213 protein-coding genes, 1 tRNA gene, 1 other RNA gene and 1 riboswitch (1 of these 216 only partly in view) are annotated in these 226388 nt (G+C 55.3%); of the genes, 127 read left to right on the top strand and 88 right to left on the bottom strand.

What is annotated here, in order from left to right; genetic code table 11:
* Window positions 1–11: 11 nt before the first annotated feature.
* The 12 genes from fabF (at window position 12) to rarD (ending at window position 12078) form a co-directional block, all read left to right on the top strand.
* Window positions 12–1244 carry a beta-ketoacyl-ACP synthase II gene (gene fabF / locus AC1RSM_RS01585; RefSeq protein ID WP_492928812.1) on the top strand — a complete coding sequence of 411 codons (1233 nt, stop codon included), beginning with the start codon at window positions 12–14 and terminating at the stop codon, window positions 1242–1244.
* A gap of 462 nt (window positions 1245–1706) precedes the next feature.
* The gene (gene rpoE / locus AC1RSM_RS01590) at window positions 1707–2309 is read left to right on the top strand and encodes an RNA polymerase sigma factor RpoE (protein ID WP_492928814.1); all 603 of its coding nucleotides are present in this window, start codon (window positions 1707–1709) and stop codon (window positions 2307–2309) included.
* A gap of 6 nt (window positions 2310–2315) precedes the next feature.
* Window positions 2316–2813, top strand: a complete 498-nt coding sequence (locus tag AC1RSM_RS01595; protein ID WP_492928815.1) for a sigma-E factor negative regulatory protein — start codon at window positions 2316–2318, stop codon at window positions 2811–2813.
* Window positions 2810–3838 carry a MucB/RseB C-terminal domain-containing protein gene (locus AC1RSM_RS01600; protein WP_492928817.1) on the top strand — a complete coding sequence of 343 codons (1029 nt, stop codon included), beginning with the start codon at window positions 2810–2812 and terminating at the stop codon, window positions 3836–3838. Before AC1RSM_RS01595 ends, AC1RSM_RS01600 begins: the two co-directional genes overlap by 4 nt.
* A 24-nt stretch (window positions 3839–3862) precedes the next feature.
* Window positions 3863–5368: a DegQ family serine endoprotease gene (locus AC1RSM_RS01605; protein ID WP_492928819.1), complete on the top strand. Its 1506-nt coding sequence runs from the start codon at window positions 3863–3865 to the stop codon at window positions 5366–5368.
* Between the two features lie 242 nt (window positions 5369–5610).
* On the top strand, window positions 5611–7404 hold the full coding sequence (gene lepA, locus AC1RSM_RS01610) for a translation elongation factor 4 (RefSeq protein WP_492928821.1): 1794 nt from the start codon (window positions 5611–5613) through the stop codon (window positions 7402–7404).
* Window positions 7405–7468: 64 nt separating this feature from the next.
* On the top strand, window positions 7469–8353 hold the full coding sequence (gene lepB, locus AC1RSM_RS01615) for a signal peptidase I (protein ID WP_492928823.1): 885 nt from the start codon (window positions 7469–7471) through the stop codon (window positions 8351–8353).
* Window positions 8353–9111 carry a ribonuclease III gene (gene rnc / locus AC1RSM_RS01620; protein ID WP_492928825.1) on the top strand — a complete coding sequence of 253 codons (759 nt, stop codon included), beginning with the start codon at window positions 8353–8355 and terminating at the stop codon, window positions 9109–9111. Before lepB ends, rnc begins: the two co-directional genes overlap by 1 nt.
* Window positions 9108–9998, top strand: a complete 891-nt coding sequence (era, locus tag AC1RSM_RS01625) for a GTPase Era (RefSeq protein ID WP_492928827.1) — start codon at window positions 9108–9110, stop codon at window positions 9996–9998. Before rnc ends, era begins: the two co-directional genes overlap by 4 nt.
* A complete protein-coding gene (recO, locus tag AC1RSM_RS01630) occupies window positions 9991–10581 on the top strand; it encodes a DNA repair protein RecO (RefSeq protein ID WP_492928829.1) in 591 nt (196 codons plus the stop codon). Before era ends, recO begins: the two co-directional genes overlap by 8 nt.
* 1 nt (window position 10582) lies before the next feature.
* Window positions 10583–11188 carry a PIN domain-containing protein gene (locus AC1RSM_RS01635; RefSeq protein ID WP_492928830.1) on the top strand — a complete coding sequence of 202 codons (606 nt, stop codon included), beginning with the start codon at window positions 10583–10585 and terminating at the stop codon, window positions 11186–11188.
* Window positions 11185–12078: an EamA family transporter RarD gene (gene rarD / locus AC1RSM_RS01640; RefSeq protein ID WP_492928831.1), complete on the top strand. Its 894-nt coding sequence runs from the start codon at window positions 11185–11187 to the stop codon at window positions 12076–12078. Before AC1RSM_RS01635 ends, rarD begins: the two co-directional genes overlap by 4 nt.
* Window positions 12079–12184: 106 nt before the next feature.
* Here the strand turns inward: rarD and AC1RSM_RS01645 are convergent, their stop codons facing one another.
* Both AC1RSM_RS01645 and AC1RSM_RS01650 read right to left on the bottom strand, forming a co-directional pair.
* Entirely contained in the window at window positions 12185–13360 is a 1176-nt protein-coding gene (locus AC1RSM_RS01645; RefSeq protein ID WP_492928834.1) for an MFS transporter, read from the bottom strand.
* A gap of 38 nt (window positions 13361–13398) precedes the next feature.
* Window positions 13399–14592, bottom strand: a complete 1194-nt coding sequence (locus tag AC1RSM_RS01650) for an MFS transporter (protein WP_492928835.1) — start codon at window positions 14590–14592, stop codon at window positions 13399–13401.
* Between the two features lie 134 nt (window positions 14593–14726).
* Here AC1RSM_RS01650 and AC1RSM_RS01655 point away from each other — a divergent pair, with 134 nt between their 5' ends.
* Window positions 14727–15317: a TetR/AcrR family transcriptional regulator gene (locus AC1RSM_RS01655; RefSeq protein WP_492928837.1), complete on the top strand. Its 591-nt coding sequence runs from the start codon at window positions 14727–14729 to the stop codon at window positions 15315–15317.
* Here the strand turns inward: AC1RSM_RS01655 and epsC are convergent.
* The 4 genes from epsC to AC1RSM_RS01675 all read right to left on the bottom strand — a co-directional run bounded on the left by epsC (window position 15307) and on the right by AC1RSM_RS01675 (window position 19236).
* Complete coding sequence (gene epsC, locus AC1RSM_RS01660) at window positions 15307–16242, bottom strand: serine O-acetyltransferase EpsC (protein ID WP_492928839.1); 936 nt, start codon at window positions 16240–16242, stop codon at window positions 15307–15309. The two genes, AC1RSM_RS01655 and epsC, sit on opposite strands and share 11 nt — an antisense overlap.
* Before the next feature lie 283 nt (window positions 16243–16525).
* Window positions 16526–17236, bottom strand: coding sequence for a Bax inhibitor-1/YccA family protein (locus tag AC1RSM_RS01665; protein ID WP_042482383.1), 711 nt, complete (start codon window positions 17234–17236; stop codon window positions 16526–16528).
* 81 nt (window positions 17237–17317) lie between these two features.
* On the bottom strand, window positions 17318–17740 hold the full coding sequence (locus tag AC1RSM_RS01670; protein WP_492928842.1) for a DNA polymerase III subunit chi: 423 nt from the start codon (window positions 17738–17740) through the stop codon (window positions 17318–17320).
* A 2-nt stretch (window positions 17741–17742) separates the two neighbouring features.
* Window positions 17743–19236 (bottom strand): leucyl aminopeptidase, encoded by a 1494-nt coding sequence (locus AC1RSM_RS01675; RefSeq protein WP_492928845.1) that lies wholly within the window; start codon window positions 19234–19236, stop codon window positions 17743–17745.
* A gap of 56 nt (window positions 19237–19292) precedes the next feature.
* Between AC1RSM_RS01675 and lptF the strand changes: the two genes are divergently transcribed.
* Entirely contained in the window at window positions 19293–20399 is a 1107-nt protein-coding gene (gene lptF, locus AC1RSM_RS01680; protein ID WP_492928847.1) for an LPS export ABC transporter permease LptF, read from the top strand.
* 82 nt (window positions 20400–20481) lie between these two features.
* On the opposite strand, the gene AC1RSM_RS01685 is transcribed toward lptF, so the two are convergent.
* Entirely contained in the window at window positions 20482–21375 is an 894-nt protein-coding gene (locus tag AC1RSM_RS01685) for a LysR family transcriptional regulator (protein ID WP_492928849.1), read from the bottom strand.
* A gap of 165 nt (window positions 21376–21540) precedes the next feature.
* On the opposite strand from AC1RSM_RS01685, the gene AC1RSM_RS01690 reads away from it, so the two are divergent.
* From AC1RSM_RS01690 to AC1RSM_RS01700, 3 genes are all read left to right on the top strand, one after another.
* Window positions 21541–23034 (top strand): CoA-acylating methylmalonate-semialdehyde dehydrogenase, encoded by a 1494-nt coding sequence (locus tag AC1RSM_RS01690; protein WP_492928851.1) that lies wholly within the window; start codon window positions 21541–21543, stop codon window positions 23032–23034.
* An 86-nt stretch (window positions 23035–23120) separates the two neighbouring features.
* Window positions 23121–24071: a CysB family HTH-type transcriptional regulator gene (locus AC1RSM_RS01695; protein ID WP_492928853.1), complete on the top strand. Its 951-nt coding sequence runs from the start codon at window positions 23121–23123 to the stop codon at window positions 24069–24071.
* Between the two features lie 209 nt (window positions 24072–24280).
* Window positions 24281–24628 (top strand): DUF2325 domain-containing protein, encoded by a 348-nt coding sequence (locus AC1RSM_RS01700; protein WP_492928855.1) that lies wholly within the window; start codon window positions 24281–24283, stop codon window positions 24626–24628.
* A 98-nt stretch (window positions 24629–24726) separates the two neighbouring features.
* Here AC1RSM_RS01700 and AC1RSM_RS01705 read toward each other — a convergent pair whose 3' ends face one another.
* The gene (locus AC1RSM_RS01705; RefSeq protein ID WP_492928857.1) at window positions 24727–25452 is read right to left on the bottom strand and encodes a C40 family peptidase; all 726 of its coding nucleotides are present in this window, start codon (window positions 25450–25452) and stop codon (window positions 24727–24729) included.
* Between the two features lie 346 nt (window positions 25453–25798).
* On the opposite strand from AC1RSM_RS01705, the gene AC1RSM_RS01710 reads away from it, so the two are divergent.
* From AC1RSM_RS01710 to AC1RSM_RS01720, 3 genes are all read left to right on the top strand, one after another.
* Window positions 25799–27103, top strand: a complete 1305-nt coding sequence (locus tag AC1RSM_RS01710; RefSeq protein ID WP_492931409.1) for an MFS transporter — start codon at window positions 25799–25801, stop codon at window positions 27101–27103.
* A gap of 95 nt (window positions 27104–27198) precedes the next feature.
* The gene (gene acs / locus AC1RSM_RS01715; RefSeq protein WP_492928858.1) at window positions 27199–29184 is read left to right on the top strand and encodes an acetate--CoA ligase; all 1986 of its coding nucleotides are present in this window, start codon (window positions 27199–27201) and stop codon (window positions 29182–29184) included.
* A 164-nt stretch (window positions 29185–29348) separates the two neighbouring features.
* Window positions 29349–30236: a DMT family transporter gene (locus AC1RSM_RS01720; protein ID WP_492928860.1), complete on the top strand. Its 888-nt coding sequence runs from the start codon at window positions 29349–29351 to the stop codon at window positions 30234–30236.
* Between the two features lie 78 nt (window positions 30237–30314).
* Here the strand turns inward: AC1RSM_RS01720 and AC1RSM_RS01725 are convergent, their stop codons facing one another.
* On the bottom strand, window positions 30315–31961 hold the full coding sequence (locus AC1RSM_RS01725; RefSeq protein WP_492928862.1) for an electron transfer flavoprotein-ubiquinone oxidoreductase: 1647 nt from the start codon (window positions 31959–31961) through the stop codon (window positions 30315–30317).
* Window positions 31962–32143: 182 nt separating this feature from the next.
* On the opposite strand from AC1RSM_RS01725, the gene AC1RSM_RS01730 reads away from it, so the two are divergent.
* The 8 genes from AC1RSM_RS01730 (at window position 32144) to AC1RSM_RS01765 (ending at window position 39428) form a co-directional block, all read left to right on the top strand.
* A complete protein-coding gene (locus AC1RSM_RS01730) occupies window positions 32144–32566 on the top strand; it encodes an acyl-CoA thioesterase (protein ID WP_492928863.1) in 423 nt (140 codons plus the stop codon).
* A gap of 122 nt (window positions 32567–32688) precedes the next feature.
* Complete coding sequence (locus AC1RSM_RS01735; RefSeq protein ID WP_492928865.1) at window positions 32689–33387, top strand: CoA transferase subunit A; 699 nt, start codon at window positions 32689–32691, stop codon at window positions 33385–33387.
* 19 nt (window positions 33388–33406) lie between these two features.
* Complete coding sequence (locus tag AC1RSM_RS01740) at window positions 33407–34060, top strand: CoA transferase subunit B (RefSeq protein WP_492928867.1); 654 nt, start codon at window positions 33407–33409, stop codon at window positions 34058–34060.
* Window positions 34061–34154: 94 nt separating this feature from the next.
* Window positions 34155–35939: an aminopeptidase P family protein gene (locus AC1RSM_RS01745; protein ID WP_492928869.1), complete on the top strand. Its 1785-nt coding sequence runs from the start codon at window positions 34155–34157 to the stop codon at window positions 35937–35939.
* Window positions 35940–36085: 146 nt separating this feature from the next.
* Window positions 36086–37732, top strand: a complete 1647-nt coding sequence (pyrG, locus tag AC1RSM_RS01750) for a CTP synthase (RefSeq protein WP_492928871.1) — start codon at window positions 36086–36088, stop codon at window positions 37730–37732.
* 88 nt (window positions 37733–37820) lie between these two features.
* Window positions 37821–38201 (top strand): VOC family protein, encoded by a 381-nt coding sequence (locus AC1RSM_RS01755; RefSeq protein WP_492928873.1) that lies wholly within the window; start codon window positions 37821–37823, stop codon window positions 38199–38201.
* 73 nt (window positions 38202–38274) lie between these two features.
* Window positions 38275–39126 carry a 3-deoxy-8-phosphooctulonate synthase gene (gene kdsA / locus AC1RSM_RS01760; protein WP_492928875.1) on the top strand — a complete coding sequence of 284 codons (852 nt, stop codon included), beginning with the start codon at window positions 38275–38277 and terminating at the stop codon, window positions 39124–39126.
* A 17-nt stretch (window positions 39127–39143) separates the two neighbouring features.
* A complete protein-coding gene (locus AC1RSM_RS01765; RefSeq protein ID WP_189391059.1) occupies window positions 39144–39428 on the top strand; it encodes a DUF1330 domain-containing protein in 285 nt (94 codons plus the stop codon).
* 117 nt (window positions 39429–39545) lie between these two features.
* On the opposite strand, the gene AC1RSM_RS01770 is transcribed toward AC1RSM_RS01765, so the two are convergent.
* Window positions 39546–40271, bottom strand: coding sequence for an SDR family NAD(P)-dependent oxidoreductase (locus tag AC1RSM_RS01770; RefSeq protein ID WP_492928877.1), 726 nt, complete (start codon window positions 40269–40271; stop codon window positions 39546–39548).
* Window positions 40272–40436: 165 nt separating this feature from the next.
* On the opposite strand from AC1RSM_RS01770, the gene AC1RSM_RS01775 reads away from it, so the two are divergent.
* From AC1RSM_RS01775 to ftsB, 4 genes are all read left to right on the top strand, one after another.
* Window positions 40437–41999 (top strand): MDR family MFS transporter, encoded by a 1563-nt coding sequence (locus AC1RSM_RS01775; RefSeq protein WP_492928879.1) that lies wholly within the window; start codon window positions 40437–40439, stop codon window positions 41997–41999.
* 8 nt (window positions 42000–42007) lie between these two features.
* Window positions 42008–42457, top strand: a complete 450-nt coding sequence (locus tag AC1RSM_RS01780; protein WP_492928881.1) for a MarR family winged helix-turn-helix transcriptional regulator — start codon at window positions 42008–42010, stop codon at window positions 42455–42457.
* Between the two features lie 353 nt (window positions 42458–42810).
* On the top strand, window positions 42811–44097 hold the full coding sequence (gene eno / locus AC1RSM_RS01785; protein ID WP_492928883.1) for a phosphopyruvate hydratase: 1287 nt from the start codon (window positions 42811–42813) through the stop codon (window positions 44095–44097).
* 45 nt (window positions 44098–44142) lie between these two features.
* Complete coding sequence (ftsB, locus tag AC1RSM_RS01790; RefSeq protein ID WP_492928885.1) at window positions 44143–44445, top strand: cell division protein FtsB; 303 nt, start codon at window positions 44143–44145, stop codon at window positions 44443–44445.
* A 228-nt stretch (window positions 44446–44673) separates the two neighbouring features.
* On the opposite strand, the gene AC1RSM_RS01795 is transcribed toward ftsB, so the two are convergent.
* The 12 genes from AC1RSM_RS01795 to AC1RSM_RS01850 all read right to left on the bottom strand — a co-directional run bounded on the left by AC1RSM_RS01795 (window position 44674) and on the right by AC1RSM_RS01850 (window position 58197).
* On the bottom strand, window positions 44674–45519 hold the full coding sequence (locus AC1RSM_RS01795) for a hypothetical protein (RefSeq protein WP_492928888.1): 846 nt from the start codon (window positions 45517–45519) through the stop codon (window positions 44674–44676).
* A gap of 82 nt (window positions 45520–45601) precedes the next feature.
* A complete protein-coding gene (gene hslO / locus AC1RSM_RS01800) occupies window positions 45602–46513 on the bottom strand; it encodes an Hsp33 family molecular chaperone HslO (protein WP_492928889.1) in 912 nt (303 codons plus the stop codon).
* A gap of 42 nt (window positions 46514–46555) precedes the next feature.
* Window positions 46556–47074, bottom strand: coding sequence for an RDD family protein (locus AC1RSM_RS01805; protein ID WP_492928891.1), 519 nt, complete (start codon window positions 47072–47074; stop codon window positions 46556–46558).
* A 136-nt stretch (window positions 47075–47210) separates the two neighbouring features.
* Window positions 47211–50108 (bottom strand): THUMP domain-containing class I SAM-dependent RNA methyltransferase, encoded by a 2898-nt coding sequence (locus AC1RSM_RS01810; RefSeq protein WP_492928893.1) that lies wholly within the window; start codon window positions 50106–50108, stop codon window positions 47211–47213.
* 10 nt (window positions 50109–50118) lie between these two features.
* Window positions 50119–50535 carry a CopD family protein gene (locus AC1RSM_RS01815; RefSeq protein WP_492928895.1) on the bottom strand — a complete coding sequence of 139 codons (417 nt, stop codon included), beginning with the start codon at window positions 50533–50535 and terminating at the stop codon, window positions 50119–50121.
* Window positions 50536–50538: 3 nt separating this feature from the next.
* Window positions 50539–51834: a glutamate-5-semialdehyde dehydrogenase gene (locus AC1RSM_RS01820; RefSeq protein WP_492928899.1), complete on the bottom strand. Its 1296-nt coding sequence runs from the start codon at window positions 51832–51834 to the stop codon at window positions 50539–50541.
* 68 nt (window positions 51835–51902) lie between these two features.
* A complete protein-coding gene (gene holA / locus AC1RSM_RS01825; protein WP_492928902.1) occupies window positions 51903–52964 on the bottom strand; it encodes a DNA polymerase III subunit delta in 1062 nt (353 codons plus the stop codon).
* A gap of 2 nt (window positions 52965–52966) precedes the next feature.
* Complete coding sequence (locus AC1RSM_RS01830) at window positions 52967–53599, bottom strand: LPS-assembly lipoprotein LptE (RefSeq protein WP_492928905.1); 633 nt, start codon at window positions 53597–53599, stop codon at window positions 52967–52969.
* Between the two features lie 2 nt (window positions 53600–53601).
* Window positions 53602–56259: a leucine--tRNA ligase gene (gene leuS / locus AC1RSM_RS01835; protein WP_492928906.1), complete on the bottom strand. Its 2658-nt coding sequence runs from the start codon at window positions 56257–56259 to the stop codon at window positions 53602–53604.
* 210 nt (window positions 56260–56469) lie between these two features.
* A complete protein-coding gene (gene rpmG / locus AC1RSM_RS01840) occupies window positions 56470–56637 on the bottom strand; it encodes a 50S ribosomal protein L33 (protein ID WP_003802781.1) in 168 nt (55 codons plus the stop codon).
* Window positions 56638–56672: 35 nt separating this feature from the next.
* Window positions 56673–56909, bottom strand: coding sequence for a 50S ribosomal protein L28 (rpmB, locus tag AC1RSM_RS01845; protein ID WP_121739234.1), 237 nt, complete (start codon window positions 56907–56909; stop codon window positions 56673–56675).
* 139 nt (window positions 56910–57048) lie between these two features.
* On the bottom strand, window positions 57049–58197 hold the full coding sequence (locus AC1RSM_RS01850) for a Bcr/CflA family multidrug efflux MFS transporter (protein ID WP_492928910.1): 1149 nt from the start codon (window positions 58195–58197) through the stop codon (window positions 57049–57051).
* A 351-nt stretch (window positions 58198–58548) separates the two neighbouring features.
* Between AC1RSM_RS01850 and AC1RSM_RS01855 the strand changes: the two genes are divergently transcribed.
* The 4 genes from AC1RSM_RS01855 to AC1RSM_RS01870 all read left to right on the top strand — a co-directional run bounded on the left by AC1RSM_RS01855 (window position 58549) and on the right by AC1RSM_RS01870 (window position 63651).
* On the top strand, window positions 58549–59787 hold the full coding sequence (locus AC1RSM_RS01855) for a class I SAM-dependent methyltransferase (RefSeq protein ID WP_492931411.1): 1239 nt from the start codon (window positions 58549–58551) through the stop codon (window positions 59785–59787).
* Between the two features lie 539 nt (window positions 59788–60326).
* Window positions 60327–61370 (top strand): ABC transporter substrate-binding protein, encoded by a 1044-nt coding sequence (locus AC1RSM_RS01860; RefSeq protein WP_492928912.1) that lies wholly within the window; start codon window positions 60327–60329, stop codon window positions 61368–61370.
* Window positions 61371–61534: 164 nt separating this feature from the next.
* Window positions 61535–62392, top strand: coding sequence for an ABC transporter permease (locus AC1RSM_RS01865; RefSeq protein WP_492928913.1), 858 nt, complete (start codon window positions 61535–61537; stop codon window positions 62390–62392).
* Window positions 62389–63651 (top strand): quaternary amine ABC transporter ATP-binding protein, encoded by a 1263-nt coding sequence (locus tag AC1RSM_RS01870; protein WP_492928915.1) that lies wholly within the window; start codon window positions 62389–62391, stop codon window positions 63649–63651. The genes AC1RSM_RS01865 and AC1RSM_RS01870 overlap by 4 nt, the downstream gene beginning before the upstream one ends.
* A gap of 147 nt (window positions 63652–63798) precedes the next feature.
* On the opposite strand, the gene AC1RSM_RS01875 is transcribed toward AC1RSM_RS01870, so the two are convergent.
* The 9 genes from AC1RSM_RS01875 to radC form a co-directional block, all read right to left on the bottom strand.
* Window positions 63799–65247: an MATE family efflux transporter gene (locus tag AC1RSM_RS01875; RefSeq protein ID WP_492928917.1), complete on the bottom strand. Its 1449-nt coding sequence runs from the start codon at window positions 65245–65247 to the stop codon at window positions 63799–63801.
* A gap of 9 nt (window positions 65248–65256) precedes the next feature.
* Window positions 65257–67017, bottom strand: a complete 1761-nt coding sequence (locus AC1RSM_RS01880; RefSeq protein WP_492928919.1) for an ArnT family glycosyltransferase — start codon at window positions 67015–67017, stop codon at window positions 65257–65259.
* Window positions 67018–67243: 226 nt separating this feature from the next.
* A complete protein-coding gene (locus AC1RSM_RS01885; protein ID WP_003802796.1) occupies window positions 67244–67510 on the bottom strand; it encodes a type B 50S ribosomal protein L31 in 267 nt (88 codons plus the stop codon).
* Between the two features lie 471 nt (window positions 67511–67981).
* Complete coding sequence (kynB, locus tag AC1RSM_RS01890; protein WP_492928921.1) at window positions 67982–68611, bottom strand: arylformamidase; 630 nt, start codon at window positions 68609–68611, stop codon at window positions 67982–67984.
* A gap of 140 nt (window positions 68612–68751) precedes the next feature.
* Window positions 68752–70077, bottom strand: a complete 1326-nt coding sequence (locus AC1RSM_RS01895; protein WP_492928923.1) for an MFS transporter — start codon at window positions 70075–70077, stop codon at window positions 68752–68754.
* A gap of 32 nt (window positions 70078–70109) precedes the next feature.
* Window positions 70110–70781, bottom strand: a complete 672-nt coding sequence (locus tag AC1RSM_RS01900) for an aspartate/glutamate racemase family protein (protein ID WP_492928925.1) — start codon at window positions 70779–70781, stop codon at window positions 70110–70112.
* A gap of 45 nt (window positions 70782–70826) precedes the next feature.
* Window positions 70827–72245 (bottom strand): MFS transporter, encoded by a 1419-nt coding sequence (locus AC1RSM_RS01905; RefSeq protein WP_492928927.1) that lies wholly within the window; start codon window positions 72243–72245, stop codon window positions 70827–70829.
* Between the two features lie 219 nt (window positions 72246–72464).
* Entirely contained in the window at window positions 72465–73307 is an 843-nt protein-coding gene (locus tag AC1RSM_RS01910) for a MurR/RpiR family transcriptional regulator (protein ID WP_492928929.1), read from the bottom strand.
* Between the two features lie 114 nt (window positions 73308–73421).
* Complete coding sequence (radC, locus tag AC1RSM_RS01915; protein ID WP_492928932.1) at window positions 73422–74093, bottom strand: RadC family protein; 672 nt, start codon at window positions 74091–74093, stop codon at window positions 73422–73424.
* 49 nt (window positions 74094–74142) lie between these two features.
* Here radC and AC1RSM_RS01920 point away from each other — a divergent pair, with 49 nt between their 5' ends.
* From AC1RSM_RS01920 to AC1RSM_RS01945, 6 genes are all read left to right on the top strand, one after another.
* A complete protein-coding gene (locus tag AC1RSM_RS01920) occupies window positions 74143–74619 on the top strand; it encodes an FKBP-type peptidyl-prolyl cis-trans isomerase (protein WP_492928934.1) in 477 nt (158 codons plus the stop codon).
* Window positions 74619–75590: a 4-hydroxy-3-methylbut-2-enyl diphosphate reductase gene (gene ispH, locus AC1RSM_RS01925; RefSeq protein ID WP_492928936.1), complete on the top strand. Its 972-nt coding sequence runs from the start codon at window positions 74619–74621 to the stop codon at window positions 75588–75590. The genes AC1RSM_RS01920 and ispH overlap by 1 nt, the downstream gene beginning before the upstream one ends.
* Before the next feature lie 35 nt (window positions 75591–75625).
* Window positions 75626–76273, top strand: a complete 648-nt coding sequence (gene maiA / locus AC1RSM_RS01930; protein WP_492928937.1) for a maleylacetoacetate isomerase — start codon at window positions 75626–75628, stop codon at window positions 76271–76273.
* 116 nt (window positions 76274–76389) lie between these two features.
* Complete coding sequence (locus tag AC1RSM_RS01935; protein WP_492928939.1) at window positions 76390–77265, top strand: NAD(P)-dependent oxidoreductase; 876 nt, start codon at window positions 76390–76392, stop codon at window positions 77263–77265.
* Between the two features lie 79 nt (window positions 77266–77344).
* Window positions 77345–78793 (top strand): YdgA family protein, encoded by a 1449-nt coding sequence (locus AC1RSM_RS01940; protein WP_492928940.1) that lies wholly within the window; start codon window positions 77345–77347, stop codon window positions 78791–78793.
* 218 nt (window positions 78794–79011) lie between these two features.
* Window positions 79012–79389 carry an SUI1 family translation initiation factor gene (locus AC1RSM_RS01945; RefSeq protein ID WP_492928942.1) on the top strand — a complete coding sequence of 126 codons (378 nt, stop codon included), beginning with the start codon at window positions 79012–79014 and terminating at the stop codon, window positions 79387–79389.
* A 13-nt stretch (window positions 79390–79402) separates the two neighbouring features.
* Here AC1RSM_RS01945 and AC1RSM_RS01950 read toward each other — a convergent pair whose 3' ends face one another.
* The 10 genes from AC1RSM_RS01950 to AC1RSM_RS01995 form a co-directional block, all read right to left on the bottom strand.
* Window positions 79403–80173 carry a MipA/OmpV family protein gene (locus AC1RSM_RS01950; protein WP_492928944.1) on the bottom strand — a complete coding sequence of 257 codons (771 nt, stop codon included), beginning with the start codon at window positions 80171–80173 and terminating at the stop codon, window positions 79403–79405.
* Between the two features lie 135 nt (window positions 80174–80308).
* A complete protein-coding gene (locus AC1RSM_RS01955; RefSeq protein ID WP_492928945.1) occupies window positions 80309–80611 on the bottom strand; it encodes a DsrE family protein in 303 nt (100 codons plus the stop codon).
* A 24-nt stretch (window positions 80612–80635) separates the two neighbouring features.
* Window positions 80636–81409, bottom strand: coding sequence for a thiol:disulfide interchange protein DsbG (dsbG, locus tag AC1RSM_RS01960; protein ID WP_492928947.1), 774 nt, complete (start codon window positions 81407–81409; stop codon window positions 80636–80638).
* Between the two features lie 142 nt (window positions 81410–81551).
* A complete protein-coding gene (locus tag AC1RSM_RS01965) occupies window positions 81552–82163 on the bottom strand; it encodes a Maf family protein (protein ID WP_492928949.1) in 612 nt (203 codons plus the stop codon).
* Between the two features lie 27 nt (window positions 82164–82190).
* Window positions 82191–82661, bottom strand: coding sequence for a 23S rRNA (pseudouridine(1915)-N(3))-methyltransferase RlmH (gene rlmH / locus AC1RSM_RS01970; RefSeq protein WP_492928951.1), 471 nt, complete (start codon window positions 82659–82661; stop codon window positions 82191–82193).
* Between the two features lie 329 nt (window positions 82662–82990).
* Entirely contained in the window at window positions 82991–83395 is a 405-nt protein-coding gene (gene rsfS / locus AC1RSM_RS01975) for a ribosome silencing factor (RefSeq protein WP_492928952.1), read from the bottom strand.
* A gap of 8 nt (window positions 83396–83403) precedes the next feature.
* Window positions 83404–84021 carry a nicotinate (nicotinamide) nucleotide adenylyltransferase gene (gene nadD / locus AC1RSM_RS01980; protein ID WP_492928954.1) on the bottom strand — a complete coding sequence of 206 codons (618 nt, stop codon included), beginning with the start codon at window positions 84019–84021 and terminating at the stop codon, window positions 83404–83406.
* Window positions 84012–84917, bottom strand: coding sequence for an oxygen-dependent coproporphyrinogen oxidase (gene hemF / locus AC1RSM_RS01985; protein ID WP_492928956.1), 906 nt, complete (start codon window positions 84915–84917; stop codon window positions 84012–84014). Before hemF ends, nadD begins: the two co-directional genes overlap by 10 nt.
* A gap of 21 nt (window positions 84918–84938) precedes the next feature.
* Window positions 84939–86228, bottom strand: coding sequence for a phosphoribosylamine--glycine ligase (purD, locus tag AC1RSM_RS01990; protein WP_492928959.1), 1290 nt, complete (start codon window positions 86226–86228; stop codon window positions 84939–84941).
* 47 nt (window positions 86229–86275) lie between these two features.
* Window positions 86276–87007 carry a YebC/PmpR family DNA-binding transcriptional regulator gene (locus tag AC1RSM_RS01995; RefSeq protein ID WP_492928961.1) on the bottom strand — a complete coding sequence of 244 codons (732 nt, stop codon included), beginning with the start codon at window positions 87005–87007 and terminating at the stop codon, window positions 86276–86278.
* A 139-nt stretch (window positions 87008–87146) separates the two neighbouring features.
* Here AC1RSM_RS01995 and AC1RSM_RS02000 point away from each other — a divergent pair, with 139 nt between their 5' ends.
* The 3 genes from AC1RSM_RS02000 (at window position 87147) to AC1RSM_RS02010 (ending at window position 90816) form a co-directional block, all read left to right on the top strand.
* The gene (locus tag AC1RSM_RS02000) at window positions 87147–88652 is read left to right on the top strand and encodes a helicase HerA-like domain-containing protein (RefSeq protein ID WP_492928962.1); all 1506 of its coding nucleotides are present in this window, start codon (window positions 87147–87149) and stop codon (window positions 88650–88652) included.
* On the top strand, window positions 88652–89590 hold the full coding sequence (locus tag AC1RSM_RS02005) for a 2-hydroxyacid dehydrogenase (protein ID WP_492928964.1): 939 nt from the start codon (window positions 88652–88654) through the stop codon (window positions 89588–89590). Before AC1RSM_RS02000 ends, AC1RSM_RS02005 begins: the two co-directional genes overlap by 1 nt.
* Window positions 89591–89745: 155 nt before the next feature.
* The gene (locus tag AC1RSM_RS02010; protein ID WP_492928966.1) at window positions 89746–90816 is read left to right on the top strand and encodes a tartrate dehydrogenase; all 1071 of its coding nucleotides are present in this window, start codon (window positions 89746–89748) and stop codon (window positions 90814–90816) included.
* A gap of 4 nt (window positions 90817–90820) precedes the next feature.
* On the opposite strand, the gene AC1RSM_RS02015 is transcribed toward AC1RSM_RS02010, so the two are convergent.
* A complete protein-coding gene (locus AC1RSM_RS02015; RefSeq protein ID WP_492928968.1) occupies window positions 90821–91681 on the bottom strand; it encodes a DMT family transporter in 861 nt (286 codons plus the stop codon).
* Between the two features lie 151 nt (window positions 91682–91832).
* Here AC1RSM_RS02015 and AC1RSM_RS02020 point away from each other — a divergent pair, with 151 nt between their 5' ends.
* The gene (locus AC1RSM_RS02020; protein ID WP_492928970.1) at window positions 91833–92819 is read left to right on the top strand and encodes a quinone oxidoreductase family protein; all 987 of its coding nucleotides are present in this window, start codon (window positions 91833–91835) and stop codon (window positions 92817–92819) included.
* Between the two features lie 254 nt (window positions 92820–93073).
* Here the strand turns inward: AC1RSM_RS02020 and AC1RSM_RS02025 are convergent, their stop codons facing one another.
* Both AC1RSM_RS02025 and pepN read right to left on the bottom strand, forming a co-directional pair.
* Entirely contained in the window at window positions 93074–94099 is a 1026-nt protein-coding gene (locus AC1RSM_RS02025; RefSeq protein ID WP_492928972.1) for a class 1 fructose-bisphosphatase, read from the bottom strand.
* Window positions 94096–96774: an aminopeptidase N gene (gene pepN, locus AC1RSM_RS02030; protein ID WP_492928974.1), complete on the bottom strand. Its 2679-nt coding sequence runs from the start codon at window positions 96772–96774 to the stop codon at window positions 94096–94098. Before pepN ends, AC1RSM_RS02025 begins: the two co-directional genes overlap by 4 nt.
* A 163-nt stretch (window positions 96775–96937) precedes the next feature.
* Here pepN and AC1RSM_RS02035 point away from each other — a divergent pair, with 163 nt between their 5' ends.
* Window positions 96938–97585 carry a DUF4136 domain-containing protein gene (locus AC1RSM_RS02035; RefSeq protein ID WP_492928977.1) on the top strand — a complete coding sequence of 216 codons (648 nt, stop codon included), beginning with the start codon at window positions 96938–96940 and terminating at the stop codon, window positions 97583–97585.
* Between the two features lie 94 nt (window positions 97586–97679).
* Here AC1RSM_RS02035 and AC1RSM_RS02040 read toward each other — a convergent pair whose 3' ends face one another.
* Complete coding sequence (locus AC1RSM_RS02040; protein WP_492928979.1) at window positions 97680–98027, bottom strand: H-NS histone family protein; 348 nt, start codon at window positions 98025–98027, stop codon at window positions 97680–97682.
* Window positions 98028–98554: 527 nt separating this feature from the next.
* Here AC1RSM_RS02040 and tldD point away from each other — a divergent pair.
* On the top strand, window positions 98555–100015 hold the full coding sequence (tldD, locus tag AC1RSM_RS02045) for a metalloprotease TldD (RefSeq protein ID WP_492928982.1): 1461 nt from the start codon (window positions 98555–98557) through the stop codon (window positions 100013–100015).
* Between the two features lie 179 nt (window positions 100016–100194).
* On the opposite strand, the gene yddG is transcribed toward tldD, so the two are convergent.
* The gene (yddG, locus tag AC1RSM_RS02050) at window positions 100195–101082 is read right to left on the bottom strand and encodes an aromatic amino acid DMT transporter YddG (protein ID WP_492928983.1); all 888 of its coding nucleotides are present in this window, start codon (window positions 101080–101082) and stop codon (window positions 100195–100197) included.
* 344 nt (window positions 101083–101426) lie between these two features.
* On the opposite strand from yddG, the gene AC1RSM_RS02055 reads away from it, so the two are divergent.
* The 6 genes from AC1RSM_RS02055 (at window position 101427) to AC1RSM_RS02080 (ending at window position 106101) form a co-directional block, all read left to right on the top strand.
* Window positions 101427–101954: a MarR family winged helix-turn-helix transcriptional regulator gene (locus AC1RSM_RS02055; protein ID WP_492928985.1), complete on the top strand. Its 528-nt coding sequence runs from the start codon at window positions 101427–101429 to the stop codon at window positions 101952–101954.
* Window positions 101951–102508 (top strand): diaminobutyrate acetyltransferase, encoded by a 558-nt coding sequence (ectA, locus tag AC1RSM_RS02060; protein ID WP_492928987.1) that lies wholly within the window; start codon window positions 101951–101953, stop codon window positions 102506–102508. The genes AC1RSM_RS02055 and ectA overlap by 4 nt, the downstream gene beginning before the upstream one ends.
* Before the next feature lie 95 nt (window positions 102509–102603).
* Window positions 102604–103911, top strand: coding sequence for a diaminobutyrate--2-oxoglutarate transaminase (gene ectB / locus AC1RSM_RS02065; protein ID WP_492928990.1), 1308 nt, complete (start codon window positions 102604–102606; stop codon window positions 103909–103911).
* Window positions 103911–104303, top strand: coding sequence for an ectoine synthase (locus AC1RSM_RS02070; protein WP_492928992.1), 393 nt, complete (start codon window positions 103911–103913; stop codon window positions 104301–104303). The genes ectB and AC1RSM_RS02070 overlap by 1 nt, the downstream gene beginning before the upstream one ends.
* Before the next feature lie 18 nt (window positions 104304–104321).
* A complete protein-coding gene (gene thpD, locus AC1RSM_RS02075) occupies window positions 104322–105245 on the top strand; it encodes an ectoine hydroxylase (protein ID WP_492928994.1) in 924 nt (307 codons plus the stop codon).
* 238 nt (window positions 105246–105483) lie between these two features.
* Complete coding sequence (locus AC1RSM_RS02080) at window positions 105484–106101, top strand: DUF2239 family protein (protein WP_492928996.1); 618 nt, start codon at window positions 105484–105486, stop codon at window positions 106099–106101.
* A 63-nt stretch (window positions 106102–106164) separates the two neighbouring features.
* On the opposite strand, the gene AC1RSM_RS02085 is transcribed toward AC1RSM_RS02080, so the two are convergent.
* Window positions 106165–106974, bottom strand: a complete 810-nt coding sequence (locus AC1RSM_RS02085; protein WP_492928998.1) for an IclR family transcriptional regulator — start codon at window positions 106972–106974, stop codon at window positions 106165–106167.
* A 209-nt stretch (window positions 106975–107183) separates the two neighbouring features.
* On the opposite strand from AC1RSM_RS02085, the gene AC1RSM_RS02090 reads away from it, so the two are divergent.
* The 10 genes from AC1RSM_RS02090 to AC1RSM_RS02135 are packed head-to-tail and all read left to right on the top strand — an operon-like array spanning window position 107184 to window position 117035.
* The gene (locus AC1RSM_RS02090; protein ID WP_492929000.1) at window positions 107184–108233 is read left to right on the top strand and encodes a porin; all 1050 of its coding nucleotides are present in this window, start codon (window positions 107184–107186) and stop codon (window positions 108231–108233) included.
* 43 nt (window positions 108234–108276) lie between these two features.
* Window positions 108277–108879, top strand: coding sequence for a cupin domain-containing protein (locus AC1RSM_RS02095; RefSeq protein WP_492931413.1), 603 nt, complete (start codon window positions 108277–108279; stop codon window positions 108877–108879).
* A 23-nt stretch (window positions 108880–108902) separates the two neighbouring features.
* Window positions 108903–109913 carry an ABC transporter substrate-binding protein gene (locus tag AC1RSM_RS02100; protein ID WP_492929001.1) on the top strand — a complete coding sequence of 337 codons (1011 nt, stop codon included), beginning with the start codon at window positions 108903–108905 and terminating at the stop codon, window positions 109911–109913.
* Entirely contained in the window at window positions 109906–110691 is a 786-nt protein-coding gene (locus tag AC1RSM_RS02105) for an ABC transporter ATP-binding protein (protein WP_492929003.1), read from the top strand. The genes AC1RSM_RS02100 and AC1RSM_RS02105 overlap by 8 nt, the downstream gene beginning before the upstream one ends.
* Window positions 110692–111456, top strand: coding sequence for an ABC transporter permease (locus AC1RSM_RS02110; RefSeq protein WP_492929005.1), 765 nt, complete (start codon window positions 110692–110694; stop codon window positions 111454–111456).
* A 28-nt stretch (window positions 111457–111484) separates the two neighbouring features.
* Entirely contained in the window at window positions 111485–112312 is an 828-nt protein-coding gene (locus tag AC1RSM_RS02115; protein WP_492929007.1) for an alpha/beta fold hydrolase, read from the top strand.
* On the top strand, window positions 112309–113103 hold the full coding sequence (locus tag AC1RSM_RS02120; RefSeq protein ID WP_492929010.1) for an SDR family oxidoreductase: 795 nt from the start codon (window positions 112309–112311) through the stop codon (window positions 113101–113103). Before AC1RSM_RS02115 ends, AC1RSM_RS02120 begins: the two co-directional genes overlap by 4 nt.
* Window positions 113104–113112: 9 nt before the next feature.
* Window positions 113113–113904 (top strand): aspartate dehydrogenase, encoded by a 792-nt coding sequence (locus AC1RSM_RS02125; protein WP_492929013.1) that lies wholly within the window; start codon window positions 113113–113115, stop codon window positions 113902–113904.
* Between the two features lie 12 nt (window positions 113905–113916).
* Entirely contained in the window at window positions 113917–115383 is a 1467-nt protein-coding gene (locus AC1RSM_RS02130; RefSeq protein WP_492929017.1) for an aldehyde dehydrogenase, read from the top strand.
* A gap of 11 nt (window positions 115384–115394) precedes the next feature.
* Window positions 115395–117035, top strand: a complete 1641-nt coding sequence (locus AC1RSM_RS02135; RefSeq protein WP_492929019.1) for a thiamine pyrophosphate-binding protein — start codon at window positions 115395–115397, stop codon at window positions 117033–117035.
* Window positions 117036–117121: 86 nt separating this feature from the next.
* On the opposite strand, the gene ehuA is transcribed toward AC1RSM_RS02135, so the two are convergent.
* From ehuA to ehuB, 4 genes are all read right to left on the bottom strand, one after another.
* Window positions 117122–117910, bottom strand: coding sequence for an ectoine/hydroxyectoine ABC transporter ATP-binding protein EhuA (ehuA, locus tag AC1RSM_RS02140; protein ID WP_492929022.1), 789 nt, complete (start codon window positions 117908–117910; stop codon window positions 117122–117124).
* Complete coding sequence (gene ehuD, locus AC1RSM_RS02145) at window positions 117907–118599, bottom strand: ectoine/hydroxyectoine ABC transporter permease subunit EhuD (RefSeq protein WP_492929024.1); 693 nt, start codon at window positions 118597–118599, stop codon at window positions 117907–117909. Before ehuD ends, ehuA begins: the two co-directional genes overlap by 4 nt.
* Before the next feature lie 2 nt (window positions 118600–118601).
* Entirely contained in the window at window positions 118602–119273 is a 672-nt protein-coding gene (gene ehuC, locus AC1RSM_RS02150; RefSeq protein ID WP_492929027.1) for an ectoine/hydroxyectoine ABC transporter permease subunit EhuC, read from the bottom strand.
* A 102-nt stretch (window positions 119274–119375) separates the two neighbouring features.
* Window positions 119376–120242, bottom strand: coding sequence for an ectoine/hydroxyectoine ABC transporter substrate-binding protein EhuB (gene ehuB, locus AC1RSM_RS02155; RefSeq protein ID WP_492929029.1), 867 nt, complete (start codon window positions 120240–120242; stop codon window positions 119376–119378).
* A gap of 522 nt (window positions 120243–120764) precedes the next feature.
* On the opposite strand from ehuB, the gene AC1RSM_RS02160 reads away from it, so the two are divergent.
* The 6 genes from AC1RSM_RS02160 (at window position 120765) to AC1RSM_RS02185 (ending at window position 128258) form a co-directional block, all read left to right on the top strand.
* Window positions 120765–122852: a carbon starvation CstA family protein gene (locus AC1RSM_RS02160; RefSeq protein WP_492929032.1), complete on the top strand. Its 2088-nt coding sequence runs from the start codon at window positions 120765–120767 to the stop codon at window positions 122850–122852.
* A gap of 1 nt (window position 122853) precedes the next feature.
* On the top strand, window positions 122854–123084 hold the full coding sequence (locus AC1RSM_RS02165) for a YbdD/YjiX family protein (protein ID WP_492929033.1): 231 nt from the start codon (window positions 122854–122856) through the stop codon (window positions 123082–123084).
* A 484-nt stretch (window positions 123085–123568) separates the two neighbouring features.
* The gene (aroG, locus tag AC1RSM_RS02170; RefSeq protein ID WP_492931415.1) at window positions 123569–124663 is read left to right on the top strand and encodes a 3-deoxy-7-phosphoheptulonate synthase AroG; all 1095 of its coding nucleotides are present in this window, start codon (window positions 123569–123571) and stop codon (window positions 124661–124663) included.
* A gap of 26 nt (window positions 124664–124689) precedes the next feature.
* Window positions 124690–126111 carry an FAD-binding oxidoreductase gene (locus AC1RSM_RS02175; protein WP_492929035.1) on the top strand — a complete coding sequence of 474 codons (1422 nt, stop codon included), beginning with the start codon at window positions 124690–124692 and terminating at the stop codon, window positions 126109–126111.
* 209 nt (window positions 126112–126320) lie between these two features.
* Window positions 126321–127436, top strand: coding sequence for a tRNA 2-thiouridine(34) synthase MnmA (gene mnmA, locus AC1RSM_RS02180; RefSeq protein WP_492929036.1), 1116 nt, complete (start codon window positions 126321–126323; stop codon window positions 127434–127436).
* Between the two features lie 9 nt (window positions 127437–127445).
* The gene (locus AC1RSM_RS02185; RefSeq protein WP_492929038.1) at window positions 127446–128258 is read left to right on the top strand and encodes a sulfite exporter TauE/SafE family protein; all 813 of its coding nucleotides are present in this window, start codon (window positions 127446–127448) and stop codon (window positions 128256–128258) included.
* On the opposite strand, the gene AC1RSM_RS02190 is transcribed toward AC1RSM_RS02185, so the two are convergent.
* Window positions 128242–129336, bottom strand: a complete 1095-nt coding sequence (locus AC1RSM_RS02190; RefSeq protein WP_492929040.1) for an alpha/beta hydrolase — start codon at window positions 129334–129336, stop codon at window positions 128242–128244. The genes AC1RSM_RS02185 and AC1RSM_RS02190 overlap by 17 nt on opposite strands.
* Window positions 129337–129420: 84 nt before the next feature.
* On the opposite strand from AC1RSM_RS02190, the gene AC1RSM_RS02195 reads away from it, so the two are divergent.
* Window positions 129421–130263: an AraC family transcriptional regulator gene (locus AC1RSM_RS02195; RefSeq protein WP_492929042.1), complete on the top strand. Its 843-nt coding sequence runs from the start codon at window positions 129421–129423 to the stop codon at window positions 130261–130263.
* 59 nt (window positions 130264–130322) lie between these two features.
* On the opposite strand, the gene AC1RSM_RS02200 is transcribed toward AC1RSM_RS02195, so the two are convergent.
* Entirely contained in the window at window positions 130323–130934 is a 612-nt protein-coding gene (locus tag AC1RSM_RS02200) for a glutathione S-transferase family protein (RefSeq protein WP_492929045.1), read from the bottom strand.
* A gap of 235 nt (window positions 130935–131169) precedes the next feature.
* On the opposite strand from AC1RSM_RS02200, the gene purB reads away from it, so the two are divergent.
* Complete coding sequence (purB, locus tag AC1RSM_RS02205; RefSeq protein ID WP_492929047.1) at window positions 131170–132546, top strand: adenylosuccinate lyase; 1377 nt, start codon at window positions 131170–131172, stop codon at window positions 132544–132546.
* A 99-nt stretch (window positions 132547–132645) separates the two neighbouring features.
* The gene (locus AC1RSM_RS02210) at window positions 132646–133098 is read left to right on the top strand and encodes a c-type cytochrome (protein WP_492929050.1); all 453 of its coding nucleotides are present in this window, start codon (window positions 132646–132648) and stop codon (window positions 133096–133098) included.
* A 119-nt stretch (window positions 133099–133217) separates the two neighbouring features.
* Here the strand turns inward: AC1RSM_RS02210 and AC1RSM_RS02215 are convergent, their stop codons facing one another.
* Both AC1RSM_RS02215 and glnK read right to left on the bottom strand, forming a co-directional pair.
* Window positions 133218–134459: an ammonium transporter gene (locus AC1RSM_RS02215; RefSeq protein WP_492929051.1), complete on the bottom strand. Its 1242-nt coding sequence runs from the start codon at window positions 134457–134459 to the stop codon at window positions 133218–133220.
* 14 nt (window positions 134460–134473) lie between these two features.
* Window positions 134474–134812, bottom strand: a complete 339-nt coding sequence (gene glnK / locus AC1RSM_RS02220) for a P-II family nitrogen regulator (protein WP_492929053.1) — start codon at window positions 134810–134812, stop codon at window positions 134474–134476.
* Between the two features lie 1051 nt (window positions 134813–135863).
* On the opposite strand from glnK, the gene AC1RSM_RS02225 reads away from it, so the two are divergent.
* On the top strand, window positions 135864–136823 hold the full coding sequence (locus AC1RSM_RS02225) for an AraC-like ligand-binding domain-containing protein (protein ID WP_492929055.1): 960 nt from the start codon (window positions 135864–135866) through the stop codon (window positions 136821–136823).
* A gap of 119 nt (window positions 136824–136942) precedes the next feature.
* On the top strand, window positions 136943–138289 hold the full coding sequence (locus AC1RSM_RS02230; protein ID WP_492929057.1) for an aspartate aminotransferase family protein: 1347 nt from the start codon (window positions 136943–136945) through the stop codon (window positions 138287–138289).
* A 168-nt stretch (window positions 138290–138457) separates the two neighbouring features.
* Here AC1RSM_RS02230 and AC1RSM_RS02235 read toward each other — a convergent pair.
* Window positions 138458–138533: transfer RNA gene (locus AC1RSM_RS02235), tRNA-Lys, on the bottom strand.
* Window positions 138534–138608: 75 nt separating this feature from the next.
* Complete coding sequence (gene ypfJ / locus AC1RSM_RS02240; RefSeq protein ID WP_492929059.1) at window positions 138609–139460, bottom strand: KPN_02809 family neutral zinc metallopeptidase; 852 nt, start codon at window positions 139458–139460, stop codon at window positions 138609–138611.
* 264 nt (window positions 139461–139724) lie between these two features.
* On the opposite strand from ypfJ, the gene AC1RSM_RS02245 reads away from it, so the two are divergent.
* The gene (locus AC1RSM_RS02245; RefSeq protein WP_492929061.1) at window positions 139725–141371 is read left to right on the top strand and encodes an ABC1 kinase family protein; all 1647 of its coding nucleotides are present in this window, start codon (window positions 139725–139727) and stop codon (window positions 141369–141371) included.
* Window positions 141372–141526: 155 nt separating this feature from the next.
* Here the strand turns inward: AC1RSM_RS02245 and AC1RSM_RS02250 are convergent, their stop codons facing one another.
* On the bottom strand, window positions 141527–142225 hold the full coding sequence (locus tag AC1RSM_RS02250; protein WP_492929064.1) for a cytochrome b/b6 domain-containing protein: 699 nt from the start codon (window positions 142223–142225) through the stop codon (window positions 141527–141529).
* Between the two features lie 81 nt (window positions 142226–142306).
* Window positions 142307–142819: a hypothetical protein gene (locus tag AC1RSM_RS02255; protein ID WP_492929066.1), complete on the bottom strand. Its 513-nt coding sequence runs from the start codon at window positions 142817–142819 to the stop codon at window positions 142307–142309.
* Window positions 142820–143129: 310 nt separating this feature from the next.
* On the opposite strand from AC1RSM_RS02255, the gene ribA reads away from it, so the two are divergent.
* Window positions 143130–143801: a GTP cyclohydrolase II gene (gene ribA / locus AC1RSM_RS02260; RefSeq protein WP_492929068.1), complete on the top strand. Its 672-nt coding sequence runs from the start codon at window positions 143130–143132 to the stop codon at window positions 143799–143801.
* Between the two features lie 280 nt (window positions 143802–144081).
* Here the strand turns inward: ribA and AC1RSM_RS02265 are convergent, their stop codons facing one another.
* A complete protein-coding gene (locus AC1RSM_RS02265) occupies window positions 144082–144708 on the bottom strand; it encodes an FMN-dependent NADH-azoreductase (protein WP_492929069.1) in 627 nt (208 codons plus the stop codon).
* 125 nt (window positions 144709–144833) lie between these two features.
* On the opposite strand from AC1RSM_RS02265, the gene AC1RSM_RS02270 reads away from it, so the two are divergent.
* A complete protein-coding gene (locus tag AC1RSM_RS02270) occupies window positions 144834–145742 on the top strand; it encodes a LysR family transcriptional regulator (RefSeq protein WP_492929070.1) in 909 nt (302 codons plus the stop codon).
* 6 nt (window positions 145743–145748) lie between these two features.
* Here the strand turns inward: AC1RSM_RS02270 and AC1RSM_RS02275 are convergent, their stop codons facing one another.
* Entirely contained in the window at window positions 145749–147311 is a 1563-nt protein-coding gene (locus AC1RSM_RS02275) for a glycosyltransferase family 39 protein (protein WP_492929071.1), read from the bottom strand.
* Window positions 147312–147401: 90 nt separating this feature from the next.
* Window positions 147402–147579: riboswitch (yybP-ykoY riboswitch) on the top strand.
* Here AC1RSM_RS02275 and AC1RSM_RS02280 point away from each other — a divergent pair.
* Window positions 147580–148155 carry a TMEM165/GDT1 family protein gene (locus AC1RSM_RS02280; RefSeq protein ID WP_492929073.1) on the top strand — a complete coding sequence of 192 codons (576 nt, stop codon included), beginning with the start codon at window positions 147580–147582 and terminating at the stop codon, window positions 148153–148155.
* Window positions 148156–148161: 6 nt separating this feature from the next.
* Here the strand turns inward: AC1RSM_RS02280 and AC1RSM_RS02285 are convergent, their stop codons facing one another.
* Window positions 148162–149868, bottom strand: coding sequence for a methyl-accepting chemotaxis protein (locus AC1RSM_RS02285; protein ID WP_492929075.1), 1707 nt, complete (start codon window positions 149866–149868; stop codon window positions 148162–148164).
* Window positions 149869–150071: 203 nt separating this feature from the next.
* On the bottom strand, window positions 150072–150695 hold the full coding sequence (locus AC1RSM_RS02290; RefSeq protein WP_492929078.1) for a helix-turn-helix domain-containing protein: 624 nt from the start codon (window positions 150693–150695) through the stop codon (window positions 150072–150074).
* A gap of 794 nt (window positions 150696–151489) precedes the next feature.
* On the opposite strand from AC1RSM_RS02290, the gene AC1RSM_RS02295 reads away from it, so the two are divergent.
* Entirely contained in the window at window positions 151490–152635 is a 1146-nt protein-coding gene (locus tag AC1RSM_RS02295; RefSeq protein ID WP_492929079.1) for a sensor histidine kinase, read from the top strand.
* Between the two features lie 172 nt (window positions 152636–152807).
* Window positions 152808–154085, top strand: coding sequence for a polyamine aminopropyltransferase (gene speE / locus AC1RSM_RS02300; RefSeq protein ID WP_492929082.1), 1278 nt, complete (start codon window positions 152808–152810; stop codon window positions 154083–154085).
* Between the two features lie 104 nt (window positions 154086–154189).
* Here speE and AC1RSM_RS02305 read toward each other — a convergent pair whose 3' ends face one another.
* Complete coding sequence (locus AC1RSM_RS02305) at window positions 154190–155899, bottom strand: sulfate adenylyltransferase (RefSeq protein WP_492929084.1); 1710 nt, start codon at window positions 155897–155899, stop codon at window positions 154190–154192.
* 482 nt (window positions 155900–156381) lie between these two features.
* Between AC1RSM_RS02305 and AC1RSM_RS02310 the strand changes: the two genes are divergently transcribed.
* Window positions 156382–159825 carry a hybrid sensor histidine kinase/response regulator gene (locus tag AC1RSM_RS02310; protein ID WP_492929086.1) on the top strand — a complete coding sequence of 1148 codons (3444 nt, stop codon included), beginning with the start codon at window positions 156382–156384 and terminating at the stop codon, window positions 159823–159825.
* On the opposite strand, the gene AC1RSM_RS02315 is transcribed toward AC1RSM_RS02310, so the two are convergent.
* The 7 genes from AC1RSM_RS02315 to sstT form a co-directional block, all read right to left on the bottom strand.
* Entirely contained in the window at window positions 159812–160474 is a 663-nt protein-coding gene (locus AC1RSM_RS02315; protein ID WP_492929089.1) for a LuxR C-terminal-related transcriptional regulator, read from the bottom strand. The two genes, AC1RSM_RS02310 and AC1RSM_RS02315, sit on opposite strands and share 14 nt — an antisense overlap.
* 118 nt (window positions 160475–160592) lie before the next feature.
* Complete coding sequence (gene actP, locus AC1RSM_RS02320; protein ID WP_492929091.1) at window positions 160593–162257, bottom strand: cation/acetate symporter ActP; 1665 nt, start codon at window positions 162255–162257, stop codon at window positions 160593–160595.
* The gene (locus AC1RSM_RS02325) at window positions 162254–162565 is read right to left on the bottom strand and encodes a DUF485 domain-containing protein (protein WP_492929093.1); all 312 of its coding nucleotides are present in this window, start codon (window positions 162563–162565) and stop codon (window positions 162254–162256) included. Before AC1RSM_RS02325 ends, actP begins: the two co-directional genes overlap by 4 nt.
* Window positions 162566–162922: 357 nt before the next feature.
* Window positions 162923–163759: a MurR/RpiR family transcriptional regulator gene (locus AC1RSM_RS02330; RefSeq protein WP_492929095.1), complete on the bottom strand. Its 837-nt coding sequence runs from the start codon at window positions 163757–163759 to the stop codon at window positions 162923–162925.
* Window positions 163760–163939: 180 nt separating this feature from the next.
* A complete protein-coding gene (locus AC1RSM_RS02335; protein ID WP_492929096.1) occupies window positions 163940–164443 on the bottom strand; it encodes a nucleoside 2-deoxyribosyltransferase in 504 nt (167 codons plus the stop codon).
* A gap of 40 nt (window positions 164444–164483) precedes the next feature.
* On the bottom strand, window positions 164484–165113 hold the full coding sequence (locus AC1RSM_RS02340) for a LysE family translocator (RefSeq protein WP_492929098.1): 630 nt from the start codon (window positions 165111–165113) through the stop codon (window positions 164484–164486).
* 180 nt (window positions 165114–165293) lie between these two features.
* On the bottom strand, window positions 165294–166520 hold the full coding sequence (gene sstT, locus AC1RSM_RS02345; protein ID WP_492929100.1) for a serine/threonine transporter SstT: 1227 nt from the start codon (window positions 166518–166520) through the stop codon (window positions 165294–165296).
* Window positions 166521–166665: 145 nt separating this feature from the next.
* Between sstT and ssrA the strand changes: the two genes are divergently transcribed.
* Window positions 166666–167027, top strand: a transfer-messenger RNA (tmRNA) gene (gene ssrA, locus AC1RSM_RS02350).
* Between the two features lie 155 nt (window positions 167028–167182).
* Here ssrA and AC1RSM_RS02355 read toward each other — a convergent pair.
* Together AC1RSM_RS02355 and AC1RSM_RS02360 are read right to left on the bottom strand one after the other, a co-directional pair.
* Window positions 167183–167518: an H-NS histone family protein gene (locus AC1RSM_RS02355; RefSeq protein ID WP_492929102.1), complete on the bottom strand. Its 336-nt coding sequence runs from the start codon at window positions 167516–167518 to the stop codon at window positions 167183–167185.
* Between the two features lie 85 nt (window positions 167519–167603).
* Window positions 167604–168254 carry an FMN-binding negative transcriptional regulator gene (locus AC1RSM_RS02360; protein ID WP_492929104.1) on the bottom strand — a complete coding sequence of 217 codons (651 nt, stop codon included), beginning with the start codon at window positions 168252–168254 and terminating at the stop codon, window positions 167604–167606.
* A 133-nt stretch (window positions 168255–168387) separates the two neighbouring features.
* Here AC1RSM_RS02360 and pdxR point away from each other — a divergent pair, with 133 nt between their 5' ends.
* The 3 genes from pdxR (at window position 168388) to AC1RSM_RS02375 (ending at window position 171351) form a co-directional block, all read left to right on the top strand.
* On the top strand, window positions 168388–169917 hold the full coding sequence (pdxR, locus tag AC1RSM_RS02365; RefSeq protein WP_492929107.1) for a MocR-like pyridoxine biosynthesis transcription factor PdxR: 1530 nt from the start codon (window positions 168388–168390) through the stop codon (window positions 169915–169917).
* A gap of 157 nt (window positions 169918–170074) precedes the next feature.
* Window positions 170075–170566, top strand: coding sequence for a RidA family protein (locus AC1RSM_RS02370; protein WP_492929109.1), 492 nt, complete (start codon window positions 170075–170077; stop codon window positions 170564–170566).
* A 281-nt stretch (window positions 170567–170847) separates the two neighbouring features.
* Window positions 170848–171351, top strand: a complete 504-nt coding sequence (locus tag AC1RSM_RS02375) for a GNAT family N-acetyltransferase (protein ID WP_492929111.1) — start codon at window positions 170848–170850, stop codon at window positions 171349–171351.
* 137 nt (window positions 171352–171488) lie between these two features.
* Here AC1RSM_RS02375 and AC1RSM_RS02380 read toward each other — a convergent pair whose 3' ends face one another.
* On the bottom strand, window positions 171489–173234 hold the full coding sequence (locus AC1RSM_RS02380) for an ABC-F family ATP-binding cassette domain-containing protein (protein ID WP_492929113.1): 1746 nt from the start codon (window positions 173232–173234) through the stop codon (window positions 171489–171491).
* Window positions 173235–173784: 550 nt separating this feature from the next.
* Here AC1RSM_RS02380 and AC1RSM_RS02385 point away from each other — a divergent pair.
* Together AC1RSM_RS02385 and AC1RSM_RS02390 are read left to right on the top strand one after the other, a co-directional pair.
* On the top strand, window positions 173785–174240 hold the full coding sequence (locus AC1RSM_RS02385) for a MaoC family dehydratase (RefSeq protein WP_492929115.1): 456 nt from the start codon (window positions 173785–173787) through the stop codon (window positions 174238–174240).
* Entirely contained in the window at window positions 174241–174846 is a 606-nt protein-coding gene (locus AC1RSM_RS02390; RefSeq protein ID WP_492929116.1) for a TetR/AcrR family transcriptional regulator, read from the top strand. It abuts the gene before it with no gap.
* Window positions 174847–174851: 5 nt separating this feature from the next.
* Here the strand turns inward: AC1RSM_RS02390 and AC1RSM_RS02395 are convergent, their stop codons facing one another.
* Together AC1RSM_RS02395 and AC1RSM_RS02400 are read right to left on the bottom strand one after the other, a co-directional pair.
* Window positions 174852–176153: an MFS transporter gene (locus AC1RSM_RS02395; RefSeq protein ID WP_492929118.1), complete on the bottom strand. Its 1302-nt coding sequence runs from the start codon at window positions 176151–176153 to the stop codon at window positions 174852–174854.
* A 43-nt stretch (window positions 176154–176196) separates the two neighbouring features.
* Window positions 176197–177117, bottom strand: a complete 921-nt coding sequence (locus AC1RSM_RS02400) for a ketopantoate reductase family protein (protein WP_492929120.1) — start codon at window positions 177115–177117, stop codon at window positions 176197–176199.
* A 231-nt stretch (window positions 177118–177348) separates the two neighbouring features.
* On the opposite strand from AC1RSM_RS02400, the gene AC1RSM_RS02405 reads away from it, so the two are divergent.
* Both AC1RSM_RS02405 and fabI read left to right on the top strand, forming a co-directional pair.
* A complete protein-coding gene (locus AC1RSM_RS02405; protein ID WP_492929122.1) occupies window positions 177349–178251 on the top strand; it encodes a LysR family transcriptional regulator in 903 nt (300 codons plus the stop codon).
* A gap of 245 nt (window positions 178252–178496) precedes the next feature.
* Window positions 178497–179258, top strand: coding sequence for an enoyl-ACP reductase FabI (gene fabI, locus AC1RSM_RS02410; RefSeq protein WP_492929124.1), 762 nt, complete (start codon window positions 178497–178499; stop codon window positions 179256–179258).
* A gap of 89 nt (window positions 179259–179347) precedes the next feature.
* On the opposite strand, the gene AC1RSM_RS02415 is transcribed toward fabI, so the two are convergent.
* Window positions 179348–180637 (bottom strand): pyridoxal phosphate-dependent aminotransferase, encoded by a 1290-nt coding sequence (locus AC1RSM_RS02415; RefSeq protein ID WP_492929126.1) that lies wholly within the window; start codon window positions 180635–180637, stop codon window positions 179348–179350.
* Window positions 180638–181102: 465 nt separating this feature from the next.
* On the opposite strand from AC1RSM_RS02415, the gene AC1RSM_RS02420 reads away from it, so the two are divergent.
* Window positions 181103–181591 carry a MarR family winged helix-turn-helix transcriptional regulator gene (locus AC1RSM_RS02420; protein WP_492929128.1) on the top strand — a complete coding sequence of 163 codons (489 nt, stop codon included), beginning with the start codon at window positions 181103–181105 and terminating at the stop codon, window positions 181589–181591.
* The gene (locus AC1RSM_RS02425; protein ID WP_492929131.1) at window positions 181588–182364 is read left to right on the top strand and encodes a DNA alkylation repair protein; all 777 of its coding nucleotides are present in this window, start codon (window positions 181588–181590) and stop codon (window positions 182362–182364) included. Before AC1RSM_RS02420 ends, AC1RSM_RS02425 begins: the two co-directional genes overlap by 4 nt.
* A gap of 9 nt (window positions 182365–182373) precedes the next feature.
* On the opposite strand, the gene AC1RSM_RS02430 is transcribed toward AC1RSM_RS02425, so the two are convergent.
* On the bottom strand, window positions 182374–183507 hold the full coding sequence (locus AC1RSM_RS02430; protein WP_492929133.1) for a metallophosphoesterase: 1134 nt from the start codon (window positions 183505–183507) through the stop codon (window positions 182374–182376).
* 256 nt (window positions 183508–183763) lie between these two features.
* Between AC1RSM_RS02430 and AC1RSM_RS02435 the strand changes: the two genes are divergently transcribed.
* Together AC1RSM_RS02435 and AC1RSM_RS02440 are read left to right on the top strand one after the other, a co-directional pair.
* Window positions 183764–183946 carry a CsbD family protein gene (locus AC1RSM_RS02435; RefSeq protein WP_492929135.1) on the top strand — a complete coding sequence of 61 codons (183 nt, stop codon included), beginning with the start codon at window positions 183764–183766 and terminating at the stop codon, window positions 183944–183946.
* A 117-nt stretch (window positions 183947–184063) separates the two neighbouring features.
* Window positions 184064–186139: a catalase gene (locus AC1RSM_RS02440; protein ID WP_492929137.1), complete on the top strand. Its 2076-nt coding sequence runs from the start codon at window positions 184064–184066 to the stop codon at window positions 186137–186139.
* Between the two features lie 39 nt (window positions 186140–186178).
* On the opposite strand, the gene AC1RSM_RS02445 is transcribed toward AC1RSM_RS02440, so the two are convergent.
* On the bottom strand, window positions 186179–187006 hold the full coding sequence (locus AC1RSM_RS02445; RefSeq protein WP_492929139.1) for a hypothetical protein: 828 nt from the start codon (window positions 187004–187006) through the stop codon (window positions 186179–186181).
* Between the two features lie 101 nt (window positions 187007–187107).
* On the opposite strand from AC1RSM_RS02445, the gene AC1RSM_RS02450 reads away from it, so the two are divergent.
* The 3 genes from AC1RSM_RS02450 to fdxA all read left to right on the top strand — a co-directional run bounded on the left by AC1RSM_RS02450 (window position 187108) and on the right by fdxA (window position 189388).
* Window positions 187108–187437 carry a hypothetical protein gene (locus AC1RSM_RS02450; protein ID WP_492929141.1) on the top strand — a complete coding sequence of 110 codons (330 nt, stop codon included), beginning with the start codon at window positions 187108–187110 and terminating at the stop codon, window positions 187435–187437.
* Window positions 187438–187873: 436 nt separating this feature from the next.
* Window positions 187874–188953, top strand: coding sequence for a linear amide C-N hydrolase (locus AC1RSM_RS02455; RefSeq protein ID WP_492929143.1), 1080 nt, complete (start codon window positions 187874–187876; stop codon window positions 188951–188953).
* A gap of 102 nt (window positions 188954–189055) precedes the next feature.
* Window positions 189056–189388: a ferredoxin FdxA gene (gene fdxA / locus AC1RSM_RS02460; protein ID WP_492929146.1), complete on the top strand. Its 333-nt coding sequence runs from the start codon at window positions 189056–189058 to the stop codon at window positions 189386–189388.
* Here fdxA and AC1RSM_RS02465 read toward each other — a convergent pair.
* On the bottom strand, window positions 189385–190908 hold the full coding sequence (locus AC1RSM_RS02465; RefSeq protein WP_492929148.1) for an MFS transporter: 1524 nt from the start codon (window positions 190906–190908) through the stop codon (window positions 189385–189387). The genes fdxA and AC1RSM_RS02465 overlap by 4 nt on opposite strands.
* Window positions 190909–190994: 86 nt before the next feature.
* On the opposite strand from AC1RSM_RS02465, the gene AC1RSM_RS02470 reads away from it, so the two are divergent.
* The gene (locus AC1RSM_RS02470; RefSeq protein ID WP_492929150.1) at window positions 190995–191861 is read left to right on the top strand and encodes a LysR family transcriptional regulator; all 867 of its coding nucleotides are present in this window, start codon (window positions 190995–190997) and stop codon (window positions 191859–191861) included.
* A 7-nt stretch (window positions 191862–191868) separates the two neighbouring features.
* Here the strand turns inward: AC1RSM_RS02470 and gph are convergent, their stop codons facing one another.
* The 3 genes from gph to ompA form a co-directional block, all read right to left on the bottom strand.
* Window positions 191869–192564, bottom strand: coding sequence for a phosphoglycolate phosphatase (gene gph, locus AC1RSM_RS02475; protein ID WP_492929154.1), 696 nt, complete (start codon window positions 192562–192564; stop codon window positions 191869–191871).
* A 15-nt stretch (window positions 192565–192579) separates the two neighbouring features.
* Window positions 192580–193302 (bottom strand): bifunctional 2-polyprenyl-6-hydroxyphenol methylase/3-demethylubiquinol 3-O-methyltransferase UbiG, encoded by a 723-nt coding sequence (gene ubiG / locus AC1RSM_RS02480; protein WP_492929156.1) that lies wholly within the window; start codon window positions 193300–193302, stop codon window positions 192580–192582.
* Between the two features lie 83 nt (window positions 193303–193385).
* A complete protein-coding gene (ompA, locus tag AC1RSM_RS02485) occupies window positions 193386–193982 on the bottom strand; it encodes an outer membrane protein OmpA (RefSeq protein ID WP_492929158.1) in 597 nt (198 codons plus the stop codon).
* 440 nt (window positions 193983–194422) lie between these two features.
* Between ompA and gyrA the strand changes: the two genes are divergently transcribed.
* From gyrA to cysM, 14 genes are all read left to right on the top strand, one after another.
* On the top strand, window positions 194423–197110 hold the full coding sequence (gene gyrA, locus AC1RSM_RS02490; protein ID WP_492929160.1) for a DNA gyrase subunit A: 2688 nt from the start codon (window positions 194423–194425) through the stop codon (window positions 197108–197110).
* On the top strand, window positions 197110–198219 hold the full coding sequence (gene serC, locus AC1RSM_RS02495) for a 3-phosphoserine/phosphohydroxythreonine transaminase (RefSeq protein WP_492929162.1): 1110 nt from the start codon (window positions 197110–197112) through the stop codon (window positions 198217–198219). The genes gyrA and serC overlap by 1 nt, the downstream gene beginning before the upstream one ends.
* Window positions 198212–199303: a prephenate dehydratase gene (pheA, locus tag AC1RSM_RS02500; protein WP_492929164.1), complete on the top strand. Its 1092-nt coding sequence runs from the start codon at window positions 198212–198214 to the stop codon at window positions 199301–199303. Before serC ends, pheA begins: the two co-directional genes overlap by 8 nt.
* Before the next feature lie 238 nt (window positions 199304–199541).
* On the top strand, window positions 199542–200426 hold the full coding sequence (locus AC1RSM_RS02505) for a prephenate dehydrogenase (RefSeq protein WP_492931417.1): 885 nt from the start codon (window positions 199542–199544) through the stop codon (window positions 200424–200426).
* Window positions 200423–201745 (top strand): 3-phosphoshikimate 1-carboxyvinyltransferase, encoded by a 1323-nt coding sequence (aroA, locus tag AC1RSM_RS02510; protein WP_492929166.1) that lies wholly within the window; start codon window positions 200423–200425, stop codon window positions 201743–201745. The genes AC1RSM_RS02505 and aroA overlap by 4 nt, the downstream gene beginning before the upstream one ends.
* Window positions 201742–202422, top strand: coding sequence for a (d)CMP kinase (gene cmk / locus AC1RSM_RS02515; protein WP_492929168.1), 681 nt, complete (start codon window positions 201742–201744; stop codon window positions 202420–202422). The genes aroA and cmk overlap by 4 nt, the downstream gene beginning before the upstream one ends.
* Before the next feature lie 85 nt (window positions 202423–202507).
* The gene (gene rpsA, locus AC1RSM_RS02520) at window positions 202508–204226 is read left to right on the top strand and encodes a 30S ribosomal protein S1 (RefSeq protein ID WP_492929170.1); all 1719 of its coding nucleotides are present in this window, start codon (window positions 202508–202510) and stop codon (window positions 204224–204226) included.
* A gap of 5 nt (window positions 204227–204231) precedes the next feature.
* Window positions 204232–204591 carry an integration host factor subunit beta gene (locus tag AC1RSM_RS02525; protein WP_492929171.1) on the top strand — a complete coding sequence of 120 codons (360 nt, stop codon included), beginning with the start codon at window positions 204232–204234 and terminating at the stop codon, window positions 204589–204591.
* A gap of 114 nt (window positions 204592–204705) precedes the next feature.
* On the top strand, window positions 204706–205041 hold the full coding sequence (locus tag AC1RSM_RS02530; RefSeq protein ID WP_492929173.1) for a lipopolysaccharide assembly protein LapA domain-containing protein: 336 nt from the start codon (window positions 204706–204708) through the stop codon (window positions 205039–205041).
* Window positions 205042–205058: 17 nt separating this feature from the next.
* Window positions 205059–206306, top strand: a complete 1248-nt coding sequence (gene lapB / locus AC1RSM_RS02535; RefSeq protein ID WP_492929175.1) for a lipopolysaccharide assembly protein LapB — start codon at window positions 205059–205061, stop codon at window positions 206304–206306.
* The gene (rfaE1, locus tag AC1RSM_RS02540; RefSeq protein ID WP_492931419.1) at window positions 206303–207232 is read left to right on the top strand and encodes a D-glycero-beta-D-manno-heptose-7-phosphate kinase; all 930 of its coding nucleotides are present in this window, start codon (window positions 206303–206305) and stop codon (window positions 207230–207232) included. The genes lapB and rfaE1 overlap by 4 nt, the downstream gene beginning before the upstream one ends.
* Entirely contained in the window at window positions 207229–208227 is a 999-nt protein-coding gene (rfaD, locus tag AC1RSM_RS02545) for an ADP-glyceromanno-heptose 6-epimerase (protein WP_492929177.1), read from the top strand. Before rfaE1 ends, rfaD begins: the two co-directional genes overlap by 4 nt.
* Before the next feature lie 118 nt (window positions 208228–208345).
* Complete coding sequence (locus tag AC1RSM_RS02550; protein WP_492929179.1) at window positions 208346–208741, top strand: ComEA family DNA-binding protein; 396 nt, start codon at window positions 208346–208348, stop codon at window positions 208739–208741.
* A 98-nt stretch (window positions 208742–208839) separates the two neighbouring features.
* On the top strand, window positions 208840–209745 hold the full coding sequence (gene cysM / locus AC1RSM_RS02555; RefSeq protein ID WP_492929181.1) for a cysteine synthase CysM: 906 nt from the start codon (window positions 208840–208842) through the stop codon (window positions 209743–209745).
* On the opposite strand, the gene mltB is transcribed toward cysM, so the two are convergent.
* A complete protein-coding gene (mltB, locus tag AC1RSM_RS02560; RefSeq protein ID WP_492929182.1) occupies window positions 209742–210935 on the bottom strand; it encodes a lytic murein transglycosylase B in 1194 nt (397 codons plus the stop codon). The genes cysM and mltB overlap by 4 nt on opposite strands.
* 11 nt (window positions 210936–210946) lie before the next feature.
* Here mltB and AC1RSM_RS02565 point away from each other — a divergent pair, with 11 nt between their 5' ends.
* The 6 genes from AC1RSM_RS02565 (at window position 210947) to AC1RSM_RS02590 (ending at window position 216881) form a co-directional block, all read left to right on the top strand.
* Window positions 210947–211870 carry a histone deacetylase family protein gene (locus AC1RSM_RS02565; RefSeq protein ID WP_492929184.1) on the top strand — a complete coding sequence of 308 codons (924 nt, stop codon included), beginning with the start codon at window positions 210947–210949 and terminating at the stop codon, window positions 211868–211870.
* Between the two features lie 85 nt (window positions 211871–211955).
* Window positions 211956–212705, top strand: a complete 750-nt coding sequence (locus tag AC1RSM_RS02570) for an electron transfer flavoprotein subunit beta/FixA family protein (protein WP_492929186.1) — start codon at window positions 211956–211958, stop codon at window positions 212703–212705.
* A complete protein-coding gene (locus AC1RSM_RS02575) occupies window positions 212706–213635 on the top strand; it encodes an electron transfer flavoprotein subunit alpha/FixB family protein (RefSeq protein WP_492929188.1) in 930 nt (309 codons plus the stop codon).
* A 107-nt stretch (window positions 213636–213742) separates the two neighbouring features.
* On the top strand, window positions 213743–215560 hold the full coding sequence (locus AC1RSM_RS02580; protein ID WP_492929190.1) for an acyl-CoA dehydrogenase: 1818 nt from the start codon (window positions 213743–213745) through the stop codon (window positions 215558–215560).
* 170 nt (window positions 215561–215730) lie between these two features.
* Window positions 215731–216372, top strand: coding sequence for a peroxiredoxin (locus AC1RSM_RS02585; protein WP_189390918.1), 642 nt, complete (start codon window positions 215731–215733; stop codon window positions 216370–216372).
* Window positions 216373–216686: 314 nt separating this feature from the next.
* A complete protein-coding gene (locus AC1RSM_RS02590) occupies window positions 216687–216881 on the top strand; it encodes a hypothetical protein (protein ID WP_492929192.1) in 195 nt (64 codons plus the stop codon).
* A 33-nt stretch (window positions 216882–216914) separates the two neighbouring features.
* On the opposite strand, the gene AC1RSM_RS02595 is transcribed toward AC1RSM_RS02590, so the two are convergent.
* On the bottom strand, window positions 216915–217685 hold the full coding sequence (locus AC1RSM_RS02595; protein ID WP_492929194.1) for a lipoate--protein ligase family protein: 771 nt from the start codon (window positions 217683–217685) through the stop codon (window positions 216915–216917).
* Window positions 217682–217957 carry a lipoate-protein ligase small subunit gene (lplB, locus tag AC1RSM_RS02600; RefSeq protein ID WP_492929196.1) on the bottom strand — a complete coding sequence of 92 codons (276 nt, stop codon included), beginning with the start codon at window positions 217955–217957 and terminating at the stop codon, window positions 217682–217684. The genes AC1RSM_RS02595 and lplB overlap by 4 nt, the downstream gene beginning before the upstream one ends.
* Before the next feature lie 273 nt (window positions 217958–218230).
* Here lplB and rplS point away from each other — a divergent pair, with 273 nt between their 5' ends.
* Both rplS and AC1RSM_RS02610 read left to right on the top strand, forming a co-directional pair.
* Complete coding sequence (gene rplS, locus AC1RSM_RS02605) at window positions 218231–218605, top strand: 50S ribosomal protein L19 (protein WP_189390916.1); 375 nt, start codon at window positions 218231–218233, stop codon at window positions 218603–218605.
* Window positions 218606–218756: 151 nt separating this feature from the next.
* Window positions 218757–219428 (top strand): NUDIX hydrolase, encoded by a 672-nt coding sequence (locus AC1RSM_RS02610; protein ID WP_492931421.1) that lies wholly within the window; start codon window positions 218757–218759, stop codon window positions 219426–219428.
* Between the two features lie 81 nt (window positions 219429–219509).
* On the opposite strand, the gene rsgA is transcribed toward AC1RSM_RS02610, so the two are convergent.
* Window positions 219510–220409 (bottom strand): ribosome small subunit-dependent GTPase A, encoded by a 900-nt coding sequence (gene rsgA / locus AC1RSM_RS02615; protein ID WP_492929199.1) that lies wholly within the window; start codon window positions 220407–220409, stop codon window positions 219510–219512.
* Window positions 220406–221653, bottom strand: a complete 1248-nt coding sequence (locus tag AC1RSM_RS02620; RefSeq protein ID WP_492929201.1) for a M48 family metallopeptidase — start codon at window positions 221651–221653, stop codon at window positions 220406–220408. The genes rsgA and AC1RSM_RS02620 overlap by 4 nt, the downstream gene beginning before the upstream one ends.
* 43 nt (window positions 221654–221696) lie before the next feature.
* Here AC1RSM_RS02620 and orn point away from each other — a divergent pair, with 43 nt between their 5' ends.
* From orn to paaN, 7 genes are all read left to right on the top strand, one after another.
* Window positions 221697–222242 (top strand): oligoribonuclease, encoded by a 546-nt coding sequence (gene orn, locus AC1RSM_RS02625; RefSeq protein ID WP_492929202.1) that lies wholly within the window; start codon window positions 221697–221699, stop codon window positions 222240–222242.
* Between the two features lie 286 nt (window positions 222243–222528).
* On the top strand, window positions 222529–223521 hold the full coding sequence (gene paaA, locus AC1RSM_RS02630) for a 1,2-phenylacetyl-CoA epoxidase subunit PaaA (protein WP_492929204.1): 993 nt from the start codon (window positions 222529–222531) through the stop codon (window positions 223519–223521).
* 93 nt (window positions 223522–223614) lie between these two features.
* Window positions 223615–223899, top strand: coding sequence for a 1,2-phenylacetyl-CoA epoxidase subunit PaaB (gene paaB / locus AC1RSM_RS02635; protein WP_003799192.1), 285 nt, complete (start codon window positions 223615–223617; stop codon window positions 223897–223899).
* A gap of 8 nt (window positions 223900–223907) precedes the next feature.
* Window positions 223908–224672: a 1,2-phenylacetyl-CoA epoxidase subunit PaaC gene (gene paaC, locus AC1RSM_RS02640; protein ID WP_492929207.1), complete on the top strand. Its 765-nt coding sequence runs from the start codon at window positions 223908–223910 to the stop codon at window positions 224670–224672.
* Between the two features lie 5 nt (window positions 224673–224677).
* Entirely contained in the window at window positions 224678–225178 is a 501-nt protein-coding gene (paaD, locus tag AC1RSM_RS02645) for a 1,2-phenylacetyl-CoA epoxidase subunit PaaD (RefSeq protein WP_492929209.1), read from the top strand.
* Between the two features lie 4 nt (window positions 225179–225182).
* Window positions 225183–226265: a 1,2-phenylacetyl-CoA epoxidase subunit PaaE gene (gene paaE / locus AC1RSM_RS02650; RefSeq protein WP_492929212.1), complete on the top strand. Its 1083-nt coding sequence runs from the start codon at window positions 225183–225185 to the stop codon at window positions 226263–226265.
* A gap of 84 nt (window positions 226266–226349) precedes the next feature.
* Window positions 226350–226388, top strand: the start of a protein-coding gene (gene paaN / locus AC1RSM_RS02655; protein ID WP_492929213.1) for a phenylacetic acid degradation protein PaaN. Its footprint extends 1626 nt past the window's final position; only the first 39 of its 1665 coding nucleotides appear in the window; its start codon is at window positions 226350–226352; the stop codon falls past the right edge of the window.

Genomic DNA, 226388 nt, shown 5'->3' on the forward strand with positions numbered 1-226388 from the left:
AGGAGTCATCCGTGAAGCGACGTGTCGTGATTACCGGGCTGGGTATTATTTCCCCGGTCGGCAACGATATTCCTACCGCGTGGGATAACATCGTCAATGGGCGTTCGGGCATTGGGCGTATTACCCGTTTCGATCCCTCGGCCCTGAGTGCCCAGATTGCGGGTGAGGTCAAGGATTTTGATTTAACGCCATACATTTCCACCAAAGAAGCCAAGCAAATGGATACCTTTATCCATTACGGCGTGGTGGCTGGCATGCAAGCCTGGAAGGATAGTGGCCTGGATATCGATACCATCGATGCAGAACGCGCAGGCGTTATTGTCGGCTCGGGTATTGGTGGCTTGCCTCGTATCGAAGAAACCCAAAAAGAATATTTGGAACGGGGCCCACGTCGGATTTCCCCGTTCTTTGTGCCTGGATCCCTGGTTAACCTGGTATCGGGCCAATTGTCTATCGGCCTGGGCCTGAAAGGCCCCAGCTACGCCGTTGTGTCAGCTTGTACAACAGGTTTGCACTCCATTGGCGATGCCGCTCGTCTGATCGAATACGGCGACGCTGATGTCATGATTGCCGGTGGTGCTGAATCGACCGTGTCCCCCTTGGGCATCGGTGGTTTTGCTGCCATGCGTGCTCTGTCTACCCGTAACGACGACCCCACTACCGCATCCCGTCCTTGGGACGTGGATCGCGACGGCTTCGTGCTGGGCGAGGGTGCTGGCGTACTGGTGCTGGAAGAGTACGAACATGCCAAGAAACGTGGCGCCCGCATTTATGGCGAGTTCTCCGGTTTTGGCATGAGCTCCGATGCTCACCACATCACCTCGCCAGATCGCGATGGTCCACGCCGTGGCGTTGTGAACGCCCTGCGTAACGGTGGCATCAATGCCGATGAAGTGGATTACGTCAATGCGCATGGCACGTCTACGCCACAAGGTGACGTGAACGAGTCCGAAGCCCTGAAGCTGGCTTTTGGCGATCATGCCTACAAACTGGTGGTTAACTCCACCAAGTCCATGACCGGCCACCTTCTGGGTGCCGCAGGTGGTATCGAAGCGGTGTTCACTACCTTGGCGGTGTATAACCAGATTTCGCCACCGACTATCAATATCTTCAACCAGGACCCTGCTTGCGACCTGGATTACTGCGCTAACCAAGCGCGTGATATGAAGATTGAGGTTGCCCTGTCCAATTCCTTCGGTTTTGGTGGCACTAACGGTTCGATGGTGGTTCGTCGTCTTCGTTAAAGTGGACTGTCCCACTCGTGACGCCCAGTCCTGGTCGATCGGAGCCCCGGCTCCGATGCGCCGACTGGGTGTTTTTGTCTATGCTTTAATGGCGCTGGGCGTAGCCTGGACCCTTTATAGCTGGCAGCTTCCCTGGATTTTGGCCGTTTCAGCCGGTGCTTTGTGGGCTTACTTTTTGTATGCTTGCACTCGCCCGAGATGGGACGGTCACGCTACACTAGCCTATCGGGCAGGGATATACTCCCTGCAACGCGCTGGATCACCTGGGCAAGCCGTATATATTGAGCAGGTCTGGCGCTCTCCCTGGTTTCTGACTTTACGTTTGCTGGGTGACTTGTCCGGCACAAGCGCAAGTACTGTCACGTTATGGCGTCACGCCCAGCCGCAGCAGGCATGGTGGGCATTGTGCCTTCGTGTCAATCGGCTGTCCCATCAGGTCCGTGCTCAGAATAAGGATTCTTAATGAGTGAACGCGATACCGATGCCGAACTAGTTGCACGTGTTCAGCGTGGGGATAAGCGAGCCTTTGACCTGCTGGTACTGAAGTATCAGCGCAAGATCATGCGTCTGCTCAGCCGCATGGTGCGTGAACCGTCCGAGGTCGAGGACGTGGCACAAGAAACCTTCATCAAAGCCTATCGAGCGCTCCCTCAGTTTCGGGGCGACAGTGCTTTTTACACCTGGCTCTACCGCATTGCGATCAATACGGCCCGTAACTGGCAGGCCTCGGCAGCACGACGTCCGAACACTTTACAGAACGTCGAAACAGAAGAAGGTGAAACTTTTGACCGAATCGATAACCTAAGTGATATCAGCACGCCGGAGTCCATGATGGTCAGCCGCCAGATTGCCGAGACTGTAAACAGTGCAATCCAGGCTCTGCCGGAAGAATTACGGACGGCGATCGTGCTACGTGAAATTGAGGGTATGAGCTATGAAGACATCGCTCAAACCATGAACTGCCCTATAGGAACTGTGCGATCACGCATCTTTCGGGCTCGTGATGCGATTGCTGCGCAATTGCGTCCCATACTGGATGGTGAAGATAGTGAACGACGGTGGTAAGGATTGATGATGCAAGCCTTGAAATCCCATTCCGATGACGAACAACTTAATGCCTGGGAGGCCGCTGTGTCCTCCTGGGTGGATGGTGAGGCTGAAATACGCCCCGAAGAACTGGACTCCCCCTATGGGCGTCAAGTTTGGGATGCCTACCATTTGATTGGTGACGTCATGCGTACCGACGCCTTGGCGATCCGTACCTCGGATCGTTTTTACGCGCGTCTGTCCAAAGCGATTGACGAAGAGCCCACCGTGCTCGCTCCCAACGCCATGAAGCGGCCCCTGGTCCAACGCTACGGCGTGAGCGGCTTGGCGGCCGTAGCCGCTGTTGCGGCTGCCTTGTGGGTCGGTTTGCCGTACATGGGTGTCAGCTCGGCGCCGGGCACCTTGATGGCCAGCGCTCAGGACGAGCAACTCTGGAATGATTACGCGGATTTGCACCGTGACTTTGTTGGTACCGGTCCGGTACGCCATGTTTCTTTTGAAAGTGGAGCCTTGGGTCAATGAGGTCTGTACGTATGCCGTCGCAGGTGGCCTTGGCACGTCTCTACAAGGGCCTGTTTGCCTTTTCCCTGGCGATATTGTGTACAACACCCGTACTGGCTCAGGACGCAACCGGGCTTGAGCCGCTGGATTTGCCCTGGCTGCAGAAAGTGCATAAAGCCGCTCGTGATCTGGATTACTCCGGGGTCATTATTTACACCCAGGATCAGTCCAGCCAGTCTATGAAGCTGGTGCACATTATTGACGGCACCGGCGAGCGCGAGCGTCTGGAAATTCTGGACGGTGAGCCTCGCGAATTTTTGCGTCAGAACGAAGTGACGCAATGTCTGATTCCCGAAAAGAAAATGGTGGTGATCGAGCGCCGTGAAAACGAGCGCTTTCCCAGTTTCCTGGTCGGTGATGTCAGCCAATTGCCTAATTTTTACGATATGCGCCGTTTGCCTTCCCGCGAGCGGGTAGCTGGACGCCCTTGTGATCTGATTGAGCTTGTCCCTAAAGACGATCAGCGCTACGGCTACCGGGTGTGCGCGGACACGGATCACCACTTGCTGCTCAAGATGCAAACGCTGGACCCGCAACAAGCGGTTGTGGATCAGATTGCGTTCGCCTCTGTTGCCTTTGGTGAACATGTTGATTTGCAGGAGTTGCGCACCAACTGGAATCCCAGCAAATGGGAAGTGGTCGAGCCTGAAGTGCGGAAAATTGATTTAAACGAGCTGGGCTGGAATCTTGCCTTGCCCGCTGGTTTTACCTTGCGTTCTGAAATGCTCAGGCCCATGCGCGCCGGGCGTCAGGTGACGCATCTGATGATGTCTGACGGTCTGGCTGCGATCTCCGTTTTCCTGGAGCGGGTGGGTACCCCGGAGGCTGAAGAAAACAGCCTGGGTGCGTTTCACCGTGGCTCCATGAATATGTACCGTAGCCGCATTAACGACTATGTTTTGACAAGTACCGGCGCTGTTCCTGTACAGACTTTGCGCGCCTTGCTTGAAGGTACCCAATTTACCCCTCTATCCCGGACACATTGACCATCGTCCACCAGGAGTATTTGAATGGAAAAATCGAGTCAAAAAATGCGTATTCCTGTTCTCTCGGCTTTGACAGCCGCCGTGCTGTTTGCAGCTGCGGCGCCTGTCGCCCATGCTCAGGCTGAGCCTGTTAGCACGGCAGAACAAGTCCAGAGCACGACGCTGGGGCTGCCTGATTTTACGGGCGTTGTCGCCAAGACTGAGGATGGCGTCGTCAATATCCGTACGACGGAAGCCGTTCAGGTTCGTTCGCCTGCAATGGGCCCCGGTTCCGATCCTTACGATATGTTCCGCTGGTTCTTCGGTCCAGATTTCATGCCTCCGGGCATGGCGCCTCAGCGCCCGCATGGTGGCGGCAATGCACCACAGGCCCAAGAACGGACCGTTCCTCGTGGTGTGGGCTCGGGCTTTATTATTTCCGCTGACGGCTACATCCTGACCAATAATCACGTGGTGGCTGATTCCAACGGGATTTTTGTCACCTTGAGCAACGGCAAGGAATATCCGGCCAAGATCATTGGTACGGATGAGCGCACCGACGTGGCTTTGATCAAGATCGAAGCCAAAGATCTGAAACCCATGACGATTGGTGATTCCAAGCAGCTTAAAAAGGGTCAGTGGGTCCTGGCCATTGGCTCGCCCTTCGGTCTGGAGTCCACTGTGACGTCCGGTATCGTCAGTGCAATCAACCGTGAAACGGGTGATTACCTGCCCTTTATTCAGACTGACGTGGCGGTGAATCCCGGTAACTCCGGCGGTCCGCTGATCAATCTGAACGGTGAAGTGGTGGGTGTAAATTCCCAGATCATTTCGCGTAGCGGTGGCTTTATGGGTATTTCCCTGGCTATTCCTATCGACGAAGCCATGAATGTGGTCGAACAGCTCAAGTCTGACGGCAAAGTCACCCGTGGCCGTATTGGCGTGCAGATTACCCCTGTGGCCGATGATGTGGCCAACGCACTGGGCTTGAAAGATAGCAAGGGTGCCTTGGTCAGCAGCGTGGAAGAGGGGGGTCCTGCTGCTAAAGCCGGTATTCAGTCCGGTGACGTAATTCTGAAATTCAATGGTCGATCCATTGACCAGATGACCGATTTGCCACGTATTGTGGGCAGCACCAAGCCAGGTCAAAGCTCCACGCTGGAAATCTGGCGCAAGGGCAAAGTGCAGACGGTCAAGATTGAAGTGGAAGAAATGCCGTCCAGTACCCCCGCCGCTGCCGCCAAGGATGAAAAAGACAGCCCGGCTGCCAGCACTGCTGACGCATTTGGCTTGAAAGTGACAGCAGTTCCGGCTGCTGATCTGAAGCGTCTGGGTGTGGAAAGTGCGGTTCAGGTCACTGAAGCAGCAGCCCCGGCCAGCGAAGCTGGATTGCAGCCTGGTGATCTTATTTTGCGTGTCAACGACAAAGACGTAGGGACACCGGATCAATACGCTAAAATGGTGGCTTCCTTGGATAAATCCAAAGCAGCGGCCTTGTTGGTTTTGCGTGGCGGCCAGTCGCAATGGGTTTTGATTACGCCATCGAAATAAATTTTTGTAAAACGGCTAAAATGATAGCCATTGATGAACTCCGGCCTGTGGCCGGAGTTTCTCCGCCACCATTCGGAGGCGCAGTCAGCGCCGAATGGATAATGGCTCCACGTGCGCCCGTCTGACAGGACGGGTCTTGTGTTTCAGGCACGTGGACTGAAAAGGGGCGTCATGGGCGCCCCTTTTTTGTGCCGTCTCTCTGGCATTGAGCCTCAACATTTTCTTTGTTTATTAACGGGTTTATGGATCACATCCGCAATTTCTCTATTATTGCTCACATCGATCATGGCAAATCGACCTTGGCTGACCGCCTGATCCAACGCTGTGGTGGCCTGGCCGACCGCGAGATGTCGACTCAGGTTCTGGATTCGATGGACATCGAGAAAGAGCGTGGCATTACGATTAAGGCCCAGACCGCCGCTTTGCAGTACAAGGCCCAGAATGGCAAGGTTTACAACCTGAACCTGATCGACACCCCCGGCCACGTGGACTTTTCCTATGAAGTCAGCCGCTCCCTCTCGGCCTGTGAAGGTGCCTTGCTGGTGGTGGATGCTTCCCAGGGCGTGGAAGCGCAAACGGTTGCCAACTGCTATACCGCTCTGGATCAGGGCGTAGAAGTGATTCCAGTACTGAACAAGATGGACTTGCCTTCGGCAGATCCGGATGCCGCACGTCAGGAAGTTGAAGACGTGATTGGTATTGATGCCAGCGACGCCATTGCGGCCAGCGCCAAAACAGGTCTGGGCATCGACGAAATTCTGGAAACTATTGTGGCCCGCGTCCCGGCCCCAGTGGGAGACCCCAGTGCTCCCTTGCAGGCTTTGATCATCGACTCCTGGTTTGATAACTATGTGGGCGTGGTCATGCTGGTGCGCATCGTTAATGGCGTACTAAAGCCCAAGGAAAAAATTCTGTTGATGGCCACTCGCGCCACTCACTTGGTCGAGCACATTGGTGTGTTCACGCCCAAGTCGGAAAACCGTCCTCATTTATCGGCGGGTGAAGTGGGTTTCATCATTGCGGGCATCAAGGAACTGGAGGACGCCAAGGTTGGTGACACCATCACCTTGGCAGGCAAGCCAGCTGACAAGGCTCTGCCAGGCTTTAAGGAAGTGAAGCCCCAGGTGTTTGCCGGTCTGTACCCGGTCGAGAGCAGCGAATACGATCAGCTGCGCGATTCGCTGGAAAAGCTCAAGCTCAATGACTCGTCCTTGATGTTCGAGCCTGAAGTGTCCCAAGCCTTGGGCTTCGGTTTCCGTTGCGGCTTTTTGGGCTTGCTCCACATGGAGATTGTCCAGGAGCGCCTGGAGCGCGAATTTGACATGGACATCATCACCACAGCGCCTTCGGTGGTTTACGAAGTAGAGCGCCGTGACGGTGAAGTGTTGATGATCGAAAGCCCATCACGCATGCCCGAAGTCTCCCATATTGAAGACGTACGCGAGCCTATTGTTGTGGTTTCGCTGCTAATGCCCCAGGAATACGTGGGGCCGGTCATGACGCTGTGTACAGTCAAGCGCGGTTTGCAGTTAAATATGACCTATCATGGCCGTCAGGTTAATTTGGTCTATGAAATGCCGCTGGCCGAGATCGTGCTGGACTTCTTTGACCGACTCAAATCCGTGTCGCGTGGTTACGCCTCCATGGACTATGAGTTCAAGGAATACCGTTCGGCCGATGTGGTCAAGGTAGACATCCTGATCAACGGTGACCGCGTAGATGCCCTGTCCATGATTGTGCACCGTAGCAATGCCCGCTATCGCGGCCGCGAAGTGGTCGCCAAGATGCGCAGCTTGATTCCGCGCCAGATGTTTGATATTGCTATTCAGGCGGCTATTGGCGCCGAAGTGATCTCCCGTGAGAACGTCAAGGCACTGCGCAAGAACGTGCTGGCCAAGTGTTATGGCGGTGATATCTCGCGTAAGAAAAAACTGCTTGAGAAGCAAAAAGCAGGTAAGAAGCGGATGAAGCAAGTTGGGAACGTGGAAATTCCGCAGGAAGCCTTTTTGGCAATTTTGCAGGTCGAAGATAAGTAGTGCTCTGGTCGGCCGCCCAAGCCGACCGCAGCCAGGACTGCTTTAATTTCTTTAAAGGAAACCGATGAGCTGGGATTTCGCTCTGATTTTGTTTGTACTGCTGATACTGACCGGGGTGATCTGGTGCTTGGATCGTTTCTCCCTGCGTAGCCGCCGTCAGGCGCGCGCGCAGGCTGCGATGCAGGCTGTGCCGGAAACGGCCGCCCAGGACCCCGAGCATTTGCAGCAATTGCGCCAAGAGGCTTACGACCAGGCTAATCGTATGCCTTGGTGGATTGAATATGGCGTCAGTTTCTTCCCGGTTATCTTGTTCGTCTTTGTATTGCGCTCTTTTATCATCGAGCCGTTTCGCATTCCGTCGGGCTCCATGTTGCCCACGCTGAAAAACGGCGACTTGATTCTGGTGAACAAATACGAGTACGGCATTCGCTTGCCAGTCAGTGGCGCCAAGGTGGTGTCTTTGGGGCATCCCGAGCGCGGTGATGTGATTGTGTTCCGTTACCCGGTAGACACTACGGTGGACTACATCAAACGTGTGGTGGGCGTGCCTGGTGACCGTGTCGAGTACCGTGACAAGGTGCTGTCGATCAACGGCAAAGTGGTAACCCAAGTGCGCAGCGGTGATTACTACGAACCTGATCGTTCGGCCTATATCGGGCGTTATCTGGAAGAGCTGGGCAAGACGCAGCACAATATCTTGCTGAACAAGACCCAGCCCCAAGGTTTGATGCCTATCGTCGCGTTTCCCAATCGTGATTCCTGTGAGTACTTCTCCAACGGCATTTCCTGTGTTGTGCCTAAAGGGAACTACTTTGTGATGGGGGATAATCGCGACAATAGTCTGGACAGTCGCTATTGGGGCTTTGTGCCCGATGAGAATATTGTGGGACGCGCCTTCTTTATCTGGATGAATTTCCGCGAACTTAGCCGTATAGGTCGCTTCCATTAATGAAACGTCTTGCTTTGCTTGAGGCCGCAATCGGCCACTCCTTTAAAGACATAGGCCTGCTGGAGCAGGCCTTGACCCATCGTAGCCACAGCGCTCGTCATAACGAGCGGCTGGAGTTCCTGGGTGACTCGGTGCTGAACTTTACGGTTGCCGCCTTGCTGTTCGACCGTTTTCAGCGCATTGATGAAGGCGATTTGTCGCGCCTGCGGGCCAATCTGGTCAAGCAGGCCGCCTTGGCGGAAATCGCGACGCGGCTAGGTTTGTCGGACTACTTGCGCTTGGGAGAAGGGGAGTTGAAAAGCGGTGGTTTCCGCCGTCCTTCCATTCTGGCCGATGCGCTGGAAGCTGTTTTTGGTGCGGTGTTCCTGGATGCAGGTTTTATCCAGGCGCAAACCGTGATCACCAAGTTGTACGAGCCCATGCTGGTTGATGTGGACCCTAAAACCTTAGGGAAAGATCCCAAAACCTTGCTGCAAGAACTGCTGCAAGGTCGCAAGCTGGATTTACCGGTCTATACCGTGGTGGCCACTCATGGCGCAGCACACGATCAGTTGTTCGATATCGAATGCACGATCGCCAAGCTCAATATCCATGTACGTGCCAGTGGCAGCAGCCGTCGCGCTGCTGAACAGGCCGCCGCCACGCAGGCCATCGCTATTTTAGAAGCTGAATTTCCAGCCAAGACGACGCGCGCCAGTCGCCATCGTCGCCCCTCACAATTGACCCTGCCCGTGGCAGTGTCGCAGGATACACAATGACAGAAACCCCTTTTCGCTGCGGCTTCGTGGCTATTGTTGGACGCCCGAACGTAGGCAAGTCCACACTGGCCAACGCTTTGATTGGCAGCAAAATTTCGATCGTGTCGCGCAAGGCGCAGACCACGCGTCACCGCATCAATAGCGTGTTAACCCGTGATCACGATCAAATGATATTTGTAGACACCCCCGGCTTTCAGACCAAGCACGGCGGCGCCATGAACCGCATGATGAACCGCGTGGTTACTCAGGCTCTGGCAGACGTAGATGTAGTGGTTCATGTGGTTGAAGCGGGTAAATGGTCGTCGTCGGATGCCGAGTTGCTGCCTATGCTGCCTAAGGGCGGCAAGACCATTTTGGTTATCAACAAGGTTGATGCCCTTAAAAGCAAGAACGACTTGCTGCCTTATATTGCACGCCTGTCGCAAGAATTCGAATACGGCGCGGTGATTCCCGTCAGTGCGGCCAAGCGCCTGCAACTGAGCCCTTTACTGGACGAGATCGCTGGACGTTTGCCTGAAGGCGAAGCCATGTTCGATGCCGAGACGATTACCGATCGCTCGGTGCGCTTCATTACGTCCGAGCTGTTGCGCGAAAAAATCTTCCGTCTGGTGGGTGACGAACTGCCTTACGGTTGTACGGTGGTTATCGAGCAATGGGAAGAGAACGAGAACGGCGCCCGCATTTCTGCCTGCGTGGTGGTTGAGCGTGAAAGCCATCGCCCGATTCTGTTGGGAGCCGGTGGTATGCACATGAAGCGTATTGCCACTGAAGCTCGCCAAGACATTACCAAGTTGATCGACAAACCTGTGTTCCTGGATGTGTACATCAAGGTACGCAAGGGTTGGTCCGATCGTGAAGCGGTCCTGCGTGACCTGGGGTATGAGTAATCTTCGTCATCGCTTTCAGGACGAAGCCGGCTACATACTGCACACCAGTGCCTGGCGTGAAACGTCACTGATCTGTCATGCCTTTACACGCAATCATGGGCTGGTGCCCCTGGTTGCCAAAGGCGCTAAAAGGCCGCATTCCGTTTTGCGGCCTGCTTTGTCTGTGTTCCAGCCTTTGCTGCTGGCTTGGTCAGGCAAGAACGAAGTCAAAACCCTGACTCGGGCAGATTGTGCAGGGATTCGTCCTTTGAAGGGCAGGGCCTTGATGTCCGCGTGGTACATGAACGAATTGCTGATTCGTCTTTTGCCCCGCGAAGATCCCCATCCCGTGCTGTTCGATGCCTACGAAGAGGCCCTAGTTCATTTGGCCCAGGTGCCTCGTCCCCCCGTGGCAGGAGCCCTGCGGCGCTTTGAATGGGTGCTGCTGACAGAAACCGGCTACGGGTTTGACGAGGAAGTCCCCGACTTTAATGACCCTCATGGTGAGCCTGAACTGCGTATTCGTTTACGAGAGCGCTTGAATAGTTTGCTGGGCCGCCCCCTACACACCCGTTCCGTTCTTATGCAGTTGCAACGCTATTAATATGGCCATCTCCCTTCCGTCTGTACTGGTCCTGGATACCTGTGTCTTGATCTCCAATGTCCTGCGACGCCTGCTGTTGGCCATGGCAGACGAGCAGTTGTTCAAGCCGGTGTGGAGTCCTGTCATTGGGGACGAGTGGCGCCGGAATGCGGGCCGGCTTTGGAAAGTGATGCCGAGCTCGATCGAGGAGCAGTGGCAGCACTTGCAGCAACGCTACCCGGAAGCTGATTTAGGCGACAGCAGCGAGTACAAAAAAGATTTGCGCTACTCCGATGCCAAGGACTGGCATGTGATTGCTACCGCTCGTCTGGCTCAGCAGCGGCACCCTGAACTTGGGGTAGGGATTGTGACGCGCAATCTGAAAGACTTCAATCGTTCCGAGCTGCGGCGTTTGGGGATCAGCTTGTGGGAGCCGGATCAGCTGTTATGCCGTTTCATGGCCGAGCATCCAGAAATGATGCAGCATCTGTTGGACGCTTTACCCTCTTTCATGGTGACCGAAGAGGCAAAAGCCTTGGATACAGCCACCTTGCTCAAGCGTGACCGCTTGTTCAGTCTGGTGCATGCCTATGTGCGGCGCCAGCGAGCGGGCATGGTGAGTGCATGAAACAAGGCGTGTTGCTGTCGGTTCTAGCCTCAGCTTTATTCGCTTGCCTGTACTACTACGCGACTGTTTTGCAGCCGCTTAGCGGCGAGCAGATCTTCGCCTGGCGGATAGTGCTGGGCTTGCCTGCTTTGGCCCTGGTAATCACTCGTGCGCGGCGCTGGCGAGAAGTCCGCTGGGTGCTGCGTCACTGGCCTGGCAACTGGCGCTATTTTGCTTTGCTGTTATTGGCTGCAATCCTGGTTGGAGTGCAACTGTGGATCTTTGTCTGGGCGCCTTTGCATCAGATGGCGCTGGATGTGTCCTTGGGGTACTTTCTGCTGCCCTTGATGATGGTGCTGGTAGGGCGCCTGTTTTACAAAGACCAGTTAAGTACGATCCAGTGGGTAGCGGTGGTGTTAGCCGGTGCCGGTGTGCTGCATGAGCTTTTGCGAGTGGGTAGCGTGTCCTGGGCGACCGCCGTTGTGGTTTTGGGCTATCCCCCGTATTTCATGTTGCGCCGTTATTTGCGTTTGGGCTCATTGGCGTCTTTGTGGTTCGACCTGAGCTTTCTATTTCTGCCTGCGTGTTGGTTGCTGTTTGTACAAGACACCACAATGTGGGGAGAGTTTGCCCAACACCCCCGCCTTTTCTGGCAAATTCCCGTCTTGGGCTTGATCAGCTCCATTGCGCTGGTCAGTTATTTGTCCGCCAGCCGGCAGCTACCCTTGGCTTTATTCGGGATGCTGGGTTACGTGGAACCCGTGCTTTTGTTTTGGGTCGCCTTTCTTTTGCTGGGGGAGCCCATGCAAGCCGATCAGTGGTGGACGTACATTCCGATTTGGATCGCTGTGCTGCTTGTGGCGCTGGAAGGCGGTGTGCGCTGGTGGCGTTCAGAGCGTAAAAGTACTTGAGCATTTATTGGAAAAGCCCCTTATAAAAAAGGGGCTTTTTGCTGGTGTTCACTCATTAGCAAGTTATCAATAAAGTGGGATCAGGCTTGTCCTTGTCCTTGCGACCTTAATTGTGATGTCGGCGTAGGTAGCCGATGAGAGCGAGCGCAGCCAGGCTTAATCCGGCAGCGATCCACAGATTGGCGGATAAGCCCAAGGAATCTGCCAGCCCGCCGCCTGCCCAGGAACCCAGACCAATACCAATATTGAAGATGGCAACATACAGGGCAGTGACGATCTCCACGGCATCAGGGGCAACTTTCATCATCCAGCTCATCAGGCCCACAGAGACACCGCCATAGGCCAGCCCCCAGAGCAGCAAGGTGCTGCCACCCCCAAGCTGGCTTGTGCCCACGGTCAAATACAGGAGCATGGACAGCAGCAGCCCGGACGCGATCACCGTCAAGCTGCCCAAGGGGTATTTGTGTGCCAACAAGCCGATCAAAAAATTGCCAGTAATGCCTGCAATCCCATAAGCAAACAATAAAGCGCTAATCCATTGCGCATCAAAGCCACTCACGTTCAGTAGCAGCGGCCGAACGAAGGTGAACACCATGAAGTGCCCGGCAACCAGTAACACGGTCAGTAGCAGCCCCAGTTGGACTGAGCGTCGGGCCCATTGCGCGCTGAACTGACGCACCTGTGTGGAAGAAGAAACGGGCAAAGGGGGAAGGCAGGTATAAAGCAGCAGCAAGACCAGGATGCTGAAAAAGGACATGAAGCCAAAAGCCCAGCGCCATCCCGCCGCTTGTCCAAGTAGTGCGCCCAAGGGAACCCCTAAGACAGAAGCGGCCGCGACACCGCCAAAAATAATGGAGCTGGCCAGACCTATTGCCCAAGCGGGTACTAATCTGGATGCCAGTCCGCCTGCAATGGCCCAGATCCCGCCCATGCAAAGGCCAACCAGAATGCGTGCGGCCAAGAGCCAGGTAAAGCTGGGAGCCAGAGCCGAGGCCAAATTGACCATAGCCAATAGAAGCAGCAAGCCGCATAGAAGTCGGCGCCGGTCCATCTTGCCAGCTCCTAAGACCACTAATGGGGCAAACAGGGCGGCCAGCAAAGCAGGTAAAGAAATCAACAAACCTGCTGAACCGGCAGAGGTATTCAGGGATTGGGCGATCAGAGTCAGCAAGCCTACGGGCAGCATTTCTGTGGTGACGACTGAAAAGGTGGCAAGTCCAACAGCGGCCACGGCAAACCAGCGAGGCGCAGCAATGTCTTTGGTCGGGCTAGAGACGGTCATTTGAGTTATTCCTAGAGTAGAGGCGTAGCAAAGCTGCTTTAGCTAGTCACAGGGGTGTGTTGGTTTTGGCTGCCCAAGCCTGCAAAGGCCAGCACTAGAAGGGCGGCACCCAATACCACCGTAAATCCGGCTTCCGCTCCTTGGTGATCGATCAGATAGCCCGAAACCGCTGCGCCCGCCGCTACACCGACATTCAAGCCAGCAAGCAACCAGGTCATGCCTTCAGTCAGGCTTTGCTCGCCTGTCAGCTCTTCAAGCAGAGACATCGCCACAATCATGGTGGGAGAAAAGAACAGCCCGGCCAGGAATACAGCGGCCATCAAGGAGGGGAGGCTGCCTGCCAGCCACAAAGGAACACAGCTCAGGGCAGTACCTATGCCGCCCAATAACAACAGTCTGGGTAGTGGCAAAGACAAAGGGCGCGCGCCAAATAGCAGCCCGGCCAAGCAAGAGCCACTGGCGTATACCGCTAAAACCAAGCTGGCTGCCGCGGGGCGGCCCCATTGCTGAGTCAGTGCGACGCTGGCGACATCCACGCTGCCTACGATTAGACCCATAGCAGCCATTAGCAGCGCCAGTAGACGAACACGAGGCAGACGGATGACAGATCCTGCGTTCGGTGCGCCGGAATTGATGGCCAGAGGGGCAGGCTCCGTGCTGCGTTGCAGGACCAGCAGGGTGACTCCTAGCATCAGCAATAAGGCAGCGATTAAAAGGCCGGCCTGCGGGATCAGCGCAAGAGACAAGGCCACTGACAGAGCGGGGCCTGTGATGAAGCTGAGTTCATCAAATACGGTTTCCAGAGAGTAGGCCGTTTGCAAGCGAGTTTGACCACGATACAAGGCCGTCCAGCGAGCGCGAATCATGGCCGAGATGCTGGGCATGAAACCGGCCAGTACGGCACTTGGAAACAGAGTCCACGCGGGTGCCTGTCTCCAGGCGCAAAGGGCGATTAAAAGTAGCCCCCCACTACTGATGGCACTGGCCCAAGGCAACACTTGAGCTTGTCCATGCTTATCCACCAAGCGTGAAATCTGAGGCGAAAGCAGGGCATAGCTCAGCACGAAGGTAGCTGACACAGCACCTGCCAGGGCGTAACTTCCGCGCAGTTGCGCAAGCAGGGTGATGATGCCGATACCGGTCATCGGTAAGGCTAGTCGGGCCGATAGGCCCGCCAAGGCAAAGCCTCGGGTGCCAGGGGTGCAAAAAAGAGCTCGATAGGGGGAAAACATGGGATCTCCAGAACACGGCGGCTTGCCACAAAGAGAGGGCGAAGCGACAATACATACATGGCGTATGAATAGAATCTTATATTCATACGATCCGTATGTAAATATATATACGTTGCGTATGTAAGGAGAGCCCGATGGCCCGTCGTACCCGTGCGGAAATGGAAGAGACCCGTGCCACCCTGGTATCCACCGCTCGTCATTTTTTTAGCGAGCAAGGATTTGCAGAGACCTCTATGGATGATTTGACCGCTCATGCGGGTTTGACCCGTGGCGCTCTTTATCATCACTTTGGCGACAAAAAGGGATTGCTGGCCGCTGTGGTTGAGCAGCTGGATGCCGAGATGGACGAGCGCCTGCAGGCTATTTCAGATAGCGCACAGGATGCATGGGAAGGGTTTCGTCGCCGGTGTCACGCTTACTTGGAAATGGCCTTGGAGCCAGAAATTCAACGTATTGTGCTACGGGATGCGCGGTCGGTATTAGGGGGCGCGTCACCACAATCCCAGCGCCATTGCATTCGTTCCATGCAGGCATTGATTGCGGAGTTGATGGAGCAGGGAGTGGTGTCGCAGGCCGATCCTCAAGCCCTGGCTTTTTTGATTTATGGCAGCTTGGCCGAAGCCGCCTTTTGGATTGCCCAGGAAGAGGACGGCAATGAAGTGCGTCTGGCACAAGGCATTGCCGCTTTGGACTTGATGCTACGGGGTTTGCAGCCTAAGGATTAGACTGGCAATGGGATTCCAGGGGCTGATTGCGTAGCAAATTGGCCTGAGTGACCGAGCAGCCAGCCGGCACATCTTCCGTAATCCACACATTCCCGCCAATGGTGCTGCCTGCGCCCAGGGTCACGCGGCCCAGAATGGTTGCGCCAGCATAGATAACCACGTCGTCTTCAACAATAGGGTGACGGGGCTGACCTTTGAGCAGCAAGCCTTTCTCGTCTTTATTGAAGCGCTTGGCTCCCAAGGTCACAGCCTGGTAAATACGGACGCGCTTGCCGATGATGGCCGTCTCGCCAATCACGACACCGGTGCCGTGGTCAATAAAACAGGAATGGTCGATCTGAGCGCCTGGGTGGATATCAATGCCCGTTTGGCTGTGAGCCAGTTCAGCAATAATGCGCGCAGTCAGGGGCAGATCCAGCTTGTTCAAGGCGTGGGCAATGCGATGGTGAATCATGGCCAGCAGGCCGGGATAGCACAGCAGCACTTCGTCGACGTTGCGGGCTGCCGGGTCGCCTTGGTAGGCCGCCACTACATCCAGGTCCAAAGTGCGACGCAGCTGAGGCAGCAAATTCGCGAAGGACTGGATTGCCTTGTGGGCTTGATCATCAATGGCGCAGCGTTCCTGATTCGAGCCATTGACCAGCGCAGCACGACGCAGCTCAATACGGGCTTGTTTCAGCAAGGTATTGAGGGCTTGGCCCAGGTTGTGGCCAACGAAATGGTCTTCGTATTCACGACGCAGTTCGGGACTGCCCAGACGCATGGGAAAGAGGATGCCTTTGAGCTGCTCGGTGACGCGAATCAAAGCCTGCACAGAAGGAAATTCCTGGCCTTCAAGCTCGTTCAAGCGTTGATGCGCCTGTCGCCATTCTTCGCGGGCACCGCGTAGATTATCGACTATATGTTGAGTTTCAAAGACTGCCACCAGTGTTCTCCAAAGGGGAAATTTTTCTATAAGGTTTACTATACCCGCGCGCCTGTTTCTGGACACGAAAAACAGGGTAGTCCGTCAGGGTGATAGCGGTATCTGGGGGGCGCAGGAGCCCCGTAGGAACGCTAGCCTGGATCAGGGGGATCAGGGGTGCCAATCAGACTTGGCCCGCTCAGCGGCTAGCCTGTGGGTGATTCTTTCAGAAAGGATTCTGATTCATCCAGAATAAAAAAGCCCCCTTGGAAAGGGGGCTTGGAGAGCCAGGGAAATCGCGGTTTTATTCGCGGTTACCGCCCAGCACGCCCAACAGCATCAGCAGGTTGCTGAAGATGTTGTAGACATCCAGGTAGATAGCCAGGGTGGCGGATACGTAGTTGGTTTCACCGCCATTGATGACGCGTTGCAGATCAACCAGCAAGAAGGCCGAGAAAATACCGATGGCCATGACCGAGATGGTCAGCATCAGAGCTGGCAGTTGCAGGAAGATGTTGGCCAAGGCGGCAACCAGCAAGATGACAGCGCCAACAAACAGGAACTTCTGCATGCCGGAGAAATCACGCTTGGTGGTGCTGGCGATGGTTGCCATAGCGCCAAACACGGCGGCGGTACCGCCGAAGGCCAGCATAATCAGCTGGGCGCCGTTACCCATGCCCAGCACAAAGCCCAGCAGACGGGACAGCATGATGCCCATAAAGAAGGTGAAAGCCATCAGCAGGGCAACGCCCAGCGAGCTGTTCTTGTTCTTTTCGACCAGGAACATCAGGCCAAAGGCACCGACCAGAAAGACAATGGCGCTCAGGCCGGGGCTGGCGCCCATGACCCGGTTAATGCCGGAGGACAGGCCCAGCAAGGCTCCCAACACGGTGGGAATCATGGACAGGGCCAGCAGCCAGTAGGTGTTGCGCAGGACGCGATTGCGAGCAATCAGCGACTGGGCGCCCAGGGTGCCGTTGTGCTCAGGCAGGCTTGATTGACGAAATTCGCTCATGATGAGTCCTTAGAATACAGAGAGATCAGTGGTCAAGAATAACTGACAATTACCTGAATAATCAAGAATCTTCTTTATTATTCAAGCACTCAGTTTGTGGGCATGCAATTTACAACCCTGGGTTTGGTAGACGCGCCAGCGTTCCCGGGCTTGGGTACGGTCCGCTTCTCGTTCGGAAACAATCTCCAGAATACGGGGAAATTGCTCAAAGCCAGGCGGGCATTGGGTATCCAGATTTAACAGCCAGGTTTGTTCACCCGCAGGCACCGGTGTGGTGCTGGTTAGCAGGACAGCGGTGCTGCTTGCCAAGGGGTCGTCCACATGAACGTGGGGAACAAAGGCGGTGGATTCAAAACCCCACAGCAGGCGGTCGAAGCGGGCCAGTTGGCGTGCATCGGACAGATACACCACCACATGACGGCCCGCCTCGTAGTGCTTGCGCACGACCTCGCAGGCCATGCGCAAGCGGTCTGGCGCGCCGAATGCAAAATCGACGCGGGTCATGCTTAGCGACACTGATTAAGCAGGTACTGAACCAGCAGGGGCACGGGACGGCCTGTGGCGCCCTTGTCCTTGCCACCACGCCAGGCAGTGCCAGCGATGTCCAGGTGAGCCCAACGGTACGCCTTGGTAAAGCGGGCCAGGAAGCAAGCGGCGGTCACCGAACCGGCAGGTGGGCCACCAATATTGGCCATGTCCGCAAAGTTCGAGCGCAGTTGCTCTTGGTAGGCGTCGTCCATAGGCATGCGCCATGCTGTGTCACCGGTTTGCTTGCCAGCTTGCAGCAGGGATTCGGCCAGCTCGTCGTCCGTAGAGAACAAACCTGTGTTGATGTGACCCAGGGCCACTACGCACGCACCGGTCAAGGTTGCCATATCAATCACGGCAGCAGGTTTGAAACGCTCGACGTAAGTCAGCGCATCGCACAGCACCAGACGGCCTTCGGCGTCGGTGTTCAGGATTTCGATGGTCTGGCCGGACATACTGGTAACAACGTCGCCAGGTTTGTTGGCGCGGCCGCTAGGCATGTTTTCGCACGAAGCTACAACAGCGATCACTTCGCGGTCGATATTCAGCTCGGCAATAGCGCGCATGGTACCCAGAACGCTGGCAGCACCGCCCATGTCGTACTTCATCTCGTCCATATTGCCGGCAGGCTTGATAGAAATACCACCCGAGTCAAATGTCAGACCTTTACCTACCAGAACGATAGGGCCGTCCTCGTGTTTGGTCTTGGTATTAGGGGTGTGGCGCAGCACGATGAAAGCAGGCGGCTCATCCGAACCCTTGGCTACGGACAAGAATGAGCCCATTTTCAAGGCTTCAATTTGCTTGCGCTCCAAAACTTCGGCTTTCAGCGTCTTGAATTCTTTGGCCAGCTGTTTAGCCGTTTTGCCCAAATAGGTGGGGGTGCAGATATTGCCGGGCAGATCGGCCAGCAGGCGGGTCAGGTTTACACCGTTACCGATGGCATGGCCTTGCTCCAGACCGGCCTTGGCTTCGCTGGCTTGCGTGCGGGCCGTCCACAACAGAAATTGACTCAGTTGCGGGGCGGGCTCGGGCTTGCTGAACGTTGCCGTATAGCGGTAGCTGGCGCGGCACACCGCCAGCGCGGCGTCTTGGGCGCGGCTGCGCAAGGTGGTGCCTTTGCAATCGATGCTGGACAGCGCCGAAACGGCTTCTTTCAGGTCTGCCTTCAGGCAGTAAGACGCCAGGCAAGCCTGGGCTTGCGAGTGTGTTACTGCTTTGTATTCCTCTTGAGCGCCTAAGCCGACTAAAATAACGCGTTCAGCCTTAACTCCGGGCAGATTGCGCAGCACCAGATGGGTATTGGGCTTGCCTTTAAACTCGGCTTTGACGGCGGCGCTCACAGCTCCGTTGCTGGCGCGGTCGATAAGTTCCGCTGCGGGGCTTAGAATGCCCTCTGCAAAGACGCCCACGCCTAGCGCGGCTGTCTTAATTTGGTGCAAAGAAGCGGATGTCTGTGTGCTAAATTCCATTCAACTATCCTCAGTGTGTCGCAAATCGTACCTGCGATTATCTCGCAAATTCTCATATGTCTCTATTTAAACGCTCTGCGGTCTCCGAAATCTTAAGTCACAGTGGCGTTGTTCTGTCCACTTTGCTGATTGTTTGGCTTAGTGTACTTCTGGTGCGTTTGTTAGGTGAAGCGGCCAACGGCACGATTGGACCTGACGTCGTGTTAGGTTTGGCGGCCTTTTCCAGCATCACGGCCTTGCCGATCATTCTGGCTGTTTCTCTGTTCATTGCCGTGCTCACGACGATTACGCGCAGCTTCAGAGAGTCTGAAATGGTGGTCTGGTTTGCCAGCGGTTTGTCCTTGAAAAACTGGATTACGCCGGTTTTGCAATGTGCGATACCCGTGGCGGCTTTGATTGCTGTCCTGACCTTGCAGGCCTCGCCCTGGGCCTACCGCCAGATTGCTGAATACCGTCAGCGCTTTGAGCAGCGCTCGGACTTGAGTAAAGTTACCGCCGGCCAATTCATTGAGTCGGACGACGGCGCACGTGTGTTTTATGCCGATTCGCCAGAAAAAGAAGGGGATGAGCTGGGTAATGTCATTGCACGAGTCATTGACCCACAGTGGCTCAGCATTGTGACTGCGCAAAGCGCCCGCATGGAGGAGCAGCCCAATGGTGATCGTTTTCTGGTGCTGACCGAAGGCCACCGCTATGACTTAAAGCCCGGTCAGGCCGAATTCCGTATGGTGGACTTTCAAAGCTACGGTATGCGCCTTGAAAGCCGCGATGCGGGAAATACAGCGGAAACTATTCGTTCTCGTGCCGAGCAGCAGATCAAAGCCCGGCAGACCGGTTTGCTGTTCAGCGATAATAATGCCGAATCCCGCTCGCAAATTATGTGGCGACTGGCCTTGCCCTTGGCCGCCTTGAATCTGGCCTTGCTGGCCATTCCCTTGGGAGCGGTCAACCCGCGTATGGGCCGATCCGGCAATATCTTGCTGGCCGGCTTGGTGGGATTGCTCTACATGAACCTCATCAACTTGTCGCGTGGCTGGATACGGCGCGAGCAGCTGGATTTTGAAGTGGGCCTATGGCTGGTTCATGTTGTATTCCTGTTGATCATGATGTTCATGATGTGGAATAAGCTGCGCATCAAGGCCCCTAAGCAATCTGGCAGTTGATCTATTGAAGAAAAAGGGGCGGATAGCCCCTTTTTTTATATCCTTGCTTTGCGCAACACGGCTCCGATGGCCTGTCGATTGCCTAGGCCCCATCCAGCAGGTCCTGCCGTTCCTCCACGGATTGCTTCAGAAAGTGCCACAGTCGGGTCAAGCTGGGGTTCTGGCGTTGTTCTTCGTGACAGAACATCCAGAAGCGGCGTCTCAGCTCGACTTGATCAGGCAGTACGCAGCGCAGTCGCGGGTCGGTTTTGGCCAGAAAGCAGGGCAGTACAGCAATGCCTTGGCCTTGCAGGGTCGCCTGATATTGAGCAATGACGCTGGTGCTGCGAAAGCGTACCGCAGCGGAGCGCACAATCTCTTCCAGGTAGCGAAGGCTATCGCTAAATACCAGATCATCCACATAGGCAATGAAGCGATGCTGAGACAGGTCCTGTACGGTCTCTATAGGCGGATGCGCACTTAAATAGTCTTGATGGGCATAGAGCCGCAGACTGTAATCAGCCAGACGAGTGCACCAATACGGGCCGCGCTGAGGGCGCTCCAAGGCAATGGCCAGATCAGCATCGCGGCGTGACAAGCTGATGGGGCGCGGCACTGGCAGCAACTCCAGCGTCAGTTCTGGATACTGAGCCTGAAAAATGCTTAATAAGGGTGTCAGTACATAGCTGCCGAAGGCTTCGGTACAACCCAGGCGCAGCTTGCCAGTCAAAGGGCGCGCCTTGCCAGTGATGGCATCGCGTGCTGCCAGCAGGCGGCTTTCCACGGGCTCCATTCGTTGTTGCAGATTCAGGCCTTCGCTGGTCAGGCTATAGCCGCTGACGGTGGATTTATGAAACAGGCGCAAACCCAGTTCTTGCTCTAAAGCCTGAATCCGGCGGGCGACCGTGCTATGTTGCACCCCCAGACGTTGGGCTGCCAAACTGATTCGTTGGCAGCGTGCTACTTCCAAAAAATATCGCAGATTGTCCCAGTCCATCTTGCTGCCCCTGCCTTGAAAAAGACTTGTGCATAAATGCCCAGCTCCTGTGCATTTTTCAACATGGTAAACGGGTCCTTAGGCTTCTACACTCGATAAGAACCCTCATACAAGTGGGATAACAAATAAGGCTTAGCCGCCTGAGCGATTAATTGGAGACATGCTATGACGGAAGTGGTTCGTGTACCTTTGCTGATCGATGGACAACATGTGCAGTCCAAGAGCACCCGTTGGGATGACGTGCTCAATCCAGCAACCCAGGAAGTCGTGGCACAAGTGCCTTATGCCACGATGGAAGAGTTGGAAACCATTATTGCCAGCTCGGCCAAAGCCTATGAAAGCTGGCGTCATTCCAGCCAGGGCGCTCGTATGCGCGTCATGCTCAATCTGCAGCGCCTGGTTCGTGAAAACAGCACCAAGCTGGCCGAAGCCATTTCGCGCGAGCATGGCAAGACGATGCCGGACGCCGAGGGCGAAGTTGGCCGTGGCCTGGAAGTTATCGAATACGCGTGCTCTATTGCTTCTATGCAATTGGGCGAATACGCAGAAAACGCGGCAGGCGGCATTGATGTTTACACCTTGATCCAGCCTTTGGGCGTGTGTGCCGGTGTGACGGCCTTCAACTTCCCTGTGATGCTGCCGTGCTTCATGTTCCCGCTGGCCGTGGCCTGCGGTAATACCTTTGTGCTCAAACCTTCCGAGCAAGACCCAAGCGCCAGCCTGATGCTGGCTGAGCTGGCTTTGGAAGCTGGCCTGCCTCCAGGTGTGCTGAACGTGGTTCACGGCGGAGCGGATATTGCCAATGCGCTGGTGACTCACCCTGAAGTCAAAGCCGTTTCCTTTATTGGTTCGACGGCAGTCGGTACTGAAATCCACCGCCGTGCTACCGAAGCGGGCAAGCGTTCGCAAGCCATGATGGGTGCTAAAAACCATTGCATTGTTATGCCGGACGCAGATCGTGATGTTGCGATCAACCAATTGCTGGGCGCAGCCTTTGGGGCGGCCGGTCAGCGTTGTATGGCGATTTCTGTAGCAGTGATGGTGGGTGAGTCCGGCGAGTGGGTGGACGAGCTGGTCAAGCGCGCTGCCACGATGAAGGTCAATGTGGGTACTGACCGTCAGGCAGATTTGGGACCACTGGTGTCACCACGTGCCCGTCAGCGTGTGGAATCCTTGATTGAAGCCGGCGTGCAGGAAGGGGCCAGCCTCTTGCTGGATGGCCGTGGCGTCAAGGTGGACGGTTACGAGAGTGGCAACTTTGTAGGCCCAACCGTATTTAGCGATGTGAAAGCGGAAATGCGCATTTACGAAGAGGAGATCTTCGGGCCCGTGTTGTGCATTGTGCGCGTCGATACATTGGAAGAGGCGGTGCAGTTCATCAACCGCAATCCCAATGGCAATGGTGTGTCCATCTTCACACAAGATGGTGGCCATGCACGCTACTTCCAGAACCGTATTGATGTGGGGCAGATCGGTATCAATATCCCGATTCCAGTGCCTGTCGCCTGGTTCAGCTTTACCGGTTCTCGCGCTTCCAAGCTGGGCGATCTGGGCCCGAACGGCAAACAAGCAGTTCAGTTCTGGACACAGACTAAAACCGTGACGGCACGCTGGCAGGCTCATGCCAACACCATGAATACGACAATCAGCATGACGTAATCGTTGAATCTAAATATATAACTGAATGCTATAAGCAATCAGTTTCTTATTACATATAATAGCCCTGTACCGAGGGCTATTATTATATGAATATTCAACAATTTCGCTTTGTCCGAGAGACCATCCGACGTAACTTCAATCTGACTGAAGCCGCTCGTTCGCTCTATACCTCCCAACCGGGTGTGTCTAAAGCGATCATCGAGTTTGAAGATGAACTGGGCATCAAGATTTTTGAACGTCATGGTAAACGCATCAAGGGCTTGACCCGTCCGGGAGAAGCCGTCGCCGAGGTGATTGACCGCATCATGCGCGAGATCGATAACCTCAAGCGAGTCAGCGACGACTTTGCCCGCCGCGATGAAGGCACCTTGGTGATCGCTTGTACCCACGCCCAGGCACGTTATTTGCTGCCCAAGGTGATTCCCGAGTTTCGCCGTCGCTTTCCCAAGGTCCATATGTCCTTGGCAGAGGGCAGCCCGCCGGTATTGGCCCAGATGGTGGTGCATGAACAGGCGGATGTAGCCATTGCTACCGAAACCCTGGCTCAGACACCCGGGTTAGTGGCGTTGCCTGTTTATTCTTGGGAACACACGGTGGTGGTCAAGCCAGACCATCCCCTGGCGGATTTACCGGCCAACAAACAGCTCTCGATTGAAACCCTGGGCCAATACCCCATCGTGACCTATGACCATGCTTTCTCGGGTCGAGGTTCTATCGATGCGGCCTTTGCAGCCCACGGAATCACACCAGACATCGTGCTGGAGGCTATTGATGCTGACGTGATCAAGACCTATGTAGATGTGGGCTTGGGAATCGGCATTATCGCGGGTATCGCTTTTGATCCGCGGCGCGATAAAGGCCTGGTTGGTTTGCCTGCAGGTCACTTGTTCGGTGTTCATCACACCAAAGTTGCCGTCAAGGCAGGGGCATTCCTGCGCGACTATATTTTTGAGCTACTGGAAATGCTGGCTCCGGAATTGACCCGCGACGTGGTGCTCAGCGCTTTAGATGAAAAGCAGACGGGCGGCACGCTGTAGAACAGTACAGCGGTGCTTTTCAGACCGCTTATCGACAACAAGGGCCTACGTAGTAACGCGTAGGCCCTTGTTGTTTTAGGGCAGGGGAGCCCTTCGTGCCTGGCAATGCTGGCTTATGTTCAAGGGCAATAAGTAAAAATTGAAACAAGCTATCGACTCAATTGACTATGATAATAAGAATGATTATCATTATCCAACTTTCTTAGCCAATGGAGTTTCCTGTGTCTCAATACGTCAGTGCAGTCGTGGTTGGAGCGGATCGTCTGGGCAATATTCCAGACTTGCTCAAGATTCACAATATCTCGATAAAACATCATATTAGCGGGCGTGATCCTGCTCATCAGAAGAAAACCTTGCAGTTGCCTTCCGGCACCGATTTGCTGATTTTGCTGACCGATTTCCTAGGTCACAACGTCATGAAGACATTCCGCGCCGCAGCCTTGAAATCCGGTATTCGAGTGGTTGCCTGCCGACGCTCGGTGTGCAGCATGAAACAAGCTCTGACTCAGTGTGGGTATTGTGAAGCTTGTCCGCTCGGTAAGTCTAAGAGCCACTAGACTGGCGGCGTGACTTACTGGGGCAAAGAAGGAATCTTTATAGATCAAAAAAAAGCCACTGTTCAATGAGCAGTGGCTTTTTTCTTGGGCAGTGTTTTTTATTTGACGCTGCGCAGACGGGTTTCGGACTGCTGCGTGTCGGCAGCGGCCAGACGGCGTGCGCCGTTATAGCGTTTTTTCCAGTAACCCACTTGCATATTTTCCACACGGACGACTGCGCCAGTGCGAGGGGCGTGGACAAATTTGTCGTCACCCAGGTAAATGCCAACGTGGGAGAAACGTGCACCACGAGTATTGAAGAAAACCAGGTCGCCCTTACGCAATTCGTTGCGGTTGACCGAAGTGCCTTCTTTGGCAATATCTTTGGATTGGCGGGGCAGCTTCAGGCCCAGGGATTTTTCAGCGACGTAGGACACCAGACCGCTGCAATCGAAACCGGTGCTGGGGGCGTCACCGCCAAAGCTGTATTTGACACCCAGAAAGGACAGGGCAGCAGAGGCCAGACCGTTCGTGGAGCCAGAATTTGCTTGGGAGTTGTTATTGCGCTCAACCCGTCCTTGGCGACGATCACTGCTGTAAGCAATGTTGATGTCGTTACGAGCACGATTGGCAAGATAGGAGCCTAAAGGATCAGATTCAGTCTGGAATTCGTAGTCGGCGTAGTAACCGTGATCCAGTTCTGCACGATCTTTGTCTTGGCTAGATTGCTGGGTTCCGGTGGTTGCACAGCCTGTCAGGGCAAGTGCGCCGGCCAACAAAAGATATTTGGCGCTGCGATAAGTAATATGCAAAAGTGCGGGTGGATTCAGGTAATGTGGCGGCATGACCAGGGCTTTTTTAAGGACTTGGTGGGCAGCAGCACAACCTTGATGCCTATTTTTGCTGAAATTAGCAGCAATTGATGGGTATCAGGGCTGTAAGTATGGCTAAAAACACCATACCTTGCCGAACGTTGCTGTGCGTTGAATGCTAGGCAGTGTACCGGATGACAATTGCACCGTAAAGCATTGTAGGAGTGTATTTTGCGATTGAATCATACTGTTGCAAAGTGCTGCTTGGCGCGGTTTTTGGGCTCTGTATATGGGTCCAGTGCTCTTCTTGTTGATTTGCCGGCAAATGAATGAAATAGAGCGAAGTTTGACTATTTATAGGGATTGAATGATGCGATTTATGGGACAGGCCCTAGGGAAAGCCCTAAACGAAGGTGTGCGGTTTCGCGAGTTATGGGCATGGGCTATGTATGACTTCGCAAACTCTGGCTACACCACCGTCATCCTGACCAGTGTCTATAGCGCTTATTTTGTGGGAGTGGTGGCTGAAGGGCGCAGCTGGGCAACTTTGGCCTGGACTTTGGCCCTGTCTGCTTCTTATTTGAGCATCATGCTGACCATGCCCAGCCTGGGGGCTCGGGCCGATGCTCGCCAGGGCAAACGCAGGCTTTTGTTCAGCAGCACCATAGGGTGCGTCGTGGCCATGGTGCTGCTGTTTTGGGCAGGTCCCAACGACATCGTCTGGGCGCTGGTTTTTATTGCTCTATCTAATTACTGCTATTGCATTGGTGAATCCATCATCGGCGCTTTTTTGCCGGAGATTGCACGCCCTGAAGCCTTGGGCCGTGTGTCGGGCTGGGGTTGGGGCTTTGGATACTTTGGCGGCATGCTGGCCTTAGGACTTTCTTTGGCATTCCTGACCTGGGCGACTGGGCAAGGCTGGACTGCTCAGGAGTATGTGCCCGGCATCGTGTTGATTACGGCCACCTTATTTGCTTTGTCTGCCTTGCCGTCATTTCTCTTTTTGCGTGAGCGCACAGCAGCCAGTGGAGCCAAGCAGCAGGGTATGTTGTCGCGTTTGATGGCCTCGGGGCGGGATGTGCATCAGCATTTTCCCGATTTTCGTACCTTGCTTTTGTGTGGTGCGGCCTATCAAGCCGGTATTGCCGTCATTATTACGCTGTCGGCCGTGTATGCGACCGAAGCAATGGGCTTTACGATGGCGCAGACCATGACGCTGATCTTTACGGTCAATATTGCAGCGGCAGTGGGGGCCTTGTTGTTCGGTCATGTTCAGGATCGAATTGGTCATCGACGCGCTCTGGCCCTGACTTTATGTGCCTGGCTGGTCATGGTTGCTATTGCCGTCAGCACCACGTCCGTGGCCGGATTTTGGGCCGCTGCGACGGTGGCAGGTTTGTGCATAGGCAGCAGTCAAAGTGCGGGCCGGGCAATGGTGGGATTGTTGGCGCCCAAGAGCCGTCTAGCCGAATTTTTTGCCTTGTGGACTTTTGCCATTCAGCTGGCAGCGGTGTGTGGGCCGCTGTCCTACGGTGTGGTGACCTGGCTCAGCGGTGGCAACCATCGTTTGGCCCTGGCTTGCACCGGGCTGTTCTTTCTGGCCGGCTTGCTGATCTTGTCGCGTTTGAATTTTCAGCGCGGTATTTTGGCCAGAGATCATGCCAATTTGAATTGTCAGGATTGAGTAAGTAAGGCGCGTTACGTTTATATAAAATTAAGCTGGGTTGCCCACGCGCAGCCCATAAAAATACCAAATCTGGAAAATAAAGGAGCCAAACTATGAGCGGTCCAACGTCTATTGAATCCGTCCTGTCGGAAAGTCGGGTATTTCCCGTGTTCCCAGAGCTGGAACGCGATGCGAGCATCGCTGGCATGGCGGCCTACAAGGAGCTTTGCCAGAAGGCCGAGCAGGATTACCCCGGCTACTGGGCGGAGTTGGCCCGTGATCGTCTGGTCTGGACCAAGCCTTTCACCCAGGTTCTGGATGACAGCAAGCCCCCGTTTTACAAGTGGTTCCATGATGGCGAGCTGAACGTATCGGCTAACTGTCTGGATAAGCACCTGGGCACCCCTACCGAACACAAAACCGCGCTGATTTTTGAGGCCGACGGTGGTGAAGTCACTAAAGTGACTTTCCGTGAGCTGTATGAACAGGTTTGTCAGTTTGCCAATGGTTTGAAGGCCCTGGGCTACAAGACCGGCGAACGCGCCCTGATCTATATGCCCATGTCGGTACAAGCCATTGTGGCGATGCAGGCATGTGCCCGTTTGGGTATCACGCACTCGGTCGTCTTTGGCGGTTTTTCGGCTAAGAGCTTGCATGAACGCGCCGTAGACGTAGGCGCCAGCCTGGTTATCACCGCAGACGAGCAGCGTCGTGGTGGCCGCGCCATTCCTTTGAAAAATGCAGTGGACGAAGCCCTGAGCGGCGGCGACTGCGAAGCTGTGCGCCACGTGATCGTCTACAAGCGCACGGGTGGCCCGGTTGAGTGGCACGAAGGGCGTGATCTGTGGTGGGAAGAGGCCATCAAAGGCCAAAGCAGCGATTGCCCTGCGGTGTCCGTCAATGCAGAGCATCCTTTGTTTGTTCTGTATACCTCTGGCTCCACCGGCAAGCCCAAAGGCGTGCAGCATTCCTCCGCTGGCTATTTGTTGGGCGCCATGCTGAGCGTGCAATGGACATTCGATGCCAAAGACAGCGATGTGTTCTGGTGTACAGCTGATATCGGTTGGGTCACAGGCCACACCTTTATTACTTATGGCCCCTTGGCAGCAGGTATTACCCAGGTCGTTTTTGAAGGTGTACCTACGTATCCTGACGCTGGCCGCTTCTGGAACATGATCGAACGCCACGGCGTCACGATTTTCTATACGGCACCGACCGCCATTCGTTCCCTGACCAAAGCAGCGGAAGCGGACGAAGCCATCCACCCCAAACAATACAATCTGGATTCGCTGCGCATTATTGGTTCGGTGGGTGAACCGATCAACCCTGAAGCCTGGATGTGGTATTACAAAAATGTGGGCCGCGAGCGTTGCCCCATTGTGGATACCTGGTGGCAGACCGAGACCGGTGGCCACGTCATTACCCCATTGCCAGGTGCTACTCCTTTGAAACCCGGTTCTTGCGGCTTGCCGTTCCCCGGTATGGATGTAGCCATTGTGGACGAGGTGGGTGGTGAAGCCGAGCGCGGCAATGGCGGTTTCCTGGTGATCCGCAAGCCATGGCCCAATATGATCCGCACTATCTGGGGCGACCCAGACCGTTTCGTGAAAAGCTACTTCCCGCCCGAGTTGAAAGGCTATTACTTGGCCGGTGACGGTGCACAGCGTGATGCTGATGGCTACTTCTGGGTCATGGGCCGTATTGATGACGTACTGAACGTCTCGGGCCACCGCCTGGGTACGATGGAAGTCGAATCGGCGCTGGTGGCTCACCCCTTGGTGGCTGAAGCGGCTGTGGTGGGTAAACCTGATCCCACGACTGGCGAAGCGATTGTGGCCTTCGTGGTACTCAATGGCGATCTGCCATCGGGTGCCGAGGCGGACAAGATTGCCGCAGAGCTGCGTAACTGGGTCGGCAAGGAAATTGGCCCTATTGCCAAACCCCGTGAAATTCGTTTTGGCGAGAACTTGCCCAAGACGCGTTCGGGCAAGATCATGCGGCGTTTGCTGCGTTTTGTAGCCAATAATGAGCCGATCACCCAAGACGTCTCCACGCTGGAAAATCCGGCTATTCTGGATCAGTTGTCCGCAGCACATTAAGTTTTTTTGGTAGTTCCTGTTTGACCCTGGTTTCCTATAGAAGCCAGGGTTTTTTTATTTCTATTGATTATTTTGTTACTGAAAACCTGCTTGGACTGGAATTAGCCTAGCATTACTGCGGAGCCAAAAAAGCGGTTCATGATTCAAGAATAAAGGGGATAGGTTTGAGCGGGGAACAGCAGGCAGACAGGGGCGCTTTGGCGCTGATGGGCTTGGTGGTATTGACCTGGGGTATGAGCTGGGTCGTGATGAAGGCGATGACCGTCTACATCGGGCCAGTCGATCTGATTGCAGCACGTTATGCGGTGGCATTCATTTTCTTGTGGCTGGTATTACGCCTGAAAGGAGGGCATTTACGAGCCACGCCCTGGAAGTTGAGTCTTGGCGTGGCAGTTTTTCAGACCACAGGCTTTCAGCTATTGAGCCAGTTCTCCTTGCAGGCGGGCGGGGCGGGCAAGATGGTTGCTTTGGCCTACACCATGCCCATCTGGATTCTGTTGTTGTCCTGGCCCATGCTGGGCCAACGTCCGCAATTACGTCATATCTTGGGGATGATTCCGGCTGTCCTGGGTTTGATGCTTTTGATCGCCCCCTGGGAGGGAATGGGAGGTCTGCTCGGTTCTGTTCTGGCGACGCTCAGTGGCGTGAGCTGGGCTTTAGGTGCCGTGTTTTCCAAACAGTTATTCGAGCGCCATCGCGTCGAGCTTCTTAATGCCACGGTCTGGCAATGCTTGTTGGGCATTGTGATCGTGTTGCCCCTGAGTTTCCTGATTCCGCAACGTGCCATCGTGATGGAGTGGCAGATGTTCAGCGGCGTACTGTATTTGGGAATTATTGCGACAGGGGTAGGCTGGCTCTTGTGGATGGCCGTAGTCAGCCGGGTTAGCGCTACCTTGGCGGGCATGTCCAGTCTTGGGGTGCCGGCACTGACGGTATTACTGGCTTGGCTGATTCTGGATGAATGGCCTACGCAGCTGGAACTGATGGGGACCGGATTGATTCTTTTGGGCTTGTTTGTTGTGAACTGGCCGACCCGATCTCGAAAGGCATAAAAAAACCACCCTATATGGGTGGTTTTTTCGACAGGCAAAGATCTTCCCCTGCTGTAATAAACAGGGGAAGAATTGAATTTACATGCCGCTGTACACCGGACCTTCGCCGCCTTGAGGCGGTACCCAGACAATGTTCTGGGTGGGGTCTTTGATGTCACAGGTTTTGCAGTGCACGCAGTTTTGCGCGTTGATCTGCAGTTTGTCGTCGCCAGTCTCGGTCTTGATGAACTCGTACACGCCAGCCGGGCAGAAGCGGGCTTCCGGGCCACCATAGCGGGCCAGGTTGATGGCTACAGGCACCGACGGGTCTTTCAGTGTCAGGTGGATAGGTTCATCTTCTTCGTGGTTAGTGTTTGAAATAAACACGGAACTGAGACGATCGAAGGTAACCTTGCCATCCGGTTTGGGATAGTCGATACGAGCACATTCTGCCGCAGGCTGCAGACAGGCGTGGTCGGGCTTGTCATTGCGCAAAGTCCAAGGCATTTTCCCTTTGAACAGGCCTTGTTCTACAAAGGTCATGACCGATGCAATCGAGCGGCCTTTCTTGAACCACTGCTTGAAGTTGCGAGCCTTGTTCAGTTCTTCATGCAACCAGGATTGTTTGAATTTCTCGGTGTACTGAGTTAGCTCGTCTTGCTTGCGTCCTGCTTGCAAAGCCTCAAAAGCAGCTTCTGCCGCCATTGAACCGGATTTGATCGCGGCATGGCTGCCTTTAATGCGTGAGGCATTCAGAAAGCCAGCCTCACAGCCCACCATGGCACCACCGGGGAAGCTCAGCTTGGGAATAGCCAGCAGGCCACCTGCGGTCAGAGACCGAGCACCGTAAGCAATGCGCTTACCGCCTTCAAAGGTAGGGCGCAGGGCAGGGTGAGTTTTGTAGCGCTGGAATTCCTCGAAAGGGGACAGCCAGGGGTTGGCATAATCCAGGCCCACCACCATGCCGACCATCACCAGATTGTTATCCAGGTGGTACAGGAAAGAGCCACCGTAGGTATCCGAATCCAGTGGCCAGCCCGCGGTGTGAATCACCAGGCCGGGTTGGGACTGGGATGGGTCCACTTCCCACAGTTCTTTGATACCAATGCCGTAGCTTTGGGCATTGCGCGACTCGTCCAGCTTGAAGCGTTCGATCAGCTCGCGCCCCAAGTGGCCGCGCGAACCTTCAGCAAAAATGGTGTAGGAAGCCAGTAACTCCATGCCAGGCTGGTAATTGGCTGTGTGGGTGCCATCGCGCGCCACACCCATATCACCCGTCAGGACACCACGCACGGCGCCGTTGTCGTCGTACAGAATGTGGGCAGCTGCAAAGCCGGGGAAAATATCGACGCCCAGCGCTTCAGCTTGCTCGCCCATCCATTGCACGACATTGCCCAGGCGGACAATGTAGTTGCCGTGGTTCTTAAAGCAGTCCGGCAACAGCCACATCGGTGTGGAGCGTGCGCCTTTTTCCGTCAGGAAAAGGAATTTGTCTTCGGTAACTTCCACCGAGATGGGGGCGCCTTGCGCTTTCCAGTCCGGAAGCAGTTCATCCAGGGCGCGTGTGTCCATGACGGCGCCGGACAAAATGTGGGCACCCAGCTCAGCACCTTTTTCCAGGATACAGACGCTGATTTCTTGTTCTTTTTCTTGGGCGAGCTGTTTTAGACGTATCGCGGTAGCCAAACCAGCTGGCCCGGCACCGACGATAATGACGTCATATTCCATCGATTCACGTTCAGACATTGCTGCTGATCTCCTATTACGGCTTAGCGCTTTGTTCTTGATTGTTGGCGGGTGAAACTTGTGTACTGTGCGTACGGTCGATTGTATTGTAGTCTGCTTAATCCCGTCTTGACTTCAGACGAGGCGGCCAAAGCCTTGGCTCGTCTGGGTTCATCAGTAAATATCAGCAAGGAGAGCATGTAATGACACAAGTAGTAGATTCAGGTTCTGGAGCCACTTTTGATATTGCCGTGCGCTGGGGTGATCTGGACGCCATGAATCATGTTAATAATACGGTCTACTTTCGCTACATCGAGGAAGCCCGCGTCCAGTTGATGATGCAATTGGGCATGGTGCCACCTTCGCCACGTACCGGGGTGCTGGCCCATGCCAGCCTGGATTTCCAGCGTTCCATCCTGTATCCGGCCACTGTGCGCATTGTGCACAAACTGTTGCGGGTGGGCGGTAGCAGCATTGAGCTGGAAGCCTTGGTATGTGATGCAAATCAAGCTGACACCATTTATGCACGAGGCCGCTGTGTGCTAGTGTCTATCAACCCTCAAGGCGGTTCACTGCCCTGGACCGACGATGAGCGTAAACAGATACACTCGGTTTTTCAGGGTTAAGCTTTACGTATACGGAAAGCATAGTCAAGTCGTAGAATGCCTGATAGCGCCTGATGGTGCATAGCGGCATTATTGGACAAAGTTTGCTGTTTAGGCCAATTAAAGAGTCATTGGAGAGTCAATTGAACAAAGTCTATCCAAGCGCCAAGGAGGCGTTGCAGGGAGTCGTTGCTGACGGACAGACAATCGCAGTGGGTGGTTTCGGCCTGTGCGGGATTCCCGAAGAGCTGATTGCTGCGCTGCGAGATAGTGGAGTCAAAGATCTGACCTGCATTAGCAATAATGCCGGGGTGGATGGCTTCGGTCTGGGCCAGTTGCTGGAAACCCGCCAGATCCGCAAGATGATTGCCTCCTACGTGGGCGAGAACAAAGAATTCGAACGCCAGTACTTGGCGGGCGAACTGGAATTGGACTTCACCCCCCAAGGCACGCTGGCTGAAAAGCTGCGCGCGGGCGGTGCTGGTATCCCCGCCTTTTTCACAGCCACCGGTGTCGGTACGATGGTGGCAGATGGCAAGGAAATCCGCGAGTTCAACGGCAAGCAGTATGTGATGGAAGAGGCGCTGGTGCCGGATGTGTCGCTGGTCAAAGCTTATAAAGCTGACCGCAGCGGCAACCTGGTGTTTCGCAAGACTGCACGCAACTTCAACCCTAACGTAGCGATGGCCGGCAAGATCACCATTGTTGAGGTTGAAGAAATTGTTGAGACCGGCAGCCTGGACCCGGACGATGTGCATTTGCCGGGCATTTACGTGCACCGCATTGTGCTCAATGCTCAGCCCGAAAAGCGCATTGAACAGCGTACCGTTCGTTCTTCCTGATGAGTGAGGCAAGATAATAATGGCTTGGAATAGAGATCAAATGGCGGCACGCGCCGCTCTGGAGCTTCAGGACGGCTTTTACGTCAACCTGGGTATCGGCTTGCCTACGCTGGTTGCCAACCATGTGCCCAAAGGCATTGAAGTCTGGCTGCAGTCGGAAAATGGCTTGCTGGGCATTGGCCCGTTTCCTACCGAAGAGCAGATTGATGCGGACCTGATCAATGCGGGTAAGCAAACCATCACCACTTTGCCCGGTTCGTCCATCTTTTCATCGGCAGATTCATTTGCCATGATTCGTGGCGGCAAGATCAATATCGCCATCCTGGGTGCCATGCAGGTGTCGGAAAAGGGTGATCTGGCCAACTGGATGATTCCCGGAAAAATGATCAAGGGCATGGGCGGTGCTATGGATCTGGTGGCCGGGGTAGGCCGCGTTGTGGTGCTGATGGAACACGTCGCGACCAAGAAAGATGGCACTGAAGACCTGAAAATTCTGCCTGCTTGCACTCTGCCTTTGACCGGCGTGGGTGTGGTTGACCTCATCATTACCGATCTGGGAGTCATGGAAGTCACGGAAAATGGTTTAAAGTTGCTTGAGTTGGCACCAGAAGTCAGCCTTGAGTACATTCAGTCCAAGACAGGCGTCCCGCTGGACGTCAGTGCCGTGGCCTGATTAGTGCTTTAGACTAGAAAAAGCTTCGGCGCGAGTCGGAGCTTTTTTTATGCGTGACCGGTGCGTGAACGCTGTTTATGTAAAGGAAGTTGGCATGGCCCATACCCCCGCTGTTGCACGCTTGCAGGCACTGCGTGAACAAATGCAATTTCAGTCCGTGCAGGCCAGTATCTGGCCTAGCTCTGATCCTCACTTGTCTGAATATCTGCCCGATCGCTGGAAAAGCCGCCAGTGGTTAAGTGGCTTTGTGGGTTCGGCAGGTTTGCTGGTCGTGACCACGGACTGGGCCGGCTTGTGGACCGATAGCCGTTATTGGGAGCAAGCGGCCAAAGAACTGGAAGGCAGCGGCATCCATCTGCAGCGCGCAGGAGAGCCGGGCGTGCTGGAGCCTGCTGCCTGGTTAGCCGAGAATCTGCCAGCGAAATCGCGCGTGGCGCTGGATAGCCAGTCCGTGTCGGCCCAGAATTTATTGGCTTGGCAGGAGATAACACAAGACAAGGGACTGGAGTGGGTGCTGGAAGCAGACTTGCTAAGCCCTGTCTGGACGGACCGGCCCACTGCTCCAGTAGGACAGATCGTAGAGCATTTGCCGCCTTACGCATGCCGCAGCCGCCAGGAGAATCTGAGCCGTACCCGTGCAGCCATGCAAGAGCAGGGCGCGCATTGGCATTTGCTCAGTGCCTTGGACGATATTGCCTGGACACTGAATCTGCGCGGCAGCGATGTGTCCTACAACCCCGTGTTTCTGTCTTACTTGCTGATTGGTCCTGATCAAGCCTTCTTGTTTGTGGACAGTGCCAAGTTGTCCCAAGGCATAGCCGAGACGCTGGCAAAAGACGGCGTACAAGTTCAGGGCTACACAGAGCTGCCTTCTTTTATGCGCGCTTTGCCTGCCTCCATGCCTATTTTGCTGGACATGGCCAGGACCACAGCCTGGGCGGCCCAGTTGGCAGCCCACTTGAATATAGTCGAGCACATTAATCCGGCTCAGCTGCTGAAGTCTTGCAAGACGGATGCGGAGTTGGCCCATGTGCGTGAAACCATGGAAAAAGACGGTGCCGCCTTGTGCGAGTTCTTTGCCTGGTTTGAACAGCAAAGCCAAGTGAATGAGCTGGATGTGGACGAGCAAATCTGCGCGGCTCGAGCGCGTCAGGACGGTTTTGTCAGTCCCAGCTTTGGGACGATTGCCGCCTATAACGCTAACGGGGCCATGCCGCACTATCAGGCCACGCAGCAGTCCCATGCGCGTATCGAGGGCGACGGCCTGCTGTTGATTGACTCTGGCGGGCAGTACCAGGGGGGGACCACTGACATTACCCGTGTCGTGCCTGTCGGTCAGGTCTCGACAGAGCAGATTCGGGATTTCACGCTGGTGCTCAAGGGCATGATCTCCTTGTCTCGTCTGGTATTTCCTGAAGGGATTGCTGGCCAGCAAATTGATGTCCTGGCGCGCCAGCCTTTGTGGGAGCAGGGCCTGGACTTTGGCCATGGCACAGGCCATGGCGTGGGCTACTTCATGAATGTGCACGAAGGTCCCCAGTCTATTTCCTGGCGTGGCCGCATTGGCCCGCACTCGGCTTTGCGGGCTGGCATGATTACTTCTAATGAGCCGGGGCTTTATCGTCCGGGGCAGTGGGGTATCCGCATCGAGAATCTGGTGGCTGCCGTACCGGCGGTCCGTAGTGAATATGGCCAGTTTTTGCGTTTTGAAACCCTGACACTGTGCCCCATCGATACCCGTTGTATAGATGCCGCATTGCTCACGGCCGCAGAGCGTGACTGGCTCAATGACTACCATCAGCAGGTGCGTGACCGTCTGCTTGCCCGCGTCCAGGGTGAGGCACGTCAGTGGCTGGAACGCAGGACGCAAGCGATCTGATTGCTGCTTCGAAGTTGGTAGTTCTGACAAGGTCAAGTGGTATTTCCGCTGTGAAATGCCACTTGTCTGGTCGCCAAGCATGAGTGCTTGCCGTTATAATCCAAATTTCCCGCTATGGCCTGATTTGACCTCAGGCGCCTTTTATAATGACCACCAAATATGTATTCGTAACGGGAGGCGTTGTGTCCTCCCTGGGCAAAGGTATTGCGGCCGCATCCCTGGCTGCCATCCTGGAGTCCCGCGGGCTGCGCGTGACTATGCTCAAGCTGGATCCCTACATCAACGTAGATCCGGGCACCATGAGCCCCTTCCAGCATGGTGAAGTGTTTGTTACAGAGGATGGTGCGGAAACCGACCTGGACCTGGGCCACTACGAGCGTTTTATTTCCGCTCGCATGCGCAAGGTCAATAACTTCACCACGGGCCAGATTTACGAATCCGTGCTGCGCAAAGAGCGTCGCGGTGACTATCTGGGCAAGACCGTGCAGGTTATCCCGCACATCACCAATGAAATTCAGGACTTCATCATTCGTGGCGCCAAGGCTGCCTACAATGGCGAGGCCGATGTTGCTATTGTCGAGATCGGCGGCACGGTGGGCGATATTGAATCCCATCCTTTCCTGGAAGCCGCCCGCCAGATGAATCTGCGCCTGGGCCGCAACAACACTGCTTTTGTTCACCTGACGCTGGTGCCTTTCATTGCATCGGCTGGCGAATTGAAGACCAAGCCTACTCAGCACTCCGTGCAGAAATTGCGTGAAATCGGTATTCACCCTCACGCTTTGCTGTGCCGTGCTGATCGCATCATCCCTGATGATGAACTGGCCAAGATCTCTCTGTTCTCCAACGTGCCAATGGACGCTGTAATCTCGGTTTGGGATGCAGATTCCATCTACAAGATTCCTTCCATGCTGCATAAGCAAGGTCTGGACAACCTGGTGTGTGACGCCTTGGCACTGTCGCCACCGCCTGCTGATCTGTCCATGTGGGATCGTCTGGTTCAGGCTTTGGAAAATCCGCTGCACGAAGTGCGCATCGGTATGGTTGGCAAATACGTTGACCTGACCGAGTCCTACAAGTCGCTGAGCGAAGCGTTGGTTCACGCCGGTATCCACACCCGTACCCGTATCAAGATCGAGTACCTGGATTCCGAAGTGATCGAGAACGAAGGCACCGATTGCCTGAATGGTCTGGATGCCATTCTGGTTCCGGGTGGTTTTGGCAAACGCGGTACCGAAGGCAAGATTCGCGCCATTCAGTACGCTCGTGAAAACGGCGTGCCATTCCTGGGTATCTGCCTGGGCATGCAGCTGGCTGTGGTTGAGTTTGCACGTAACGTCGGCAACCTGGTGGGTGCGAACTCCACCGAGTTTGATCCGTCCGCCGTGCATCCTGTTGTGGCCTTGATTACTGAATGGGCTGACCGTGAAGGCAAGGTGGAAACCCGTGATGGTTCTTCCGATCTGGGCGGCACCATGCGCAAGGGTGCTCAGCGTTGCCCCGTAAAACCGGGCTCGCGTGCAGAAGCCATTTATGGCCCTGAGGTGAACGAGCGTCACCGCCACCGTTTTGAGGTCAACACCTTGTATGTGCCTCGTCTGGAAGAAGTGGGCATGGTAATCAGTGCACGTACGCCTACTGAAAACCTGCCGGAAATCATGGAATTGCCAAGCCATCCTTGGTTCATGGGTGTGCAGTTCCATCCGGAGTTCACCTCGACCCCGCGTGACGGCCATCCGCTGTTCACCAGCTATATCAAAGCGGCTTTGGAACATCAGAAAAAGTCGGTTTGATCGTTTGAGATGACTGAAAAGGCCCGCGTGATGCGGGCTTTTTCATTTCGGGCAACAAGCGCTGTAGCTCGTTTTCCTGGGAGTAAACATGATCGAGCAATTGGACCATCTGGTGCTAACGTGTACAGATCCGCAAGCAACTACCCATTTCTATACCCAGGTTCTGGGCATGAAGCAGGAAGTCTTTGGACATGGGCGTATTGCGTTTAGCTTTGGAACGCAAAAAATCAATTTGCATGTGCGCGGGCACGAGTTTGAGCCCAAGGCGCATTTGCCTGTACCGGGTTCGCTGGACCTGTGTTTTATCGCCAGCATTCCTTTGGATCAGGTGATCGCACATCTGCAGGCCCAGGCGTGGCCTATTATTGAAGGGCCCGTGCAACGTACCGGCGCCACCGGTCCTATCCGCTCCGTCTATGTGCGCGACCCGGACTTGAATCTGATCGAAATCTCCGAGCGATTGGCCTGAGCCCACATTGCCTTGCAGTGTGCAGGTTTTCAGGAATGTGGGAGAATGCAGCAATACTGAAACGAGGTCTATTATGGATTTATGCGGTTACGACGTTGGCCTGGATCGGCCCTTTTTTCTGATCGCTGGCCCTTGTGTGATTGAATCGCGTCAGATGGCGTTTGATACAGCGGGTCAACTGGCTGAAATCACCTCGGCCCTGGGTATCCCTTTTATCTACAAAAGCTCTTTTGACAAGGCTAACCGAAGCTCGGGCAGTTCCTACCGTGGTCCGGGCATGGCCGAAGGTCTGCAGATTCTGGCTGATGTGCGCTCGCACTTTAAAGTGCCAGTGTTGACAGATGTGCACGATAAAGAGCAGGTTGATGATGTGGCCGCAGTGGTAGACGTACTGCAAACGCCCGCCTTCCTGTGCCGTCAGACTGACTTTATCCAGGCTTGCGCCGCGACGCTCAAGCCCGTCAATATCAAGAAAGGGCAGTTCCTGGCCCCTCAGGACATGGTGCAAGTGGTCGCAAAAGCGCGCGCAGCAGCGATGGAAGTCGGGGGCGATGGCTCGACCATTATGGTCTGTGAGCGTGGTGCCTCGTTTGGCTACAACAATCTGGTATCCGACATGCGCTCTTTGGCGATCATGCGTGCTACCGATTGTCCGGTTGTGTTCGATGCCACCCATTCGGTGCAACTGCCAGGCGGGCAGGGCACCACCTCGGGCGGGCAGCGTGAGTTCGTGCCGGTGCTGGCACGTGCTGCAATTGCTGCAGGCGTATCCGGCGTATTCATGGAAACACACCCCAATCCTGATAAAGCCTTGTCCGACGGCCCGAATGCCGTGCCTTTGAGCGAAATGGCAGATCTGCTGCGGACCTTGCAGCAACTCGACTCGATTGTTAAGAACAGCGGTGCCTTGAAGCACGGCTATTAAGTGTTATTGGAGACAGCATGCCCGCATTTTTGATTGCCAACGTTGAAGTGACCAACCCTGAGCAGTACAAGCAGTACCAGGAGTTTTCCTCCATCGCGATGAAAACTCACAATGTGAAGGTGTTGGTACGCGGTGGCGAGACCGTTACCCTGGAAGGCAACGCGCCTTTGCGTACCGTGGTGATGGAATTTGATACCTTGGAACAAGCACAGGCATTTCACGACTCCGAGGAGTACCGCCGTGCTCGTCAGGCTCGTGAGGGGGCTGCCAAGATGACCATGTACGTGGTGCAAGGCCTGTAATTCTTCAGCTAGGCGCCGCCATATGGCAAGAAAAAGGGAGTGTGCAAACACTCCCTTTTTGATGGGCTTTAGATAAGGGCTGTGGCGCCCAAATCATTTGGTGTCACTTTGAATGGCTTAAAAACGGGGATCGCGCAGGGCGGGCAGAGTCAGTTCACGTATAAAGCTGGCAGATGACAGTTGTAGCAGACTGCGCACGATGGTGAGCACATCGTGAACCGGGATGGTTTCGCCTTGGCCACGTTCTGCAGCAGTTTGCAGCGGCACATCCAGTGCGTCTTCTGTATTCAAGTAGCCCAGTTGCAAGCAGCTTACCGCCAGTCCTTGTTCTCTATAGCCTTCACGCAGACTGTCTGCCAGACCATTCAAGGCAAATTTGCTTGCTCCAAAAGCGACTTCAGGACGGCCACTTTGGCGCAAACCAGAGGTAGAGCCTGTCAGAATCAATCGAGGCTGTTTGCTGCGTAGCAAATGCGGCAGCAAGTGGCGTATAGCCAGCAGGGCACCCGTCAAATTCACATCCACCAAGCGGCGGATAGCTTGATCGCTTTGCGATAAAAAGTCGTAGTCCGGGCTGAAGGCGGTGTCCTCCCAGATACCCAAGTTGTAGATCAGGACATCCAGCGATTCAGGGCATGCCTGGGCCAGCTCGCTGGCCGCTTGCGGGTCTGACAGGTCTGCGCTGATCCAATGCTGCCTTGCTTGCCAGTCTGCCTGGGTGGGCTTGCTTGATGCGGTGGGAGGCCGTCTGGCGACACCATAAAGGGTATTGCCGTCCTGGGCCAAGCCATCCATCAGAGCGCGTCCCAGTCCCATGCTGGCGCCAATAATCATGATCTTCATACGGTTCTCCGCTTAATTGCTGCTGGGCTGGAAAGTAATGCCCCTTTGGTTGAGCGTTATTGTGAACCGTGCTGCCATTTTCGGCAGGAATTCAGCCATCGCTTGTCAGGCTTATCTCTGCCTCGTAGAATTGTTGACTAGGCAATAATTGCATGGTCAATGAAAATGGAAAAGATATCAGGAGCCCAGCGGCAGGCACCGGGGCGTGTGTTATCAGTCACCGAATCCATACTGGCGATGTTGGGGCTGTGTTTTGTGGTGATGTTGGTAGCCATTGATCAAACAGTGGTGGGGACAGCCTTGCCCACCATTGTCTCGGAGCTGCATGGTTTCGAGCTTTACGCCTGGGTAGCCACGGCTTATTTGCTGACCTCGGTGATTACTGTGCCGATTTTTGGTCGCCTGGGGGATTTCTACGGACGCCGCCGCTTTGTGCTGGTGTCCATTGTCTTGTTTACCTTGGCGTCGGTGCTCTGTGGCATGGCGCAAAGCATGCTGCAACTAGTGCTGGCCCGTGCCTTGCAAGGGATTGCTGGCGGCATGCTGGTCGGCACTGCGTTTGCCTGTGTGCCTGATTTATTTCCTGATCCGCGTGTTCGCTTGCGCTGGCAAGTGATGCTCAGTGCCTCTTTCGGTATTGCCAATGGCATAGGACCGTTTTTGGGCGGGATTTTGACCGAGCACTATGGCTGGCGGGCGGTGTTCTATGTGAACTTGCCCGTGGGTTTGCTCAGCCTGTATTTTGTCTATCGCTATTTGCCGCATATTCGCCACTTTCGTGACACCAAAGTCAGCCTGGACTGGTTGGGAGCTTTGTTGCTGATGGTGGGCTTGGCCTGTATCCAGCTCCTCGTCGAACTGTTGCCTCAGTATGGCGGCAGCTATTTGATGGTCCTGTTGGGGCTGAGTAGCCTGGCCGCCTTTACCTTGCTGGTTTTTTGGGAGCGTCGGGTGGCTGAGCCCCTGTTGCCCCTGATCTTATTTAGTAGTCCTGCTCAGTTGTCTTTGTTGATTCTGTCTGCGGGACTGGGCTTTATTTTGTTCGGACTTCTGTTTTACGCGCCCTTATTGCTGCAAGGCGGCTATGGCCTGCGGCCACAAACGGCGGGTTTATTGATCACTCCGTTGGTGGTGTCGATTACGGTAGGCAGCATTATTAATGGCCGCACGATTACGCGGCTTCGTCATCCGAACAGAATGCTGTATTTAGGTCTGGTGCTGCTGACGATTGCTTGCCTGGGGATGGTGTTCGTCAAGAAGTCAGACCCGCATTGGCATTTTGTGGTCTACGCCACTTTGGCTGGTTTAGGCGTCGGTTGCATCATGCCTAACCTGACTGTTTTCGCCCAGGAAATTGTGGGCCGTTCCATGCTGGGGATCGCTACCGCCATGCTACAGTCCATGCGCATGGTGGGCGGCATGCTGGGGACTGCGGTGGTCGGCACCCTGATCAATTATCAGTATGGCGAAGCCATCCGCACACAATTGTCGGCTTTGCCCAGCCGCTTGGTGGAGTCCCTGCAAGATCCTCAGGTCTTGATGAGTGCAGACCAGCAAGCGCAGTTTCTGGAGCAGGCCGGTCAAGACGGGCAGATGTATCTGGGGCTGGCACGAGACGCTTTGGCACACGCCGTCAATATGGGGATGGCCGTTACTTTAGTGCTGATTGTCTGGTGTTTTTATTGGGTACGTAAAGTGCCGCCCGTACAATTTAATCGTCCCGAATAGTCCTGAACATGATGAAGAATGAATTCCCGCAACTTCAAGCGGCTCAGCAGTTGGGGCGCACTTACCGCAGCTTGATGGCCGCTTTTGATCAGCAATTGGGCATGCCTTTGCCACGCTGGCGCGTCTTGATTTGTTTGTATCAAGAAGATGGCTGCCTGTCTCAGAAGCAATTGGTGCGCCTGTTGCGTATTGACCCGGCAGCCGTCACGCGTCAGCTTAAAAATATCGAGTCCTTAGGGCTGATAGAGCGCTTTACCGATGAACAAGACAACAGACTGACCAATGTGCGCTTAAGCCCAAGCGGTTATGAACTGGTTGAAGCGACCTTGCCACGGCGTCGCCGTCTGGTGGAGGCGATGCTGCAAGACTTCTCGGATCAGGATTTATCGCAGTTGATCACCCTGCTGGGTAACTGGGAGGCGGCGCTTCTAAAGGCCAGCGATAAAGATTTACTTTGAGACGCATCGGTACTTTTTGTATTTACAGAGACGCCGCCTAGTCTCGGAATTTCTGGTGATAATAAACAGGTCCAGGTTTCGATCCGCAAGGGGCAAGAGCTTGAATCCAGGCTTTTTTCCCTGCTTTCGGAACCAGACATGGCACGGCTGTGTCATGGGCAGGTACAATCCTGTTTTAGCAAGAGGGCAGGGGCGCTGATTGCACGTTAGCTGTCGCGCCTGCTGATCTTTTCAACTTCCAGGCAAGGCGCCATTCCAAGCAGATCACCCGATCCGCTTAGGGCGAGCAGCCCGGCAGCAGGATTGTTTAACTTATCTAGCTTAATGCTACTTCAGGCAGGACTGTCAAAATCATGAGTGCAATCGTAGATATTATTGGCCGCGAGATTCTGGACTCCCGTGGTAATCCAACGGTGGAGTGTGATGTATTGCTCGAATCGGGCGCTATGGGGCGTGCCTCCGTTCCATCCGGTGCATCCACTGGCGCTCGCGAAGCGTTAGAGCTGCGTGATGGTGACAAGAGCCGTTACCTGGGCAAAGGTGTTTTGCGCGCTGTCGAGAACCTGAACACCGAAATCTCTGAAGCCTTGATGGGCCTGGATGCTCAAGAACAAACCTTTATCGATCGCACCCTGATCGAGCTGGACGGAACGGAAGACAAGAGCCGCCTGGGCGCCAACGCCATGCTGGCCGCCAGTATGGCAGTGGCTCGTGCCGCTGCAGACGATTCGGGCCTGTCCCTGTACCGTTACTTTGGTGGCAGCGGTGCGATGGCCATGCCAGTGCCGATGATGAACGTCATCAACGGTGGTGCACACGCCAACAACACCCTGGACTTGCAAGAGTTCATGATCATGCCTATCGGTGCAAAGAGCTTTCGCGAGTCCCTGCGTATGGGCGCCGAAGTGTTCCACACCCTGAAAGGTCTGATCCACGACCAGGGCATGTCCACTGCGGTGGGTGACGAAGGTGGTTTTGCACCTAACGTGGCCAACCACGAAGCCGCCATCGAACTGATTCTGCGCGCTATCGAACAGGCCGGTTACGAGCCAGGCACCCAGATCGCTCTGGCTCTGGATTGCGCTGCTTCCGAGTTCTACCGCGACGGTAAATACCACCTGGCTGGCGAAGGCGGCGTGTCCCTGAGCTCGCAAGACTTTGCCAACCTGCTGGCTAACTGGTGCGACAAGTACCCCATCATCTCCATCGAAGACGGCATGGCCGAAGACGATTGGGAAGGCTGGCGCATTCTGAGCCAGCAACTGGGCGACAAGATTCAGTTGGTTGGTGACGATTTGTTTGTTACCAACACCAAGATCCTGAAGAAAGGTATCGAGTTGGGTATTGGCAACTCCATCCTGATCAAGATCAACCAGATCGGCACCCTGACAGAAACCTTTGCTGCCATTGAAATGGCCAAGCGCGCTGGTTACACCGCCGTGATCTCGCACCGTTCGGGCGAAACTGAAGACTCCACCATTGCAGATATCGCCGTGGCTACAAACGCGATGCAGATCAAGACAGGCTCCTTGTCCCGTTCCGATCGCATGGCCAAGTACAACCAGTTGTTGCGTATCGAAGAAGAATTGGCAGAAGTTGCTACCTTCCCAGGTCGTGAAGCGTTCTATAATCTGCGCTAATTCTGTTTAATGAACCGGGTCTACAGACCCGGTTCTTACATCACCATGCGCCTTATTGTCCTGCTACTGCTCTGTCTGACTTTGGTAACCCACTACGCTTTATGGTGGGGCAAAGGCGGTTGGCTGGACGTTCGGCAAATGCAGACCAGACTGGTCGCTCAAAAAGAAACCAACGAAGCGCTGACGGCTCGTAATAATGCCTTGCTGGCCGAGGTTCAGGATTTGCGCTCTGGTACCCATGCGGTTGAAGAGCGTGCCCGTAGCGAGTTCGGCATGATGCGTGAAGGCGAAATCTTCGTGCAGATCGTCCCTCCCGGTGGTTCGGCTGGCTCCACTGCCCGCCCTTGATAAAGATTGGCTGTGTGCAGGGCCTTGCGCCAGTAAGCTAATCAGCTTGTTTCTCTGATTTCCCCTTTCTTTTGCTAATGGGCTTGCCAGGCTCGGCATAGACACGTCTACTGAGCTGCCTGCCTGCCTGCCTGCCTGCCTGCCTCCCTCCCTGCCTCCCCCGGTGCTTTTACCTTGCTTATTTCTTTGCAGTTCTTCCCGAGCATATGGGTATCCGCTGTCCTAGCCTTAATAGCAAGCAGGGTTGGGAGCCTCCGTGCTGGGGGTGTCCGCTTCAGAACCGGGTGAGGTATCCGGCCTGGTTGACTCAGTGGGTGGAGGTGGAGCCGGGGCCGGAGCTGTGCTATCCCACGGGGGAAGTAGCCCGCCTTTGTCCAAGTTAGAGCTGTCTGATGGATCAGGATAGTCTGGTTCAGCAGGCTGGGTTTTGGGCAAAGGGGCTCCGCTTTCAGGTGGCTGGGCATAGATGACTCGTCCATCTGCTAGATCGTCCCAGCGGATAGCATCGGATTGCATGGGATGCTTGATCTCCAGCCGTAGCTTGATGGGAGCGCTGCCTAAGAAAGCCCAGGAGTTAGGCATACTTGCGCCCAGTTGAGGGAGCAACCGCATCAGCGATAAGGGCCCGGCTTGATGGGCGTATAGCAAGTACAAATGCAGGGTATTTGCTTCGTAGATGCTGGGGCTTGGGTGGGGTGATTGCTCGTCTTGCAGAGTCTGCCAGCCCTGGGTAATGCTTTGTCGTCCTTCATGCTGCTCAGATGCGCGGCCATGCACAGCAAAGGCTAAGGCAGAGGGGGACAATATTTGTATTTGCCATTGATCATGGCGGGGAACCTTGGAGGCAGCCAGCCCCTGGCTGAATACTTGGGCGATGATTTCCGGTTTAGCGTGATGGACGCTGGCCTGCCGTGCTGCTTGCAGCAAGTTGTGTTGCAGGCGTACACGTAATGAGTACAGCGTTAGCACATCCAGTGCCAGTAGGCTGAGCAGGATGATGGCCAGCAAAGCGCCCAGGATATGAGAGCCAGCCAAGCCGGATTGCAGAAAGGAAGGTCGAAAAAAATCAGCCATGATGAAAGCCATCATGGCTGAGTGCAATTCAAGCGGCTAGAAGGACTTGTCCGTGCGTAGTTCCTTCTGAGTAGACCGCCGTTTAGTGCAGTGTGTCGTCACCGGGCTGAGGGTCGCCCTGATCGACAAACAGGGACGCGCAATCGATTGCATCGTACTGATAAGGCTTGCCACAGAAGTTGCAGGACACATTGATGGTGTCTTGCTCGGTCAGCATCTGCTCAATTTCTTCACGACCCAGCATGCGCAGCATATTGCTGACGCGTTGGCGCGAGCACGGGCAGTGCCAGCGCACGGCTTGGGGTTCAAACACTTGCAGGTCTTCTTCCCAGAACAAGCGGTGAATCAAGGTGTCGCTGTCCAGTTGCAACAGCTCTTGAGTCTGAACGGTAGAGCCCAGAGCCAGTGCACGTTCCCAGGTGTCCAGGTTTTGTGCCAGGCTGTGACCGCCTTGTGGAGGGATACGTTGCAGCAACAGGCCCGCACAGCGGTTCTCGTCAGCGGCCAGCCACAAGCGGGTGTCCAACTGTTCGGAGGTGTGCATATAGGTTTGCAGAACCTCGGCAACGGTTTCCCCTTCCAATGGCACGACGCCTTGGTAAGGACGGAAGTCCTTGCTGCTTTGGCGGGGTGCGAGCACCACGGTAAAGCGGCCCTGGCCTTGGGTATTCAGCAAAGTTTGCAAGTTGCCAGTCTGTGGGACAGGGTGGTTTTCACGCAGGGAAACCGTAGCGCGAATATCCATGTCCGAGGAGCACTCCACCACCAGCAGGGCAATCGGGCCGTCACCTTGAATTTGCAGAATCAAGGAACCGTCAAATTTGAGGTTACCCGCCAGCAATACTGAGGCAGCCACCAGCTCACCCAGTAAATTGCGGATGCAGGCCGGGTAATGCTGATGTTCCAGACCCACTTGCCAGGCTTGTTCCAGATGAACCAGCTGGGCGCGTGTGCTTTGGTCGGCGAACAGGTATTTTTTTAAAATGTCGGTCATGACTAGGGTGTACTACTAAAAAATAAAGGGGCAACGACTGGCTCAGGTAGCTGCCGAAGTCACACGGGAGGGGCGGGCATCGACCAGACGCGTCTTGCTGAGACGGTCGTGCAAAAACTGTTGTTCCGGATCGAACCAGGTCCAGATGAGGTTCAGGAAGGGCGTAAACACGATAAGCAAATCCGTGGACGCGTAGCCGGTATAGCCGGACAGAAGCTGAACAAACAAGGCGCCTAGCAAAGGCAGGGGCCAAAGCAGAATATAACGCAGCACCAGAGTGCGCAGGGCAGGAATATTGCCTTGGGTGTCGGTCAGCCGAATATGCCAGGTTTTCATGGGCAGGGTCTGGCCGACTTTACGCCAGCACAACACAAAATAGATCCCCAGCGCGATGAACAAAATAACCTGGCGTACATGGCGCAGGTCCAGGCCGCTGCGGCTTTGCGTCAAAGTATCGAACAGATAGCCACTGGTAAAAATAACGCCAAACAGCAAGATGGATTCATACATCATGCAGGCAAAGCGACGCCAGCGTCCGGGAGTAGTAAATGAAGGTGTCATGGTGCGTACTGAGGCAGGGAAGATAGCATTATCGCGTATATCGTCGGCCAACGGAATGCCGCAAGCCTATGTGAACAAGGGCCAAGCCATCAAGATGGACTTGGCCCTTGCGGGTTTGACTCAGTGAGCGCAGGGCTTACTGCTCAGAGTCAGCATCCTGCTCAGGGGCCGCTTCGTTATTGCGGTAACTGGCGGGCACCATATCAAAGCAGAACAGGCGGCAATCCAAAGCACCGTTAAACAGCGGGTAGCGGCGTTTGGGTTTGAGGCGCATATGACGGGGCAGCTCCAGGTCGCTGCTGATCATGTTCACGCTCCAATTGGCAAAATTCTGCTTCAGGTTGCTGGCCCAGTTTGGCCAGAAGTCTTCAGCCTGATTTTCCAGACGTTCGCCGTAGGGAGGGTTGGTGACAATCCAGCCTGGCTCGGTGTCGGGACGAATCTGCAGGGCATCGGCTTGCTCGAAGCGAATCGTTTCCAGCGTCAGGTGCGAGCGTTCCAAGTTGGAACGGGCCGCATCCAGGACAGCAGGATTGATGTCATAGCCGATCAGCGGCGTATCCAGACGAGGAGCAATCAGCGCGCGCGCTTCGTCCTTGATGTCACGCCACAGGCGCTGATCGTGGCAACGCAAGCGCTCAAAGTGGAAGGGACGCCAGATACCGGGAGGGGCACCCAAAGCCATCCATGCCGCTTCGATCAGAATCGTGCCGCTACCGCAGAAGGGGTCGATCAAGGGCTTGCTGGGGTCCCAGCCGGACAGGGCCAAGAGACCGGCTGCCAGGTTCTCACGCAGGGGAGCGTCGCCCTTATCGTGACGCCAGCCACGCTTGAACAGGGACTCACCACTGGTATCCAGGTAGAAGGTGGCGCTGGTCTCATCCAGGAACAAATGAACCTTGGCGTCGGGGCGAACGGTGTCAATCGACGGACGTGCGCCTTCCAGGTCACGAAGGCGGTCACAAATACCGTCCTTGGCGCGCAAGTTGCAGTACTGCAGACTTTGCATGGGGCTACGTACCGCAGAGGTATCAACCCGCAACGTTTGCTCGGGACCGAACCAACGCTCCCACGGAGTCACTCGAGCCAGGGCCAGAATGTCGTCTTCATTGCTGACGGGGGCGTGCGAGACTTCCAGCAGGATACGAGTTGCCAGTCGCGAGGACAGGTTGGCTCGCATGACGCCGATCCAGTCTGCATCAAAGTGGCAGCCGGCACGGCCTGTCAGCACGTTCTCGTAGCCCAAGGCCTTGAGTTCCAGCGACAAGGCCTCTTCCAGCCCTTGAGGGCAGGGAGCAAACAAACGGTACAGTTCGCCTTGAGGGGCTTTGATCTGGACGCGTTCGTTCTCTTCGATATTGCTGTCACGCAGGCGTTGGCCGGGCTTGGGAGCCTGGGGGCTGTCTATCTGCTTGATAGGAGATTCGTACTGCGGAAAGGCGTCTGGATTGCTTGCAGGCTTGAATAGTCCGCCGGGTTTGCTATCGGCAGGGGTACGTTCCGGAGTGTCGCTGTCGCGCTTGAACGCAGGACGCTCACGGCGCTCACCGGGGAAATCGCGGCGCTGACCCGATTGGGGGCGGCTTTCACGATTTCGGTCGAATGCAGGGCGATCGCCCGACTGTGGGCGGTCGCTGCGGTTACGGTCATAGGCAGGACGGTCACCAGACTGTGGTCGGTCGCTACGGTTGCGGTCGAATGCCGGACGTTCGCGGCGCTCGCCGGAGAACGAAGGGCGGTCACCCGATTGCGGGCGGTCGCTGCGATTACGATCGAATGCCGGACGTTCGCGGCGCTCGCCGGAGAACGAAGAGCGGTCACCCGATTGTGGTCGGTCGCTACGGTTGCGGTCGAAGGCCGGACGTTCACGGCGCTCGCCGGAGAACGAAGGACGGTCACCCGATTGAGGACGGTCGCTGCGATTGCGGTCGAATGCCGGACGTTCGCGGCGTTCGCCGGAGAACGAAGGACGGTCACCGGATTGCGGACGGTCGCTACGGTTACGGTCGAATGCTGGACGTTCACGGCGCTCGCCGGAGAACGAAGAGCGGTCACCCGATTGCGGACGGTCGCTGCGGTTGCGGTCGAAGGCCGGACGTTCACGGCGCTCGCCGGAGAACGAAGGACGGTCACCGGATTGCGGACGGTCGCTACGGTTACGGTCGAATGCCGGACGTTCACGGCGCTCGCCGGAGAACGAAGGACGGTCACCGGATTGTGGGCGGTCGCTGCGGTTACGGTCGAATGCCGGACGTTCACGGCGCTCGCCGGAGAACGAAGGACGATCACCTGATTGCGGACGGTCGCTACGGTTGCGGTCGAATGCCGGACGTTCGCGGCGTTCGCCGGAGAACGAAGAGCGGTCACCGGATTGTGGTCGGTCGCTACGGTTGCGGTCGAATGCTGGACGTTCACGGCGCTCGCCGGAGAACGAAGGACGATCACCGGATTGTGGGCGGTCGCTGCGATTACGGTCGAATGCTGGACGTTCACGGCGTTCGCCGGAGAACGAAGAGCGGTCACCCGATTGAGGACGGTCGCTGCGGTTACGGTCGAATGCTGGACGCTCGAGGCGCTCGCCGGAGAACGAAGGACGGTCACCGGATTGTGGGCGGTCGCTACGGTTGCGGTCGAATGCTGGACGTTCACGGCGCTCTCCGGAGAACGAAGAGCGGTCACCGGATTGTGGGCGGTCGCTGCGGTTACGGTCGAATGCTGGACGTTCACGGCGTTCGCCGGAGAACGAAGAGCGGTCACCGGATTGTGGACGGTCGCTGCGGTTGCGATCGAATGCTGGACGTTCACGGCGCTCGCCGGAGAACGAAGGGCGGTCACCGCTTGGGCGGGGACGGCGGTCCTGGTCTCGTTTTTCTACGTAGGGACGGGATTCGTTCTTGGGACCACCTTGGCGGTCTTGGTGTTGGCTGACGACACGTGCGCGCGCGCCCGAGCGCACGCGGGGTTCCGCATTGCTGGATTTCTTCTTAGTGCCTGTGCTCAGGCTTAGTGTCTTGCGTTCAGATTGGTCTGACATGAATAGGGCATTAAAAGGGTTTTATAACCACCAGGATGAGGACCAGCAGCAGAACGATGACCGGAATTTCATTGAACCAGCGGAAGAATATGTGTGAACGGCTTTGCTGTCCTTGTTGGAACTGACGCAGGTAGCGGCCGCATACACCGTGAAAGGCAAACAGGATCAGAACCAGGGTCAGTTTGGCGTGCATCCAGCCCTGTCCTTTGCCTATGCCGTAATACAAAAATAGTCCCAAGCCTGTCAGCAAGGTCAAAATGGCCAAAGGGGCCATGAAGCGATACAGGCGTCGGGCCATGCCCAAGAGCGTTTCATAGGTCTTGGCATCCTGTTCCTGGGCCAGGTTCACATAGATGCGGGGCAGATAAAACAGCCCCGCAAACCAGGAGGTGACAAACAAAATGTGGAATGTTTTTAGCCAAAGCATGATTTAACCACGCAACTGGCCATTGCCATGCAAGACCCACTTATAGGTAGTCAGGCCGTCCAAGCCCACCGGGCCGCGTGCATGCAAACGGTTGGTGGAAATGCCGATCTCAGCACCCAGGCCATATTCGAAGCCATCTGCAAAACAGGTGGGCAAATTCACCATGACGGAGCTGGAATCAACCTCGCGCTGGAAGCGCTCGGCCAAGCTCAGATTTTCTGTCACGATGGATTCAGTGTGTTCAGAGCTGTACTGGGCAATATGGTCCATTGCCTGATCCATGGAATCCACAATGCGGATGGCCAGAATGGCGGCAGCGAATTCAGTTTCCCAGTCTTGTTCAGTGGCAGGGGTAACATTGGCAATGAGTGCACGGGTCTGTTCACAACCACGTAGCTCTACGCCTTTGTCCTGCAACTGGCGGGCAATTTCAGGCAAGAATGCGGGTGCAATGTTGCGATGAACCAGCAAGGTTTCCATCGTACCGCAAATGCCGTAGCGATAGGTCTTGGCATTAAACACAATGCGCTTGGCTTTTTCCAGATCGGCAAATTCATCCACATAAACGTGGCAATTGCCATCCAAGTGTTTGATTAAAGGCACAGTGGCTTCTGCGCTCAAGCGCTGGATCAGGCTTTTGCCGCCACGAGGGACGATCACATCCACATAATCATTCATGGTGACCAGCAGGCCAACGGCGTCGCGGTCAGTGGTGGGTACCACTTGCACGGCCTCTTTGGGCAAACCGGCGCGCTCCAGGCTGCTGGAAATAATCTGTGCCAGAGCCTGGTTGGAGTGAAAGGCTTCGCTGCCCCCACGCAAAATCGTCGCATTACCCGATTTCAGGCACAAGGCGGCAGCGTCAATGGTGACGTTGGGGCGTGATTCGTAAATGATGCCGATGACACCCAGGGGCACTCGCATTTGAGCCACGCGCATACCGTTAGGGCGGGTACGGGAGGCGCTGATCTGGCCAACCGGATCGTCCATATCAGCAATCTGGCGCAGGCCCGTTGTCATGATTTCAAGGGCACGGTCAGACAGGACCAGACGCTCGATCATGGCCGGAGCAATCTGGCGCTCACGTGCGGCCTGCAAATCCAGCTCATTGGCGGCTTGCAATTGGGCCTTTTGTTCAATCAGGGCATCAGCCATATAGCGCAGTGCATCAGCCTTGGCTTTGCCAGTGGCGGCGCGCATGCGGCGGGCTGCAAGCTGAGCACGTTTGCCCAAATCTTGCATCATGGTGGACAGATCGCCGACCTGGGTGGCGGCAGAGGACTGGGTGATATCGTTCATAGCCGTGTAACTCTCCGGTTCAAGAGAGCATTATCGCAACAATTAAAGGGTTAGGGGGTATTGGACGCTTAGCGGCGAGGCGCTTGTGTCGCGACCGCGATACGCATGGTCAGGCGGCGCATTTCTTCCCACGGGTCCTGTTGGCGCCCGCTGGGGTGCAGGCCTTTGATCAGGCGGTCTATGTCGTGAGCGTGCAGCACGGATGCGGGCCAGCTTTGAGGCGGGATACGATCCAGGGCCTGGCGCACCAGTTTTTCCCGTGGACCGAAGATGCGGTACTGACGAAACAGGTTGGACAGGTCTTGTCCTTGCTGGCGAGCTTGCGACAAGCGGGCCAAGGTACGGACTTCTTCGCCCACTGCCCACAATACCAGCGGCAGGGCCTCGCCTTCCGCTTGCAGGCCGTCCAGAACGGTCAGCGCGCGCTGGCTTTGACCCGCCAGCATGGAGTCGCGCAGATCAAACACACTGTAGCGCGCCACATTCAATACGGCGTTTTCCAGCTCTTCCTGACTTAATTGGCCTGGAGGATAAATCAGGCCCAGCTTCTGGATTTCCTGGTGGGCGGCCAAAAGATTGCCTTCGACCTTGTCGGCCATCCATTCCAGGCTGTTGCGATCCAGGCTTTGCTCTTGCGCTTTCAGGCGCTGAGCAATCCAGCCGGCCAGAGAGTTACGGTTAATGGCCTGGATTTCAACCCAATAGGCCACTTGTTCCAGGGCCTGGCACCATTTGCTGCTGCGAGTGGCTTTGTCCAGACGAGGCAGCTGAATCAGAAAGCTGGTGCCATCCATTTGCCCGCCGCCAATCATCTGACACAATTTTTGCAGTGCGTCGCCGCCTGGTTTTCCGGGTTTGCCGCTGGGGATGTTCAGGTCCACCAGCTTCTGATCGCCAAACAAGGAGATATTTTGGGCTACCGCAAAGAGCTGAGACCAGTCCGAGCGGGCATCCAGGGTAAAGCTGCTGCGTTCGGTAAAACCATCTTGACGGGCTCGGGCGCGCACGGCGTCGCCAGCCTCAACGAGCAGCAGGGGTTCGTCACCTGACACCACATAAAGCGGTTGAAAAGCAGCGGAAGGCGTAGCCAGTTCGCGCAGCAAGGTGTCGTGGTCAGCCCTGCGTCCCATTATTACAGCGGTGCCTGTTGTCGAGTAGGCAGCAGCTCCATTTCTTCCAGGGAACTGGCGTCAGGTTGGCTGGTGACAAAGTGATAGGCGCTGGAGACATCAGGTGAGCTCAAGCGACGCACGATACGATTGATCAGGGACTGTTCCATATCGCGGAAAATCATCTCGATTTCGCTGTCCTTGGCTTGCACAGCATCGGCGTCATAAGGCACTTCACGAGTCACGTTCAGGGTCGTGGGCGGCAGAATAGAGCGGCCCTTGGAATCCAGCAGCTCGAAAACAAAGTTCAGTTGCAGCTCGTATTCTTCTACCTGACCTTTGGCGTTGATGGAGATTTCGCGCTGATTCCGGCTATGGGACAGCTGTTGCAGCATGACTTCTGCATCTTGTGGCCGTTCCACAAAACGGGTTTGCGGAGAACTGGCCAGTAAGGTGCGGCGCAGGTTGGCACCAAAGGCGGTGTTGTCCGTAATGTTGGTGTAGATGGAATTGAACGGCAGTTGGGCCACCCCTTTCAGGTGAAAGCCACACGCCGTCAATACCAGGCTGAGCAGGAGAATCAAGCCCGCCAGTCCCCACTGCCTAGGCGCAAGGACGGACAAAGGACTGAAGGGAAACAGGCGGGCTGAATGCATGATTAACCTACGACGTTAACAAGTTTGCCTGGCACCACAATGATGCGCTTGGCGGGACGGCCTTCCAGGTGCTTTTGCACAGCTGCATGTTCGGCAGCGGCTTGTTCAATGGCAGCCTTTTCCGCACCCTGAGGCACGACCAGCGAGCCACGCAGCTTGCCGTTGACCTGCAGCATCAGCTCGATCTCGTCGGCAATCAGGGCTTGCTCATCGAGCTCTGGCCATTGCGCGTCCAAGAGGTCGCCCAATACATCGGCCCAGCCCAGTTCACGCCACAGCTGCCACGTGATGTGCGGCACCACGGGGTACAGAACGCGCAGCAGGATAGACGTAGTTTCGGCCAGGGCGCGCTGAGCGGCTGGCGTGTCTGCCCACTGGGTTTGCTCCAGCGTGTTGAGCATCTTCATGCAAGCCGATACAACCGTGTTGTATTGAATACGTTCGTAGTCGTAATTGGCTTGCTTGAGCAGGGAATGGATTTCCAGGCGGGTGCGCTTGGCAGCAGCATCCATATCGCTCCAGTCCGTCTCTTGAGCACTACCGGCGCGCAGGGCATCGGCGTGGTTATAGCAGAAGGACCACAGGCGGCGCAGGAAGCGGTTGGCTCCGTCCACACCCGAATCCGACCACTCCAGTGTTTGCTCTGGCGGGCTGGCGAACATGATGAACAGGCGGGCAGTATCCGCGCCCAGCGTGTCGATCAAGGATTGCGGGTCCACGCCGTTGTTTTTGGACTTGGACATGGTGCCAATGCCGTTGTACTGCACAGGCAGGCCGTCGCTCTTTAAGCGAGCACCGATGATGGCGCCTTTGTCGTCGTAGAGGTTCTCGACGTTTTCGGGCCAGAAGTATTCAATGCCACCTTGTGGTGTGCGGCGGGTGTAGCTGTGATTGAGCACCATGCCTTGGCACAGCAGGCGGGTAAAGGGCTCGTCAATCTTGACCAGACCCATGTCGCGCATGACTTTAGTCCAGAAGCGTGCATACAGCAAGTGCAGCACGGCGTGCTCGATACCGCCGATGTACTGATCCATAGGCATCCAGTAGTCGGTGCGAGGATCGGTCATGGCGCTGTTCAGGTCTGGCGTGGTGTAGCGCAGGAAGTACCAGGACGAGTCCACGAAGGTGTCCATGGTGTCGGTTTCGCGACGTGCAGGCTTGCCGCAGGACGGGCAGCTGCATTTCAGGAAGGCTTCGTGCTTGTTCAGCGGGTTGCCGCTGCCATCGGGGATCAGTTCCTCGGGCAGAACAACGGGCAGATCTTTTTCTGGAACGGGTACTGGGCCGCAATCGTCGCAATGGATGATCGGGATGGGTGTGCCCCAGTAGCGCTGGCGGGAGATACCCCAGTCACGCAGACGGAAGGTGGTTTGTTTCTCGCCCAGCTCTTTGGCGTTCAGGTCAGCTGCGACAGCGTCGACCGCAGCGGCATGCGCCAAGCCATCGTACTTGCCGGAGTTGATGGTTTGGCCTTGCTGCTTGTCGCCGTACCAGTCTTGCCATTCGGTAGTGTCGTATTCCTTGCCTTCAACGCCGATGACTTGCTGAATAGGCAACTGATATTTGAGGGCAAAGGCGAAGTCGCGTTCGTCATGAGCAGGTACGCCCATCACAGCACCGTCGCCATAGCTCATCAAGACATAGTTACCGACCCAGACAGGTACGTCCGCGCCGGTCAGGGGATGCTTGACGGTCAGGCCGGTAGGCAAGCCTTCTTTTTCACGGGTAGCCATATCGGCTTCCGTGGTGCCGCCTTTCTTGCACTCTTCAATAAAGGCCGTCAGTTCAGGATTGTTGCGGGCAGCCAGCGTTGCCAGCGGGTGTTCAGGGGCAACGGCACAGAAGGTGACGCCCATGATGGTGTCTACACGCGTAGTGAACACGTACAGGCGGCCGTCTTGAATCAGTTGACCTTGCTCGTCACGAATGTCGTGCGGGAAGGCAAAGCGCACGCCCTGGCTCTTGCCGATCCAGTTTTCCTGCATCAGGCGAACACGCTCGGGCCAGCCGGGCAAACCGGTTTTAACCGTTTCCAGCAGCTCTTCGGCGTAATCGGTAATGCGCAGGTAATAACCGGGGATTTCGCGCTTTTCAACCAGCGCACCGGAGCGCCAGCCACGGCCTTCAATAACTTGCTCGTTGGCCAGTACGGTTTGGTCTACCGGGTCCCAGTTCACGGTTTGGGTCTTGCGGTAGGCAATGCCTTTATCCAGCATCTTCAGGAACAGCCACTGGTTCCACTTGTAGTAGTCCGGATCGCAGGCGCACATTTCGCGCGACCAGTCGATGGCCAGACCCATCGCCTGCATCTGCTTTTTCATGTAGGCGATGTTGTCGTAGGTCCACTTGGCTGGAGGAACCTGGGATTTGATTGCGGCATTTTCCGCAGGCATACCAAAGGCGTCCCAGCCCATGGGCATGAGAACGTTAAAGCCGCGCATGCGTAGCTGGCGCGCCATCATGTCGTTGATGGTGTAGTTACGCACGTGACCCATGTGTAGTTTGCCGCTAGGGTAGGGCAGCATGGAGCATGCGTAAAACTTGGGTTTTAGCGAACCATCCGGGGCGGTGGCGTTTTCGACGGCGCGATAGGCGTCCCGATCGGTCCAGTTTTGCTGAGCGAGTTGTTCTACGTCGCTGGGGCTGTAACGTTCCTGCATGAGTGGCAATACCGTTTTAGACAAAAGTAAAGGAGTATCCGCCATTATACGGGGCAAATCTGGATGTGGACGGCCGCAAAGAGGGCGGCTTACAGAGCCAGATGGCGGATAGGCGGCAGGCGGGGCAAAACGGCCTGTATAGAGCAAAAAAAACCCCTGCTGGGCAGGGGCTTTTTGGAAACCACCCCGCTATGAAAGCGGGAGCGCGAATTAACGCAGCTTGGTTTCTTTGTACTCGACGTGCTTGCGAACGACGGGGTCAAATTTCTTGATCACCATCTTTTCAGGCATGTTGCGCTTGTTTTTGGTGGTGGTGTAGAAGTGACCCGTACCGGCGGACGATTCGAGTTTGATTTTTTCGCGTATACCTTTTGCCATGATGAGCTCCTGGTTAAATGGTTAAGAAGCGCAGCTTAGAACTTTTCGCCGCGGGAGCGCATTTCGGCCAAAACGGATTCGATACCGTTCTTGTCGATGGTGCGGATAGCATTAGCGGAAACGCGCAGGCGAACCCAGCGGTTTTCACTTTCAACCCAGAAACGACGGGACTGCAGGTTAGGCAGGAAGCGACGCTTGGTTTTATTGTTGGCGTGCGAAACATTGTTGCCCGACATTGGGCCTTTTCCGGTCACTTGGCATACGCGTGCCATGGTCATACCCCTTGAGATCTAAATCTGCCTCCGCTAAACGAGAAAAGCCGCGGGCGATTGTAAAATTAGGATCGTGTTAACCCCAAGCTGGGGTCGAAAGAAGATTATTCTAATATGGAAAAATCACTTAGATCAAGTTTTACCGTGCTTTCCGTGCTGCGTTGCGGCCAAACAGCCACGATAAGACAGCACAAGAGGCTAATACCGCCGTCAATGGCAAGGCATCGGGAGCCGCCCAACTGCTCACGGCAAAACCGGCCAGCGCACCACAGAGCATTTGCAAAGCGCCCATCAGGGCCGATGCGGTGCCCAGGCGATGGCCTTGCTCCGATAAGGCCAATGCAGCTGAATTCGGGTTCACAAAGCCCTGGCAAGCCATAAAGCCCATCAAGGTCACCATCAGCCAACTCAGATCCAAGAAGCCCAGCAGCGTCATGACGGCGCCGAAAACGGTAAAGGCCACTTGCAGGCTTTGAGCCACACGCAGCAAGGTGGGTGGGCTATAGGTATTGAGCAGACGCGCGCTGATTTGGGAGAACACAATCAAGCTGGCTGCGTTGGCGCCAAAGTAAAAGCCGAAATGGCGTGGGTCTACAGAAAACAGCTCAATAAAGACACGCGGTGAACCGGCAATATAGGCAAACATGCCAGCCGAGCTAAAACCGGCCGCCAGCGAATAAAACATGAAAGGGCGGTCGCGCAGCAAGGCACCGTAATTATGCGCAATCAGCTTAGGTTGCAGCGGCATCACCATTTCAGGTGCCAGCGACTCTTTCATGGTGAAAAAGGTCAGCAACCATAGCAAGACACCGCAGCCGGCCATAAAGAAGAAAATACCGCGCCAATCGCTAAATAGCAGGATCTGGCCGCCAATCAGGGGAGCCAGAATAGGCATCACGCCCATGATCAGCATCAGCATGGACAAGGCGCGGGCGGCTTCACGTGTTTCAAAGCGGTCACGGATAACGGCACGCGGAATGGCCATGCCCGCGGCGCCGCCAAAAGCCTGCACGATGCGCCAGAAGGTCAGTTCATCAATGTCGCTGGCCCGGGCGCACAAGAAAGAGGCCACGGTGAAAATCAGCACACCCATCAGCAAGGGCAGCTTGCGGCCAAAGCGGTCCGCCATCGGGCCGTAGACCAGCTGTGCGACCCCCACCCCTAATAAGAATCCAGCCAAGGTGCGCTCGACCATACCCGCAGAAGTATTCAGGCTCTCAGCCATCGCCGGAAAGGCGGGCAGATACATATCAATGGCCAAGGGCCCCAGGGCGGTGAGCAGGCCCATCAGAACGAGCCAAGGGGGAAATGCAGGGGAATGGTTGCGTGTCATCGGGCCAAGTATTAAGGTGGGGCAGATCCTGGTAGCGAGCCTGGGCCGACTACCCCGCGCCGAGCATCGGAACAGTCCGGTGCGTAGGGCCAAAGGCAGGAAGTTTAGCATGGGGGAAAGTCGGTTTCGGCATAAGTGCTTTAGGCGTCAAGCACGCGAAACGTGACTTTAGTGCAACGGATTTACAGCTTCGATGTCATCAGGCTACAGGATTGACAGCTTGCGGACGGTGTGTCGAAACAGGCGACACATCGTCATCTTTGTTTGTTTACATACAAGGAGACGAAGTTGAGTGCAATTTCATCAATGGTCCAGGCCAAGTTAGATCAGTTAAGCATCCCGGTGCGACTGACCTTGCCCAACGGTGAGCAGGTAGGGCAAGCCGACGCATCGGTTCATCTGACGATCAAAGATAACGCCACGTTGGCGCAGTTAGCCGCCGGGCAATCCGGCCAGTTGGGCGAAGCTTATGTAGAAGGGCGCATGGACTTTGAAGGCTCCATGCGTGATCTGATGCGGCTGGCAGCCGATATCTTGCCCGGCTCCCCGGTGGATGCCGCACAGGCGGGCTGGCTGACATCCATTGTCAAACACCTGACCTCTGTCTGGCGCCATTCTCTGGACAAAGACGCCAAGCAAATCCAATTTCACTACGACTTGTCGGACGACTTCTATGCCTTGTGGCTGGACCCGCGTCGGGTGTATTCCTGCGCCTATTATCGGGAGCCGGACATGAGCCTGGCCCAGGCTCAGGAAGCCAAGCTGGACCATATCTGCCGCAAGTTACGCTTGCAATCTGGCGAGCGATTCCTGGATGTAGGGGCGGGGTGGGGCGGCCTGTTGATGTGGGCAGCGGAAAACTACGATGTGGACGTGACAGGCATTACCTTGTCGCGTAATCAGCATGCCTATGTAAACGGCTTGATCGAGCAAAAAGGTTTATCGGGCCGGGCGCGCATGATGCTTCTGGACTATCGCGAACTGGATGAACTCAAGCCGTATGACAAGCTGGCCTCGGTCGGTATGTTCGAGCACGTGGGCCGCGCCCAGCTCAGCGGCTATTTTGATAAATTGCGCCGTCTGGTTAAACCCGGTGGCTTGATTCTGAATCACGGCATTACTGCCGGTGGTGTGGACAATAGCCAGCTAGGCGCGGGCATGGGCGACTTTATCGAGAAATATATCTTCCCCGGTGGTGAACTGACCCACATCAGCCATGTGCTGCGCCATTTGGCGGAAGGGGGGCTGGAGGGGCTGGATATTGAAAACTTGCGGCCGCATTACGCTCGTACCCTGTGGGCCTGGAGTGACGCTCTGGAAAGCAAGCTGGAGCAGGCTAAAGCCACTTTGAACTCCGAACAAGGCGAAAAATCCTTGCGTGCCTATCGTATTTATCTGGCTGGCTGCGCCATGGGGTTCGAACATGGCTGGATTGCCTTGCATCAAGTTCTGGCCCAAGCGCAAAGTGCCACCCGGGCTCAGGAGCTGGATTACGCGCCAGACCTGGTGTATCCGTGGCGACGGGACTATATGTATCAGCGTTAAACAGCTAAAACGCGGGGCGAATGACAAGGTTTTGGGCCTTGTCATTCGCCTTTTCAGGCCAAGGCTTTGCTGAAGCTAGATAGGGCTGAATTATTAAGTAACAAAAAAAAGTTCTATAAAACGCTAAAACCACGTGAAACAAGGGTTTTGTTGCGTTTTCGCCATTGACATATCGTCGGTTTTTTCTGATTTAACGCGGTAATAATTTGTTTTTGATTGCAAAGCCCCGTAGAATGGCCTCCTTATCAGATTCATCAATTCGATTCAGAGCCGCTTAATCAGCGTGTTCTATTCGCACCAAATCATCGTCCCCGCACGGTGTAACCCAGCCCGATCCGGCTTGTTTCGGTGAAGGCGCAGAGCGGTATAAAAAAGGGCTTTGCCCATACACGCTGCTCCGGGTTGTTTTGTGAGTGCCCAGCACTCGTCTATACGTAGGTATGTATTGGCGATAAGAGCATCGTCTTCCGCACACCCCTTTAGCCTTGGCGCCGACTGATCATGCAGGACGCGTCCACAGTAACTCAAGGAGGAGCATCATGTCTTCATACTTCCCTCACGCCGGTGCCAAGTCGCGCTTGCACCGTTTCCCCCTGATTCAAGCCTCTTTGCTGACCAGTGTTTTGCTGGGACTGTCTGGCGCTGCGCAAGCGGCCACGCCAGTTGCCTGCGAACTGGATCGCAATGTTCGCTTTGGCGGTATGAATTGGGAATCTAATTTGGTCCTGACCGAAGTCGAGCGTTTTATCGCCGAAAAAGGTTATGGCTGCAAGACTGAGGTCATCTCGGTCGAGACGCTTCCGGCATTAGCCGCTTTGGAGCGGGGCGATCTGGATGTCAACACTGAAATCTGGCTCAACAGTGTGGCTGATCCCTGGAAACAGGCTGAAGCCAAGGGAAATGTAAAACGTATTAGCGACATTTATATGGGGGGCGAGGCCTGGTTCATTCCACGCTATACCGCCGAGCGTCTGCCCGAGCTCAAGTCCGCAGCGGACTTGCCCAAGTTCAAAGATGAATTCAAAGATCCGGAAGAGCCAGGCAAGGGCCGCTTTTATGGCTGCCCGGCCGGTTGGGGCTGCGAAGTGGTCAGCGGCAACCTGTTCAATGCCTTGAAACTGGGTGATACCTACACCTTGTTCTCGCCAGGAACGGGTGCCACGCAAAAAGCGGCCTTGGCTTCTGCCTATCAGCGTAAAGAAAACGTGGTGTTCTATTACTGGTACCCCACGCCGCTGGTTGGCTCCATGGATCTGGTCAAGTTGGAACTGCCGACCTATGACGAGAAAAAACACGGCTGTTTGACTGACCCTAATTGCGCCAATCCCGAGCCTAGCGATTACCCCGAAAACCCGGTCTTTAGTGCCGTGAATGTGGAGTTTTCCAAAGCGGCACCGGAACTGACAGCGTTTCTGTCCAATGTCAGCATGCCTGTCGAGCTGATGAACGACACCATGGCGCATATGGAAAAAACCGAAGGTGAGCCCGAAGATGTGGCGAACTGGTTCTTGAAAGAGCACGAGGACGTCTGGTCCAAGTGGGTGCCATTGGATGTGGCTCAGCGCGTAAAAGCCGCTCTTTAGTATTCGTGTCTTTGTAGGGCGAGGCCGGCCTCGGTGCTTGCATCCCAAACGGGTGCAGGCCACTGAGCCGTACCTCGCTTTTCTGCCTGGCCCCCTGTGGTCGGCAGTGGACTGGGCGGGCCAAAAGCCCGCGCCGCATGCACGAGTTTTACGGAGTGTTTTTTATGTTTCCTGAGTTGATTGATCCGCGCGCCTTACGTTTGCCCATCGATCAGTTCGTGGGCGACCTGGTCGCTAATTATTCCAGTACCTTGCGCGCCATGACCCAGCCTTTGCTGGACATGCTGGTGTTCATGGAGTCCATCTTGCGCAGCAGCCCATGGTGGGCTGTGGTACTGGTGGTGGTGGCATTGGGCTGGGTAGCCAGCCGCCGGGTACTTTTTTCTGTGGCTATGGGTGCCATGGTGTTTGCCATCGGTTTGATTGGCCTGTGGGATGCAGCCATGCAGACCCTGGCCTTGATGATTGTGGCAGTTTTCCTGTCTGTGCTGATAGGTATACCTTTGGGCCTGCTCATGGCCAGCTTTAACTGGCTGCGCCGCATCATGATGCCAGTGCTGGACGTGATGCAAACCATGCCCAGCTTCGTCTATCTGATTCCTGTAGTGATGCTGTTCAATCTGGGCAAGATTGCCGCCTTGATTGCCACCATTATCTACGCCATTGCTCCGGTGATTCGCCTGACGGATCTGGGCATACGGCTGGTTGACAGTGAAGTGCTGGAAGCGTCGCGCTCCTTTGGTTCCAACCGGTGGCAGCAGCTTTATGGCGTACAACTGCCTTTGGCGATGCCCAACATCATGGCGGGTATCAACCAGACAACCATGATGGCGCTGGCGATGGTGGTGATTGCCTCCATGATCGGTGTGCGCGGTCTGGGCTACGAAGTGCTGCAGGGTATTAATCGCTTGCAAGTGGGACGCGGCCTGATGGCCGGCCTGGGCATTGTGTTGCTGGCTATCTTGTTTGACCGTATCACTCAAGAGTTTGGCCGTCGCTTTCAGACCCGGGAGGCTGCATGAGCAAGATTGAAGTCCGTAATATTTTCAAGATCTTTGGTTCGCAACCGGAACGCTGGCTGGAAGAGGCCCGTAACGGGGTTCGCAAAGATGAGTTGCTGGCCAAAAGCGGTCATACCTTGGGTCTGCGCGATATCAGCCTGTCTATCGAGCACGGCAGCATTTACGTCATCATGGGTTTGTCCGGTTCGGGTAAATCTACCTTGATCCGCCATTTCAATCGCCTGATTGAACCGACGGCGGGCCAGATTCTGGTGGATGATGTGGATGTCATGAGCCTGGACACCAATGCCCTGATGAAGTTTCGTCAGCAAAAGATCAGCATGGTCTTCCAGCGCTTTGGCCTGTTCCCGCATCGCAGTGTGCTGGAAAATGCGGCCTATGGCCTGCAGGTTCAAGGCATGGGGCGGGCGGCTCGTGAAGAAAAAGCCATGTACTGGCTGGAGCAGGTGGGTTTGCAAGGTTTCGAGAACCAGTATCCTCATCAGCTGTCTGGCGGTATGCAGCAGCGTGTGGGCCTGGCGCGGGCCTTGGCAACCGATGCTGACATTCTTCTGATGGACGAAGCCTTCTCCGCACTGGACCCTTTGATCCGACGCGAAATGCAGGACCAGTTGCTGGAACTGCAGGCACGCCTGAACAAGACCATCGTTTTTATTACGCATGATCTGGACGAGGCCTTGCGCTTGGGCAACCGGATTGCCATCTTGAAGGATGGTGAGCTGATTCAGGAAGGTTCACCGGAAGACATTCTGCTGTCACCGGCAAGCGACTACGTGCAGGCCTTTTTGCAGGATGTGAACCGTAGCAAAGTGCTGAACGCGGCTCACGCCGTGCGTGACTCCAGCAAGACGCTGACCTTCACTATGCGTACCCGTGCGATTCATGCGCTGGAGCGTTTGAGTGAGCGGGGCGTGCGCTATGCCCCAGTGCTGGACGGCAAGCGTTTGGCGGGTGTGATGACGCGTGTTCGTGCGCAGGAAGCGGTGCAGCAAGGCGCCAGGGACATTTCGGGCTTTGTGGACGAGATGAGTTCGGTTCCATCGACGATGGGGCTGGATGAAATCCTGGGGCAATTGTTGCGTAGCAGCGAACCCTTGGCGGTTACCGGGGAAAACGATGAGTTCCTGGGCTTGCTCTCGCGCAGCAAGGTGGTGGATTTGGTCAGTCCCTTGATTGATGCGGTGCAAGAGCCGCAGGAAAGCAGTCAGGATGACACGGCCAAGGTGCTGGATGCGCTTGAAGGTGAGAAACCCGCCTGAGTCCGTAAACCGGAGTCGTCATAAAGAAAATGGGGCCAGTTAATCAACTGGCCCCGTTTTTTATGGGTTTTGCTGGCTACGTAGGGGTGCGAAGAGACTTTGTTTCAGGCTTTGCTTTGCCGCCTGCCTGAGTAAGTACGTATGAAATCAGCCCTGGCTGGCTTTGAGTGCTGCCAGCTTGGTCTGGCGGGTCTTGCGCCGTGCCGGGTTATACAGCCGCAGAATATGGCTGTACCAGAATAGCAGCAGCAAGGCAGATGCTCCCAGACCCAGGCTGGCCATGGTCCATAGACTGGCAGCGCCTGAAGGAGCACCTGGGGCGAGCCACTGGATAAGGCCATCCAGCGATCCGGCCGCAGGGCCAAAGCCCAGCCACCAGCCACCGCCCAAGCCCAGGACGCTAAGTGCAAAAAACTGCAGCAACATGGGGACAAATGCGACTTTATAAGCCCGCAGCAGATAGGACGTCAGGCACTGGAAGGCGTCGCAGAAATGGAAGTAGGGCAGTAACTGCAATAAGAGCAAAGCTAGGAGTGCGACATCAGGATCATCGGTATAGGCATTGGCCAAAGCGGGGCGCAGCACAACCAGCAAGGTGATGGTGATAAACACACCGACCAGGACAATGGCCAGGCTTAACATCCCGACATGGCGTGCTCGATGGAATTGACCGGCACCAATGGCTTGTGCGCTGACGGAGGCAGCAGCCACCCCAACGGCCATGGGTACCATAAAGCTGACTGCGGCCAGATTGGCCATGATCTGGTGCGCACCGGAGGCAAACACACCTTCCCGAGCGACCAGCAAAGCCATAAAGCTGAAGGCGCAGATTTCGATCAGGTAGGAGCCGCCCATAGGCAGGCCTAAACGCAGCAGTTCTTTTTGCGCTTTCCAGTTGGGCAGACCCAGTCGTAGCGTGAAGGGGCGGTAGAAGCGGTCGGTGCGTATCAGCCACAATCCTGCTGCCAGCATCAACCAGGACACTAGCGTAGTAGCCAGCCCAGAGCCTACCGCGCCCATGGCGGGCAAGCCGAATTTACCGAAAATCAGCATCCAGTTGAACAGGGCTTTGAACACCACGCTGAACAGATTGATCAGCATGACGGCTTTGGGGTGCGAGGTTGCCGTGCCCAAGCAATAAATGGTTCTAAAGACCAGAGCGGCGGGCAGGGCCAGGATCAAGCTGCGCAAATACCAGGTTACTCGGTCGTGAACTTCCGGATTCAGATCGCCCGACCAGCTAAGCCAAATATTGGGAAGGGCCAATGCCACGGTGCCGATTAAGGTCAGCAGCAGGGCCAGCCAGACGCCTTGTCCCCACCAGCGGCCCACCTCGTCCAGATGACGAGCGCCAAATTGCTGCGCAATGATGGGGATGAGGGCATGGATGACGCCCATCAAACCGATAAAAACGGTGATGTAAATGGAAACGCCCAGGCCCATGGCCTGCAGGTCGATGGCGCTGCTGTGGCCGACCATAACGGTGTCCAGAACGCCAAAGGCAATTCCGGCCCAGGAACCGACCAGCACTGGCCAGGCCTGACGCAGGATCTTGCCTGCCTGGCCTTTCCAGTTGTGATGAAACACGGAGGACATGATTGAGACTTACTGAGCTTGCACTCGTAGTAGACGGAACGCCTCGTGACGGTCAGCTCCGCGCTTGCCTTGCCATAGCTGGACCGCATTGTCAGGAATGGGGGCCTTGCCGTTTTGCAGGTCGCGCAAAGAGAACTGTTCCAGTACTAAAGAGCAGCGGTTGTCGAAATTGATATTGATGTTGTTGAACACCAGGAAGGACGCGCGTTGCCCTGAACCCAGACCCCAGGAGCGCAAGCACTCACCGGGTTGCTTGTGTTCTTGTAGAGCAGCGGACAATTCGCCAGAGACTTCACGATAGCTACGCACGTAGTCCAGCGAGGGCATCCACAAGGTGACCAGCAAGAGCCAGGTGGTAATCAGCCCGCCTGCTGACAACACCGTGCCGCGCAGCAATCCAGGAGGGTTTGTGGACAAGCGCCAGCGCACCAGGGCAATCCAGGCCACCGTACCCAGCACGGCAATAATCATGACAGGCCAGGAGATAAAGGTGTCGTAACCCTGAGTCTGGCGAGCGATATTGCGCGCAATTTGGCTGGGCCACCCGGTTTGTTGGGCAATCCAGCCCAGCCACACTGTAGCGGCGGTCAGCGAAAAACACATGATGGCGAACCAGTCCAGCGTGTTCACCACGCCACGGCGCAAGGTGGGCAGCGAGAACGCGGCTAACACGGCGCAAGGAACCACCAGCAGAGCATATTCAGGCTCGAACGCATCGCGCATGAACAGCAGGCTGATCAGCGGCACCACAAGACTGATGGCCGGGACATAGATGTGCGGGGCTTTGAACCAACTGCGCCACTGCCATAGGGCCAGCAAGGCCAGCGGCCAAATGGGCCACAGGAACCACAGCAAGTCGCGCAGATTATTGAGCTGCTCTTTAAAGCCGCTCCAGCCCCAGGCGGCCAGATGCCAAAGACGCCATTGTTCAGTCCAGTAAACACTCACACGCTTGGCGGGAATCCACCAGGCCATGATGATGGCCAGGGTCAGCACGGCGCTCAGGGCCAGCCATTGGCTGTGCTGACGCAAGGGGCCGCGCGGGATAAAGCACAGTACCGTGGCCAGCATGATGGGGCCAGCGCCCAGCCAGCCACGAGTCAAAAAGCAGGCGCCCAAGGACAGGCCTAACAAGATAGCGCCCGATGCCGGACGCTCGAACATGCGTATCAGGCTGTACAGGGCCAAGGCCTGAAAGGCGATGATGGCAGGCACTTCCGACGTCTCGTGCATGCGCCAGATGATGCCCACGGTGGCTACGGTCAGCAGCAGGGCTGCGTCGGCAATCATGCGCCCATAGTCGGTGGGCGAAGGCTCGCCCCCAAAGGGCAGACGCAGCGGTTGAGCTTCCGGACGGCGGGCCAGCCAGTAGGCGCTATGCCAGACCGAGGCGGCCAGCATGCCAAACCACAATAAATTAGGCAGACGCGACGCCACAATATTGGCGTTCAGATCAGAGGTGAACAGCTTGAAGATTGGCGCGAACAGGGTGATGAACAAGGCACCCAGCCAGGTAATCAGCGGTCCATCCTGTGCATGAGCCAGATCTCCCACTTGCGGCAACAGCAAAGCCTGACCGCTGTGATCAGACAGAGCGGTAAGCATGGTTGCAAGCCCGATAACATCGTCTGCTTTCCAAGGATCACGGAAAAACAGACCCGCAAGAATGTAGATTGTCCCCACGACAAGCAGGACCAGTCGGGGAAGTTTGACTGCCGCAGTAGCGGTCAGGCGGGCGGGGGTGGAGGTAGGAGTGAGGCTGGATGACACGTCTAGGGTAAAACAGTCTGTTGATTCGCCCTATCTTAATGCAAAGGGGGCGCCTTGGCCGGGAAATGTACGGTAAAAAAGGACCTCCACGCTGCGCCTTCGGCTTGCTGCCCCCCTAGGGGAGCTTTTTACCGGGGGCGCCGAGTCTTGGGGTGGCCCGACGGTAAAAAAAAGGCAGCCGAAGCTGCCTTTTTTGCGCTGAACGCGGTATGCCGAGAAAGAGGGCTTATTCGCCTTTCTTGACGGTACCAGCCGTACGGGCAAAACGGGCGCGGAACTTTTCAACGCGGCCAGTTTCCACGATACGGGTTTGAGCGCCCGTGTAGAAAGGGTGCGACTCGGACGTCACGTCACACTTGAACAGTGGGTAGGTCTTACCGTCTTTTTCGGTGGTTTCGCGAGTCTGGACAGTGGAACGGGTGATAAAGGAGTTGCCCGTTTGCAGGTCCAAAAACACCACGTCACGGTATTCTGGGTGAATGCCTTCTTTCATGATGATTCCTGTTTTAACAAATAAGGACCGCCAGCAGGGCTCGTATTTACAAAAAACAAACTGCATTACGCAGTTTGCCAAGCCTTGTAAATACCGGCGCTAAAAAGCAAGAGGGCTGTTTTTTTAACCGGGTTTGGGGTTTTATATCCCGCCCGATTGAATAATGCCTAAAGACTTTTTGCCACGTATCCGATGAAGCCTGAAATTTTAGCATCGAGCGGCCGCTTTTAAAAGAAAACTCCATAAAAGAGGTGCGCAAGTGCAACAAGAGGGGGACCAGGAACAGATGAACAGGCTGCAAAGCGCGAAAAATAAGGCAGCAAACCGTATGTTTCGTACTGCGAGGCGCTGATAGAGCCCGCTGAGCCAGGCCGTACCCAAGTTCAGTGGGCTTGAAGCCAATAATAGATTGCACGTAATGCGATGTCGGCCCAAGCAGCACCAGTTGCTGTCGTTGAAACGGGTAGTGAATCAGCTCAGGGAACGCAGAATGGCCCGAACCGGGCTGGCATCTGCTTGGATCAAAGCCAAAGGCAGGGCAATCAGTTCATAGTCGCCGGGGTTGACCTGATCCAGCACCAAATTTTCGAGCACCCGCATATTATGTTGGCGCAAGATCTGGTGACTTTCCAGCGTTTTGCTACTGGCTGGATCGACGCTGGGCGTATCGATACCCACCAACTGTATGCCCTTATCAGCCAGTAACTGCAGGCTGGCCGGGGCGTAGGCCATGAAATGATCGCTCCAGACATGCTGCGCTGCCTTGGCGGTGGTGCTGACCAGAATACGCGGCGGGCATTGATCCAGATAGGGCAGCAGATCTGCTGGCTCAATCAAGGGGCCGCCATGGCGAGCATGAATGACACGACAGGGACCAAGAAAAGGCTCCAGAGACATCTGGCCCGCTGTTTGGCCTTGTGGGTCGTAATGCAAAGGAGCGTCGGCATGGGCACCCACATGGGGCGAGAAAGTCATCTCTGCCACATTGACCGGGCAGTGCTCGTCCAAGGTACAGGTCCAGCTTTGTCGGTAGGCGGTATCGCCCGGAAAGACAGGGGAGCGATCGCTGATTGGAGGGGAAATATCCCAGATAGTGCTCATGGTGGTATCAGGCTAAGAAAATCATGCAAACCAGTGTAGATGATTTGTGGCGTCTATCCGGGCTGCTGTTCCTTGTGTTTCAGGGGAAATAAAAAAGCCCCCAAGCGCTGGCCTTGGAGGCTTATTTGTTTGTGAATCAGTTAGCCGGTCTTGTTGCGTGTGCGAAAAGACAGAATCCAGATGCCCACGGCCAGTTCCAGTGCGGCAATGATCCACAGCCCCCCTTGGAAGGTGCCGGTGGCGTCTTTAAGCGCACCTAACATAAAGGGGGCACCAAAGCCGGCCAGATTGGCAACTGAGTTAATGAACGCAACGCCAATGGCGGCTGCCGAGCCTGCCAATACCGCATTGGGTAACTGCCAGTACACCGGAATGCAGCCCATCGTCCCGGATACGGCAATGATCAGGCTGATAAATGCCATCGGGGTGTTGTTGCCCAAGAACAAACCGACCCCGGCCAGGCCAATGGCGCCGATGATGACGGGAATTCCTGTATGCAGGCGCGCTTCACGGCGACGGTCCGCGCTAAAGCCCAGTACCAGTTGGAAAATAGCCCCGAAAACATAGATCAGGCCCACCAGCAGCCCGACCTGCAAGGGATCTGTCGGCCCCAGCGCGCGCACCAAAGTCGGTGCAAAGAAGGCCAGCGTGGAGTTGGCGGCCACAATGCCAAAGAAAATCAGGGTCAGTGTCCACAAGTCCTTATTACCCAGCGCCTTTTTGAAACTGTGTTCGCGTGGGCCTGCGGCCTTGGCATCCAGAACCAGTTCCTCTTGAATCAAATCCTTTTCCCGTTGACTGAGCCAACTGGCTTTGTCCGGACTGTCCACAATAAATATCACGGCCAATATGCCAGCAAAAATGGTGGGCAGGCCTTCGAGCAAAAACAGCCACTGCCAGCCCGACCAGTCATTGACGCCGTGCAGACGAGTCATGATCAGGCCCGCCAGAGGCGCGCCCACTACCGAGGCCACAGCCGAAGCGGAGATGAAAACCGCAAAAGCCTTGGCGCGTCGGTGCGCGGGGAACCAGAACGTCAGGAACAGCAGTACACCAGGTTGGAAACCTGCTTCAAATGCCCCCAGCAAAAAGCGCATGACATAAAAGTAGGCAGCCGTTTTGGTAAACATCATCAGCACGCAGATCAGGCCCCAACCAAAGGCAATGCGGGCCAGTGTCTTGCGTGCTCCTATACGCAGCAGCAACCAGTTGCTGGGGACTTCAAAAAAGAAGTAGCCCAGAAAGAAGATGCCTGCACCAATCCCATAAACCGTCTCGGAAAACCCCAGCTCGGGCTGCATTTGCAGTTTTGCAAAGCCGATATTGAGTCTGTCTATCCAGGCCAGCATCCACAGCAAAAAGATGAAGGGCAAAATGCGCCACATGACCTTTTTGTAGATTTGGTCCAGTTCTTTCTGGCTGGCAGGCGAGGCGCGAGCTCCGTCCTGGGGGCGACTACTGATCATGAGGCTTCTCCTTGGGGTGGGGCTGCCGCGTATTAGTTCGGAGGCAGGCGCTCGGCCATGAGCTGGCAGGCGGCGATGATGGGGTTAATGACCGGGACAGACAGCTTGGTTTGCAGTGCTTGGGCGCTTTGCGCCAAGGGGCCGCCACCGATGACGACCGCGCGGGCACCGTCTTGTTCAATGCAGGCAAGAACGCTGTCCTCCAGCTCCTGATTCTGGCGCTCGGGAGCCTGAGCCAGATCCAGCGGGGCGGTGGGGGTCAGGCGCAGCCCTGAAAACTGTTCGCTCCAGCCGTAGCGCTGTACCTGATCCAGAATGGATTGCTCCAGACCGGGGGTGGTGGTGGCGATGCCAAAGGGAGAACCTGCCCGCGCGGCCTGCAGCATGGCCGCCTGGCCTATGCCAATGACAGGCACCGCTATGTGTCCGGACAGGACTTCCAAACCCGGGTCGCCAAAGGCGCCAATGATGACGCCATCTGACTGGCGCGCCTGGGACAGCACGACAGGATGGTCTGCCATGGACGCGGCTTGTTCCAGTTCGTCCATTTCGGTCAACATGCCAGGCCCTTGGGGGGCAGTCAGCCCCTGGACGTGGATGTCGCTGCGTTCCAGCTGCTCGAAACAGGCTTGGGCGAGGGCGACCATCATCTCCGTCGTGGAGCGGGAGGTGTTGGGGTTAATCAGCAATACGGTGTGAGACATAAGTAGACGCAGTGGCCGAACGGAGTCGGCCGATCAAAGGTGAAATCAGGTATCCAGCGGGCGACCGAAGGTTTCCGGTGCCAGTTGCAGGACGGCCGCGAAGGTGAGGTACATGCCCGCCATCAGGGTGAACATGCCGGCCACACCATAAAGTTCCAGTATCCAGCCGCTCAAGGTGGGGACAAAGGCACCAGCCAGTGTGCCCAAGGCCAGGATGAAGGCTGTGCCAAAGGCGCGTACGCGAGTGGGGTAAAGCTCGGGGGCGAAAATCCAGATCGTGGTATTGAGCAGCAACACGCAGAACTGGAAGGCGGCGCCAAATAGCAAGACCAGATAGATGTTGGCGCTCAGGAAGCCGAAGGCTAGGCCGCTGGCGCAAGCCAGTAGGGCACCGATGGTGAATACGCGTTTGCGGGGAATGCGAGAGCCCAGGTACGAGGCTGTCACCGCCCCCAAAAGGCTGCCCGACTGCATCAAGATGGTGAAGGTATAGCTTTTGACCAGGGAATAGCCTTGCTCTACTAATAAAGTGGGCATCAGCGTAAGGACGGTCAATTGAGCGCCGTAGGTCATGCATACCGCGATGCCAGTGACCAGCGTGCGTTTAGCCAATGCACCTTGGAAGATCTCCCCCAAACGTACGCGTTCTGCTTTTTGCGCCTGTGGTCCGCTGTGCAAATAGGGGTAGGGATTGGCGACATTTCGTCCCAGCTTTCCGGAGGCCAAGATGTTCAGGACTTGATTGGCCTCTTCGATCCGTCCTTGGGATACCAAAAAGCGCGGTGTCTCGGGAATGTAGCGGCGATAGAACAAGACCATGAATGCGGGCATCACCAGCAGGCCAAACAACCAGCGCCAGCTTTCCGGGCCGGGGAACAGGGTAAAAACCAGCAAGCCGAAAGCAGGAGCCAGCATATTGCCCAGGCCCCCGCCCGCCACATTGATGGTGCCTACGGCTGTGCCGCGAAACCGGGAGGAGCAGAACTCGGCCAGCATGGTGACGGCAATGGAGATCTCGCCCCCCAGGCCAAATCCTACAATGACGCGGCCCAGCCCCAGCACCCAATAGCTAGGCGCCAAGGCGCAGATCAACGCTCCCAGGGTGAACAGGGCCAGGTTAATGGTCAACATGACGCGTCGGCCGTAGTGGTCGGCGATATACCCTGAGAGCAGTCGACCCAAGGCGGCAGCTGCGAAAGTCAGGGTGTTCAGAAAGCCAACGTCGCGGGGCGTCAGGTCCCAGTACTTCTGCAGCAAGGGGCCAACCAGGCCCACGGCATTTTGCTCCAGTACATCAAACAGCACGCCCAGCAGAATCAGCGCCAGCACTTTACGGTGCGAGTTCGTGACCCCTATGGTTTCTAGCGAGTTTTCCAGCTGATGCTGAACCGTATTGCCCGGAGAGGCCGAAGTGGTATCGGCCTGCCCAGGGTTTGTAGCTTGGGTTTGACTGGTGGTCGTCATGTTTTCTCCTCGTTCAGGGGCGTGTTGAGCACGCCCGCTTCCCAACACTATTTTTTCAGTCATTATTGATATGAAAAAATATTTTCAAAAGTAGGGTAAACGAGAAATATTTTGCAGAAACACCAGTCTGTTTCTACAGTTGATTGATATTTAAAGGGAATTTATAAAATAAAGGTCATATCGTTTCGGTTATGACCTTTATTTGATTATCTGAATGGCTTACAGCTCCAGAAAGCTGTCGTGGAAGGCTTCCACCATGCCCAGATGGCGGCGTCCGGCAGGGCCTGCGCTGTCCATGACCTGACTGAGTATCAGATGACACAGCCCGATGACCGCGACGTGGTTGTCCAGGACCCCAGGCGATTGAACATCGCAGCGCACGGTCCAGCGGCAGGCACTTTTTTCCGGGCTGAGCTGGTCGCTAATATGCAGCACATTCGAGCTCAAGACCGCCATTTGTTCAATAAGTTGGTTCATGCCACGCACTCGCCGACGCAGGGCAAAAACTACCACTACATCGTCTTTCTGTATGCCGGCCAGATGTTCCCCCATCGTTTCACCCGGGCCGGGAATCAGTTGTGCATCGGGCACGATTTGTAGTAATTGCCAGCGAAAGTAACTGGCCAGCGACTGACTGGAGCGAAAGCCCAGTATCCACACTTTGCGTGCAGCAAGAATGGCTTGGGCGATTTCTTGCAATAGCGATTCGGGAATGCGTCTATAGGTAGCCGCCAGATTGTTCTGACTTTGCTGCAGATGCGTGGCCAGGGAGCGCCCAGCCTCTGTCTCGGTGGCCGCTAACAGCAAGGGTGAGCCGGCATTTTTTTCGGAGCGTACTTGTTTGCGGGCCGCTTCGTAATTGCTATAGCCCAGTCGCCGTACAAAACGGGTGACCGTGGCATTGGATACATTGGCCAGTGAGGCCAGTTCGGACGCGGTGTAGCCCGCTAGATCCCCAGGGAAATCCAGGGCGAATTCCGCCAGGCGTCGCTCTGAGGGGGATAAATCGTGAAGAATCTCGCGTATGCGTCCAACAAAGGACTTCACGGCGGTATCAGGCATAGCGTTCCGTACTCGGCTTTAGGGTGTTCTGGATTTTACGGGCAAGCTCACTGAACTGTATCAAAGAATCGGGGTCTGACTGGACGGTGAGGGTGGCGTTCCGCCGACTTAGCTTTAAAGATCGCCGCGCTCGGCCATAGAGACCGTTTGGTTGGCGGTAACGATGATGTGATCCAGCAAACGGATATCAACCAGCGCCAGCGCTTGTCGCAGGTGCCGTGTCAGCCGTATATCGGATGCACTGGGATAGGCGGCCCCGGACGGATGATTGTGAGCCAGGATAATGGCGCAGCTATGGTGACGGATGGCAGCACGCAGTATTTCGCGCGGATAGACCGAGGCTTGATTGATGGTGCCCCGGCTGATTTCTTCGGCGCAGATCAGGCGTAGCTGATTATCCAGAAACAGGGCCAGGCAATGCTCGACCGGTAAGTGGCCGATATGCGCCAGACAGTATTCGCGGACTTTGTCGGCCTGGTTCAGGACGGGCTGGGCCATCAGGTTTTCCAGGGCGCAGCGCCGTTGCAGTTCCCGGATAACCAACAGTTCTGTGCATTTGGCCGGACCGATTCCGGCAACCTGGCGCAGGGCGGACGCATCGGCTGATAATAATCCTTTGAGTCCGTTAAAATGGTCCAGCAATATCTGGCCCAGTTCAACAGCATTGTGCCCGCGCGTGCCAGTGCGCAGGACGATACCCAGTAGTTCAGGGGTGGTCAGGCAGGCCGGGCCGTGCGCCAACATGCGCTCTCGGGGCCCTTGGCGGCGTAATGTGGATGTAGCCATAAGAAACGCTAAAATGCGGTAATTGAATGATTTTCTATAGTGAGCGATCGTGAGTAACACTGCTAGTTCCGAGCTTGGAATTGTCCGTCAGGATTCCTACCTGACCTTGCACTATCGTATAGAGCTGGCCAGTGGCCCGGCAGCAGGCTCTGTATTTGCGGATACCTATACGGGTCGCCCAGCCACACTGCAACTGGGTAATGGCCAATGGGCTCCCGGCATGGAAGCCCCTTTGCTGGGTCGCCAGGAAGGCGAGCGCTTCGTGGTTGATATTCCGGCTCAGGATGCCTACGGTGATCGCAACCCGGATTTGCTGCAGCGCATTACGCGTGAAATGCTGGCGTCCAACGCGGCCGAGGGTGTGCAGTTCGAGCCGGGCGATATGGTGGAGTTTGCCGCGCCCAATGGCAGCCGTTATTCCGGAGTGCTCAAGGAAATTGACGAGCAAACCGCCCTGTTTGATTTCAACCATCCCCTGGCCGGTGTGGCCTTGCGCCTGGATGTTCATATTTTGGGGATTCTTTAATGAGCCAAGTTACTCCTGTTCAGAACGCTGAGGTTGTTCTGGCCCAGCCACGGGGATTCTGTGCTGGGGTTGACCGCGCCATTGATATTGTCGAGCGCGCTCTGGAATTGCACGGCGCCCCTATTTATGTGCGCCACGAGATCGTTCACAACCGTTACGTGGTGGAAGACCTGCGTAATAAAGGGGCGATCTTTATTAAAGAGCTGGACGAAGCTCCAGCCGGTGCCATTGTTATCTTTTCGGCGCACGGGGTGTCGCGTCAGGTGCGTGACGATGCCGAGCAGCGTGGCTTGAAGGTGTTCGATGCCACCTGCCCGCTCGTTACCAAAGTGCATATTGAAGTTTCGCGTATGCGCGCCGAAGGCCGTGAAATCATCATGATTGGCCATGTGGGGCACCCGGAAGTAGAAGGGACCCTGGGACAGGCGGACGGTGGCATGTACTTGGTGGAAACTCCCGAGGATGTGGCCAAGCTGCAAGTGGTCGATCCTGACAAGCTGGCCTTTGTGACGCAAACCACCTTGTCGGTAGATGACGCTGCCGTCGTGGCTCAGGCCCTGCGCGAGCGTTTCCCCAATATTGTGGAACCCAAGAAAAGCGATATTTGCTACGCCACGCAAAATCGTCAGGATGCCGTGAAGATTATGGCTCCACAGTGCGATCTGGTGTTGGTCGTGGGTAGCACCAACAGTTCCAACTCCAACCGCTTGCGTGAAGTTGCCGAGCGCAAAGGCGCCGAGGCTTACTTGTTGGATAAACCGGAAATGATTGATCCGGCCTGGCTGGTGGGTAAAAAACGCGTCGGGGTGACAGCCGGTGCGTCAGCCCCGGAAGTTCTGGTTAATCAGGTAATCCAGCGTTTGCAGGAATTGGGTGTTGGGCGTGTACGAGCCTTGGACGGGGTGGAAGAAAATATTGCCTTCCCGCTGCCACGCGAATTGTCACGCAAGATTGAAACGCTGAATAAATAACAAAATCAATTTTTGCAGGGTGGGCAGGAGACAAAATGATTCTGTATAGCTACTTTCGCAGTTCAGCCGCATACCGTGTGCGCATTGGTTTGAATCTCAAAGGCCTGGATTATCAGATCAAGCCAGTGCATCTGCTCAAAGATGGGGGGCAGCAGCATCAGCCCGACTATGTACAGGTCAATCCAGTCCAGTTGCTGCCTGCGCTGGATGATGATGGTTTGATCATCACGCAATCCTTGGCCATTCTGGAATATCTGGACGAGCGTTATCCTGAATTACCCTTGCTGCCTAAAGCTTCGGCGGAACGGGCCTGGGCACGTTCTATGGCGCAGACCGTGGCCTGCGATATTCACCCTTTGAATAATCTGCGCATCTTGCAGTATTTGAAAAACGAATTGAATGCTGACGAGGATGCTCGCAATACCTGGTATCGCCATTGGGTCAGCGTAGGTCTTGAAGGGCTGGAAGCCTTAGTTCAGCGTCATGGCCAAAAAGCCCAGCCTTTTATTTTCGGTGACACCCCCGGTATTGCCGAAATTTGCCTTGTGCCACAGCTGTATAACGCTCGCCGTTTTGAGATTGATCTGACGGCGTTTCCGCGCTTGCTGGCTGTCGAGGAAAAATGCCTGGAATTGTCAGCCTTTCAAGAGGCGGCACCTGATCGTCAGCCTGACGCTGCTTAAGTCCGCCCGTGATGGCTGCTCTGTGAAGGGCAGGCCGGAGTTCACCCGCCTGACAGGCGGGTTTTTCGTGCCCCACGGTATACAGATATCGTTTTTCGGGACGTAAAGGAGTAGAGATGAAGATTGGTTTTTGTGGTCTGGGCCGGATGGGCCAACCCATGGTGCGGCGTTTGCTGGCAGCGGGGCATCAAGTCAGCATCTGGAATCGTTCCCAAGATAAAGCAGCCGCTTTGCTGAGTGAGGGGGCGACTTGGTGCGACACCCCGGCACAGATGGCTTTGCACTGTGAGGCTGTGTTCTTGTGTGTCTTTGATGCCCAGGCGGTTCAGGATGTGGTGCTGGGTGAGCAAGGTCTGGCCAGTGTCCAGGGCGCTTTGCGCATTGTCGTGGATCACTCCTCGATTCCTCCCCAGGCGACCCGCGAGATAGCAGCTCAATTGCACAGTCGTTGTGGAGCGCATTGGTTGGATGCCCCTGTGTCGGGCGGCGTGGGTGGCGCTGAGCAAGGCACACTGGCCATTATGGTTGGTGGTCAAGCGCAGCCGCTGGATCGGGTCCGTCCTGTCTTGGCGGCCTATGCGCAGCGCGTCACCCTAATGGGTGATGTGGGTGCTGGCCAAGTAACAAAGTTATGCAATCAAACGATTGTAGCCGCTACCCTGACCGCGATTGCCGAGGCTTTGAGCCTTGCCAATGATAACGGGGTCGATGCCTCCAAAATTAGCGAGGCCTTAGGAGGCGGCTGGGCCGACTCGGTCTTGCTGCAATTGTTCGTGCCGCGCATGACTGAGCGTGATACGCAGGTCAAAGCGTCGGTGGACACGATGTTGAAGGATTTGAATACGGTGGCCGAACTGGCTACGGGCAGCCACACCAGCATGCCTGTCGCCCACGCTGCCCAACAAACGTACCGCGCCGCCCACCGTTTAGGTTTGGGCGAGCAGGACGTCGCTCGCATCACCCTCGTGAATAGTTACAATTACGGGGAATAAACTACCATCTGTCAAACTTAGTTTCGGTATTATGTCGGCTATTTGAAGTTGGGACTGTAGGTCTACAAAAGGGAAGTCAATGAAGAAAAGTACAGGGCTGGTCACACTGGTCGTCGTGTTAGCGGCCGCATATGGCGGTTCGACCTGGTACACCGGCAAGAAAACAGAAGCGTTGGTGCAGGAAAAAGTGGCCCAGTTCAATACCTTGGCCGCCGAACAGCTCCAGCAAATGGGCATGAGCGAATCGGTCGTCATGAATGTGGTCGACTACCAGCGCAGCGTGTTCTCCTCTAACGCTCGCTACACGATCACCGTCAAACCTGGCAACGCAGACGAAAAACCACTTGAGCTGACCTTTGATGACAAGATCAGCCACGGTCCACTGCCTATGTCGGCATTGGCTCTGGGTAACTTCACACCCGTGGCCGCAATGTCGCACAGCACCTTGGTCAAGACCAAGGATTCTGAAGGCTGGTTCAAGCTGACCGGTGACAAAACACCGTTGTGGGCAGACAGCCTGGTCGGTTTTGACGGTGCGGTGGATTCCAACGTGCATTTTGAAGCCATCAAGCATCAAGGCGACGAAATCAAGGTCGAGTTCAGCGGCGGTCAACTGCGCACCAAAGCAGGCGGCAAATCCAAAGACATCATCATTACGGGCGACTTCCCCAAACTGTTTGTGGATGACATCAGCGATGATCCATTGACATTGGAAGCCACCAATTTTGTGATGGACTTAAAGCAAACCGGTGACATCAACGTAAATGGCACTCAGTTTGGCAAGATTAGTGTCGACAACGTGAAAATGAGCACGGCTGAAGCCGCTGGCATCCTGTTCAAACAGGTTGCAATCAACACGGAAAGCGTCACTAAAGACTCCTTGAGCGACAGCAAAGTTAGCTACCAACTGACCGATCTGGTCTTTGAAGACAAGGTCAAGTTGGGTTCGGCTGAACTGGTCATGAATTTTGACCGTGTTTACGCTCCTGCCATCTCCGCTGTGTCCTCCTTGTTGTCCAACGTGGATCTGGAAGGCGAAGGTCCTGACGAGGCAACTGCCGAGAAGATGCTGGGTCTGGTTCTGCAAGCCCTGGAGCACAAGCCTGTCTTGAGCGTTGCGCCTTTGCGCTGGTACACCGCCGGTGGCGAGTCCAAGGCCAATCTGCGTATTGACCTGCAAAAGCCCAATGCAACGGTTCAAGAGCTGAAAGAAAGCCCAGAGCTGTGGTTGGAAGCCATTCCTTCCGCTCAGCTGGATGTTCTGATTTCCAAAGCCATGTTGCGTGATCTGGCTAAAGAAATGGACAAGTCTGAAGGCGTGCCTCCAGAGCAAGGCAATGCAGCCATGCTGGATATGGTTCTGGAAGCAGCAGTTGCTCCTTACGCCGAGTCCAAGATGATCAAGAATGACGAAAACAGCATCTCTACCGAAATCAAGTACAACGGTACCGATCATGTTTTTGACATCAATGGCCAGCGCTTTACCTCCGAGCAATTGCTGGGTCTGGTTCTGATGGGCATGATGTAATTCGTCTGGACTCTGTCCAGCGTAAAGCCCACCGTTTATCGGTGGGCTTTTTTTATGAATGTGTGCCAAGCAGGCTAAGGCCTTGCATGCCGCCAGCCTTCGCAGGCCGATGCGTCTTGGTACAGGCTGTTTTTTACTGGCAGGACTTTACGGAGCCGGTTTTAGCAGGCACATTTCAGCCAGTTCATGGCATTTAATTTTCAAGGGAGTGAAGGACGATGGCCAGCTTGTCGGATCAACTATCCAGACTGGTATACAGCACAGATCAGGGGCGTATCTGCCCGGACTGCGGACAGCCGCAGCATCAGTGTCGTTGCGAAGAGGAGCGCCGCCAGGAAAAGCTCTCGCAAGTGCAAGGGCCAGTGCGGTTAAGTCTGGAGACCAAAGGGCGCAAGGGCAAGGGCGTAACGGTAGTCAGTGGGCTGGTGATGCCCGAAGAGCAGCTCAAAGCCTTGGTCAAGGAGCTGAAAAACGCCTGTGGAGCGGGCGGGACGCTAAAGGAAGGAACACTGGAGATTCAGGGCGATCACCGAGCCGTTGTGCAGGCACGCCTGGAACACAACGGCTTGAAGGTCAAACGGGTAGGAAGGCCCTGATTATTCGCTGCGCTTAGAAGCTGTAGCCCAGGCCAACACCACCAAATACACTGCTTTTCTTCTCGACCAGTGGGCTGTCTTTGGCTTCTTCACCCAAGGTGTTTACGCCCAGCAAACCTTGCAGCGACCAGCTTTGGCTCAGCTTGTGAGTGTATTGGCCGTACAGAGCGTAAGAGCGCAGGCCCGAGTCAGGGCGGTAGGTTTGCAGTTGGCCGCCGCTATTGACGACTTCATGCGATTTCACGCCAAAGTAGGTGCGCATGGCTTTTTCGTTGGACCACTTCAATTCGGTGCCGACCGAAAAGCTGCTGTCCTGGTTGTTCCAGAGGCGGTAGCTCAGATCCAGCACGGCAGTAGCGCCATAGCCGCTTTTCAGTGCCTGGTAGTAGCTGCCTTCAATTTTGGCATTGCCCAACTGGTAGGCCGTAAAGACACCCAGGTTACCGTGGCGGTCGATGTCATCGGTGCCATGCAAGCGGCTGCCATCACCTGCATCGCGCGAGCGCGACAGGGAGGCGTAAGTGCCAATGGTCCAGTCATCCGTTAATTGGGTTTGCAAACCAATGGCGGGCATGCCTGCCTTTGGGGCCAGAAAAAAGTGGCCATTGCGGTGCGAAATCAGTGGGTAGGCGCGACCGCTGTAGCTGTCGGAACCTTCGTACTTGGGAGCAAAGCCCATGCCCAAACCAATAGTCGTTTGCTGAGCGATTGCCTGACTGCTTCCTACAACGCAGAGAGCCAGTAAAAGGCAGGGACGCAGAGCAGAGCGGGATAGTTGGGGCATGACAGATTCCTTGTGATACGGGGGGTAAAGAATGTGCCCGCTTGCGGCGGGCCAAGCTATCGTAACAAGGTTTGCTCTTGGGCAGGCAGAATATTGACCGGCCTGTATGGTTCGTTGTACGGGCCCTACAGCTGATCAGGCTCGGATATAAATCCAGTGCTCGGCCTGCAGCTGGACCAAGGTCGTGATGGCTCCTTGATCCAGTGTTTTGAAGCGTTCAGGAGCGCTCAGTTCTTGGTTGCGCAAGGTATTGGGACATAGGTAGGTGTAAACGTCGCAATCGTGTTCAGCGCCTTGTACGCACGCTTTGACAGCCTGGGCGTTGGCAATGATACGGACCTGGGCCTCTGGGAGATCCTTGAGCAGATTGCGCGCATTGCTGCGGGCCCGCTCCAGGGCATCAGGGGTGGGGGCGTGCAAGAGGACGCGAGTGCTCATGAGTAATCTGCCTTTGCTGAGAAATTAACGAGGGCCAAAAACACGGGCGGCAATGTCGGGAGAAGCGCCGGTCTGCATTTGAATCTGACCCTGCTCATCCTGCCAGATCATGGCTGGTGTGGCACGCAAGTCCCAACCCATCATCAGGTCTTCGTTGCGGGTCAGGTCGGCGTCAATATTGCTTGGAACACTGTCCAGTGGTTTGATACCAGCATTGCGATCTTTCAACATGGCCAAAGAATGTTCGTTCAGGGCCTGGGTAGGATCTTTGGCAGCCAAAATCGCGGCGGACTTCAAGCTGCTGCTGGGGGCCAGAATGCCAACCATGATATGGCGCAGCTGCACTTTGCCCGACTCTACCCACGGGCGGGCCATTTGCCAGAACTGCATGCAGTACGGGCAGTTGGGATCGGTAAAGACGTAAACCACGCGTGCTGCCTTGTCGTCGCCGTCTTTGATCCAGCGGGATTGCTCCAGCTTGCCCAGCATGTCTTTGGCAATCATGGGTTGGACCAGTTCATCCAGACCGGCAGGGCGCACTTCCTCTCCCTTGGCATCGATCAGCGTACCCACCATCATGTGCTGGCCGTCGGGCAGGCTGTAAATGGCCAGGGCTCGGTTGCCGCTATAGGCTCCCCAGGCTTTCAGGCCGCCGGGGGCGTCAAACTCACCTACAACGGACAGCCCTTGCTCTTCCAGGGCTTTCAGGGCGGCGGGACGGTCAGCAGCGTTGGCAAGCGTGCTGGCACACAGCGCACCGGCCAGGGCAAGACGAATCGAAAAAGAAGAAAGCGACATGGTGGTTAATCCTGCGAAACAGTCAGTAAATGTATATATCCAAAAAATATATACTAAGATCCAAACATAATAAAAGAGTGGGACTAGGCGATGGCAGGATAGTTCCCCATCTCTGTCCGACGCCGTATCCAGTTTGGATGGACTAGCTGCGGATCTTCAGATTGGCCAATTCCAGCAAGCGATAGGTTTCGTGTACAGGCAAACCCATCACGCCGGTGTAGCTGCCACTCAGATGTTGGACGAAGGCGCCGCCCAGACCTTGGATACCGTAAGCACCGGCCTTACCCATCGGTTCTTTGCTGGCGCAGTACTCCTGAATTTCCTGCTCGCTCAGAGTTTTGAAACGGACTTCAGTAATGCTGATGCTTTCAAACTCCACACCCCCGACACCCAGGGACAGGGCCGTCATGACTTTATGATTTTGTCCCGACAGTTCACGCAAGATACGGGCCGCATCATCCTGGTCAGCAGGTTTGCCAAAAATCGTTTCGCCCATGCTGACCGTGGTGTCGGCGCTCAAAATAGCGCGCTCCTGATCCAGGTGGCTGTTCTCGCTACGCCATTGCAGGGCTCGCAGCAGTTTGTCGCGGGCGGTACGGCGTACATAGTCCATCACCGCTTCTTGTTCCAGACGGGGTTCGTCTTCGCCCGGAGGGCTGGGTACGTTCAGCACTTCATGAACGATCTGGATGCTGTTGAGCAGGTCGTGACGTCGAGGGCTGGCCGAGGCCAGGTAGATGGGATGAAAAGGCATAAGAGGCTACTGCGAATAAAGAAGGGCTCAGGCGCGGTGGTAGGGATGTCCGGTCATGACGGACCAGGCACGGTACAACTGCTCGGCCAGGAAAATACGTACCAGAGGGTGGGGCAAGGTCAGGGATGACAAGCGCAGCATGCCATGGCAGCTTTGCTTTAGGCTTGCATCGAGCCCATCAGGGCCGCCGACCAGGATGGCAATGTCTTGGCCGCTGCTGCGCCAGCGCTCCAGTTCCTGGGCCAGTTTGACCGTAGTCAGGTCTTTGCCGCGCTCATCCAGCGCAATACGCATGGCTTGGGCGGGAATGGCGGCTTCAATGCGTTTGGCTTCAGCCTGCATCATCTGGGCGGGCGTCTTGCCGCTGGTGCGAGGTTCTGCCTTGATTTCGCGCAGTTCTATGGCGCAGTCTTGCGGCATGCGACGTGCATATTCCTGCCAGCCTTGTTCCACCCAATCGGGCATGCGCTGACCAACCGCGATGACAATGAGTTTCATGAAAAGTCGTCAGAAAAAGAAAAAACCGCCTTTGGGCGGCCCGGCGGTAAAAAGACCCCCACGCTACGCCTTCGGCTTGCTGCCCCCGAGGGGGCGTTTTTACCTTGGTGCGGCCCAGCGGTATAAGTACCCCCACGCTACGCCTTCGGCTTGCTGCCCCCCGAGGGGGCATTTTTATCTTGGGGCGGCCCGGCGGTAAAAAGACCCCCACGCTGCGCCTTCGGCTTGCTGCCCCCCGAGGGGGCATTTTTATCTTGGGACGGCCCAGCGATAAAAAAGGCCGCAGGGTAAGTTGCGGCCTGGGTACCGCTGGTTAGGCGGGGAGAAGCTTAGTCTTCGTCCTCGTCGGCGCTGGCATAAAAGCCAGCGGGTGGAACTTGACGCGATTGCGGCAGCAGTTCCACTTCGACCGGGCGCTCGCCCCAAAGTTCTTCCAGGTTGTAGTACTGGCGAATGGCGGGCTGCATGCAGTGCACTACGATGTCACCCAGGTCGAGCAGCACCCATTCACCGGTGTCCTCGCCTTCGTGCGCCAGGACCTCGATCTTGCTTTGACGTGCTTTATCAAACACGCTTTGTGCCAGGGCGCGGGTCTGCCGGTTGGACGTACCACTGGCGATGACCACACGATCGAACAGGCCGGTCATGTGCGTAGTGCTAAAGACCTTGATGTCTTGAGCTTTGACGTCTTCGAGTGCATCGATGACGAGTCGTTGAAGTGTTTCTATATTCATAAAAAGAACTATACAGGGCGGGCCTGTGGGTGGGAAAGATAGAGTCGTTTTTTGTCAATGTATTGAGCGACTTCTTCGGGGACCAGCGTGCTGATGTTGTCACCACGCTGCACTCGCTCCCGAATTTCGGTAGCGGAGATACTCATGGGAAGAAAGTCGATCTGATGTAAACGACGTTGGAGCCGGTTCAGTTCCGCTTGCAGAGCACGGGGTGTTTCCAGTGTGCTGCCAGGACGCTGGGCAACGGCCAGTTCGACGTATTCAAGGATTTCTTGCCAGTCGTTCCAACTGCAAAAATTATGCAACTGGTCACTGCCTAAAATCCAGTAGTACTGGGTTCCGGCCGGTAAATCCCGCACCGTGTCTATGGTGTAGGTGGGACCACCGCGCAAGATTTCCACCGGATTGACGTGCAGGGCAGGGTGGTCTTGTGCCGCCAACTCGGCCATGGCCAAGCGATCCTCGGTGCTGGCACCCAGGGTATTGCGCTGCCAGGGCTGGGCCGCAGGCAGCAGTTGCACCTGGTCCAGCTTGAGCTGTTCAAAAGCAGCCAGGGCCAGCGCCACATGGGCCTTATGGATGGGATCAAAACTGCCACCCAAGAGCCCGATACGCTTTAAATCCATTCGCGCGGCACCAGGTATTGGGCCAGGGCGGCTTCCGGCGTGCCGGGTTCCGGTGACCAGTTATAGCGCCAGTTGGCTTGCGGTGGCATGGACAGCAAGATGGATTCCGTACGGCCACCCGATTGCAGGCCAAACAAAGTCCCGCGGTCAAAGACCAGATTGAATTCCACATAGCGGCCGCGACGGATAGCCTGGAAGTCTCGTTGTGCCTGATCGTATTTCTGATCCATGCGCGCACGCACGATGGGGGCGTAGGCCTCAGTGAAGGAATTGCCGACCGAGCGGGTCAGCGCGAAGCTGGCCTCAAAGCCGGGTTCATTCAAATCGTCAAAAAAGATGCCGCCAATGCCACGGGTTTCATTGCGATGCTTGAGATAGAAATACTCGTCGCACCAGCGTTTGTAGCGCGGGTAGTAATCTTCTCCGTGAGGAGCCAGCGCATCGTGGCAAACCTGGTGGAAGTGGCGGGCATCGTCTTCTTGCAGATAGTAAGGGGTCAGATCCAGACCGCCCCCGAACCAGAACACGTCCTGTTGGTCTGCTTGCTGGGCTTGGGCCACAAACATGCGCACGTTCATGTGCGTGGTAGGCACAAAGGGATTGCGCGGGTGAATCACCAGCGACACTCCCATCGCTTCCCAGGGGCGTCCAGCCAGCTCAGGGCGATGTGCGCTGGCGGACGGCGGCAGGGTTGTGCCTTTTACATGACTGAATAAAACGGCAGCCCGCTCGAAGACGGGGCCGTTCTCCAGCAGGCGGGACAAGCCGCCACCGCCTTCTGGACGATCCCACTGGTCCGCTTCAAACGGCGTCCCGTCCAATTGCTCAAGTGTGTCCACGATGTGGCTTTGCAACTGACGGAAATAAGCCTGGACGGTATCAATGGGTAAAGACATGAAAAGACCTTGCTGCGTGAATCAGGATTCGTTGCTGGGCAGAGCGCGCCAGCCGATATCGGTGCGAAATTGCTTGCCGTCGAAATGCGTTTGGGAAATAGCCTGGTAAGCCGCTTCCTGGGCGCGTCTGATGGAGTCTGCCATGGCGGTAACGCACAGCACACGACCACCGGTCGTCACAACCGTGTCGTCTTTCAGCTGGGTGCCAGCGTGGAAGGTAATGCAGTTGTCAGTATCGGTCGCAAACTGAGTGATGGCATCACCGGTGCGGGGCTCTTCGGGGTAGTTTGCTGCTGCCAAAACGACGCCAATGGCAGTGCGGCGATCCCATTCGATGGTGGCCTCGTCCAGCTTGCCGGCCAAGGCCAGTTCGAAGGTTTCGGTCAGATCGCTTTTAATGCGCATCATGATGGGCTGTGTTTCAGGGTCGCCCATGCGGCAGTTGAATTCCAGCACCTTGATGGGGCGGGTCGCGTCCGGGCCGTCGTCAATCATCACGCCTGCATACAGAAAGCCCGAGTAAGGCAAGCCTTCCTTGGCCATGCCTTGCATGGTGGGGTGGATGACTTCGCGCATGATGCGGTTGTGCAGGGTGGGGCTGACGATAGGAGCAGGGGAGTACGCACCCATGCCGCCTGTGTTTGGACCCTGATCGCCGTCTTTCAGGCGTTTGTGGTCCTGGCTGGTCGCCATGGGCAGCACGTTTTTGCCATCACACATGACGATGAAGCTGGCTTCTTCGCCGGTCAGGCACTCTTCAACCACGACGCGGGCACCCGCAGCACCAAAGCGGCCATCGCCCAGAATGTCATCAATTGCACCCAGCGCTTCTTCCAGCGTGGTGGCCACAATGACGCCCTTGCCAGCGGCCAGGCCATCAGCCTTGACCACGATGGGAGCGCCCTGTTGGCGGATGTAATCCTTGGCCGCTTCAGGGTCAGTAAAAGTGGCGTAAGCAGCCGTAGGAATGTTGTGACGCACCATAAATGCTTTGGCGTAGTCCTTGGAACTTTCCAGCTGCGCTGCCGCTTGCGTGGGGCCAAAGATCTTCAGACCCGCGGCACGGAAGGCATCCACGATGCCTGCAGCCAAAGGGGCCTCCGGGCCGACCACGGTGAAGGCAATTTTTTCTGCCTTCACAAAGGCGATCAGTTGCTGAATATCGGTGATATCCAGGTTTTCAATACGTTCGGCGCGCGCCGTACCGCCGTTGCCAGGGGCAACGTAAACGGTTTGTACGCGTGCAGATTGGGCCAGGCGCCAGGCCAAGGCGTGTTCACGGCCGCCGCTGCCGACAACAAGTAGCTTCATAGTGGTGAGTCGGGCAGGGCCCGCAAAGAGGAGTTTTCAGAAACAGGTTATTCGGCTTCGTCCATGACGGCGGTGGTGTAGACCTCTTGGACATCGTCCAGGCCTTCCAATGCGTCCAGAAGTTTTTGCATCTTGGCGGCATCGTCGCCGCTCAATTCAGTCTCGTTCAGGGCTTTCATGACCACACCTTCAACTTCAGGGGTCAGTCCGGCGGCCTGGAACGCCGCTTGTACAGCGGGGTAGTCGGTGGGAGCGCACAGCACTTCAATCAGGCCTTCCTCATCGGTGACGATATCGTCGGCACCGGCGTCCAGGCCAATTTCCATAATGCTGTCTTCCGAGTTGCCTGGCGCGAACAGGAACTGGCCGCAGTGGCGAAACTGAAACACCACCGAACCATCCAGCCCCAGATTGCCGCCATTTTTAGTGAAGGCGTGTCGCACGTCCGAGACGGTGCGTTGACGGTTATCCGTCATGCAGTCAACGATCACGGCGGCACCGTTGATGCCATAGCCTTCGTAGCGGATTTCTTCGTAATTGGCATCATCTGTGCCGCCAGCACCCCGCTGGATGGCACGCATGATGTTGTCTTTGGGCATATTGGCAGCGGTTGCCTTGTCCCAGGCCATGCGCAAACGTGGATTGGACTCGGGGTCAGGGCCACCAGCACGTGCGGCCACAGTGACCTCACGAATGATCTTGGTCCAAAGCTTGCCCCGTTTTGCGTCTTGACGACCTTTACGGTGCTGAATATTCGCCCATTTACTATGTCCGGCCATAAAGTATTACCAATTCAGTAGACTACGTTCAAAGAAAAACAGATCTATTTTAACCTGTCTGGACGACAAGGCCCGAGCTTGGGCGAAAGTCGCTAGAATCTAGGCACTTGGCATTCTATCCGGAAGAGAACAAACAATCATGGCCGATCCAATTTTGCTTGCTCAGAACAGCGATACTCCCCTCTACCTGTTGCCAGCGCTGGCAAATCGGCACGGATGTATCACCGGTGCCACAGGAACAGGTAAAACTGTGACCTTGCAGGTATTGGCCGAAGCCTTTTCCCGCCAGGGTACGCCGGTCTTTCTGGCCGATGCCAAGGGCGACTTGAGCGGTATTTCCCAAGCGGCGCAGCCCAATCCGAAATTACAGGAACGCTTGCAAAAGCTGGGCCTGCCTGAACCCGCCTGGGGCGCCAACCCGGTGACCTTCTGGGATATTTTTGGTGAGCAAGGTCATCCAGTACGCGCCACTATCTCGGATTTAGGGCCTTTGTTGCTGGCTCAGATCCTGGAGTTGAACGATACCCAGGAAGGCATTCTGAATATTGTCTTTCGCGTGGCCGACGACGAAGGGCAACTGATTCTGGACCTGAAAGATTTGCGTGCTGTGATGCAGGATGTCGCGGACCGGGCGGCGCAGCTGCGTAGTCAGTATGGCAATATTGCCGCTGCCAGTGTGGGGGCCATCCAACGCGCCTTGCTGCGTCTGGAAACCCAGGGGGCGGACCGTTTTTTTGGTGAACCCGCTCTGGATGTCATGGACTGGATACGGACGGACGCCTCCGGCCGGGGCATGATTAACGTGCTTGCTGCCGACAAACTCATGCAGTCGCCCCGTCTGTATGCCGTGTTTTTGCTGTGGATGCTGGCCGATCTTTACGAACGTCTGCCTGAGGTGGGTGACCTGGATAAACCACGTCTGGTTTTCTTCTTTGATGAAGCCCACTTATTGTTTACAGGTGCACCTAAGGCCTTGCTGGAGAAGGTCGAGCAGGTGGTGCGCTTGATTCGCTCCAAAGGCGTCGGCATTTATTTTGTGACGCAAAACCCCCTGGATATTCCCGACACCGTGTTGGGGCAGTTGGGCAACCGCGTACAGCACGCTTTGCGCGCCTTTACGCCGCGCGATCAAAAAGCCGTCAAGACTGCTGCGCAAACCATGCGCCCCAATCCCGGTCTGGATATCGAGGCCGCCATTACCGAACTGGGTGTGGGAGAGGCGCTGGTTTCCATGCTGGATGCCAAAGGCATTCCTACCCCGACCGAACGGGCCTGGCTGGTTGCGCCGGGTAGCCGGATTGGCCCGGCCACGGAGGCAGAACGCCAAACCGTGCGTCAAGCCTCTTTATTTAGCGTGAAGTATGACCAGGCCATTGATCGCGAGTCTGCTTATGAAGTGCTGGCCAAGCGCGCCAATGATGCGGCTGCGAACGGGGACGCTGGCGCCGCTGGTAAAGCTGCGGCAGGCGCGGGTAAAGAAGACGGTTTGATGGGCGTGGTGAACGATTTTCTTTTTGGATCAACCGGACCGCGTGGTGGCAAAAAAGACGGTTTGGTGCAAAGCATGATTAAAACCGAGACCAAACGTGCGGCCACCAAGGTGCTGCGCGGGGTCTTGGGTTCTTTATTTGGAGGAAAGCGCTGATGCCCTCGACACAGCCTCATTTGATTGTTGCTACACCGCGCCCATCGGAAACTCAACGCTGGGCGGAGCATTTTCGCCAGGCTTATCCGGATTGGACGGTGGATGAGTTTGTTGTCGGGCAAGGCGCGACAGGGGCACAGTATGCAGTGGTGTGGCAGCCGGACCCTGCCTTGTTTCAGCAAGAGCCTGCCTTGCGAGCCGTATTTAATCTGGGCGCAGGCGTCGATGCGGCTACTGGTTTGATTCCTCCTGAGCTGCCCCTGTACCGCCTGGAAGATGCCGGCATGGCCGAACAAATGGCCGAATACGCCTTATATGGTGTGCTGCGTGCAACCGGGCGTTTTAGTCCTTACGAAGAGCAGGCCAAACAAGGCCAGTGGAAGGCTCATCGCCCGCTGAGTCGCCGTGACTGGCCGGTGGCCGTGCTGGGATTGGGAGTGATCGGGCGCAAGATTGCGGATGTCATTGGCAGCTTGGGCTATCCCGTTCAGGGCTGGTCACGCCGTTTGCATGAAGCGAATTTTCCTTGCTATGCGGGTGAACAAGGTTTGCAGCAATGCCTGTCCAACAGTCGTATCCTGATCAATGCCTTGCCGCTGACACCTCAGACCAAGGGTTTGATTAATCGTGAAACCTTGGCGTATTTGCAACCCGGTGGCTACTTGATTAATGTGGCCCGTGGCGCGCATCTGGTTGATCAAGACGTGCTGGCTGCGCTAGACAGTGGACAGTTGGCAGGTGCCTTGCTGGACGCCTTTGTACAGGAACCATTGCCAGCGGACAGCCCTTATTGGGGCAATCCGGCCGTGATGGTGACTCCGCATATTTCAGGGATTACCTTGCGTGATCAGGCAATGGAGCAAATTGGCTCGCGCATTGCCTTGCTGCACGAAGGGAAAACAGCCAGCGGGCGGGTAGACCCCAGCCTAGGGTATTGATCGCATTCCCACCTGCTTTGATTGTTTTCTGGCGCCTTGAGGGGCGCCAGCAGCGTTAAGTCTGCGCTGAGATGGAGACTTGAGACAGCCATTGAAAAATGGCATATGGACAGAATAAGGCCGTTGCGGCCGTGTAAAACCACAAGGAAAGAGGAATGAGTAAAGTACATCGCATTGCCGTTATCGCTGGAGACGGAATCGGCAAAGAGGTCATGCCCGAGGGTTTGCGTATTTTGGAAGTGGCGGCTCGCCGTCACGCCATCAATTTTGATTGGAAAGTGCTGGACTGGAGCTCGGAGTATTACCAGGAGCACGGCTGCATGATGCCTGCGGACTGGAAAGCCCAGTTGTCTGAGACCGAGGCCATTTTCTTTGGTGCCATGGGGTGGCCTGATCTGGTGCCTGACCATGTGTCACTGTGGGAGTCGCTGTTCAAGTTCCGTCGTGAATTTGATCAGTACATCAACTTGCGCCCTGTGCGCTTGATGCCCGGTGTGCGTTCGCCGCTGGCAGGTCGTGAGCCTGGTGATATTGATTTTTTCATCGTGCGCGAGAACACCGAAGGCGAGTATTCCAATAGCGGCGGCATCATGTTTGAAGGCACGCAGCGCGAAGTAGTCATTCAGGAAAGCGTCTTTACGCGTACCGGCACAGATCGTGTCTTGAAGTTCGCGTTTGAGCTGGCTAAAAAACGCGGCAAGCATGTGACTGCTGCGACCAAGTCCAATGGTATTTCCATCTCCATGCCCTGGTGGGATTCACGCGTAGCGGCGATGGGCGAACAATACCCAGATGTGAAATGGGATAAATATCACATCGACATTCTTTGCGCACACTTTGTGCAGCACCCGGACTGGTTTGATGTGGTGGTGGCCTCCAACTTATTTGGCGATATCTTGTCCGACTTGGGCCCTGCATGTACTGGCACGATTGGGATTGCGCCATCGGCCAACCTGAACCCGGAGCGTGTATTCCCCTCCTTGTTTGAGCCAGTGCACGGCTCAGCCCCGGATATTTACGGCAAGGGAATTGCCAACCCGGTGGGGCAGATCTGGAGTGGTGCCTTGATGCTGGATTTCCTGGGCTATCCGCAGGCGGCTGCCGAAGTAGTGCAAGCCATTGAGCAGGTTCTGGAAAAAGGCCCACGTACGCCAGATCTAGGCGGGCAGGCCAGCACGCAGGAAGTGGGTGCTGCCATCGCCCAGGTGCTGGAAGCGATGGCCTAAGCCATTAGCTGGACTTGGGTGGGCGCAGGCCCGCCCAAGTGATGGCGCCAATCATGATGGCCCCGCCTAGCAGCGCCCGGCTGCTGGGGTATTGAGCAAAGAGCAGGGCAGCAAAGGCAATGGCGTAGATGGGCTCCAGAGCAATCACAATTCCTGCGCTACGTGCATTCAAGACCGTCAAGGCTGATACCAGCAGGTAGTGCGAAAGCGCTGTGCAAAAGACGCCCAGCAGCCCGATCCATACCCAGTCCATCCAGGTGCTTTCCCCCAAAAAGGGCAGTGCAAAAGGCCAGCACATCAAGGCGACAAACAGGTTCTCCCACCAAGCCACTTGCTGGGCCGACAGGTGTTTGGCCGCACGCCGATTGATCAGCGTGAACATGGCAAAGGTAAAGCCGGAGGCAATGGCCCAGGCCAGACCGATGGTGGACTGATCCTGGAAGTCGAAAGAGGGTGTCACCAGTAAAAGACCGGCGGTGACCAAGGCCAGAATGACCCATTCAGACGATGTGACTCGTTCTCGTAAAACTGCCCATTCGCACAAAGTAATAAAGGCCGGGAAGCTGGCAAAGCCCAAGGTTGCAATAGCTACGCCACCGACTTTAACCGCCACAAAAAACGTAGCCCAGTGAACGGCCAGCATGATGGAGGCCATCAGCAAAGTGCGAAAGTCTGCGGCCTTCATACCTTGGCGCAAGCCACGCCCTTGTGAGCGCATGCTGATAAATAAAGCCAGGACCGCAAAGCTGGCCCGCCCCGCCGTAATCAGCATGGCGCCGACTTGAATCAATTCACCAAAAATACCGGTCAGTCCGAACAGAACGGCGGCCATGTGAATGGCAGCGAGAGCACGTCCACGGGTCATGGAAAGCTATCCGAGAAAAAGAGAGTCAATTTAGGCTATTCTGGTGTTTTTATATCAGCCAGTGATAGGGCAAGCGGGTCAGGCAGGCAATACGTGTAAGGCATTATTCTAAGACATTGCTATCGGACCCAATTATCAAAGGAGTAAAACGATGACGCAGACGGTCAAGGCCATACGGATTGAACGCAATGGTGGCCCCGAGGTATTGCAGTGGGCTTCAGTAGAGTTGCCAGCCCCTCAGGAAAAGGAAGTCACCATACGCCAAAAGGCGGTGGGTTTGAACTTTATCGATATTTATTTCCGCAATGGCCTCTACAGCAATCCTTTGCCGCACGGTTTGGGTTTTGAAGCCTCCGGGATCGTTGAAGCAGTGGGCTCGGGTGTGACACACCTGAAAGTGGGCGACCGGGTTGCTTATGGTCAAAGCCCACTGGGCGCCTATGCCGAGGCGCGTAATGTGCCTGCAGATCGTGTCGTGCGTATTCCTGACGGTATTTCGTTTGAGCAGGCAGCCGCCATGATGCTCAAAGGTTTGACCTGCTGGTATTTGCTGCGCCAAACCTATCGTGTTCATGAAGGTCAGACTATTTTGTTCCACGCCGCTGCGGGTGGAGTGGGTTTGTATGCTTGCCAATGGGCCCGCGCCTTGGGCGTGAAACTGATTGGTACCGTTTCCAGCCCGGAAAAAGCGGCTCTGGCTAAAGAGAACGGTGCTTGGGAAGTTATTGATTATTCCCGTGAAGACGTGGTGCAACGCGTGCTGGAATTGACCAATGGGCAGAAAGTGCCAGTGGTCTATGACGGGGTAGGTAAAGATACCTGGGAGCGCTCGCTGGATTGCTTGCAGCCGCGTGGCTTGATGGTCAGCTTTGGCAACGCGTCTGGTCCGGTAACGGGTGTGAATCTGGCAACCTTGGCGTCTAAAGGTTCCTTGTATGTGACTCGCCCAGTATTGGGTGCTTATGTGCCCACACAGCAAGCCATGCAGGAAGCGGCGGACGAGATGTTTGATCTGGTCTTGCAAGGCAAGATCAAGGCCTTGATTGGCCAACGTTTTCCCCTGGATCAGGTTGCCAAGGCGCATGAAGAATTGGCCAGCCGCCGTACCACTGGCTCTACAGTCTTGACCCTGGAATAAATCCGGAACTGGCCGCGAGCGGCGAAGCGGACTTTGCAAAAGGGTGGCAATTCGGTTTCAGGCAAAGGCTTGTTTTTGTCTACGACTTGGCGCTCTTAGTTCAAGAGCCCAGTCCCCGGGATTGACCAAGGCGCGCTGTAAAAGGCCGTGTTGTACATAAAGCTCAGAGTCTAGATAGATAAAAAAATGGCCTCCAGAATGGAGGCCATTTTTATTTAGCAGGGTTTTATCTGCCTGCGCATGGCAGGCGGATATCAGCCTTGCTCGTGGTACTGACGTACACGCTCTACTTCATTGCGCGAACCCAGGATGACACCAATACGTTGGTGCAGCTCGGTAGGTTGCACGTCCAAAATGCGCTGTGTGCCGTCGATCGACAGGCCGCCGGCTTGTTCAACCAGGAAGCTCATGGGGTTGGCTTCGTACATCAGACGCAGCTTGCCTTTCAGGCCCGAGGGGCGGGAATCACGGGGGTACATGAACAGGCCACCGCGTGTCAGGATGCGATGCACATCGGCCACCATGGAAGCAATCCAGCGCATATTGTAGTTTTTGCCCAATGGACCTTCAGGGCCAGCCAGACAATCGTCAATGTAGCGTTTTACCGGAGCTTCCCAGTGGCGCATATTGGACATATTGATGGCAAATTCAGCCGTGTCTTCTGGAATGGTGATGCGCTCGGTGGTCAGCACCCAGGAACCCATTTCTTTGTCCAGTGTGAAGGCAGCAACGCCGTCGCCAACAGTCAGCACCAGCATGGTTTGTGGGCCGTAAATGGCATAACCGGCAGCCACCTGGCGCACGCCGGGTTGCAGAAAGTCTTGCTCTTCAATGACACGGTCACGCGCTTCAGGCGGCACGCTCAGTACCGAGAAGATGGTGCCAATGGACACGTTCACATCAATGTTGGACGAACCATCCAAGGGATCGAACAAGAGCAGGTTTTCGCCCTTGGGGTAGTAATCGGGGATGCGGTGCAAGGTGTCCATTTCCTCGGATGCCATCGCGGCAAGGTTGCCCCCCCATTCATTGGCTTCCAGCAGGATTTCATTGGACAGCACGTCCAGTTTCTTTTGAACTTCACCCTGGACGTTCTCGGAGTCCAGAGAACCCAGAACGCCGCCCAGCGCCCCTTTGCTGACGGCATGGCCAATAGCCTTGCACGCCCGAGCCACTGTTTCCAGCAGTAGGCGCACATCGGCGGTGACCGTTTTTTTCTGGCGCTGTTGCTCCACCAGATACTGAGTAAGGTTTTTCTTCAAGACAGACTCCGAGGTCAAAGAGTTAATGCTTTATGTACGATTTCGGCCACATTGCCCGATAGGCCTGGTTCGGCCTGGATGCGCTCCAGCGCTGCTTTGAGCAGGTCGCGGGCTTCGGGTTCAAAACGAGCCCAATTATCAAACACACGTGCCAGGCGGGCAGAAATTTCTGGGTTGAGCTTGTCCAGTGCAATAACTTGCTCGGCCCAGAAAGCGTAGCCTTCAGGCGTGTGTACAGCCTGCATATTATTGATGCAGAACTGGAAAATCAGAGAGCGGGCGCGGTTGGGATTACGCAGCGAGAAGGCCGGGTGCAGCATCAGGGCGCGCACTTGAGCAACTTGCGTGCTGGGGGCGGTGGCCTGCAGGCTGAACCAGCGGTCCAAAACTAAAGGATTGTCCTGCCAGCGCTGGAAAAAGTCATCCAGTCCGTCCTGACGGTCTTGCTCATCGCCGTAATTGACCAGCGCACTGAGCGCACCCATGCGATCGGTCATATTGCTGGCCTGATCGTATTGGTTGCGGGCCAGTTGCGGGCCGGTATTGACGCCAGCCACGAGCAGGTAGTTCAGGGCCAGATTGCGCAAGGAACGCTCGCCGGCTTGCAGGGCATCCGGGCTGTAAGGGGCTTGCTGCAGGTTCAGGTATTGGTAAAGCTCTTGCCAATAAGGCGTCAGAGCCAGACCCAATTCACGCTGTAGCTGACGGCGGGCTTGTACGACGGCGCGCGGTGTCATGGGCTTGGTTTGTTCCAGCAATTCGCGTTCGCTGGGCAGAGACAGGATGCGAGCTTTATAGGCAGGGCTCAGAACCGGGTCTTGTACCAGTGCGTGCCATGTCTGCACGACGGTAGCCAGTTGACTGGGCGACGGAGCACGGCCGGAGGCGCTGGACAGGATCAAACGTGTCGCCAGCAGTTGGGCCGCTTCCCAACGGGCGAAAGGATCGGTGTCATGGCGCGCCAGCAGGGCCAGTTCGGAATCAGGGCGGTAATACTCCACTCGCACGGGGGCGGAGAAGTTACGCAGCAAGGAGAGAACCGGCGTTTCGGGGATCTGGCTGAAGGTCCAGCTTTGCTCGGCTTCGGTAAAGTCCAACACTAACGTGTCGCCTTGCTGATCATCCAGGTGCAAGGTCAAGGGGCGACCTTGTTGATCCAGCATGCCCAGTGCAAAGGGGATATGCAAAGGCGGCTTGGGTGTGGCCTTGTTTTCAATCCCGGCAGGTGCATTGCTTTGTCGCAAAGTCAGTGTTGCGGTCTGTGCGTCGGCGTCGTACGTCAGGCTGACCTGAACACGAGGAGTACCGGCTTGCTGATACCAGCGTCGGAACTGCTCCAGGCTCTGGCCGGGTTTGACCTGGCGATACACGCTGTCCATGCTGTCCACGAAATCATCGCAGGTGACGGCTTGGCCATCATGGCGCTTGAAATATTCTCGGATACCGGCCTGGAAATTGTCTTCGCCCAACAAGGTGTGTTGCATGCGAATGACTTCTGCACCTTTTTCGTAAATCGTGGCGGTATAGAAGTTGCTGATTTCCTGATAGCTTTCTGGCCGGATGGGGTGAGCCATTGGGCCGGCGTCTTCAGGAAACTGGGCGGCGCGCAGAACGCTGACATCATCAATGCGTTTGACGGCACGGGCGCTGGCGGCTTGAGCGCCATCCAGGCCTCTGGCCAACATGTCAGCGGAGAACTCCTGATCCCGGAATACGGTCAGCCCCTCTTTCAGGGATAGCTGGAACCAGTCCCGGCAGGTCACGCGGTTGCCAGTCCAGTTATGGAAGTACTCGTGGCCGATGACTGCTTCCACGGCATGGAAAGAGGCGTCGGTGGTGCTTTGGGCATCTGCCAGAACATAGGCGGCATTAAAGACGTTCAGGCCTTTGTTTTCCATCGCACCCATATTGAAGTCGCGTGCGGCCACAATCATGAAGCGATCCAGATCCAGTTCCAGACCAAAGCGTTGTTCGTCCCAGCGTACCGAATTTTCCAGGCATTCCATGGCCCATTCGGTTTTATCGCCGTCACCACGATCGCAATAAACCTGCAATAGGGCAGGGTGACCATTGGCTTTTAAAATTTCGCGTTCGCGCACATCAAAGTCGCCGGCGACCAGCGCAAATAAATAAGAAGGTTTTGGAAAGGGGTCTTCCCAAATGGCTTGTTGACGGCCATCTTCCAGCGTGGTGCTTTCCAGCAAATTACCGTTGGACAGCAGGTAAGGGTAGAGTGTGGGGTCGCCGCGCAATACCACTTCAAAACGGGCCATGACATCAGGCCGGTCAGGAAAGAAAGTAATGCGGCGAAAGCCCTCGGCTTCACATTGGGTAAACAGATTCTGGCCTGATACATACAGGCCCATCAGCATGGTGTTTTCTTGGGGGCGGCAACGGCTCACCAGCACCAGATCAAATTCCGCTTCGCTAGGTGTCAGCGTCAGGCCTTGCTCGTTGAGCTGATAGTCCTGGGCATGAAGGGCGGTGCCGTTGATGCTGATCTCAAGCAGTTCAATGTCTTCGCCATCCAGTACCAAAGGACGGATTTGGCCATCCCGGCTGCTGGCTCGAAAAGCCAGACGAACCAAAGTTTGCTCGGCCGCCAAATCAAACTCCAGCCGCACCTGTTCAATCAGGTAGGGATAGGGCTGGTAATCCTGGCGGGAGATCGTAGGTAAGGTGTCTGTGCGCATGTGATCCTGGTCCGACAATCGAAAAAGATGGTCTATTGTAATGTTGTTTGAACGCCCATACTGATGAGTGGAAACAGGCAGTAAACTAAATGTTCTTTGGCGCTAAGGCGCCGTAATAAATCGGGCTTGAACGAGTAAGTGAAAAACAAGCAGGGGTGAAACTATGACGTTATTTTCTGAAGGGTTTTCCTGGCGCGCCCTACGCCTGATGAGCCTGGCCTTTGCGGCATTGACCACGGCATGTGCTGCGCCTAGCTGGTCCGCCAAATTGACACGCTATCAGCAGTGGCCTGCGGCCACCAGTGGCGATAGTTACTACATCAAGTCCTCGCCGCAGGAAAGCGGCAATCTGCAATACCAGTCTTTTAGCGACTCGGTACGGGCGGCGATTGGGGTTACGGGGCTGGTAGAGGCTTCCGATCAGAAAGCGGCACGTTTTGTGGTGGAAATGGATTATGGCAATCCGCAGGAGCAAAGTTGGGTGCCGCAATTTGCCGATAGCTTTTATGGCCCATCTGCCTGGGGAATAGGGCGCGGCTATTATGCGCCGAACGATGGTTGGGGCGGCGGATTCTTTTATTCTCCGAATGTTGTGAACGTACCTGTAACTGTATATAAAAATTATCTGAATGTAATCATTACAGATAATCAAAACTCAGGTGCAGAAGTGTATCGTGCCACCGCCGTGTCTTATAGCCACTCGGACAATCTTGACCAGCAAATGCCTTTTTTGTCCCAGGCCATATTTGACGGCTTTCCGGGTAATAGCGGGCAGGTGATTGATATCCGATATTCTTTGCCCAAGAATTGAGAGCCAAGAAACCCGATATTGTGTAGGGGATTGGCGAAAATAAGAAAGGGACCGCTTTTTCAAGCGGTCCCTTTCTTTTGTTTGGTTCCGTACCTTATTTGATCAGGAACTCTTCACGCTTGCGGCCATTGGCTTCAGCATCAATGATCCAGCGTGGAGGGCGACCACGGCCGGTCCAGGTATCCTGGGTACCGGGGTGACGATATTTGGGCGGCAGGCTTGTTTTTGGGCTATCGGAACCTGCACCAGCACCGCGACGGGCGGACTTTTCCAGAGCATCAGCGACTTCTTCAATCGTGATCTCGTTATCTTGCATGGATTTGACGATAGACGCGATGACAGGACGACGCTGTTTGACGCGAAGGGATTTCATCTGTTTTTGCAGACGCAGAATCTCTTTCTCTATCTTCTGCTTTGCGGAGCTGTAAGTTTCGACTGACATATGGGATTCCTGTTTCATGTTTGTAGTTATCTGATAAACCCTGCCTGCACAAGCTCATGTTTATCATGCGAAAACAGTGTACTTTGATTTTCTTGAAAAGATAAGAGCTTTGGATAAAAAATAAATGTTAATTCAAAATGGTGTTTGGTTTTTGTAATTATTTACGGTCATTAGACAATATGATGAGCCGTGATTCATTAATCTAATCAGGGGTTATCATGGATTTGAATGGGTTTATATCAAAACCGTATAGGTGGGCTTTTAATTAGGGAAATTTTAAAATACTTTTAATTACGTATCAGAAAATGTCGTAATTGGAATTTTTGAACCTATTAGCCCGTCAGCGGCTCTGGAGCCCGCCACATCAGTAAAACCGGCCGATCCGTACGCCGGCATCGCATACGGTGGCACATTCTGTTTTAATGCTCAGATGGACGGAAGCCGAACGGATGTAACTCGTCCCCTGGTACCCAATTTCGTCCCTTGCAGCCGCTGGCTTGCCGGGGATTTGTCAGTAGGAATAAACGATGAAGCTAGTTGACCCGGCTATCAATGCCCTGGAATGCGCCCGTGGACTGTTGCTGGACCCCTGGGGTCTGACCGAGAGCCATTTGTCCGGTGCGCTCGGTGAGATCTTCACCCATCAGGCTGACTATGCCGATTTATATTTCCAGTACACCCGCAGTGAAGGCTGGAGTCTGGATGAAGGAATTGTAAAGAGTGGCAGCTTTTCGATTGAGCAAGGCGTTGGGGTGCGCGCATTAAGTGGCGAGAAAACCGCTTTTGCCTATTCCGATTCTTTAAGCCCAGAGGCTTTGCTGTCGTCGGCACGGGTAGTGCGCTCCATTGCTCGCCAGGGTGGTTCCGGTAAAAGTGGAATTCTGGTGCCCTCCAGCTCGCAGCGGCCTACGCTCTACACCGGTACGGACCCTATTGCCAGCTTGCCTGCCCCTGAAAAGGTGGCGTTGTTAGGACGTCTGGATACCTTGGCTCGTGCGGCTGATTCACGTGTGGTTCAGGTCATGGCTAGCTTGGGCGCGGAATATGACGTTGTGCTGGTCGCTGGCAGCGATGGCCGTCTGGCTGCGGACGTGCGCCCCTTGGTGCACTTGTCCCTGTCGGTCATTGTTGAACACAATGGACGCCGTGAGCGTGGCTCGGCCGCCGGTGGCGGACGGGTGGACCTGTCTTATTTTTCGGACGATATGCTGCGCAGCTATGTGGATAAAGCCGTGCGCTCGGCCATGACTAATCTGGAGGCCAAACCGGCTCCAGCCGGTCAGATGACGGTCGTTCTGGGCCCAGGCTGGCCTGGCGTCATGCTGCACGAGGCGGTCGGTCATGGTTTGGAAGGCGACTTCAATCGCCGCGGCAGCAGCTTGTTCTCAGGCCGTATGGGTCAGCGTGTCGCCTCCAAGGGCGTGACCGTTATTGATGATGGCACCCTGGAGCACCGTCGCGGTTCCCTGAATATGGATGATGAAGGTAACGCTACGCAGCGTACGGTCTTGATTGAAGACGGTATTTTGAAAGGCTATTTGCAAGACACCCATAATGCCCGCCTGATGGGTGCAGCTGTGACGGGTAATGGCCGTCGCGAGTCCTATGCCAGCCTACCTTTGCCGCGCATGACCAACACCTTTATGTTGGGCGGGGATAAAGATCCCGAGGAAATTATTGCCTCGGTTAAAAAAGGTCTTTATGCCGTGGACTTCGGTGGCGGCCAAGTTGATATTACGAGCGGTAAGTTTGTTTTTTCCGCTTCGGAAGCCTGGCTTATTGAAAACGGCAAGCTGATGTACCCCGTCAAAGGCGCCACCTTAATTGGTAGCGGTCCGGATGCCATGAATCAAATCACCATGATCGGCAATGACATGAAATTGGATTCGGGCGTAGGCACTTGTGGCAAGGAAGGCCAAAGCGTGCCCGTCGGTGTGGGTATTCCCACCGTGCGTATGGAAAACCTGACAGTAGGTGGTACGGCCTGATTCGGCTTTTGACCGTCGATTAAAAAGACCTGCTTGATTGGGGAGCTTGCTAAGGAAAGTCTTTGGCAACTGTCCAGATCAGCAGGTCTTTTTTTGCACTGCAGCAAAAACCCTTATTCGCTCCTTTCCCTGGCATTCCTGATATTTATTAAGCTGGCTAACTATTTTGGGCCGCTTTCTTATTTTTTTGCGCGTGTGGCGAACCAGCACAGTAACGCGCCACCGCAAACCATCGCTGATCCCTGCCAGAAGGCCAAAGATAAAGGGGCACGAAGTAAAAACGTAGACAGGGCGGCTGAAAAGACGGGAATAAAGTAAGACGCTCCAGCCAGCAGGGTGACATTGCCATGCAAGATGCCGATATTCCAGGCTGCATAACCGAACCCCATCGCCATGGAAGCCAGAATTAAGTACAGCAGTGCTGCTGTGCTGAATTCCATTTCGCCACCCCCTTGGCCCAGGTATTTAATCCACAAGGTGAGTGCGGTCAGCATAAAAAATAAAGTGATGCCGTTTTTACCTTGGGCAATGCGGGCGGTCATGGTGCTGTAGCCCGCCCAGATCAAGGCACCGCTAAACGCCAAACCGTAACTGAGGGGATTGCTGCGCACATTCAGCCAGATGCTGCTCAAGCTCAAACCTTGTTCAGCGCCCAATATCCAGCTGATGCCGGCCATGGATAAAAACAGACCGGGCAGAATCAGCCAATTTGTCTTTTGACCATTAAATAAGATGGCGGCCACGATGGTGAAGGTGGGCCATAAGTAATTGACCATACCCACTTCAATGGCTTGCTGACTGTTATGGGCATAGCCGATCGACAGCGCCAGGCAGAGCTCATAGCTCACAAAGAGCACACTGCCGCACCATAAGTAGCGCGGCGGAAACGAACGCAACCGCACCCAGCCCACCGACAAAAGTAAAAAGACCGAGGCCAGGGTATAGATCATGGCCGCTCCGCCCGTGGGGCCCAGATAGTCGCTGACGCTGCGGATCAGGCCGACAATGGTGCTCCACAAGAGAATGGCGCTTAGGCCGATCAGGGTGGCCTTATTGCTGTGCTTCATGGGTGATTTGCTGCTTGTATGGCCTACTATCAGGCCAGGCCCTGATGGGCCGCTTTGCAGGGTTCAGAGACTTGTGGGTTAATGGGCTCGGACAGCCCGCAGTGTACCGTACGCCCTTTGCCTTAGCGCTTGCTCGCTGAGTGGAACAAAAGGGGTAGGGCAGGATGCGATTAAACATGTTCCTGCTGCCTCACACCGAACCCGGCTGTTATTTTTTTTGAGTCCGATCACTGTGTTTACGCTCCGTAAGTTTTTGAGTGTAAATCAGTTTGACGCCGACCTTTTCTAGGCATATCATTTCAACACGAATTAATCGTGCTGAATTATTTTGTTTGGCTAATTAAATGACCACAGATCAACACTACGATTTACGAATTTTGCGGGCGTTGCGCCAGATTACGCGCTCCATTGCCTTGCATTCCAGGCAGTTGTCGGCCTACAGCAATATCACGGCCCCGCAGTTAATTTGCCTGCGCACCATCATCGAGAAAGGTCCACTGACTGCGACGGCCATCAGCCGCGAGATGCATGTCAGCCCCAGTACCGTTGTAGGGATTCTGGATCGTTTGGAAGATAAAAAACTGGTGCTGCGTGAACGTGGCCGCGAAGACCGTCGCATTGTGTTTGTCAGTGCGACACCGGAAGGGGTGACCCTGGCACGCGATACGCCGTCCCCCTTGCAGAAGAAATTGTCCGATGCGCTCAATGAACTGCCCGAGCTGGAGCAGGCCACCATGACCTTGTCCTTGGAGCGCATTGTCCGTTTACTGGATTCCGACCCCGATGTTGTGCTGGAAACGGGCGAGTCGGTCTCGCCTTTGCTTGAGGTCCCGGAAGGGGATGTTCCCCCTGAATCCGGGTTGGTGGTTTGACGGATCAGCCTGCGACGGGCGGCTCGGTCAGCAGTGTGTCTGCTGCCGATCCGGCCCCCAGTGAGCCGTCGCTGGTATTGCGCGCCCCCTTGCTGCGTGATGCCGCTGCAATCCATCAGCTGATCGCAGAGTGCCCGCCACTGGATCTGAATTCTGAATACCTCTATTTGTTGCTCAGCGAGCATTTTTCCCAGACCTGCGTTGTCGCGCAGCGCGGGGAACACATAGACGGTTTCATCTCTGCCTACTTTCTCCCCGACCGCCCCGATGTGCTCTTTGTATGGCAGGTCGCCGTGCATCAGCGTGCTCGTGGGCAGCGCTTGGGACAAGCCATGCTCGATCATCTGAAACAGCGCTTGAGCGGGCGTGCCTGGCGCTATCTGGAAACAACGGTGAGCCCCGGCAACCTGGCCTCGCGTGGCCTGTTTGCCGCGATGGCCCGGCGCTGGGAAGCGCCCATGCAGGAAAAGGAATTTTTCGACACCGCCTTGTTTGCCGATCAGGCACACGAGGCAGAACCCCTATTACGAATCGGCCCCTTGGACTCTGGATAAGGGGACTTTACGCAAAAGAGCGGTTGAGCCGGTCTGGTTCGGTGATGGTTGTTTGTCGGCTCAAGACACACCGCTCTATAACTAGGAGAGGAAATATGACTGATTTAAAAATATTCGACCGGATGGAGTCTGAAGTAAGAGGCTACGTCCGGTCCTTTCCGGTCATTTTCAATAAGGCCCGAGGCTCGGTCTTGGAGGACGAGTCAGGTAGGCAATACATCGATTTTTTCAGTGGGGCCGGTACGCTCAATTACGGGCATAACAATCCCCAGCTGAAAGAAAAGCTGATTGAATACCTGAACACCGACGGTCTGGTACACGGTTTGGACATGGCCACCAGCGCCAAGAAGTATTTTCTGGAAACGGTGGACAAAGTTCTGCTCAAACCGCGCGGTTGGGACTACCGTTTGCAGTTTACCGGTCCTACCGGCACCAATGCAGTGGAGGCTGCGTTGAAGCTGGCTCGCCAAGTGAAAGGCCGCCAGAATGTGATTTCCTTTACGCACGGTTTCCACGGCGTCAGCACGGGTTCCCTGGCAGTGACGGCGAATTCCAAGTTTCGTAATGCAGCCGGTGTGGCTTTGGGCAATACGTCCTTCATGCCATACGACGGGTACTTGGGCCCAGACGTCAACACGATGGCTTACCTGGAACGCTTGCTGGAAGACCCCAGCAGTGGGCTGGACCATCCTGCCGCGGTCATCGTGGAAACCGTGCAAGGTGAAGGGGGCGTGAACGTAGCCACACAGCGTTGGCTGCGTGAATTGCAGCGCCTGTGCCGCGAGCACGATATGTTGCTGATCGTGGATGATATCCAGGTCGGTTGTGGCCGTACCGGTCGCTTCTTCAGCTTTGAACAAGCCGGTATCAGCCCTGACATCATCACCTTGTCCAAATCCCTATCTGGTTTTGGCCTGCCCATGTCGCTGGTCTTGATGCGTCCTGAATTGGATGTGTGGAAGCCGGGCGCGCATAACGGCACCTTCCGTGGCAACAACCTGGCTTTTGTGACCGCCGCCCAGGCGCTGGAAAGCTATTGGGCTGACGAGCAGTTTGAAGCTGAAATTCAGAGCAAAGAGCGTCAAGTGCGTGATTGGCTGGAAAACCTGGTGCACAGCTATCCGGATCGCGGCTTGAGTGTGCGCGGTCGTGGCCTGATTCAAGGTTTGGTCACGCCTCCCGGACAAGGTTTGGCTAACGAGATTGCGGCTCAGTCTTTCAAGCAAGGCTTAGTTATTGAAACGTCGGGTGCGCATGACGAAGTGCTGAAACTCTTGCCTGCTTTGACGATCAGTAATGAAGAGCTGACGCAGGGTCTGGACATCATCGAACGCAGTGTGGCCCAGTGCTTGTCCAAGCGCGGTTCGCAGGCCAAGATTTTGAAGATTGGAGGTGCACGCTAATGTTGGTGAAGAACGTACAAGATGTGATTGGAACCCGCGACGAAGTGCGCACAGATACTTGGGTAAGCCGCCGTGTTTTGCTCAAGAAAGACGGTATGGGTTTTTCCTTTCACGAAACCGTTATTTTCCCCGGCACCGAGACACATATCCATTACCAGAACCATCTGGAAGCGGTGTGGTGCATCGAGGGTGATGGCGAGATCGAAACCGTTGCCGACGGCAAGAAATACGATCTGGGCCCCGGCGTGGTCTACGCCCTGGACCAGCACGATGAACACTATCTGCGCGGTGGCAAAGAGCCGCTGCGGGTGATTTGTGTGTTCAATCCTCCCCTGACCGGTCAGGAAGTTCACGATGAGAAAGGGGTTTACCCAGCCATCGTTGACGACTAAAGAAGCAAGGAGAGCATCATGACAGTGACCATGAGCGATCTGTACACATCCCGTACAGAGCGAACGGCGGCCATCGTCAGCCGCCAGGAGCCGGTGGTTTATCCGGACCCGGTAGGTAGCCAGCCCCTGAATAAAGCCCAGTTGCGCGAGTACGAGGACAACGGGTTTTTGCTGCTGCCTGACTTGTTCAATGCGCAAGAGGTACAGGCATTGCTGGGTAATGTGCAGGCCATGAGCACGGACCCTGGTATTTTGTCGCGCGAAGAGGCCGTGGTGGAAAAAGGCAGTCAGGCGGTGCGCTCGATTTTTCGGGTACATGAGCTAAGCGAGCTGATCGCCCGCCTGGTACGTGATCCGCGTGTGCTGGATGTGGCTCGTCAGATTCTGGGCTCAGAGGTCTATGTGCATCAATCGCGCGCCAATATGAAGCCCGGCTTTACGGGTAAAGAGTTTTATTGGCACTCGGACTTTGAGACCTGGCATATTGAAGACGGCATGCCGCAGATGCGTGCGCTAAGCTGCTCGGTACTGCTGACGGACAATAATGTGTGCAATGGGCCCTTGATGCTGGTTCCTGGCTCACACCGTCAGTACATCTCGTGCACCGGCCAGACTCCGGATGACCACTACAAAGAGTCTTTGCGCAAACAGGAGTACGGCGTGCCCGATCCTATCAGCTTGCGTTTGTTGGTGGATCAAGGTGGTATTGAAGCCATCACGGCCAAAGCCGGTTCGGTGATCTTTTTTGACTGCAATACCTTGCACGGTTCGGCCAGCAATATTTCCCCTTGGCCGCGAGCCAATGTGTTCACGGTCTATAACAGTGTGGAAAATTGCGTGGGTGATCCCAAGCAGGGACTGACTCCGCGGCCACCTCATGTGGCCACGCGTGGACAGTTTCCGGTACTGACTCCCTTAACCGGGTCTTTACTGGAATCTTAAGTATGACCGTCTGTGCCTTGTGTGCAGACTGAGCCGGATAAGACGCTCCCTGGAATTCATCCTGGGAGCGTTTTTTTATGGGTAACGATAGCCGGAAGGGTGGGGCGCTGCTGTGAACATGACGAAGCTATTTGAAAACGGATTAACAACAGTTTTTTTATTTTCATCCGGGTAATATTGACTGGTTAATATCATCCGGGTAAAAATAGCATCTTTCTACTTGAAAGCGTGGTTTGCCATGACAAGGATTTATCCCCATACCTATACCAGCTTCATGGGCCACCGCCGCATCGCGTCCGGTCCCATACTTGCGAATGTATTGGCTGTTAAAAAAGTGCTGGAAAGCAAAACTAATGATCCGGTTCTGATCTTTGACGATGTGACAGGCAGCTTTGTGGATGTGAATACACAAGGTACGCCAGAGGAGCTGGCCCAGCGTTATGCGCCTCTCAGCACCCCGGAGCCAGAAGCAGTACAAAGTGAAGCGGATGTTGACGCCCCCCGTGGGCGGGGCCGCCCCAAGCTAGGTGTTGTTGCACGCGAAGTAACCTTGCTGCCACGGCATTGGGACTGGCTGGCGACCCAGACCGGAGGCGCCTCAGTGGCTTTGCGCAAGCTGGTTGAAGAGGCGCGACGCGCCAGCGCGGTCAAAGATCAGCGCCGTCAGGCGCAGGAACGCACGTATAACTTCATGACGGCTATTGGTGGCGATTTGCCCGGCTTTGAAGAAGCGATGCGAGCCTTGTTTGCCAATGAGCTAGAGCGCTTTAAAGAACTACTGGCTGTCTGGCCTGAAGATGTCCGGGATCATGCCCTGCAACTGGCGCAAGTTTCGGTTTCCGCTTCAGCCGAATAAGACATTAGCAAAGCGTTGATGGCTGTTTTCCACAAGCCCCGCTCGTCGGCGGGGCTTGTTTATTTATTTACTAGGGGCGGAGCTGCTGTGATAGCCCAGCAACTGGGACAGTTCGGTGGCCGCGCTGCTCACCGTGTTGACCAGCACAGAAGTATCCAGCTCACCGGAACGCAGATAACTGACCGGGATGGTCACCCCCAGAGCGGCCACGATATGGCCCTGTTTATTGCGTATGGGGACGGCTGCGCTACCGACCTCAGGCTCAAAATAGCCTTCGTCGTATCCGTAGCCGCGTTCCGCATCTTGGCGGATGAGCTCGTACAGCATGGCTGTCGTGGTGGGGGTACGTTCAGAAAACCGGGGCAGTGTGTCCTCGGGATACAGCTGCAGCAAATCAGCTGGCTTCATATCACTTAAGAGCACCCGTCCCAGCAGGGTGGCATGCAAGGGCAAACGGGTGCCTACATGCACGGTGCTGACAAATGGGGTGGGGGCGGCCACTTTACTAATAATGACGGCGCTATGTTCGTCTTGAATCGCCAGGTTGCACGACAGCCCGGTCTGATCTCGCACACGCTCCAAGATGGGGGTGCCCAATTGGGTCAACTCCAGGGAGGCTAAATACTCAAATCCCAATCGCAAAATGGCCATGCCCAATTTGTAGGTGTGGCCGCCTTCCACGCGCTGTACAAAGCCCAGGTTCTCCAGCGTTGCCAACAACCGGAAGGTTGTGGTGCGGGGAAGTTCCAGCCTTTTGGCCAGCTCGGGCGCCGTCAAGGTCTGCTCATTCCGGTTGAATTCGAATAACAAACGCAGGCCGCGCTCCAGCCCAGGCACGGTGTAGTTTTGTTGTGCCGGCAAAGTCGTACTCATAAGCTCTCTTCGGTGTTGGTCACAGCGGATTAGTTGATGTGGCTAAGTATAAGAGTGGGGGGCGTCATTGTGACAGACAGCGCTTTGTCTGCCTGAAGTGATTCATGCCTAAAGGGTTTCTACTTATGTCTTTCGAAGTTTAAATGATTTTATACTTCCTGTTCCTAATATAAAACAGCATTCCATTAGTGAAACAAAAGGAAGTGGGGATGAGCAAAGGACGAGTGGGGGTAGTAGCAGGGGTATTGGCCATGGCATGTGCCGGGTCCGGTGCAGCCTTGGCGCAGCAAAGCAGCGTGCAGCTATATGGTTTGCTGGATAGCGGCCTGCTTTTGGAAAAACAGTTGGACGACAGCAAGAATTTTGGGATGGCCAGTGGTATTGCGGGTCAATCGCGTTTTGGTATTCGCGGCAGCGAAGACCTGGGCAATGGTTATTCCGTGACCTTCCAGATGGAAGGCGGCTTGTTGACCACAACGGGTAATTCCACCCAGGGCCGTCTTTTTGGGCGGCAAGCAACCTTGGGCTTAAAGGGTGGTTTTGGTGAGCTGAAGTTTGGCCGTCAAACCGTTTTTGGCTATTCGTGGACGCCCTTTATTGCCAGCCCGTTTGGCGTGGCCTGGTCCGGTAACGGCATCGGTTCCACCTTTGGATATAAAAGCGGCGACTACGGTGCAGATGGCCGCTTAAGCAATGCCGTTACCTACCAAACCCCCATTGTTGGCGGGCTTGAGGCCGGGATTGGCTACAGCTTTTCGACTGCTGATGAACAGTCCTTTGGCTCGTCCAATAACAACCGTGTACTGACCGCTGGCTTGCGTTATAGCAATGGTCCCTTGAAAGCAGCTGTGACTTACGAGCGCTTGAACCCGATTAAAGACAGCAATAATCGCAAGGCGCAAAACTTGCAGTTCGGTTTGTCCTACGACTTTGGCGTCGTGCGTTTGTTCAGCGGCTATAACGAGCAGCGCAACATTAACCTGAACCCGGCGCCTGGCTATGTGAAATCAGGCGGCGATAAAGACCGCGCCTTTACGCTTGGCGCATCCATTCCTACCGGAAAAAGAGGCACGGCCATGCTGAGCTATCAGCGCGCCATGCTCTCGAACAATGGCGGTTTTGCCGCAGGCTACCGTTATCAGCTCTCTAAACGCACCAATGTCTACGCGATGGGCAACGTGTACAGCGTGCGTAACCACTTTATTGACGAAAAACAGCGCAAACACCAGCTCGGTGTTGGGCTGCAGCATTCATTTTGATTGATTTGATGTTTTGGAAGTAGAAAGGAAAGCCATGAGTGATATGACAACAGAACAAATCGTGCCGGTTCCCGATCAGGAATCTCCCCTATTTGCGAGCTGGAAGCGTCCACAAGACAAAAGTCTGCAAGATTGGATTGAATCACGCATTGCTCGCCGCAAAACCCGTCAGTACGATTGGAATGCACTGGGCTGGCAAGCAGAGGTGGACCCTACTTACCGCCGTGCGCAAACCCGCTACATCGGTACAGGCGCAGCGGGCGTGACCCATGACGACAACGTCATTCCGGCAGAACATTTCACTTTCTCCACCATGATTTTGCCTGCAGGTTGTGAAGGCCCCTTGCATGTGCATCACGACGTTGAAGAAGCTTTTTTCATTTTACGTGGCGACAGCATCCGTCTATTCCTGGAATATAAGGGCGAGCGTTGCGAAGTGGTGTTGAACGAACGTGACGTTATTTCGGTGCCACCGGGTGTGTACCGTGGATTGCGCAACGAAGGCCAAGAAGAGTCCTTGATGTGCGTGATGCTGGGGGCGAACCGGCCTGATTTGCCTGACTACCCTGAAGACCATCCGCTGACGGCCGCCAAGAAGCTGCGTATGCAGGCAAAGGCCGCTGCGCAAAACAAGCAGCCTACCTAAATCCTATCAAGGAGAGATCCCATATGAACCGCAGGAAATTTCTGGTTTATAGCGCCGGCGCCTTGGGGGCAATGAGTTTGCCCCTGAGCTCCAGCGTGGCCTTTGCCAAGGCAAGGGGTACCTATACTTACCTGACCCCTTTCACACTGTCTTTGGCCTTTGCGCCTGTCTTGTACGCCAGCGCGTCGGGTGGGTTCGAGAAACTGGGCGTGAACGTCAAAGTGGAAGTAGGCAGGGGTGCCGGTCAAGCTATCCAGTTGGTTGCGGCCAAGCAGGTAGAAGCTGGCCGTACCGGTGGTGCCAACTATCTGGCCGCCCGCGCCCAAGACAACTCTGATGTTCTGGCCTTTGGCACGGTGTCGCAGATTTCACCTTTCGTGGTGATTTCCTCCGAAAGCCATCCTGTCCGGGACGTGAAAGAGCTGGCCGGTAAAGTGGTTGGCGTGGCGTCATTCGGCGGTTCTATGGAGGCCACCTTGAATTTGATGCTGGCCAAAGCGGGTGTGGACCCCAAGTCGGTGCGTCGTGAGCGTGTTGCTGACGGCCCGGCGTCATTCGCGATGGTAGAAGCAGGCCGTATTGCCGCATTTTTTGGCAATGCCAGTACGGTATCGCGCCTGCGCGCTGCAGAACTGCCTTTGGTGGCGCTGGCTGTGGATGACGGTGTGCCAGGTCAAGTCTATGTGGCCAGCGAAGAGGATCTGGAATCCAACCGCGAACAGCACGTCGCATTTTTGCAAGGCACCCGTACTGCGATTTTGGCTATGGCGGATATGGACGACGCGCAGTTGCTGGAGGTCATCCGGACCATTGCTCGTCGCTTTGATGTGCCTGGTATTGAAAAAGAAGACATTGCCCTGGGCGACCTTAAAGGCAACCGTGAGTTGTGGTTGGCGCACGGCAAAGAAAATGTCTTGCGTAATGTGCCTGAACAGTGGGATGAAGCGACTCGCTTGTTGCGGGGTGCCGGTCTGATGAAGGAAACCTCCAGACAGCTCTATACCAATGCCATCTGGGAGTCTACCGTTGTCTGAGCTAGCAAAAAATCCGTCCACTGACGCACAGCCCATCGTTCGTTTTGACAATGTTTCCAAGCATTTTGAGACCTCTACAGGTACGACCATTGCTTTGCAAAACATTAACCAGCACATCATGGCCGGTGAGTTTGTGGCGGTAATTGGTCCATCAGGCTGCGGCAAGTCTACCTTGTTGCGCTTGTTATGTGGTTTGGAACAGCCCACCTCCGGGCAGGTGAACTGGCCCGCTACTGCCGACAAGAAAACGCCCGATATCGGTGTGGCATTTCAAGAGCACCGGCTTTTGCCCTGGATGAATATCCAGAAAAACATCTTGCTGCCCAAGCTGATGCAAAAAGGCAGTTTCAGTGCTGAGGATGAAAAGCGAGCGCTGTTGCTGTGCGACATGGTGGGCTTGAAGGGCTTTGAAACCAAAGGCCCGGCCGAGCTGTCCGGCGGGATGCGTCAACGCGCGTCTTTTGCACGCGCCCTGTTTTCCCAGCCCGATTTATTGCTGCTGGATGAACCGTTTGGGGCCTTGGATGCCTTGACCCGGGAAAAAATCATTGCTGATGCAGAGCGTATTTGGATGGACCAGAAATTTGGTGCTTTCCTGATTACGCACTCTATTAGTGAAGCTGTGCACTTGGCGGATCGGGTCATTGTGATGTCAGCGCGCCCAGGGCGCGTGGTAGCCGAAATTCCTATTACGCTGGAGCGTCCGCGCACAAACTTTTTGGGTGATCCCGAGTTCGCCCGTTTATGTGATGAACTGCGTCAGCATTTGGAGTTGTAAGTGAATCGTCTACTTATTCAAATCATTTCCGTGCTGGTGTTTTTCCTGCTCTGGAAAGCCTATGTCAGTGGCTTTGACGTGTCGCCCCTGGTTTTGCCACCACCGGAAGATGTGTTGCATGCCTTGGTACGACTGATGCAGCGCGATGATACCTACTATCACATCTACACCACTTTGGCCGAGTGCCTGGGAGGCTTTTGTATCGCGGTTATTGTGGGAACGTTGCTGGGGCAGTTGCTGGGCCGGATCGCCATCTTGGATACGATCTTCAAACCCTTTGTGATTGCTTTGCAGCTGACGCCTAAAGTCGCCCTGATTCCCCTGTTCATTTTGTGGTTCGGTTTTGGCATTGAATCCAAGATCATCATCTCGGCGCTGTTGGCATTTTTCCCAGTCTTTTCCAATAGCTACCTGGGTGCTAAGTCTGTTGATACCGGCCTGATTGAAGTGTTCCAGGTGGGTAAGGCAAGTACGTGGCAGCGTTTCAAACTGCTGGTGATCCCTGCCTCCTTGCCCTACATCCTGACGGGTATGGAAATGGCGATTGTGCTGGCCATTATTGGTGCAGTGGTGTCTGAGTTTGTGGCGGGTTCACGTGGCCTGGGCTATTTGGCCACCATCAAGCTGCAGGATCTGGAAGTGGATACCTTGTTTGCCGTTGTGATTCTTTTGGCAATGATCGGTTTTGTGCTGTATTTCACCGTAGGCTCACTGCGTAAAGTCGTGATCCCTTGGCACGAGTCGGCAAAAGCGGCCAAGAAATAAGCCATCGCACGAAAGTAGGAGGCAAAACATGCCACTGAGCACACACAGTGCGATGCGCCAGACGGCTTGCGGTCTGTCGTATTGGGATAACGGGGAGCAGCAAGGCGATGTGTACGTCTTGCTGCACGGCATCAGTTCGGGTGCGGGGCTCTGGGCCAAGCAATTTGCCAGTCAGGCCGGGAAAAACCGGCTGATCGCCTGGGATGCGCCGGGCTATGGCGACAGTGTCGCCTTGGCCTCGGCCACCCCCAGCGCTGCCGATTACGCTCGCGCACTCAAAGCCTTGGTAGACGAAGCGGGCTTGCCCGCCTTCACGCTGGTCGGGCATTCCTTGGGCGCCTTAATGGCCAGTGCTTACGCCTCGCTGTATCCGGAGGATGTGTCGCGCTTGGTGTTGGCCAGCGTGGCACAGGGCTATGGCAAGACCTCGGCAGAGCAGCAACAGCAGGTGTACGAGAAACGTCCGCGCCTGCTCGAAGCGCTGGGCCCGGAAGCCATGGCGCAAGAACGCGGGCCGTTCCTCTTGGGGCAAGCGACACCTCAGAACATGCAGATGGTGACGCAGGCAATGAAACGGCTGCGCCTGGAGGGATTCAAGGCATCGTCCTATCTCTTGGCTTGCGACAGCATCGATGATTACCTGCCGGCTATCCGGGGTGACATAGAGGTCTTGTACGGCACGGAAGATGGCATTACGCCACCTGCCGGGATGCAGGCCTTACAGCAAACGTATCCACAAATGAAATTACAGGCAGTGCCGCAAGCTGGCCATTTGTTGTACGTGGATCAGCCCGCGCTATTTGATCGCCTGGTCTTTGATCATGCCAAGCAGGGCCAGAAGGGGAGCAACACATGAGTTTTCAAGTGAGCGGCAAAGTGGCCGTTGTGACGGGAGGCTCTTCAGGCATAGGTCTGGAAACCGTCCGGCTATTGCTGGAGCAAGGTGCACACGTTGCCTGGTGCGGCAGGGACGCCGTGCGTCTGGAGGATTCCTGGAAAGCGATGGCGGCCTGCTTCGAGCCAGATCGATTGCACATACAGTGCTGCGATGTTTTGGATGCGGATGCCGTCAAACAATTTATTGATCAGGTGGCGCAGCGTTTCGGCGGTGTGGACATGCTGATCAATAACGCAGGCCAGGGCAAAGTAGCCAACTTTGAAGACACCTCGGATGAAGAGTGGATGAGGGAAGTACAGCTGAAGTATTTCAGCGTCCTCAATCCTGTGCGTGCTGCCTTGCCGTATTTACGTCAGTCCGGCATTGCCTCCATTGCCAATGTGAATTCATTGCTGGCGTACAAGCCTGAGCCGCACATGATTGCCACCTCCGCCGCCAGAGCGGGCTTGTTGAATTTGAGCAAAGGTATATCCAAAGAGTTTGTTGCGGCAGGCATTCGAGTGAATTCCATTTTGATTGGCATGGTGGAGTCCGGGCAGTGGCAGCGTCGCTACCTGGATAGATCCGATCCTGATCAAAGCTGGGAGGACTGGCTGGCCGGTATAGCCCGCAAGCGCGGCATACCGATGGGGCGTTTGGGCAAGCCTGTGGAAGCGGCCCGCGCTTTGGTGTTTTTAGCGTCGCCGTTGTCTTCCTACACAACGGGATCAGTGATTGATGTATCTGGCGGATTTAGTCAGGAAATTTAGGGCAGAACGATGAAAAAAGTAGCATTTATTGGCTATGGGGCCATGGCAAAAACGGTGCATGCCCTCTTGCCTGAATCCATTGAGTTGGCATGGGTGATTGTCACTGAGGCCGGTGTGGCCGACACGCAGCAAGAAGTCGGGCCTGCTGTGCAGGTGATCAGCCGCGTGGAGGAGATGGTCGGTACGCCAGACCTGGTGCTGGAGATGGCGGGACAGCCCGGTTTGAAAGCACATGCCAAGGCCATCTTGCAGCGTCAATTGCCCTTGGCGGTGATTTCGGTGGGGGCTTTTGCCGACAGTGCGTTTGAACAGGAAATCCGTGAGTTCGCAATCGCACAAGGCGCACAACTGCAGATTTTGCCAGGGGCCATTGCGGGCATCGATGGCATCGCTGCTGCACGAACAATGGGCCTGGATAGTGTGGTCTATCAGGGGCGCAAAAAACCGGCCAGCTGGAAAGGCAGTTATGCCGAGCAATTGGTCGATCTGGATGCTCTGACGGAAGCGACCGTATTTTTCCGTGGTTCGGCGCGTGAGGCCGCACAGAAGTTTCCGGCGAATGCAAACGTGGCAGCGACCATTGCCTTGGCGGGTGTAGGTATGGATGCGACACAGGTTGAACTGATTGCTGACCCTGCCATGACACGAAACCAGCACCGTATCCGTGTGGAAGGGGCGTTTGGTGAGATGCAAATAGAAATGCAGGGCGTCGCTTTGGCCAGCAATCCTAAAACGTCTACCTTGGCGGCACTGAGTGTGGTGCGCGCTTGCTATCAACTGGGTGACGCCCTAGTCATCTAGGCGGAGAACAACATGAAAGCATTATTTTTGGCCGGCCAGTGGCGGCAAGGCCGGGGGAAGGCTGCGCGCAGCATTTTCCCCGCAGACGGTAGCGTGAATGCCGAATTCTCAACCGCCAGCCTGGAAGATGTGGAAGAGGCTATTCAAGCGGCACATCAGGCCTGGCAAGAGCCATCCTGGCGCAATAGCTTGCCCGTGGAGCGGGCTCGGGTGCTGTACAAAGTGGCCGATCTGATAGAGAAAAATGTGGGCGAGCTGGCTGCTTTGCAAACACGCGACAACGGTAAACCCTTGGCAGAAACGCGCGGTCTGGTGATGAGTGCCGCAGCCACGGCCCGTTATACCGCAGCCTGTCTGGAAACCCTGGATACGGAGCTGACGAATGCCCGATCCAGAGACTGGTTGACCATGAGCGTGCATGAACCCTTGGGCGTGGTGGCCGCCATTACCCCCTGGAACTCGCCTATTGCGTCTGAAGTACAGAAATTGGCACCGGCCCTGGCAGCGGGTAATGCAGTGATCCTGAAACCGGCTGAAGCGACCTCCTTGATCGCTTTGGAACTGGCGCGCTTGTTTGAAGAAGCGGGACTGCCCCCTGGCTTATTAAGCGTGTTGCCGGGTAAGGGTTCAGTGGTGGGGAATGCCATTGTGCAGCATCCACTAGTGAAGAAAATCTCCTTCACAGGCGGGACGAGCACCGGGCGTCAGCTGGCTCATATCGCCGCAGAACGTTTGATTGGCACATCCCTGGAGCTGGGTGGCAAATCGCCGACTGTGGTACTGGAAGATGCTGATCTGGATCTGGCCGTAAATGGCGTGATCTACGGTATTTTCAGTTCCTCAGGACAGGCCTGCATTGCGGGTGCGCGCTTGTTTGTACACGCAAAAGTGTATGAGACCTTTATGCAGCGTCTGGTCGCTAAAACACAAGCGCTGCGTGTGGGGCATCCAGAGCATGCAAGGACTCAAGTTGGCCCATTGATTGACGAGAAACACTTGAATTCGGTTGACGCCTATGTGCGACGGGCCGAGCAAGAGGGCGGGCAGATTGTGGTCGGTGGGCACCGTCTGAGCGACGGTGAACTGGCGCAAGGCAGTTACTACGCGCCTACCATTATTGCCGGGCTGAGCAACCAAGCTAGCGTGTGTCAGGAAGAGATTTTTGGCCCCGTGCTGGTGGTATTGCCGTTTGAGGACGAGCAAGACTTGCTGCAGCAAGCCAATGGCAGCGTGTATGGATTGGCCGCCGGCATTTGGACTGAAAACTACCGCAAGGCTTGGCAATTGGCCAGGGCATTGGACGTAGGCACGGTCTGGATTAATACCTACAAGAAATTCTCTATTTCCACGCCTTTTGGTGGTTTTAAAGAAAGTGGTGTGGGTAGAGAAAAGGGCCGGCTGAGCATTGTGTCCTACATGCAGCAGAAAAGTATTTATATGGGGCTGAGTACACAGCCTGATCCGTGGTGTGAAGGATGAGAGACGCAAACATGACAGAAACCATTTCCGTGGGTGAGGCCATTGCCCGTGTGCTGGAGAACCATCAGGTACGCAATGTGTATGGCGTGATCTCCATTCACAACCTGCCCATTGCAGATGCGCTGGGCCGCCGCAAGCAGGTGCAGTTTGTGTGCGCCAGGGGCGAGGCTGGCAGCGTCACAATGGCCGACGCAGAATCACGTTTCACCGGTTTAGGCGTGGCCCTGACCAGTACCGGAGCAGGAGCGGGTAATGCCGTGGGCTCGCTGATCGAAGCCTGCAACGCTGCCAGTCCTGTGCTGCATTTAACAGGCCAAGTGGAACGCGAGTATCTGGACAGAGACGCCAGTTTTATTCATGAAGCCAAAGACCAGCTGGGGTTCTTGCGTGCGTCCAGTAAAGCGGCCTATCGCATCACGAGTCCTGAAAACGCAGTGGGCATGATTCAAGAGGCCATCCGCGTTGCGACCACCGTACCCATGGGACCGGTGAGTGTCGAGATTCCTATTGATGTGCAGGCGGCACAGATTGCCTGGCCAGTCTCATTGGAACCCGTTTCCCCCTTGCAGTTACCTGCTTTGCTAGAGCGCGACAGAAGTCGTTTGGCCGCAGCCTTGAAAGCGGCAAAACGTCCCATGCTCTGGATAGGGGGCGGAACCCTAAAAGCGGGTGAAGCCGTGCGTCAGTTGGCCGACATGGGCATCCCGGTTGTGTCGTCCACTCATGCGCGTGGTGTCTTGGCAGATAGCCACCCTCGCAGCTTGGGGGCGTTTCACAATGCTGCCGAAGTGGAAACCTTGTTGGCCGACGCGGATCTGGTCTTGGTGGTCGGTTCGCGTTTGCGCAGCAATGAAACCAAAACCTATTCCATCCAGTTTCCTGCCAACACCATACAAATTGATGCGAACCCGGCGGCTCAGCAGCGCAACTACGCCATCAGCCAGTTTGTATGTGCAGAGGCCAAGGAAGCCTTGACGGCATTGGTGCAGGATTTGCAAGGTCACAGCTTTGTCGATACGGCCTATGAGGCTGCAATTACCCAGGCCCGTGAAGCCGCCATCTCCCAGTTGACCGAACAGTTGGGGCCGTATGCAGAGCTGTGTTTTGCACTGCGTGCTGCCATGCCCGAGGATGCGATCTTGGTGCGTGATATCACCATGTCGGGCAGTACCTGGGGCAGTCGCCTGTTCCCCGTGCAAGCACCTTTGCAAAACATTCATTCCCTGGCGGGAGCCATCGGTTTGGGCTTGGCACACGCGATCGGAACCGCTAAAGCGAACCTGGACAAGAAAGTGGTGGCGCTGGTGGGCGATGGTGGCTTGATGCTGGGTATTGGTGAAATGGCCACCATGGTTCAAGAGCAAAGCAATCTGGTTTTGCTGGTGATGAATGACGGTGGTTATGGCGTGATGCGCGGCATCCAGAAGCGTTATTTTGACGACCGGCAGTATTACAACCAACTGCATACGCCCAGCTACCGTGATGTGGGCAGTGCAATGGGATGCCAAAGCTATCTGGTGTCTTCATTGGATGAGTTCAAAACGGTGATGCAGCAGGCCATCGAGCATCAAGGACCATCCGTTGTTGAAGTGGACATGCACAGCATTGGGCCGCTGAATTTCGCCGGCCCACCACAGAAAAAGCTGTACTAATCTGCTCTGTGAAAACGGGGTGGCCTGCATAAGCAGGCCACCCCGTTTCAGTCTACTCAGAAATAATAAAAAAGCAGGGCAGCGGATCAGGCTGCCTGAATAAAGTTGCTCAAAAACGCTTGGGTACGTGCTTCCTGGGGGTTGCAGAAGACTTGCTCTGGCGGGCCGGATTCCACGATCACGCCTTTATCGAAAAAGCAGACCCGGTCCGACACTTCCTTGGCAAACTGCATTTCGTGGGTCACCAGCAAGATCGTCAGATCCTGTTCTTGGCTGAGCTTTTGGATTACTCCCAGCACCTCGCCCACCAACTCCGGGTCCAGTGCGGATGTCGGCTCATCAAAGAGCAAAATATTCGGTTCCATGGCCAGAGCACGGGCAATGCCCACTCGCTGTTGCTGGCCACCCGAAAGCTGGCTGGGAAACTTGTCCGCATGATCAATCAGGCCCACCAGATCCAGATACTTGGTGGCCCGTTCGCGGGCCTGTTCTTTGGATAAGCCCAGCACGTGAGTCGGTGCTTCGGTGACGTTACGCATCACCGTCATATGGGGGAACAGATTGAACTGCTGGAACACCATGCCCATTTCCTTGCGCATTTCGCGCAGGTGATTCTGGCTGGCAGGCACCAGTTTGTTGTCGACCCGCTCGTGCCAGAGCGGTTTGCCTGCCACGGTGATCAGGCCTTCATCAATGGTTTCCAGCGTCATCAAAATACGCAGCACGGTGGATTTGCCTGAACCGGAGGGGCCGATAATGGTGACTTTTTCTCCGGGCTCCACCTGAAAGTTCAAGGCATCCAGCACGGTCACGTCACCAAATTTTTTGGTGACGTTTTCAAATTGAATAATGGGGCTTTCAGTTGCGCTAGTCATCGTAGTGGTATTCCTTGCTTGGGCAAACGCCGGTCAAGCGTGCGTACCCCGGCCGAAGCCAAGAGGGTGAGCAGCAAATACAGGCCGCCCACCATGGATAGGGGAATGATGTAGTTAAAGGTGCGGTCGCCAATAATCTTGGCCACGTTCAGCATTTCCAACACCGACACCACGGACAGAACGGGCACGTCCTTCATGATGGACACCAGGTAGTTGCCCATAGCGGGAATAATGCGCGGGATGGCCTGGGGCAGGGTGATGACCATAAAGGTGCGCAAGGGGGAAATATCCAGCGCCCGTGCGGCCTCTGTCTGGCCGTGTGTGACGGACTCCAACCCGGCGCGATAGACCTCGGACAGGTAGGCGCTGTACTGCACGCCCAAGGCCAGTGCACCGGTTAAAAAGGCCGGCAGCACAATGCCGTAGTCCGGCAGCACGTAGTACAGGAAAAACAATTGCACCAGCAAAGGGGTGTCGCGCAAGAACTCGGTCAGCACGTAGGCGGGCCAGGAAATCAGGCGCAGGCGCACGCTTTTCAGGCCCGCCAGAATCAAGCCCAGCACAGCGGCCACGCCAAAACCCAGTACCGCCGCTTGGACGGTCACCCACAGGCCTTTCAAAAGGATGGGCAGGATGGAGAGGGCAAAGGCTCCATTGCTGCTGGTGTCCCATTCAATACCAAACAGCATGTTCAGCTCCTTTGCGCACGCCAGCGGCCGGTTGCGCGTTCCAGTAATTTCATCAAGGCCGTCAGCACCAGGGCCATGCCAAAGTACATCAGCAAGAGCAGGGTGTAGATGGTGGTGCTGTCTTGGGTGAAATTGCGTATTTGTTCCGCCCGAAAGCTCAAGTCACCCAGGCTGATCAAGGAGACCAGGGCGGTATCTTTCAGGTTCTGAATCGCCAGATTGCCAAAGCTGGGCATCATTTCGGGAATGGCCTGGGGCAGGCTGATGCGCCACAGGGTTTGGCGATCAGTAAAGTCCAGGGCCTTGGCCGCTTCCAGTTGGGAATGAGGCACGGCTTGGATGGCGCCGCGCACGACCTCGGCACCGTAAGCCCCGATATTCAAGCCCAGGGCCAAGGTGCCCGCCACCACCGGATCAAGACGCCAGTCCAAACCCAGCGACTCACCCAGAATGGGCAGGGCGAAGTACAGCCAGAACAGCTGTACCAGTAAGGAAGTGCCCCGGAATACCTCAATCACCGTGATGGACAGGCTGCGCAGGGCAAAAGAGTGGGACAGGCGACCTATCCCCAGGGCAAAGGAGGCGATGGCCCCTAATACCGTTGAGTAAAACGTGAGTTGAATCGTGACCCAGGCCCCTTCCATCAGGGCCGAGCTGTAGCTTAACCAATCCATATCAAATTCCAGACAAGGGCGGGCGGCGCACCGTCGGTGCCTGGCCGACCCTTGTCAGGGGCCGCGCTGGCCAGTGCGGCCACCTCACCGGCAGGTGAAGGATCAGGCTTTACACAGCTGTTCCGTGGATTGTTCAAAAGAGTGCTTGGCATCCTCTTCGGTAAAGCCGTGCTTGCTCAGAATGGCTTTCCATTCGTCGGTTTTCTTGAATTCGGCCAGCTCTTTATTGACGGCATCACGCAAGTCCTGGGACTCGCTGGCAAAGGCAAAGCCGCCCCAGCTCCGTACCGGTTTGCCATTGATGATGGGATCTTTGAATTCGGCGGCCAGCTCCACTTTGCCCTTGCTCTTGGACGCTAGGTCACTGGCAGTCTGGCCGGTAGCGGCATAGGCATCGGCCCGGCCTGTGGACACGGTAGAAATTGCGTCAGCATTATTGGAGATAGTGACCATGCGATTGTCGGGCACTCCCAAAGCCTGCATCATCTCCAGCTGATCTGCACCGGCCATGATGGCAATGGTGTGATCGGTCTTGGCGAAGTCTTCGTAGGAGTGAATGTTCTTGGGGTTGCCTTTGGCCACCAGCAAGCCTTCCCCGTAGGAACTATTGGGCTCGGAGAACAGCACTTTTTCACAACGCGGCGGCAGGATCGCCATCTCGGCGGCCACCATATCAAAGCGTTTGGCTTGCAAGCCGGGGATGAGCGAACCGAAGTTGGCAGTTTCCCATTTGATCTCTTTGACGCCCAGACGCTCCATGATGGCTTGGGCCACTTCAGGGCCGGCGCCTTGAGCTTTGCCGGACATATCCATGTATCCGTAAGGAATTTCGTTAGCAACGGCGACGCGAATCACGCCGCGCTCTTTGACTTGTTCCAGGGTCACGGCTTGGACGCTGGAGGCGGTCGCCAAGGTGCCCAGCAGGGCAAGGGCCATCGCGTAGAGGGGCTTGGATTGTAGTTTCATCATGAGTCCTTTTTTCGCCTATACCATTTCGTTATAAATGATTTGTTTTACGAAAGATTTGCTAAGAAATCATAGCGCATAAAATCATTTGAACTCAAATTAAATGTGTAGAAACTATCAGGGCGCAGCGATGAGTAGTATTTATAAATAAGGCGGGAAACAGGGCTTAGGGAAAATGCGCGGTGTCTTGAAGGCGCGTTTTTACTATGCTCCCTAGGATTAAAGAGCGCTTACTTCGTAGAAAAGCGCCTATGTTCTGCATACCCTGGATCGATTCATAAATGAGTTTGGCGTGCCTGATGGCACGCCAACACCCTTTTAGAGGGCACGTAAATGCGGGCCCTCTACCCATGCTGGTTTGGGCTGCACATTTGCCAACAGGCTCTGTGTGGCCTTGCACGGTCTGGTGCCATAAGCGGCGCCAGTAGCCAAGTACCAGTGTCTGGCGGCTTCTTCTGATCAGAAGACCGGCCTGTGGCAAAAAAGTTGGTGGCTGCTTACTTAATGCAAAATCGTGGAGGCTCTATGAGCAGAGAAGAGGGCGGGTTTATACAGCGGCATTTGATATGGCTGCTGGTGGCTTTATTGGGGGCCTTTGCGCTGGGGACCGTAGCGCTGAGCAGGGGGGAGAGCATTAACGCCCTGTGGATTGTGGTGGCGGCTGTCTGCGTCTACTTGATTGCCTATCGTTATTACAGTCGGTTTATTGCACGCAAGGTCTTTGAGCTGGATGCCACGCGCATGACTCCTGCCTGGCGTCATAACGATGGCCTGGATTACGTCCCGACGAATAAGCACGTGCTCTTTGGGCACCACTTTGCCGCGATTGCCGGTGCTGGGCCGTTGGTCGGGCCGGTTTTGGCGGCCCAAATGGGGTATTTGCCCGGCATGCTCTGGATTCTGGCTGGGGTGGTCTTTGCCGGGGCTGTGCAGGACTTTACGGTTCTGTTCATCTCTATGCGTCGCGACGGGCGCTCCCTGGGTGATCTGATCAAGTCGGAGCTGGGTACGGTGCCCGGCGTGATTGCCCTGTTTGGTGCCTTCATGATCATGGTCATCATCCTGGCGGTGCTGGCACTGATTGTGGTCAAGGCGCTGATTAACTCGCCATGGGGCACCTTTACGGTGGCCGCGACCATTCCGCTGGCGATTTTCATGGGGATTTATCTGCGCTTTTTGCGGCCTGGTCGCATTGGTGAGGTTTCTGTCATTGGGCTTGTTTGCTTGCTGGCTGCCATTGTTTACGGCCAGGATGTTGCAGCTCATCCCGTCTGGGGGCCTTTCTTCACCCTGGATGGGGAAGAACTCACTTGGGCTTTGATCATTTACGGCTTTATTGCGGCTGTGTTGCCTGTCTGGCTGCTGCTGGCACCGCGTGATTACCTGTCTACCTTCTTGAAGATCGGCACGATTGTCGGTCTGGCCATCGGGATCGTGATTGTGGCGCCAGAATTGAAAATGCCCGCCACCACCAAGTTTATTGATGGCACAGGCCCAGTCTGGTCCGGCAGCTTGTTCCCCTTCCTGTTCATCACTATTGCTTGCGGGGCGGTGTCTGGTTTCCACGCTTTGATCTCCTCGGGCACCACACCCAAGATGATCGAAAATGAAACCCAGGCTCGTTACATCGGTTATGGCGGCATGCTGATGGAATCTTTTGTGGCCATCATGGCGCTGGTGGCCGCGTGCGTGATCGAACCGGGCATTTACTACGCCATGAACAGCCCGGCGGCCTTGATTGGCACTACGCCAGAGCAAGCCGCACAAGTGGTGTCCAGCTGGGGCTTTTTGATTACACCCGCAGACTTGACGCAGATGGCTAGCGATGTAGGCGAAAACAGCATTATTTCGCGTGCGGGCGGAGCGCCGACCTTGGCCGTGGGCATGGCCTTTATTTTGCATAACGTCATCGGCGGGCCCGCGATGATGAGCTTTTGGTACCACTTTGCAATTCTGTTCGAAGCCCTGTTCATCCTGACCGCGGTGGATGCGGGTACTCGTGCAGGCCGCTTCATGTTGCAGGATTTGCTGGGTACCTTTGTGCCGGGATTGCGGCGTACGGAGTCTTTGGTCGCCAACTTGATTGCGACTTCCCTGTGCGTGGCTGCCTGGGGTTATTTCCTTTACCAAGGCGTGGTTGATCCGCTGGGCGGCATCAATACCTTGTGGCCCTTGTTTGGTATTGCCAACCAGATGCTGGCGGCGGTTGCGCTGGTGTTGGGTACGGTGGTGCTGTTCAAGATGAAGAAGGACCGCTACGCCTGGGTGACGGTCGTCCCCACCATTTGGCTGCTGATTTGCACCTTGTTCGCCGGCTTTCAGAAGATGTTCCACCCCGATCCCAAGATCGGCTTTTTGGCACACGCCAATGTCTATCAAAAGGGTTTAGCTGAACAGACGGTAATGGCACCTGCTAAATCGCTGGGTCAAATGCAGCAGGTTATTTTCAACGATTACGTGAACTCCACTTTGTGCGGCTTGTTCATTTTCGTTGTCTTGAGCATGGTGTTTTTTGGTATTCGTAGCGTTTTGCAGGCCCGACGCACGAGCACACCGCATTCTGCGGAAACACCTTATGAAGCGTTGCCCGCTCAGGCAGCGGCAGGAGCGTGATATGAAAGGACTTTTAACCGGCGCCATCGCACGCAGTACCCAGGCAGGGCGGGGTACTGGTCGCTATCTGGCTACTACCTTGCGCCTGATGGTGGGCGTACCCAATTACGACACCTATCTGGAGCATATGCGGGTCAATCACCCGGATGAAAAACCGATGGATTACGCCACTTTTTTCCGTGAACGTCAGCAAGCTCGATACGGCGGAAAAGGGCGCATAGCGTGCTGCTAAATTAGGCGGCTAAGGGCCAGAGCCCTGTGTTCTGGCCCTTTCGCCTGGATTTGAGCAGTCAGTGATCAGGTATGTATTAAGATGTAAAAATAAGACAAACCGCCAGTCCAAACGATTTATCGTGGTTTTTCTGGATAACACGAAACAAAAGGGCCAATAAAAAATGCTAAACGAAATTATTATTTCGTTTGATGCTATTTTTTAACGACCTATTGGTATAAGTGTTTTGTGTAGAGCGGCTTTTGTGGGTGAATCTTGCTGAATTATTTGGCGATGAGTCTGGAACTGTGTTAGGATTTTTCACATGACTTTCGCAACCCCTGTTTTCTTTTTTTATTTTTATGCTTTTCCGATGCCGCTGGTGGAGGAAAGGACGGGTTGCACCAAACATAAGTAAGACCTAAATCCTGAAATAAGCCGCCAGCATCGTCCGGGCGGCTTTTTTTTTGTTTGCCCCCGGATCTGGCAAACCTACTGGAGTTAAATCGTGTCGCACAATACTGATGATTTACGGATTCGTGAAATTAAGGAGCTGTCCCCACCTTCGCATGTGATGCGTGAGTTCCCTTGTACGTCTGCCGTATCGACCACGGTTCATCAAGCTCGTCGCAATATTCACAACATTCTGCACGAGCAGGATGATCGCCTGGTTGTGGTGGTGGGGCCTTGCTCCATTCACGATACCGAAGCGGCCATGGATTACGCCCGCCGCCTGACGGTAGAGCGCAAGCGTTTTGCGCCCGAGCTGGAAATCGTGATGCGTGTGTACTTTGAGAAACCCCGCACCACCGTAGGTTGGAAAGGTCTGATCAATGACCCCAATATGGATGGCAGCTTCAATATCAATCAGGGTTTGCGCACCGCACGTGAATTGCTGCTGGCAGTGAACAAGCTGGATCTGCCAGCGGGTTGCGAATTTCTGGACATGATTACGCCGCAGTACATTGCTGATCTGGTTTCCTGGGGTGCTATTGGTGCCCGTACTACGGAAAGCCAGGTTCACCGCGAGTTGTCCTCGGGACTGTCTTGCCCCGTTGGCTTCAAGAACGGCACGGACGGCAATATTCGTATTGCCCTGGACGCCATCAAAGCCGCTTCCCAGCCGCACCACTTCCTGTCGGTGACCAAGGGCGGTCATTCTGCCATCGTGTCCACCGTGGGCAATAACGATTGCCACGTGATTCTGCGCGGCGGCAAAACACCGAATTACGATGCGGAAAACGTTGAATCCACCAGCCAGGCGATGATCAAGGCCGGCATGGTGCCGCGTGTGATGGTTGACGCCAGCCACGCCAACAGCAATAAAGACTACCGCCGTCAGCCTGAAGTGCTGGCCGATGTGGCTGGGCAGATTGCCGGTGGCGATATGCGCATCTGCGGCGTGATGATCGAAAGCCATTTGGTGGGCGGTCGTCAGGACGTGGTGGAAGGCAAGCCATTGACCTACGGCCAGAGCATTACCGACGGCTGCATTGATTGGGATGACACCCTGCTTGTGCTGGAGAAAATGGCTGAAGCCGTCCGCCAGCGTCGCAAGACACGAGTTGCACTTGAAGAGGGGGCGCTTAGCCACTCATAATAGGGTTTTGCCTTTTTGGAATGCTCATGAATGCTCCCGGTCATGCCGATCTAGCGCGGCGCCCTTTACCTGAAGGTTTCGTTGAAGCCTTGCAGGCTCAGTTCCAAGAGCGCTGCTCGCTTTCTCACGCTGTGCGTGAACACCATGGACGGGATGAATCGCCGTATCCACCCATGCTGCCTGATGTGGTTGTTTTTGCTCGCAGCACAGAAGAAGTGGCCTGGGTGGCGCGCCATTGCCATGAGCACCATGTGCCCTTGATTCCTTTCGGTGCCGGTTCCTCGCTGGAAGGGCACTTTCTGGCAATTCAAGGGGGTGTCAGCCTGGATCTGTCCGGCATGGACGAGATCGTGGCCATTAACGCCGAAGACTTCACCGCCACGGTGCAGGCCGGGGTTACTCGCATGGCTTTGAACGAGCATATCCGTGATACGGGCTTGTTCTTTCCTATCGATCCCGGTGCGGATGCCAGCCTGGGCGGTATGGCTGCCACTCGTGCGTCGGGCACCAATGCTGTCCGTTACGGCACCATGCGTGAAAACGTTTTGACCCTGACCGTCGTAACAGCGGACGGCCGCGTTATCCAGACGGCTAACCGTGCCAAGAAATCCTCGGCGGGTTACGACCTGACTCGCTTGTTCATTGGCAGCGAAGGGACGCTGGGTATCATCACTGAAGTGACGGTGCGTCTGTATCCGCAGCCTGAAGCCATCTCTGCCGCAATCTGTAATTTCTCTGATTTGCGCTCGGCTGTGCAAAGCGTGATTGAAGTCATCCAGATGGGTATTCCAATTGCCCGTGTCGAGTTCATGGACACGGCCGCTGTGCGCGCCACGAATGCCTACAGCAAGCTGAGCCTGAAAGAATCGCCCCTGTTGTTGTTTGAATTCCATGGCAGCCCCAGTGGCGTGCAGGAGCAGGCTCAGGTCGTTCAGGAAATCACGCGAGATAATGGCGGCATGGACTTTGAGTGGGCGGAAAAAGCGGAAGACCGCTCCCGTCTGTGGACAGCTCGTCACAATGCTTACTTTGCCGGTCTGCAACTGCGTCCCGGCTGTCGATCCAGCACGACGGATGTCTGCGTTCCAATCTCTGCCCTGGCCGAATGCGTGGCTGAAACGGCGGCTGATATGGACCAGGCCCCGTTCCCTTACACCATTGTGGGCCACGTCGGCGATGGCAACTTCCACGTGCTGATGCTGCTGGATGCAGATAGCCAGGAAGAGTGGGAAGAGTCCGAGCGTCTGAACCATCGTTTGGTGGAACGTGCCATTGCCATGCAAGGGACGTGTACTGGCGAGCACGGTGTGGGCTTGCACAAAATGGAGTTCATGTTGGCCGAGCACGGGCAGGATGCGCTGGATGTCATGAGCAGCATCAAAAAGGCGCTGGACCCGCATAACATCATGAATCCTGGGAAAATGTTGCCGCCCCGTCCTTTGGACTGATCGCGCTGCAGTTGATCCGGAAAGCCCAGGCCTTAGTCTGGGCTTATTTATGTGTGCCGTATAAACATCACACGGTTTTCCATAACCCTGACCGGCGCGCTGTCTGCCTGCAGATGCATCGGTGCAGGCGTACAATGCGTTTTTTAGTTAGTCAGGTGCGCTGCTTGCAAATTCGCTTTGTTTGAGCAGCCCCTCTCACTCTCATTGCAATGACTATTTCCACCAAAAAAGGTCGCGTCGTTATCGGTATGTCCGGCGGCGTGGACTCCTCCGTTTCAGCCTGGCTGCTTAAAGAGCAAGGCTATGACGTCGTTGGCCTGTTCATGAAGAACTGGGAAGACGATGATGATTCCGAATTCTGCTCCTCGCGTCAGGATTGGCTGGATGCGGCCAGCGTGGCCGATCTGCTTGGCGTGGAGATCGAGGCGGTTAACTTCGCTGCGGAATATAAGGATCGCGTTTTTGCGGAGTTCTTGCGGGAATACTCGGCCGGTCGCACACCCAATCCCGATGTTCTGTGTAATGCAGAGATCAAGTTCAAGGCCTTTCTGGATCACGCCATGACCTTGGGTGCGGACTGGATCGCCACTGGTCACTACGCCCGTGTACGTGGTGTCCCCATGGCTGGGGGCGGGACAGACTTTCAACTGCTCAAAGGTTTGGATGCGTCCAAAGATCAAAGCTATTTTTTGCATCGCCTGAATCAGGCGCAGTTGTCGCGCACCTTGTTCCCTTTGGGTGAGATCAATAAGCAAGAAGTACGTCGTATTGCCGAAGAACTGAAGTTGCCCAACGCGGCTAAAAAAGACTCGACCGGTATTTGCTTTATTGGCGAGCGTCCTTTCCGCGAATTTCTGAATCGCTACTTGCCCACTCAACCCGGCCCCATCAAAACCCCGGAAGGGCAGGTGCTGGGCCAGCACGTGGGCTTGGCGTTCCATACCTATGGTCAGCGTAAAGGCTTGGGCATTGGTGGTGTCAAAGGCAAACAAAGAGAGGACGGCACGGCTGATGCCTGGTACGCCGCCCGTAAAGACTTGGCTACGAACACCTTGTACGTGGTGCAAGGGCATGACCATCCCTGGCTGTTGCAGTCTGAACTGAAGGCCGAGCAGACCAGCTGGATCGCGGGCCACCCACCTGCATTGGGCCCCATTCACGCTAAAACTCGTTATCGCCAGGCTGATGCCGCATGCACCGTCTTGGCCGCCGAAGGGCAGAGTCTGTCTTTGCATTTTGATCAGCCCCAATGGGCCGTAACACCGGGCCAGTCCGTGGTCTTGTATGACGGTGATCGCTGCCTGGGCGGCGGCATTATTCAATAAGAGGCACGTATGGATCCCATTCTTGTCACCAGCTTGCTGGTGCTGGGTGCAGGCATAGGTCTGGCTGCAGGTCTGCTGGGGATTGGCGGGGGGATGATCCTGGTGCCGTTCCTGACCTTCTTGTTGCCACGCTTTGGTGTGCCACAGGACATGGCGGTGCACGCCTCCATTGCAACGGCGATGGCCACCATCCTGTTCACTTCCTTGTCCAGTGTGCGGGCGCACCATAAGCACGGCGCAATTCGCTGGGATGTGGTCAAGGTCATGGTGCCGGGCTTGATTATTGGCGGGCTGCTATCGGGCGGCGCGATTTTTGCCATGATCAACAGCACGGCACTGGCCATCGTATTCGGTATTTTTGTGCTGTATTCAGCCTCCAAAATGGCGCGCAAATCCACGCCGGTGCTAGGGCGATCCTTGCCTGGGCCTTTCTGGATAGCGGCCATGGGCGCCTTGATTGGGTTTATTTCGGGCTTGCTGGGTGCAGGTGGGGCATTCCTGTCCGTCCCCTTTATGCTGCGCGGCAATGTGCCGGTCCGTCAGGCCGTGGCGACCTCGGCTGCGCTGGGGTTTTTCATCGCCCTGGCCAATAGCGCGGGTTATATCTGGTCAGGGCAGGCTGCCTTGAGCGGTCAGCCTGGCATGATCGGCTTTATCTATTGGCCCGCTTTGTTGATCGTGTCGGCTACCAGTATTTGTACCGCCCCTTTTGGTGCCAGTCTGGCCCACAAAATCGACCAAACTACGCTCAAACGCATCTTTGCGGGCATGCTGACAGTCTTGGCGATTTACATGATTACACAGGCTATTCTTCAGGCCTGATCCCCTTCGCTTGGGCGCGGCACCACGCTTCGCCCAAGCTATCCAGCTCGGTCTGTGGGATCGAGCTGAACTCAGCTCCTTGCGTCCATTGAATTGCCTCCAGCAGCCGCGCTAGCGCATGGTCGCTTTCAGGCAAGGTGCTGCCGTAGGCTTGAAATTCATGCGTCATGTCCGGCCATACATCCAGGTGTATCAAGGCTCCTTGAGCCTGTGCCTCTTTAGCGAAGTCCCGAATCATGTCCACCAGGATCTCTTTGCCTCCCGCCTGTATATAGATGGGGGCCAGACCGTGCAAGGTTTGCGCAATTGGCGAGAGTTCGGCGTCAGTCCAGGCACCATCGCCCCTTAGCCATTGACCATATTGCAGGGTCTGGTAGCCCTGCACCATGTCATAGCGGTCGTGTCCAAACTGACTGGCTCCACGGCGGCCTATGTCCGTCCAGGGGCTGAGTGCCAGCGCAAGCGACGGTTGGGGTAGCCCTGCATCACGTAATGCCACCAGACTCATCAATACCAGATGCCCGCCCGCTGAGTCACCGCCCAGTACGAGTTGTTCAGGGCGCTGGTGCTCGAGCAGGTAGCGGTAGGCGGTCAGCACATCCTCTTGTTGGGCAGGATGTGCATGCTCGGGCGTCAGGCGGTAATCCAGCGCAAATATAGGCATTTGCAGTCGATGAGCCAGCAAGGTGATGAAGTGGCGGGAGGCAGCGGGGTAAAAGGCGTAGCCACCACCGTGAAAGTACAACAAGGTTTTCGAGCTGTTATGCCTCTCTGGGATGAACCAGTGGCCGCGTGGCTCTAGGGAGCCGCTGTTTTTTATCTGCACGGGAAGACCAGGCTCTGCAATCGTGTACAGACTGTCGAAGTAAGCCCGGCTTTGCGGCATCGTTCCCATCGCGAAGGCGTGGTTGAATTGTTTACGATAAAACAGCGTGGCTATTTCAAAAGCGATAGACCAGCCTGGTACCAGGGGCCGGCCAATAGCGCGTCGAGCGAGTACGTTCAAGGTAGTGGCAAGCAGGCTGGCCGCACTGCGGTAGCGATAAGACCATGGGCCTTGAGAAACTGTTTTGGGCATAAGGGTGAGCGTCTGAAGTAGGATGTGAGAGCTTTCAGTGTGCTCCGGCCCTTGCGGGTTCAGATAGAACGGAAACGACCTCTCATGTCTACTTATCCTGGCGCTCGACTCCATTATCCGCATCGCAATCTTGCGGCCTGCATCCATGTAGGCGTGGAACGTGATACTCGTGGCGTCACCCTGCAGGATGAGCAGCGTCTGAACTTCTACCCGGCTTCACCCTTGGCCGTGATCTCGTGGATTTTCCATGGGCGCTTGCAGATGGTTTCGATGCCGTCAGATGAGGTTCCCCCCGTATTGTCTGAAGCCTTGCCGAAGCTGGTGTTTTCGGGCCCGTCACGTTTGCCCGCAGTGAGTTGGTCGCCCGGCGCCGTGCATGCGATTTCAATTGGACTGTATCCCGATGCCCTGAGCGCTTTGGGCGTGCAGGCTCGTGACTATATGGATGCCGTGCTGCCTGTAGAGGACGTGCTGCCGGAGGCGGTTTGCCGGACCTTAGAGCAGGTGCAAGAAGGTGAAGGGGAATTATTTCAGCGTGTTGAATGCGCACTGGCCTCTGTGTTTGAGTCCGCATCGTACAGCGGGAGCGCGATGAGTATGAACCAGTGGCTCACGCATCTGCGGACCCGGCTTGCTTGCTCGCGTGCTGGAGTCGGTTTGCGCCAGATGCAGCGGCAGATCAAGCGCTGGGCTGGGCAAAGCCATCGTGATCTGGAGCTCTACGTGCGAGCCGAGCGGGCTTTTGCTTTGGTACAAAGCCACGACGCGCCGGTCTGGTCGGATATCGCTTTGCAAGCGGGGTACAGTGACCAGTCTCATTTTGGGCGGGAGGTTAAAAGAGTATCTGGCTTTGCACCTGCTCAGTTAGCGCGGCGCATGCAGGTGGACGAGGCCTTCTGGATGTACCGTTTGCTGGGTGAGCGCTAAAGCAGCAGACATAAAAAAACCCATTCAAAAGAATGGGCCCTGGCTTGCTAATGCAGCACTCACTGAATAGGCGGCAGTGTGCTGGCAAACGAGGGACGCGCTTGGAGTTTTTCGTCCAGACGTTGCAAGTTGCCATACTGCGAGCGCCAGTCCAGTTCAGGAAAGCGCAGATCCAGGTATCCCAGCGCGCAGCCTACAGCAATATCGGCCAGGCTAAAGCTGGTGCCGGTGCAGAAGGACTGGTCACCCAGGGTATTGTTCATGGATTGCAGTGCAGCGGTAATCTTGCTGTTTTGGCGATCGATCCAGGCGGGCAGGCGGAGCGCTTCGGGACGGCGGTTTTCGACCACGATGGCAACGGCAGCATCCAGCAAGCCGTCCGCAATGGCTTCCCAGCACTTTACGGCAGCGCGATCACGTCCAGCTTGGGGAATCAGGCGGCCGACGGGCGAGAGGGTATCCAGATACTCGACGATCACGCGGGAGTCAAACAGGTTTGCCTGATCATCCATAATCAGACAGGGGACTTTGCCCAGTGGATTGTGCTTCAGAATATCGCTGTCATCGGCCCACACATCCTCCAGAATCATCTCGTAATCGAGCTTTTTTTCCGCCATGACTACACGCACTTTGCGCGCGTATGGACTTGTTAGGGAGGCTAGAAGTTTCATAAAAAGCTATCAAAAGTTGCAGGCTCAAAAAGTATAGCAGGAACCTATGGGCGAACGCCCCGCGGGCAGGGGTCTGCCCCCTCGCGTGGAACAATGTCCGAAAACTGTGGTTTATTCGTCAAACCGTCCTGGAGCAGGATCATTCTGACCATGCCCTGAACAGCTGGCGTACGAGCACTTGTACGCAATGTTAGAATGCGGGCTGACTTTATTCCCCCTTCTTTTCTGTAGAACGATGCACATAGCCGATACCCTGAGCACTCTGAATGCCTTGTCGCCATTGGACGGGCGTTATGGCAGCCGTACAGCCCCCTTGCGTGGACTGTTGTCTGAAGCCGCATTTATGTGGCATCGCGTGGAGGTCGAAGTGGCCTGGCTGATCGGCTTGTCCGATGCCGGCCTGCCTGAACTGCCCGCGTTTACGTCCGAAGCCCGCGAGGTGCTGAAAAGCCTGGTGCAAAATTTCTCGGAAGAGGACGCTGCTCGGATCAAGGCCATCGAACGCACGACCAACCACGACGTGAAAGCCGTGGAATACTGGCTGAAAGAAAAAGTGGCCGATCACGCTGAACTGGCCGCTGCGGCCGAGTTCATCCACTTTTCCTGCACCTCCGAGGACATCAACAATACCTCGCACGCCTTGATGCTGACGCGTGCTCGCGAACAGGTGATCTTGCCTCAGCTGCAGGAAGTATGTGATGCGATCAAGGCCCAGGCCCATATGCATGCTGCTCAGCCTTTGCTGTCGCGCACACATGGTCAGCCTGCCAGCCCCAGCACCTTGGGTAAAGAATTCGCCAACGTGGCAGCACGTTTGCAAAACGCCATTACCGCCATTGCTGCCGTTCAGCCCTTGGCTAAATTGAATGGCGCAACAGGCAACTACAACGCCCACTTTTCTGCTTACCCGGAAATTAACTGGCCCGAGTTCAGCAAGAGCGTGCTGGCGGGCCTGGGTCTGACCCAGAACGTCTACACCATTCAGATTGAACCGCACGACTGGATGGCTGCTTTGTTTGACGCCATTGCGCGCGCCAATACCATTCTGTTGGACTTTAACCGTGACGTCTGGGGTTACATCTCCCTGGGTTACTTCAAGCAGCGCCTGAAAGAAGGCGAGATCGGTTCGTCCACCATGCCGCACAAGGTCAACCCCATTGACTTTGAGAACTCGGAAGGCAACCTGGGCCTGGCCAATGCCATGCTGCGTCACCTGTCCGAAAAGCTGCCTATCTCTCGTTGGCAGCGTGACCTGACTGACTCCACCGTCCTGCGTAACCTGGGCGTGGCATTGGGTTACAGCGTGGTGGCGTATGACGCTTGCCTGCGCGGTGTGGGCAAACTGGAATTGAACGCAGCGGCTGTCGATGCCGACATCGATGCGTGCTGGGAAATTCTGGCCGAGCCGGTGCAGACTGTGATGCGCCGCTACGGTTTGCCCCAGCCTTACGAGCAACTCAAAGAACTGACACGTGGCCGTGGTATTACTCAAGAGGCCCTGCGCGAGTTCATCAGCGGTCTGGAGTTGCCTACAGACGCTAAAACGTATTTGCTTGAGCTAACTCCACGCAGCTATTTGGGCGTCGCAGTACAGTTGGCTCGGGCAATCTAAATCCTCAGGGGTGCGTCACTACGCGGTGACGCATCTTGAGCGGATTTGCAGAGCCAGTGCTTTATGAAGTGTTTTATGTTTCATCACACAGGAGTTCTCATGAAAAAAATTGCGTTTTTGACTGCCGCCGCTGCTTTGTGCGCCGCGTTTGTCACGCCCGCCTCCGCCCAGTTCGCCAAGCCTGAGCAAGCTGTGAAATACCGTCAATCCAGCATGGCTTTGATCGGTTCGCACTTTGGTCGTATGGCTCCAGTAGCCAAAAAAGAAGCTCCGTATGATGCGGCTGCTATCGCCAAAAACGTGGAAGTCTTGACGGTTCTGGCAGCGTTGCCTTGGGGCGCTTTTGGTGCTGGCACCGAAGGTGGCGAGACCAAAGCAGAAGCCTGGAGCGATGCTCAGGGTTTCAAGCAAGCCACAGAAGATTTCAACTCGGCCATTGGCAAGTTGAAAGTCGCTTCCGAGTCTGGCGATTTTGATGCGTTCCGTGTCGCTTTCGGCGATGTGGGCAAGTCGTGCAAGACCTGTCATGACGCTTACCGCAAGGAAAAATAAGTTTGTGGTGAGCGCATGAAAAAAGCCCTCGAAAGAGGGCTTTTTCGTTTAGGCCTGTGCCTGTGTTTGAACGGGGCAGTTTGCCTGCAAGAAAGATAATCAAGAATCATGATCAGGACTCAATGTTGATAACCTGTTTCACCGTGGGTGCGGATATCCAGACCTTCGCGTTCATGATCGGCATCGACACGTAGACCACCGCAAACATATTGGGCAATTTTGAACGCAATCAGGGCGGCAATACCGGACCAGACTAGCGTGACCAGAACCCCTTCCAGTTGAATCCACAGCTGCATCCAAATGCTGTTGCCAGCGGCAGTACCCGGGCCACCCAGAACAGGCGAGTTGAACAGACCTGTGAGCAAAGCGCCCACAATCCCGCCCAGACCGTGAATACCAAATACGTCCAAAGTATCGTCTGCACGCAACCAGCGTTTTAAGCCATTCACGCCCCACAAGCAGGCCAGCGATGTAATAAGGCCAATGGCCAATGCGCCAGACGGAGCTACAAATCCGGCTGCGGGGGTAATGCCGACCAAACCTGCAATGGCACCCGAACACGCACCCAGCAAAGAGGGATGACCTTTGCTGATCCACTCACCCAAGGTCCAGGCGATCACACCGATTGCTGCTGCCAGCATGGTGTTAAAAAAGGCCAGGGTAGCGTTTTCGTTGGCGGACAGAGCCGAGCCTGCATTGAAACCAAACCAGCCCACCCACAGCAAGGCAGCACCGATAAAAGTCAAAGGCAGGTTGTGAGGCGGCATGGCTTCACGACGGTAGTTCAAGCGAGGCCCAACCAGCCAGGCACCCACCAAGCCTGCAATACCGGCATTGATGTGTACAACGGTGCCACCAGCAAAGTCCAGTGCCCCACGGGAGTTGAGCAAACCGCCTTGTTGTTCATCAGCAAACCAGACCATATGGCAAATGGGCAGATAGGCCAGGGTGAACCAGATGACGGTAAAGACCAGAATGGCTGACAAGCGTGCGCGTTCCGCCAGACTGCCAACGACCAGAGCGCAAGTCAGACCGGCAAAGGTGGCCTGAAAGGACGCAAAGAGCAGTTCAGGTAAGGAACCCGACATGGAAAACTGCTGGTCAGCGGCGTTGAACATACCGTTAAACAGCACCTTATCGAAGCTGCCGATAAAGGGGTTGCCGGCCGTAAAAGCCAAGGAATAGCCATAAATGAACCACAACACTACGCCCAGGCAGAACACCAGCAAGGTCTGGGACAACATGGACAAAGCATTTTTTTGACGCACCATACCCGAATAAAACAGGGCCAGGCCCGGCGCGGCCATCATCAGGACTAAAAGCGTGGATACCAACATCCACGATAGGTCAGCGTTGTTCATGAGAGGCTCTCCGATTACAGGGCTTGCTCATCGCATTCGCCGGTGCGGATGCGGATGACATGGTCCAGCGGCTGGACAAAGATCTTGCCGTCACCAATACGGCCGGTGCGCGCGCTGTTTTGAATGGCTTCTAGAACGCTTGGCAACTGCTCGTCCGGGATAGCCAGTTCAATGCGGATTTTGGGTAGAAAATCCACCGCATATTCCGCACCGCGGTAAAGCTCGGTATGACCTTTCTGACGGCCAAACCCCTTGACCTCTGTCAGTGTCATGCCCTGTATGCCCAAATCGGAGAGGGCCTCGCGTATCTCGTCAACCTTGAAAGGTTTGACGATGGCGGTAATCAATTTCATAGGTGTTCCTGAAGTAAACACAGGCAAGCCAGCCTTGGGGATGCAAAGGAACACCGAGAGGGGTAGGAGACGGTTGAGAGGGGGCCAGCCGGGACGGATAATCCTGGCAGATGGCTTGAGTGCAACCGGGCGATGCCGGGTAGAGCGACTCTCCGGCTGTCAGCAAGGTGTGTGACAGCGCGAACGCAAGTAGTAGGCAAGCGGACCTGTGTTGTAGGTTGAAGAGCAACACAATTCCGGCAAGGCGAGTAAGCTAGCTAGGCACGTGACCCCGGTCTTGCCTAGTCGGTGGGCAGCGAGATAACAGCAGCGCTCTGTGACGCCTGTCTCCGCTCATCTCACCACCGCAGGAACAACGACTATGGAAAAATAATATATGCTGCGGCGCAACAAGTGCGCGCTATGTGCGGATTTTTTTTTAATAGTCTTAACTTTGCAACATTTTCCTGCAGCAAAGTGGCTCTCCGAATCAAGCACAAGGCTAGTGCAGGGCAGTGGTATTTTCCCCGCTGCCCTGATAGTTAGCCTGCATTCCCTGTGCGCTGCGGCCTGGATCGGCTGCCTGTCAGTCCTTGGGTTTGCTAGGCGGTTCATTGCCCGGGATCTTCTTCGGGTCAGGCTCTGGATTCGGCGTTTTTCCAGGGGGCGTGGTGTCGGGAGCTTTGGTCGGATCAATAGCACTTAGCATGACAGTCTCCTGATTTGAAAGACCTTTTAGCCTATCGGATTTTCCTTGCCGCTAAAGTAAACAACTATGACAATCCCTTTCCTGCTCAGCGCTTGATGGTGGTTTTAAATATCGCTAGGCAGGGTTTGAGCTTGTCTTATTCAGCGTCGATCAAGACAGCCGGGGAAGGAGGGGCAATGCTATGATCAAACCCCTTGAAAATAGCAGATTGGTGCCTTGAGGTGCGAGTTGGAAAAGTTGCTCTTGGCCTGGAGAATGTTCTCTCACATCAAGTCATGACGCAGGCGTCGCCTATGGGGGAGAACTGCGCAATTCTGGCTACTTAGCAGTATCGGTGGTGATCCTCGGCTTAAGGAGCCCCGCATGAAGCACATCAGGACGGATGCCCTTCATCCCCAAGAGCGCCAGCGCTATTGGGAAAGCGCCATTTCGAATTTGTATACCGTGACTGCGGTCCAGGTGCAGGATCTATCCCATTTCTATGGGCGTATCGCTTGGCGCAAACTGGGCGATGTGCTGTTCTCCGATATTTCGACTTCCCGCAGCCGGGTGCTACGTGAAGATCGACATATCAAACGTGCTGAGCAGGACATTGTCCAGATCAACTTTCAATTGCAAGGCAAGGGGCTGCTCAAGCAAGATGGCCGTAGCGCCTTGACGCATCCTGGCGAGATCGTCTTGTACGACAGCGCGCGTCCCTACGAAATGTGTTTTGAGGGCGACTCCCGCCAGATATCGGTCGATTTTCCACGTCATCTGTTGACTGCCCGTTGCGGGCATCTTGAGCATCTGGTGGCGCGTCCCTTTTCAGGTAGCGCGGGGGCGGGGCGGTTTTTGTACAGCTATGTCACCAATCTGGTGCTGCAGTCTTCAGAAGAAGACTGCCTGCTTGCCGGTCAATTGCAGGAGCATTTTTTTGACTTGCTGCTGACGGCTTTCGCCAGTGTGATCCAGGACGGGCCTGCCGCGCCCTCCAAAAGCCGGGCTGCCACTCTGAACCGTCTCAAAGCTTATCTGACTCAGAATCTGAACAATCCCGAGCTGACGCCGGGGATGGCGGCTCAGGCCATGGGGATTTCTCTGCGTACGCTGTATAGCTTGTTCGAGAACGAGGAGCAGACTGTCTGGAACTACATTCAGTACGCCAGGCTGGATCGCAGCCGCGCCGATATTGAGAACATGGCGATGTTCAGTCGTTCTTTGAGCGATATCGGCTTTTCCTGGGGATTTAATGACGCCGCGCATTTCAGTCGTGCGTTCCGGCGGCGTTTCGGGGTCACGCCCAGCGAGTGCCGCGCTGCCAGGAAGTCCTGCTTGTCCTGAGTTGTGTGACGATTGGCACTGCGTGCAGGCAGGATCAAGCTGTCCTGCACGGAGAGGCCAAATAGGCGCCAAATCCATCGATAAGATGAGTCTCCATACCTATAAAACAGGAGACAGGGATGAGCTTGGCTTACGACGCGTCATTAAAGAAATTTTCGAATGTTTTTCATCTTTCCAAGCTGGAAACCTCCAAGGGGACAAATTACATCCCGGGTGGTTTCAGCCGCCGGACTTTCGCCTATGGCCCCCATGCGATCTTTGCTCAACGAGGCGAAGCCCAATATTTGCACACCATAGAAGGCGTCAGGCTGCTTGATCTGAACAATAATTTTTCTACCAATGTGCTGGGTCACAACCATCCAGCCATCATGGCAGCGATTCAGGAGGCCTTGCCCAATGGTTTCTCGTTCGGCAACCCGATTGATGCTGAGCTTGATCTGGCCCGGCTGCTTTGTGAGCGAATTGCCTCAATAGAGCAGATCAAGTTTTTCTGCTCCGCCAGCGAAGCCTGTCTGGGGGCAGTGCGTATCGCCAGGGGTTATACGGGCAAGCAGAAAATCGCCAAGTTTGAAGGTGGCTACCATGGCTTCACGGACGATCTTGCTATTTCGGCGCACCCGGATCCAAACGACTCTCCAGGCCCTGATCAGGACCCTAGGCCTTTACCTGATTCGCAAGGCATTCCTTCATACAAAAGCGAGCATGTCGTCATTCTGGTGCAGAACGACTTCGAGACTTGCGAGCGCATTCTGCGAGCCAATGCAGGCGAGATATCTTGTGTGCTGATCGAGCTGCAGGCTGGTGCGGGCGGTATTGTCGAGCTGGATCAGCAGTTCGTTACGCAGTTGCGGGTGCTCACCAAAGAGCTGGGCATCTTGCTGATTGTTGATGAGACCGTCACTCTTCGTGCGGCTTATGGTGGCTTGCAAGGCGTGTACCAAGTGACGCCGGACTTGACAGTGCTGGGTAAGATTATCGGCGGTGGGCTGCCCATTGGCGCGGTCGGCGGGAGCCGGGAGGTGTTCCGTGTAGTGGAAGAAAACCGGGTCATGATGTCGGGGACCCATCACGGGCATCCTCTTGCCTGCACGGCGGGTATCGCCTGCATGCAGGCGCTGGATGAAACCGCCATTCAACGCCTGAACAGCATGGCAGCGCGCATCAAGAGCGAGCTGACTTCCTGGGCGGATCAGCAGGGCTATCCCCTGACTTTGATAGGCGGGTTTTCCGTGATGGGCTACGCCTTGACCAAAGCAGCCGGTCAGCGCATCACCACGCATAGAGACTACTGGAATAAGGTCGATGATGACAGCATGGGTATCTACGCGCTGGAAATGGCTGCCAGAGGGTATTTTCCGGTGCATCGGGGGCAGATTGGTTTGACCTTGCCTATGACTGATGATGATGTGACGGGCTATATCCAGACCAGTCAGGAAGTGATCAGCCTGATCTACGGTAAAGGTTAAGCGCTTGCACAGGCTGACGCTTAGGGATGAAGAGGCGTCAGCCAGAGCAGTGTGGGAAAGAGCTGGGTAGCGCTGCCGTGGGTCGATGCGTGCAGACGCAAAAAAGCCCGCTGCGAAGCGGGCTAATTTACAGTTTTACGGAAAGTTTCCCGTAAATCGCAGGATGGTTGGTGGGTCGTGACAGACTCGAACTGTCGACCAATGGATTAAGAGTCCAGTGCTCTACCAACTGAGCTAACGACCCTCGTTTCCTGCGAAGAAAAAGATTATAGAACGGAAATTATGCTGCACAAGCTATGGTTACATAATTTTACGTTTATCAGGAAGCGGGGTCTGCTCGGGTGAAGGTGTCACAGGTTTTCAATTGCCCGCTTTTGTAGCCTTCCATGAACCAGGCCATGCGCTGTTGCGAACTGCCATGGGTGAAAGAATCCGGCACAACATAACCTTGTGATTGCTTTTGCAAGGTGTCGTCGCCAACGGCCTGCGCCGCATCCAGTGCAGAGCGTATATCGCCTGGCTCCAGAATCTGGCGTTGCGCGTCTGCATGGTGTGCCCAGATACCAGCGTAACAGTCTGCCTGCAGTTCCAGGCGGACGGACGCCTGACGTGCCTGAGAAGCCGAGCCGCTGCGGCGGGCTTCATCAACACGGCGCATCATGCCCAGTTGGTTCTGAACGTGGTGGCCGACTTCGTGAGCGATCACATAGGCGGGGGCGAAATTGCCCTTAACGCCCATATTGCGTTCCATCTCGGTGAAAAATCCCAAGTCTATATAGAGCTTTTGGTCGGCGGGGCAGTAAAAGGGGCCCATTGCCGATTGGCCTGATCCACAAGCGGTAGGCGTGGCGCCTCGATACAGCACCAGAACCGGATCACGATAACTGCCATTCGTCTGCTGCGCGAATACGCTGCGCCAGACGTCCTCCGTTTCGCCCAGAATTTTCGAGATGGCTTGGCCTTGAGCATCCGAGCTGGCAACCGGCTGGGATTGCGGGGCACTGCTAGGGCCATCGGCCAGATTCAGCACGACGCTGGGATCGACGCCAAAGTACATGGCCACTAGCGCCAATACCACTGTCCCCAAACCGATTTTGCCGCGACCCAGGCGTGGCCCATTTGCACGGCGGTCCTCGACATTACGGCTGGAGCGAGATTTATCCAGACGCATCACGCTCTCCTTGATTTTTAAAACGTCAATGTACTCTGATTTCAGGTCCCGGGCTGTGGCATTTTCGATTCTTGTCATCCCTGCTTAGCCAGGGGGCTTAAATTATCCCACCCTGACAAGTCATTGAATTGATTGTTCTAATGTGACTTGTCCAAAGGCTATCCCCGCGCTTGCCCACTGAAAATGTGGATAAGTGGATAAGTAAGTGGGGCTGACACTGGGGTATGCTATTTTCCTCAGGGCGTACCCTACTGGAGAGCGAGTATGTTGGGAGGAACCTTGTTGGCCTTGCGTGACCATGCCCGAGTCCGGGCAATTGGGGCGGTCATCGCTCGATACGGGATTGGGGATGTGATGCATCGTCTGGGGCTCTCGGAGCTGATGCCCGGAGCCAAGGCCTTACAACAAACGGAGATGCCGGAACGCTCTGCTCCCGAACGTCTGCGACGAGCGCTGGAAGAACTGGGGCCTACCTTTATCAAGCTGGGCCAGATCCTGGCGACTCGCAATGACTTGTTGCCGGAAGAGTGGACCCAGGAACTGGAAAAGCTGCAGGGACACGCCGCGGCCGTGCCTTGGGACACTATACGTCCCGAACTGGAGTTAGCGCTGGGCCAAACGGTAGAGCAGGCCTTTGCTCGCTTTGATACTCAGGTGCTGGCATCGGCCTCCATGGCGCAGGTGTACCGCGCCTGCCTGCATGATGGAACGGAGGTTGTGGTCAAGGTGCAGCGGCCTGGCTTGGAGCCTTTGATTCGGGCAGACCTGCGTTTGCTCAAACAGATTGCCCGTCTGGTTCAGCAGCAAGGCTTGCTGCCTGAGTACCGTCCTTACGATATCGTGCGTGCCTTGGCCGATGCCATCGCAGACGAACTGGATTTCACTCGTGAGGCGGCCAATACCTTGGCTGTACGCGAGAATATGGCATCTTTCAAAGACATCGTCATACCGCGTGTGCATATGGAGTGGACTAGCGCGACCGTGATGGTGCAGGACTTCGTGCCTGGGGTTTCGCCTATTAAGGAAGATCAACTGCTGGCAATAGGCGCCGACCGTCCCTTGCTGGCTCGTCGTGGTGCCCTGGCGTTTTTGCACATGGTGCTGGAGGATGGCTTGTTTCACGCCGATCCTCATCCGGGCAATATGATGGCCTTGCCAGGCGATAAAGTCGCCTTTATCGATTTTGGTCTGGTGGGGCATTTGACGGAGCGACGGCGTCAGCAGCTGATGGTTTTGCTGCGAGCCATTGTGGACGGGCAGGCTGATGGCGTAGCTACGACCTTGCTGGACTGGTCGGGTGCAGAGGATTTTGATTGGACTCGGCTGGAAGAAAGCTCGCAGCGTTATGTAGCCCGGCAAAGCAGCGGCTTATTGTCGATATCAGCGGCATTGCTGGACTTTATGGCCTTGGCACGAGAAAACCATCTGATCTTGCCGCCGGATTTGGCTTTGCTGTTCAAAGCCTTTATCACGGCTGATGGCGTCTTAAAGCGCCTGGACCCACAGTTTGATGTGGTGGCTGTTGCGCAGCCCGTAATCATGACACTGATGCGCAAGCAGTATTCGCCAAGGCGTGTCTATGCGGACTTGCAACGCAGCTTGCTGGAGTCGCGTCAGTTGGCGATGGATGCCCCCCAGTTAATACGATTGCTGATGCACCGGGTGCGTCAGGGCAAGATTTCAGCGCGTATTCAAATTGAAGGTATGCCGCGTTTGGCCTCGGCCTTGGAAAAGGCGGCGACACGTTTAGCGATTGCAATTGTCACGGCCGCTTTTGTGCTGATTCTTGGGCCGGTCCTGGTGACGCGTGGCCCTTCCTGGTTAGGATTGACCATTTTTAGCTGGGCCGGTTTGCTGGCAGCCTTGGCAGGTTTGGTCTTGGTCTTGTGGGGATTTTGGCGACGGCGTTAAGAAAGAGTTTCTGCGCCGCCGCTTTTTGGGTACAGAGTGCTCAAGCGGCTAGTCTCAGTCCAGTTTAAAAGACGGCTAGCAAAAATGCGGCTCAGCCCAAACAGTCCCCGCATTATCCCCAGGTTTATGCACAGGTTCTGGGGATAAGTCGGGCCTTACATAAAGTCGTCCATACCACCGCCCACTGGTGCCAGACCCGTCAGCCAATACACGCCCCAGGCAATCAATGCAGCAATGACAAGAGCGAGAAAACGGCTTTTCCAACTATCCTGGCTTGCAGGCAGGGCGGGTTCGCTAGGAACAGGCATGGTGCCTTTGACCATGACGCTGGTTAATTTCTGACCACGCAGCACGCGATACAGGAAAATAGCGACGATATGCAAGCCAATAATGGCCAGCATGATCCATTCGTTGGCTTTATGCAGACCCGTCAGGGTTTTGGACCAGTCACTGCTCAGGTAGGCCAGGGGGCCGCTGGTGAAAATGTCGTCGTTCGCAAATAAGCCCGAAACAGCTTGAAAGCCGAACACAATCAACATGATCCACACGGACCAGGCACCGATGGGGTTATGGCCGGGGTAGACCGCCGGCTTTTCACGCAGGTAGCGCAAGCTGCGCACCGGATTGGGAAGGAAATGGCTAAAGCGCGAGTAGTATCCGCCAATCAATCCCCAGACCAAGCGAAACGTCAGCAGGCCCAAGGCCAGCAGTCCAAAGCGGACGTGCCAGTCCATCCATAGACCGCCTAGCTTGATGGTCACAAAACAGCCTACGACGCTGATAACCAGCAGCCAGTGGAACAGGCGGGTTGGTAAATCCCAGACGAGTAAGGGGCGAGTCGAAGAGGGCTGCATAAGGGAAAATCCGGAGAGACGTAAACACTTGATTATAGACAGTGTTTTTTTCCTGGGCTTTGTCCCTGGTCAGATTTTTGTCTATGGTGCGGCTTGGCGGCGCTTGCGCAAACTGATTTTGCGACCGTCGTAACGGTATTCGTCAATCAGGGCCGGATTGTCCAGGCTGGGTGTTTCCATGATCAAGGTCTGACCATGGTTGCGCACGCGAATTTGCGAACTGCACGAGCCAAAGGCGGGCGAGACGGTATAGCCTTTGGAAGACACCGTGACCCAGTGGTACATGATTGAACAACCACCTAAACCATTGTCTACCGAGATCAAAGCAGTCTGGGTGTGTTGCTGCTTGAATGCGTAGGGAATATTGATCAAGCCCTTGAGCTCCGGGGCGATCACTTGGGCATTGAGTTGCAACTGTGCTTCATAGACATAATCGCTTTGGCTGACCTGCAATTTGCCGTAGGGGCTGTCCAGACTTAACTGTGATGGCGGCTGAGGCCAGGTCTGGCTTGCCGAACTGTGGGCGACAAAAGGCTGCAGAGCCAGCGAGAGCCCAATCACAAGATAACGAATAAGGACCTTAGAGGCAGGCATGATCGATCAAGTCTGATGATGATTCGAGCAGTAAGCAGAAAACTTAGGGCAAGAGATCATCTGTATTTGTAAGTTTCATAACATTTTATGTATTTTCTTGTTGCGTAGAATACCGGATAGCAGAAAATTTCGCTATAAGGATAGGGACATAAGGTTTTTGTTGCGCATATGTGTCATAGGAAGAGCGGCTAAATTAGTCCTGCAAAGCAATATGTCCTAGGGTTAAAGAATCAGGCTGAATTGGGCTATTATTGCTAGGTTGCCCCGGATGGGGCCAAGCCGCATTTCTTCGTTGCAGCAGAGACTTATTATGCAATCCATCCCGGATGCCGCACTGGTGGCAGAATCGGACGCTACGCTTTCTCAGGATCAGGCCAAACCCGGCACCTTATTGGACTATGTCAGTTCCAGCCGTTTGCCAACCCCGTGGGCCGTCTTTCAAATCCACGTATTTGTAGAGCGCAGCAATCAAAAAGAACACGTATTGTTGACCTTGGGTAATGTGGCCGATGGCGAGCCCGTTCTGGCTCGTGTTCACTCCGAATGTTTGACGGGCGATGCCCTGTTCAGCTTGCGCTGTGATTGCGGCCCGCAGTTGCAATTGGCACTGGAGCGCATTGCCAAGGAAGGCCGTGGTGCCTTGATGTATTTGCGTCAGGAAGGCCGGGGCATTGGCCTGCTGAACAAGATTCGTGCTTATCACCTGCAAGACGAGGGTGCGGATACCGTTGAGGCAAATGAAAAGTTGGGCTTTCCGGCTGATATGCGTCGCTACGATATCTGCAAGGATCTGCTCGATCACGCCGGTATTCAGAAGCTGCGTTTGATGACCAATAATCCGCGCAAGGTAAAGACCTTGCAGGAAATTGGCATTGATGTGGTGGAGCGCGTCCCGCATCAGATCGAGGGGAACCCGTTCAACGCCAGTTATCTGGATACCAAACGTGTGCGTTTGGGTCATTGGCTGGAGACGGACGAGTAAGCTTGATCGCTATATTGGGGCCTGACACATTGTCTGCTCAGGTCCGGTAGCGTGCAGGGCGCACAAAAAGCAGCCTCTTGCAAAGCGGGATCGACGATCCTTATTTGCAAGAGGCTGTTTGTCTTTGGGCTAAGCGCAATGGGATATATGTACGGCTCAAATAAAAAACAGGCTCAGTTCCATTTACGGAGCTGAGCCTGCCTGCGATAGTCATAGCCCGGGTCAGCCAGGGCTACGCTGCGGTCAGCTCAAGCCCTGATTGCCCAAGTTTGCCTCGGTCTTAAGCGACGCTTTTTTCCAGCAAGGCGCTTACACTGGCTTTGGCATTTTCTATAATCTGGTCGCGCAATTCGGGTGTTTTTCCCAGACCTTCGGCGTACACAATGCGCAGATCGCTCACGCCCATAAAGCCAAACATGACGCGCAAGTAGCTTTCCTGATGTTCCATGGCTTGGCCTTGCTCCGATTCGGAGTAGATGCCGCCACGGCTCAGAACCAGGTAAACCGTTTTGTCGCCAGCCAGGCCTTCAGGGCCATTGGCGGTGTAGCGGAAAGTGCGACCTGCTTGTGCCAGGCGGTCCATCCAGGCTTTCAGCTGGCTGGGGATGGTGAAGTTGTAGAACGGGGCACCAATCACGACAACATCAGAAGCCAGAAATTGCTCCAAATATTGCTCGGTGATGGCGTTTTCAGCACGCTGACGCTCGGTCAGGGTTGCGGGGTCCAAGCCGAAACGCATACCCAGGGAATCAGCCGAAAAGTGAGGTGGCGGATTCAGGGCCAGATCGACATGCTCCACTTGAACTTGATCATTTTGCTGGCGCAGTTGATCAACCACGTATTGAGTAAGTTCACGGGAAACAGAGTTTGCGCCGGTGATGCTGGAGTCGATGTGTAGCAGTTTCATGATGTTTGGTGTCCAAAGCGATGAAGGAATGGTGCCATTATGTTGGAAGCCCTGTCCTTTGATAAGCCGGTTTTTCTGAGAAAGATTATTCTAATTTTGTTGGTAATCCTGGGAAACATCCCCGTATGTATGACTTAAATGACATGGTGCTGTTCACCGAAGTGGTGCAGCGAGGTGGGTTTAGTGCCGCTGCGCGCCATTTGGGAATGCCCCCTTCACGCTTGTCACGGCGTTTGAGCCGGCTGGAAGCCGAGGTGGGCGTGCGCTTGCTGCAACGCACGACGCGCAGCCTGTCCTTGACCCCAGCGGGTGAAGTGTTCTTGCGCCATTGCCAAGCCATGCGCGACGAGGCTGAAGCGGCCTATTCGGCGGTTGCCCAAGTGCAGCAAGAGCCGCGTGGGCTTTTGCGCATCAGTTGCCCGGTCACCCTGGCGCATACTGTCTTGTCCACGGTTTTTGCGCAGTTTTTGGTCCGTTATCCGCAGGTGGAGCTGGAAGTGGAGGTCAGCAATCGGGTCGTAGATCCGGTGGCGGACGGAATTGATGTGGCTTTGCGGGTGCGCAGTACCTTAAGTGATAGTGCCAGCTATATCGTCAAACGCTTGGGAGAAACGGGGTCTATCCTGGTTGCCCAGCCCGAGCTTTTGGCAGGCTTTGAGCCTGTGCGGGCTCCAGGTGATCTGGCCAAGCTGCCTACGGTAGCCATGTCAGCCCGGCAAGGGATAGGGGAGTGGGAGCTGTATGGGCCGGACGGCGCTAGCCTGACTGTTGTTCACCGACCCCGCTATATGGCCTCGGACTTGCTGACGTTGCGGCAGGGGGTAGAGCAGGGCATAGGCGTAGGGATTTTGCCCGACTACATGTGCTGTGACGCCTTGCGAGCCGGACGTTTGGTACAGGTTCTGCCGCAATGGGCGCCTTTGCCAGGGATTATTCATGCGGTGTTTGCGTCCCGCCGAGGCATGGCCCCGGCGGTCCGGCATTTTCTGGATTATCTGGGTGAGCAACTGCCGGTTCATCATCCCAGAATCTAAGCGCTCTTAGCGGGCTGCAGACAAGTGAGGGCAGGAGCTTTGCACGGGTAAGATGGCCCAGTTCAGATCAATCAGGGGGCTGCGTTCAGACGACCAGCGCTGCTCTGCCAAGCCCTTGATGGGCGCTTGCTGGTAGAGCTTGAGCAAATCAGCGGGGGGCGGCCCACGTGTCTTCAGGCTATAGACAATCAGGGCCCCGCATTCCAAATCTTCGGGCAGATGAAGCCAGGGGGAGGACGCGGGCTCGGCATCAATAAAAACCAGTACGTCCTGACCTGCATGAACCGCGATATTGCCGCCTAACCAGGTGTCGGCAACTATCACTCGCAAGGGAATGCCGGGCATATGTTCTTGCCAGATCGATTGCATTTGTGCCGATACTTCAGGGCCTGGAAAGGTGGAGCGGGCCTCCCGTCCTTTGTGCCAAGCCAAGGGGCCGCGCGCCAAGGCATATCCGCAGGCCAGCAGAATTTGCAGAACGATCACGATGATAGCGATACGACGCAGTTGAACTTTGTCGCGGCCATACATAAGCCATAAGGCAAAAAAGCCGTACAAGACAAAGAAGGTCGTGGCCCAGGAGGCAACCAAGCGGGTGCCCATGACGGCCGAAATCAAGACCGTGCTTACAAAGGGCGTCAGTCCCACCCACAGCAGAAATTGCTTGTCGGCGCGGGATAAGGCATCGGCGTAGCGCTGCGGGCTTTGCGGTGCAGCGTCCCCAGGCTGACGTCCCTTTTGATCGCGCCGATTCCAGATTGCCAGCGCCAGCACAGCCACAATCATGGGGCTCAAGCGGCCCAGTTGATCCAGGGTGAATGCCAACAGCTCTTTATAGGCTTGCCAGCGGGTGTGGGCTTCCAGAGAGCCATCCATGTAGCGGAAGGGGGCGAAATCATTCGCTACCAGCCAGTACAGGTGGGGGGAGAGCACTAGCACATAGGCAATCAGCGCTAATCCCAGCCCCACCCAGGTTTGTCGCTGGCGCCACATGCCACTGCGCAGAAAATATAAAAAGAAGGCGGTAAACAGAATAACCGCACTGTATTTGGTGACGGTAGACAGCGCAGCCACGGCGCCCAGCCAGAGCCAATCCGAGGCTTTGTGATGGCGGCTGGCGCGGTAGAAAAACCAGGTTGCCGCTGTAACCGACCAAAGTTGTGCCGTGTTGTGATTAAAAATGGTGCCGCGCAAGGAAAAGTAAATGCTGACCGAGCTGATCAGCAATACCATCAGGGCGCGCTCGGGATTGAGAAACTCGCACGCCAGTTTCCAGATGAACCACAGCCCCAGGACGGAAGCGGTCATGCCGGCAGCAAAGGTCAGCCAGATGGGGCGCCCGAACACACTGGTCAAGGCATACATGATCCAGGCCGGAAAGGGCGGATGCTTCAGATAACCGAGCTCAAAACTGGCGGACCAGACTAGCTCTTCCATGCCGTCCAGATCGGGGGCTTTGTGGCTCATTGCCATCAGAAGGCTCCACAAGAGGACCATAAAGAGCAGATAGAGCAGCACGTAGCGCTGGTAGGTTTTGGCTGGGGCAGATGCAGCAGATTGGACGGACATGCAAGTACTCGGCGAGCGCAAATAAGCAAGTGTACTGTGTGAGCGTTGAAAGTTGCGGATTGGACACAGGGGAAAATGTAGGCTACGATTCGCTTCGTCATTAGGGAGTAGCCGCTTCGGATTACCGAAGATCAGTGTCAACATACTTGACCTACACAGGGTCATGGCACTGATAGCAACTTAGCCTGGCAAGACTTTTGACCATGAACTTTCGCGTTTGGCCGGGAGAGTTCGTGGTCATTCGTCTCTTTTCCGGCCAGGAGTTGTTATGGAAGCGTTGTTTATCTCCACGGGTGTGGTTGCCTTGGCAGAAATCGGGGATAAAACCCAGTTGCTCGCCTTTATTCTTGCAGCCCGTTATAAACGCCCTTGGCCCATCATTCTCGCTATTTTCATAGCAACCTTAGTCAATCACGGTCTGGCCGGTGCCATTGGTGCCTGGGTTCCCGCTTTGCTGGACCCCGAAGTGCTGCGTTGGGTATTGGGTGTTTCTTTCCTGGCCATGGCCATCTGGATTCTGATTCCCGACAAGATCGATGATGCGGAAGCGACCCGTACCCGTTTTGGGGTATTCGGTACAACGCTCGTGACCTTTTTCCTGGCCGAGATGGGCGACAAGACCCAGATTGCCACGGTAGCCCTGGCAGCAAAATATCAAGAGTTCTGGTGGGTCGTCATTGGCACGACCCTGGGCATGATGCTGGCCAACGCACCTGCCGTCTTGTTTGGCGAGCGAATCGCTCGCCGTTTACCGACTCGACTGGTACACCGGATTGCTGCCTGTATCTTCGCTGTTTTGGGTGTTCTGGCGCTCTTGGGTGGGGCGGAACGCCTGGGTTTCTAAGCCGTTTCAGGTACTGGATGCCAATTGTCGTAGACGGCCCGAATGGGCTGGACGTCGACGAGCGGCATCCATATTGACAACAGGTGCCAGCGCCAAGGGGGCAGCAGGACGAATTCGTTGATGGGCTTGGCCATGATCACCGTGATTCAAGACACTGATGGCCTCTTGCAGCTCGGCACCATTCAGGTTCATTTCCTGGGCGGTTTCACTTAAGTCATGAACCAAGGCGGCATTGTCGGTGGTGATTTGATCCACCTGTTTCAACGCCTGGGTCAATTGCCCTAAACCAATGCTTTGCTCGCCTGTTGCGGCAGAAATTTCCCCCATCAGCCCGGCAACTTCAGACACCGAGGTCAGAATTTCCTGCATGGTTTGTCCAGCATGCTCCGCGTGCTTGGCGCCTTCGGCACTCAGGTCTTGAGTCTCGCCAACCAATTGTTTGATTTCATCAGCCGCTTGAGCGGCTTGCTGAGCCAGTGAACGCACGGCAGAAGCCACGACAGCAAACCCTTTGCCTGCCTCTCCTGCGCGCGCCGATTCAATCGATGCGTTGATGGACAAGATATTGGTTTGAAAGGCGATGTTATTGATCATCGACACAATATTGCCGATATGTTGCGAGCTCTCCAAAATTTTCTGCATGGAGGAGCTGACTTTTTGAACGGCTTCGTTGCCACGATCGGCAATCAAGGCGCTGCGACTGGCTAGTTCGTGACTGGCTTTGGCATTTTCAGCCGTTTGCAATACCGCCTGACCAAATGAGCTCATGCTGGCGGTTGTCTCTTGCATGGAAGCGGCTTGTTCCTGGGTTCGGGCTTCCAGCAAAGCACTATTGTCCGAGAGCTTGCGGGACACAATCTGTGTGTTGCCACAGCTGGCATCTACGTCTGTGCTGATACTGAGCAGGCTTTTTCGCATCAAATCCAGATTCTGGCCCAGCGTCTCCAACTGTTTGACGGCCGGCCCGCGGGTGTTGACTGTCAGGTTGCCTGCTGCGATTTGTTGGGCAATATGGGTGGCCGTTTTGAATGAACCCAGAACGCGGCGCATCAATACAGCCTGATAACCCAGAATCATCAAGGTTCCTATGCCCAGCGAACTGGCCAATAGCATCATGCTTTGCTGGGGCATCTCCGTATTCAGAATCATGGCGATAATCCCGCCCGTAATACCGAGATTCAAGATTCCTTTGCGTAAAAAGGCGGCCAATAAGGTGGGGCCAGCCAGAAAACCTAAAAAGGCAAAGGGGCGTCGCCAACTGCGAGCAGTAATTTGACCTGCCCGTATGGTTCGCGATTTATTGCGGCCTTCGCGCAGTTCCTGATAAAACTGCTCGGCCTCTTGAATATCCTGGGGCTTGGCGCGTACCCGGACCGATGCAAAGCCCGTTAATTCGCCTTGTTCAATGATGGGGCTGGCATGGGCTGATACCCAATAAAAGCCGCCGTCTTTACGGCGGTTTTTTACAATCCCTATCCACGATCGGCCCTGCTTTAAGGTATGCCATAAATCGGCAAACACCTCGGGCGGCATATCAGGGTGACGCACGATATTATGCGGCTCTCCGATCAGCTCTTCCCGGCTGAACCCGCTCACTTCAACGAAAGCGGGGTTGGCGTAAATGATGCGGCCGGACAAATCTGTTTTGGAGATCAGATATTGCTCGTCCAGCAACTCGGTTTCAATGCCGGTAATTGGCAGGTTCTTGCGCATAGCCTTTCCCTTTGTATTTTTGTATCAGCAAAAGACTCAAGATGAACGGATCGGTTTCTTGTTGTGAATTTTCGTGAATAGTATCATTTGATTCGTTTTTTATGTCTAAAAATAAAAAAATGATAATCAAATGAAAGTTCTTGTCACAAAAAGACTAAAAGTGATAAAACCGATCCGTGCTGATAAAGGGAGAGAGCGTGAGCTCAGGTAGGCAAGTGTTGGGCGTGGAAGGCTTCGCTGAGCAACTGCAAGAGAAGCGCGATGGGAATGGGCTTGGCCAAGGCGGTTGCATTGCTGGGCAGGCCGCCCCGAGCGTGGATATCGGCCGCGTTTAACGCAGAGATTACGTAGATCAGGGTATGTTCAGTTTCGGGTGCATCCGCCAGAGCTTTGAGCATGGCAAAGCCGTCCAGCTTGGGCAGGTTCAGATCCACGATCAACACATCAGGATAGAAGTTGCCTGCTGCAATCAGGCCTTTCAAGCCATCTTGTTCGCAACGCAGCTCGACAGGGAAGGGAAGATGCTCCATCGCCATACGGTAGATAGACAACAGATCAGGGTCGTCCTCGACCACCAGCACCCGCAGGCAAGGGTCACCACTGCACGCGGGTACGCTGGAGGGAGCTGGATTGTCCGGGCCCTGGGGGCTGTGTTGCCCAAGGCGCTCTTGCAAAATGGCTTGCACGGATTCGCGATCAATGCGGCGGTGCCCGCCCTGGGTTTTCCAGGCTTTCAGGGTTCCAGCTTCTACCCACAGTTGAACTGTGCGTACGGACACGCCCAGTAAGTCAGCAGCCTGCCGAGTGGAATAAACGGCGTCGTTCATGGAGTCAAAAAAATGAATGCAGACTGCATCGGGGACGAGATGGTTGGTTGCCCCGATACAGCAGTGCAGAGTGTAGAGACGGCATTATTAAGTACAGCAAAGCTAATAATGGAAAAGGGAAGTGGCCTGCTCATGCCAGTGGATCGGCGCAGTGTTGGACAAACATGTTTCTAATATCTCCGGTTTTCAGATGTTTATGCTTGTTCGGGGGACCACTTCAATCAGGCAAGCCTGTGAACCTGGGCTTGCCATGCTGATTTTACGCGTAACCCTTGCCCTGTCGTGTTACCGGGCCGGCCCTGTGTGGGCATCGGAACACACTTGTAAGCGCGGTGATACATGCTTTTGCGCCACGGTGTCTGGTCGTCGCGACCAAAAAAAAGGGTGTTAGCACCCTAGCATCTGTTTTTAGAGTTAGTCTTGATTCTAATCAGTCTTTATGAATTAGATAGGAATCTATTTTGTATAAAGAACCCTGTTTTATCAAAGAAATTTTATGCACCTTATGATACGGCCGTTTATAGTTTTAAGCAGCTTAGTGCGAAAATATGGAGTGAACCTTTTAAAACGTCTTAATACCTTTCCCGTAGTCTCACTTAATCGTAAAAATACGAATTAGTTAGGTGGTTAATCTTTTTTCTACCCATATTGATGCGCCGCAACAGGCACATCGCTACCCCCATTTAAACGCTTGTCAGCTGTGTTTTTTGGGGTCGCTTGTGGGTGAATGGTGATTCGACACTGCACCGAAGCAGGCTCAGCGCCCGCTTCAGGACGAAAAGAAGGGGATTGGCTTGTTGCTCACATTATTTGCGAGTTTTCTGATCGGACAGCGCTGGTTTACCAATACAGGTACGCCCAAATGGCCTTGGGCTTCTCATACTCAGGCACGTCGATTTGAGATCATGCTTAATGCATTACCCGATGCGGTAATTATGTTTGATGCCTGTGAGCGAGTAGATGGTTGTAATCGTGCCATGCGCAGGCTGCTTGGTGCTCAGGACATAAAAGCCTGCTCCGGGGATTTAATCAGCTTTTTGCAAAAGCTGGAAAAAGAAATACAGGCAGACCTAGCCTATTTGCTGCCCGGCATTAGCCAAGTTGTGCAGCGCATTAATCCATCATTTTTTTGTAGGCACCGTGCGGGCGAAGGCGCTCGCACGCGCGTGCTGGAATTTCATGTGTATGCGGCGCCCGCTCCGGACACCGCCACCCTGCTGATGATTAGGGATGTCAGCGCCAAAGCGCAGCAAGAGCGCGACCGTGCCGATTGCTTTGCCGTCGCCGCGCACGAGATCCGTTCCCCCTTGGCCGCCATCAGTGGCTATATCCAGTTACTCCAACTGGAGAACACGCCTTCTGCCTGGGCCAACAAGATCTATACCCAACTGCACGAAAAAGTCCGGGGCGTGGATGTACTGCTGGATGATCTGACCCGCTTGAATCGCATAGAGTACGAAGGGGCAAGTAATCAGGACTGGCGCACATCTGATCTGCGCGCGGTGTTGCGCCTGAGCTTGCGGGCGTTCAAAGAACAGCAGTACCGGATTTTGTTGGATTTACCGGCAGCCGGCTTGTACGCCAATGTGGATATTGTTCCGCTGCTCGTGGCTTTGCGTAATGCCTTGGAAAATGCTCTGAAGTATTCGGCAGCGGATACGCTGGTTACCTTGCGTCTGCGCAGCGCTCAGCCCGGCTGGGCCTGTATTGAAGTGCTGGATCAGGGCGTGGGGATTGATCCCCTCTATAAAGAGAGGGTGTTCGAAAAGTTCTTCCGAATACCGGGCCAGCAGGTCCAGGGCAGTGGGTTGGGGCTGGCTATTTTGAAGTCCATCATGCTGCACCATAACGGGCAGGTCTACTTTAAGGACAAGCCCGATGGTGGCGCCCATCTGGTCATGGAATTGAATCTGCTGCCTTCCGCATCGTATATACCTTAATCTTCTCTAAAATAGGGTTATTTTCATATATTTAAGTTTGATATAAGGTACAATTTGCGCTCTTTTCGTGGAGCGGGGTGATCGCCAGTCCAGGCGCACCTCGCTTCAAGTTTTTATGTTGCGGTCGTCTCGTTGGTAGGGAACGCAAAATCCGTTAAAGGAGCACACGATTATGCAAGGCTTGCACTTGACCGCAGACCTTTACCAATGTGCATGCAGCCCAGAGCTGCTGATCGATGCCCAGAAATTGGCTGATTTTTGCCGTCAGCAGACCATCGAGGCCGGGCTGACTATTGTTGGTGAAGAATGGCAGGCATTTCCCGAGTTTGAAGGGCAGCCCGGTGGTGTCACCGGTGTTCTGTTACTGGCCGAGTCTCATCTGGCTATTCACACTTGGCCAGAACGCAATGGCGTTACCTTGGATGTGTATGTCTGCAACTTCATGCAGGACAACTCCGGTAAAGCAACACGCTTGATCGATGGGATTGAACAAGCCTTCAAACCCGGCCAGGCCCAGCGCAACCGCCTCTGGCGTGGCGAGGCAGACGGCCCGGCCCATGCTGGCGAGATCTTGACCGAAAACCTGAACGAAGATGCGCTGTACGGTTTCCGCTTTACCGAGCGTTTGCTGGATCGTCAGACCGCATTTCAACGTCTGGAATTGCTGCGTTCGGATACCTTGGGCAAAACCTTGCGCCTGGACGGTTGCATGATGACCTCCGAGGCCGAGGAATTCTTCTATCACGAAGGTCTGATTCACCCGGCGGCCATGGCTCATCCTGATCCCCGTCGCGCCCTGATTGTGGGCGGTGGTGATGGCGGCGCGCTGGAAGAGTTGTTGAAATATCCCAGCCTGGAACAGGTATTCCTGGTTGAGCTGGATGGCGAAGTCATCGAGGTGTCCCGCGAGCACTTGCAGTCCATCAATAAAGGCGCGTTCGATAATCCGCGCGTGAAGATTCAGATTGAGGACGGTGCCAAGTTCCTGGCGAACACACAGGAACAGTTTGATCTGGTCTACCTGGATCTGACAGACCCTGAAACGCCAGCCGGCCCCTTGTACACCACTGCATTTTTTGAGTCCTGCAAGCGTGCTTTGGCGGCAGGTGGCGCCTTGGTTCTGCACCTGGGTTCTCCTTTCCACGAAAGTGAACAGGTCAAGAATTTGAGTGCTTCCCTAGCTGATGTCTTTGCTCAGGTTCATGGCTACGGTCTGCATATCCCGCTGTATGGCTCTTACTGGGGCCTGGCGATTGCATCGGATGATCTGAACCCGCGCGGCTGTTCGGCTGAACAAATCCAGGAGCGTCTGGACCAGCGTATGAGCAGCGAGAATCAGGAGTCCTTGCAGTTCTACAACGCAGACTTGCACGACGCCCTGTTTGCCTTGCCTACGTTCTACCGCCGCTTGATGCCGGTTTGCGAAGCACCGCTGGAATTGGCCTGCTAAGTCCAACGTCTTGATGGCGGCTGATGTGTGCGCCAGACAATGAAAAAAGCCCCTGATCTTCTTAAGACCAGGGGCTTTTTTACGCCTGTTTGATGACGGCAGGCTTATTCCTTGTCAGCACCGCGATAGCGTTGATAGGGCAGTACGTTCCAGGTACGGTTTTTCAGTTGATGGGCTGAAATCGAGGCTGGGATGTCGTCCAGCAGGCTGCGGGCCGATTCCAGTTCTCGGACGACTTCACTCTTGTCTTGATACATGAATTCGTCAGAGGCTTCGTCCGGGGCTTGTTGCTGCTTTTCTTCCAGGTCACTAATCAGGCGCTCTTGCTGGAAACGCAGGGCGGAGCGGGCATCTTCAATCCAGGAGGCCTGCATGCTGCGATTGTGGTCCACCACCGCACTGTATTCCGTATAGACGCCGTTGTAGATGTCCCCCGCATGGTGCCGAACGTCATGGCTGGCGATCTCCAGATCGCGCACCGTCAGCTGGGCAGGGTCCAGTGGCTCGGTTCGTTTCATGCCCCCCAGGCGGGTGTACTGGGTGTAGTAGGGGAACATGCTTTGGATCACTTTGCTGACTGGCTGTATGGCCTCGCCTTCTTCGCACAGGCCTTTGGGCTGTACGCCCTGTATGGCGGGCAGAATCGACTCGGGGCGGCAAATCTCCTTGGGCGGCATGATGCCGTGGCGCAGCATCTCGCGAATGCCGGTGCCGGAGATGGTCAGCTTGAAGCGCTCATCATGCGGGCAGGTTTCTGTTGTCGCGTGGCAGGCGCAGCGGGTGCAGTAAAACACCTCGTGGAACAGGCGCACATCAATGCCCATTTCTTTGGGGCTGAACTGATCAAAAATACTGTGGCTGGCGTACTTGTCGTAGTAGCTGCCAATACCGGCGTGGTCTCTGCCAATCAGCGCATGAGTACACCCGTAGTTCTTCATGATCAGGGCGTGCAAAATGGTTTCGCGTGGGCCAGCAAAAATATACGTCACCCGCAGGGGCGACAAGATAGCGCGCTCTTTGGGGTAGTAGGTATCGAGCACATTTCGGTAAGCCATCATGCGAAATTCATGGCGTACGTATTCGCGCTTGGCCATTTCTACCAAAGGCTGCAGGAACAGTCCATCAATCCCTTCCAGAGCATTGCGGTGGATGTATTCATGACCGCGGTGCAAGGGGTTGGCGCCGGTAATGAAGCCGGCCACTGACTTGAACTTTTTCTCTTCGTAGAACAAGGCCCAGGTGTCTTTGGGTTCACGGCGCAGCTTTTCAAAGGGACCCCAGTCCACGCGCTTGAGCAGGTGCAAAGTACCACCCAAGGAGACATCACCCATGCGGCGGTGAATGGAATCTACGCCGGGGTGGTTGCGGTCAGTGGTGCCAAAAAGCTGCTGAGCCCGCTGCTCTTTGTCGTAAGAGAAAATATCCTCGATGCTGAGAATGGCGACAGGCTCGTTTTGGCTATCGGTCAGTGCGACCTCTGAGCCAACCGAGAGTCCTTTGATAATGTCGCGGTTACGATCGCCAATGGGGGCGAAGCTCAAGGGCACAGGCCACACCACGCCATTACTCAAACGACCCTCTTTGAGCACGCTTTTGTAGTCGGCCTCGTTCATGAAGCCTTTGTTCGGGGAAAGAACACCCGTGGCAATCATCTCGATGGTGATCACAGCTTCCAGATCTACGCGGATGCTGGGCAGGGACCGGGCCCGTTCGATTTCGTCTTTGACCAAGTGTTCAGGAACCACCTGATTGACCAGGGTGCCACCGTGCGGCTGCTGTGGATACTTATCAAAGTTCAGAGTTTGATCGTTCATGCTTCCTCCTTTAGTGTGCCCCGCGTGACGATGAAAGATAGTTTTATTGTCGGGGCGTTTTTTGGCACTGCGGTGATAGATATCGTTTTGACGCCGGGCCGTCGGCCATGTGGTTCAAACGCTCTATTTCTTGTTGTTTTGCCTGACAAACAGCGATGTGTAGGCGCGCCGGGTGTCAGGGTTTAGCTAGGGACCTGCGCCATTGCCTTGCAGGCAATCCAAAGGCGCGGGCGTGTGGGCAAGCAGGCGCTGCGCCGCTGGCAAGAACAGGTCGGGGTGCTCTCTTTGCTGGAGCCTTGTCTCCTCTGTGCAGTTCATGCTGCTTGTCTTGTTTGCCCCCGTATAGATCCGCCGTGAAATTGATTTCGGGTATAGGGATTAAGCCTTAGACCAGATAGCTGTGATCCAGCGGGAACTACCTTAGTATTACTCACAATCGCGAGAAAAATCATCGCGTTATACCAAAGTAGGAGACAGTGCTGATGACGCCGGCTTGGGTCGTGTTGGCTTCTTTGATTTACGCCGCCATCTTGTTTGCCATTGCATGGTTTGGGGATCGTAATCCCTTATATACCCAACGTCCCTGGTTGCGCCCTATGGTGTACAGCCTGGCCTTGGCTGTGTACTGCTCCTCCTGGACCTTTTATGGGGCTGTGGGGTCTGCGGTGCGCTATGGGATAGGCTTTCTGCCCATTTATCTGGGGCCCTTGCTGATGCTGCTGTTTGGCTGGCGGATCATCGAACGGCTTGCCCTGGTTGCTCAATCGCAAAATACGGTTTCCATTGCCGACTTCATGGCCAGCCGCTATGGGCGCTCTCAGCGCTTGGCAGCCATGGTGGCCGGCGTAGCAGTGGTGGCTGCCGTCCCTTATCTGGCCCTGCAGTACAAGGCGGTTGCCTTGAGCCTGAGCGTATTGGCCGGCACTGAATTTCATTCCAGTGTGCTGGGCGACCCGGCCTTATACGTGGCGATCCTGATGGCCTTGTTTTCCATCTTGTTTGGAACGCGGCAGGTGGATGCGACGGAGCACAGGCCAGGTTTGATGCTGGCAGTGGCTTTTGAATCCGTGGTGAAGCTGGTGGCTCTGGTGGCAGTAGGCCTGTTTGCAGTCCGCTGGTTTGGCAAGTCGGATCTGAATATGGTTGGCGCTGTCAGTACCTTGTTCGAGAGCAGCCCCCCGGTGGGTTTTGTAGGACAGACTTTGCTGGCTTTTGCCGCCATTATTTGTTTGCCGCGCCAGTTCCATGTGGCCATTGTTGAATGCGGTGATGTGGTGGATATACGCCGGGCGCGCTGGATGTTCGGGACCTATCTTGTTGTGGTCAGCGTCATGGTATTGCCGATTGCTGCTGCTGGCGTCAGCTTGTTCGGAATGGGTTCGGACGGGGTGGCCCCAGACAGTTTTGTGCTGGCATTGCCGCTGTCACAAAATCAGGTTGGGCTGGCATTAATGGTCTACATCGGCGGTTTTTCTGCGGCGACCGGAATGGTCATAGTCACCAGCGTTGCCTTGTCGACCATGGTCAGTAATGACTTGGTGATGCCCTTGTTGTTGCGCAGGGGCTGGGCCCAGTATCAGCAAAGCACGGTGGCTTCTACTGTGCTTTGGATACGCCGGGTAGCCATCATGGTGCTGGCGGGTGTGGCGTATGGCTATTACATGCTCAGCGGCAGTGATACGACATTGGCTGCTTATGGGCTGATGGCCTTTGTGGCAGTTGCGCAGTTTGGTCCTGGACTGATCGGCGGGCTGTACTGGCGCGGTGCCAGCCGACAAGGGGTGGAAGTAGGCTTGCTGCTGGGCTTCGGTATCTGGGTCTACACCCTGCTGCTGCCAACCTTGACGGAAGTAGGGTGGTTGGCGGATGACTGGATTCATCATGGGCCCTTTGGTCTGTCCTGGCTGCGCCCGTATCAGCTCTTTGGTGTAGAGGGATGGGACCCGCTGACGCATGGTACCTTCTGGTCCCTGCTGTGCAATATCAGCGCATTTTTATGGGTGTCTTGGCGCAAGCGTCCTGGCTTGGGTGATCGCTTGCGTGCAGAGCCCTTTCTAAACCCTTATGCAGAGCGCCAGACCTTGGCTTCCAGGCATTCCTATGGGGATTTGGCGGTTCACGATTTGCTGCTGCTGGCCGAGCGTATTGTGGGCAAGAAAATGGCTGGGCGGGCGTTTGAGGCGCAGGCTAGGCAGCTTAAGCAGTCGATTGAACCGGGCTTGCGCGCCAACACGGCTTGGGTGCACTTTACCGAGTTGCTGCTGGCAGCGGCGGTGGGAGCGGCTTCGGCCCGTCTGGTGTTGACCAGCGCATTGCGAGGCTCGGGCATGGAAGTGGCCGCCATTATGGCGGTGCTGGATGAGGCTGGGCAAGAGCTGCGTTTCAACCGGGACATCCTACTGGCGACGCTGGAAAACATTGATCAGGGTGTCAGCGTGGTGGATGCGGATATGCGCCTGGTCGCCTGGAATCAGCGCTACCAGCAACTGTTCGATTATCCGCCCAGTATGTTGTACGTTGGCCGTTCGGTGGCAGACCTGATTCGCTTTAATGCTGAGCGAGGCAAAGTGGATGGAGTCGAGAGTATTGGTCTAGAGCAAGCCATAGCGCGGCGTGTTCAGTTCATGCGCGAAGGCTCATCGTATGTAGCCCAGCGCATGTTGAATGACAAGCAGGTGATCGAGCTGCGTGGACGCCCACTGCCTGGCGGCGGCTATGTCACCAGCTATAGCGATATCACGCACTATAAAAGCGTAGAACGCGAGCTGCGCGACATGAACGATAGCCTGGAGCAGCGCGTGGCGGCACGTACACAAGAGGCGGAAAAAGCGCAGGAATCCCGCACCCGTTTCTTGACTGCAGTCAGTCATGACGTGCTGCAGCCCATTAATGCAGCACGTCTGTTTGCTTCTGCGCTGCGTGACACGCGCGACAGCGCTGAAATGCCCAATCTGGCCGAGCGAGTGGATACTTCACTGCGTACAGCAGAGGAGTTGCTGGAGGGCTTGCTGGATATCTCCCGCCTGGATGCGGGGGCTTTGAAGCCGGAGCTGGGTGTAATTAATGTGCGGCAATTGCTGCAGCATCTGGCGGATCAATATGCGCCCATGGCGGCCCGACGCGGCATACAGCTGCGCATCCATGCCCGCCCGGCGCAGGTCTATAGCGATCATCGTCTCTTGCGCCGCGTGTTGCAGAACTTTCTGGCCAATGCCTTGCGCTACACCCAGGACGGGCGGATTATTCTTGCCGCGCGCATACGGGGCGATGAGTTGGCTTTTCAAGTCTGGGATTCCGGCCAGGGCATACCGCCCCATCACATCGAGCAAATCTATGCCGAGTTCCACCGCTATGAGCAGGCTTTTGACTGGGATGGCCGGGGTCTAGGTTTGGGACTGTCGATTTGTCAGCGCATTGCGGTGCTGCTGGGGCATACGCTGGATGTGCGCTCCGAGGTTGGGCACGGCAGCATGTTCTCCATCCGCGTGCCTTTGAGCCGCGCACCTATTGTTCATAACGAGCAAAGCGGCGAAGTCTCTCAGGTGCATGATGGGCAGGCGCTACGTGGCTTGCGGGTACTTTGCCTGGATAACGATCTTGATATCCTGGCCGGTATGGAGGTGCTGCTGAGCCGGTGGGGGGCAGAGATCATTACCGCCAATACGGTAGATATTGCATTGGAAAAGATAGCGATGAGCCCCGATGTACTGCTGGTGGACTACCATTTGCACGACCGTCTGGATGGTTTGCAGGCTTTGCAATTATTGCGGCAATACCTGCCCCACGCTCAAGGCGCTTTATTGACGGCGGATGGTAGCGACGAACTGAAAGCGGCAGCACGTCAATACGGCTATCTGGTTCTGACCAAACCCGTCAAACCCGCCTCATTGCGGGCTTTTCTGACAGCGCAGATTAAAAAGTATTAGTCTCGGTGGACTCGTCCTGGTTCAGGCCCAGCGAGTTGGCCATCAGGACGGCCTGGGTGCGGTTTGAGGCACCCAGCTTGCGCAAGATGGCCGTCATGTGGGCTTTGATGGTGGCCTCGGACACATTGAGTTCGTAGGCAATCTGCTTGTTCAGTTGCCCCGTGCTGACCATTTGCAGGACACGAAACTGTTGGGGGGTAAGCTCGCGCAATTTTGCAGCGGCCTCGCGCTCATCAACGCTGATGCCGGGGGCGGAGGAGCCCAATTCAGGCAACCAGGTGCCGCCATCCAGAACCACTTGCAGGGCCACGCCCAGTGTTTGGACATCAATGGACTTGGGGATAAATCCCATGGCACCATGATCCATGGCGCGGCGCATAAACCGGGCCTGCTCATGGGCGGTGACCAGAATAATGGGCAGGGAGGGATAGGTGGCGCGTAAATGGACTAAAGCACTGAATCCGATTGCTCCTGGAATATCCAGATCCAGCAGCAGCAAGTCGGCATCGGGGTGATCATCAACCAGCGGATAAAGCGTGGATATGCGATCAGCTTCGTAGATGGCCGCGGTGGGAAACAGGCTGGCTACGACGCCGCGTAAAGCTTCACGAAACAGAGGGTGATCATCAGCGATTAGCAATTCAGTCATGAGGGGATTATGCCATGTCCTGATTGTTGAAAAGGTTCGTACCCAAGGCTGGGTCTTGGAGTGAAAACAGGGCATCGAAATGCCCTGTTTCCTTATGCAGAATAACTACTTCAGTTGCTTAGTGAGAACTGGCCGTGGCAGCACCAATACCGGTCTGACTACGTACCGTCAAGGCGTCGAAAGCATCGCGTTCTTTGTCAGCGCGAGCACTCTTGTCCAAGGTCGAGAACAGCCAGATCGAGAAGAATGCCAGCGGGATGGACAGGATGCCTGGGTTCGGGAAAGGAGTGATGGGCTCGGCAAAACCGAATACATCCACCCAGACCGTGCTGCTCAGTACGACCCAGCCAGTTGCTGTCACCAGACCCAGGAAGCCACCGATGGTCGCGCCACGGGTAGTGCAACCGCGCCAGGCAATGGACAGCACCAGAACCGGGAAGTTGGCGCTGGCAGCGATGGCAAAGGCCAGGCCCACCATAAAGGCGACGTTCTGGTTTTCAAAGATGATGCCCAGCAAAATTGCCAAGACACCCAGAACGACCGTGGAAATGCGGGAAATACGCATCTGGTCTTTCTCAGTAGCACGGCCCTTGGCAATCACGTTGGCATACAAGTCATGCGAGATGGCAGCCGCACCGGCCAGAGCCAAACCCGCTACCACAGCCACGATGGTGGCGAAGGTAACCGCTGCTAAAAAGCCCAGCAACAGATTGCCACCAACCGCATTGGCCAAGTGCACCGCCACCATATTGGTGCCACCAATCAGGTTGGTCAGCATATTGAAGGAGCCGTCCGGACCTGTTTGGAAGTACTCCGGATGCTTGACCAACAGTGCAATTGCACCAAAACCAATAATGAAGGTCAGCAGGTAGAAGTAGCCAATGAAGCTGCTGGCGTAAATAACGGATTTACGGGCTTCTTTGGCATCGGCCACTGTGAAGAAGCGCATCAGAATATGCGGCAAACCAGCGGTACCGAAAGCCAGAGCAATACCCAGAGACAGCACGTTCAGCGGGTTGCTGCTGACGGCGGCGCCAGGTTCAAGAATGGCGTGTCCCGTGGGGTGAGTGGCAACTGCTTCGGCCAGCATCGCGTCTACATCCCAGAAGAACGCAGCCAGCACTAACAGAGTCATCAATGTGGCGCCTACCAGCATCAGGACGGCCTTGATGATTTGTACCCAGGTGGTGGCTGTCATGCCGCCGAAGGTCACGTAGATCATCATGAGCGAGCCCACGATCACCACGGCCACGTTGTAGTCCAGACCGAACAGCAAAACGATCAGCTTGCCTGCTCCGACCATTTGGGCGATCAGGTACAGCGCAATGATCAAGAGCGAAGCGCTGGCAGCCAGAATACGCATGGGGTTCTGGGCCAAGCGAAACGAGGTGACGTCCGCAAAGTTGTAGCGGCCCAGGTTACGCAGGCGCTCGGCAATCAGGAACATCACCACTGGCCAGCCAAACATAAAGCCAATGGCGTAGATCATGCCGTCAAAACCGCTGACGTACACCATGCCCGCAATCCCCAGGAACGACGCAGCCGACAGATAGTCCCCAGCGATGGCCAAGCCGTTTTGAAAACCGGTCAAACCGCCACCGGCGGTATAAAAGTCCGAGGTGGTTCGAGTGCGACGAGCCGCCCACCAGGTAATGCCCATGGTTCCTGCAATAAAGACCAGGAACATGACAATGGCAGAGGTGTTGGCTTGGCCAGCAGAGGCAGCCGCTGCGCTGCCGCTGGCCAAGGTAAACAGGCTGAGACCGAAAAGTGTTTTTTTCATGTCACGTCCCTCATGATTTGTGCGAGCAAGGGATCGTAGACCTTGTTGGAAATGTAGACGAAGGTGGAAACCAGCACGACAGCGCTGACCAGAACAATAGCGGCACTAAGCACACCGATTGTCATGGTCATGGAGCCTACTGAACGGCTGAAAAGTTCTGGGTCAAACGCCAGGGTCAAGATAAAGCCCGCGTAAATAACCACGGTCAAGCCGAAAAAAATCAGGCTCATGCGGTTGCGTTTTCTAAGTAGTTCTTGATAGGCGGGGTGGGCGGTCACTGCCGCTACGACAGTGTTGGCTGAGTTCATCGTTATGTCTCCTTATGGGTTGATGATTCTGAGCATCGACGCTCCATAAGCACTGGGTCGTGCAGATGGAGTTGGCGCTTGGGGGCGCTCTATGTACTGCATGTATAGAACGAATCCAGCGCGTGCCATAGGCGACTTTGGTCGTAGACGAAGGGGCGGAGGGGGAAGTGGTGGCTAGCAAAAGCGGGCAAGGCCAGCCGGCAGAGTCCAGCGTGGGTGCCGCTTTGCTATCAAATCGGGGATGTCTGCTGGTACGGATGCAAAGCGTCCGAGTGACGCTTGGGTTGACGCGGATTTAGTGAGAGATTCTTGAGGAAGTCTTACGGGAGACGGATTTCCCTTAGGCGGCGGGTGCCCTCAAAAGAGCTCGTCCGCCATCTCCAGCCGTTTTTCCTGAGTGTCTTGCTGGCTTAAGCCCCGTGCCTTCAGAATTTGGCTGAGCAGCAGATGCGACAGGCTGGCGACGGCTACCGGATTGTCTACTTGTTGATCCAGTCCTGCTTGGCAGGGCAGGGGCCAGCGGCTGCGGGGGCGCTCTTTGTAGTCTTGATCGCTAATATGAACAATGGCTGGGCAGCGCGCTTCCAGTCGCTGGATTAAGTCGGGCAGGTGGGCAGCACGCGGGAGCAGATCAAAAATAATAATGACGTCTTGATGGCTGATGTCAGCCAAATATTCGGAGACGCTTTGGCCAGGGCCAGGAATGAGCCGCACGCCAGGAATGAATTTAGACAAATGCCAGTAAAAGTGGCCGGCCAAAAAGTAATTGGCCTGCACACCCATGACCCAGACTTGGCGGGCGGTGCTGATGGCCTGACTGGCCTCTTGCAGCACTTGCGGGGAGAGGTGTCGGTAGGTATTGCCCAGTTTGCTGTAGCTGTCTTGAAGATGGGAGCTTAAAAGCGCATCACTGGGGAAGGAGAGCAGGTTTGCACTGCTGTTAGATTCTTCCGTCTTTTCTGATCGGATTTGCTTGCGGGCGGCTTCGTAGCTGGTGTAGCCCAAACGGCGGATCAAACGCGTGACGGTGGCATTAGAGATATGTGCCAACGCGGCCAGCTCCGAGGCGTTGTAGCCAGACAGATCACCCGAGAAATCCAATGTGAATTGGGCCAGGCGGCGCTCGGAGGCGGGCAGGTCCGTAATAATGGCGCGGACTCGATCAAGAAAAGAGATGTTGCTAAGGTCTTGCATAGTGCTTGGGCAGTGCCCTGTGTGCTTATCAGTTACAGCGGGGTGCGGCGGGTGTCGTTTCTGAGCGTGCTTTGAAGGCCTGAATCATAGCTGATTGTCTGGGGCGTTTAATCCGTTTAATTTCAAGGGCGTTTGAATGTAGTCGCTTGATTGAATGATGCAAATTCTGATGTGAATGAATTAGCTGATCGCCTTGAAATAATCCTTCACGGCCTGCAAGGCATCGTTGAACGATCCTTGAACAAATTGAGTGCTGATCGCAACCATCAAATTGGATGTCAGCCCAAAGTCTTCGATCAAAGCGCCATTGCGATCACGCCAGATTTGGCTGGCTGGGTCCAGAACAACCGGGCTGTAATGTTCGCGCACGGTGTCCAGAACCGTATCCGCTGTGCTGCGGTAAACAAAGACCGGCAGACCTTGGGATACGGCATAGCCAATTTCAAAGGCAGTGCCGGTATCGATTTCTGCACCCCGAAAGGGCGTGATATTGGCCAGCACTGCATCTGCCTGCTCGATCAGACGGATATTGTGATGATAGATAGCTGCAGCTTCGCTCTCGTCTTGGTCCACCGGGTGCAGGGGCTCAAAGCCAAAGTTACGCACGGCTTGTTTATGTTGTTTGGCCCGTTCACTGGCATCACTGAAAAAGACATCAGGACCTGCTAAATAAATGCGCTTCATCGAAGTTCCTTTAGCTAAACGAACAGTTTTGGGGTGATGTTTAGTGAGAGTCGCTGCGTCGGTACAGGCTCAGTGCAAGACCCAGACCCGCCAGCATGCCTGCACACCCTCGGTTTACATAGCGCATTGCCTTGCCCGATAGCAGTCGCATGGCGTGATGGCCTCCCACGGCATAGACGCTCATCAAGGCCACATCGATCAGTGCTGTCACTAGCGCCAGGGTAATGTACTGAGCGGCCAATGCTCCTTCGGGACGGATGAACTGGGGCAAGAAGGCGGAAAAGAACAATAGCCCTTTGGGATTGGACAAAGCCACCAATAAAGAGCGCAGGAAGGCGGCACGGCCGGAAAGAGGGGCTGTGGCGGTGTCGGCCTGAATCGGGCTGATGGGAGCACGCCACAGGCCATAGGCCAGATACATCAGATACGCGACGCCGACCCATTTCACGATGGTAAAGAGTTGTTCGGAAGCCATCAGAATCGCACCCAGGCCGCAGCCCACCGCCGCAATCAAGATCAAGTCCGAGAGCGCTGCACCTGCAATACCGCAGGCCGCGATCCGTTTGCCTCCCAGCGCGCCATTATTGAGCGCAAGCAGCATGGTTGGCCCCGGAATGACGGTCACAGCGGCTACGGCAAGGATATATAGAGAAAGGGTCGCTAAATCCATCGGAGGCACCTTTGATGACAGGCAGGGTAAAGAAGCATGCACCAGAACTGTTGATGAGGCCGGGGGCTGTTTCTACGTAAGGGGGGCGTATGCAATATGCTTGGGCTAGACCGTAAAGTGTGAGCGACGCATACAAAAAAGGCCAGCCCTGATGGCTGGCCTTTTGCATAAAGGTATCAATCAGGCGGGGCCGGGCTTGAGTGTTGCGGCAGCCGTAAACATGACGTCTGTGGAGGAGTTTACTGCGGTTTCCGCAGAGTCTTGAACGACACCGATCACAAAGCCCACACCAACAACTTGCATGGCGACATCATTGGAGATCCCGAACATATTGCATGCCAGGGGAATCAGCAACAAAGAGCCACCGGCCACGCCAGCGGCGCCGCAAGCGGCAACGGTCGCCACCAGGCTCAACAAGAGGGCGGTTGGAAGGTCAACCGGGATTTCCAGGGTGTGCACAGCGGCAAGCGTCAGAATGGAAATGGTGACGGCAGCGCCTGCCATATTAATGGCCGCGCCCAGCGGGATGGATACCGAGTAGGTGTCTTTATCCAGACCCAGGCGCTCGCACAAAGCTAGATTAACGGGGATGTTGGCGGCAGAGCTGCGGGTGAAAAAAGCGGTAATGCCGCTTTCGCGCAAGCAGGTGAACACCAGCGGGTAGGGGTTGCGGCGCAGCTTGGCAAACACAATTAAGGGGTTGATGACCAGTGCGACCACCAGCATGCAGCCCACCAGCAAAAGCAAGAGCACACCATATTGGCGCAGAGCATCAAAGCCTGAGTCCGCGATGGTCGCGGCTACCAAACCAAAAATACCTACCGGTGCAAAGCGGATCACCAAGCGCACCAAAGAGGACACGGCATCCGCCATATCACCCAAAAAGCTGCGTGTACCATCAGAGCCGTTTTTCAGGGCCAAGCCCAATGCAATACCCCAGGCCAAAATGCCGATGTAGTTGGCATCCAGCAGGGCCTGTACCGGATTGACGACCACACTGGTCAACAGATCCAGAATGACCTCGGCAATATTACCGGGCGGGTTCAGGGTGGTGTTGGCTAGATCAAGCGTTAGTTTGACTGGGAAGAGGAAGCTGGCAACCACGGCGGTCAGGGCGGCAAAGAAGGTGCCCAGCAGATACAGCAAGAGGATAGGCCCCATGCGTGTATTGGATTGGCTTTTTTGATTGGCGATGGAGGAGATCACCAGCACAAAGACCAAGATTGGGGCAACCGACTTCAGGGCAGAGACAAAAAGCTGACCGAGCAAAGAGATCGAGTCAGCGGCACTGGGGAGAAAGTGTCCCAACAAGATACCGGCGATCAGGCCGATCACAATTTGAGTAACGAGGCTGCCATGCAGGATGAATCCTAACGGGCCTTTGGCTTGCTTGGCGGGGTGGGCCATGAAAAGCGACTCCAAACAAATGGGTAGGTGTGAAGTACGTGAAAACGCTCTGGCTGAAACTCAGCCAGAGCGCCTGTGAAGACGCTATTCTAGCACCGGACGCTGTACATTTCGTAGCCCTTGTGATATGGTTGCTAATCCACATGGGGTCGACATGGCTTCGACGTGGGTCAAGAAGCAGATCAGGGCGTGTCGAGCACCAGTACGCTCGTAAATCCACTGGAAAACTATAAACGCCAACGACGAGCGTTTCGCTCTAGCCGCTTAAGGCTGGGCCACTGCACTAATTTGTCTTTGGGTTAGGTAGGGCAACCTACAGCAGTGTTATTTACAAAGAATCGAATCGGCCTGTGCCACGTAGTCCGGTTCTAAAACTCAGTGGATCGCCAAGGAAAGGCCTGTCAATTGGCACAGTCCAAGGTTAAAACTTAAAATTAATTGACTACACATGTAGAACTGTCTGTGGATGGCTTGCGGACGGGGGTTCAATTCCCCCCGACTCCACCAAAATATCCCAAGAAACCCAATAGCTTAACGGCTATTGGGTTTCTTGCTTTTGGGGCGCAAAGAGTACGCAGACCTTGCCCTGGCGCGGCTTTGGGCAAGTGCTGCGTATCCACAGGCAAAGGCTGCGGCGGGGCCGTTCAAGGATGAAGGCAGCCTTATTCGTGCTCGGCCAAGCTGTCTGCAACGTGATAAATCTCACGCGACTGTCCTTCCGCATCCATGGCTTTGATCCAGGCGGGCCTGCGGCCTCTGCCGGACCAGGTGCGTCCGTCAGGATGTTGATATTTCACCGGGCTTGGAACAGGCGTTTTGGTGGGTGGGCGATTTAGGGCCTTGCTAATCTCCTCCATGCTGACATCGTGATCCTGCATCATCTGGATGATCTCGCCAAGAACCGAATTTTTTGTCTTTTGCGTGATGCTCTGCGCTTTACGTTGAAGGCGCAAAATTTCAGTTTTAATTTCCGCTACGGTGATGAGTTCTTTAGCCATGATGTCCCAATAAAACGAGTTAGTTAGCGTTCCATGTCCAGATTGTTTGTTTGAGCGTAGCGGCGGCTCAGCTCCTTGATTTTTACTATTCCCCGGCTTGTGCCCGTTTAACCGCTGCGATGGTCAGCATCGCTTCCCCAATGACGTGATCTCCCTGCCTGCTCAGCGCCTTGCCTGCCGCTTCCATATCTCGTGCATCCTTGTTTTGACTTAGCTTGGTTTTCCCAATCAAGCGGGTAATTTCAATTTCGATGCCCACAATCGCCTTTAACATCGCGTCGATATAGTCTTTGGGGCCATCTGTCATTTTCCAGGGCACGGGCTGGCTAGCTTCATGAATACGCGTCAGTCGAGCTACCGCGCCGCGTACATAGCGCTCATCGTCCCGTATCGTCACCCGCCCATAGGCATGCGCCACGACGTAGTTCCAGGATGGCACTTGCTTGTGGGTTTCGTGCTTGCTGGGAAACCATTGCGGGGAGATGTAGGCATCTTCTGTGCGAAAAATCACCATGGCTTCGTCGCCGTTCGCCAGTTCTTGCCACACGGGATTGTTTCGGGCCACGTGACAGTGCAAGACTCCTTGCTCGCCTTCTTGCGCGTGCAGCATAAAGGGGAGGTGGTTGGCACTTAAGCCGCTTTTGCCGTGGGCGACCAGAATTCCTAAGGGATGCTGCGCGATCAGCTCGTGCAGAACTTCGGGGCGTGATTCGTTGAAGTGGGCCGGTATATACATAGCAATGGTTTGTGTAGCTCTGGCGGGTTGAGGTCTGCCTGTCAGCAGACAAAGCACCTAACAAGGCTATTATTGGTCTATTCTGGCTCAGCCTTCTGTACCAGTTTGGCGCTATTTTTATGGACCACAACACATGTCCAGGACCGCAAACACACCACAAATCCCTGCTCTGGGAGAGCTTGACCGCAGCGCCGGTGCATTGGGGCGTCAGCTCGCTCAAAAACTGCGCGATGCGATTAAAAGCGCTGCCCTGAAACCCAGCGAATCCTTGCCTTCGACACGTGCCTTGGCCAGCTCCTTGGGTATTGCCCGTGGCACTGTTGTGGAAGCGTTCGAGCAGTTGATTGCTGAAGGCTTTTTGGAGTCCTCTCCGGGGGTAGGGACCTATGTGGCGCATTCATTAGCCGGTCCTACGCGGACTACCAGGCGGCGTTCAGCAGGACTGACAGAAAGCCCTCAGCCTCTGCCGGAATCGGCCCAGCGCTTTCATTCGGTTGCCTTGCAGTTTGAGCCCTTGCCCCAAGTCCCCTTTGCTGTTTCTGTGCCTGTCGGGGCGGCGGCACCCAGTCCTGTGTGGCGGCAATTAGGTAATCGCCTGCGGGCGCATGGCACGGGGGCTCCGGCTGGCTATGGCGATCCACAGGGTGAATTGTCCTTACGGCAGGCCATCGCTGAATATGTACGCCGGTCCCGATCGGTGCGCTGCGAGCCGGAGCAAGTCATTGTGACGACCGGTACTCAGCAAGGATTGTTTCTGTCTTGTCTGGTACTGCTAGGCACTAAAGACTTTGCCTGGGTAGAGAACCCCGCCTATTCAGGAATTACGGCTATTTTGGATGCGGTGGGGGAGCCAGGACGTATGGTTCGGGTGCCGGTGGATGAGGAAGGGCTGGATGTAGAGGCGGGCATACGCTTGCGGGCGGATGCCAGGGTGGCGTTCGTCACCCCCTCGCATCAATATCCTTTGGGGATGCCCATGAGTATGGCGCGGCGTACGGCGCTGCTGGCTTGGGCTCGTGCCCAGTCGGCCTGGATTGTTGAGGATGATTACGACAGCCAGTTACGTTATTCAGGACACCCCTTTCCTTCCATGCAGGGGTTGGACCCGGAGCGCGTTATTTACCTGGGCACGTTCAGCAAGGTTCTTTTTCCCTCTCTGCGGCTGGGATATGCGATTGTGCCGCCCCAATTGGTCAAAGCGTTTTGTGGGGCACGTATTCTGCTGGATCGTCATCCTCCCAGTGCTGACCAGTATGTGTTGGGAGCTTTTATTTCCGAAGGGCATCTGGAGCGTCATATCCGGCGTGTACGCAGCGTTTATACGCAATGCCGCAGCAATCTGTTTGATATTGTTCGTGAAGTCTTGCCGGCTGACTTGGCTTGGTTGCAAGCCAGTGACCAAGGCATGCACTCGGTTCTGTGGCTGGCTTCTCATATTGATGATGTGGCTGTGTGTACCCAGGCCATGCGTGAGGGCGTAGCTGTGCGGCCGGTGTCGCCCATGTACCACGAGGGTATGGGACCACCAGGGATACTGTTGGGCCTCAGCGCCTTTACCAAGGAGCAAATGGGCGAGGCGGCACAAAAGCTGGCGCGCATTATTTCTGAGTTCTCCAAAGATGTGAAGCGCCGTACCGGCACTAAAAAGTCCAGAAAGCAGTAGGGCAGGGCGCGTAATCCGCGTGCGTTTCACTGGCATTTTTTTGAATCAAAACATGACTATTGGCAAGTACAGTCAGTTTCTGAAATTAAATAGACAGATGGGAAGACCTAGTCCTTAATGAAGTCTCGGTTTTTTAACCTTCTATCAGGAGAAACCTATGAATGTCGTAAAGACGCTTGCTTCTATCGCAGTGATGAGCAGTCTTGCCGCCCCGGTGTTGGCACAGGACGTGGTGCGTCACCCCATCCCCGGCTCGGATTTTCCGATTCTGACGGCGGTTGAGGTCCCAGCTGGAAAAACCACGGTTTACCTGAGTGGTACGGTTCCTGCTGTGCAGGATAAGTCCGCAGATGCCAGTAGCGCTGCTGCCTACGGCACGATGGAGCAACAAACCGTGTCCATCATGGAGCAGATTCAGCGTCAACTGGAAGGCATGGGTATGTCGGTTGGGGACATCATCAAGATGCAGGCTTTCCTGGTGGCCCCTGATAAGGAAAAAGTGGACTTTGATGGCTTTATGGCAGGGTACTCAAAGTTCTTTGGCACCAAAGCACAGCCTAATTTGCCCGTCCGATCGGCCATGGTGGTAGACGCCTTGGTCAATCCAGGCTGGTTGGTTGAACTGGAAGTGACGGCTGTACGGCCCTGAGTTTGCGCCAGCCGTTTATCGCGTAGTCAGTACGAAGCAGCCCACTGTGTGGGCTGTTTTTTTTTAAGGACAGCGAGTTGGTCTGAAAATGGATGCCGGGACCAAGCATCGCCATGCTCTCAGTCAGGTTTTGTGTGCCTTCTAACGCTGTCGAGGCTTAGCGGTTGGCCTGTCATCCCTGTGCGGAAACGGCAGTGATGACTAGCAGCCAAGACTCTCTGCGAAATCGCTGAGTTCTCTGTAAAGTTGCAAGATCACCGTTAATGATTAAAGGATGCTCTGTGATTGCTGTCCGTCCCGTTCAAGCGCAGGAATGGCTTAGTTATAAGGCCTTGCGTTTGGGTGCTTTGCAAGAGTCCCCCGATGCGTTTGGCAGTACTTACGAGGCGGAGGCCGCGCGTGCTGACGAGTTCTGGATAGAGCGGATGAAAGCCGCCGCTAATTCGGATACCAACTATGTTTTGTTCGCTGAAAAAGACGGCGTGCCTTGCGGCTTGATCTGGTGCGTCTTATCCAGCACGGATGCTCAAACAGCAGATATCTACCAGATGTGGGTGGCTCCCCAGTGGCGGGGATTGCGTGCTGGCTACCTCTTGTTGGATGACGCAGTGAAGTGGGCAGAGCAGCACGGAGCCAGTCAAGTTCGTTTGGGAGTTACCAAGACCAACGTGGCTGCCATCACGCTGTATGAAAATTATGGCTTTCAAGCAAGCGGGGAAGTTGAGCCCTTACGTGATGATTCACCCTTGATGGTGCAAGGGATGACTTTGCATATCAGGGCTTAGGCCAGCGTAATAGCTCCGCCCCCTGGCTGCGGAAAAACGATGCAGCAAGGGGGCGGATTTCAAGCAAATGCGTATTCCCACGCTGGGTGCTATGTGATCGCAAGCTCACTTGGCACCCGGGCCGGAAGCACACTTCTTTAAGACAAGTCCAGAGCTTGGCGTATGGATTGGATTTCCTTTTGCCAAAGCTCTTGCAAGGCGATTTTCTGGTGCTTGGGTTTGCGGGCCAGATCATCTGCCAAGCGGCCCTCCAGTTCAATTAGCTCTTGCAGCAAGGCGTCTTCAGAACTAGGTTCTGGCTCTGCTGTTTGGCTGGAGGGGGTGCTGTCTTTACCAGGGCTAGAAGCGCCTTGCCTTTGAGGCTGGGTCTGAGATAGCGCTGCATATAACTGCGGTAAATCCTGCATCTCGACAAGAACGCCGTCCTGGATGAACCAGAAGCGGTTGCAGCTTTGTTCCAGCAGCTCCCGATCATGGGTCACCAGGATAAATCCCCCGTCGAATTGGCATAGTTCCTCGGCCAGTTCTTCCTTGCCTTCCAGGTCCAGATGGTTGGTCGGCTCGTCCAGAAATAGCAGGTGGTACTTAGCCAGAGACAGCGCAATAAACATTAGCCGGGCTCGCTCGCCACCGCTGAGCTGATCTACCTGCTGCGTGTGCCGCAGATAGGGGAATCCAGCGCTGATCAAGGCCCGTTTCTTGATCTCATCGGGGGCAGGGGAAAAGTCCCCCAAGGCAGAGAGCAAGGTCTTGGAGCCATCCAGCTGCAGTTGATCCTGGTCGTAATAACCGACGCTGCATTGCGGATGAAACTTTAGCGCTTCGCTTTCCTGGCCTGCGGTCCAGTTGCGCCAAAGCTGGCGTAGCAGGGAGGATTTCCCGCAACCGTTTCTGCCCACCAGTCCGATACGATCGCCACTTCGCACTTGCAAGCCGGAGGCACGAAAGAGGGCAGGCAGATCCACATCGGGGCTGACGGCCAGATCTTCGATATCCAGCAGCCGATCTGCTTTCATTTCCAGGCCATGCAATTGCAATGTCCAGGGGGTTCCCTCTGTCAGATCGGTTTGGCGATCTCGCAACTTGGAGAGGCGCTTCTCCATGCTTTGAGCCTTGCGCGAAAACGCTTCGTTGTCGTAGACCTGTCCCCAAATTGCCAGGCGTTTCGCACTTTGCTCGATGCGATCAATTTCCTTTTGCTCTCCCTGACGACGGCGGTAATCTGCCTCGTCCTGGTTTTGCAATGCTTCGCGCGCGGCCGAGCAAGGCAGCGAGAAAAAGGACAAGGCATGATCGCGCAGGATGACAGTGCTGTTGCTGACACGATCCAGTAAACGCTGGTCGTGGGACACCAGTACGAACGAGCCGCGCCAGCTTGCCAGAAAGCTCTCCAGCCAAAGTAAAGAAGGCAGGTCCAGGTGATTGCTGGGCTCATCCAGCAAGAGCAAGTCCGGTTGCACGATTAGCGCCCGTGCCAATAGCAGACGGGTATATTGCCCCCCGCTCAAGGCACCGACCAAAGTGCTCCAGTCTTGCTCTACAAAGCCCATCTCCGTCAGCAAGGTTTCGGCTCGCCAGGCATCGCTGCTTTGCTGGTCCGCCGGTAAGACGGCAAGCACGGCATTCAATAAGCTCAAGGCGTGCAGATGCGCTGGCAGGTATTGTTCAACACGGGCCAGAATGCATTGGTTTGATAAAGAGATACTGCCTTCTTTGGGTGTCAGTTCACCGCAAAGCAGGCTGATCAATGTGCTTTTGCCACATCCGTTGTGGCCTATAAGTCCAACTCGATCCCCGGCCTTGATTGTGAGGGAAATGTTTTTAAATAAAGGGCCGGAAAGGGTTTCGTAAGAAAGGGAGTGGACTGACAGTAATGTACTCATGAGATGCTCAAGTTTTCGGTGCGCGCAGAGCGCATCCTCGTCATATAGAAGCTGACGATAATTCTTGAGGCCTGAGTGAAGTAATCAGTAAGGCTTGGCTTCGCTCAAGTCCAGATTATCGCGCTGCGAAATCGAAACTTGAGCTGTTTTCTATACCAAAAAAGAGTGCATAAATGAATTTGCACATAGCGTGGGGTCCTCCTCTTAAGTTAAAGGTTAATCGGGCCGGGTGTGCCTGAGACTGCTTTTGGGTCAAGCCGCATGGGCAAGACCCAGCTAGCGTCTGGAAGGTTGCAAAAGCCTGCTCGCCCGGCAATACGGCAAGGGGCAATTGTAATCACTGAAGCGGGATCACAAAACCAGGTGTTGGTTTTCCATCGCATTCTCCTTGCTAGTGCTCGATAGATGAAGCATCTCATCAAGAAAAAATAGAAGGTGATCGTAATCTATTATTGATTTTAAAACTGCTCTGTGTGAGGATAGCTGCAGTTCATATTCTATTTTTAGCCAGCCACGACCGGCACGTAGTCACTTTTTGGAGAGCGCAGGGATGAGCACTCAGACATCTGTTTATCTTGATGATCTTGCCATTGGCATGAAGTTTCGCAGTGGGGAACATGCGATGGATGAAGAACAGATCATCAGCTTTGCCCGCCAGTTTGACCCGCAGGTGTTTCACCTGGATGCTGAAGCGGCCAAGGATACGTTTTTTCAGGGTTTGGCTGCCAGTGGCTGGCATACCGCAGCCATCACCATGAAGCTCTTGGTGGGTAGCTTGGAGTTCAGTCAGGGGATTATCGGGGCGGGTGGTCAGATGGACTGGCCACGCCCCACACGCCCTAATGATGTCTTGCATGTCGTCAGCACCATTTTGGATATTCAGCCTTCGCGCTCCCGTGCAGACAGAGGAATCGTGACGGTAGAGTCGCTCACCCTAAATCAGGATGGTGAGCTGTGCCAACGTCTGACTGCCAAGCTCATCGCTTTTCGTCGTCCGGAGGCTTGAATGGGGCGCGTCTCGCGTGAGCAGGCTGAACGCAACCGTGAGCGTGTGCTGGAAACGGCTTGCCGATTATTTCGCAAACATGGCGTAGAAGGCGTGTCTATCGGCGACATCATGCAGGAGGCCGGTCTGACCGCCGGTGCTTTTTACAAGCAGTTTGCCTCCAAGGAGGCCTTGATTGATGAGGCTTCCCAATTTGCCTTCACGCAGTCCTCTGAATCCTGGGGGCGCATGCTCAAGCGTTATGAAGAGGACGCGGCCCAAGGCTTGCAGCTTATGATGCAGCGCTACTTCAAACAGAGGCCCCAGACACAAGGCTGCCCGATACTGGCTTTTTCTTCGCTGACTAGTGGCTTGCCGCCGGACGCGCAGGCGACGGCTATTTACAGCGAAGGGGTGCAAAAGCTGTTTGAGCAGTTTCGTGCGGTGGCTGCACAGACCACCGCGGGGCAATCTGAAGAGCAGATTCTGCTTTTATTTGCCGCCATGCTAGGGGCTGGCATGCTGAGCAGGTCGATGGGGGACACCGACTTTGTGCGTGAACTGCAAGCGGCAGTCCTGGCAAGTTTGCCCGAGGGTGTGCCTGAATCTGCCGCTTTTAAAAACTAGCTGATTTACTCTCCGGCAGGACGCGCGGGGATGGCTGCCACCATCAAGGCCGCTCCCAATCCGGCGATGGAGAACACAATAAAGTTCCAGCTGACGGCCAGTCCCAGATTACCGATATAGCCGCCCACCAAGGGGCCGCATACCGCGCCCAGACGCGCAAAGCTCATGGCCCAGCCAGTCGCGGTACCGCGGGCATGTGGGCTGTAATAGTTGGTCAAGTAACCCGTCAGAATCAGGGATGTGGAAATGCTGCCTATGCCTGCCAGAGCCACCAGAATGTAGTTCACCAGCAGGGAGTTACCCAGCATCAAGCCCAGAATGGCCAGACCACCCAGCAGGTAGAACAGGAACACAATGCGACGCGGCCCGCTGCGGTCAGCCAAGCTGCCCAGAAATATGCCACCCAGTGCCGACGCCAGGCTGAACACCACCAGAAACATTAGGCTGGAACCCAGGTCAAAACCGTTCTGGCGCATGATCTGCGGTAACCAAGTATTTAAACCGTATACCAGCATCATTCCAAAAAACAAGGCCATCCAGAAGCACACCGTGGCACGCAAATAGCCCGGTCCAAAAATGGCACGCAAGACGCTGCGCCAGTTCGCTTGTGCAGGCTCTGTTGAGGCAGCCGCAGGCAGAGACTTCAAGCCCAGTTGCCGCGCCAGTGCCAACGCATCTTGTTGGCGGCCTTTAGTCTGCAGGTAGTCCAGGGACTCAGGCAGGAACTTGATCAGAAACGGGATGGAGATAATGGGCAGGGCGCCTACGGCCACCACTTCACGCCAGCCAAATTTGGGCAGCAGCCACATGGCGACCAGGGCAGAGCACAAAATTCCCAGCGAATAGCCTGAGTACATCAGGCCATAGTTCAGACTGCGGCGATGCGGCGGGGAGAACTCAATGGTGTAAGCAGCAGCCACCGGTATGACTCCACCCAGCGCCAATCCACCCAAAAAGCGGGCAATGCCAAATGCCCAGGGCGTTGGTGCCCAGGCAGCCCCCGCCATGGACAGGGAAAAGCCTGCCACACACAGGATCAGCATTTTTTTACGGCCCATCATGTCGCTGAGCGTGCCGATTGCCAGTGCACCAAAAAACATGCCCAGCAAGGCGTAACTGCCCAACGCGCCAAGTTCAATGGGTGTGAGGTTCCAGGCTTTATCAGCCGCCAGGGCAGGCAAGATGGCACCCATCACGCCTACGTCATAGCCCTCAAACAAGATGGCCAGAAAACAGAGAAAGACAACTCGTAAGGTCACGCGTTTGGGCATGGGCCAGGCGGCGCCCGTATAGGTAGTTCCAGCCATTATTTCCTCCAGATAGTGCTTGTTATGGTTGTTTTCGGGTCTATTAAGCCCGGGCCTCTAAGACATTGATTAATGAGGTCACGGTCTCATTGCAGGGGGCGCTCATGCCACGGCTTTTCAGCTGCTGCACAATCGCGCCGTTTAAACAGTCGATCTCGGTACGCTTGCCACGCCGTATATCCATGACCATGGACGGAAAGTGGTCGGCCGCGTCTTCGCAGACCTGGCTCAAGTAGGACAAGGCCATATCGCGACTGAGCGGGATCTGCTTGATGGCCGCCAGCGTGACAATTTCACTGATGATGTTTTCAAACAGTTGCCAGACACCTTGCGTGGCAGTGACGCCAGCGACGTTGGTATTGGCCAGCGCACAGACGGTATTCAGGCAGCAATTGATCACCAGTTTTTTCCAGATACGCAGCTCAATCTGTGCATCCAGAGTCATGGTGCCGATAGGGCTGCTTAGCAGAGCGCTTAACTGGCGTTCTTTCTCTGTAATTTGGCCGTCCAAAGGCCAGAAAAAGGTTTCACCTGTGCCGCTGTAGCTGGACTCGATATGCCCCGGTCCATGCAGTTCGCTGGTCAAGGTGGTCAAACCGAACGCCAGACGTTTGTCGGGGTTGGCCTTTCTCAGGATGTCGATATTGCCCAAGCCGTTTTGTAGGGTCAGGATCAGTGTGTCCGCCTGCACAATCGGCTGGCAGGCGTGGATCAGGGACTCGGTCTGGTGGAATTTGCCAAAAATCATCAGCACATCGCAGGGGCCGATATCGTGGGCATCCGTGCTGGCATGGATAGGGGCAATTTCCTGTCCTTGGGCGTAATCCACCCGCAGCCCGTGGTCTTGAATGGCCTGCACATGATCGACCCAGGGATCGTAAATATGGACCTGGGCACCGGAGCGCCAGAGCTGCCATGCAAACAGGCTGCCCATAGCTCCGCCACCACCAATACAGATTTTCATAGTTGGCTTGCTCATTGCTTTGAAATTGAAGGGTTATGGCTTGCCGTGGCAAGCCATCCGCTAGAAAGGACAGGACCCGATGCGTTTGTTTAAAGCCAGGCTGGCAGCTGTTTTAAGCATGATGTTGTGGTCTCCCTGTCTTTCATCTTTTTTTATAGTTTAGGTTTGAAGGGTATTCCTGAATATTGCTATTTAAGGTTGAAGTCATTACATTTCGGTATGGTCTACAACTTGAACGAATTACGTGCTTTTTTGGCCGTGGTCGAGACTGGCTCACTGGGTCGCGCTGCCGACAAAATGAACCTGACCCAGCCCGCTTTAAGCCGCATCATCAAACGCCTGGAAGAGGCGGTGGGGGAGCCCTTGTTCGAGCGGCACTCCGGCGGCATGCGCTTGACTGCCTTTGGCACAGCGCTGACTCCTCATGCACAAACACTCAGTCAGGAAGAGCAGATTGCCCGTAAAGAGATGAATCGCTTGCGGGGACTGGCAACAGGGGTTTTGCGCATTGGTGTCACAGCGGGTACATCAGCCATTTTTGCGCCCACGGCGATTGCCGCGTATCTGGATCGTTGGCCCGGCATAGAGATCGAAGTCACTGAAGGGATATGGAATGGCTTGGTTGAAAAGCTGGAGAACTATCACCTGGATTTGTTGATTGCTCCAGAAACGATAGAAACCGAGCGTACCGTTGCCGGTCATGAAAAGTGGAGCGAAACCATGCGGGTGGTGGTCGGGGCACAGCATCCTCTCTTGGCCAAGCCTAAAGTCAGCATGGAGGACTTACTGGAGGAGCGCTGGTGCTTTGTTCCGAAAAACACCGAACCCCACACGCGCTTGATGGGTTTGTTTCTGGATAAGGGCCTGCCCGCACCCACCGTTACGGTTTCCAGTTTGTCTATTCCCTTGCTGAAAAGTCTGGTGACTCAATCCGGGTTTGTCAGCTGGTTGGGGCGGCCCATGTATTTGGCCGAGCTACAGGCTGGCATGGTGCAGGAGATTGTGGTGGAAGGCCTGAATCAAGAGCGGCGTTTTTCTACCTATTACCGCCGTTTTGGTCGTTTGCCTGGGCCGGCACTTAAATTTCTGGATGAAATTCAAAACCTGATCAATAAAAAAAATGCCAAAGATTGAATGCTGATTTCATTCTTTTTAATAGCTCAGCGTTTGAAACGAGTGCATTCCTCTTAATCCTACGTTTATGCGTGCTTTGTCTATTTCTTGATTGTTTGCCATGGAGTCCGGCTAACTTTTAGCTGGGCTACAATCAAAAGCGACCGAAAGGTCTTTTTTTGTGTCTTCGTCAGCCAGGATTAGCTTTAGCACAGTCTGGTTGTGGCAAGACGGCATGCAATCAATCAAAGAACGAGATGATGAACATGAGCTTGCAGGGTAAGAAGGGCTTGGTCCTGGGTATTGGCAATAATCGCAGCATTGCATGGGCCTGCGCACGAGCCTTGAGAGAGTCGGGCGCTGTGCTTGGGGGAACCTGGCATTCCACGAAATCGCGTCCTCATGTAGAGCCTTTGCTGGCACAGCTGGAGGCCGATATACAGCAGCCTCTGGATGTCTCGGACGAGGCTCAGGTTCAGGCTTTGTTTGAAACCGTTCAGCAGCGCTGGGGCAAACTGGACTTTCTGGTGCACTCCATTGCCTGGGCTCCTCAGCAAGACTTGCGTGGGCGAGTAGTGGACAGTTCACGGGACGGTTTTTTACAGGCCATGGATGTGTCCTGCCATTCCTTTGTGCGTTTGGCCAAGTTGGCAGAGCCTTTGATGACCCAGGGAGGCAGCCTGATGACCATGAGCTATCTGGGCAGCGAACGTGTCGTTCCTAATTACGGTTTGATGGGGCCGGTTAAAGCTGCGTTGGAGGCCTGCGTGCGTTATTTGGCGGCCGAGCTGGGGCCTTCGGGGATCACGGTCAATGCTATTTCGGCGGGCCCATTGGAAACGCGTGCAGCCTCCGGTTTGGCAGATTTTGGTGCTTTGGTGCAAGACAGCCATCATCGCTCTCCCTTGCAACGCAAACTGAGCATCGATGATGTGGGCCCCTTATGCGCTTTTTTGGCCAGTGATGGCGCCCGCGCATTGACCGGGGAAACCTTGTATGTGGACTGCGGTTATCACATTCTGGCTTAGATCTGCTGGGATGCTTTCTGCAATGGGGCAATAAAAAAGCCAGGGATGAATTGTCCCTGGCTTTTTATATCTATTGTTCCGCAAGCAATTTAGATGGCTTCCGGATTCTTCTCAACAGGAGCTGGAATAAGCGCATCGGCAAACTCTGGGCGTTCAGTCCCGTGCTTGATACGGTAATCCTTCAAGAATTTAGCCATGCGGCTGATGGCTTCACGCAGATCTGTTTCGTGTGGCAGGAAGACCATGCGGAAGTGGTCGGGATGGGGCCAGTTAAAGCCCGTACCTTGAACCAACATGACGCGGGTGGCCTCCAGCAATTGCAGGAAGAACTGACGGTCATCCTTGATGGGGTACACCTCGGGGTCCAGACGCGGGAACATGTACAGGGCGGCGTGGGGCATGACGCAGCTGACACCCGGAATGGCGGTGATCAGTTCATAGGCCAAGTCACGCTGGCGGCGCAGACGGCCACCTTCGCACACCAAATCATTGATGCTTTGGTAGCCGCCCAATGCTGTCTGGATGGCCCATTGACCGGGCACGTTGGCGCACAGCTTCATATTGGCCAGCATGCTCAGGCCTTCTATGTAGTCAGCACCCGCGTTCTTGTCGCCAGAAATTACCAGCCAGCCAGCACGGTAGCCGCAGGCACGGTAGCTCTTGGACAGGGAGTTAAAGGTCAGGGTCAGCACATCGGTAGACAAGCTGCCCATGGCTGTGTGCTTCATGTCGTCAAACAGAACTTTGTCGTAGACCTCGTCGGCCAACAAGACCAGGTTGTGCTCGCGGGCAATGTCCACCAGTTCTTGCAGGACCGAATCCGGGTAGAGCACGCCCGTGGGGTTATTGGGATTGATGACAACCAGACCCTTGGTGCGTGGCGTGATCTTGGAGCGGATATCGTCCAGATCAGGAATCCAGCCATTGGACTCATCGCACAGATAATGCACGGGGGTGCCGCCAGACAGGCTGGTAACGGCAGTCCACAGCGGATAGTCCGGCATAGGCAAGAGCAGCTCGTCGCCATCGTCCAGCAAGGCATTGGTAGCCATGGCAATCAATTCCGATGCGCCATTGCCCAGGTAAACATCTTCCAGCGTCACCCCTTTAATGCCTTGTTCCTGGGTGTAATGCATGACGGCTTTACGCGCGGCAAAGATACCTTTGCTGTCCGAATAGCCAGAAGAATTGGGCAGGTTGCGGATCATGTCGAGCTGGATTTCTTCCGGGGCGTCGAAACCGAACACCGCCAGATTGCCGATGTTCAGCTTGATTAGTTGTTGCCCCTCGTCTTCCATCTGTTTGGCCCGGTCCATGATGGGGCCACGAATATCGTATAAAACATTCGCCAGTTTGCTCGATTTCTTGATGCTATTCATGATGCTATTAATCGGATTCCATTTGTGCTGCTGATGATCTCGGTGTCTGGTGTGACGCCAGCGCTTTATCCCGATGCCTATTGACTGCGTTCTATTGTCGCCTTTTCCGCCTCAACGGTTTGGCCTTTGCGGGGCTATTTGCCAATTATTGCTTGAATAGTCCGGCCAGCCATATACCTTACCGCATGCTCGCCCCCGGCTTAGTGGCATCAAGATGAAAATTTGGCATTGTCGAATTTTGGCGACACTCTGTAGTGGGAAAAATTCTGCTTTCGCATACAAGCGCGCTGCGGAGTTTCTTGAACATTGCAGGTGAAGCGTGCTGTTCAGGGGGGCAAGCCCGGTCATCCAGGTTTTAAGGGCCGCTCTACGAATCTACTTGCTGGTTTGTAGTCCTGTTGTTGGTGCTTGTCTTTGAGCATTTTCATTATTATGATTCGATATCAAATCATTTGATGTCAAGTTATGAATTTAGAAGCCAAATATCAGGCCTTGCTCTCCCATGCCCAGGAGCAGGGCGAGGCCAATATCCAAGGCATGTCCTTGTGTTTTCAGCTCTTGTCTCTGTCTGCCCGCATTGATCGGGATTGTGCAGCCTTGTTGGCCCCGCATGGCTTGAGCGAAGCACGTTTTGTGCTCTTGTTCTTACTGGAAAAAGCGCCAGAAGGAATGCCCTCTCATGTCTTGGCTGAACGCGCTGGCGTGACGCGGGCAACGGTCACGACCCTGGTTGATGGTTTGCTCAAAGCCGGCCTGGCGGAGCGCTTTGCGGCCCAGACGGACAGACGTTCGGTCATGGTCAAGCTCAGCCCGCAAGGGGTGGCATTGGCGCAATCCTTGGTGTCGACTCATGCGCAATGGATTGGCGGCTTATTCCAGCATTTATCTCAGGCCGAGTGTGCGCAACTTAGTGCCTTGTTAAGCAAAGCAGCTCAGGGGGAGCAGGCATCATGAGTACAGTCAATCGCAAGGGTTACGCCAAAGTGGCGGATATTCCGCCCGATATTCTCTTGGCCCTGTCCAAGGGAGAATTAGCCAGCGCTACCTTGTCTGAATCCCTGGCGATAGACCAGGAGGTATTGGTGGCTGCAGTGTTTCCGGAGCTGGATGAGCAAGGTGCGCAGCAGATCCAGGCTTTATCCCAGCTAGGTATTCTCAAGCGTATGAAAGGAATAGGGGAATGGCTGCTGGAAACCTACGGTGAAGAGGCATGGAAGCGTTGCCAGAGTCATCCTGCTGATGTGGTCCGTGGCTGGGCCTGCTTTATGGTCGGTGCCCGTGAGTCCTTGACGGTGGCCCAGCGCTTAGAGGCCATACGCCCCTTGGCAGATGATCCGCATTTTGGGGTGCGTGAATGGGCCTGGATGGCTGTGCGTCCTCATCTGGTGGCTCAGTTGGATGAGGCGATTGCCGCTTTATACGCCTGGACGCAATCTGACTCGGAATATGTGCGACGCTTCGCGTGCGAGGCTTTGCGCCCTCGGGGAGTCTGGTGCGCGCACATCGCCATGTTGAAAAAAGAGCCGGAGCGTATGTTGCCTATTTTGGAGGCCTTGCGCGAAGACAGCAGCGTCTATGTGCAAGACTCCGTCGCTAATTATCTGAACGATGCAGCCAAGGACCAGGCGCAGTGGGTGCGGGAATTGTGTGCGCAATGGCAGCGTCAAGCACCAGGCAATGCGGCTGTGCAGCGCTTGTGTCGTCGAGCGCTGCGCAGCCTGTCCTGACAATCTCTTTTATGGGGCAGAGGGGGCGCGTAAGGTAATCAGGGTGATTTCTGACGCGCGGCCCAAACGCAGCGGGAAGCCGGCCCACAGCCCGGCACCGTAGCTGACATACAGCTGCATATCGCTCACCTGATACAGGCCTCCTACATAGCCATCATTCGCCATTTGCACGATCTTGTGCATACCTACAATATGGCCGCCATGTGTGTGTCCGGACAACTGCAGGGAAGCACCCGCCGCAGCACTTTCCTTGGCGGTATCCGGGCGGTGGGCCAGCATAATAATGGGCATGCCGGCAGGTACTCCGGCAACAGCGGCGGCGACATCGGGCGTGGGCTGCCCATGCACTGCAGCAGACTTGTCAGTGATACCGGCCAGAGCAAAGGCTGCTTCTCCTTGCCCAATAATGCTGTGCTCGTTCAAGAGCATGCGTAGGCCCAGGATTTTAAAGTGGTCTATCCACGGCTGATACTGGGTGTAGTACTCGTGATTGCCTGCAATCACATACACGCCTTGCGGAGCAGACAGTTTTTGCAAGGGGGCGACGTCATCGCGGCGGGCCGCAACCGTTCCGTCCACCAAGTCTCCGGTAATGGCGATCAAGTCGGGGTTCAAGGCCTGAGTCTTATCAACGATGGCCTGTATCCACGGGCCTTGCAGCAAGCGGCTGGCATGCAAATCGGTTAGCTGCACCAACTTGAAACCGTCCATGCTGGCGGGCAGTCCTTTAACCTGCACTTCGATGGATTTTACGGCAGGTACTTTCACGGCCTGCCACACTCCTAGCGCCGACAGGCAGACTGCGGCAATGCCCAATACTCCCCGCAAGGTGGGGGAGCGCAGCATAATGAGTCCGGCGGGCTTGTACAGCACGCGCAGCAGCAAACCAGCCAGATCGGTGATCAGCGTGAAGCAGGCCGCCAGCAGCAGAGCACCAAAGGCCCAGCCCAAAACCATGATGATTTCACCCGGAATTTCCGGTGAGGCTCGTGTCCCCCAAAAAAGGGCCACTGTATAGTGGTGCAAACTGGCAGCAATAGCCAGGGCACTAAGCAGCCATTTAAGCCAAGGTTTGAGCGACAGGGGTTTGATCAGTCGCCAAGCGACATATAGGGCGAAAGCAAGAGCAGCGACTTGAAACACAAAATAATTCCAAAAAGAAACAAGATCCACATTATTAGGCAGTGAATCAGTAAGTTGCTCAGTATAGAGCGACGGCAAGTACTGCATGTTAGCGATTGCTGCACAGCCGTTTGGGCCACTATTTCAACTGACAAGGACATGCTTGTTTACGTTTCGAGAGATCGCCTCGCACCTGTAACAGTCAAACGTCCTAGGCTGGTTTTTTATGAACGCGGGCAGTCCTCACGGCTGCCTGCATTTTCAAGGAGCCAGACCTATGGATAAAGATCGAGTCAAAGGTGGCGTCCGTGAAGTCAAAGGCAAGATCAAGGAGACAGTTGGCAAGGTCACCGGGGATAAAGCCCTGGAACTGGGTGGCAAAGCCGACAAAACAGTGGGCGCCTTGGAGCGCCGGGTAGCTAAGTCCAAAGATGCCGTGCGCCAGGCTCTTAAACGTTAGTCTGGTCCGCACAAGCTAGGCGTTTCGTGGCAGCAGACCGTAGCGCTGCCGCGTATCGCTTGATGAATCAACCCCTTTACTGGGGTCTTCGTAGGTTTGATTCGTTTTGGAGGATATATGGTGAAGAAAAAATCCACGGCCACATCCACACAAGATTCGCATGGCCAGGGAGGTGAACTGCATCAGTCTGGTGATATCGCCCTGACCACGAATCATGGAGTGCCGGTCTCGGATAATCAGAATTCCCTGCGACTGGGCGCCCGTGGCCCCACCTTGCTGGAAGACTTTGTTCTACGCGAGAAAATCTTTCATTTTGACCACGAGCGTATCCCGGAGCGCATTGTTCATGCGCGCGGTACCGGGGCACATGGCTACTTCGAATGTACGCAGCCCATTCCAGAACTGACCCAGGCCTGTGTGTTTCAGAAAAAAGGCGAGCGGGTGCCCGTGTTTTGCCGTTTCTCCACCGTGGCCGGTTCCAAAGGTTCCAAAGACACACCACGGGATGTGCGTGGCTTTGCCGTCAAGTTCTACACACCGCAAGGTAACTGGGATCTGGTGGGCAATAATATGCCCGTTTTTTTTATCCAGGATGCCATTAAGTTTCCGGATCTGGTTCATGCCGTCAAGCCGGAAGCAGATCGCGGTTTTCCGCAGGCCGCCTCCGCCCATGACACATTTTGGGATTTCGTGTCTCTGATGCCGGAGACACTGCATACCGTGATGTGGCTGATGTCCGACCGGGCCTTGCCCCGATCCTTTCGCATGATGCAAGGCTTTGGCGTACACACGTTCCGCTTTGTGAATGCCCAGGGCAAATCCCAGTTTGTGAAATTTCACTGGAAGCCCAAGCAAGGCTTGCAATCAACCTTATGGGATGAGGCTATCAAGATTTCTGGGGCAGACTCGGATTATTTGCGCCGGGACTTGTACGAGTCCATTCAAAACGGGGCCTTCCCAGAGTGGGAACTGGGCGTGCAGATCTTTGACCAGGAATGGGCAGATCAGCAGGAATACGATGTGCTGGATGCGACCAAGCTGATTCCAGAAGAAAGCATTCCCGTGAAGATCGTGGGGCGCATGGTGCTGGACCGCTATCCCGACAACTTCTTTGCCGAGACAGAGCAGGTTGCGTTCTTGCCCTCCAACATCATTCCCGGCATTGATTTCTCGGATGATCCTTTGCTGCAAGGACGTTTGTTTTCCTATCTGGATACACAGAAGTCTCGCTTGGGTACGGTCAACTTCCATCAAATTCCTATTAACGCGCCCAAATGTCCGTTCAGTAATTTCCAGCGCGACGGCATGATGCAGACTCAAGTGCCCAAGGGACGGGCAAACTACGAGCCTAATAGCTTGCATGAAGTGGGCGAGGCTCCCGGCCCGCGTGCGCAGCCCGAGGGCTTTCGTACTTACCCAAGTTCGGTAGAGGACGGCAGCAAGTTGCGCGTTCGGGCCGAGCTGTTCGCCGATCACTATAGTCAGGCCAGACTGTTTTATCGTTCGCAGTCAGAGGTAGAGCAGGAGCATCTGATTGCTGGCGTGGTCTTTGAATTGTCCAAGGTGCAGCTAAATCATGTGCGCGTGCGAGTCCTGTCGCATCTGCGCGTGATTGACGAGGATTTGGCCAAACAAGCTGCTAAAGGTTTGGGGCTGGATTTGCCGCCTGCGGCTACGCCAGCACGCCAACCCCTTGATATGCCTCCTTCCAAGGCCCTGTCTATTCTGGGACAGAAAGCCCCGATAGCAGGTCGCATGCTGGGAGTTTTCCTCACTGATGGTGCCGATAAGGACTTGCTGGATATGCTGCTGGCCAGTGCCAAGGAGTCCGGGGTCTCGGTCAAGATCATTGCGCCTCGGGTGGGCGGCGTCACCTTGTCGGATGGCAGTCATCAGCCAGCTGACGAGAAGGTGGACGGGGCTCCCTCGGTTCTTTTTGATGCGGTCGCTTTATTGATGACGCAGGAGCAGGCTCTGAAGCTGTGTACGAATAAAGCCGCTGTTGATTTCGTGTCGGACGCGTACGGTCATTTGAAGGCCATCGGCCATGATGGCGAGGCCAAGCCCTTGCTGGATCGGGCAGGGGCGTCGGCTGATAAAGGCGTCTTCGTGATTAAAAAAGGCGAAGACTTGATCAATAAAGTGGCCTCCCGTTTCTGGGAACGTCGTCATCAGGTAGACGGTAAAGCTTGATAAAAAACTGGGGGCGGTGATGCTTGCTGCCCCCGTTTTTTAATAGCGCCAGGTCAAGCCCAGCACGGGGCCGGACATGCGTGTATCAAAGACATGGCCGGAGCGCCGATAGTTCACATTCAACATTTTGTAGCCGGCCGTCAGCGAGAAATTGTTCGACACGTCATAGCTTAGGGTCAGCATGGCTTGGTAGCTCATTCGAGAGCCTGCATCAAAGCCCCCCAAGTGGACTTGAGCGTGGGTAGACAGCTCGGGGCTCAGGCGATAAAACGCTCGCAGCCCGATCAAGGGATCTACCCAATTAAACGTTTCTTGATGATGTTTGGTTCTGCCTGCCGTAGAAAGATGAGCCTGTGTGCGAATGTCCCAGAAAGAGAAACCGGCCAGCGCATCCAGGCTGGCTTGCTCAGAGTCATAGAGGCGATAGCCGCCTTGCAGGGACGCCATGAACATGCGGGTGTCTACAGTTCCCTCAGCGGCGCCCACTAAGGGCAGGCCGCCAACAACTTCACTTTCCCGTGTGTTGACGTAGAGCAGATCGCTATTGAGAACATAATTGTCGCGGCGCGCCCAGGTGTTGATGAAAGCGGCAGCGCGCAGATCATGCCAAACATCAGAAAAGGACTTTTCGATATCCAGTGTTGGGCCGCGCTTGAAGGGTGAGGACTCGCCCGACAGGCCGGTGATCCAGGCGTAGGGGGTGACGAGTACGGTATAAGAGGGCGAACTGGCGGTGCTCTTGTTTGTACTGGCCTCAAAGGCGGGTGCTGCCGCAGGTGCCGTGACTTGAGCTTGGGATAGGCCCGCCAGTGGCAAGAGTCCAAGCAGCAGCCAGCGGCTATAAATGAATTGATGCCCCCCAATCATGGAATCCTCCCCCGTTTGTCATGAATGCTGGCGCACTAGCGCCAATCTTGTTTATTTCGTTATGCTGGACAGGACGATCACCCACTTATGGAGAACGTGTCATGCATGTGTTTTACCTTAGCAAGCAAGATATTGATAATTTGTTGCCCCGAGTGCAAGCTGCGTTACAAGCTGATCGTGATGGACAAGTGGGTTTTACTGAGGAGGAACTGGCGTTGAGAACCTCTTTGGAGTCCCTGCCAGATCCCAAGTTGTCCGAGCTGCTGGCCGGTGCTCAGGTCAGTGCGGGACGTATCGCGGTAGGCTTGGCCGATGAAGATTATCGGGAAAACCTGCTGGCTCTGGAAACTCGTGATCGGGCGTATCTGACTGAGCAGTTGATGGAGTCCTATGCGCGCTTGCCAGATTTTTTTGAATGTCTGGAGTTCTAGAGTCATTCGCTTGTGAAAAGGGCCCTTCCTGGGCCTTTTTTTATGGGCTGATATTAAGCCTGTATTTGAAGTGAGTATCCAGAGCGGTTGCCGCTCAGCTCTTTTTAGAAAGAGTATTCGTTTCTCTGCGTTAGTACTGCAGCTAATAGGTGGATTACATGGTTCCTAATTGGATTGCAGGGGAGCAGTAAAACGAATGAAAGTGTTTTTTTAAGAAAAACAGTATTGCGGTCGATGATGTGTTAGCGAATGTTTTTATTATCAAAGCAAGGTATTTCTGTCCTTGAATATGTAGGGTCACCGCCACAATTTGTCACTTGGCTTGACGTCCTGTCTTAATCCTGTTTTTGTTACACCCGTGTCCAATGTAATGGCTGCTAAGGCAGTCAGTTTTTTTGTTGATTAATTGGGCGGCGAGCCGTCTCTGGAGAGGAAGATGTTGCTACAAAAATGTCGTCGTACTTTGCTGGCGTGTGCGGTAGGGCTGGCCTTGGTGCCCTTGGCTTCTCAGGCGTGTACCCGAGCTGTTTTCCTGGGCGATAACGGTCAAGTGATTACTGGTCGTTCCATGGATTGGAAGCAAGACGTTAGAACTAACCTCTGGATTTTTCCGCGCGGTGAAAAACGTAATGGCGAAGCTGGACCTGCTTCTATTGAATGGACCTCTAAATATGGAAGCGTGATTGCCTCAGGTTTTGATATTTCTTCTACAGACGGAGCCAATGAAAAAGGTTTGAATGTTAATTTGCTCTGGTTAGTGGAATCGGAATATCCCACACCGCAAAAAGGTGACAAGACATTGAGTTTGTCTCTGTGGGGGCAATACGTTCTGGACAACTTTGCAACAGTCGCTGAAGCTGTTGAAGCGCTGGAGAAAAATCCGTTTGTCGTGTTGACCGGCGTCGTGCCCAACGAAAAAGAAGAGCGTTTGGCAAAGCTGCATTTGTCAATGTCTGACTCCTCCGGCGATAGCGCCATTATTGAGTACATTGATGGCAAGCAGCATATCCACCATAGCCGCGACTATCAGGTGATGACCAACTCCCCCACATTTAATCAGCAGTTGTCCATCAGGGATTATTGGCGGGACGTAGGCGGGAAAAATATGCTGCCAGGTACTAGCCGAGCAGCAGATCGGTTTGCCCGCGCGTCTTTTTACATTGACACGGTTCCCCGTGATTTGAGCAATGACAAGGCTGTAGCGAGTGTTTTGAGCGTGATTCGTAATGCTTCCACGCCTTACGGTCTGGTGATGGCTGATCAACCTAACAACTCTTCAACTCGCTGGCGCACGGTTTTCGACCATCAACGGAGTGTGTATTACTTTGACTCTGTCTTGTCGCCGGGCGCTTTTTGGGTTGATATGACTAAGGTCGATTTTTCTGCTGAAACGGGGAAAGTCATGAAGTTGGATCTGGGGCCTGAGCAAAGCACCGTTTATATGGGTGAAGTTTTGGGACAGTTCAAGCCCTCTAAACCGTTCTCCTTCATGCCCGCAACTCCACCTACGATTTAAGCTCAGAACCAGAGTGATGGGGCATAGCTAACAGCAAACATAGGTCTTACTTGTTCAGCTGTTATGCTATGCCCCGTCTTTATCTATTGAAGTACCTGTTTCATGACCTATGTAGTGACGGAAGCCTGCATTCAATGCAAGTACACCGATTGCGTGACCGTGTGTCCGATGGACTGTTTCTTTGAAGGCCCTAATTTCCTGGTTATCCATCCGGACGAGTGTATTGATTGTTCTATTTGTGTGGCTGAGTGTCCCGTGGGGGCGATTGTCAGCGACCAGGATCTAACGCCCGAGCAGCACGTGTATGTAGAACTGAATCGGACCTTGAGTGAAAGCCCGGGCTGGACGCGGATCAGCAAGCAAAAAGCGCCCTTGCCAGATCATGAGTACTGGGCGACTCAGACTGGCAAGTTGGCTTTGTTAAAGCAGGATTAGTGGGCTTTGGGTCTCTGGTAGTACCAGACAGCCAGTGCCGCCAAGAAAAGCAGCGCCGTACAACAGGCCAATACGGCAATATATCCCTTGTCGAAGGACAGGCGGGCCGCTTCGCTCAGGTTTTCAGCCAGCGTCTGTGGCATGGTTTCAGCCATCAGCAAAGCCTGATCCAGGCTGTCATAAGCCAAGCTGCTTGTACCCATATCTACAGGCAGTACCAGGCTGGCGCTGTACACGAAAGACAGCAGGCTGCCCATAATGGTGACGCCTAATGCGCCCCCCAATTCGTAGGACATCTCCTCAACCGAGGCCGCCATGCCTGCCCGCGAAGAAGGCACGCTTTGCATAATGGTGCTGGAGGCCGCCGTCATGGCCGCACCTATGCCCAAGCCCAGCATGACCAGACCCATGATCTGCAAGATCTGCGCACTTTGATGCCATAAGAGATAGGCCCCCATCCCCACACCCGCCAGAGTTAAAGAGCCAATCAGCATGCTTTTGCTGCCGATCACACTCAAGAGGCGTCCGGCCAAGGGGCCGGCTAGGAAGGCCGCCAGAGGCAAAGGAATAATGGCCAGACCGGCTTCCAGGGGAGAGAAACCCAGCACCAGCTGCAGGCGCTGGCTAAATACCAGCTCCATACCAATCAGTGCGGCCGAAGCGGTCAGTGCAGATAGCACAGCGGTACTGAGAGTGGCGTCGCGGAACAAGGCAAAGTCCAGCAATGGAAAGCGGCTACGGTTCTGTTGACGTACAAACCAGGTCAAAAAGAGGATGCCAATGGCCAGAGCGGCCGCGGTCAGCCCCCAGTTCGTGTGCGGTTTGCCTAATTCCTTGATTGCCAAGGTGCTGGCCACCAGCCCTACCATGATCAGCAGGGAACCTTTGATATCCCAGGGGCGCGATGTGTCTGGTTTGGAGCGGGGCACCAGCACCCAGCCCAGTGGCAGGGCGATCAGCACAATGGGGACGTTGATCAGAAAGACCGATCCCCACCAGAAATGCTCCAGCAGGAAGCCGCCAACGACCGGGCCGAAAGCTGCGCCACCGGACGCGATGGAGGCCCATACGCCAAAGGCGACAGCGCGTTCGCGCTCATCATCAAAAGTGATGCGAATCAAGGACAAGGTCGCGGGCATCATCATGGCCGCTGCCACACCCAGAAAAGCACGGGCCGCAATCAAGGCGGTGGGATTGGGCGAATAAGCCGCTGCAATCGAGGCCACGCCGAACATGGCCAGGCCGCTCAAGAACAGGCGTTTATGGCCCAGGCGGTCGCCCAAGGTTCCCATGCCCAACAGCAGGCCGGAGACAACCAGCGCATAGCTATTGATAATCCACAGCTTGTCCGAGGCCGATGCGTGCAGATCATGCGTTAGTCGGGGCAGGGCGGTGTAGAGCACCGTCATATCGACGACGATGAGTAGCAAAGCGACCGAGACAATCGCCAGGATCAACCAGCGACGGCTTGGGGACAGGGAGGTACTTGGCGCTTGATGGGTAATCGAGCTGTGCAACATAGGAAACCAGAAGGCTAGGGGAAAGCCCTTATGATCTATCAATATTATCAACAGACAAAGTTAATTAGCATCTATAAAATAGATTGATGGATTGGACACTAGAGCGTATTCGACATTTTTTGGCGGTCGCGGAAACCGGCTCCATGACTCAGGCCGCCCGAGACTTGGGTAAAGTGCAGTCGGCTGTCAGTACTTCGATCTCCTTGTTGGAAGCGGATTTGAATCTGGAGCTGTTTGATCGCACACGCCGCAATCTAAGCCTGACTGTGCCGGGGCAAGTGATGCTGCTGGAAGCACGCGCCTTGCTGCGTCAGGTAGATGTGCTCAATCGCCGGGCCTTGGATCTGTCACACGGGCAGTCTGCGCGTCTGGAAATAGCCATGGACGAGGCCCTACCGCACGAACCCATGCTTTTGTTACTTAAAGAGATGGCGGTCCGTTGGCCTGCGCTGGAATTGACGGTGCTGAATGGTACCGCGTCCGAGGTGATGACTTACGTCCATGAAGGCCGTGCTGATATAGCGTTTCAGTTTGATCGTGGTGCAGATACAACTCAGTTTGCTCAAAGCTACATCGGGGCGGTGCCGCAGGCAATTTGTGTTGCTCATATGCACACACTGGCGCAGCAGATACAGGTCAGCCGCAAAGATTTAACGGCTCATCGACAACTGCTTATTCATATCGAAGGGGCGGAGCAAACCGTCATCAGCCCCAGTGTCTGGCGCTCGGATAGCTTTTATGTGATTGCCGATATGGTTGCCGACGGCCTGGGCTGGGCGATTTTGCCGCTGAACATTGCTGAATACGAGAATCTGCGTAATCGATTGACTCGTTTGCATTGTCAGGAGATGGTGCTGCCGCCATTGGCAGTCAGAATGCTGTGGCGGCAGGGGCAGGCATTGCCTCCGCCTGCCGTCTGGATGCAGCAGCGTATGTCAGAGCTGCTGCCTTAAGCCACGTTTAGCTGGCCAGTGGAGAGGGACTGGGCAACTGGCCTTTGGCCCAGCGCTGTACACCCTCCCAAATGTCCGCAGCATGATGCACGGTGAGATCTGCTTGCCAGGTATTGATGCTGTCGTCCTGGGCACAGTAGCCATATGCAGCAATCATGGTTGCCATGCCAGCAGCTTGGCCCGCCTGAATGTCGCGCAGGTCGTCACCGACGTACAGGCAATCTTTGGGATCAAAGCCGGTTTGCTCGGCGGCATAGAGCAGGGGAGCCGGGTGGGGTTTGGTGTGTTGAGTGGTATCCCCACCGACCGTAACCGCGCAGCCTTCTTCCAGACCCAGATGGCGAATCAAGGGCAAAGCCAGATATTCCAGTTTGTTGGTGACGATACCCCAGGTGTAGCCCGCTTGCTCCAACTGCTTGAGCATGGGAGCGACACCGTCGAACAAATAGGTCAGCTCCGTCATGTGATCGTTGTAGTCCTGCAGGAACTGGGCCCGTAACTGCGCGTAGTCAGGATGATCGGTGTTGATATCCAGGGCCACCTTGAGCAATCCACGGGCGCCGTGTGAGGCGTAAGGACGCAAGGCTTCGTAGGGCAGGTCGGGCAGGCCATGCTCCTGTCGCATACGATTGGCAGTAGCAGCCAGGTCGGGGGCAGAGTCGGCCAAAGTGCCGTCAAAATCGAATAGAACCAGTTTATTCATGAGGGCGTGAGCTCTTTAGCTTTGGCGACGGCTGGCCAGCAGGTAGTTGACGGAGGTATCGCCGGACAGGCGATAGTGCTCGGTAATCGGGTTGTATTCCAAACCTTTCAGAGCCAGGGCATCCAGACCACTGCGACGTGCGGAGGAAATCAGCTCACTGGGTTTGATGAAACCTTCATAGCTATGCGTGCCCTTGGGGATCAAACCCAGCACGTACTCGGCGCCCACAATGGCAAACAAAAAGGATTTGGGATTGCGGTTCAGGGTGGAGAAAAAGACCCAGCCACCGGGTTTGACCAGTTTGGCGCAGGCGGCAATGATGGAGCCTGGATCGGGCACATGCTCGAGCATTTCCATGCAGGTCACCACATCAAAGCGCTCGGGGTGTTGATCGGCCATGTCTTCGGCGCTGATCATCTCGTATTTGACCGGCACACCCGATTCCAGGCTGTGCAAACGGGCAATCTTCAAGGAGCGCTCGGCCAGATCAATGCCGGTAACTTCAGCGCCGGTCTGAGCCAGGCTTTCCGACAGAATCCCGCCACCGCAACCTACATCCAGCACTTGCTTGCCGGCCAATGAGCCGGTGTAGGACAAGATCCAGTCCAGACGCAGGGGATTGATGGCGTGCAGTGGTTTGAATTCACTGTCTGGGTCCCACCAGCGGGAAGCCAGGGCACTGAATTTATCGATCTCTGCGGGATCGACATTGACGTTCGTGACGGTGGAAGCGGTCATGGCTCATCCAAAAAAATTAAGGCCCCGCAAAAGCGGAGCCTTAATTGTAGCCTTAGCTACAGAAATACGTGATGCAGCAAGGATTACTTGCGGTTGCCCACGATTTCGATTTCTACGCGACGGTTTTGAGCACGGCCTTCGCGGGTCTTGTTGGACGCCACGGGCTGAGCTTCGCCCTTGCCTTCGGTGTAGATACGGTCAGCGGATACGCCTTTGTTGACCAAGTATGCTTTAACAGCATTGGCGCGACGCTCGGACAGCTTCTGGTTGTAAGCTTCAGCGCCGATCGAGTCAGTGTGACCGGTAGCGATCAGAGTTTCCAGATCGATGGACTGAACGGTGTCAGCCACTTGATCCAGAACCTGGCGGCCTTCTGGCTTGATGGTGGATTTGTCAAAATCGAAGAAAGTGTCAGCGTTCAGAGTCACTTTAGTGACGGTAGGAGCGACGACAGGAGCTTCGGGGGCTTGAGCAACGGGCACACCGTCACAACCTGGAATACCTGTAGCAGGTGTCCAGAAATTGTTACGCCAGCACAGTTCGTCGGTGCCGTTTTTCCAAACGTCGCCAAACGGATTGCGCCAGTTGTTAACTTCGCCGGACTCTTGTGCGGAAACTGCACCGGTGGCCGATGCGGCGGCAATGGCGAGTACAAGTGCGATTTTGGAGGGTTTGTTCATATTTCTCCTCGTTGAGCTGATGCTGTTAAGTGACCGCAGCGAACCCCTGCCGCTGATTAACGGAACCAGTATAGCAATCCTTTGAACGGATCAAAGACTTGCTTGCGCTGGGTTTCATGCGTGTTAGGTCGAATCTTAAGACATTTCGGCCACATGCGTGAGGGGGACGGGGAACGATTCGTGAAGTTGCGTGGAATTAGCCTTGTTCTTTCCTTTTATTGTTGGTTTTAGGCAACAGGATCTGGGTGGCGAACTGTCCCGGATCGGTGCTCAACATGATTCATGAGCGAAAGATTTTTGAGTAATCTGCTCTTTAGATAGCTTATCGGCCACCTTGCTGCTGCGTGACGCTGCGTCCCTCTATGTGAAAGTGCTAGAATTTCCCCTTGTCCGTTTACGGCTGGCTTACTGCTTAACCCATATCTATAAAGAATTGACCTATGGATTCCTTTGCCAAGGAGACGCTTCCCGTTTCGCTTGAAGAGGAGATGCGCCGCAGCTACCTCGATTACGCCATGAGCGTGATTGTGGGCCGTGCTCTTCCCGACGTGCGAGATGGTCTGAAGCCCGTGCATCGCCGTGTCTTGTTCGCCATGCATGAACTCAATAACGACTGGAATCGTGCCTATAAGAAGTCGGCTCGTATCGTCGGTGATGTGATCGGTAAGTTCCACCCTCACGGTGACTCTGCCGTCTATGACACTATCGTGCGGTTGGCGCAGGACTTTTCCATGCGCTACACCCTGGTCGACGGACAAGGTAACTTTGGTTCCATCGACGGGGATAATGCCGCGGCTATGCGGTATACCGAAATCCGTCTGGCCAAGATCGCCCACGAATTGCTGGCCGATATCGACCAGGAAACCGTGGACTTCGTGCCTAACTATGATGGCAGCGAAAAAGAACCGGCCCTGTTGCCCTCGCGCCTGCCCAATCTGCTGGTCAACGGCAGCTCGGGTATTGCTGTGGGTATGGCAACCAACATCCCGCCGCACAACCTGGCGGAAGTGGTCAATGGCTGCTTGTACTGCCTGGCTCACCCCGAGTGCACGATCGATGAACTGATCGAATACATCCCGGCCCCCGACTTCCCCACCGGCGCCATTATCTATGGCATGTCTGGTGTGCGCGAAGGCTACCGCACGGGTCGTGGCCGCGTCATCATGCGCGCCAGCACCCACTTTGAGGACATGGAAAAAGGGAATCGCCAGGCCATCGTGGTCGACGCTATCCCTTACCAGGTCAACAAGAAGTCGCTGCAAGAACGCATTGCCGAGCTGGTCAACGAAAAGCGCATTGAGGGCATCTCCGATATCCGTGACGAGTCCGATAAGGACGGTATGCGTCTGGTGATCGAGCTCAAGCGTGGTGAAGTGCCAGAAGTTATCTTGAACAATCTGTACAAGAACACACAGCTGCAAGAGACCTTCGGGATGAACATGGTGGCACTGGTCGATGGCCAGCCCCGTTTGCTCAACCTGAAACAGCTGGTGGATTACTTCCTGAGCCACCGTCGCGAAGTGGTGACACGACGCACGGTATTCCAGTTGCGCAAAGCGCGTGAGCGCGGCCATGTGCTGGAAGGCTTGGCTGTTGCCCTGGCCAATATTGATGATTTCATTGCAATCATCAAAGCGGCACCGACCCCTCCAGTCGCTCGTGTTGAGCTGATGGAACGCGCCTGGGACTCCGGCCTGGTGCGTGAAATGCTGGCGCGTGCCGATACCAGTGCCATTGTTGGTGGCCGTCAGGCATATCGCCCTGATGATCTGGGCAACGAGTTCGGCATGGGCACAGACGGTTTGTACCGCCTGAGCGAAGTGCAGGCCCAGGAAATCCTGAATATGCGCTTGCAGCGTTTGACAGGCCTGGAGCAAGACAAGATTGTTAATGAATACCGCGAGGTCATGGACAAGATTGCTGACCTGCTGGATATCTTGGCCAGTCCGGCCCGCGTGTCCGCCATTATTAGCGACGAGCTGATCGCGGTGCGCGACGAGTTCTCCGCCACTGGCAAGGACCTGCGTCGTTCAGAAATTGAGCACAACGCGACCGAGCTGGATACAGAAGACTTGATCACCCCCATGGATATGGTGGTGACGCTCTCGCACAGCGGTTATATCAAGAGCCAGCCTTTGTCTGAATACCGAGCCCAGCGTCGTGGTGGCCGTGGCAAACAAGCTACCGCCATGAAAGAGGACGACTGGATCGACAAGCTGTTTATCGCCAACACGCATGATTACCTGCTGTGCTTCTCCAACCGCGGCCGTGTGTACTGGCTCAAGGTCTGGGAAGTGCCACAAGGTTCGCGCAACTCGCGTGGCCGACCTATCGTCAATATGTTCCCGCTGGAAGATGGCGAGAAGATCAACGTTGTGCTGTCCGTTAAGGAATTTAGCGAAGAGCAGTTCGTGTTCATGGCGACCTCGCGCGGTACGGTTAAAAAGACCCCGCTGTCCGATTTCTCCAACCCTCGCAAAGCCGGCATTATTGCCGTTGGCCTGGACGATGGTGACTACCTGATCGGCGCTCAACTGACCGACGGTGTACACGATGTGATGTTGTTCTCGGATGCCGGCAAAGCGGTGCGCTTTGACGAAGGCGATGTGCGCCCAATGGGCCGTGCTGCCCGTGGTGTGCGCGGTATGACGCTGGAAGAAGGGCAGTCCGTGATCGCCTTGCTGGTGGCTGAAGACGAATCTCAGTCCGTGCTGACCGCCACTGAAAATGGCTTTGGTAAACGCACGCCGATTGGCGAGTACACCCGTCATGGCCGTGGCACCAAGGGCATGATTGCTATCCAGACCTCAGCCCGTAACGGCAAGGTGGTGGGCGCTGTGCTGGTACGCGAAACCGACGAGATCATGTTGATCACCAACGCTGGCGTGCTGGTGCGTACCCGTGTTTCCGAGATCCGCGAAATGGGTCGCGCTACGCAAGGTGTGACGCTGATCAGTGTGGATGATGGCAGCGAACTGTCTGGTGTATACCGCGTTGTTGAAACCGACGACGAAATGGATGCCGAGCTGGCTGAGGAAGAAGGCCAGGGTGCCGATAGTCTTGAGCAGGACAATCAAACTGATTCCGCCCAAGACCAGGCGGAACCCCCCAGCGAGGAAAACGAGTAATGCGTGTATGGAATTTTTCGGCAGGCCCGTCGATGCTGCCGTTGGAAGTGCTGGAGCAGGCCGCTGCTGAAATGACCGATTGGCACGGCACGGGCATGTCCATCATGGAAATGAGCCACCGTAGCAAAGACTACATGGGCGTGCGCGATGAAACTGAAGCGGATTTGCGCGCCCTGTTGTCCGTGCCGGATGACTTTGCCGTGCTGTTTCTGCAGGGTGGGGCGCAGGGCCAAAATGGCCTGTTGCCCTTGAACCTGATTCAGCGCAATGGCAGTGGCAAGGCCGATTACGTGCTCTCGGGCAGTTGGTCGGTTAAATCCTACGAGGAAGCACAGCGTTATGGCGATGTCCGTATCGCTGGCACCAGTGGACAGGCATGGCAGGACCAGGGCAAAGAATGGGCGCCCTGGACCTGGTTTCCCGAGCCTGCTCAGTGGGAGGTTCGTCCAGATTCCGCCTACTTGCACGTATGTACCAATGAGACAATTGGCGGGGTGGAGTTCAACGACATCCCCCAATTGAACGTGCCTGTTGTGGCGGACGTATCCTCCAATATTCTGTCCTGCCCCATTGATTTTTCGCGCGTGGCCGTGGCTTACGCCGGAGCACAGAAAAATGCCGGCATGTCCGGTATTGCCTTGATGATGATCCGCAAAGATTTGCTGGGTCATGCCATGGATCTGTGCCCCTCGGCGTTCAACTACGCCAATATCGAAAAGCAGCAGTCCATGTTCAACACGCCACCCACGTACTCGATCTACATGGCTGGCCTGATGTTCAAGTGGCTGGAGCGACAAGGTGGTGTGCCCGCTATGCAGGCTCGCAATGCGGCCAAGTCCGAAGCCTTGTACGGCTATTTGGATTCCTCCGAGTTCTACGCCAATACGGTGCATCCGGCTTACCGCTCGCGCATGAATGTTCCCTTCCTTTTGCGCGATCAGGCTTTGGATGCGCTGTTCCTGGAACAGGCTACAGCTGCAGGCTTGACCTCCCTGAAAGGGCACAAGAGCGTGGGCGGGATGCGCGCTTCAATCTATAACGCCATGCCGCTGGAGGGTGTGCAGGCACTTATCGATTTCATGACTGATTTTGAACGACGGAATGGCTAATACCTTAACTGAGCGCCTCTTGCCTTTGCGCAATCGTATTGATGAGCTGGATCGCCAGATTCTGGAGCTGCTCAACGAGCGTGCTCGTGCGGCTCTGGAAGTGGGCAGGATCAAGCAGGACTTCAATACCGAGGAAGTCATCCTCAAGCCCGAGCGCGAGGCGCGCATCGTGCGTCGCTTGCAGTCTGAAAATGATGGTCCCTTCACACCGGCTGCTGTTGAAGCCGTATGGGGCCAGATTATTTCTGCCTGTCGTGGTCTGGAAAGCGTATTGCGCGTGGCCTATTTGGGTCCGCAAGGTTCATTTTCGGAACAGGCCGCTTACGAGCATTTCGGCCATGCGCTGGATGGGTTGCAATGTGATTCCTTTGACGAGGTTTTCCGTAGCGTTGAAGTCGGTCAGGCCGAAGTCGGTATGGTGCCCGTCGAAAACTCGACTGAAGGTGCCGTCAACCGCACTTTGGACTTGTTGCTGAACTCGCCCTTGCGTGTGCTGGGCGAGCGATCGATTCGCGTACATCATAATTTGCTAACTCAGTCCGGCACGATGGAAGGCGTTACCCGTGTGATGGCGCATCCCCAAGCTTTGGCACAGTGCCAGAACTGGCTGCAAAAGCACTATCCGCATCTATTGCGTGAAGCTGCTTCCAGCAATGCCGAAGCAGCACGTATTGCCTCATCCGATACAACGGTTGCGGCCATTGCCGGTAATACCGCCGTCACGGCCTGGAATCTGGGCGTCGTGGAGTCGGGCATTCAGGACGACCCGCATAACCGCACGCGCTTTCTGGCTATCGGCAATATCGAGTCTTTGCCTAGTGGCAACGACAAGACCAGCATTATTCTGGCCGTGCCCAACCGGGCAGGTGCCGTGTATGACATGTTGTCTCCCTTAGCCGTGCACGGGGTTTCCATGACCCGTCTGGAATCGCGTCCTGCGCGCACTGGTCAGTGGGAATATTATTTCTACGTTGATCTGGCCGGACACCGTGACGAGCCAGCCATGTCAGCCGCCCTGACCGAACTGAAAAAACAAGTCGCCTTTTTCAAGATACTGGGTTCCTATCCGGTAAACGACTTCTAGGCATTAGCAACAAGAACGGCCTGAGTGGGGAGGAGTTGGGTCTTCTCCCTCAAGGCCTTATTTGCCTATCTAGGACAGAGACGTTGCCCGTCGCTGCAGTTTTCTACTTGCAGGTGCGACAGTCGGGGCAAAGTCTGCATCACTATCCCGCTTGTGCCAGCACTTTTTCCAAGCAACACGCTGAGCACGGACTGCCTGAGAGGGAACGGAATTAATCATGATAGCGTCATCAGAAACTATGGCGCCGCCGCCCTTGGTTCCAGTGCTGGCGGTCGTCGGAGTCGGTTTGATTGGCGGCTCTTTAGCTTTGGCGCTCAAGCGGTCCGGAGCTGTCGGCAAAGTGCTGGGCGTAGGCCGTCAGCTTAAAAGCTTGCGACGTGCCCAGGAGCTGGGCCTGATTGATGAGGTCGCCACTATTGAGCAAGCCGCTCAAGAGGCTGACCTGATTGTCTTGGCGACACCCATCGGCGCGATGGCATCGGTATTGAAGGCGATGCGTCCCCATTTGCGTGCAGACACCCTGATCAGTGATGCCGGCAGCACCAAGGTGGATGTGGTCAGCATGGCGCGCGAAGCGCTGGGTGATCGCATTAATCAGTTCGTTCCCGGTCACCCTATCGCGGGTGCGGAAACGGTGGGGCCCGAAGCGGCTCGCGCTGATCTGTACGAAGGCCGTAACGTCATTTTGACCCCCCTGGATGAAAATAGTGTCCATGCCCGCGAGCGTCTGATCGCGGTGTGGGAGCGCTGTGGGGCGCGGGTCATGTTGATGGACCCGGCTACGCACGACGAAGTCTTGGCTTCGGTCAGCCATGTGCCACACTTTTTGTCCTCTGTATTCATGTGGCAAGTGGCCTCCAGCAGTAACTCGGATCAACGCTTTGCTTTGGCAGGCACCGGGTTTCGTGACTTCACGCGGATAGCCGCAGGTTCGCCAGAAGTGTGGCGAGATATTTTCCTGAGTAATCGCGAGGCCGTATTGGGGCAACTGCAAGAAGTGCGCCACGCGCTGGATCAGGCTGAGCAGGCCCTGCAGGATCAGGATGGGCAGGCTTTATATGAATTTTTAGAGCGCGCTGCCTTGGCGCGCCGTTTTTGGGCAAGTAGGAGTGGTTTGCAATGAGTCAGCACGAGAGTCTTGTTTTGAGCCCGATTAGCCGCGCCAGCGGACAACTGCAATTGCCAGGGTCCAAAAGCATTTCCAATCGAGCCTTGTTGTTGGCTGCCTTGGCTCAAGGCCAGACTCGTCTGGAGGGCCTGCTGCACTCGGACGATACGCGCGTCATGATGGCAGCTTTGCAACAGATGGGCGTGACGGTACAGGATCAGGGGCAGGGCACTGTGGTGATTGACGGCGGTGCTCCTTTTGCGCAGCGCGATGCCGACCTGTTCCTGGGTAATGCTGGCACCGCGTTTCGCTCTTTGACGGCTGCGCTGGGCCTGATGGGTGGTCGCTTTAATTTGAGCGGTATCGCCCGTATGCATGAGCGCCCCATCGGTGATCTGGTGGATGCCCTGCGCAGTCTGGGGGCTGATGTTCAGTATCTGGGCGCCGAGGGTTACCCGCCTTTGGCCATTGGGGAGCTGACGCAGGCCGAGCAGAGCCGCGTTTCCGTCAAAGGGACCGTATCCAGCCAGTTCCTGACGGCCTTGTTGATGGCGGCCCCTTTGTTGACCGCTCGTACCGGGCAGCCTTTGCGTATTGAGGTGGAAGGGGAGCTGATTTCCCAGCCGTATATTGAAATCACCCTAGCCATGATGGCGCGTTTTGGGGTGCAGGTGAAACGGGAGGGCTGGAGCAGCTTTACCGTTCCTGCAGAGGCCGCTTATGTCAGCCCGGGCGTGTATGTCGTAGAGGGTGATGCGTCCTCGGCTTCGTACTTTATTGCACTGGGCACCTTGGGCGGTGGCCCCTTGCGTATTGAGGGCGTAGGTACCGAAAGCCTGCAAGGGGATATCCAGTTTGCAGACGTGGCAGAGGCTATGGGTGCCCGCATTGAGCGGCATGCTAATGAGCTAGTGGTGTCTGGCGTAGGCGTAGCCCAGGGTGATAAGTTGAAGTCCTTTGATCTGGATTTCAATCACATCCCGGATGCGGCCATGACGGCTGCTGCAATGGCCATGTTTGCCGACGGTCCCTGCACCTTGCGCAATATTGCCAGCTGGCGCGTGAAAGAGACAGATCGTATCGATGCCATGCAGGCCGAGCTGCGCAAGCTGGGTGCCCAAGTTGAATCCGGACCGGATTGGCTGACGGTGCATCCCATTGCCGCCGATCAATGGCGCGCCGCCAGTATCGAGACCTATGATGATCACCGCATTGCCATGTGTTTTTCCCTGGCCAGCTTTGGGCCAGTGCCGGTGACAATTCTGGACCCTGATTGCGTCAGCAAGACCTTTCCCGAGTATTTTTCTGTTTTTGAACAATTGGTGCAGGCATGACAGAGCAGACCCCCATACCCGTCATAACCATTGACGGCCCCACAGCATCGGGCAAGGGCACGATTGCCTCTTTGCTTGCACAGCGCCTGGGCTGGCATACGCTGGACAGCGGCGCCTTGTATCGCCTGACCGCCTTGTCTTGCCTGCGTCGTGGTGTGGATGCCCAGGATGAGGCCCAGGTGCAAGCGGCCGCGCAAAATCTGGATGTGCGTTTTGATTACCCCCATATCTTCATGGATGGCGATGACGTCAGCGATGCCATTCGCCAGGAGGAAGTCGGGAATCTGGCTTCGCAAGTGGCGGCCTTGCCGCGGGTGCGTGAGGCGCTTTTGCAACGGCAGCGGGATTTTCGTGTTGCCCCCGGTTTGGTGGGGGATGGGCGCGATATGGGAACTGTTGTGTTCCCCGACGCTCCTTTGAAGATATTTTTGCTGGCCGACGCTCAAGTGCGGGCCGAAAGACGCTGTAAACAGTTGAGCGAAAAGGGTATTTCTGCTAATCTTACGAGTCTTTTGGCGGACTTGCGTGCGCGCGACGAACGTGATCGTTCTCGAACCCATGCACCGCTTGTGCCTGCGCCGGGTGCCCACATTGTGGATTCTTCCCAGCTCAGCATCCAGGAAGTTGTAAATAAAGTGCTCGACCTTTGGTCGGGCATTTCGGTCCCGACAGCCTAATCCCGTGCTCGTCGGGCTTTGTTCACTCCACCGGGTTCCACCTGGTGTGTTTTTTTACGGCCATTTTGGCTAACGGATTGATTTAATGTCCACTAACCTTCACACAGACGCAACGGGCGGCGAAAGCTTTGCCGATTTGTTTGCAGAAAGCATTAAAAACCAAGACCTGAAAAGCGGCGAAGTTATCTCCGCCGAGGTTCTGCGTATTGACCACAACTACGTGTTGGTCAATGCGGGTCTGAAGTCCGAAGCACTGATCCCTCTCGAAGAGTTCCTGAACGATCAGGGCGAACTCGAAGTTCAAGCTGGTGACTTTGTTTCCGTGGCAATCGATGCCTTTGAAAACGGCTACGGTGACACCATCCTGTCCCGCGACCGCGCCAAGCGTCTGTCGGCCTGGTTGTCGCTCGAGCAAGCGCTTGAGTCCGGCGAACTGGTCAACGGTACCATCACCGGTAAGGTCAAGGGCGGTCTGACTGTCATGACCAACGGCATCCGTGCTTTCTTGCCCGGTTCGCTGGTTGATCTGCGTCCTGTCAAAGACACCACGCCATACGAAGGCAAGACCCTGGAATTCAAGGTTATCAAGCTCGATCGCAAGCGTAACAACGTCGTGTTGTCGCGTCGCGCTGTGCTGGAAGCCTCCATGGGCGAAGAGCGTCAGAAACTGCTGGAAACCCTGTCCGAAGGCGCTATCGTCAAAGGTATCGTCAAGAACATCACCGATTACGGTGCGTTCGTGGATCTGGGCGGCATCGACGGTCTGTTGCACATCACCGACATGGCATGGCGCCGTGTTCGTCACCCATCCGAAGTTCTGCAGGTGGGTCAGGAAATCGAAGCCAAGGTTCTCAAGTTCGATCAAGAAAAGAGCCGTGTCTCCTTGGGCGTCAAGCAGCTGGGCGAAGATCCATGGATCGGTCTGGCACGTCGCTACCCACAACACACCCGTTTGTTCGGCAAGGTTACCAACCTGACCGACTACGGTGCATTCGTTGAAGTGGAAGACGGTATTGAAGGCCTGGTTCACGTATCCGAAATGGATTGGACCAACAAGAACGTTGACCCACGCAAGGTTGTGACCTTGGGTGAAGAAGTCGAAGTCATGGTTCTGGAAATCGACGAAGATCGTCGTCGTATCTCCTTGGGCATGAAGCAGTGCCGTGCCAACCCATGGGAAGATTTCGCCATCAACTTCAAACGCGGCGACAAAGTGCGCGGTGGCATCAAGTCCATCACCGACTTTGGCGTGTTCGTTGGTCTGCCTGGCGGCATCGACGGCCTGGTTCACCTGTCCGACCTGTCCTGGTCCGAGACTGGCGAAGAAGCCGTTCGCAACTTCAAGAAGGGCGACGAAGTTGACGCCGTTGTGCTTGGCATCGACACCGACAAAGAGCGCATTTCCCTGGGTATCAAACAGCTGGAAGGCGATCCGTTCAACAACTTCGTGGCAACCTACGACAAGGGTGCTGTGGTAAACGGTGTTGTTAAATCGGTTGAAGCCAAGGGCGCTGTTGTTACGCTGTCCCTGGACGTTGAAGGTTACCTGCGCGCTTCCGAGATCTCCTCGGGCCGTGTGGAAGATGCAACAACTGCTCTGAAAGAAGGTCAGGAAATTGACACCATGATCTTGAGCGTGGATCGCAAGACCCGTTCCATCCAGTTGTCCATCAAAGCACGCGATACCGCTGAAACCGCTCAATCCATGGCCCGCCTGACCGAAGCTAGCGCTTCGTCCGGTACGACCAACCTGGGTGCTCTGCTGCGTGCCAAGCTGGATCAGCAGCAACGTGACGACGGTTAATCAGCGTGACAAAGTCTGAGCTGATCGCGCTGTTGGCCAGCCGCTATCCGCAGCTGGCTCTGCGTGATATGGATTTCGCCGTGAAAACGGTTTTGGATTCAATGACCCAGGCTTTGGCCAACGGTCAGCGGATCGAAATCCGAGGGTTTGGCAGTTTTTCGCTCTCTACCCGCTCACCGCGGGTAGGGCGCAACCCCAAGTCCGGTGAAAAAGTGATGGTGCCTGGTAAACAGGTGCCGCACTTTAAAGCGGGCAAGGAATTGCGTGAGCGAGTCGATTCTGTCTTTCTCGAGCAAGAGCAAATCGAAGCGGACGACCAGTCGTCTGCCTTCGAGCAGCTCAATTCGAGAGTCCGTCACGGTTAAGACCTACTTGCACACTGATTACACAGGCCCTTTTTAGGGCCTGTTTTGCGTGTGCGCTAAAATCCGCTTGCACGTACAATCAGACATTATAAAAACACTGTTGGAGCCTTAATAATGCGCTATCTAGTCTGGGTATTGCGTCTGCTCGTTTTTGTGATCGTGCTTTTATTTGCACTGAAAAACACGGAACCCGTGCAGGTCAGCTTTTTTGCCGAGCATATTATTCAAGACGTTCCGCTGATCGTCGTGATGCTGGCTGCTTTTATTCTAGGCCTGGTGTTGGGACTGCTATTGATGGTGGGTGCAGTCATGCGCCGCCGCCGCGAGGTCAATCGCTTGCGCCGTGAAATGGACCGTCTGCAAGACAGGCTGGAACAGCAAGGCCAGGCATCGACTGTGAACACGGCTGCCGTCGCCCCTGAAACTGTTGCCCCCTTGGCACCTTTGTAAGCAGTTGGAGTTACACAGTGGATTTTGAAACCTGGTGGTTGGTTTTTGTACCCATTCTATTTGGCTTGGGTTGGGTTGCGGCGCGGGTTGATTTTCGGCAGATGATGTCCGAAACCCGCAGCTTGCCGGACTCTTACTTCAAAGGGCTGAATTTTTTGCTCAATGAAGAGCCGGATCGCGCCATTGACGCATTTGTGGAAGTGGCCAAGCTGGACCCTGAAACCACCGAGCTGCACTTTGCGTTGGGCAGCTTGTTTCGCCGTCGTGGCGAAATGGAGCGGGCCATCCGCGTGCACCAAAGTTTGTTGTCACGGGCTGACCTGCCTGTGGCCGATCGCGAGAACGCTCAGTTCCAGATCGCCCAGGACTTTTTGAAAGCCGGTATGTTGGATCGGGCCGAGGCTGCTTTTGAAGCCGTGCGCGAAACGCGTTTTGCCATTCCTGCCATGCGCGCCCTGATTCGTATTTATGAGTCCGAGCATGATTGGCCACGTGCTATTGAAGCTGTGCGTCGTTTACGTGCCTTGGTGGACGAACCGGTGCCACAACTGGTGCATTACCAGTGCGAACAGGCCGAAGGGGCCTTGCAAGGCAAACAGCCCGATTTCGACCGTGCTGCCAAAGCCTTGGATGAAGCCGATAATGCCATTCGTAAGCAAGGTACGGTACAGGCCATGCATGCTTCACAGGCCCGTGTGGCCAGTTTGCGTGCTCGTGTCGCTCGTATGCAGGGACAAAATGAGCAGGAACGTGCTTATCTGGTCTCTATTTTGAGCAGCGCCCCTGAGTATGTGGGCTTATATGCGACCGAATTGCTGGAAAGCTACCGTAAGCTGGGCCGTGCTGAGGAAGGCGTGGCCATGCTGCGTAGCCACTATCAGCAGCATCCTAGTCTGGATATCTTCAATGTGCTGTTCCGTGTCTTGCGTGAGCAGGAAGGCCATTTGCAAGCCTGGGCTTTTGCGCGCGATGCGCTGCGTGCCCATCCGTCTTTGCTCGGTCTGGACAAAATGCTGGAAGTTGAGCTTCAGGATCAAGCTCACTCTAAAGAGGGGGCCGAGGCGGCAGAGACCGTTGGTGTAGACCAGATTATTGCTGGTGCCGATTTGAGCCTGTTGCGCTCTTTGATTCACCGACACACGCAGCGTCTGGACCGCTATTCCTGCAGTTCCTGCGGCTTTGAAGCCCGTCATTTTTATTGGCAGTGTCCCGGTTGTAACTCCTGGGAGACCTACGCCCCTCGCCGTCTGGAGGAGCTGAAATAATGGAATTTCCAAGTCAGGCCGTTGCTGCCAGCCGTGTGCTGGTCGTCGGTGATGTCATGCTGGATCGTTACTGGTTCGGCGATGTAGAGCGTATTTCGCCCGAGGCCCCTGTGCCTGTGGTCAAGATGGGCCGCGTGGAAGATCGCTTGGGCGGTGCCGCTAACGTGGCCCGCAACATCGCTGCGCTCGGCGCTCACGCCAGCCTGTTAGGGGTGATTGGTCAGGACGAAGCGGGTAAAACCGTACAAGAGCTGGCCCAAGCGGACCAGGTGCAGGCGCATTGGGTACAAGACCCTGCCATGCCCACCTCGCTCAAGCTGCGGGTCCTGGGACGCCAGCAACAATTGTTGCGCGTCGATTTTGAAGAAAGTCCCGCTGAAAGTGCTTTGGGGCGCTTGCATCAAAACATGGGTGAACTGCTGGATCAGCATCAGGTGCTGGTGTTGTCTGACTATGCCAAAGGTGCGCTGGCGCAGGTGGAAAGCCTGATCGCGCTGGCGCGTTCCAAGAATATCCCTGTGCTGGTTGATCCCAAAGGCAAAAGCTACGAACGCTATCAAGGCGCCACTATCCTGACGCCAAATCGTTCGGAAATGCAGGAAGCCGTCGGTGCCTGGAAAGATGAAGATGATTTGATGCAGCGCGCTCAGCACTTGCGTCGCAAGTTGAATCTGGAGTGCTTGTTGATTACGCGCTCTGAGCAAGGGATGACCTTGTTCACCGAGCAGGGGCGTGAGCATGTCGATGCTCAGGCTCAAGAAGTGTTTGATGTCTCCGGTGCCGGGGACACGGTATTGGCAACGCTGGCGGTCATGCGGGCGGCAGGTCTGGATTGGTTACAGGCCATGCGCTGGGCGAATCGTGCGGGCGGTATCGTAGTCGGAAAATTGGGTACGTCCATTGTGACGGCAAAGGAATTGGCATGATTGTAGTGACCGGTGGTGCTGGCTTTATTGGCAGCAATTTGGTGAAGGGCCTGAATCAGCAAGGTGTGACCGATATTTTGGTGGTCGATGACCTGAGCGACGGCGACAAGTTCGCCAATCTGGTTCATGGCCAAATTGCCGACTATATGGACAAGGACGATTTTCGTGCCCGTTTGGCGCGGGACGAGTTCTCTAATATTGAAGCTGTTTTGCATCAGGGCGCATGTTCGGACACGACCGAGCGTAATGGCCAGTTCATGATGGATAACAACTACCGCGTGACCTTGGAAATCTTTGAGTACTGCCAGGCCAAACGCATTCCTTTGTTGTACGCCTCGTCAGCGGCGGTTTATGGCGCCGGTCCTTTGTATGTCGAGGACCTGAGCAATGAAGCGCCCTTGAACGTTTACGGCTATTCCAAGTTTCTGTTCGATCAGGTCTTGCGTCGTCATTTGGACAATCTGCGTGCGCCCGTGGTCGGCTTGCGCTACTTCAATGTGTATGGACCGCAGGAGCAGCATAAGGGTCGCATGGCGTCGGTGGCGTATCACAATATGCTGCAGTATCGGCGTGACGGCCACGTTCTGTTGTTTGGCGGCTGGGACGGCTATGTTGATGGCGGCCAGCAGCGCGACTTTGTTTTTATTGATGATGTCGTGTCCGTGAACCTGCATTTTCTGGGACAGGATAAGCAGTCTGGTGTATTTAATTGTGGTTCGGGCCGTGCTCAGCCTTTCAATGATGTGGCCCAGACTGTGGTCAACACCCTGCGAGAGCACGATGGCTTGCCGCCGCTGGAGTTGAGCGAGCTGGTGACGCAGCAGTTCCTGCAATACATCCCGTTCCCTGATGATTTGAAGGGCCGTTACCAAAGTCATACCGAGGCAGACCTGACTCAGTTGCGTGCAGCAGGCTATGACAAGCCCTTCCAGGATGTACAAACTGGGGTGGCCGAGTACGTGCGTCGTTTGCTGCAATCAGGGGCATTGCGTTGATTCTGGCAGGACAAAAAGGGCTAGTCGGACTGTTACGCATGGCTAAATCCGCTTTGTAAGCAACAGCTCTGATCTTGGCAGCAGCACCATAAAGGCTTCTTTTCAAGGAGCCTTTATCATGTCCACATCAGTGAAATCCTGGTCCGCCCTTACTGCTTTTTCCCGGTGCTTGCATGTTGTCCCTAGCTGGCGCGGGCCGGTTCTAAAATTCTTGTTGGCGTTTGTTTTGATGGGGCCGTTCAGCTTGGCGGGCGCTGTTGATTTGAATACAGCAGATGCCCAGCAACTGCAGCAAATCAAAGGAATAGGCCCTCGAACGGCAGAGTTGATTTTGGAGGAGCGTCAACGAGGCGGCCCCTTCGATTCTTTGCAGGATTTGGCGGATCGGGTCAAAGGCATTGGTGCCAAAAAGATCATTACGATGGAGCAGGCGGGTTTGAAAGTCGAGCCCTCCAAGGTCCAAGGCAAGACTGCCGCCACTACCGCTGACGCGGATATAAGAAGAAAGCCGTAGCTCTGGGCGTAGACTCGCTTTAAGCTAGTAGTTTGTTTAGTCAGCTGGGCAGTCAGTGAAAACTGGCTGCCTTCTTGCGCAAGGTAAGAGATTTATCGATGAAAAACTATCCCACCATTGAAGATACTGTTGGTCAAACCCCGCTGGTACGTTTGCAGCGCATCCCTGGCGAGTTTGGACAGGCACGCGGTAATGTCTTGCTGGCTAAGCTGGAAGGCAATAACCCGGCCGGTTCGGTCAAGGATCGTGCTGCCAGTTCCATGATCCAGGAGGCCGAGCGCCGCGGTGATATCAAGCCGGGAGATACCTTGATCGAGGCAACCAGTGGCAACACGGGTATTGCTCTGGCCATGATCGCCGCCGTGCGTGGCTACAAAATGATTTTGATCATGCCGGACAATCTGTCGTTGGAGCGTCGCGCGTCCATGACGGCCTACGGTGCCAAGCTGATTCTGACGCCAGCCGATCAAGGTGGTATGGAATACGCCCGTGATCTGGCCATGAAGATGCAAGCTGAAGGGCAGGGCAAAGTGCTGGATCAGTTTGCCAATATGGATAACCCGGCGGCGCATATGCAAGGTACAGGCCCTGAAATCTGGCAGCAGACTGATGGCCAGATCACGCACTTTGTCAGTGCGATGGGAACGACCGGCACCATTATGGGTGTAGGCAATTACTTGCGCAGTCAAAATAGCGGCATTGTGGTGGTAGGTGCTCAGCCTGCGCCGGGTGCGCAGATTGCTGGTATCCGTAAATGGCCAGAAGCGTATCTGCCCAAGATTTACGATGCATCCAAAGTGGACATGTTTGAAGAAATTGGCCAGCAAGAGGCCGAGATCATGACGCGCCGTATGGCAGCCGAAGAAGGTATCTGTGCCGGTATTTCTTCCGGTGGTGCTTTGGTAGCGGCCATGCGCGTTGCGCAACGGGTAGAAAATGCCACGATCGTATTTATTGTGTGCGACCGTGGCGACCGTTATCTGTCCACCGGCATCTTTAATTAATTAGGACTGCCGTATCCCATGCGATCAGCCAGTTCGGAAGCCAGATCGGCAACCGAGCTGGCATAGAAGTAACTGCGGTTGTAGTGGGTGATGGCAAAAAAGTTCGGGGTACCCAAGCGGTACTCCGTTGTTTTGCGCGGCTCGTCTACCAGGTTCACTACACCCAGCGCAGACTGTTGCCAGGGGCCTGTGTTTTGACTTTGGCCCTTCACGCTGGCACCGGCATTGCTTAGTTGCGACCAGTTCAGTTTGGGATAGATGCCACCATCTACCATGCCTTTATTCGCGGCACTAAGCTGGACAGGGGCGAAAACAGGTAGGCCAGGCTCCCAGCCATGGGCACGCAAGAAGTTGGCAATCGAGGCCATCGCGTCAGTCGGATTGTTGCGCAGGTCTATGCGTCCGTCACCATCGCCATCGACCGCATAGCGCATCAAACTGCCGGGCATAAATTGAGACATGCCCATAGCGCCTGCAAACGAACCTTGGACAATACGGGCGTCCAGCTCGCCTTGATAGTGCAGTTCGATCAGGTCAGCCAGTTGATCGCGAAACAGTTGGCCGCGTTCGGGGCGACTGTCGTCGGGATAGGCAAAGCCCAAGGTGAATAGAGCATCCAGGACTTTGAAGTCCCCCATGATTTTGCCGTACACCGTCTCCACCCCCAGGATGGACACAATAATAGAAGGCGGCACGCCATAGGTCTGGGAAATCTGGTCCAGAGCCAGACGATGCTTTTGCCAGAACTGCACACCACCCTGGATACGAGCGGGGTCTACATTGCGTTGTCGGTACGTGACCCAGCTGCGCTTGATACGGCCCTGGGTAGGGCGCATTAATTTGGCTGCTGTCTCGTTATATTGAGCTTGCTGCAAAATTTCAGTGACTAAATTCAATGGAACTTTGCGCTCTGCCGCTACTTCATGGGCGTAGGACGCAATGTCATCGTTTAATTCACCGTTTAATTTGAAAAATTGTGTCCGTCCGGAACGAGACTCACCAGCCTGAATGGATGGCGGCGCGTCCAAAGATTTGATTTGGACGATAGTGGATTTTTTTTGAGAAGCCTGGAGAGCCGCGCCGTTGCTGGGTTTGGTGTCCGAGGAAACGACGGGGGAAGTGGTGGAAGCGCAGCCGGCAGTGCTCAGTGCGATCAGTACTGCTTGCAAAATTCGAGTGGGTCTGAACATAATCCATCCTCATGGAGACACTATATTTTATCCATCCATCATGCCATTTGCATGAGATGGGCCGATGGCATCCTGAAAGTCCGCAGCGACTGGATGCCATAAATGATCAACTGCTATCCAGCGGTCTGGCATCCTATCTGGCCGAGCGTCAAGCGCGGCTGGCAACGGATGAGGACATCTTGCGGGTGCACGATGCTGCGTATCTGCAGCAGCTCAAGCAGCAGTTGCCGCGTCAGGGGTATTTCAATATCGATCCGGATACGCTGATGAATCCTCATACCCTGGAGGCTGCTTATGCGGCAGCCGGTTCGGGGCTGGATGCGGTTGATGGCGTGATGAACGAGGGAGCAAGCGGCGCCTTTTGTGCGGTAAGACCTCCCGGGCATCATGCTGAGCGGGCCCGGGCAATGGGGTTTTGTTTTTTCAACAATATCGCGGTGGCCGTGGCCTATGCCATGGAACGATATGGCCTCAAACGTGTGCTGATTGTCGATTTTGACGTGCATCACGGCAATGGGACAGAACAAATTTTTGCCGGTGACGATCGGGTCCTGATGTGTAGTTTCTTTCAGTCCCCGTTTTTTCCTGATTCCTTTCAGGACCCGGCAGCGCAAAACATGGTAAATATACCTGTTGAGGCTTACACCAAGTCGGCTCAGATTATCGACCAGTTCAGGCAAGTTTGCTTGCCTCGCATTGAAGCATTTGCTCCCGAAATGGTCTTTTTCTCGGCGGGTTTTGATGCTCACCGGGAAGACGAGATGGGACAGCTCAGTCTGGTTGAGGCCGATTATGCAGAATTGACAGCCATGGTGGTTCAAGCCTGTGCGCCCAGCGCCGGACAACGTCTGGTCAGTATGCTGGAAGGGGGTTACGATCCCTCGTCGCTGGGACGCAGCGTGGTGGCTCACATCAAGGCCCTCGCCGGGCTTTAGGCGAGTGGCTCTGGGCTTTGGAATTCTTTTAAAGCCTTATTTCAACAGAACAACTTTTATTTAAGACTGCACTGGAGAACATTACATGAAGGTGTTAGTACCCGTGAAACGCGTAGTTGACTATAACGTCAAGGTGCGCGTGAAATCCGACCAAACCGGGGTGGACATTGCCAATGTGAAAATGTCCATGAACCCTTTTGACGAAATCGCTGTCGAAGAGGCCACCCGCCTTAAAGAAAGCGGTGCAGCCACTGAAGTGATCGCCGTCTCTTGCGGCGTTGCTCAAAGTCAGGAAACCTTGCGTACGGCTCTGGCCATTGGTGCAGATCGTGCCACGCTGGTGCAAACCGACGCTGAGTTGCAGCCTTTGGCTGTCGCCAAGCTGCTCAAGGCCGTTGTGGACAAAGAACAGCCTCAACTGGTGATTCTGGGCAAACAAGCCATCGACGATGACGCTAACCAGACCGGCCAGATGCTGGCTGCCTTGCTGGACTGGCCACAAGCCACCTTTGCCAGCAAAGTTGAAGTGTCCGGTGACAGCGTGTCCGTTACCCGCGAAGTGGACGGCGGCCTGGAAACATTGAAGCTCAGCTTGCCCGCAGTCATCACCACCGACTTGCGTCTGAACGAGCCACGTTACGTGACTTTGCCCAACATCATGAAGGCCAAGAAAAAGCCTTTGGAGACCCTGACTCCTGAAGAGCTGGGCGTTGATGTCGCTCCACGTATCAAAACCCTGAAAGTCAGTGAGCCTCCAGCTCGTGCCGCCGGCATCACGGTGCCCGATGTCGCCACTCTGGTCGAGAAACTGAAGAACGAAGCGAAGGTGATTTAAATGGCTATCCTTGTTATTGCCGAGCACGACAATCAGCAGCTCAAGGCTGCAACTCTCAATGCCCTGGCTGCCGCCCAGAAAATTGGCGGTGATGTGCATGTACTGGTAGCTGGCCATCAGGCTGGCGCAGTGGCCCAGGCAGCGGCCAAAGCTCAAGGTGTCAGCAAAGTGCTGCTGGCCGATGGCCCTGCATTGGCTGAAGGCCTGGCTGAAAACGTGGCCGCCCAGGTACTGGGTATTGCCTCCAATTACGGTCATATCCTGTTCCCGGCGACGGCCTCGGGCAAGAACATTGCTCCTCGTGTTGCTGCCAAGCTGGATGTCGCTCAATTGTCGGACATCCTGTCGGTTGAGTCGGCTGATACTTTCACCCGTCCTATCTACGCCGGTAACGCCGTTGCGACGGTTCAATCCGCCGATGCCGTCAAAGTCATCACCGTGCGTACCACCGCGTTTGACGGTGTGGCTGCAGAAGGTGGCAGTGCTGCCGTTGAAGAGCTGAGCGCTGTGGCTGATTCGGGCCGTTCCGCTTTTGTCAGCCGTGAAGTGGCCAAGAGCGATCGTCCTGAGCTGGCCGGTGCCAGCGTTGTGGTTTCCGGTGGCCGCGGTCTGGGCAGCGCCGAAAACTTCAAGTTGCTGGATGGTTTGGCTGACAAGCTGGGTGCTGCATTGGGCGCGTCGCGTGCCGCTGTAGACGCTGGCTATGCACCTAACGACTGGCAAGTGGGTCAAACAGGCAAGATCGTTGCGCCTCAACTGTACGTAGCTGTGGGTATTTCCGGTGCGATCCAGCACCTGGCTGGCATGAAAGACTCCAAAGTCATTGTTGCCATCAATAAAGATCCCGAAGCGCCGATTTTTGGCGTGGCCGACTACGGTTTAGTGGCTGATCTGTTCGAGGCTGTGCCTGAGTTAGAAAAGGCGCTCTAAGCGTCCATCGGCCTGCTGGTAATTTTTCCAGCAGGCTTTTTTTCAGTGCGTATACCTAGAGGCCAGACTGTGGCTTCGGTCCTTTTTGTTTCTGTGTAGGAGTGTTCATGACGTATCGTGTACCCACCCAAGACATCCGCTTTGCGCTTAACGAGCTGGCTGATCTACCTGGTGTGCTGGAATTGCCTGGCTTTGAGGATTTCTCGGCCGAGTTGATCGATGCCATTATTGATGAGAACGCCCGCTTCGTTGAGCAGGAAGTAGCACCTTTGAACCGCGCTGGTGATCAGAACGGCGCCAAGTGGAATGACGGTGTGGTCACCACCACACCCGGCTTTAAAAAAGCCTTTGAAGAATTTGCAAAAGCCGGCTGGCAAGGCTTGCAGCACGAAGTCGAGCTGGGTGGCCAAGGCTTGCCCAAGCTGATTGGTGCCGTGGCATGTGAAAACATCAATGCCGCCAACCTGGCTTTTTCCCTGTGTCCTTTGCTGACCGACGGGGTGATTGAAGCCGTCTCCATGGTGGGTACGGACGAACAAAAAGAACGTTTCCTGCCCGCTTTGCTGGAAGGCCGTTGGACCGGCACCATGAACCTGACCGAGCCACAAGCTGGTTCGGATCTGGCCCAGGTAGCCAGTCGTGCTGTGCCTCAGGACGATGGTTCCTATCGCATCAGCGGTCAGAAGATTTTTATCACCTACGGTGAGCACGATATGGCCGAGAACATCGTCCATTTGGTGTTGGCCCGTACTCCGGACGCACCTGCCGGTGTGAAAGGGATTTCCTTGTTCATCGTCCCCAAGTTCATGGTGAACGATGATGGCTCGCTGGGTGCCCGTAACGATGTCTGGTGTGCTTCCTTGGAGCACAAGCTGGGCATCCATGGCAGCCCCACCGCAGTGCTTCTGTATGGCTCAGGCAAGGGTGATGTCGGTGAAGGTGCCGTCGGCTACCTGGTTGGCAAGGAAAATGAAGGCCTGAAGTACATGTTCATCATGATGAACGCCGCCCGTTACGCTGTGGGTGTGCAGGGCATTGCAGTGGCCGAACGTGCCCTGCAGCAAGCCGTTGAATACGCCAATGATCGCGTTCAAGGTGCGCCATTGACCGGTGGCAAGGCCGTGCCTATTGCGCATCACCCTGATGTACAGCGCATGCTGGTACAAATGCGTGCTCTGACCGAAGGCTCTCGTGCTCTGGCTTACTTTGCAGCCGGGGTGAATGACAAGGCTCGTCATGCAGCAGACGAAAACGCTCGCAAGCGTTATCAAGCCCTGTATGAGTTCCTGGTGCCTGTGGTGAAAGGCTTCAGCACTGAAATGTCCCTGGAAGTTACTTCCTTGGGCGTGCAGGTGCATGGTGGTATGGGCTTTATCGAAGAAACCGGTGCTGCTCAGCATTACCGTGACTCGCGCATCCTGCCTATTTACGAAGGCACCACAGCTATTCAGGCCAACGACTTCATCGGCCGTAAAGTGCTGCGTGATGCAGGTGCCGTGATTCAGGGCCTGGCCCCAGAACTGGGTGCCACCGTTGCCAAGCTGCGCGAGCGTGCGGCTCAAGGTGGTGAGCATAAAGCGGCTCTGGGCTTGATTGCAGACCGTCTGGAAGCAGGTGTGAAGAGCGTTGAGCGTGCTGCCATGTTCACGTTGATGAACGCTCAGAAAGACTTGCCTGCCGTGTTCCTGGGCAGCGTGCCATTCCTGATGCTGTCCGGTTACGTTTTGACGGGCTGGCAGATGGCTCGCGCTGCTCTGGCTGCAGAAAAAGCATTGAGCGACGGCAATCAGGACCCATTCCTGCGTCGCAAGCTGTCGACCAGCGTGTTCTTTGCCAGCCATTTGTTGCCACGTGCCACGGCATTGGCTCAGTCTGTTGCGGACGGCGTGGAACTGACGCCCTATATGTCGGCAGAGTTGCTGTAAGTGACAAAGGCCTGCGCTGTGTTGTTTGCAGCCGGGCCTTTTTTGGCTATATCCATATAACTTTTAATTGTTTGAAACGCTCTCTTTATACTGACAAAATCATCTGACTAGTCCTGATTATTCCAGTCAGTGATGTCCTAATCGCAGCTGCATTTAGAAAGAGGAACGTAATGGCTACACTTCGTCTGGGTGACCTGGCCCCTGATTTTGAACAAAAATCCTCCGCTGGCACCATCAAGTTTCACGAGTTCTTGGGTAATAGCTGGGGTATTTTGTTCTCCCACCCAGCAGACTTTACGCCTGTGTGCACCACCGAATTGGGCTACACCGCCAAATTGGCGGATGAGTTTGCCAAGCGTGATGTCAAGGTCATTGCTGTTTCCGTTGACGATGTTGATTCCCACGGCAAGTGGATTGATGACATCAACGAAACACAAAAGACCACCGTCAATTTCCCCATCCTGGCTGATGCAGATCGCAAGGTGTCGGATCTGTACGATATGATCCACCCTAACGCCAGCACCACCGTGACTGTGCGCTCGGTGTTCATCATCGACCCGGCCAAGAAAGTGCGTCTGATCATCACGTACCCTGCCAGCACCGGCCGTAATTTCAACGAAATTTTGCGTGTTGTCGATTCCCTGCAGCTGACCGACAGCCACAGCGTGGCTACCCCGGTTAACTGGGAAGATGGCGACGATGTGATTATTGTCCCTAGCCTGAAAGACCCTGAAGTCTTGAAGCAGAAATTCCCCAAAGGCTTTACCGAGATCCGTCCCTACCTGCGTGTGACGCCTCAGCCTAACAAGTAATTTGTACTTGGGGCCTGATCTTCAGGCCTTAATCGAAAGCCCTCTTGCTGTCATGGCCAGAGGGCTTTTTTGTGGGTGTCAGCGAGGGACAGGGGAGGAGGGGCGTACTTTTATACAGTGCTTAAGGCAGCTGCTGCGCTTGGTTTTTATAGTGCAGTCCATGGTGGCAGACTTCGCACCTTGCTCGAAAGTGGCTTGCCCATTGGCTTTGTCCTGCCTAGTGGGCTAGACGCAACAAGACTTGTATCAGCAATTGCGCACGATGCTGGTTTTAAGTACAGTACTGTATAAGAAAACAGTAATCGGAGTTAGCCATGTCCAACCCAAGCCGCCATTACCGTCCTCAAGCGACCCCACGCTTTCGTGGTCCTGTACGCTCTGCCGCCTCTTCCCGCCCCTTTTCCAGACCCTTGACCTTCAAGGCCAAAGTGATGGATGTGTGTCTGGTGGCGGTATGGGGAGCCAGTATTCCTGGTTTGCTGTGGCTGGGCAGTATGGGTGGCTTTTAAGCTATTCCCATAGACTGCCCCTTATGCTGAAAATCAGGGAACCAGCTGTGTCCATTCTTTCGACAAGAAGCGGTCCCGTGCCAGCTTCTCAGCCTTGTCCAGGGTTGCAGCGTCCAGCGTGCTGGGTTTGAGTGCCGTTTTTTTGCGGAACACATCCAGCATGGCTTCAATAACCGCCTCGCGGCTCATGCCGGTTTGGCTGCGAATGGGGTCTACCCGTTTCTTAGCGCTGGTTGTGCCTTTGTCAGACAGCTTTTCTTTGCCAATACGCAGAACTTCCAGCATCTTGTCGGCATCAATGTCATATGCCATCGTGACGTGATGCAATACCGCATTGCCCCGACGTGCCTGTGCTGCGCCACCAATCTTGCCGCCTGCACTGGTAATGTCATTCAAGGGCTGATACCAGGCATCAATGCCGATTTCACGCAGGGCCTCAATGACCCAGGAATCCAGGAATTCGTAGGACTCTTGAAAAGTCATGCCTGCTACAAAATGCTTGGGTACGCTCAAGGAGTAGGTAATGGTGTTGCCCGGCTCGATAAACATGGCGCCACCACCGCTGATGCGGCGTACAAGCCGAATGCCATGACGTGCCGCGGCTTCCGCTTCAATTTCATTGCGCAGGGACTGGAAGCGACCAATCACTACCGCAGCTTCCTGCCATTCCCAGATACGCAAAGTAGGCGCGCGGGTGCCGTCGCTGACTTCCTGGGTAATAATTTCATCCAAGGCCATATGCAAAGCCGCAGCTTGCGGTTCCATATGGATCAGTTCCCAGGACAGCGTGTTCCAACTCCTCATGCCAAGGCCCTCCGCACGACTACGCCAATGGCCTGAGGGTCCAGACCGAACATTTCGGTATCAGCCGGCAGAGCGCGGCTGACATGAGCAGCAATTTCTTCGGCACTGCTGTTGACAGACAAGCCTTGCAAGGCTTGATTGATCAGGCCCAGTGCTTCGGGAGGTTCCAGAAAGAAGTCGCCGCTCAGTCGTGCTTGCGCGATACTGCTGTCTTTGACATCCAGATCGATCACGACCAGCTTGCCACCGGGAACTTTGTATTCGGCATGCATAGACTGTGTCCTTTTATAAGGTCGGCCCTTGTCGTGAACAAGGGAAGGGCGGCATACTGCAAGGGCCGCGATTGATGCGTTTAATGCAAGGCTAAATGCCCAAGTGTCGTATTTTAGCGTAGTTAAACGCCCCTGAACGAAGCCGTGATCGAGCAAAAGGCTTGTTAATTCAAGCTTTTTGCTGATAGAATCATGGGCTAATCATTTTTTTCATCCTCTGTCAGCGCGATTTTTATAATGTGTGCGGCTGATACGATGGTTTTGGAGTCAATCGTGGATTTGATCGCTATTCTTGAGCAAGAAGAAATCCAGCGCCTGACCGGTGGCAAACTGCCTCCCGAGTTCGGTCCTGGTGACACTGTTGTTGTGAACGTAAACGTGGTTGAAGGTACGCGCAAGCGTGTCCAGGCTTACGAAGGCGTGGTTATCGGCCGTCGCAATCGTGGTCTGAATTCTTCTTTCATCGTTCGCAAGATTTCTTCTGGCGAAGCCGTTGAGCGTACATTCCAGCTGTATTCCCCGCAGATCGCCAGCATCGAAGTCAAGCGTCGTGGCGCTGTACGTCGTGCTAAACTGTACTATCTGCGCGAACGCTCGGGTAAAGCCGCTCGCATCAAAGAAAAACTCGTTCGTCGTTCGGGTAATTAATCCCAAGCGAACAGCGATGCAAAGGCACCCAGGCGGGTGCCTTTGTTTTTATGTGGGATCACAACCGGTTCTTATGGATAAGCCTCGTATCAGGCCCGTTATCGTTCCTGGATTCGACCCTCGCAGCCAGCCTCTGGTTGCATTAGACCCTTTGCCTGAACTGCCTGCTCAGGCTCAGCAACTGGATTTCCTGCGCAGTGCTTTTGCCCAGCCCATACAGTGGCAGGTAGAGCCTTTGTTTCGCAGCTCCTTTTATCCCGAGTTTTTGCCCGGCTCCATGAATGTACGCTCCGCCGTCTGTATTGGCGTGATGCAGCGTCCCGAGGGGCCTACGGTCATCTTCACGCGCCGGGCCATGCACCTGCATAACCATGCCGGGCAAATCAGCTTTCCTGGTGGTCGGATTGAAGCCTCGGATTTGGGGGCGGTAGAAGCGGCCTTGCGTGAGACACAGGAAGAAATCGGTATCGAGCCGCGTTTTGTGCGCTACTTGGGCCAGCACCCTATCTTTGTCACCAGCACTCAGTTTGCGATGCGCCCCGTGATTGGTGAGCTGCAAGCGGGCTTTCAGGTCTTGCCCGACAGCTCAGAGGTAGCCGAGGTGTTCGAGGTGCCGCTGTCATTCTTGCTGGACCCGCGACGCCACCAACTGCACCATGCTGATTTACCCGATGGGGCTGGCCGCTATTACTTCTCTATTCCTTTCGGCCCCTACTTTATCTGGGGCGCCACAGCGGTCTTGATCCGCAATCTCTACCATCATTTGTCCGCCGCCTGGGAGCAGTTGTCCGCAGGCGGAGACACGCGCGCCAAGGGCCTGTAATCGGCGCTTGGGGCCCGTATCAATGATGCGGGTGCCCGTCTTCAGGGCAGCGCCTATATCACTACCCCGTTTCCTTCGAACTTAGTAACGCGGCTTGTTTTCGTGCTCAGCCAGTAGTCGTTGGTAAAGCGCATGACGGTCCGGATGGATAGTGCCTGCTTCGATCGCGGCCAAAACACCGCAACCTGGCTCGTGCCTATGGGTGCAGTTATAAAAGCGACAAGACTCGACGGCATCCCGAAAGTCCGGGAAGCCATGGGCAATGTCTTCCTGCGTCATATGGGACAGGCCAAAGGCTTGGAAGCCGGGGCTGTCGATCAGATCGCCACTATTGGGCAGGTGGTAAAGGCGTGTGCTGGTAGTGGTGTGTCGACCCGCTCCTAAGGCAACGGAGTATTCCTGCGTCAGTGCGCCAGCATCAGGCACCAGGGCGTTGAGCAAGGTGGACTTACCCATACCACTTTGCCCCAGCAGCAGGGTGCGTTTGTTCGCTAGCCAAGGGTCCAGGGTCTGACGGGTCTGCTCAGGTTCCAGCGCCACCATTTCCAGGATGGGTACCCCCAGAGCCGCGATCGGGGCCAGTTTCTTGCGCGCTCGATCCAGGTGCGTGCCCAGATCCGCCTTATTCAGGATGATGACCGGCTTGATATCAACACTCCAGGCGGCGACCAGTGCACGGCCCAGCAAGTCTTCGGAATACGCCGGTTCAGGAGCCACAACAATCAGGAGTTGATCAATATTGGCGGCAAACTGTTTGGTGCGAAAGTCATCCGAACGGTAGAGCAGATTACGTCGCTCTTGCACCCCTTCGATAGAGCCTTCGTTTTTACCTTGCATCAGCACATCAACCTGGTCGCCAACTGCTATCCCGGCTTTCTTGCCGCGTGGAAAGCACTTGATGGTCTGGCCATCGGGCAGCTCGACAAAGTAGTGGCGACCATGGGCGGCGGTCACCAGACCGCTAATGTATTTGGATGTCATGCCAGGCTTTTTAAGTGTCGAATGCGATCAATCGCGTTGGGGTGGCTGTCGTAAAAGGCAGAATGCAAAGGGTCAGGCGTCAAAGTGGCTGCGTTGTCGTTATAGAGTTTAAGCAAGGCGCTGATCAAATCCTGGGCCTGGCTGTGTTGGGCGGCAAAGCTGTCTGCCTGATATTCATCCCGGCGAGACAGCAGGGCACTTAATGGGCCCATCCAGAAGGTGAAGGTAGGCACCACCATAAAGAACAGAATCAATGCCAGGGCATCGTGGGGGCGACCCAATTGGGGAATGACCCCTAGGCTAGTGTAAAAATCCACCTTACCCCAAGCCCAGCCGGCCAGCAGGAAAAAGATCAGGGAGGTAAACACACTGATCAGCAGGCGGCGTTGAATATGCCTATGTTTGAAGTGGCCCAGCTCATGGGCCAGGACCGCTTCCACTTCTTCGGGCTGCAGTTTGTTCAGTAGCGTATCAAAAAACACGATGCGCTTTTGACGTCCCAGGCCCGTGAAGTAAGCATTGCCGTGAGCGGAGCGACGCGAGCCGTCCATCACGTACAAACCATTGGTTTGAAAGCCGCAGCGTTGTGCCAGGGCATTGATGCGGTCGCGCAGCGAGGCATCATCCAGCGGCTTGAAGGTATTGAAGATGGGGGCGATGACGCGCGGGTAGAGCCACAGCACCAGCAAATTAAAGGCCAGCCACAATCCCCAGCCATACCAGGGCCAAGATGGACCCGCCCAAGTCATCAGGCTGAGCAGGGCGGCACACAAGGGCGTGCCCAAAATCAGCACGATAAGCAGCGTCTTGGCCAAATCAGCAAAAAACAGGGCGGGTTTCATGCGGTTAAAGCCAAAGCGGGCTTCCAGCACAAACTTGCGATACCAGGCAAAGGGTAGACCCACGACGCCCATGATGGCCAGTACTGCGCCAATCAGGGCCAGTTGGCGCCACAGCTCGTGGCTGATCCATTCGCCCAGCAAGATGTCCAGCCAGTGCAATCCGCCCAGCAGGGTAAAGCCCACTAAGACCACGGCTTCCACCAGACGCTCGCTGAGGCCCAGGCGTGTGCGCGCAATCGTATAGCGCGCGGCACGTTGGTGGCTATGCAGTCCGATGCGTTCAGAAAACTCGGCAGGCACCTCGTTTTGATGACGATGAACGTGCCGGATTTGCCGCAGCCCTAAATAAAAGCGCAGCAAAACATCCGCAAGCAGGAAGATAATGAACAACAAAGTCAGCATGTGGGCGGCTATATGTAAAATGGGCGTTTTGAGGAATGATTATATGGCGGTTCATACACAGCGTCTGGTCTGGCTCGATATGGAGATGACAGGACTGGATCCGGATAAAGAGCGCATCATCGAAGTGGCAGTCGTGGTGACGGAGGCGGACTTGACCCTGGTGGCCGAAGGCCCGGTTTTGGTGGTCCATCAAAGTAACCAATTGCTCGATGCAATGGATGCCTGGAATAAAGGCACCCATGGTCGCAGCGGCTTGATTGACAAGGTCAAGGCTTCTACGCTGACCGAAGCGCAGGCTGAGGATCAGTTGCTGGGGTTTCTGAAAGAGCACGTACCGGCTGGCAAATCGCCCTTGTGCGGCAACACCATCAGCCAGGATCGCCGCTTTATGTACCGCTACATGCCTCGCCTGGAGGCTTTCTTCCACTACCGCAATCTGGATGTCAGCACCTTGAAAGAGCTGGCTTTGCGTTGGAAGCCAGAAGTGGTTAAAAGTTTCGTGAAACAAAGCCGCCACGAGGCTTTGGCTGATATTTACGAATCCATTGATGAGCTCAAACACTACCGCGAACACTTTATCCGCCTCTAAAAAGAGGGTGGGCTGGACGGGCCGGCAGTAGGCTAAGAACAACTTGGCAATCTGACTCCTGGTCCGTGAAGTGAACGTGAAGGCCAGGCCAAGACCGAGGGAAGCGATTAAGCGCTCCCTCGGTTTTTTTTGTCTAAGTATTTACCCTTAAAGCATCGCTGCTAAGGCCATATGATACGGATTTACGATTGACATCACATTTTTCGTATTAAATAATGAAGCGTATATGGTTTGCGGCTAAACAAACTTTGTTTGGACGCTTTCAGCACAATTACCGGGGATGGTCATGTATGCACAACTTGTAGAGACAGGCGTCAAGCAGGTCCAGGATATCGAACAGATGTCCGACGATGAGCGTCGGTTCCAAGAGCGCATCGATGAGGGTGTCCGCATCGAAGCCAGGGACTGGATGCCCGAAGCCTATCGCAAAACCTTGGTGCGCCAGATTTCTCAGCACGCGCACTCCGAGATCGTCGGGATGCTGCCCGAGGGCAACTGGATCACTCGTGCCCCTTCGCTCAAGCGCAAAGCCATTTTGATGGCCAAGGTGCAGGACGAGGCCGGCCACGGACTGTACCTGTACAGCGCAGCAGAAACCTTGGGCGTGAGCCGTGACAAGCTGGTCGATGACCTGCTGTCCGGCAAGGCCAAGTACTCCAGCATTTTTAATTACCCCACCTTGAACTGGGCCGATATCGGCATGGTCGGCTGGCTGGTCGATGGCTCGGCCATCATTAACCAGATTCCGCTGTGCCGTTGTTCTTACGGTCCTTATGCCCGCGCCATGGTGCGTGTGTGTAAAGAAGAATCCTTCCACCAGCGTCAGGGTTACGACTTGTTGATCCAGATGTGCTTGCACGGTACGCCCGAGCAAAAAGCCATGGTTCAAGATTCGATCAACCGTTGGTGGTGGCCTGCTTTGATGATGTTCGGTCCTTCGGATGCGGACTCCACCAACAGCGCCCAATCCATGCAGTGGAAAATCAAGCTGTTTTCCAACGACGAACTGCGTCAGAAGATGGTGGACCAGACGGTGCCGCAGGCCGAGTACCTGGGTCTGACCATTCCTGATCCTGATCTGCGCTGGAACGAAGAGCGTGGTCATTACGACTTTGGCGAGATCGACTGGGAAGAGTTCTGGGCGGTGATCAAGGGCAACGGTCCCTGTAATCGTGAACGACTCCAAGCCCGCGTCGATGCCCATGAAAACGGCGCCTGGTTCCGTGATGCGCTCGAGGCCCATGCCCAAAAAAAGGAAGCCCTCCGCAAGGTGGCCTGATCAATACGGCTTAGAAACCAGATGGGTTTCTGATTCGATCCGATTCGCAGCAGGCGCTGTCAGAGCGCCGCTGCACAGCAAGGAATTTTCAGTATGAGCAAGAACGATTGGCCCTTGTGGGAAGTATTTATTCGCAGCCAGCACGGCTTGGCACACAAGCACGTGGGCAGCCTGCACGCTCCTGACGCCGAAATGGCGATCAACAATGCGCGTGATGTCTACACCCGCCGCAATGAAGGCGTGAGTATCTGGGTGGTGCGCGCAGCTGATATCGCCGCATCCAGCCCCGGTGATAAAGGCCCGCTGTTTGAACCTTCCAACACCAAGGTCTATCGCCATCCTACTTTCTTCCCAATGCCTGACGGCATCAATATGTAGGAACTGGTATGGACAAAGCCTTATTTTCCTACGCCCTGCGCATGGGCGACTCCACTTTGGTGCTGGCACAGCGCCTGGGTGAGTGGACTGGTCACGGCCCTGCTCTGGAAGAAGAGCTGGCCTGTGCCAATACTGCGTTGGACTTGTTGGGTCAGGCCCGTATGTGGCTGACTTTGGCAGGCGAGACCGAAGGTCAGGGACGTGATGAAGACCGTCTGGCCTATCACCGTGATGTTCACGAGTACGCCAACTTCTTGTTGGTGGAGCGTGAAAACGGTCATTACGGCGAGACCTTGGCGCGTCAGTTCCTGTTTGATGCCTGGCACTGCTTCTTGCTGGAGCAACTGCTCCAGTCCAGTGATGAACAGATTCGTGCCATTGCTCAAAAAGCGCACAAGGAAGTGCTGTATCACCTGCGTCGCTCGACCGATCTGATCGTGCGTCTGGGTGACGGTACACCCGAAAGCCATCAGCGCATGCAGCAAGCCATTGATGAAGCCTGGGTCTATGTCGGCGAATTGTTCCTGGATGATGAAGTCACCCAGGAACTGGCACAACGTCAGGCCGTGCCCTTGATGGCCAGCCTGTGGCAGCCTTGCCTGGAATACATCCAGACCGTGCTTGAGCGTGCAACGTTGCGTTGCCCAGCCGAGCAGGATGCTCAGCACAAGGCCTATCGTGGTGGTCCTCAAGGCCGTCACACAGAAGCGTTAGGGTTTCTGTTGGCAGAAATGCAGCACCTGCCACGCATGTATCCCGACGCCACTTGGTGATCGCCATGACACAGACCTGGAGCACCGAGCAGGTCATGCAAATATTGGCCACGGTACCCGACCCGGAGATTCCCGTGATCTCCTTGTTGGACCTGGGCATTGTGCGTGACGTGAAGTGGGAGGAGGACGTGTGTGTGGTCACCATCACACCGACCTACTCCGGTTGTCCGGCGATGTACGAAATGAGCCACTCTATTGAGCAGGCTTTGCAGCAGGCTGGTATTGAGCAGGTTCGTGTGGATACGAAGCTGTCACCGGCATGGACGACCGATTGGATGAGCGAGCAGGGCAAAGTGGCCTTGCGCGGTTACGGTATCGCTCCTCCGGCCCAAAGTGCGGTTGATATTTCTGGTTTGCTAAGCCAGCCCGAGGCGCCCGTCGTGGCTTGTCCTCAATGCGGATCCACGCATACACGGGTGATCAGCCAGTTTGGCTCCACACCCTGTAAGGCGCTGTATCGCTGCATCAGCTGCGGTGAACCATTCGATTACTTTAAGGCGCATTAGTCCTATGAGTCAGTTTTATTCTCTTCCTGTGGCCTCGGTCTCCCGCAGCACTCGTGATGCCGTGGTGGTGGCCTTTACGGTGCCCGATGATTTGCAGGATGTATTTCAGTTTCGTCCTGGTCAGTACCTGACCTTGCGTACGCACCTGGACGGCCAGGAACTGCGCCGATCCTATTCGATCTGTGCCGCCCCGCACGATCGTTTGCTGCGTGTGGCGATCAAGCGCGTGAACGACGGCGCATTTTCCACGTGGGCCAATAGCCATCTGGAACCGGGTGCCACCTTGGAAGTGATGCCACCGGATGGCAACTTCACCGTGGACTTCGAACCCGGTCAGGCGCATCGTTACGCCGCTTTTGCGGTCGGCAGCGGTATTACACCGATTCTGTCGCTGGTAAAAACCGCGCTGAATACCGAGCCCAACTCCACCTTCACGCTGTTTTTCGGCAACCGTGCTTCCTCGGCCATCATGTTCCGTGAAGAGATCGAGGACCTGAAAAACACCTATATGGAACGCTTCTCGATCGTGTATATCATGAGCCGGGAAACGCAGGATATTGAGCTGTTCAATGGCCGTCTGGATGGCGAAAAAGTGCGTCAGTTGATGCAGCGCTGGTTCGATCCCGCCAGTGTGGATGTCGCCTTTGTATGTGGCCCTCAGGACATGAGCGAGCAGGTTGTCGCTGCTCTGCAGGAAAATGGCCTGGAAAAATCCCAGATCAAGTTTGAGCTGTTCGGTGCCCCCAAAGGCCCACGTGCTTTGCGTACCGGCAATGATGCCCGCAAGGCCCCAGGCAAGGAAGAATGCGAACTGACCATTATTCAGGACGGTATTACTCGCAGCCTGACGATAGACAAAAACAGCAACAGCATTTTGGATGCCGCTCTGGAACAAGGGCTGGAGTTGCCTTATTCCTGTAAGGGTGGGGTTTGCTCTACATGCCGTTGCAAAGTGGTAGAGGGCGAAGTGGATATGGACGCCAACTTCGCACTGGAAGATTACGAAGTAGCCCGCGGTTTCGTGCTCAGTTGCCAAAGCTTTCCGGTAACAGACCGGGTGGTGATTGACTTCGATCAGGAAACCTAAGACCGCAGCGCGATAAGCGGTTTTTCAAGAATCTGGACGCCGGCTTCCCAGCCTGGCGTCCTACTAGTTTCAGGAGCACATTGTATGGCAGCAGATTTTTTCAAAACGCATCAATCAACGCTA

This window comes from Alcaligenes sp. GW821-FHT11D07 (genome assembly GCF_058808495.1).

What these genes read in the sequence shown, in the direction of transcription:
- AC1RSM_RS02120 (WP_492929010.1), top strand. Translation starts at nt 112,309, where the DNA reads ATGAGTTTTCAAGTGAGCGGCAAAGTGGCCGTTGTGACGGGAGGCTCT.
- hemF (WP_492928956.1), bottom strand. Translation starts at nt 84,917, where the DNA reads ATGTCTTTACCCATTGATACCGTCCAGGCTTATTTCCGTCAGTTGCAA.
- AC1RSM_RS02160 (WP_492929032.1), top strand. Translation starts at nt 120,765, where the DNA reads ATGAGCAGAGAAGAGGGCGGGTTTATACAGCGGCATTTGATATGGCTG.
- AC1RSM_RS01675 (WP_492928845.1), bottom strand. Translation starts at nt 19,236, where the DNA reads ATGGAATTTAGCACACAGACATCCGCTTCTTTGCACCAAATTAAGACA.
- AC1RSM_RS02210 (WP_492929050.1), top strand. Translation starts at nt 132,646, where the DNA reads ATGAAAAAAATTGCGTTTTTGACTGCCGCCGCTGCTTTGTGCGCCGCG.
- AC1RSM_RS01700 (WP_492928855.1), top strand. Translation starts at nt 24,281, where the DNA reads ATGGAGTTTCCTGTGTCTCAATACGTCAGTGCAGTCGTGGTTGGAGCG.
- lepB (WP_492928823.1), top strand. Translation starts at nt 7,469, where the DNA reads ATGAGCTGGGATTTCGCTCTGATTTTGTTTGTACTGCTGATACTGACC.
- radC (WP_492928932.1), bottom strand. Translation starts at nt 74,093, where the DNA reads ATGGCTACATCCACATTACGCCGCCAAGGGCCCCGAGAGCGCATGTTG.
- leuS (WP_492928906.1), bottom strand. Translation starts at nt 56,259, where the DNA reads ATGCAGGAACGTTACAGCCCCAGCGACGTAGAACAACTCGCTCAGCAA.
- AC1RSM_RS01770 (WP_492928877.1), bottom strand. Translation starts at nt 40,271, where the DNA reads ATGAAGATCATGATTATTGGCGCCAGCATGGGACTGGGACGCGCTCTG.
- mltB (WP_492929182.1), bottom strand. Translation starts at nt 210,935, where the DNA reads ATGTTCAGACCCACTCGAATTTTGCAAGCAGTACTGATCGCACTGAGC.
- purD (WP_492928959.1), bottom strand. Translation starts at nt 86,228, where the DNA reads ATGAAGCTACTTGTTGTCGGCAGCGGCGGCCGTGAACACGCCTTGGCC.
- AC1RSM_RS02265 (WP_492929069.1), bottom strand. Translation starts at nt 144,708, where the DNA reads ATGAAACTGCTACACATCGACTCCAGCATCACCGGCGCAAACTCTGTT.
- mnmA (WP_492929036.1), top strand. Translation starts at nt 126,321, where the DNA reads ATGACTATTTCCACCAAAAAAGGTCGCGTCGTTATCGGTATGTCCGGC.
- AC1RSM_RS02370 (WP_492929109.1), top strand. Translation starts at nt 170,075, where the DNA reads ATGAATGTCGTAAAGACGCTTGCTTCTATCGCAGTGATGAGCAGTCTT.
- pdxR (WP_492929107.1), top strand. Translation starts at nt 168,388, where the DNA reads ATGTCCAGGACCGCAAACACACCACAAATCCCTGCTCTGGGAGAGCTT.
- AC1RSM_RS01945 (WP_492928942.1), top strand. Translation starts at nt 79,012, where the DNA reads ATGGCCAGCTTGTCGGATCAACTATCCAGACTGGTATACAGCACAGAT.
- AC1RSM_RS02015 (WP_492928968.1), bottom strand. Translation starts at nt 91,681, where the DNA reads ATGACCCGTGGACGTGCTCTCGCTGCCATTCACATGGCCGCCGTTCTG.
- serC (WP_492929162.1), top strand. Translation starts at nt 197,110, where the DNA reads ATGCGTGTATGGAATTTTTCGGCAGGCCCGTCGATGCTGCCGTTGGAA.
- AC1RSM_RS02550 (WP_492929179.1), top strand. Translation starts at nt 208,346, where the DNA reads ATGTCCACATCAGTGAAATCCTGGTCCGCCCTTACTGCTTTTTCCCGG.
- cysM (WP_492929181.1), top strand. Translation starts at nt 208,840, where the DNA reads ATGAAAAACTATCCCACCATTGAAGATACTGTTGGTCAAACCCCGCTG.
- ehuB (WP_492929029.1), bottom strand. Translation starts at nt 120,242, where the DNA reads ATGATGAAACTACAATCCAAGCCCCTCTACGCGATGGCCCTTGCCCTG.
- aroA (WP_492929166.1), top strand. Translation starts at nt 200,423, where the DNA reads ATGAGTCAGCACGAGAGTCTTGTTTTGAGCCCGATTAGCCGCGCCAGC.
- AC1RSM_RS01655 (WP_492928837.1), top strand. Translation starts at nt 14,727, where the DNA reads ATGGCCCGTCGTACCCGTGCGGAAATGGAAGAGACCCGTGCCACCCTG.
- AC1RSM_RS01895 (WP_492928923.1), bottom strand. Translation starts at nt 70,077, where the DNA reads ATGATCAGTAGTCGCCCCCAGGACGGAGCTCGCGCCTCGCCTGCCAGC.
- paaB (WP_003799192.1), top strand. Translation starts at nt 223,615, where the DNA reads ATGAGCAAGAACGATTGGCCCTTGTGGGAAGTATTTATTCGCAGCCAG.
- AC1RSM_RS01905 (WP_492928927.1), bottom strand. Translation starts at nt 72,245, where the DNA reads ATGACGACCACCAGTCAAACCCAAGCTACAAACCCTGGGCAGGCCGAT.
- ubiG (WP_492929156.1), bottom strand. Translation starts at nt 193,302, where the DNA reads ATGACCGCTTCCACCGTCACGAACGTCAATGTCGATCCCGCAGAGATC.
- AC1RSM_RS02070 (WP_492928992.1), top strand. Translation starts at nt 103,911, where the DNA reads ATGTTGGTGAAGAACGTACAAGATGTGATTGGAACCCGCGACGAAGTG.
- AC1RSM_RS01695 (WP_492928853.1), top strand. Translation starts at nt 23,121, where the DNA reads ATGAATATTCAACAATTTCGCTTTGTCCGAGAGACCATCCGACGTAAC.
- AC1RSM_RS02440 (WP_492929137.1), top strand. Translation starts at nt 184,064, where the DNA reads ATGGTGAAGAAAAAATCCACGGCCACATCCACACAAGATTCGCATGGC.
- cmk (WP_492929168.1), top strand. Translation starts at nt 201,742, where the DNA reads ATGACAGAGCAGACCCCCATACCCGTCATAACCATTGACGGCCCCACA.
- orn (WP_492929202.1), top strand. Translation starts at nt 221,697, where the DNA reads ATGGCGGTTCATACACAGCGTCTGGTCTGGCTCGATATGGAGATGACA.
- pepN (WP_492928974.1), bottom strand. Translation starts at nt 96,774, where the DNA reads ATGCGCACAGACACCTTACCTACGATCTCCCGCCAGGATTACCAGCCC.
- rnc (WP_492928825.1), top strand. Translation starts at nt 8,353, where the DNA reads ATGAAACGTCTTGCTTTGCTTGAGGCCGCAATCGGCCACTCCTTTAAA.
- AC1RSM_RS01740 (WP_492928867.1), top strand. Translation starts at nt 33,407, where the DNA reads ATGGCTTGGAATAGAGATCAAATGGCGGCACGCGCCGCTCTGGAGCTT.
- paaD (WP_492929209.1), top strand. Translation starts at nt 224,678, where the DNA reads ATGACACAGACCTGGAGCACCGAGCAGGTCATGCAAATATTGGCCACG.
- AC1RSM_RS01595 (WP_492928815.1), top strand. Translation starts at nt 2,316, where the DNA reads ATGATGCAAGCCTTGAAATCCCATTCCGATGACGAACAACTTAATGCC.
- paaE (WP_492929212.1), top strand. Translation starts at nt 225,183, where the DNA reads ATGAGTCAGTTTTATTCTCTTCCTGTGGCCTCGGTCTCCCGCAGCACT.
- ectB (WP_492928990.1), top strand. Translation starts at nt 102,604, where the DNA reads ATGACTGATTTAAAAATATTCGACCGGATGGAGTCTGAAGTAAGAGGC.
- AC1RSM_RS02190 (WP_492929040.1), bottom strand. Translation starts at nt 129,336, where the DNA reads ATGCCCAAAACAGTTTCTCAAGGCCCATGGTCTTATCGCTACCGCAGT.
- fdxA (WP_492929146.1), top strand. Translation starts at nt 189,056, where the DNA reads ATGACCTATGTAGTGACGGAAGCCTGCATTCAATGCAAGTACACCGAT.
- AC1RSM_RS01670 (WP_492928842.1), bottom strand. Translation starts at nt 17,740, where the DNA reads ATGACCCGCGTCGATTTTGCATTCGGCGCGCCAGACCGCTTGCGCATG.
- AC1RSM_RS02000 (WP_492928962.1), top strand. Translation starts at nt 87,147, where the DNA reads ATGGCCGATCCAATTTTGCTTGCTCAGAACAGCGATACTCCCCTCTAC.
- AC1RSM_RS02230 (WP_492929057.1), top strand. Translation starts at nt 136,943, where the DNA reads ATGAGCTTGGCTTACGACGCGTCATTAAAGAAATTTTCGAATGTTTTT.
- AC1RSM_RS02455 (WP_492929143.1), top strand. Translation starts at nt 187,874, where the DNA reads ATGTTGCTACAAAAATGTCGTCGTACTTTGCTGGCGTGTGCGGTAGGG.
- AC1RSM_RS02445 (WP_492929139.1), bottom strand. Translation starts at nt 187,006, where the DNA reads ATGATTGGGGGGCATCAATTCATTTATAGCCGCTGGCTGCTGCTTGGA.
- AC1RSM_RS02305 (WP_492929084.1), bottom strand. Translation starts at nt 155,899, where the DNA reads ATGAACGATCAAACTCTGAACTTTGATAAGTATCCACAGCAGCCGCAC.
- AC1RSM_RS02335 (WP_492929096.1), bottom strand. Translation starts at nt 164,443, where the DNA reads ATGAAGCGCATTTATTTAGCAGGTCCTGATGTCTTTTTCAGTGATGCC.
- rpmB (WP_121739234.1), bottom strand. Translation starts at nt 56,909, where the DNA reads ATGGCACGCGTATGCCAAGTGACCGGAAAAGGCCCAATGTCGGGCAAC.
- AC1RSM_RS02470 (WP_492929150.1), top strand. Translation starts at nt 190,995, where the DNA reads ATGGATTGGACACTAGAGCGTATTCGACATTTTTTGGCGGTCGCGGAA.
- AC1RSM_RS01710 (WP_492931409.1), top strand. Translation starts at nt 25,799, where the DNA reads ATGGGACAGGCCCTAGGGAAAGCCCTAAACGAAGGTGTGCGGTTTCGC.
- rarD (WP_492928831.1), top strand. Translation starts at nt 11,185, where the DNA reads ATGAAACAAGGCGTGTTGCTGTCGGTTCTAGCCTCAGCTTTATTCGCT.
- AC1RSM_RS02315 (WP_492929089.1), bottom strand. Translation starts at nt 160,474, where the DNA reads ATGACTGAATTGCTAATCGCTGATGATCACCCTCTGTTTCGTGAAGCT.
- AC1RSM_RS02380 (WP_492929113.1), bottom strand. Translation starts at nt 173,234, where the DNA reads ATGAGTACATTACTGTCAGTCCACTCCCTTTCTTACGAAACCCTTTCC.
- AC1RSM_RS02125 (WP_492929013.1), top strand. Translation starts at nt 113,113, where the DNA reads ATGAAAAAAGTAGCATTTATTGGCTATGGGGCCATGGCAAAAACGGTG.
- rfaD (WP_492929177.1), top strand. Translation starts at nt 207,229, where the DNA reads ATGATTGTAGTGACCGGTGGTGCTGGCTTTATTGGCAGCAATTTGGTG.
- AC1RSM_RS02505 (WP_492931417.1), top strand. Translation starts at nt 199,542, where the DNA reads ATGGCGCCGCCGCCCTTGGTTCCAGTGCTGGCGGTCGTCGGAGTCGGT.
- paaC (WP_492929207.1), top strand. Translation starts at nt 223,908, where the DNA reads ATGGACAAAGCCTTATTTTCCTACGCCCTGCGCATGGGCGACTCCACT.
- AC1RSM_RS02200 (WP_492929045.1), bottom strand. Translation starts at nt 130,934, where the DNA reads ATGAAACTTCTAGCCTCCCTAACAAGTCCATACGCGCGCAAAGTGCGT.
- AC1RSM_RS01965 (WP_492928949.1), bottom strand. Translation starts at nt 82,163, where the DNA reads ATGCCTTTTCATCCCATCTACCTGGCCTCGGCCAGCCCTCGACGTCAC.
- era (WP_492928827.1), top strand. Translation starts at nt 9,108, where the DNA reads ATGACAGAAACCCCTTTTCGCTGCGGCTTCGTGGCTATTGTTGGACGC.
- AC1RSM_RS02620 (WP_492929201.1), bottom strand. Translation starts at nt 221,653, where the DNA reads ATGCTGACTTTGTTGTTCATTATCTTCCTGCTTGCGGATGTTTTGCTG.
- AC1RSM_RS02290 (WP_492929078.1), bottom strand. Translation starts at nt 150,695, where the DNA reads ATGAACGACGCCGTTTATTCCACTCGGCAGGCTGCTGACTTACTGGGC.
- rpsA (WP_492929170.1), top strand. Translation starts at nt 202,508, where the DNA reads ATGTCCACTAACCTTCACACAGACGCAACGGGCGGCGAAAGCTTTGCC.
- AC1RSM_RS02395 (WP_492929118.1), bottom strand. Translation starts at nt 176,153, where the DNA reads ATGGCTGGAACTACCTATACGGGCGCCGCCTGGCCCATGCCCAAACGC.
- AC1RSM_RS01820 (WP_492928899.1), bottom strand. Translation starts at nt 51,834, where the DNA reads ATGAACGATATCACCCAGTCCTCTGCCGCCACCCAGGTCGGCGATCTG.
- AC1RSM_RS01940 (WP_492928940.1), top strand. Translation starts at nt 77,345, where the DNA reads ATGAAGAAAAGTACAGGGCTGGTCACACTGGTCGTCGTGTTAGCGGCC.
- AC1RSM_RS02195 (WP_492929042.1), top strand. Translation starts at nt 129,421, where the DNA reads ATGTCTACTTATCCTGGCGCTCGACTCCATTATCCGCATCGCAATCTT.
- hslO (WP_492928889.1), bottom strand. Translation starts at nt 46,513, where the DNA reads ATGACCGACATTTTAAAAAAATACCTGTTCGCCGACCAAAGCACACGC.
- rlmH (WP_492928951.1), bottom strand. Translation starts at nt 82,661, where the DNA reads ATGAAACTCATTGTCATCGCGGTTGGTCAGCGCATGCCCGATTGGGTG.
- kdsA (WP_492928875.1), top strand. Translation starts at nt 38,275, where the DNA reads ATGGATTTATGCGGTTACGACGTTGGCCTGGATCGGCCCTTTTTTCTG.
- AC1RSM_RS01600 (WP_492928817.1), top strand. Translation starts at nt 2,810, where the DNA reads ATGAGGTCTGTACGTATGCCGTCGCAGGTGGCCTTGGCACGTCTCTAC.
- AC1RSM_RS02100 (WP_492929001.1), top strand. Translation starts at nt 108,903, where the DNA reads ATGAACCGCAGGAAATTTCTGGTTTATAGCGCCGGCGCCTTGGGGGCA.
- nadD (WP_492928954.1), bottom strand. Translation starts at nt 84,021, where the DNA reads ATGGATTTAAAGCGTATCGGGCTCTTGGGTGGCAGTTTTGATCCCATC.
- AC1RSM_RS02465 (WP_492929148.1), bottom strand. Translation starts at nt 190,908, where the DNA reads ATGTTGCACAGCTCGATTACCCATCAAGCGCCAAGTACCTCCCTGTCC.
- AC1RSM_RS01650 (WP_492928835.1), bottom strand. Translation starts at nt 14,592, where the DNA reads ATGTTTTCCCCCTATCGAGCTCTTTTTTGCACCCCTGGCACCCGAGGC.
- yddG (WP_492928983.1), bottom strand. Translation starts at nt 101,082, where the DNA reads ATGAAGCACAGCAATAAGGCCACCCTGATCGGCCTAAGCGCCATTCTC.
- AC1RSM_RS02270 (WP_492929070.1), top strand. Translation starts at nt 144,834, where the DNA reads ATGTATGACTTAAATGACATGGTGCTGTTCACCGAAGTGGTGCAGCGA.
- AC1RSM_RS02035 (WP_492928977.1), top strand. Translation starts at nt 96,938, where the DNA reads ATGACGTTATTTTCTGAAGGGTTTTCCTGGCGCGCCCTACGCCTGATG.
- purB (WP_492929047.1), top strand. Translation starts at nt 131,170, where the DNA reads ATGCACATAGCCGATACCCTGAGCACTCTGAATGCCTTGTCGCCATTG.
- tldD (WP_492928982.1), top strand. Translation starts at nt 98,555, where the DNA reads ATGAAGCTAGTTGACCCGGCTATCAATGCCCTGGAATGCGCCCGTGGA.
- AC1RSM_RS01765 (WP_189391059.1), top strand. Translation starts at nt 39,144, where the DNA reads ATGCCCGCATTTTTGATTGCCAACGTTGAAGTGACCAACCCTGAGCAG.
- AC1RSM_RS02215 (WP_492929051.1), bottom strand. Translation starts at nt 134,459, where the DNA reads ATGAACAACGCTGACCTATCGTGGATGTTGGTATCCACGCTTTTAGTC.
- lplB (WP_492929196.1), bottom strand. Translation starts at nt 217,957, where the DNA reads ATGCATGCCGAATACAAAGTTCCCGGTGGCAAGCTGGTCGTGATCGAT.
- AC1RSM_RS01810 (WP_492928893.1), bottom strand. Translation starts at nt 50,108, where the DNA reads ATGTCAGACCAATCTGAACGCAAGACACTAAGCCTGAGCACAGGCACT.
- AC1RSM_RS01995 (WP_492928961.1), bottom strand. Translation starts at nt 87,007, where the DNA reads ATGGCCGGACATAGTAAATGGGCGAATATTCAGCACCGTAAAGGTCGT.
- gyrA (WP_492929160.1), top strand. Translation starts at nt 194,423, where the DNA reads ATGGATTCCTTTGCCAAGGAGACGCTTCCCGTTTCGCTTGAAGAGGAG.
- AC1RSM_RS02135 (WP_492929019.1), top strand. Translation starts at nt 115,395, where the DNA reads ATGACAGAAACCATTTCCGTGGGTGAGGCCATTGCCCGTGTGCTGGAG.
- AC1RSM_RS02330 (WP_492929095.1), bottom strand. Translation starts at nt 163,759, where the DNA reads ATGCAAGACCTTAGCAACATCTCTTTTCTTGATCGAGTCCGCGCCATT.
- AC1RSM_RS01805 (WP_492928891.1), bottom strand. Translation starts at nt 47,074, where the DNA reads ATGACACCTTCATTTACTACTCCCGGACGCTGGCGTCGCTTTGCCTGC.
- AC1RSM_RS02390 (WP_492929116.1), top strand. Translation starts at nt 174,241, where the DNA reads ATGGGGCGCGTCTCGCGTGAGCAGGCTGAACGCAACCGTGAGCGTGTG.
- holA (WP_492928902.1), bottom strand. Translation starts at nt 52,964, where the DNA reads ATGGGACGCAGGGCTGACCACGACACCTTGCTGCGCGAACTGGCTACG.
- speE (WP_492929082.1), top strand. Translation starts at nt 152,808, where the DNA reads ATGCAAGGCTTGCACTTGACCGCAGACCTTTACCAATGTGCATGCAGC.
- AC1RSM_RS02020 (WP_492928970.1), top strand. Translation starts at nt 91,833, where the DNA reads ATGACGCAGACGGTCAAGGCCATACGGATTGAACGCAATGGTGGCCCC.
- AC1RSM_RS01605 (WP_492928819.1), top strand. Translation starts at nt 3,863, where the DNA reads ATGGAAAAATCGAGTCAAAAAATGCGTATTCCTGTTCTCTCGGCTTTG.
- AC1RSM_RS02115 (WP_492929007.1), top strand. Translation starts at nt 111,485, where the DNA reads ATGCCACTGAGCACACACAGTGCGATGCGCCAGACGGCTTGCGGTCTG.
- eno (WP_492928883.1), top strand. Translation starts at nt 42,811, where the DNA reads ATGAGTGCAATCGTAGATATTATTGGCCGCGAGATTCTGGACTCCCGT.
- sstT (WP_492929100.1), bottom strand. Translation starts at nt 166,520, where the DNA reads ATGGCCCACCCCGCCAAGCAAGCCAAAGGCCCGTTAGGATTCATCCTG.
- AC1RSM_RS02340 (WP_492929098.1), bottom strand. Translation starts at nt 165,113, where the DNA reads ATGGATTTAGCGACCCTTTCTCTATATATCCTTGCCGTAGCCGCTGTG.
- AC1RSM_RS02580 (WP_492929190.1), top strand. Translation starts at nt 213,743, where the DNA reads ATGACGTATCGTGTACCCACCCAAGACATCCGCTTTGCGCTTAACGAG.
- AC1RSM_RS02165 (WP_492929033.1), top strand. Translation starts at nt 122,854, where the DNA reads ATGAAAGGACTTTTAACCGGCGCCATCGCACGCAGTACCCAGGCAGGG.
- dsbG (WP_492928947.1), bottom strand. Translation starts at nt 81,409, where the DNA reads ATGTCGCTTTCTTCTTTTTCGATTCGTCTTGCCCTGGCCGGTGCGCTG.
- AC1RSM_RS02175 (WP_492929035.1), top strand. Translation starts at nt 124,690, where the DNA reads ATGAATGCTCCCGGTCATGCCGATCTAGCGCGGCGCCCTTTACCTGAA.
- AC1RSM_RS02565 (WP_492929184.1), top strand. Translation starts at nt 210,947, where the DNA reads ATGGAGACACTATATTTTATCCATCCATCATGCCATTTGCATGAGATG.
- rsfS (WP_492928952.1), bottom strand. Translation starts at nt 83,395, where the DNA reads ATGAATATAGAAACACTTCAACGACTCGTCATCGATGCACTCGAAGAC.
- thpD (WP_492928994.1), top strand. Translation starts at nt 104,322, where the DNA reads ATGACAGTGACCATGAGCGATCTGTACACATCCCGTACAGAGCGAACG.
- AC1RSM_RS02570 (WP_492929186.1), top strand. Translation starts at nt 211,956, where the DNA reads ATGAAGGTGTTAGTACCCGTGAAACGCGTAGTTGACTATAACGTCAAG.
- AC1RSM_RS01795 (WP_492928888.1), bottom strand. Translation starts at nt 45,519, where the DNA reads ATGGCTGATTTTTTTCGACCTTCCTTTCTGCAATCCGGCTTGGCTGGC.
- AC1RSM_RS02360 (WP_492929104.1), bottom strand. Translation starts at nt 168,254, where the DNA reads ATGTATATACCGGCCCACTTCAACGAATCACGCCCCGAAGTTCTGCAC.
- AC1RSM_RS01865 (WP_492928913.1), top strand. Translation starts at nt 61,535, where the DNA reads ATGTTTCCTGAGTTGATTGATCCGCGCGCCTTACGTTTGCCCATCGAT.
- AC1RSM_RS01850 (WP_492928910.1), bottom strand. Translation starts at nt 58,197, where the DNA reads ATGGGCCTGCTCACCGCCCTGGGGCCCTTGGCCATTGATATGTATCTG.
- AC1RSM_RS02255 (WP_492929066.1), bottom strand. Translation starts at nt 142,819, where the DNA reads ATGCCTGCCTCTAAGGTCCTTATTCGTTATCTTGTGATTGGGCTCTCG.
- AC1RSM_RS01885 (WP_003802796.1), bottom strand. Translation starts at nt 67,510, where the DNA reads ATGAAAGAAGGCATTCACCCAGAATACCGTGACGTGGTGTTTTTGGAC.
- AC1RSM_RS01730 (WP_492928863.1), top strand. Translation starts at nt 32,144, where the DNA reads ATGACACAAGTAGTAGATTCAGGTTCTGGAGCCACTTTTGATATTGCC.
- ispH (WP_492928936.1), top strand. Translation starts at nt 74,619, where the DNA reads ATGAGCCAAGTTACTCCTGTTCAGAACGCTGAGGTTGTTCTGGCCCAG.
- AC1RSM_RS02085 (WP_492928998.1), bottom strand. Translation starts at nt 106,974, where the DNA reads ATGAGTACGACTTTGCCGGCACAACAAAACTACACCGTGCCTGGGCTG.
- acs (WP_492928858.1), top strand. Translation starts at nt 27,199, where the DNA reads ATGAGCGGTCCAACGTCTATTGAATCCGTCCTGTCGGAAAGTCGGGTA.
- AC1RSM_RS02575 (WP_492929188.1), top strand. Translation starts at nt 212,706, where the DNA reads ATGGCTATCCTTGTTATTGCCGAGCACGACAATCAGCAGCTCAAGGCT.
- rpoE (WP_492928814.1), top strand. Translation starts at nt 1,707, where the DNA reads ATGAGTGAACGCGATACCGATGCCGAACTAGTTGCACGTGTTCAGCGT.
- AC1RSM_RS01780 (WP_492928881.1), top strand. Translation starts at nt 42,008, where the DNA reads ATGATGAAGAATGAATTCCCGCAACTTCAAGCGGCTCAGCAGTTGGGG.
- lepA (WP_492928821.1), top strand. Translation starts at nt 5,611, where the DNA reads ATGGATCACATCCGCAATTTCTCTATTATTGCTCACATCGATCATGGC.
- AC1RSM_RS02355 (WP_492929102.1), bottom strand. Translation starts at nt 167,518, where the DNA reads ATGGCTAAAGAACTCATCACCGTAGCGGAAATTAAAACTGAAATTTTG.
- pheA (WP_492929164.1), top strand. Translation starts at nt 198,212, where the DNA reads ATGGCTAATACCTTAACTGAGCGCCTCTTGCCTTTGCGCAATCGTATT.
- AC1RSM_RS02275 (WP_492929071.1), bottom strand. Translation starts at nt 147,311, where the DNA reads ATGTCCGTCCAATCTGCTGCATCTGCCCCAGCCAAAACCTACCAGCGC.
- AC1RSM_RS02450 (WP_492929141.1), top strand. Translation starts at nt 187,108, where the DNA reads ATGCATGTGTTTTACCTTAGCAAGCAAGATATTGATAATTTGTTGCCC.
- AC1RSM_RS01870 (WP_492928915.1), top strand. Translation starts at nt 62,389, where the DNA reads ATGAGCAAGATTGAAGTCCGTAATATTTTCAAGATCTTTGGTTCGCAA.
- AC1RSM_RS01705 (WP_492928857.1), bottom strand. Translation starts at nt 25,452, where the DNA reads ATGCCGCCACATTACCTGAATCCACCCGCACTTTTGCATATTACTTAT.
- AC1RSM_RS01900 (WP_492928925.1), bottom strand. Translation starts at nt 70,781, where the DNA reads ATGTCTCACACCGTATTGCTGATTAACCCCAACACCTCCCGCTCCACG.
- AC1RSM_RS01860 (WP_492928912.1), top strand. Translation starts at nt 60,327, where the DNA reads ATGTCTTCATACTTCCCTCACGCCGGTGCCAAGTCGCGCTTGCACCGT.
- AC1RSM_RS02055 (WP_492928985.1), top strand. Translation starts at nt 101,427, where the DNA reads ATGACCACAGATCAACACTACGATTTACGAATTTTGCGGGCGTTGCGC.
- ehuA (WP_492929022.1), bottom strand. Translation starts at nt 117,910, where the DNA reads ATGACTAGCGCAACTGAAAGCCCCATTATTCAATTTGAAAACGTCACC.
- AC1RSM_RS01910 (WP_492928929.1), bottom strand. Translation starts at nt 73,307, where the DNA reads ATGCCTGATACCGCCGTGAAGTCCTTTGTTGGACGCATACGCGAGATT.
- AC1RSM_RS01830 (WP_492928905.1), bottom strand. Translation starts at nt 53,599, where the DNA reads ATGCATTCAGCCCGCCTGTTTCCCTTCAGTCCTTTGTCCGTCCTTGCG.
- AC1RSM_RS01665 (WP_042482383.1), bottom strand. Translation starts at nt 17,236, where the DNA reads ATGAGCGAATTTCGTCAATCAAGCCTGCCTGAGCACAACGGCACCCTG.
- ehuC (WP_492929027.1), bottom strand. Translation starts at nt 119,273, where the DNA reads ATGGATTGGTTAAGCTACAGCTCGGCCCTGATGGAAGGGGCCTGGGTC.
- AC1RSM_RS01635 (WP_492928830.1), top strand. Translation starts at nt 10,583, where the DNA reads ATGGCCATCTCCCTTCCGTCTGTACTGGTCCTGGATACCTGTGTCTTG.
- rsgA (WP_492929199.1), bottom strand. Translation starts at nt 220,409, where the DNA reads ATGACATCCAAATACATTAGCGGTCTGGTGACCGCCGCCCATGGTCGC.
- AC1RSM_RS02325 (WP_492929093.1), bottom strand. Translation starts at nt 162,565, where the DNA reads ATGAACTCAGCCAACACTGTCGTAGCGGCAGTGACCGCCCACCCCGCC.
- AC1RSM_RS01645 (WP_492928834.1), bottom strand. Translation starts at nt 13,360, where the DNA reads ATGACCGTCTCTAGCCCGACCAAAGACATTGCTGCGCCTCGCTGGTTT.
- AC1RSM_RS02400 (WP_492929120.1), bottom strand. Translation starts at nt 177,117, where the DNA reads ATGAAAATCTGTATTGGTGGTGGCGGAGCTATGGGCAGCCTGTTTGCA.
- AC1RSM_RS02040 (WP_492928979.1), bottom strand. Translation starts at nt 98,027, where the DNA reads ATGTCAGTCGAAACTTACAGCTCCGCAAAGCAGAAGATAGAGAAAGAG.
- AC1RSM_RS01935 (WP_492928939.1), top strand. Translation starts at nt 76,390, where the DNA reads ATGAAGATTGGTTTTTGTGGTCTGGGCCGGATGGGCCAACCCATGGTG.
- AC1RSM_RS02425 (WP_492929131.1), top strand. Translation starts at nt 181,588, where the DNA reads ATGAGTACAGTCAATCGCAAGGGTTACGCCAAAGTGGCGGATATTCCG.
- AC1RSM_RS02280 (WP_492929073.1), top strand. Translation starts at nt 147,580, where the DNA reads ATGGAAGCGTTGTTTATCTCCACGGGTGTGGTTGCCTTGGCAGAAATC.
- AC1RSM_RS02095 (WP_492931413.1), top strand. Translation starts at nt 108,277, where the DNA reads ATGACAACAGAACAAATCGTGCCGGTTCCCGATCAGGAATCTCCCCTA.
- AC1RSM_RS02090 (WP_492929000.1), top strand. Translation starts at nt 107,184, where the DNA reads ATGAGCAAAGGACGAGTGGGGGTAGTAGCAGGGGTATTGGCCATGGCA.
- fabI (WP_492929124.1), top strand. Translation starts at nt 178,497, where the DNA reads ATGAGCTTGCAGGGTAAGAAGGGCTTGGTCCTGGGTATTGGCAATAAT.
- AC1RSM_RS02185 (WP_492929038.1), top strand. Translation starts at nt 127,446, where the DNA reads ATGGATCCCATTCTTGTCACCAGCTTGCTGGTGCTGGGTGCAGGCATA.
- ypfJ (WP_492929059.1), bottom strand. Translation starts at nt 139,460, where the DNA reads ATGCGTCTGGATAAATCTCGCTCCAGCCGTAATGTCGAGGACCGCCGT.
- ompA (WP_492929158.1), bottom strand. Translation starts at nt 193,982, where the DNA reads ATGAACAAACCCTCCAAAATCGCACTTGTACTCGCCATTGCCGCCGCA.
- lptF (WP_492928847.1), top strand. Translation starts at nt 19,293, where the DNA reads ATGTCTCTATTTAAACGCTCTGCGGTCTCCGAAATCTTAAGTCACAGT.
- gph (WP_492929154.1), bottom strand. Translation starts at nt 192,564, where the DNA reads ATGAATAAACTGGTTCTATTCGATTTTGACGGCACTTTGGCCGACTCT.
- AC1RSM_RS02415 (WP_492929126.1), bottom strand. Translation starts at nt 180,637, where the DNA reads ATGAATAGCATCAAGAAATCGAGCAAACTGGCGAATGTTTTATACGAT.
- kynB (WP_492928921.1), bottom strand. Translation starts at nt 68,611, where the DNA reads ATGAGCACTATCTGGGATATTTCCCCTCCAATCAGCGATCGCTCCCCT.
- AC1RSM_RS02310 (WP_492929086.1), top strand. Translation starts at nt 156,382, where the DNA reads ATGACGCCGGCTTGGGTCGTGTTGGCTTCTTTGATTTACGCCGCCATC.
- AC1RSM_RS01745 (WP_492928869.1), top strand. Translation starts at nt 34,155, where the DNA reads ATGGCCCATACCCCCGCTGTTGCACGCTTGCAGGCACTGCGTGAACAA.
- AC1RSM_RS01955 (WP_492928945.1), bottom strand. Translation starts at nt 80,611, where the DNA reads ATGAGCACTCGCGTCCTCTTGCACGCCCCCACCCCTGATGCCCTGGAG.
- AC1RSM_RS01755 (WP_492928873.1), top strand. Translation starts at nt 37,821, where the DNA reads ATGATCGAGCAATTGGACCATCTGGTGCTAACGTGTACAGATCCGCAA.
- AC1RSM_RS01725 (WP_492928862.1), bottom strand. Translation starts at nt 31,961, where the DNA reads ATGTCTGAACGTGAATCGATGGAATATGACGTCATTATCGTCGGTGCC.
- AC1RSM_RS02130 (WP_492929017.1), top strand. Translation starts at nt 113,917, where the DNA reads ATGAAAGCATTATTTTTGGCCGGCCAGTGGCGGCAAGGCCGGGGGAAG.
- paaA (WP_492929204.1), top strand. Translation starts at nt 222,529, where the DNA reads ATGTATGCACAACTTGTAGAGACAGGCGTCAAGCAGGTCCAGGATATC.
- AC1RSM_RS02595 (WP_492929194.1), bottom strand. Translation starts at nt 217,685, where the DNA reads ATGAGGAGTTGGAACACGCTGTCCTGGGAACTGATCCATATGGAACCG.
- AC1RSM_RS02080 (WP_492928996.1), top strand. Translation starts at nt 105,484, where the DNA reads ATGACAAGGATTTATCCCCATACCTATACCAGCTTCATGGGCCACCGC.
- AC1RSM_RS02225 (WP_492929055.1), top strand. Translation starts at nt 135,864, where the DNA reads ATGAAGCACATCAGGACGGATGCCCTTCATCCCCAAGAGCGCCAGCGC.
- AC1RSM_RS02590 (WP_492929192.1), top strand. Translation starts at nt 216,687, where the DNA reads ATGTCCAACCCAAGCCGCCATTACCGTCCTCAAGCGACCCCACGCTTT.
- AC1RSM_RS01690 (WP_492928851.1), top strand. Translation starts at nt 21,541, where the DNA reads ATGACGGAAGTGGTTCGTGTACCTTTGCTGATCGATGGACAACATGTG.
- AC1RSM_RS01950 (WP_492928944.1), bottom strand. Translation starts at nt 80,173, where the DNA reads ATGCCCCAACTATCCCGCTCTGCTCTGCGTCCCTGCCTTTTACTGGCT.
- AC1RSM_RS01775 (WP_492928879.1), top strand. Translation starts at nt 40,437, where the DNA reads ATGGAAAAGATATCAGGAGCCCAGCGGCAGGCACCGGGGCGTGTGTTA.
- AC1RSM_RS02530 (WP_492929173.1), top strand. Translation starts at nt 204,706, where the DNA reads ATGCGCTATCTAGTCTGGGTATTGCGTCTGCTCGTTTTTGTGATCGTG.
- AC1RSM_RS01815 (WP_492928895.1), bottom strand. Translation starts at nt 50,535, where the DNA reads ATGCTTTGGCTAAAAACATTCCACATTTTGTTTGTCACCTCCTGGTTT.
- glnK (WP_492929053.1), bottom strand. Translation starts at nt 134,812, where the DNA reads ATGAAATTGATTACCGCCATCGTCAAACCTTTCAAGGTTGACGAGATA.
- AC1RSM_RS02420 (WP_492929128.1), top strand. Translation starts at nt 181,103, where the DNA reads ATGAATTTAGAAGCCAAATATCAGGCCTTGCTCTCCCATGCCCAGGAG.
- AC1RSM_RS02385 (WP_492929115.1), top strand. Translation starts at nt 173,785, where the DNA reads ATGAGCACTCAGACATCTGTTTATCTTGATGATCTTGCCATTGGCATG.
- AC1RSM_RS01685 (WP_492928849.1), bottom strand. Translation starts at nt 21,375, where the DNA reads ATGGACTGGGACAATCTGCGATATTTTTTGGAAGTAGCACGCTGCCAA.
- AC1RSM_RS02005 (WP_492928964.1), top strand. Translation starts at nt 88,652, where the DNA reads ATGCCCTCGACACAGCCTCATTTGATTGTTGCTACACCGCGCCCATCG.
- AC1RSM_RS01875 (WP_492928917.1), bottom strand. Translation starts at nt 65,247, where the DNA reads ATGTCCTCCGTGTTTCATCACAACTGGAAAGGCCAGGCAGGCAAGATC.
- AC1RSM_RS02435 (WP_492929135.1), top strand. Translation starts at nt 183,764, where the DNA reads ATGGATAAAGATCGAGTCAAAGGTGGCGTCCGTGAAGTCAAAGGCAAG.
- AC1RSM_RS01855 (WP_492931411.1), top strand. Translation starts at nt 58,549, where the DNA reads ATGGTCCAGGCCAAGTTAGATCAGTTAAGCATCCCGGTGCGACTGACC.
- AC1RSM_RS02285 (WP_492929075.1), bottom strand. Translation starts at nt 149,868, where the DNA reads ATGCGCAAGAACCTGCCAATTACCGGCATTGAAACCGAGTTGCTGGAC.
- ehuD (WP_492929024.1), bottom strand. Translation starts at nt 118,599, where the DNA reads ATGCTGTTTGGTATTGAATGGGACACCAGCAGCAATGGAGCCTTTGCC.
- ftsB (WP_492928885.1), top strand. Translation starts at nt 44,143, where the DNA reads ATGCGCCTTATTGTCCTGCTACTGCTCTGTCTGACTTTGGTAACCCAC.
- recO (WP_492928829.1), top strand. Translation starts at nt 9,991, where the DNA reads ATGAGTAATCTTCGTCATCGCTTTCAGGACGAAGCCGGCTACATACTG.
- rpmG (WP_003802781.1), bottom strand. Translation starts at nt 56,637, where the DNA reads ATGGCAAAAGGTATACGCGAAAAAATCAAACTCGAATCGTCCGCCGGT.
- AC1RSM_RS02250 (WP_492929064.1), bottom strand. Translation starts at nt 142,225, where the DNA reads ATGCAGCCCTCTTCGACTCGCCCCTTACTCGTCTGGGATTTACCAACC.
- maiA (WP_492928937.1), top strand. Translation starts at nt 75,626, where the DNA reads ATGATTCTGTATAGCTACTTTCGCAGTTCAGCCGCATACCGTGTGCGC.
- AC1RSM_RS02585 (WP_189390918.1), top strand. Translation starts at nt 215,731, where the DNA reads ATGGCTACACTTCGTCTGGGTGACCTGGCCCCTGATTTTGAACAAAAA.
- actP (WP_492929091.1), bottom strand. Translation starts at nt 162,257, where the DNA reads ATGAAAAAAACACTTTTCGGTCTCAGCCTGTTTACCTTGGCCAGCGGC.
- AC1RSM_RS02010 (WP_492928966.1), top strand. Translation starts at nt 89,746, where the DNA reads ATGAGTAAAGTACATCGCATTGCCGTTATCGCTGGAGACGGAATCGGC.
- pyrG (WP_492928871.1), top strand. Translation starts at nt 36,086, where the DNA reads ATGACCACCAAATATGTATTCGTAACGGGAGGCGTTGTGTCCTCCCTG.
- ribA (WP_492929068.1), top strand. Translation starts at nt 143,130, where the DNA reads ATGCAATCCATCCCGGATGCCGCACTGGTGGCAGAATCGGACGCTACG.
- AC1RSM_RS02245 (WP_492929061.1), top strand. Translation starts at nt 139,725, where the DNA reads ATGTTGGGAGGAACCTTGTTGGCCTTGCGTGACCATGCCCGAGTCCGG.